The organism is Salmonella sp. 5800 (assembly GCF_046558195.1).
Classification (GTDB): domain Bacteria; phylum Pseudomonadota; class Gammaproteobacteria; order Enterobacterales; family Enterobacteriaceae; genus Salmonella; species Salmonella enterica.
On record NZ_JBGDOX010000001.1, the window covers coordinates 342,204 to 572,889 of the forward strand.

219 protein-coding genes, 2 tRNA genes, 2 other RNA genes, 8 pseudogenes and 1 other annotated feature (2 of these 232 only partly in view) are annotated in these 230,686 nt (G+C 50.8%); of the genes and pseudogenes, 120 read left to right on the forward strand and 111 right to left on the reverse strand.

Features of this window, described 5'->3' with window-relative positions; all coding sequences use genetic code 11:
• The 8 genes from ACLJZ5_RS01670 to aac(6') all read left to right on the forward strand — a co-directional run.
• A protein-coding gene (locus ACLJZ5_RS01670; protein WP_000144624.1) for a M42 family metallopeptidase crosses the window boundary here: on the forward strand, positions 1-396 show its end. 723 nt of this gene lie to the left of the window's left edge; the window shows 396 of its 1,119 coding nt (coding positions 724-1,119); the start codon falls outside the window, past its left edge; it ends in the stop codon at positions 394-396.
• Positions 393-674, forward strand: coding sequence for a PTS sugar transporter subunit IIB SgcB (sgcB, locus tag ACLJZ5_RS01675; protein WP_000976132.1), 282 nt, complete (start codon positions 393-395; stop codon positions 672-674). Before ACLJZ5_RS01670 ends, sgcB begins: the two co-directional genes overlap by 4 nt.
• Before the next feature lie 10 nt (positions 675-684).
• Positions 685-1,998: a PTS sugar transporter subunit IIC SgcC gene (sgcC, locus tag ACLJZ5_RS01680; protein ID WP_024797929.1), complete on the forward strand. Its 1,314-nt coding sequence runs from the start codon at positions 685-687 to the stop codon at positions 1,996-1,998.
• A 13-nt stretch (positions 1,999-2,011) separates the two neighbouring features.
• The gene (sgcQ, locus tag ACLJZ5_RS01685) at positions 2,012-2,818 is read left to right on the forward strand and encodes a BtpA family protein SgcQ (RefSeq protein WP_000118615.1); all 807 of its coding nucleotides are present in this window, start codon (positions 2,012-2,014) and stop codon (positions 2,816-2,818) included.
• Positions 2,819-2,949: 131 nt separating this feature from the next.
• Positions 2,950-3,387 carry an SgcA family PTS sugar transporter subunit IIA gene (gene sgcA, locus ACLJZ5_RS01690; RefSeq protein WP_000606454.1) on the forward strand — a complete coding sequence of 146 codons (438 nt, stop codon included), beginning with the start codon at positions 2,950-2,952 and terminating at the stop codon, positions 3,385-3,387.
• An 11-nt stretch (positions 3,388-3,398) separates the two neighbouring features.
• The gene (locus ACLJZ5_RS01695; RefSeq protein ID WP_024797928.1) at positions 3,399-4,031 is read left to right on the forward strand and encodes a ribulose-phosphate 3 epimerase family protein; all 633 of its coding nucleotides are present in this window, start codon (positions 3,399-3,401) and stop codon (positions 4,029-4,031) included.
• Positions 4,032-4,046: 15 nt separating this feature from the next.
• Positions 4,047-4,838, forward strand: a complete 792-nt coding sequence (locus tag ACLJZ5_RS01700) for a DeoR/GlpR family DNA-binding transcription regulator (protein ID WP_001670738.1) — start codon at positions 4,047-4,049, stop codon at positions 4,836-4,838.
• Positions 4,838-5,275: a cryptic aminoglycoside N-acetyltransferase AAC(6')-Iy/Iaa gene (gene aac(6'), locus ACLJZ5_RS01705; protein ID WP_023218173.1), complete on the forward strand. Its 438-nt coding sequence runs from the start codon at positions 4,838-4,840 to the stop codon at positions 5,273-5,275. Before ACLJZ5_RS01700 ends, aac(6') begins: the two co-directional genes overlap by 1 nt.
• A 46-nt stretch (positions 5,276-5,321) precedes the next feature.
• Here aac(6') and ACLJZ5_RS01710 read toward each other — a convergent pair whose 3' ends face one another.
• The 5 genes from ACLJZ5_RS01710 to ACLJZ5_RS01730 all read right to left on the reverse strand — a co-directional run bounded on the left by ACLJZ5_RS01710 (position 5,322) and on the right by ACLJZ5_RS01730 (position 12,082).
• Entirely contained in the window at positions 5,322-6,524 is a 1,203-nt protein-coding gene (locus ACLJZ5_RS01710; RefSeq protein ID WP_024797927.1) for a lactate oxidase, read from the reverse strand.
• A gap of 11 nt (positions 6,525-6,535) precedes the next feature.
• Positions 6,536-7,111 carry a YceI family protein gene (locus ACLJZ5_RS01715; RefSeq protein ID WP_001024319.1) on the reverse strand — a complete coding sequence of 192 codons (576 nt, stop codon included), beginning with the start codon at positions 7,109-7,111 and terminating at the stop codon, positions 6,536-6,538.
• Positions 7,112-7,306: 195 nt separating this feature from the next.
• On the reverse strand, positions 7,307-8,962 hold the full coding sequence (locus ACLJZ5_RS01720) for a glucan biosynthesis protein D (protein ID WP_001081947.1): 1,656 nt from the start codon (positions 8,960-8,962) through the stop codon (positions 7,307-7,309).
• Positions 8,963-9,181: 219 nt separating this feature from the next.
• A complete protein-coding gene (locus ACLJZ5_RS01725) occupies positions 9,182-10,690 on the reverse strand; it encodes a carboxylesterase/lipase family protein (protein ID WP_000933978.1) in 1,509 nt (502 codons plus the stop codon).
• A 48-nt stretch (positions 10,691-10,738) separates the two neighbouring features.
• Positions 10,739-12,082, reverse strand: a complete 1,344-nt coding sequence (locus tag ACLJZ5_RS01730; RefSeq protein WP_024797926.1) for a VOC family protein — start codon at positions 12,080-12,082, stop codon at positions 10,739-10,741.
• Positions 12,083-12,374: 292 nt separating this feature from the next.
• Here ACLJZ5_RS01730 and ACLJZ5_RS01735 point away from each other — a divergent pair, with 292 nt between their 5' ends.
• Entirely contained in the window at positions 12,375-13,298 is a 924-nt protein-coding gene (locus ACLJZ5_RS01735; RefSeq protein ID WP_000414259.1) for a LysR substrate-binding domain-containing protein, read from the forward strand.
• Between the two features lie 60 nt (positions 13,299-13,358).
• On the opposite strand, the gene ACLJZ5_RS01740 is transcribed toward ACLJZ5_RS01735, so the two are convergent.
• From ACLJZ5_RS01740 to ACLJZ5_RS01750, 3 genes are all read right to left on the reverse strand, one after another.
• Positions 13,359-14,984, reverse strand: coding sequence for a methyl-accepting chemotaxis protein (locus ACLJZ5_RS01740; protein WP_024797925.1), 1,626 nt, complete (start codon positions 14,982-14,984; stop codon positions 13,359-13,361).
• Positions 14,985-15,152: 168 nt separating this feature from the next.
• Entirely contained in the window at positions 15,153-16,271 is a 1,119-nt protein-coding gene (locus tag ACLJZ5_RS01745; protein ID WP_000842141.1) for an S-(hydroxymethyl)glutathione dehydrogenase/class III alcohol dehydrogenase, read from the reverse strand.
• A gap of 31 nt (positions 16,272-16,302) precedes the next feature.
• Positions 16,303-16,578 carry a metal/formaldehyde-sensitive transcriptional repressor gene (locus ACLJZ5_RS01750; RefSeq protein WP_001120770.1) on the reverse strand — a complete coding sequence of 92 codons (276 nt, stop codon included), beginning with the start codon at positions 16,576-16,578 and terminating at the stop codon, positions 16,303-16,305.
• Positions 16,579-17,096: 518 nt separating this feature from the next.
• Here ACLJZ5_RS01750 and ACLJZ5_RS01755 point away from each other — a divergent pair.
• Positions 17,097-17,498, forward strand: coding sequence for an effector protein (locus tag ACLJZ5_RS01755; RefSeq protein ID WP_077914037.1), 402 nt, complete (start codon positions 17,097-17,099; stop codon positions 17,496-17,498).
• A gap of 122 nt (positions 17,499-17,620) precedes the next feature.
• On the opposite strand, the gene ACLJZ5_RS01760 is transcribed toward ACLJZ5_RS01755, so the two are convergent.
• Positions 17,621-18,337 (reverse strand): hypothetical protein, encoded by a 717-nt coding sequence (locus ACLJZ5_RS01760; protein ID WP_410958870.1) that lies wholly within the window; start codon positions 18,335-18,337, stop codon positions 17,621-17,623.
• A gap of 423 nt (positions 18,338-18,760) precedes the next feature.
• Between ACLJZ5_RS01760 and sseJ the strand changes: the two genes are divergently transcribed.
• Positions 18,761-19,987 (forward strand): SPI-2 type III secretion system effector SseJ, encoded by a 1,227-nt coding sequence (gene sseJ / locus ACLJZ5_RS01765; protein ID WP_024797924.1) that lies wholly within the window; start codon positions 18,761-18,763, stop codon positions 19,985-19,987.
• 120 nt (positions 19,988-20,107) lie between these two features.
• Here sseJ and ACLJZ5_RS01770 read toward each other — a convergent pair whose 3' ends face one another.
• Complete coding sequence (locus ACLJZ5_RS01770) at positions 20,108-20,452, reverse strand: DUF1294 domain-containing protein (protein WP_000281190.1); 345 nt, start codon at positions 20,450-20,452, stop codon at positions 20,108-20,110.
• Positions 20,453-21,361: 909 nt separating this feature from the next.
• Between ACLJZ5_RS01770 and ACLJZ5_RS01775 the strand changes: the two genes are divergently transcribed.
• The 6 genes from ACLJZ5_RS01775 to ACLJZ5_RS01800 all read left to right on the forward strand — a co-directional run bounded on the left by ACLJZ5_RS01775 (position 21,362) and on the right by ACLJZ5_RS01800 (position 27,023).
• Complete coding sequence (locus tag ACLJZ5_RS01775) at positions 21,362-22,123, forward strand: transporter substrate-binding domain-containing protein (RefSeq protein ID WP_024797923.1); 762 nt, start codon at positions 21,362-21,364, stop codon at positions 22,121-22,123.
• A 6-nt stretch (positions 22,124-22,129) separates the two neighbouring features.
• Positions 22,130-22,777: an amino acid ABC transporter permease gene (locus tag ACLJZ5_RS01780; protein WP_023218180.1), complete on the forward strand. Its 648-nt coding sequence runs from the start codon at positions 22,130-22,132 to the stop codon at positions 22,775-22,777.
• Positions 22,778-22,801: 24 nt separating this feature from the next.
• Entirely contained in the window at positions 22,802-23,533 is a 732-nt protein-coding gene (locus tag ACLJZ5_RS01785; RefSeq protein ID WP_024797922.1) for an amino acid ABC transporter ATP-binding protein, read from the forward strand.
• Positions 23,530-24,210 (forward strand): amino acid ABC transporter permease, encoded by a 681-nt coding sequence (locus tag ACLJZ5_RS01790; RefSeq protein WP_000560165.1) that lies wholly within the window; start codon positions 23,530-23,532, stop codon positions 24,208-24,210. The genes ACLJZ5_RS01785 and ACLJZ5_RS01790 overlap by 4 nt, the downstream gene beginning before the upstream one ends.
• Before the next feature lie 136 nt (positions 24,211-24,346).
• Complete coding sequence (locus ACLJZ5_RS01795; RefSeq protein WP_024797921.1) at positions 24,347-25,897, forward strand: glycosyltransferase family 39 protein; 1,551 nt, start codon at positions 24,347-24,349, stop codon at positions 25,895-25,897.
• 463 nt (positions 25,898-26,360) lie between these two features.
• Entirely contained in the window at positions 26,361-27,023 is a 663-nt protein-coding gene (locus ACLJZ5_RS01800) for a class I SAM-dependent methyltransferase (protein WP_024797920.1), read from the forward strand.
• 271 nt (positions 27,024-27,294) lie between these two features.
• Here ACLJZ5_RS01800 and cybB read toward each other — a convergent pair whose 3' ends face one another.
• The 3 genes from cybB to hrpA all read right to left on the reverse strand — a co-directional run bounded on the left by cybB (position 27,295) and on the right by hrpA (position 32,708).
• Entirely contained in the window at positions 27,295-27,825 is a 531-nt protein-coding gene (gene cybB, locus ACLJZ5_RS01805; protein WP_000527279.1) for a cytochrome b561, read from the reverse strand.
• Between the two features lie 116 nt (positions 27,826-27,941).
• Positions 27,942-28,742: a YdcF family protein gene (locus ACLJZ5_RS01810; RefSeq protein WP_024797919.1), complete on the reverse strand. Its 801-nt coding sequence runs from the start codon at positions 28,740-28,742 to the stop codon at positions 27,942-27,944.
• A 63-nt stretch (positions 28,743-28,805) separates the two neighbouring features.
• Complete coding sequence (gene hrpA / locus ACLJZ5_RS01815) at positions 28,806-32,708, reverse strand: ATP-dependent RNA helicase HrpA (RefSeq protein ID WP_024797918.1); 3,903 nt, start codon at positions 32,706-32,708, stop codon at positions 28,806-28,808.
• A 200-nt stretch (positions 32,709-32,908) separates the two neighbouring features.
• Here hrpA and azoR point away from each other — a divergent pair, with 200 nt between their 5' ends.
• Positions 32,909-33,514, forward strand: a complete 606-nt coding sequence (azoR, locus tag ACLJZ5_RS01820; RefSeq protein ID WP_024797917.1) for an FMN-dependent NADH-azoreductase — start codon at positions 32,909-32,911, stop codon at positions 33,512-33,514.
• On the opposite strand, the gene ACLJZ5_RS01825 is transcribed toward azoR, so the two are convergent.
• The 4 genes from ACLJZ5_RS01825 to ACLJZ5_RS01840 all read right to left on the reverse strand — a co-directional run bounded on the left by ACLJZ5_RS01825 (position 33,511) and on the right by ACLJZ5_RS01840 (position 37,262).
• Positions 33,511-33,960, reverse strand: a complete 450-nt coding sequence (locus ACLJZ5_RS01825; RefSeq protein ID WP_024797916.1) for a GFA family protein — start codon at positions 33,958-33,960, stop codon at positions 33,511-33,513. The genes azoR and ACLJZ5_RS01825 overlap by 4 nt on opposite strands.
• Positions 33,961-34,103: 143 nt before the next feature.
• Positions 34,104-34,427: a YdbL family protein gene (locus ACLJZ5_RS01830; protein ID WP_000760414.1), complete on the reverse strand. Its 324-nt coding sequence runs from the start codon at positions 34,425-34,427 to the stop codon at positions 34,104-34,106.
• Positions 34,428-34,434: 7 nt separating this feature from the next.
• On the reverse strand, positions 34,435-34,626 hold the full coding sequence (locus ACLJZ5_RS01835) for a YnbE family lipoprotein (RefSeq protein WP_000784063.1): 192 nt from the start codon (positions 34,624-34,626) through the stop codon (positions 34,435-34,437).
• Entirely contained in the window at positions 34,626-37,262 is a 2,637-nt protein-coding gene (locus tag ACLJZ5_RS01840; protein ID WP_024797915.1) for a YdbH family protein, read from the reverse strand. The genes ACLJZ5_RS01835 and ACLJZ5_RS01840 overlap by 1 nt, the downstream gene beginning before the upstream one ends.
• Before the next feature lie 239 nt (positions 37,263-37,501).
• Between ACLJZ5_RS01840 and ldhA the strand changes: the two genes are divergently transcribed.
• Together ldhA and hslJ are read left to right on the forward strand one after the other, a co-directional pair.
• The gene (gene ldhA / locus ACLJZ5_RS01845; protein WP_024797914.1) at positions 37,502-38,491 is read left to right on the forward strand and encodes a D-lactate dehydrogenase; all 990 of its coding nucleotides are present in this window, start codon (positions 37,502-37,504) and stop codon (positions 38,489-38,491) included.
• Between the two features lie 110 nt (positions 38,492-38,601).
• Positions 38,602-39,012, forward strand: coding sequence for a heat shock protein HslJ (gene hslJ, locus ACLJZ5_RS01850; protein WP_000725242.1), 411 nt, complete (start codon positions 38,602-38,604; stop codon positions 39,010-39,012).
• A 43-nt stretch (positions 39,013-39,055) separates the two neighbouring features.
• On the opposite strand, the gene ACLJZ5_RS01855 is transcribed toward hslJ, so the two are convergent.
• Positions 39,056-39,322: a DUF333 domain-containing protein gene (locus ACLJZ5_RS01855; RefSeq protein WP_001200680.1), complete on the reverse strand. Its 267-nt coding sequence runs from the start codon at positions 39,320-39,322 to the stop codon at positions 39,056-39,058.
• Here ACLJZ5_RS01855 and ACLJZ5_RS01860 point away from each other — a divergent pair.
• The 3 genes from ACLJZ5_RS01860 (at position 39,226) to uspF (ending at position 44,038) form a co-directional block, all read left to right on the forward strand.
• Entirely contained in the window at positions 39,226-39,537 is a 312-nt protein-coding gene (locus ACLJZ5_RS01860; RefSeq protein WP_031601775.1) for a hypothetical protein, read from the forward strand. The two genes, ACLJZ5_RS01855 and ACLJZ5_RS01860, sit on opposite strands and share 97 nt — an antisense overlap.
• Before the next feature lie 60 nt (positions 39,538-39,597).
• Positions 39,598-43,122, forward strand: coding sequence for a pyruvate:ferredoxin (flavodoxin) oxidoreductase (gene nifJ, locus ACLJZ5_RS01865; protein WP_024797913.1), 3,525 nt, complete (start codon positions 39,598-39,600; stop codon positions 43,120-43,122).
• Between the two features lie 481 nt (positions 43,123-43,603).
• Positions 43,604-44,038 carry a universal stress protein UspF gene (gene uspF, locus ACLJZ5_RS01870; protein WP_001082296.1) on the forward strand — a complete coding sequence of 145 codons (435 nt, stop codon included), beginning with the start codon at positions 43,604-43,606 and terminating at the stop codon, positions 44,036-44,038.
• A 52-nt stretch (positions 44,039-44,090) separates the two neighbouring features.
• On the opposite strand, the gene ACLJZ5_RS01875 is transcribed toward uspF, so the two are convergent.
• Both ACLJZ5_RS01875 and ACLJZ5_RS01880 read right to left on the reverse strand, forming a co-directional pair.
• Positions 44,091-44,429 (reverse strand): SMR family transporter, encoded by a 339-nt coding sequence (locus tag ACLJZ5_RS01875; protein WP_000159237.1) that lies wholly within the window; start codon positions 44,427-44,429, stop codon positions 44,091-44,093.
• 274 nt (positions 44,430-44,703) lie between these two features.
• Positions 44,704-48,126 carry a DUF4765 family protein gene (locus ACLJZ5_RS01880; protein WP_024797912.1) on the reverse strand — a complete coding sequence of 1,141 codons (3,423 nt, stop codon included), beginning with the start codon at positions 48,124-48,126 and terminating at the stop codon, positions 44,704-44,706.
• A gap of 429 nt (positions 48,127-48,555) precedes the next feature.
• Here ACLJZ5_RS01880 and ACLJZ5_RS01885 point away from each other — a divergent pair.
• Both ACLJZ5_RS01885 and ttcA read left to right on the forward strand, forming a co-directional pair.
• Positions 48,556-48,707 (forward strand): annotated as a pseudogene (locus ACLJZ5_RS01885) (tyrosine-type recombinase/integrase); the annotation flags it as partial.
• 105 nt (positions 48,708-48,812) lie between these two features.
• Entirely contained in the window at positions 48,813-49,748 is a 936-nt protein-coding gene (ttcA, locus tag ACLJZ5_RS01890; RefSeq protein ID WP_001156210.1) for a tRNA 2-thiocytidine(32) synthetase TtcA, read from the forward strand.
• Between the two features lie 42 nt (positions 49,749-49,790).
• On the opposite strand, the gene dbpA is transcribed toward ttcA, so the two are convergent.
• From dbpA to smrA, 4 genes are all read right to left on the reverse strand, one after another.
• Positions 49,791-51,164, reverse strand: a complete 1,374-nt coding sequence (gene dbpA / locus ACLJZ5_RS01895; protein WP_000123685.1) for an ATP-dependent RNA helicase DbpA — start codon at positions 51,162-51,164, stop codon at positions 49,791-49,793.
• 486 nt (positions 51,165-51,650) lie between these two features.
• On the reverse strand, positions 51,651-52,634 hold the full coding sequence (gene zntB, locus ACLJZ5_RS01900) for a zinc transporter ZntB (protein ID WP_024797911.1): 984 nt from the start codon (positions 52,632-52,634) through the stop codon (positions 51,651-51,653).
• A gap of 145 nt (positions 52,635-52,779) precedes the next feature.
• Positions 52,780-53,934 carry a methyl-accepting chemotaxis protein gene (locus ACLJZ5_RS01905; protein WP_000945626.1) on the reverse strand — a complete coding sequence of 385 codons (1,155 nt, stop codon included), beginning with the start codon at positions 53,932-53,934 and terminating at the stop codon, positions 52,780-52,782.
• 392 nt (positions 53,935-54,326) lie between these two features.
• Positions 54,327-54,890 (reverse strand): DNA endonuclease SmrA, encoded by a 564-nt coding sequence (gene smrA / locus ACLJZ5_RS01910; protein WP_001046799.1) that lies wholly within the window; start codon positions 54,888-54,890, stop codon positions 54,327-54,329.
• 257 nt (positions 54,891-55,147) lie between these two features.
• On the opposite strand from smrA, the gene ogt reads away from it, so the two are divergent.
• The 3 genes from ogt (at position 55,148) to uspE (ending at position 57,709) form a co-directional block, all read left to right on the forward strand.
• Positions 55,148-55,663, forward strand: coding sequence for a methylated-DNA--[protein]-cysteine S-methyltransferase (gene ogt, locus ACLJZ5_RS01915; RefSeq protein WP_000945036.1), 516 nt, complete (start codon positions 55,148-55,150; stop codon positions 55,661-55,663).
• Positions 55,664-55,858: 195 nt separating this feature from the next.
• Positions 55,859-56,611 carry a fumarate/nitrate reduction transcriptional regulator Fnr gene (gene fnr, locus ACLJZ5_RS01920; protein WP_000611914.1) on the forward strand — a complete coding sequence of 251 codons (753 nt, stop codon included), beginning with the start codon at positions 55,859-55,861 and terminating at the stop codon, positions 56,609-56,611.
• Positions 56,612-56,761: 150 nt separating this feature from the next.
• The gene (uspE, locus tag ACLJZ5_RS01925; protein WP_001262138.1) at positions 56,762-57,709 is read left to right on the forward strand and encodes a universal stress protein UspE; all 948 of its coding nucleotides are present in this window, start codon (positions 56,762-56,764) and stop codon (positions 57,707-57,709) included.
• A 54-nt stretch (positions 57,710-57,763) separates the two neighbouring features.
• Here uspE and ACLJZ5_RS01930 read toward each other — a convergent pair whose 3' ends face one another.
• Positions 57,764-58,018: a DUF2534 family protein gene (locus tag ACLJZ5_RS01930; RefSeq protein WP_024797910.1), complete on the reverse strand. Its 255-nt coding sequence runs from the start codon at positions 58,016-58,018 to the stop codon at positions 57,764-57,766.
• Between the two features lie 238 nt (positions 58,019-58,256).
• Between ACLJZ5_RS01930 and ACLJZ5_RS01935 the strand changes: the two genes are divergently transcribed.
• Positions 58,257-59,288 (forward strand): mechanosensitive ion channel family protein, encoded by a 1,032-nt coding sequence (locus ACLJZ5_RS01935; protein ID WP_000493671.1) that lies wholly within the window; start codon positions 58,257-58,259, stop codon positions 59,286-59,288.
• Between the two features lie 81 nt (positions 59,289-59,369).
• On the opposite strand, the gene ACLJZ5_RS01940 is transcribed toward ACLJZ5_RS01935, so the two are convergent.
• The gene (locus ACLJZ5_RS01940) at positions 59,370-59,972 is read right to left on the reverse strand and encodes a helix-turn-helix domain-containing protein (protein WP_000163372.1); all 603 of its coding nucleotides are present in this window, start codon (positions 59,970-59,972) and stop codon (positions 59,370-59,372) included.
• 43 nt (positions 59,973-60,015) lie between these two features.
• Here ACLJZ5_RS01940 and ACLJZ5_RS01945 point away from each other — a divergent pair, with 43 nt between their 5' ends.
• Together ACLJZ5_RS01945 and ACLJZ5_RS01950 are read left to right on the forward strand one after the other, a co-directional pair.
• Positions 60,016-60,702, forward strand: coding sequence for a B3/4 domain-containing protein (locus ACLJZ5_RS01945; RefSeq protein WP_023220563.1), 687 nt, complete (start codon positions 60,016-60,018; stop codon positions 60,700-60,702).
• Between the two features lie 27 nt (positions 60,703-60,729).
• Positions 60,730-61,068: a hypothetical protein gene (locus ACLJZ5_RS01950; RefSeq protein ID WP_024797909.1), complete on the forward strand. Its 339-nt coding sequence runs from the start codon at positions 60,730-60,732 to the stop codon at positions 61,066-61,068.
• Between the two features lie 95 nt (positions 61,069-61,163).
• Here ACLJZ5_RS01950 and ACLJZ5_RS01955 read toward each other — a convergent pair whose 3' ends face one another.
• The 4 genes from ACLJZ5_RS01955 to zirU form a co-directional block, all read right to left on the reverse strand.
• Positions 61,164-61,721 carry a redoxin family protein gene (locus ACLJZ5_RS01955; protein ID WP_077914039.1) on the reverse strand — a complete coding sequence of 186 codons (558 nt, stop codon included), beginning with the start codon at positions 61,719-61,721 and terminating at the stop codon, positions 61,164-61,166.
• A 98-nt stretch (positions 61,722-61,819) separates the two neighbouring features.
• Complete coding sequence (gene zirS / locus ACLJZ5_RS01960) at positions 61,820-62,650, reverse strand: two-partner-like secretion system exoprotein ZirS (protein ID WP_077914040.1); 831 nt, start codon at positions 62,648-62,650, stop codon at positions 61,820-61,822.
• Positions 62,651-62,670: 20 nt separating this feature from the next.
• Entirely contained in the window at positions 62,671-64,653 is a 1,983-nt protein-coding gene (zirT, locus tag ACLJZ5_RS01965) for a two-partner secretion translocator ZirT (protein ID WP_024797907.1), read from the reverse strand.
• A gap of 74 nt (positions 64,654-64,727) precedes the next feature.
• Positions 64,728-65,573, reverse strand: a complete 846-nt coding sequence (gene zirU, locus ACLJZ5_RS01970; protein ID WP_024797906.1) for a two-partner-like secretion system exoprotein ZirU — start codon at positions 65,571-65,573, stop codon at positions 64,728-64,730.
• A 296-nt stretch (positions 65,574-65,869) separates the two neighbouring features.
• Here zirU and ACLJZ5_RS01975 point away from each other — a divergent pair, with 296 nt between their 5' ends.
• Positions 65,870-66,727: a GyrI-like domain-containing protein gene (locus ACLJZ5_RS01975; protein ID WP_077914041.1), complete on the forward strand. Its 858-nt coding sequence runs from the start codon at positions 65,870-65,872 to the stop codon at positions 66,725-66,727.
• A 390-nt stretch (positions 66,728-67,117) separates the two neighbouring features.
• The gene (locus ACLJZ5_RS01980; protein WP_024797904.1) at positions 67,118-68,227 is read left to right on the forward strand and encodes a hypothetical protein; all 1,110 of its coding nucleotides are present in this window, start codon (positions 67,118-67,120) and stop codon (positions 68,225-68,227) included.
• Positions 68,228-68,440: 213 nt separating this feature from the next.
• Here ACLJZ5_RS01980 and ACLJZ5_RS01985 read toward each other — a convergent pair whose 3' ends face one another.
• Both ACLJZ5_RS01985 and ACLJZ5_RS01990 read right to left on the reverse strand, forming a co-directional pair.
• Positions 68,441-68,677, reverse strand: a complete 237-nt coding sequence (locus ACLJZ5_RS01985) for a YgdI/YgdR family lipoprotein (protein WP_001168017.1) — start codon at positions 68,675-68,677, stop codon at positions 68,441-68,443.
• Positions 68,678-68,805: 128 nt separating this feature from the next.
• Positions 68,806-69,396, reverse strand: coding sequence for a TetR/AcrR family transcriptional regulator (locus ACLJZ5_RS01990; protein ID WP_024797903.1), 591 nt, complete (start codon positions 69,394-69,396; stop codon positions 68,806-68,808).
• Between the two features lie 77 nt (positions 69,397-69,473).
• On the opposite strand from ACLJZ5_RS01990, the gene bdcA reads away from it, so the two are divergent.
• Positions 69,474-70,187 carry an SDR family oxidoreductase gene (gene bdcA / locus ACLJZ5_RS01995; RefSeq protein WP_000979084.1) on the forward strand — a complete coding sequence of 238 codons (714 nt, stop codon included), beginning with the start codon at positions 69,474-69,476 and terminating at the stop codon, positions 70,185-70,187.
• A 90-nt stretch (positions 70,188-70,277) separates the two neighbouring features.
• On the opposite strand, the gene ACLJZ5_RS02000 is transcribed toward bdcA, so the two are convergent.
• On the reverse strand, positions 70,278-71,147 hold the full coding sequence (locus tag ACLJZ5_RS02000) for an aldo/keto reductase (protein WP_000456775.1): 870 nt from the start codon (positions 71,145-71,147) through the stop codon (positions 70,278-70,280).
• A gap of 276 nt (positions 71,148-71,423) precedes the next feature.
• Positions 71,424-72,329, reverse strand: coding sequence for a LysR family transcriptional regulator (locus tag ACLJZ5_RS02005; RefSeq protein ID WP_023202503.1), 906 nt, complete (start codon positions 72,327-72,329; stop codon positions 71,424-71,426).
• Positions 72,330-72,447: 118 nt separating this feature from the next.
• Here ACLJZ5_RS02005 and ACLJZ5_RS02010 point away from each other — a divergent pair, with 118 nt between their 5' ends.
• Positions 72,448-73,377: an aromatic alcohol reductase gene (locus ACLJZ5_RS02010; RefSeq protein ID WP_024797902.1), complete on the forward strand. Its 930-nt coding sequence runs from the start codon at positions 72,448-72,450 to the stop codon at positions 73,375-73,377.
• Between the two features lie 96 nt (positions 73,378-73,473).
• Here ACLJZ5_RS02010 and ACLJZ5_RS02015 read toward each other — a convergent pair whose 3' ends face one another.
• On the reverse strand, positions 73,474-75,087 hold the full coding sequence (locus tag ACLJZ5_RS02015) for an ABC transporter substrate-binding protein (RefSeq protein WP_001216553.1): 1,614 nt from the start codon (positions 75,085-75,087) through the stop codon (positions 73,474-73,476).
• A 189-nt stretch (positions 75,088-75,276) separates the two neighbouring features.
• Between ACLJZ5_RS02015 and mpaA the strand changes: the two genes are divergently transcribed.
• Positions 75,277-76,005, forward strand: coding sequence for a murein tripeptide amidase MpaA (gene mpaA / locus ACLJZ5_RS02020; RefSeq protein WP_000219108.1), 729 nt, complete (start codon positions 75,277-75,279; stop codon positions 76,003-76,005).
• Here mpaA and ycjG read toward each other — a convergent pair.
• A complete protein-coding gene (gene ycjG / locus ACLJZ5_RS02025; protein ID WP_001258073.1) occupies positions 75,980-76,945 on the reverse strand; it encodes an L-Ala-D/L-Glu epimerase in 966 nt (321 codons plus the stop codon). The two genes, mpaA and ycjG, sit on opposite strands and share 26 nt — an antisense overlap.
• A 115-nt stretch (positions 76,946-77,060) precedes the next feature.
• Here ycjG and tpx point away from each other — a divergent pair, with 115 nt between their 5' ends.
• The gene (gene tpx / locus ACLJZ5_RS02030) at positions 77,061-77,567 is read left to right on the forward strand and encodes a thiol peroxidase (protein WP_000084401.1); all 507 of its coding nucleotides are present in this window, start codon (positions 77,061-77,063) and stop codon (positions 77,565-77,567) included.
• A gap of 89 nt (positions 77,568-77,656) precedes the next feature.
• On the opposite strand, the gene tyrR is transcribed toward tpx, so the two are convergent.
• The 8 genes from tyrR to pspA form a co-directional block, all read right to left on the reverse strand.
• Positions 77,657-79,198, reverse strand: a complete 1,542-nt coding sequence (tyrR, locus tag ACLJZ5_RS02035) for a transcriptional regulator TyrR (RefSeq protein WP_001235493.1) — start codon at positions 79,196-79,198, stop codon at positions 77,657-77,659.
• A gap of 147 nt (positions 79,199-79,345) precedes the next feature.
• The gene (locus tag ACLJZ5_RS02040) at positions 79,346-80,407 is read right to left on the reverse strand and encodes a YcjF family protein (RefSeq protein ID WP_001294463.1); all 1,062 of its coding nucleotides are present in this window, start codon (positions 80,405-80,407) and stop codon (positions 79,346-79,348) included.
• On the reverse strand, positions 80,404-81,801 hold the full coding sequence (locus ACLJZ5_RS02045) for a YcjX family protein (protein ID WP_000825860.1): 1,398 nt from the start codon (positions 81,799-81,801) through the stop codon (positions 80,404-80,406). The genes ACLJZ5_RS02040 and ACLJZ5_RS02045 overlap by 4 nt, the downstream gene beginning before the upstream one ends.
• Positions 81,802-81,949: 148 nt before the next feature.
• Entirely contained in the window at positions 81,950-82,264 is a 315-nt protein-coding gene (gene pspE, locus ACLJZ5_RS02050; RefSeq protein ID WP_001615721.1) for a thiosulfate sulfurtransferase PspE, read from the reverse strand.
• A gap of 112 nt (positions 82,265-82,376) precedes the next feature.
• The gene (gene pspD / locus ACLJZ5_RS02055) at positions 82,377-82,595 is read right to left on the reverse strand and encodes a phage shock protein PspD (RefSeq protein WP_001097607.1); all 219 of its coding nucleotides are present in this window, start codon (positions 82,593-82,595) and stop codon (positions 82,377-82,379) included.
• Between the two features lie 22 nt (positions 82,596-82,617).
• On the reverse strand, positions 82,618-82,977 hold the full coding sequence (gene pspC / locus ACLJZ5_RS02060) for an envelope stress response membrane protein PspC (RefSeq protein WP_000508938.1): 360 nt from the start codon (positions 82,975-82,977) through the stop codon (positions 82,618-82,620).
• Entirely contained in the window at positions 82,977-83,201 is a 225-nt protein-coding gene (pspB, locus tag ACLJZ5_RS02065) for an envelope stress response membrane protein PspB (RefSeq protein ID WP_001274953.1), read from the reverse strand. Before pspB ends, pspC begins: the two co-directional genes overlap by 1 nt.
• A 59-nt stretch (positions 83,202-83,260) precedes the next feature.
• Positions 83,261-83,929 (reverse strand): phage shock protein PspA, encoded by a 669-nt coding sequence (pspA, locus tag ACLJZ5_RS02070; protein ID WP_024797901.1) that lies wholly within the window; start codon positions 83,927-83,929, stop codon positions 83,261-83,263.
• A gap of 170 nt (positions 83,930-84,099) precedes the next feature.
• Between pspA and pspF the strand changes: the two genes are divergently transcribed.
• The 3 genes from pspF (at position 84,100) to sapB (ending at position 87,803) form a co-directional block, all read left to right on the forward strand.
• A complete protein-coding gene (gene pspF / locus ACLJZ5_RS02075) occupies positions 84,100-85,080 on the forward strand; it encodes a phage shock protein operon transcriptional activator (protein WP_023198592.1) in 981 nt (326 codons plus the stop codon).
• Positions 85,081-85,191: 111 nt separating this feature from the next.
• Complete coding sequence (sapA, locus tag ACLJZ5_RS02080; protein WP_001241629.1) at positions 85,192-86,841, forward strand: peptide ABC transporter substrate-binding protein SapA; 1,650 nt, start codon at positions 85,192-85,194, stop codon at positions 86,839-86,841.
• Positions 86,838-87,803 carry a peptide ABC transporter permease SapB gene (sapB, locus tag ACLJZ5_RS02085; protein ID WP_000583298.1) on the forward strand — a complete coding sequence of 322 codons (966 nt, stop codon included), beginning with the start codon at positions 86,838-86,840 and terminating at the stop codon, positions 87,801-87,803. The genes sapA and sapB overlap by 4 nt, the downstream gene beginning before the upstream one ends.
• 231 nt (positions 87,804-88,034) lie before the next feature.
• Here the strand turns inward: sapB and ACLJZ5_RS02090 are convergent.
• The 4 genes and pseudogenes from ACLJZ5_RS02090 to ACLJZ5_RS02105 form a co-directional block, all read right to left on the reverse strand.
• Positions 88,035-88,335: pseudogene (locus tag ACLJZ5_RS02090) on the reverse strand (recombinase family protein); the annotation flags it as partial.
• A gap of 158 nt (positions 88,336-88,493) precedes the next feature.
• Positions 88,494-88,664 (reverse strand): annotated as a pseudogene (locus ACLJZ5_RS02095) (putative holin); the annotation flags it as partial.
• Positions 88,665-88,722: 58 nt separating this feature from the next.
• The gene (locus tag ACLJZ5_RS02100) at positions 88,723-89,148 is read right to left on the reverse strand and encodes a subtilase family AB5 toxin binding subunit (protein ID WP_024797899.1); all 426 of its coding nucleotides are present in this window, start codon (positions 89,146-89,148) and stop codon (positions 88,723-88,725) included.
• Between the two features lie 19 nt (positions 89,149-89,167).
• Positions 89,168-89,671, reverse strand: a pseudogene (locus ACLJZ5_RS02105) (pertussis toxin-like subunit ArtA); the annotation flags it as partial.
• 179 nt (positions 89,672-89,850) lie between these two features.
• On the opposite strand from ACLJZ5_RS02105, the pseudogene ACLJZ5_RS02110 reads away from it, so the two are divergent.
• Positions 89,851-89,991 (forward strand): annotated as a pseudogene (locus ACLJZ5_RS02110) (IS4 family transposase); the annotation flags it as partial.
• On the opposite strand, the pseudogene ACLJZ5_RS02115 reads toward ACLJZ5_RS02110, so the two are convergent.
• Positions 89,992-90,153, reverse strand: a pseudogene (locus ACLJZ5_RS02115) (recombination protein NinG); the annotation flags it as partial.
• 460 nt (positions 90,154-90,613) lie between these two features.
• Here ACLJZ5_RS02115 and ACLJZ5_RS02120 point away from each other — a divergent pair.
• Positions 90,614-91,345, forward strand: coding sequence for a hypothetical protein (locus ACLJZ5_RS02120; RefSeq protein ID WP_228373343.1), 732 nt, complete (start codon positions 90,614-90,616; stop codon positions 91,343-91,345).
• Between the two features lie 333 nt (positions 91,346-91,678).
• On the opposite strand, the pseudogene ACLJZ5_RS02125 reads toward ACLJZ5_RS02120, so the two are convergent.
• Positions 91,679-92,034, reverse strand: a pseudogene (locus ACLJZ5_RS02125) (Arm DNA-binding domain-containing protein); the annotation flags it as partial.
• Between the two features lie 135 nt (positions 92,035-92,169).
• Here ACLJZ5_RS02125 and sapC point away from each other — a divergent pair.
• From sapC to sapF, 3 genes are read left to right on the forward strand one after another with little or no spacing between them, the layout of a single operon-like run.
• On the forward strand, positions 92,170-93,060 hold the full coding sequence (sapC, locus tag ACLJZ5_RS02130; RefSeq protein ID WP_001146150.1) for a peptide ABC transporter permease SapC: 891 nt from the start codon (positions 92,170-92,172) through the stop codon (positions 93,058-93,060).
• The gene (gene sapD / locus ACLJZ5_RS02135) at positions 93,060-94,052 is read left to right on the forward strand and encodes a peptide ABC transporter ATP-binding protein SapD (protein WP_001128869.1); all 993 of its coding nucleotides are present in this window, start codon (positions 93,060-93,062) and stop codon (positions 94,050-94,052) included. The genes sapC and sapD overlap by 1 nt, the downstream gene beginning before the upstream one ends.
• 1 nt (position 94,053) lies before the next feature.
• The gene (sapF, locus tag ACLJZ5_RS02140; RefSeq protein ID WP_000230462.1) at positions 94,054-94,860 is read left to right on the forward strand and encodes a peptide ABC transporter ATP-binding protein SapF; all 807 of its coding nucleotides are present in this window, start codon (positions 94,054-94,056) and stop codon (positions 94,858-94,860) included.
• Positions 94,861-94,875: 15 nt separating this feature from the next.
• On the opposite strand, the gene ACLJZ5_RS02145 is transcribed toward sapF, so the two are convergent.
• Positions 94,876-95,583, reverse strand: a complete 708-nt coding sequence (locus ACLJZ5_RS02145; RefSeq protein WP_001268397.1) for an EAL domain-containing protein — start codon at positions 95,581-95,583, stop codon at positions 94,876-94,878.
• 464 nt (positions 95,584-96,047) lie between these two features.
• Positions 96,048-97,421, reverse strand: a complete 1,374-nt coding sequence (steC, locus tag ACLJZ5_RS02150) for an SPI-2 type III secretion system effector kinase SteC (protein WP_065305081.1) — start codon at positions 97,419-97,421, stop codon at positions 96,048-96,050.
• Positions 97,422-97,455: 34 nt separating this feature from the next.
• On the opposite strand from steC, the gene ACLJZ5_RS02155 reads away from it, so the two are divergent.
• The 9 genes and pseudogenes from ACLJZ5_RS02155 to osmB all read left to right on the forward strand — a co-directional run bounded on the left by ACLJZ5_RS02155 (position 97,456) and on the right by osmB (position 106,032).
• Positions 97,456-97,635: a hypothetical protein gene (locus ACLJZ5_RS02155; RefSeq protein WP_031617826.1), complete on the forward strand. Its 180-nt coding sequence runs from the start codon at positions 97,456-97,458 to the stop codon at positions 97,633-97,635.
• Positions 97,610-97,909, forward strand: a complete 300-nt coding sequence (locus ACLJZ5_RS02160; RefSeq protein ID WP_031617827.1) for a hypothetical protein — start codon at positions 97,610-97,612, stop codon at positions 97,907-97,909. The genes ACLJZ5_RS02155 and ACLJZ5_RS02160 overlap by 26 nt, the downstream gene beginning before the upstream one ends.
• A gap of 117 nt (positions 97,910-98,026) precedes the next feature.
• Positions 98,027-98,815, forward strand: coding sequence for an enoyl-ACP reductase FabI (gene fabI, locus ACLJZ5_RS02165; RefSeq protein WP_000506501.1), 789 nt, complete (start codon positions 98,027-98,029; stop codon positions 98,813-98,815).
• Between the two features lie 199 nt (positions 98,816-99,014).
• Positions 99,015-99,992: pseudogene (locus tag ACLJZ5_RS02170) on the forward strand (CMD domain-containing protein); the annotation flags it as partial.
• Positions 99,993-100,236: 244 nt separating this feature from the next.
• Entirely contained in the window at positions 100,237-102,171 is a 1,935-nt protein-coding gene (locus ACLJZ5_RS02175; RefSeq protein ID WP_000485041.1) for an exoribonuclease II, read from the forward strand.
• Positions 102,172-102,432: 261 nt separating this feature from the next.
• Entirely contained in the window at positions 102,433-104,415 is a 1,983-nt protein-coding gene (pdeR, locus tag ACLJZ5_RS02180; RefSeq protein WP_024797894.1) for a cyclic di-GMP phosphodiesterase, read from the forward strand.
• 121 nt (positions 104,416-104,536) lie between these two features.
• Positions 104,537-104,716, forward strand: a complete 180-nt coding sequence (locus tag ACLJZ5_RS02185) for a hypothetical protein (RefSeq protein WP_001279854.1) — start codon at positions 104,537-104,539, stop codon at positions 104,714-104,716.
• 86 nt (positions 104,717-104,802) lie between these two features.
• Positions 104,803-105,555, forward strand: coding sequence for a DNA-binding transcriptional regulator YciT (locus ACLJZ5_RS02190; RefSeq protein ID WP_001088594.1), 753 nt, complete (start codon positions 104,803-104,805; stop codon positions 105,553-105,555).
• Between the two features lie 258 nt (positions 105,556-105,813).
• Complete coding sequence (gene osmB / locus ACLJZ5_RS02195; RefSeq protein WP_000481166.1) at positions 105,814-106,032, forward strand: osmotically-inducible lipoprotein OsmB; 219 nt, start codon at positions 105,814-105,816, stop codon at positions 106,030-106,032.
• A gap of 119 nt (positions 106,033-106,151) precedes the next feature.
• Here the strand turns inward: osmB and yciH are convergent, their stop codons facing one another.
• The 5 genes from yciH to pgpB all read right to left on the reverse strand — a co-directional run bounded on the left by yciH (position 106,152) and on the right by pgpB (position 109,804).
• Complete coding sequence (yciH, locus tag ACLJZ5_RS02200) at positions 106,152-106,478, reverse strand: stress response translation initiation inhibitor YciH (RefSeq protein ID WP_001285199.1); 327 nt, start codon at positions 106,476-106,478, stop codon at positions 106,152-106,154.
• Positions 106,478-107,215 carry an orotidine-5'-phosphate decarboxylase gene (pyrF, locus tag ACLJZ5_RS02205; RefSeq protein WP_001537903.1) on the reverse strand — a complete coding sequence of 246 codons (738 nt, stop codon included), beginning with the start codon at positions 107,213-107,215 and terminating at the stop codon, positions 106,478-106,480. The genes yciH and pyrF overlap by 1 nt, the downstream gene beginning before the upstream one ends.
• Before the next feature lie 190 nt (positions 107,216-107,405).
• The gene (gene lapB, locus ACLJZ5_RS02210; RefSeq protein WP_000891378.1) at positions 107,406-108,575 is read right to left on the reverse strand and encodes a lipopolysaccharide assembly protein LapB; all 1,170 of its coding nucleotides are present in this window, start codon (positions 108,573-108,575) and stop codon (positions 107,406-107,408) included.
• A 6-nt stretch (positions 108,576-108,581) separates the two neighbouring features.
• Entirely contained in the window at positions 108,582-108,890 is a 309-nt protein-coding gene (locus tag ACLJZ5_RS02215; protein ID WP_000876301.1) for a LapA family protein, read from the reverse strand.
• A 149-nt stretch (positions 108,891-109,039) separates the two neighbouring features.
• Positions 109,040-109,804 (reverse strand): phosphatidylglycerophosphatase B, encoded by a 765-nt coding sequence (pgpB, locus tag ACLJZ5_RS02220; protein ID WP_000948651.1) that lies wholly within the window; start codon positions 109,802-109,804, stop codon positions 109,040-109,042.
• Between the two features lie 195 nt (positions 109,805-109,999).
• Between pgpB and ribA the strand changes: the two genes are divergently transcribed.
• Complete coding sequence (gene ribA, locus ACLJZ5_RS02225; RefSeq protein ID WP_001176284.1) at positions 110,000-110,590, forward strand: GTP cyclohydrolase II; 591 nt, start codon at positions 110,000-110,002, stop codon at positions 110,588-110,590.
• A gap of 55 nt (positions 110,591-110,645) precedes the next feature.
• On the opposite strand, the gene acnA is transcribed toward ribA, so the two are convergent.
• The 5 genes from acnA to topA form a co-directional block, all read right to left on the reverse strand.
• Positions 110,646-113,321, reverse strand: coding sequence for an aconitate hydratase AcnA (gene acnA / locus ACLJZ5_RS02230; RefSeq protein ID WP_024797893.1), 2,676 nt, complete (start codon positions 113,319-113,321; stop codon positions 110,646-110,648).
• A 182-nt stretch (positions 113,322-113,503) separates the two neighbouring features.
• Positions 113,504-113,596 carry a small membrane protein YmiC gene (ymiC, locus tag ACLJZ5_RS02235; RefSeq protein WP_223148964.1) on the reverse strand — a complete coding sequence of 31 codons (93 nt, stop codon included), beginning with the start codon at positions 113,594-113,596 and terminating at the stop codon, positions 113,504-113,506.
• Between the two features lie 280 nt (positions 113,597-113,876).
• Positions 113,877-114,017: a YmiA family putative membrane protein gene (locus tag ACLJZ5_RS02240; protein ID WP_213083417.1), complete on the reverse strand. Its 141-nt coding sequence runs from the start codon at positions 114,015-114,017 to the stop codon at positions 113,877-113,879.
• A 280-nt stretch (positions 114,018-114,297) separates the two neighbouring features.
• Positions 114,298-115,272, reverse strand: coding sequence for an HTH-type transcriptional regulator CysB (cysB, locus tag ACLJZ5_RS02245; RefSeq protein ID WP_000776233.1), 975 nt, complete (start codon positions 115,270-115,272; stop codon positions 114,298-114,300).
• Between the two features lie 404 nt (positions 115,273-115,676).
• Positions 115,677-118,274 carry a type I DNA topoisomerase gene (topA, locus tag ACLJZ5_RS02250; protein WP_000513593.1) on the reverse strand — a complete coding sequence of 866 codons (2,598 nt, stop codon included), beginning with the start codon at positions 118,272-118,274 and terminating at the stop codon, positions 115,677-115,679.
• 402 nt (positions 118,275-118,676) lie between these two features.
• Between topA and ACLJZ5_RS02255 the strand changes: the two genes are divergently transcribed.
• Entirely contained in the window at positions 118,677-118,928 is a 252-nt protein-coding gene (locus ACLJZ5_RS02255) for a YciN family protein (RefSeq protein WP_000548616.1), read from the forward strand.
• Between the two features lie 41 nt (positions 118,929-118,969).
• Here the strand turns inward: ACLJZ5_RS02255 and sohB are convergent, their stop codons facing one another.
• Complete coding sequence (gene sohB, locus ACLJZ5_RS02260) at positions 118,970-120,016, reverse strand: protease SohB (protein ID WP_000422082.1); 1,047 nt, start codon at positions 120,014-120,016, stop codon at positions 118,970-118,972.
• A 237-nt stretch (positions 120,017-120,253) separates the two neighbouring features.
• On the opposite strand from sohB, the gene ACLJZ5_RS02265 reads away from it, so the two are divergent.
• Positions 120,254-121,015, forward strand: a complete 762-nt coding sequence (locus ACLJZ5_RS02265) for a YciK family oxidoreductase (RefSeq protein ID WP_024797892.1) — start codon at positions 120,254-120,256, stop codon at positions 121,013-121,015.
• Positions 121,012-121,602, forward strand: coding sequence for a cob(I)yrinic acid a,c-diamide adenosyltransferase (cobO, locus tag ACLJZ5_RS02270; protein WP_001278856.1), 591 nt, complete (start codon positions 121,012-121,014; stop codon positions 121,600-121,602). Before ACLJZ5_RS02265 ends, cobO begins: the two co-directional genes overlap by 4 nt.
• 86 nt (positions 121,603-121,688) lie before the next feature.
• On the opposite strand, the gene rluB is transcribed toward cobO, so the two are convergent.
• The 3 genes from rluB to rnm form a co-directional block, all read right to left on the reverse strand.
• Complete coding sequence (gene rluB / locus ACLJZ5_RS02275; protein ID WP_001291233.1) at positions 121,689-122,564, reverse strand: 23S rRNA pseudouridine(2605) synthase RluB; 876 nt, start codon at positions 122,562-122,564, stop codon at positions 121,689-121,691.
• Positions 122,565-122,664: 100 nt separating this feature from the next.
• Positions 122,665-123,285, reverse strand: coding sequence for an L-threonylcarbamoyladenylate synthase (locus ACLJZ5_RS02280; RefSeq protein WP_000077250.1), 621 nt, complete (start codon positions 123,283-123,285; stop codon positions 122,665-122,667).
• A gap of 7 nt (positions 123,286-123,292) precedes the next feature.
• Entirely contained in the window at positions 123,293-124,174 is an 882-nt protein-coding gene (rnm, locus tag ACLJZ5_RS02285) for an RNase RNM (RefSeq protein ID WP_024797891.1), read from the reverse strand.
• A gap of 121 nt (positions 124,175-124,295) precedes the next feature.
• Here rnm and trpL point away from each other — a divergent pair, with 121 nt between their 5' ends.
• From trpL to ACLJZ5_RS02335, 10 genes are all read left to right on the forward strand, one after another.
• Complete coding sequence (gene trpL / locus ACLJZ5_RS02290; protein WP_010989026.1) at positions 124,296-124,340, forward strand: trp operon leader peptide; 45 nt, start codon at positions 124,296-124,298, stop codon at positions 124,338-124,340.
• Positions 124,317-124,412: a sequence feature (Trp leader region), on the forward strand. Its footprint overlaps the gene before it by 24 nt.
• Before the next feature lie 22 nt (positions 124,413-124,434).
• The gene (gene trpE, locus ACLJZ5_RS02295) at positions 124,435-125,997 is read left to right on the forward strand and encodes an anthranilate synthase component I (RefSeq protein ID WP_024797890.1); all 1,563 of its coding nucleotides are present in this window, start codon (positions 124,435-124,437) and stop codon (positions 125,995-125,997) included.
• A complete protein-coding gene (gene trpD / locus ACLJZ5_RS02300; RefSeq protein ID WP_000763492.1) occupies positions 125,997-127,592 on the forward strand; it encodes a bifunctional anthranilate synthase glutamate amidotransferase component TrpG/anthranilate phosphoribosyltransferase TrpD in 1,596 nt (531 codons plus the stop codon). Before trpE ends, trpD begins: the two co-directional genes overlap by 1 nt.
• Positions 127,593-127,595: 3 nt before the next feature.
• Positions 127,596-128,954, forward strand: a complete 1,359-nt coding sequence (gene trpCF, locus ACLJZ5_RS02305; protein WP_001195281.1) for a bifunctional indole-3-glycerol-phosphate synthase TrpC/phosphoribosylanthranilate isomerase TrpF — start codon at positions 127,596-127,598, stop codon at positions 128,952-128,954.
• A gap of 9 nt (positions 128,955-128,963) precedes the next feature.
• Complete coding sequence (gene trpB / locus ACLJZ5_RS02310; RefSeq protein WP_000209485.1) at positions 128,964-130,157, forward strand: tryptophan synthase subunit beta; 1,194 nt, start codon at positions 128,964-128,966, stop codon at positions 130,155-130,157.
• Entirely contained in the window at positions 130,157-130,963 is an 807-nt protein-coding gene (gene trpA, locus ACLJZ5_RS02315; protein WP_000443029.1) for a tryptophan synthase subunit alpha, read from the forward strand. The genes trpB and trpA overlap by 1 nt, the downstream gene beginning before the upstream one ends.
• Positions 130,964-131,442: 479 nt before the next feature.
• Positions 131,443-131,625: a general stress protein gene (locus ACLJZ5_RS02320; RefSeq protein WP_000807657.1), complete on the forward strand. Its 183-nt coding sequence runs from the start codon at positions 131,443-131,445 to the stop codon at positions 131,623-131,625.
• Between the two features lie 89 nt (positions 131,626-131,714).
• Positions 131,715-132,218, forward strand: coding sequence for a ferritin-like domain-containing protein (locus ACLJZ5_RS02325; RefSeq protein ID WP_001022822.1), 504 nt, complete (start codon positions 131,715-131,717; stop codon positions 132,216-132,218).
• A gap of 73 nt (positions 132,219-132,291) precedes the next feature.
• Entirely contained in the window at positions 132,292-132,798 is a 507-nt protein-coding gene (locus ACLJZ5_RS02330; RefSeq protein WP_001109977.1) for a ferritin-like domain-containing protein, read from the forward strand.
• A 19-nt stretch (positions 132,799-132,817) separates the two neighbouring features.
• Complete coding sequence (locus ACLJZ5_RS02335; RefSeq protein ID WP_000488353.1) at positions 132,818-133,696, forward strand: manganese catalase family protein; 879 nt, start codon at positions 132,818-132,820, stop codon at positions 133,694-133,696.
• Between the two features lie 81 nt (positions 133,697-133,777).
• On the opposite strand, the gene ompW is transcribed toward ACLJZ5_RS02335, so the two are convergent.
• Positions 133,778-134,416 carry an outer membrane protein OmpW gene (gene ompW / locus ACLJZ5_RS02340; protein ID WP_000714798.1) on the reverse strand — a complete coding sequence of 213 codons (639 nt, stop codon included), beginning with the start codon at positions 134,414-134,416 and terminating at the stop codon, positions 133,778-133,780.
• Positions 134,417-134,753: 337 nt separating this feature from the next.
• Between ompW and ACLJZ5_RS02345 the strand changes: the two genes are divergently transcribed.
• From ACLJZ5_RS02345 to yciA, 4 genes are all read left to right on the forward strand, one after another.
• On the forward strand, positions 134,754-135,158 hold the full coding sequence (locus ACLJZ5_RS02345; protein ID WP_000114955.1) for a YkgJ family cysteine cluster protein: 405 nt from the start codon (positions 134,754-134,756) through the stop codon (positions 135,156-135,158).
• A 25-nt stretch (positions 135,159-135,183) separates the two neighbouring features.
• Complete coding sequence (locus ACLJZ5_RS02350) at positions 135,184-135,927, forward strand: YciC family protein (RefSeq protein ID WP_000028507.1); 744 nt, start codon at positions 135,184-135,186, stop codon at positions 135,925-135,927.
• A gap of 56 nt (positions 135,928-135,983) precedes the next feature.
• Positions 135,984-136,523 (forward strand): septation protein A, encoded by a 540-nt coding sequence (locus tag ACLJZ5_RS02355; protein ID WP_000808682.1) that lies wholly within the window; start codon positions 135,984-135,986, stop codon positions 136,521-136,523.
• 160 nt (positions 136,524-136,683) lie between these two features.
• Complete coding sequence (gene yciA, locus ACLJZ5_RS02360; protein WP_000210317.1) at positions 136,684-137,085, forward strand: acyl-CoA thioester hydrolase YciA; 402 nt, start codon at positions 136,684-136,686, stop codon at positions 137,083-137,085.
• A gap of 59 nt (positions 137,086-137,144) precedes the next feature.
• On the opposite strand, the gene tonB is transcribed toward yciA, so the two are convergent.
• A complete protein-coding gene (gene tonB, locus ACLJZ5_RS02365) occupies positions 137,145-137,873 on the reverse strand; it encodes a TonB system transport protein TonB (RefSeq protein WP_001525247.1) in 729 nt (242 codons plus the stop codon).
• A 223-nt stretch (positions 137,874-138,096) separates the two neighbouring features.
• Between tonB and ACLJZ5_RS02370 the strand changes: the two genes are divergently transcribed.
• A complete protein-coding gene (locus ACLJZ5_RS02370; RefSeq protein ID WP_000967605.1) occupies positions 138,097-138,393 on the forward strand; it encodes a YciI family protein in 297 nt (98 codons plus the stop codon).
• A 43-nt stretch (positions 138,394-138,436) separates the two neighbouring features.
• On the opposite strand, the gene ACLJZ5_RS02375 is transcribed toward ACLJZ5_RS02370, so the two are convergent.
• Positions 138,437-138,610, reverse strand: a complete 174-nt coding sequence (locus tag ACLJZ5_RS02375; protein WP_001531561.1) for a YciY family protein — start codon at positions 138,608-138,610, stop codon at positions 138,437-138,439.
• A 142-nt stretch (positions 138,611-138,752) separates the two neighbouring features.
• Here ACLJZ5_RS02375 and cls point away from each other — a divergent pair, with 142 nt between their 5' ends.
• Together cls and ACLJZ5_RS02385 are read left to right on the forward strand one after the other, a co-directional pair.
• Complete coding sequence (cls, locus tag ACLJZ5_RS02380; RefSeq protein WP_000206886.1) at positions 138,753-140,213, forward strand: cardiolipin synthase; 1,461 nt, start codon at positions 138,753-138,755, stop codon at positions 140,211-140,213.
• A gap of 33 nt (positions 140,214-140,246) precedes the next feature.
• Positions 140,247-140,576 (forward strand): HI1450 family dsDNA-mimic protein, encoded by a 330-nt coding sequence (locus ACLJZ5_RS02385; RefSeq protein WP_000425070.1) that lies wholly within the window; start codon positions 140,247-140,249, stop codon positions 140,574-140,576.
• Positions 140,577-140,623: 47 nt separating this feature from the next.
• On the opposite strand, the gene ACLJZ5_RS02390 is transcribed toward ACLJZ5_RS02385, so the two are convergent.
• The 7 genes from ACLJZ5_RS02390 to ACLJZ5_RS02420 form a co-directional block, all read right to left on the reverse strand.
• The gene (locus tag ACLJZ5_RS02390) at positions 140,624-141,460 is read right to left on the reverse strand and encodes an ion transporter (protein WP_000059074.1); all 837 of its coding nucleotides are present in this window, start codon (positions 141,458-141,460) and stop codon (positions 140,624-140,626) included.
• 47 nt (positions 141,461-141,507) lie between these two features.
• Complete coding sequence (gene oppF / locus ACLJZ5_RS02395) at positions 141,508-142,512, reverse strand: murein tripeptide/oligopeptide ABC transporter ATP-binding protein OppF (protein ID WP_000994698.1); 1,005 nt, start codon at positions 142,510-142,512, stop codon at positions 141,508-141,510.
• A complete protein-coding gene (locus tag ACLJZ5_RS02400) occupies positions 142,509-143,516 on the reverse strand; it encodes an ABC transporter ATP-binding protein (RefSeq protein WP_000058857.1) in 1,008 nt (335 codons plus the stop codon). Before ACLJZ5_RS02400 ends, oppF begins: the two co-directional genes overlap by 4 nt.
• 11 nt (positions 143,517-143,527) lie before the next feature.
• Positions 143,528-144,436: an oligopeptide ABC transporter permease OppC gene (oppC, locus tag ACLJZ5_RS02405; RefSeq protein ID WP_000979653.1), complete on the reverse strand. Its 909-nt coding sequence runs from the start codon at positions 144,434-144,436 to the stop codon at positions 143,528-143,530.
• 14 nt (positions 144,437-144,450) lie between these two features.
• Positions 144,451-145,371 carry an oligopeptide ABC transporter permease OppB gene (gene oppB, locus ACLJZ5_RS02410; protein ID WP_000911097.1) on the reverse strand — a complete coding sequence of 307 codons (921 nt, stop codon included), beginning with the start codon at positions 145,369-145,371 and terminating at the stop codon, positions 144,451-144,453.
• A 121-nt stretch (positions 145,372-145,492) separates the two neighbouring features.
• Positions 145,493-147,124: an oligopeptide ABC transporter substrate-binding protein OppA gene (oppA, locus tag ACLJZ5_RS02415; RefSeq protein WP_023227267.1), complete on the reverse strand. Its 1,632-nt coding sequence runs from the start codon at positions 147,122-147,124 to the stop codon at positions 145,493-145,495.
• A gap of 776 nt (positions 147,125-147,900) precedes the next feature.
• Positions 147,901-148,548 carry a YchE family NAAT transporter gene (locus ACLJZ5_RS02420; RefSeq protein WP_000615840.1) on the reverse strand — a complete coding sequence of 216 codons (648 nt, stop codon included), beginning with the start codon at positions 148,546-148,548 and terminating at the stop codon, positions 147,901-147,903.
• Between the two features lie 476 nt (positions 148,549-149,024).
• Between ACLJZ5_RS02420 and adhE the strand changes: the two genes are divergently transcribed.
• Positions 149,025-151,703: a bifunctional acetaldehyde-CoA/alcohol dehydrogenase gene (gene adhE, locus ACLJZ5_RS02425; protein ID WP_000301678.1), complete on the forward strand. Its 2,679-nt coding sequence runs from the start codon at positions 149,025-149,027 to the stop codon at positions 151,701-151,703.
• A gap of 195 nt (positions 151,704-151,898) precedes the next feature.
• Here the strand turns inward: adhE and tdk are convergent, their stop codons facing one another.
• Complete coding sequence (gene tdk / locus ACLJZ5_RS02430; protein WP_000068097.1) at positions 151,899-152,516, reverse strand: thymidine kinase; 618 nt, start codon at positions 152,514-152,516, stop codon at positions 151,899-151,901.
• A gap of 662 nt (positions 152,517-153,178) precedes the next feature.
• Between tdk and hns the strand changes: the two genes are divergently transcribed.
• Positions 153,179-153,592 (forward strand): histone-like nucleoid-structuring protein H-NS, encoded by a 414-nt coding sequence (gene hns / locus ACLJZ5_RS02435; protein WP_001287383.1) that lies wholly within the window; start codon positions 153,179-153,181, stop codon positions 153,590-153,592.
• Positions 153,593-153,723: 131 nt separating this feature from the next.
• On the opposite strand, the gene galU is transcribed toward hns, so the two are convergent.
• The 3 genes from galU to rssA form a co-directional block, all read right to left on the reverse strand.
• Positions 153,724-154,632, reverse strand: coding sequence for a UTP--glucose-1-phosphate uridylyltransferase GalU (gene galU, locus ACLJZ5_RS02440; protein ID WP_024798314.1), 909 nt, complete (start codon positions 154,630-154,632; stop codon positions 153,724-153,726).
• Positions 154,633-154,834: 202 nt separating this feature from the next.
• Positions 154,835-155,848: a two-component system response regulator RssB gene (gene rssB, locus ACLJZ5_RS02445; protein ID WP_000193432.1), complete on the reverse strand. Its 1,014-nt coding sequence runs from the start codon at positions 155,846-155,848 to the stop codon at positions 154,835-154,837.
• Between the two features lie 90 nt (positions 155,849-155,938).
• Positions 155,939-156,844 carry a patatin-like phospholipase RssA gene (rssA, locus tag ACLJZ5_RS02450; RefSeq protein ID WP_001230575.1) on the reverse strand — a complete coding sequence of 302 codons (906 nt, stop codon included), beginning with the start codon at positions 156,842-156,844 and terminating at the stop codon, positions 155,939-155,941.
• A 110-nt stretch (positions 156,845-156,954) separates the two neighbouring features.
• Between rssA and ACLJZ5_RS02455 the strand changes: the two genes are divergently transcribed.
• The 7 genes from ACLJZ5_RS02455 (at position 156,955) to ACLJZ5_RS02485 (ending at position 159,691) form a co-directional block, all read left to right on the forward strand.
• A complete protein-coding gene (locus ACLJZ5_RS02455; RefSeq protein ID WP_001540172.1) occupies positions 156,955-157,413 on the forward strand; it encodes a YchJ family protein in 459 nt (152 codons plus the stop codon).
• Positions 157,414-157,463: 50 nt separating this feature from the next.
• Positions 157,464-158,306 carry a formyltetrahydrofolate deformylase gene (gene purU, locus ACLJZ5_RS02460; RefSeq protein WP_001191156.1) on the forward strand — a complete coding sequence of 281 codons (843 nt, stop codon included), beginning with the start codon at positions 157,464-157,466 and terminating at the stop codon, positions 158,304-158,306.
• Positions 158,307-158,464: 158 nt separating this feature from the next.
• Positions 158,465-158,549: transfer RNA gene (locus ACLJZ5_RS02465), tRNA-Tyr, on the forward strand.
• Positions 158,550-158,593: 44 nt separating this feature from the next.
• Positions 158,594-158,725: non-coding RNA, RtT sRNA (locus ACLJZ5_RS02470), on the forward strand.
• Positions 158,726-158,759: 34 nt separating this feature from the next.
• A tRNA-Tyr gene (locus ACLJZ5_RS02475) sits at positions 158,760-158,844 on the forward strand.
• Between the two features lie 44 nt (positions 158,845-158,888).
• Positions 158,889-159,020: non-coding RNA, RtT sRNA (locus ACLJZ5_RS02480), on the forward strand.
• A 116-nt stretch (positions 159,021-159,136) separates the two neighbouring features.
• A complete protein-coding gene (locus ACLJZ5_RS02485; RefSeq protein ID WP_001088482.1) occupies positions 159,137-159,691 on the forward strand; it encodes an AAA family ATPase in 555 nt (184 codons plus the stop codon).
• 167 nt (positions 159,692-159,858) lie between these two features.
• Here ACLJZ5_RS02485 and narI read toward each other — a convergent pair whose 3' ends face one another.
• From narI to narK, 5 genes are all read right to left on the reverse strand, one after another.
• Positions 159,859-160,536, reverse strand: coding sequence for a respiratory nitrate reductase subunit gamma (narI, locus tag ACLJZ5_RS02490; RefSeq protein WP_000545594.1), 678 nt, complete (start codon positions 160,534-160,536; stop codon positions 159,859-159,861).
• Positions 160,536-161,246 carry a nitrate reductase molybdenum cofactor assembly chaperone gene (gene narJ, locus ACLJZ5_RS02495; RefSeq protein ID WP_000571668.1) on the reverse strand — a complete coding sequence of 237 codons (711 nt, stop codon included), beginning with the start codon at positions 161,244-161,246 and terminating at the stop codon, positions 160,536-160,538. Before narJ ends, narI begins: the two co-directional genes overlap by 1 nt.
• Entirely contained in the window at positions 161,243-162,778 is a 1,536-nt protein-coding gene (narH, locus tag ACLJZ5_RS02500; RefSeq protein ID WP_000702628.1) for a nitrate reductase subunit beta, read from the reverse strand. Before narH ends, narJ begins: the two co-directional genes overlap by 4 nt.
• Positions 162,775-166,518, reverse strand: coding sequence for a nitrate reductase subunit alpha (locus ACLJZ5_RS02505; protein ID WP_024797700.1), 3,744 nt, complete (start codon positions 166,516-166,518; stop codon positions 162,775-162,777). The genes narH and ACLJZ5_RS02505 overlap by 4 nt, the downstream gene beginning before the upstream one ends.
• Positions 166,519-166,905: 387 nt before the next feature.
• The gene (gene narK, locus ACLJZ5_RS02510) at positions 166,906-168,303 is read right to left on the reverse strand and encodes a nitrate transporter NarK (protein ID WP_000019849.1); all 1,398 of its coding nucleotides are present in this window, start codon (positions 168,301-168,303) and stop codon (positions 166,906-166,908) included.
• Between the two features lie 338 nt (positions 168,304-168,641).
• Here narK and narX point away from each other — a divergent pair, with 338 nt between their 5' ends.
• Together narX and narL are read left to right on the forward strand one after the other, a co-directional pair.
• On the forward strand, positions 168,642-170,438 hold the full coding sequence (gene narX, locus ACLJZ5_RS02515) for a nitrate/nitrite two-component system sensor histidine kinase NarX (RefSeq protein ID WP_410958871.1): 1,797 nt from the start codon (positions 168,642-168,644) through the stop codon (positions 170,436-170,438).
• Positions 170,431-171,081 (forward strand): two-component system response regulator NarL, encoded by a 651-nt coding sequence (gene narL, locus ACLJZ5_RS02520; RefSeq protein WP_001064598.1) that lies wholly within the window; start codon positions 170,431-170,433, stop codon positions 171,079-171,081. The genes narX and narL overlap by 8 nt, the downstream gene beginning before the upstream one ends.
• On the opposite strand, the gene ACLJZ5_RS02525 is transcribed toward narL, so the two are convergent.
• Positions 171,082-172,506 carry a YchO/YchP family invasin gene (locus ACLJZ5_RS02525; RefSeq protein ID WP_024797697.1) on the reverse strand — a complete coding sequence of 475 codons (1,425 nt, stop codon included), beginning with the start codon at positions 172,504-172,506 and terminating at the stop codon, positions 171,082-171,084.
• Between the two features lie 177 nt (positions 172,507-172,683).
• Here ACLJZ5_RS02525 and ACLJZ5_RS02530 point away from each other — a divergent pair, with 177 nt between their 5' ends.
• Entirely contained in the window at positions 172,684-173,037 is a 354-nt protein-coding gene (locus tag ACLJZ5_RS02530; protein WP_001179794.1) for a DsrE/DsrF/TusD sulfur relay family protein, read from the forward strand.
• 79 nt (positions 173,038-173,116) lie between these two features.
• Here ACLJZ5_RS02530 and chaB read toward each other — a convergent pair whose 3' ends face one another.
• The gene (gene chaB, locus ACLJZ5_RS02535; RefSeq protein ID WP_001146392.1) at positions 173,117-173,347 is read right to left on the reverse strand and encodes a putative cation transport regulator ChaB; all 231 of its coding nucleotides are present in this window, start codon (positions 173,345-173,347) and stop codon (positions 173,117-173,119) included.
• A 266-nt stretch (positions 173,348-173,613) separates the two neighbouring features.
• Here chaB and chaA point away from each other — a divergent pair, with 266 nt between their 5' ends.
• On the forward strand, positions 173,614-174,714 hold the full coding sequence (chaA, locus tag ACLJZ5_RS02540) for a sodium-potassium/proton antiporter ChaA (RefSeq protein WP_000148418.1): 1,101 nt from the start codon (positions 173,614-173,616) through the stop codon (positions 174,712-174,714).
• 53 nt (positions 174,715-174,767) lie between these two features.
• On the opposite strand, the gene kdsA is transcribed toward chaA, so the two are convergent.
• From kdsA to hemA, 6 genes are read right to left on the reverse strand one after another with little or no spacing between them, the layout of a single operon-like run.
• Positions 174,768-175,622, reverse strand: coding sequence for a 3-deoxy-8-phosphooctulonate synthase (kdsA, locus tag ACLJZ5_RS02545; RefSeq protein ID WP_000811046.1), 855 nt, complete (start codon positions 175,620-175,622; stop codon positions 174,768-174,770).
• A gap of 37 nt (positions 175,623-175,659) precedes the next feature.
• Positions 175,660-176,469: an invasion regulator SirB1 gene (gene sirB1 / locus ACLJZ5_RS02550; RefSeq protein ID WP_001257065.1), complete on the reverse strand. Its 810-nt coding sequence runs from the start codon at positions 176,467-176,469 to the stop codon at positions 175,660-175,662.
• 3 nt (positions 176,470-176,472) lie between these two features.
• A complete protein-coding gene (sirB2, locus tag ACLJZ5_RS02555) occupies positions 176,473-176,862 on the reverse strand; it encodes an invasion regulator SirB2 (RefSeq protein ID WP_024797696.1) in 390 nt (129 codons plus the stop codon).
• A complete protein-coding gene (gene prmC, locus ACLJZ5_RS02560) occupies positions 176,859-177,692 on the reverse strand; it encodes a peptide chain release factor N(5)-glutamine methyltransferase (RefSeq protein ID WP_000347310.1) in 834 nt (277 codons plus the stop codon). Before prmC ends, sirB2 begins: the two co-directional genes overlap by 4 nt.
• Positions 177,692-178,774, reverse strand: a complete 1,083-nt coding sequence (gene prfA, locus ACLJZ5_RS02565) for a peptide chain release factor 1 (protein ID WP_000804703.1) — start codon at positions 178,772-178,774, stop codon at positions 177,692-177,694. Before prfA ends, prmC begins: the two co-directional genes overlap by 1 nt.
• 40 nt (positions 178,775-178,814) lie before the next feature.
• Positions 178,815-180,071 (reverse strand): glutamyl-tRNA reductase, encoded by a 1,257-nt coding sequence (gene hemA, locus ACLJZ5_RS02570; RefSeq protein WP_000173208.1) that lies wholly within the window; start codon positions 180,069-180,071, stop codon positions 178,815-178,817.
• A 313-nt stretch (positions 180,072-180,384) separates the two neighbouring features.
• Between hemA and lolB the strand changes: the two genes are divergently transcribed.
• The 4 genes from lolB to dauA all read left to right on the forward strand — a co-directional run bounded on the left by lolB (position 180,385) and on the right by dauA (position 184,879).
• Positions 180,385-181,008 (forward strand): lipoprotein insertase outer membrane protein LolB, encoded by a 624-nt coding sequence (lolB, locus tag ACLJZ5_RS02575; protein ID WP_000174484.1) that lies wholly within the window; start codon positions 180,385-180,387, stop codon positions 181,006-181,008.
• Positions 181,005-181,856 (forward strand): 4-(cytidine 5'-diphospho)-2-C-methyl-D-erythritol kinase, encoded by an 852-nt coding sequence (gene ispE / locus ACLJZ5_RS02580; protein WP_000988257.1) that lies wholly within the window; start codon positions 181,005-181,007, stop codon positions 181,854-181,856. The genes lolB and ispE overlap by 4 nt, the downstream gene beginning before the upstream one ends.
• A 265-nt stretch (positions 181,857-182,121) precedes the next feature.
• Complete coding sequence (prs, locus tag ACLJZ5_RS02585; protein ID WP_001518537.1) at positions 182,122-183,069, forward strand: ribose-phosphate diphosphokinase; 948 nt, start codon at positions 182,122-182,124, stop codon at positions 183,067-183,069.
• A gap of 124 nt (positions 183,070-183,193) precedes the next feature.
• The gene (gene dauA / locus ACLJZ5_RS02590) at positions 183,194-184,879 is read left to right on the forward strand and encodes a C4-dicarboxylic acid transporter DauA (protein WP_001037186.1); all 1,686 of its coding nucleotides are present in this window, start codon (positions 183,194-183,196) and stop codon (positions 184,877-184,879) included.
• A 44-nt stretch (positions 184,880-184,923) separates the two neighbouring features.
• On the opposite strand, the gene ychH is transcribed toward dauA, so the two are convergent.
• Positions 184,924-185,202: a stress-induced protein YchH gene (gene ychH, locus ACLJZ5_RS02595; RefSeq protein WP_000823878.1), complete on the reverse strand. Its 279-nt coding sequence runs from the start codon at positions 185,200-185,202 to the stop codon at positions 184,924-184,926.
• A gap of 275 nt (positions 185,203-185,477) precedes the next feature.
• On the opposite strand from ychH, the gene pth reads away from it, so the two are divergent.
• From pth to ACLJZ5_RS02610, 3 genes are all read left to right on the forward strand, one after another.
• Complete coding sequence (gene pth / locus ACLJZ5_RS02600) at positions 185,478-186,062, forward strand: aminoacyl-tRNA hydrolase (protein ID WP_000985595.1); 585 nt, start codon at positions 185,478-185,480, stop codon at positions 186,060-186,062.
• A 116-nt stretch (positions 186,063-186,178) separates the two neighbouring features.
• On the forward strand, positions 186,179-187,270 hold the full coding sequence (gene ychF / locus ACLJZ5_RS02605; RefSeq protein ID WP_024797695.1) for a redox-regulated ATPase YchF: 1,092 nt from the start codon (positions 186,179-186,181) through the stop codon (positions 187,268-187,270).
• An 885-nt stretch (positions 187,271-188,155) separates the two neighbouring features.
• Positions 188,156-188,923 carry a hypothetical protein gene (locus tag ACLJZ5_RS02610; protein WP_020898832.1) on the forward strand — a complete coding sequence of 256 codons (768 nt, stop codon included), beginning with the start codon at positions 188,156-188,158 and terminating at the stop codon, positions 188,921-188,923.
• Positions 188,924-189,412: 489 nt separating this feature from the next.
• Here ACLJZ5_RS02610 and ACLJZ5_RS02615 read toward each other — a convergent pair whose 3' ends face one another.
• Positions 189,413-190,678: a DUF4427 domain-containing protein gene (locus ACLJZ5_RS02615; protein WP_024797694.1), complete on the reverse strand. Its 1,266-nt coding sequence runs from the start codon at positions 190,676-190,678 to the stop codon at positions 189,413-189,415.
• Between the two features lie 493 nt (positions 190,679-191,171).
• Between ACLJZ5_RS02615 and hyaA the strand changes: the two genes are divergently transcribed.
• From hyaA to ACLJZ5_RS02670, 11 genes are all read left to right on the forward strand, one after another.
• On the forward strand, positions 191,172-192,290 hold the full coding sequence (hyaA, locus tag ACLJZ5_RS02620; protein ID WP_001058312.1) for a hydrogenase 1 small subunit: 1,119 nt from the start codon (positions 191,172-191,174) through the stop codon (positions 192,288-192,290).
• A complete protein-coding gene (hyaB, locus tag ACLJZ5_RS02625) occupies positions 192,287-194,080 on the forward strand; it encodes a Ni/Fe-hydrogenase large subunit (RefSeq protein ID WP_000070982.1) in 1,794 nt (597 codons plus the stop codon). Before hyaA ends, hyaB begins: the two co-directional genes overlap by 4 nt.
• Positions 194,081-194,098: 18 nt before the next feature.
• The gene (gene hyaC / locus ACLJZ5_RS02630) at positions 194,099-194,830 is read left to right on the forward strand and encodes a Ni/Fe-hydrogenase b-type cytochrome subunit (RefSeq protein ID WP_000147036.1); all 732 of its coding nucleotides are present in this window, start codon (positions 194,099-194,101) and stop codon (positions 194,828-194,830) included.
• The gene (hyaD, locus tag ACLJZ5_RS02635; protein ID WP_000993807.1) at positions 194,827-195,423 is read left to right on the forward strand and encodes a hydrogenase 1 maturation protease; all 597 of its coding nucleotides are present in this window, start codon (positions 194,827-194,829) and stop codon (positions 195,421-195,423) included. Before hyaC ends, hyaD begins: the two co-directional genes overlap by 4 nt.
• Entirely contained in the window at positions 195,413-195,817 is a 405-nt protein-coding gene (gene hyaE, locus ACLJZ5_RS02640) for a hydrogenase-1 operon protein HyaE (protein WP_001262570.1), read from the forward strand. The genes hyaD and hyaE overlap by 11 nt, the downstream gene beginning before the upstream one ends.
• The gene (locus ACLJZ5_RS02645; protein ID WP_024797693.1) at positions 195,814-196,662 is read left to right on the forward strand and encodes a hydrogenase expression/formation protein; all 849 of its coding nucleotides are present in this window, start codon (positions 195,814-195,816) and stop codon (positions 196,660-196,662) included. The genes hyaE and ACLJZ5_RS02645 overlap by 4 nt, the downstream gene beginning before the upstream one ends.
• Before the next feature lie 74 nt (positions 196,663-196,736).
• Positions 196,737-198,281: a cytochrome bd-II oxidase subunit 1 gene (gene appC / locus ACLJZ5_RS02650; protein WP_000263613.1), complete on the forward strand. Its 1,545-nt coding sequence runs from the start codon at positions 196,737-196,739 to the stop codon at positions 198,279-198,281.
• Positions 198,282-198,292: 11 nt separating this feature from the next.
• Entirely contained in the window at positions 198,293-199,429 is a 1,137-nt protein-coding gene (gene appB / locus ACLJZ5_RS02655; protein ID WP_000888110.1) for a cytochrome d ubiquinol oxidase subunit II, read from the forward strand.
• 12 nt (positions 199,430-199,441) lie between these two features.
• On the forward strand, positions 199,442-199,531 hold the full coding sequence (gene cbdX / locus ACLJZ5_RS02660) for a cytochrome bd-II oxidase subunit CbdX (RefSeq protein WP_000270301.1): 90 nt from the start codon (positions 199,442-199,444) through the stop codon (positions 199,529-199,531).
• Positions 199,532-199,925: 394 nt separating this feature from the next.
• Positions 199,926-201,200: a Glu/Leu/Phe/Val family dehydrogenase gene (locus tag ACLJZ5_RS02665; RefSeq protein ID WP_001526439.1), complete on the forward strand. Its 1,275-nt coding sequence runs from the start codon at positions 199,926-199,928 to the stop codon at positions 201,198-201,200.
• Positions 201,201-201,413: 213 nt separating this feature from the next.
• Entirely contained in the window at positions 201,414-203,126 is a 1,713-nt protein-coding gene (locus ACLJZ5_RS02670; RefSeq protein WP_000612829.1) for an alpha,alpha-trehalase, read from the forward strand.
• Positions 203,127-203,188: 62 nt separating this feature from the next.
• On the opposite strand, the gene ACLJZ5_RS02675 is transcribed toward ACLJZ5_RS02670, so the two are convergent.
• A complete protein-coding gene (locus tag ACLJZ5_RS02675; RefSeq protein ID WP_000511320.1) occupies positions 203,189-203,443 on the reverse strand; it encodes a GlsB/YeaQ/YmgE family stress response membrane protein in 255 nt (84 codons plus the stop codon).
• Positions 203,444-203,611: 168 nt separating this feature from the next.
• Between ACLJZ5_RS02675 and ycgR the strand changes: the two genes are divergently transcribed.
• Positions 203,612-204,346: a flagellar brake protein YcgR gene (gene ycgR, locus ACLJZ5_RS02680; RefSeq protein ID WP_024797692.1), complete on the forward strand. Its 735-nt coding sequence runs from the start codon at positions 203,612-203,614 to the stop codon at positions 204,344-204,346.
• 13 nt (positions 204,347-204,359) lie between these two features.
• On the opposite strand, the gene emtA is transcribed toward ycgR, so the two are convergent.
• Positions 204,360-204,971 carry a membrane-bound lytic murein transglycosylase EmtA gene (emtA, locus tag ACLJZ5_RS02685; protein WP_000776974.1) on the reverse strand — a complete coding sequence of 204 codons (612 nt, stop codon included), beginning with the start codon at positions 204,969-204,971 and terminating at the stop codon, positions 204,360-204,362.
• Between the two features lie 170 nt (positions 204,972-205,141).
• Here emtA and ldcA point away from each other — a divergent pair, with 170 nt between their 5' ends.
• Complete coding sequence (ldcA, locus tag ACLJZ5_RS02690) at positions 205,142-206,056, forward strand: muramoyltetrapeptide carboxypeptidase (protein ID WP_000051609.1); 915 nt, start codon at positions 205,142-205,144, stop codon at positions 206,054-206,056.
• A 96-nt stretch (positions 206,057-206,152) separates the two neighbouring features.
• Positions 206,153-207,886 carry a potassium/proton antiporter gene (locus tag ACLJZ5_RS02695; RefSeq protein WP_000338376.1) on the forward strand — a complete coding sequence of 578 codons (1,734 nt, stop codon included), beginning with the start codon at positions 206,153-206,155 and terminating at the stop codon, positions 207,884-207,886.
• Positions 207,887-207,948: 62 nt separating this feature from the next.
• Here ACLJZ5_RS02695 and dadX read toward each other — a convergent pair whose 3' ends face one another.
• Positions 207,949-209,019, reverse strand: a complete 1,071-nt coding sequence (gene dadX / locus ACLJZ5_RS02700) for a catabolic alanine racemase DadX (RefSeq protein ID WP_000197903.1) — start codon at positions 209,017-209,019, stop codon at positions 207,949-207,951.
• 13 nt (positions 209,020-209,032) lie between these two features.
• Entirely contained in the window at positions 209,033-210,331 is a 1,299-nt protein-coding gene (locus tag ACLJZ5_RS02705; protein ID WP_001266938.1) for a D-amino acid dehydrogenase, read from the reverse strand.
• A 322-nt stretch (positions 210,332-210,653) separates the two neighbouring features.
• On the opposite strand from ACLJZ5_RS02705, the gene ACLJZ5_RS02710 reads away from it, so the two are divergent.
• Positions 210,654-212,186 (forward strand): SpoVR family protein, encoded by a 1,533-nt coding sequence (locus ACLJZ5_RS02710; RefSeq protein WP_000190832.1) that lies wholly within the window; start codon positions 210,654-210,656, stop codon positions 212,184-212,186.
• A 46-nt stretch (positions 212,187-212,232) separates the two neighbouring features.
• Here ACLJZ5_RS02710 and fadR read toward each other — a convergent pair whose 3' ends face one another.
• Complete coding sequence (fadR, locus tag ACLJZ5_RS02715; protein ID WP_000234826.1) at positions 212,233-212,952, reverse strand: fatty acid metabolism transcriptional regulator FadR; 720 nt, start codon at positions 212,950-212,952, stop codon at positions 212,233-212,235.
• Between the two features lie 219 nt (positions 212,953-213,171).
• Between fadR and nhaB the strand changes: the two genes are divergently transcribed.
• From nhaB to ACLJZ5_RS02730, 3 genes are all read left to right on the forward strand, one after another.
• On the forward strand, positions 213,172-214,716 hold the full coding sequence (gene nhaB, locus ACLJZ5_RS02720) for a Na(+)/H(+) antiporter NhaB (protein WP_024797691.1): 1,545 nt from the start codon (positions 213,172-213,174) through the stop codon (positions 214,714-214,716).
• 141 nt (positions 214,717-214,857) lie between these two features.
• A complete protein-coding gene (gene dsbB, locus ACLJZ5_RS02725; RefSeq protein ID WP_000943475.1) occupies positions 214,858-215,388 on the forward strand; it encodes a disulfide bond formation protein DsbB in 531 nt (176 codons plus the stop codon).
• Between the two features lie 109 nt (positions 215,389-215,497).
• The gene (locus tag ACLJZ5_RS02730; RefSeq protein ID WP_000018967.1) at positions 215,498-215,839 is read left to right on the forward strand and encodes a DUF1971 domain-containing protein; all 342 of its coding nucleotides are present in this window, start codon (positions 215,498-215,500) and stop codon (positions 215,837-215,839) included.
• A gap of 71 nt (positions 215,840-215,910) precedes the next feature.
• Here ACLJZ5_RS02730 and ACLJZ5_RS02735 read toward each other — a convergent pair whose 3' ends face one another.
• From ACLJZ5_RS02735 to ACLJZ5_RS02755, 5 genes are all read right to left on the reverse strand, one after another.
• The gene (locus tag ACLJZ5_RS02735) at positions 215,911-216,084 is read right to left on the reverse strand and encodes a GnsA/GnsB family addiction module toxin (protein ID WP_001083583.1); all 174 of its coding nucleotides are present in this window, start codon (positions 216,082-216,084) and stop codon (positions 215,911-215,913) included.
• Between the two features lie 191 nt (positions 216,085-216,275).
• Entirely contained in the window at positions 216,276-216,413 is a 138-nt protein-coding gene (locus ACLJZ5_RS02740; protein WP_001519337.1) for a hypothetical protein, read from the reverse strand.
• A 351-nt stretch (positions 216,414-216,764) separates the two neighbouring features.
• A complete protein-coding gene (locus ACLJZ5_RS02745; RefSeq protein ID WP_001285703.1) occupies positions 216,765-217,211 on the reverse strand; it encodes a YcgN family cysteine cluster protein in 447 nt (148 codons plus the stop codon).
• A 92-nt stretch (positions 217,212-217,303) separates the two neighbouring features.
• Positions 217,304-217,963 (reverse strand): fumarylacetoacetate hydrolase family protein, encoded by a 660-nt coding sequence (locus tag ACLJZ5_RS02750; RefSeq protein WP_001519895.1) that lies wholly within the window; start codon positions 217,961-217,963, stop codon positions 217,304-217,306.
• Positions 217,964-218,012: 49 nt separating this feature from the next.
• A complete protein-coding gene (locus tag ACLJZ5_RS02755; protein WP_001525604.1) occupies positions 218,013-218,306 on the reverse strand; it encodes a YcgL domain-containing protein in 294 nt (97 codons plus the stop codon).
• Positions 218,307-218,431: 125 nt separating this feature from the next.
• Between ACLJZ5_RS02755 and minC the strand changes: the two genes are divergently transcribed.
• The 3 genes from minC to minE are packed head-to-tail and all read left to right on the forward strand — an operon-like array spanning position 218,432 to position 220,245.
• The gene (minC, locus tag ACLJZ5_RS02760; protein ID WP_000072527.1) at positions 218,432-219,139 is read left to right on the forward strand and encodes a septum site-determining protein MinC; all 708 of its coding nucleotides are present in this window, start codon (positions 218,432-218,434) and stop codon (positions 219,137-219,139) included.
• A gap of 23 nt (positions 219,140-219,162) precedes the next feature.
• Positions 219,163-219,975: a septum site-determining protein MinD gene (gene minD, locus ACLJZ5_RS02765; protein WP_024797690.1), complete on the forward strand. Its 813-nt coding sequence runs from the start codon at positions 219,163-219,165 to the stop codon at positions 219,973-219,975.
• A gap of 3 nt (positions 219,976-219,978) precedes the next feature.
• Entirely contained in the window at positions 219,979-220,245 is a 267-nt protein-coding gene (minE, locus tag ACLJZ5_RS02770; protein WP_001185666.1) for a cell division topological specificity factor MinE, read from the forward strand.
• A 121-nt stretch (positions 220,246-220,366) separates the two neighbouring features.
• Here the strand turns inward: minE and rnd are convergent, their stop codons facing one another.
• The 5 genes from rnd to ACLJZ5_RS02795 all read right to left on the reverse strand — a co-directional run bounded on the left by rnd (position 220,367) and on the right by ACLJZ5_RS02795 (position 226,773).
• Positions 220,367-221,494, reverse strand: a complete 1,128-nt coding sequence (rnd, locus tag ACLJZ5_RS02775; RefSeq protein WP_001109124.1) for a ribonuclease D — start codon at positions 221,492-221,494, stop codon at positions 220,367-220,369.
• 72 nt (positions 221,495-221,566) lie between these two features.
• Complete coding sequence (gene fadD / locus ACLJZ5_RS02780; protein ID WP_001532413.1) at positions 221,567-223,252, reverse strand: long-chain-fatty-acid--CoA ligase FadD; 1,686 nt, start codon at positions 223,250-223,252, stop codon at positions 221,567-221,569.
• A gap of 204 nt (positions 223,253-223,456) precedes the next feature.
• Positions 223,457-224,038 (reverse strand): Slp family lipoprotein, encoded by a 582-nt coding sequence (locus tag ACLJZ5_RS02785; protein WP_000290594.1) that lies wholly within the window; start codon positions 224,036-224,038, stop codon positions 223,457-223,459.
• Positions 224,039-224,109: 71 nt separating this feature from the next.
• Positions 224,110-224,805 carry a tRNA (adenosine(37)-N6)-threonylcarbamoyltransferase complex dimerization subunit type 1 TsaB gene (gene tsaB / locus ACLJZ5_RS02790; protein WP_001221014.1) on the reverse strand — a complete coding sequence of 232 codons (696 nt, stop codon included), beginning with the start codon at positions 224,803-224,805 and terminating at the stop codon, positions 224,110-224,112.
• Between the two features lie 57 nt (positions 224,806-224,862).
• Positions 224,863-226,773, reverse strand: coding sequence for an ATP-dependent DNA helicase (locus ACLJZ5_RS02795; protein ID WP_000128807.1), 1,911 nt, complete (start codon positions 226,771-226,773; stop codon positions 224,863-224,865).
• A 130-nt stretch (positions 226,774-226,903) separates the two neighbouring features.
• Here ACLJZ5_RS02795 and ACLJZ5_RS02800 point away from each other — a divergent pair, with 130 nt between their 5' ends.
• Positions 226,904-227,248: a RidA family protein gene (locus ACLJZ5_RS02800; protein ID WP_024797689.1), complete on the forward strand. Its 345-nt coding sequence runs from the start codon at positions 226,904-226,906 to the stop codon at positions 227,246-227,248.
• Between the two features lie 5 nt (positions 227,249-227,253).
• Here the strand turns inward: ACLJZ5_RS02800 and ACLJZ5_RS02805 are convergent, their stop codons facing one another.
• Entirely contained in the window at positions 227,254-227,433 is a 180-nt protein-coding gene (locus ACLJZ5_RS02805) for a YoaH family protein (RefSeq protein ID WP_000457328.1), read from the reverse strand.
• An 80-nt stretch (positions 227,434-227,513) separates the two neighbouring features.
• On the opposite strand from ACLJZ5_RS02805, the gene pabB reads away from it, so the two are divergent.
• The 3 genes from pabB to sdaA all read left to right on the forward strand — a co-directional run.
• Positions 227,514-228,878, forward strand: coding sequence for an aminodeoxychorismate synthase component 1 (gene pabB / locus ACLJZ5_RS02810; protein WP_077914025.1), 1,365 nt, complete (start codon positions 227,514-227,516; stop codon positions 228,876-228,878).
• A gap of 3 nt (positions 228,879-228,881) precedes the next feature.
• On the forward strand, positions 228,882-229,460 hold the full coding sequence (locus tag ACLJZ5_RS02815) for a CoA pyrophosphatase (protein ID WP_000381543.1): 579 nt from the start codon (positions 228,882-228,884) through the stop codon (positions 229,458-229,460).
• 263 nt (positions 229,461-229,723) lie between these two features.
• Positions 229,724-230,686 carry the 5' portion of an L-serine ammonia-lyase gene (sdaA, locus tag ACLJZ5_RS02820; protein WP_000624274.1) on the forward strand. Its footprint extends 402 nt past the window's final position, so only the first 963 of its 1,365 coding nucleotides appear in the window; its start codon is at positions 229,724-229,726; its stop codon lies off the right edge, out of view.

Below are 230,686 nucleotides of genomic sequence, written 5' to 3' on the forward strand. Positions count from 1 at the left end.
ACGCCTGACCTGCAGGATTACTCGGATGTGCGGGTCAACCACGGCGTCGGCATCACCTGTCTGAACTATCACGGACGCGGTACGTTGGCGGGACTGATTACGCCGCCGCGTTTGCTGCGGATGCTGGAGACCACCGCGCACGAAAATAATATTCCCGTACAGCGAGAAGTCGCGCCAGGCGTCATCACCGAAACCGGCTACATTCAGGTTGAACTGGACGGTATTCCCTGCGCCAGCCTTTCTATTCCTTGCCGCTATACCCACTCGCCAGCCGAAGTCGCCAGCCTGCGCGACCTGACTGATTGTATCCGTTTACTGACTGCGCTGGCCAATATGTCGCCAGAACAGTTTCCCATTGAGCCTGAAACAGGCGCTACACAAGAGGCACGACCATGATGAAAAAGATCCTTGTGGCATGTGGTACCGGCATGTCGACATCAACCATGATTGCACAAAAATTGCAGGACTTTCTCGCGGAGCAAGGCATTGCGGCAACCACGGCGCAATGTTGTCTGAATGAGATCCCGTTGAACTGTAACGGTATGGATCTCATCGTAACGTCCATGCGTACGCACAGTGACTATGGCATCCCGACGCTCAACGGCGCCGCCCTGCTGACAGGCATCAACGACGACGCATTAAAACAAGAAATCAAGGCGCTGTTAACACAATAAAGGGGGCATTATGTTTGATTACATCCTGTCTCTCGGCGGCACCGTTTTTGTGCCCATCATTATGATTATCATCGGCTTAATCTTTCGTATTCCCTGGCTGCAGGCAGTGAAATCCGGGGTGACGGTCGGCATCGGTTTTGTCGGCATGGGGTTGGTGATCGTCATGGCGATCGACAGTCTCAGTCCGCCGATTAAAGTGATGATTGAGCGTTTTGGCCTGACGCTGCATGTGTTTGACGTCGGTGCCGGGCCCGCATCCGGCGTCGGCTATGCGACGGCCATCGGCGCGATGATCATTCCCGTTATCTTTCTGCTCAACGTCGGTATGTTGGTGACTCGTCTGACCAAAACCATGAACGTTGATATTTATAACTACTGGCACTACGCCATTACCGGAACGGTCGTCCAGTTGATGACCGGCAGTCTGATTTATGGCGTACTGGGCGCGATTTGTCACGCCGCCTTGTCGTTGAAAATGGCCGACTGGACGGCGAAACGAGTACAGAACATTGTGGGTCTGGAAGGGATTTCTATTCCGCAAGGGTATGGCTCCAGTTCCGTGCCGTTGTTCGTATTGCTGGATGCAATATACGAAAAAATACCGTTTATGAAAGGACGCAATATTGACGCTCAGGAGATCCAAAAACGGTATGGGATGGTCGGCGACCCGGTGATTATTGGCGTTGTTCTCGGGCTGATCTTCGGACTTGCCGCAGGCGAAGGCTTTAAAGGGTGCGCAACCTTAATGATTACCGTGGCGGCGATTATGGTGCTGTTTCCGCGCATGATTCGCCTTATCGTTGAGGGATTAATGCCCATTTCCGACGGCGCGCGTAAGTTCTTCCAGAAACACTTTAAAGGGCGCGAAGTCTTTATCGGTCTGGATACCGCAGTGACGTTAGGCCACCCGACCACCATCGCGGTTGGACTGCTGTTAATTCCCATCATGTTAATTCTGGCGAGCATACTGCCGGGCAATAAAGTCCTGCCGCTGGCTGATTTACCGGTTGCGCCGTTTTTTATCTGCATGGCCACGGTTATTCATCGCGGCGATCTGATTCGTACTCTGCTCAGCGGCATCATTGTCATGATTACCGTTCTGCTGATCGCCACCCAGTTCGCACCGTACTTTACCGATATGGCGCTCAAAGGCGGCTTTAGCTTCGCCGCTGAAAACGCGCAAATTACTGCGCTGTCGGTGGGAAATATGTTTGGCTGGTCAATATCTGAATTGATGTCGCTGGGCATGATTGGCGTGGTGATTGTGGTCGGCATTGTCGCCAGCATCATACTTGTCTTACGTAAACGTGAACTACCGGAATAAGGAGCAACCCAGAATGAGTTGGCTAAAAGAGGTAATAGGAACAGAAAAAGCCGTTATCGCCATGTGCCATTTACGGGCGTTGCCGGGCGATCCCGGGTTCGATACCAGGAAAGGCATGAACTGGGTAATTGACCGCGCCCATGACGATTTAATGGCGCTACAAAATGGCGGCGTGGATGCGGTGATGTTCTCCAACGAATTTAGTCTGCCTTATTTAACGAAAGTCAGACCGGAAACGACCGCCGCGATGGCAAGAATCATCGGTCAGTTAATGAGTGAAATCCGCGTACCGTTTGGGGTAAACGTGTTGTGGGACCCTGTGGCCTCGTTTGATTTGGCGATGGCGACCGACGCAAAATTTATCCGCGAAATTTTCACCGGCGCTTACGCCAGCGATTTTGGCGTCTGGGATACGAATGTCGGCGAAACCATTCGCCATCAGCATCGCATCGGCGCAGGCCACGTGAAAACGTTGTTTAACATCGTGCCGGAAGCGGCGGTGTATCTGGGAAACCGCGATGTCTGTTCAATTGCGAAATCGACCGTATTTAACAATAACCCCGATGCCCTGTGCGTCTCGGGGCTGACGGCGGGCGCTCGCACGGATAGCGCCATACTGAAGCGAGTAAAAGAGACCGTCCCCGACACGGTCGTGCTGGCGAATACCGGGGTGTGTCTGGAAAACGTCGAGGAGCAGCTCTGCATTGCCGACGGATGCGTAACGGCAACCACGTTTAAAAAAGACGGCGTCTTCGCCAACTTTGTCGACCAGGCGCGCGTGGCGAAGTTTATGGAGAAAGTACGCCATATCCGACAATAAAATGGGGATAAGCAAAACGCTTATCCCCTGCAGAGAGCGATAACTCTTCTGCCGATCTCCGTCGCCTTCGCCAAAAGACACGCCGGGGATCGGTTCCAGAGTAACCCGAACCGGCAAGGAGTCAACGATCGATGATTAATGATGTTAAGTGGGTTCAGGCGCAACGCCATGCCAGCGACTGGCGACACGCGCTGGATATCGCCGTTCGTCCGCTGATTACGTTCGGCGCGGCGGCCCCCTGCTACCTGGACGGTATTATTGAGAACACCCTTAAATGGGGGCCATATTATCTTATCGCGCCGGGGATTGCGCTGCCCCATGCCAGACCAGAGCAAGGCGCTAACCATAATCAAATCAGCGTCACTACGTTAGCAACGCCGGTCGCTTTCGGTAATGCGGATTGCGATCCCATCTGGCTGTTGCTTTGCGCCAGCGCCACGGATGCCGAAGCACATATTCGCACCATTCAACGCATCAGCCAGTGGCTCGACTCGCCGGAAAGCGTCGCGATGCTGCAAGATGCGCCAAATGATGCCGCGCTTTTCGCGCAATTAACCGCATTGCGCTGATGGAGGTTTCGATGATCCTGCACCCTTCACTGGCCTCCGCCGATCCGCTGCGCTATGCCGAGGCGTTGACCGCTTTACACGATGCGCCCCTCGGCTCGTTGCATCTGGATATCGAAGATACCAGTTTCATCAACAATATTACCTTCGGTATGAAAACCATTCAGGCAGTCGCACAATACACTCGCCATCCGCTCTCATTGCACCTGATGGTCTCATCACCGCAACGCTGGTTACCCTGGCTTGCAGCTATTCGCCCCGGCTGGATTTTCATTCATGCCGAAAGCGTGCAAAACCCCTCGGAGATTCTGGCGGATATTCGCGCTATCGGGGCGAAAGCAGGACTGGCGCTTAACCCGGCAACGCCGCTATTGACTTATCGTTATCTGGCATTGCAACTGGATGCGCTGATGATCATGACCAGCGAACCCGACGGACGCGGACAGCAATTTATCGCCGCGATGTGTGAAAAAGTGAGCCAGAGCAGAGAGCATTTCCCTGCTGCGGAATGCTGGGCGGACGGCGGTATTACACTTCGCGCCGCACGGCTGCTTGCCGCCGCAGGCGCACAGCATCTGGTGATCGGCCGGGCGTTATTCACGACGGCGAACTATGATGTGACGTTGTCACAATTTACCGCGCTATAAAGGAGTCATATGCTGATGAGCCAACAGCGCCCCGACCGTATCAAACAGATGTTGCATTACCTTTGGCAACACAGGCACCTCTCAACACAACAAGCTATTGAGCTTTTTGGCTATGCAGAGGCAACCGTGCGCCGGGATTTTCACTATATTGCCAGCCGTTATCCCGGTATGGTTCGCGGCCATGGTTGTATTGACTTCGACGACAGTACGGAAGATAAAGAATATGTTTTCGACGTTAAGCGAACGTTACAAAGCGAGGCGAAACGCGAAATCGCTGCCCTCGCCCGCACGTTCATCAAGGATGGAGACTGCTTTTTTCTCGACTCCGGCTCCACCTGTCTGGAACTGGCAAAATGTCTGGTCGACGCCAAAGTAAAAGTCATTTGCAATGACATCAAAATCGCTAATGAACTGGGTGGCTTCCCACACGTAGAGAGCTACATTATTGGCGGACTGATTCGCCCCGGTTACTTTTCGGTGGGCGAGAGTCTGGCGCTGGAGATGATTAACGCCTTTGCCGTTGAACGCGCCTTTATCTCCTGCGATGCGCTGTCGATTGAAACGGGCATCACCAACGCTACCATGTTTGAAGTGGGCGTTAAAACGCGCATTATTCAGCGCTCACGCGAGGTCATATTGATGGCCGATCACTCAAAGTTTGATACTGTAGAACCCCATGCGGTGGCGACGCTGTCCTGTATTACTACCATTCTTAGCGACAGTGCGCTCCCGTCTGCTATCGCCCGACGTTATCAGCAGGCGGGATGCCGTCTCATCATGTCAGACCCCTCATCAGGAGCGCGCTAATGGACATCAGGCAAATGAACAGAACCCATCTGGAGCACTGGCGCGGATTGCGAAAACAGCTCTGGCCTGGTCACCCGGATGACGCCCATCTGGCGGACGGCGAAGAAATTCTGCAAGCCGATCATCTGGCATCATTTATTGCGATGGCAGACGGGGTGGCGATTGGCTTTGCGGATGCCTCAATCCGCCACGATTATGTCAATGGCTGTGACAGTTCGCCCGTGGTTTTCCTTGAAGGTATTTTTGTTCTCCCCTCATTCCGTCAACGCGGCGTAGCGAAACAATTGATTGCAGCGGTGCAACGATGGGGAACGAATAAAGGGTGTCGGGAAATGGCCTCCGATACCTCGCCGGAAAATACAATTTCCCAGAAAGTTCACCAGGCGTTAGGATTTGAGGAAACAGAGCGCGTCATTTTCTACCGGAAGCGTTGTTGAGGAAAATCATACAGGAAAAGGTCGGGTATAGTACCCGACCTTTATATTACTGGGGCAGCTCTTTTTCAGTTAACAAGCGTGTCGTTTTCACTTGTTCAATATTCCTGGTGCCACCCAACATCATGTTAATTGTCAGCTCTTTGTTTAGCTGTTCAATCACTGATGCCACACCCTGAGCGCCGCCAAGATTAAGACCGTATAATACAGGCCGGCCAACCGCCACAATATCCGCTCCGCTGGCTAACGCTTTGAATACGTGCGAACCACGGCGTACTCCACTGTCAAAAATAACAGGCACTCGCTTGTTGACAACTTTTGCAATCGCAGGAAGCATATCGAATGAGGACGGCCCGCTGTCTAATTGACGGCCACCATGGTTAGAAACCCATATTCCTGCGGCTCCGGCCTGGATAGCAATTTCAGCATCCTCCGGCGACTGAATGCCTTTTACGATAACCGGCAGACCGGAAATACGATGTACATAGGCAATATCCTCCGGCGTAAAGGCTTGTTTAGCCTGCGCGTAAATTTCACTTATCCCTGCCCCTTTGCCGGTTTTTGAACCATCGTCATTTTTTCTGGCGAACATTTCCAGGTTTGCAAAGCCCAACGGGAACTGGAAGTTATTTTTAATATCTTCTTCCCGATAACCACCGACAGGCGAATCTACGGTCAGAATAATCGCTTTAGCGCCATGCTTTACCGCTTGTGCAAGAATAAATTCGTTAAACTGATTATTCTTACTCATATAAAGCTGGAAGAAGAACGGATTTTTCCCGGAAACGTTAGCCACCTCTTCGATGGTCTTGTTGCCATAAGTGCTCAACGAGAAAATCGAACCGACCTGCGCCATGCCTTTCGCCGTCGCCAACTCTCCGGAGGCGTGGGCCAGGCCCTGCGCTGCCATCGGTGCCTGGATTATAGGCGTTTTAAGCGGAATACCCAGTAGCTGCGTTGATAAATCGATCTCTTTTAACTCAATGCCCTGTAATACGCGCGGCATAATGTATTTTTTGTCAAAGCTTTCGGTGTTGCTGCGAAGATTATTCTCATCTTCGGCTCCACCGCGAATATAACCAAATGCCCCTTTCTCCATTCTGGCCTGAACGCGCGCTTCCAGAGAGGCTACGTTCGTCATTTTTATTGTTTTTTCGTCCGTGCTGGCTTTGTACTCTTCAGCATAAGCCAGGCCTGACGTTGCCAACATCGCCAGCGAGGCCACTACCCGAATGAGGTGATGAGTTTTCATCATTATTCCTTTTATTGCTTAACCGCTTCTGCCTGAATTTTTATATCGACAACTTTCGTCATCCCCATATCGACCAGATAATCTACACCCCACTGGGTGCGATCTATTTGCGTGACAAAATCACCACCGCAAACCTGCGCCTTGAATATCGGGCTCATATAACAGCCAAACTTGGTGGTGGTTAAGGTAACGGGCTTAGTTACTCCCTTCATTGTTAGCAAACCGTCAATTGAAACTGGTTTATTATCTTCAAAATGCCATTTTGTCGATTTAAATACTATTTCTGGATATTTTTCCGCATCCAGAATATCACTACTGCGGATATGGTTATCAAACGCATCCACCCCGGTATTTAAGGCGCTCACAGGAATCGTCACACGCATCTCTGCGACTTGCTTTTCCGGCTGATATTTCAGTTCGCCGCTAATAGCATAAAACCCGCCATGATTGGTTGAGGTCTGGAAATGATCGATATTAAATACCGCATTGGTATGCGTATTATCAAATTTATATACATCTGCATGAGCAGCACTTAATAAACCCAGAGACAGGACAGCACCAAGAAAACTCTTTTTCATTATATTCACTTTATATCTTAAATAAGGTGAAGCTATCTTAATGTCCCCTGTCCGCAGGATCGAGAGGGATAAACAGGAAGGACTGTTGCAAAAATAGAACGATGAAAAGGCCGTGTCACAAAAACAGCAGCTCACGAATGAGTTTATGTCAGGGCTATTTCCGCAACCTGTACCGCCTTTGTGGCGGTACAGAAGGCAAACTGACTAACGCATGATACGATCGTCGACATAACGGCGCTTATCCGGCGCGGGCGGGAAATACTGATACAGCCAGGTTTCGCTGATAGCCTCCCCCTGGCAGCGCAGGAACATACGCATATCCACCGGTGCCGTAGAATCCGAGGTCGGATACCAGTCAAACTGGATACGATAACCGTCGAAAGGCTCTACGTAGAGGATCTCAATCTGCTTCGCCTCGCCACTGGAGAGCGTAATTACCGGCTCAATGCCTTTTGGCGCGGCCGCTTTCAGATCGCCGCCGACAAAATCAATAGCAAAACGGCGCGCCCATTTATCTGGGTAATGCTCGCCCGGCGCCCAACCTTCGGGAAATCCGCCCATCCCTGTACGGGTCGCCATGACCCGCGCAAGCGGCGATTGTACCGGCGGCTGCGCGCTCCAGTACAAACGATAATTGAACGCCAGCGTATCCCCGGCTTTGATCGCTTTTTCCGGCTGCCAGAAACAGACCACATTATCCAGAGTTTCACCAGTGGTTGGGATCTCCATCAGGCTAACCGCGCCTTTCCCCCACTTACTGCGCGGCTCCACCCACAGGCTCGGACGTTTGTTGTACCAGCCCATCACATCCTGATAATGCGAGAAATCGCGATCGAGTTGCAGCAGGCCGAACCCTTTCGGGTTATCGTCCATATATGCATTGAACTGCAATTTCTGCGGATTATTCAGCGGGCGGCAAATCCACTCGCCGTTACCCCGCCACATCGCCAGCCGATCGGAGTCGTGAATTTGCGGATGAATGGTGTCGCATACCCGGCGTTCATTATTCCCACAGCTAAACATACTGGTCATCGGCGCAATGCCAAGTTGCTTAATATCTTTACGGGCGTAGAGATGGTTTTCTACATCCATGATCACCTGCGATTTTTCGCAATGGATCACAAATTTATACGCGCCCGTCACGCTGGCGCTGTCCAGCAGAGCGTAAACGGTAAACGTAGTATCGCCCGGCTTCGCGGTGTCAAACCAGAATGCGGTGAAGTCAGGGAACTCTTCCTGACCGTCAGTATAGGTATCTATCGCCAGCCCGCGAGCCGACAGGCCATACTGATAAGTATCATCTACCGCCCGGAAATAACTGGCGCCCAGGAAGGAGACGACATCGCGCCGCGCCAGTTCCGGCGCTTTAAAGACACGGAAACCGGCGAAACCGAGATCGCTCTGCCCTTCCAGTTGTGTCGTATCGACGCCGGCATCGTTGTATTTAAACAGTTCCGGGCGAAAATGAATCTCACGAGCAAGATGCGTCGTCGTATCAACGGAAAACATGCGTACGCGACGACGAAAGCCCATCCCTACGTGGAAAAACTGAATATCGAGCTGCCGGTTGGCAACACCGTTCCAGAGTGAATGCGCCGCGTCATACTGAATGCTGTTATAGGCCTGCGGCGTCAGATTGGCGAGCGTATCCGGCAAGGGTCCCGGCGCGCCGCCCCAGGGCTTTTTCGCTAACGCCTGGGCCATTGATTGCAGACCAGCAAAATCAAAACGGACAATTTTACCATCCGCAATATCGGATTCCGCGGCAAACGCCGCCTGAGAAAAGAGGGAAGCAATACCGCTGGAACCGCACACGGCGGCCATTGCCATTGAACCTTTAATAAATCGTCTACGATTCATACCTGAAAATGAGTCCTTCTGGTCTTGTGAATGGTCCCGCGCTGGTTTTTTCAGCAGCAAGAATGTGCCCGTTTCTGACCGCTCACTCTAGACAAAATTCATTAATAATCCAATTGTTGGTCGCCTGGAAACTGTGCAAAAGCGTAAATATTTTATGTCGATAAGAACCGACCTAATCGGATGTAAACCTCACGCAGCATTCTTCAGGTTATGAAAAGTTTATTCCAGACTAACGTGATGTTTCATGACTCGTTTAAACAGCGCCAGACGCGCACGCATAAAGCGGTTTTCCACTTTAAAACCGGCAAGTTTGTTCAGTCCAATCCGCAACAGACGATCTCGCCCCCGAATGCTGGCGGGCCAGCGAACCGGGCCGTGCAGCACGTCGCGCGTGCGGCTGGCATGACGAGCGAAATTCACCCAGTAATCCGCCACCTGCGAGGCAAAGGCCAGGTCATTCTCATTCACATAATGGCATGTGGGCTCAGCCCGCGTTAACGTATCGAATACATACGGTATTTCATTGCCATGACAGGCACCATTCGCGTAGGTGTTATGCTCCGCTTCGGCGACATAATCAAACCAGTAACGCCAGCACGGTTCGCCGATCCGCTGCTGCGCTTGCATGACGACATAACCCAACGTGGTAAATACCATATCCCGACAGACCTGCCGCCCTAGTGCTTCGTCGCCTTTCACTCCAGGATAAAGCAGCCGGATTAACCCCAGGCCAACACGCCGCTCACGGCGCATTTTTTGAATTTGACCGGCAATATCGACGCCAAAAACTGCCAATACGCTGGCTTCATCGCTATTCGAGCCGATCATCACCGGTATCGGATGCTGTTTCGCCGCAAAGAAGGTTTCCAGCATCGGATGCGGCAGCACGACGTCGCCGGAAATCGGCGTCGGCGCAATTTTAAAAGGCGCGTCCAGCGGCCAAAACGTCTCTGCCGGTAAAGCGCGTAGCTGTTCGGCAGTGGCATGGGCTAAGCCAAGATGTTCTGCCAGCGCAACGCCTTTTTTTAGCGCCACCTCGCGGGGCGTATCCGGCAGCGTATAACCACTCTGAATAATCGCTTTATGAAAAAGCCCCTTCGCCAACGGCGAAGCCATCAACGACAGCACGCTGCGGGCGCCGGCGGATTCGCCAAATAACGTCACATTCTGCGTATCGCCGCCAAACGCGGCAATATTGTCCTGCACCCAACGCAGCGCAGCGATTTGATCGAGTAAAGCGAAATTATGAATACACTCCGCCTCTTCGCCTTCCAGCGCCGGATGCGCGAAAAAGCCCAGATGGCCAAGCCGATAATTGACCGTCACCACGATCGCGCCGCGCTTCGCCAGCGCTTGACCGTCATAGGGCGGCAAACTCCCCGCGCCAATGGTGTAACCGCCGCCGTGTAGCCAGACCATGACCGGCAACGGTTCATGACGCACGGCGGGAGCCCAGACGTTCAGATAGAGACAGTCTTCGGAAAAATTTCCCGGATCACCGCCGCCGAGTTCACGACACCAGGTAATATCCTGCCAACTGGCGCAGGAGAAACAATCCGCCTGGCGCACATCCTGCCAGGGCGTAACAGGCTGCGGCGCACGCCAGCGTAGCTCCCCTGTTGGCGGCGCGGCATAAGGTATACCGCGCCAGATATGGATTTCTTCCTGTACGACGCCCACGATTTTACCGTGACGCGTCGCCACCAGCGGGATGGAGGGATTCAACATAACGCCTTCCTTTTACAGTATCCTCACAGCCTGTGAAGCTTACCGCTTTTAAAGCAGACCGCAACGGCGTTTACTGCGTTCTTCCGCTTCCTGATATAACGAAAATTCATCCCGTACTGCACATCCCAGCGCCTGTTCAAAGGCGTCGCGGCTGGCATTACCGTGCCTTCTGGCCAGCGTTTCATTTCCCAAATTCGACTGAAAAATGCCGGCTGCGCTGACCGGAAGAAAATCTTCATAGGTAATCGGCTGCGCGATCACCCAACCGCGCTCAATAAGCGGCTGCGGATCGTCGCCAGGATGAATCGCCTGACGATGCGCCTCGCCGGAAGGCGTTAAGCGATAGCGGAACCAGGCAAGCCCCTGCTGGCGAAGCAGAAATTCGCTATCCGGGAAGGCGTTAAAGACCTCCTGCAAATGGAGTTGATGCGTGAAGTTATCCTTACCCGTTCCCGCCTTGTGCAATAGTTCATCATATAATCGACGACCTTTTGGCGTCAGCGCGACGCCACGTTGCTCAATTTCGCCGAAGCGCGCCGTGTGCGTACCCTGCTTTTCATCAACGAAGAGCACCTGCTCTTCCAGGGCTTTGAAACTGGTTTGCCGCAACAGAATAGGCACTTCGCGGCGAGGCGGACCTTCGATAAGAATTTTAGGCGTAATGCCGCACTCCGGCATCATGGCCTGTACCCGGTCGATATCCAGAGTACGCGGCGTCAGATGGTTAATGTGACATCCCGGAAAACAGACCACGTCGGCAATTAAACGATGCTCACGATGCAGGCTGCGGTACGTTTCCTCATCAACGGTAGCCTGACGATGCCAGCGAAAAGTCTCCAGCGTTTCACGGACGAACTCTTCGGCCTGAGCAGCGCTAAAACCGCCCTGCTCGTCGTACTCATCCAGCAATTGTCGGCAGCGCGATGTAAAAATATCCCGCTGCGATAAGATTTCCGCCGCCCGCTGGCGTAATGCCGCGTTTTCAATGAGCTCCAGGCGTAATAGTGAAGTGAACATGCGAAAGGGATTACGCGAGAGCGAAGCCTCGTCAATGGGACGAAATGCCGTGGAGTGCACAGGCACGCCCGCCTGAGAGAGATCGTAATAACTTACTGGGTACATCCCCATGATGGCGAATATCCGACGCAAGGTAGAAAGTTCTTCTGCGGTGCCAACACGAATGGCGCCATGCCGTTCCACGTTCAATCGCGCCAGTTCATCGGCATTAGCCAACTGCTCATGCAGTTTGGGATTATTTTCCAGCACCGCCAGATTCACGTCAGCCACAAGTTCCAGTAACGTACCGTACTGCGGAACTTCCTGCTGGTACATTGCCGACATTGCCTGCGAAAAGTGTTCCCGAATCTCATCTGCCGTGATGGTGTTCGCCATAATGTCATGCCTCCAGTGAATGTTACCTGGAGTGTAGAAAACCTCATCCATTCCGGGGAGAAGAATTTACAAACTGTGATCCGACCTGAATTCATTATGCAGAACGGATTGACATGAGCTGGCGTATCCCCGACCAGATCGCGGCTTAACACGCTTAACGGCAGTTGAATCATCAGTAAAATAAAACAGTTGTAACTTGAAATGGTAAAATGTTAATAATATTTTGCTATCAGGTTATCAAAAACAAACAACTTTACTTGTCACCCGCACGGCTCTGTTTTTAACATCGCTTATGGAAAAAAATGGTCTGTTTAGTCAGCGCATTCGGTTGCGCCACCTTCATACATTTGTCGCCGTTGCGCAACAGGGAACTCTGGGGCGCGCGGCTGAAACCCTTAACCTGAGCCAGCCAGCGCTTTCTAAAACGCTGAACGAACTGGAACAACTCACCGGAACCCGTCTGTTCGAACGCGGGCGACTGGGCGCGCAATTAACGGTTCCTGGCGAACAATTTTTGACTCATGCGGTAAAAGTATTAGATGCATTGAATACCGCCGGGCAGGCGCTGAATCGCAAAGAGGACGCCAGCGCCGATGTGGTGCGTGTTGGCGCGCTCCCCACCGCTGCGCTGGGTATACTCCCGGCGGCTATTGGGCGGTTCCATCAACAGCAAAAATCGACCTCGTTACAGGTCGCGACCATGAACAATACGATGTTGCTTGCAGGTCTGAAATCAGGCGAGATCGATCTGGGTATTGGCCGCATGTCAGACCCGGAATTAATGGGCGGTTTAAATTACGAACTGCTGTTTTTAGAATCGCTTAAATTAGTGGTACGCCCCGGTCATCCCCTGTTACAGGAGACGATCACGCTCAGTCGGGTTATGGAGTGGCCGGTAGTCGTCTCGCCAAAAGGCACGGTACCGCGCCAGAATGCGGAAGCCCTGTTGCAAAGCCAGGGGTGTAAAATGCCTGCCGGATGTATCGAAACGCTATCCGCATCGTTATCACGACAACTGACCGTAGATTACGATTACGTCTGGTTCGTCCCCTCTGGCGCGGTTAAAGAAGATCTTCGCCAGGCGACACTGGTCTCATTACCCGTGCCGACCCAGAGCGCAGGCGAACCGATAGGTATTCTTACGCGAGTTGATATCCCGCTCTCAACCGGGGCGCAAATGCTGATTGCGGCGATCCGTAAATCGATGCCGCTGTGATAGCGGCAGTCGGACATTAAGCGCGCCCGCGGCTAAAATAGCCCGCTGGCGCAACGCTTATTAAAGGAAGGATGATCGCATCGTCGCGCCAGTATTCTGTAAACGAAACGCATCAACGGCTTGCGTCAAGTGGGCGGCCTGTTCTTCAAGCGAAGCCGCCGCCGCGGACGCCTCTTCGACCAGCGACGCGTTTTGTTGCGTAACCTTGTCCATCTCAGAAATCGCCTGACTGACCTGAACAATACCGCGACTTTGCTCATCAGAAGCTGCCGCGATGTCGAGCATAATATCGGTGACGCGTTTGACGGCATCCACAATCTCATTCATGGTGCTCCCTGCAGCGATAACCTCTTCGGAGCCTTGTTCAATCAGGCTGACCGATGCGCCGATCAAGCCTTCAATCTCTTTTGCCGCCTGCGCGCTGCGACTGGCGAGGGTACGAACCTCACTGGCGACCACCGCAAAACCGCGTCCTTGTTCCCCGGCGCGTGCCGCCTCGACCGCCGCGTTTAGCGCCAGGATGTTGGTCTGGAAAGCGATACTGTTAATGACGGCGGTAATTTCCGAGATTTTTTTCGAGCTGGTGGAAATATTCCCCATCGTTTGTACGACCCCGGAAACCATCTGGCCTCCGCGACTGGCTTTACCGGAAGCATCTTCCGCCAGTTTGCTGGCGTGATGCGCATTATCCGCATTCTGTTTAACGGTTGCCGTCAACTGTTCCATACTGGCTGCGGTCTGTTCAATGGCGGCAGCCTGCTGTTCAGTACGAGAAGATAAATCCGTATTACCGGCGGTAATTTCGCTGGTGCCTCGATAAATTTCCTCCGCCCCCTGACGAACCGCCCCTACCGTTTGTTGCAACGCATGCTGCATTTGCTGAAGATGATGACTCAGACGACCAATTTCACTGCGTCCTGTGGGCTCGTCAGCCATGGTTAGATCGCCCGCCGCAATGCGTTCGATACGTGACGCAGACTGCTGCAAGGGTTGTATCACCGTGCGACGCAGCACCATGAAGGTCATTAACGTCAATACCAGCGCCAACGTAAATGCGCCAATCATAAACATCATACCGAGCCGGGTACGTTGGTAAGCCTGTTCGCTAAGTAGTCTTGCCCGCTCGGTGCGCAGTTCAATCGCTTTCAACAGGACATGGTTATATGCGGCATCCAGTTGTTTTGCCTGCTCGTTTTCATGATTAATGATCGCTTCGAACATGCCATTTTTGGCAAATTTCAGCATCGGTTGCAGGCCGTTGATATAGGCGGTGTAGCGGGCGTTTAACTCGTTATCCAGCGCGTCATCGGCGGGTGTTTTCACCGCTCTGGACATATAAGCGTTAAAGCCGTCCTGAGACTGCTTGATCCGCGTTTCCGCAGCGGCAATATTGGCTTTCATTTCATCCATTTCAGCAATCCGGCTCGCCGCGCCAGCGTGGATCATATTGATACGTGCGGTACGTAAGTGGTTAGCGCTGTTGGATAATCCCATCCGTACCTGAATCTCGTCCGTGACATCACGCTGATCGCGATCGGCCTGTAACAGAAAATAGCCTGCCAGCCCGGCGCTCAAAGCAAAAAGAAGAAGGATGCCACCGAGAATGGAGGAAAACAGCGGAACCAGCCGAATATGATGCAGGAAGCCCAGTTTATGCGAGGCTTGCATCGAGAATGTGTTGCCCATGACCGTCGACTCTCTTGTAAGTTTTATGCGTAAAACACGCCCGTTAGATAGTCATCGGCACTTCGTAACGTTTGCTTATCGCGAAAAGCATCGCCTTCGTCACATTTTCACAACATTCATTCCAGAAAATTCAGAAAAGCGCCAGCGGAAAATCCGCTGGCGGATGAATCAGTTATCGCCAAAGTGGATAACAGTACGGATGGATTTACCCTGATGCATCAGTTCAAAGGCATCGTTAATCTGCTCCAGCGGCAGGCGGTGAGTAATAAAAGGATCTAAACGGATTTTACCGTTCATCGCATCTTCGACCATCCCTGGCAGCTGCGTGCGCCCTTTCACGCCGCCAAAGGCGGAGCCACGCCAGACGCGACCGGTCACTAGCTGGAAGGGACGGGTTTTGATTTCCTGCCCTGCTCCCGCTACGCCAATAATAATGCTTTCGCCCCAACCTTTATGACAACATTCCAGCGCTGCTCGCATCACGTTAACGTTGCCGATACATTCAAAACTGAAATCTACGCCGCCATCAGTAAGCTCAACAATAACGTCCTGGATCGGTTTGTCGTAATCATTCGGATTAATAAAGTCCGTGGCCCCCATTTCGCCCGCCAGCGTAAATTTTTCCGGATTCGTGTCGACAGCTAAAATACGCCCGGCTTTAGCCTGAACCGCGCCCTGAATAACCGCCAGCCCAATACCGCCTAAACCAAAAACGGCAACGGTGTCGCCCGCTTTCACTTTAGCGGTGTTATGGACGGCGCCAATACCCGTCGTCACGCCGCAGCCCAACAGACACACTTTATCCAGCGGCGCCTGCGGGTTCACTTTCGCCAGAGAAATTTCCGCGCAAACGGTATATTCGCTGAACGTGCTGGTTCCCATATAGTGATAAACGGGTTCGCCGTTATAAGAAAAGCGGGTAGTGCCATCCGGCATCAGCCCTTTTCCCTGAGTGGCGCGTACGGCCTGACAAAGGTTAGTTTTACCGGACTTACAGAACTTACACTCGCCGCATTCCGCCGTGTACAGTGGAATAACATGGTCGCCGGGTTTCAGGCTGGTTACCCCCTCGCCGACCTCGACTACCACGCCGCCGCCTTCGTGCCCCAGTACTGCCGGGAATACGCCTTCCGGATCATCGCCGGAAAGGGTAAAAGCATCGGTATGGCAAACGCCGGTATGGGTGATTTTGACCAGAACTTCGCCTTTTTTCGGCGGCGCAACGTCAATCTCGACAATTTTTAGCGGCTGACCGGGACCAAAAGCAACTGCTGCACGTGATTTCATATATCTCTTCCTGTTACGGTGAGGGAAATTGTTATTTTAGATAAGCGCGAAGGAGATGGCCGATTTCCGCCATCCGAACCGCGCGCTGATCTGGCGTAGTCTCCCCGCTGACCAGCTCATCTTTCAGATGGATCTCAACCATTTCACTCATCAGGCCATTAGACGCGCCGCGCACGGCGGCAATCTGTTGCAGAATCGCCAGACAAGGTTCGCCAGACTCAAGCGCCCGTTCCAGTGCTTCGACCTGCCCGCGTATGCGACGAACACGGGTAAGGATACGTTTTTTATCTTCAGGTGAATGCGGCATTCGACCTCCATATACTATAGGGGGGTATACTATCAGAGTTTTTATGTAATTGTAAAATTAAACACACTATAAAAATCAACCTCTTATAACTTGTCGGCATAGGCCATCAAGAATCAGTTCACATTCAGCATATTCAGCTCACGGGAACTTTTTCTGGCCACAGACAATAAACGCCAAAGCTTCCTTTCTAAGCTGCAATGTTCTGCCCGACTAGGGCACAGAGGTAATGCCGTGTGAATCCAGTCCCATTACCCGGAAGTAAATATTTGCTCAATAGTTTTTACTTACTCACCAGGTGGTAATGAATAAAGGTTATGATATGCAGATGTCAGTCTTGTAAGAACGTAACATCACAACTGCGATACACCGCCGACGGGTAGCAAAAATATCTCAACCCCGTGTCTTTCCAGGCTTAGTCAATGTGGACAAAAAATCAAATGAGCGTTATTTGAAAGTTTTTTAATACCCAAAAGCGTCATCATTATTGTTAATTTGAAATCAATCTCAGGTAATAATCCATGCCTATTTCGATTTGTAAACATGGTGCTCCTTTTGTTGTTCAACATGAAAATCGGTACGGTTCCGGTGCAAGTCACTCATCATCACTTTTCAAATCAATCCGCCATATTAGCAACTCTCATGAGGCAATAAACTTTATAAGTTGCTATAGTGCAAATGGAAGCTGTTTTTCCAATGCACAGATGCTAGCCAATGCCTCAGGGAGCCCTGTTATAGGTTATTATGGGAAAATAAATAAGTTAACAGCCAATCTGGATAATAGCGGTCGTATATTCCGCCCACAGCATAAGCTTGCGGCCAATATTTGTTATGTAGGTAATCGGCTTCTGAGCGGTCCAATTCAACTTGGGTTTGGCCTGAAACATCTGCTAAACTGCCACTCAGATGGTAATGTCAGATAAAGTGTCATGCAATGCCCGTATTGCTATTCCACAGCCTACAGATATGGGCGCTCAGTTCTTTCTCTAATCTCTGCTATGGGAAGCTCTGGCGTCATTTCACGCTCTTGCCAACCAGTATTTTATTAAAGTCTGACTTTTACCAGGGTAATTTCATAAGAGTGTCCATCTTCTGGTCTAAAAATAATAAATCTATTGTTATTTTTAGTAAAGGATTTCGACAAAATAAAACTATCATGATATCTGGCCAGGACGTAGTTCCAGCCTCCATCATACAATATCATTTCGTATTCTTTCTTTAATTGTGGCTTATAGATCCCAACAAAAAAAGAAAATATAAAAAAATATATAATAAAACCAATCATAACTATAGTGAAACAATGTCTTCGCACCCAACTGAGTTGCGTAAAACAAATCACTGGCATCAATTTACTATAAAAACGCATCCCCACCGATAGGCATAAAGCCACCAGTAAAATGATAAAAAAAAGCTCCCACAAAAACGATTCTGTTAAGAGAGAAAACTCGATAACAATTGGAATAAAGAACAAAACCGCTGCCAAAAAAAGGCGTAAGAAGCTAAGGTCGTGGATGCGTGCTTTTTGCTTTACTAGAAAAAACAATAGAATACCCACACCCCATGCTATTATGAATATAGCCATCAGGCTAATCGCATGGAATAGACTTCGGGCAATGTTGTCAGGGCCGACGCCTACATACCACCACGGGAAACCATAGTACGCGGAGACGCCCCAACCATAAAAATAGGCGCTTCCCCATCCCAAACCACCTAAATAGGCCAAAAGCATCGAAGAGTTTTTAATAATTGAATCATCACTCATTATAGTTAGCTCACTTAAAAAACATTTAATATGAAAATAGAAATCAAGACGTTACATAAAACACTAGCACTTTAGCAATATTAGTCGGATGATAAGTTTATCTGTTTTTCCTGAGTATCAAGCCAGCTCATACTCACGCCAGCACACTAAAAACAGGAATGCATACTGTTTGATAACTTTTCCTCAGCCAGGCGCACACTCAATAATGATAGTAGTCAGATAATATGTACCCGGTATTAACTTCACGTTGTTGATGATATATTTACATCCCTGAAAAATAATAAACGCTGTATATATTTCATTGACGGCGACAAACTGTTAAAGAAGCGTAGTTCAATATACACTATTTACCTGATTACTTTTCTTGCTAATATTTGCTAGTTAATACTTTGCTAAAGCGTTTAATATAGTAAGGAGGTCACTATGCCATTAAGTGTTGGACAGGGTTATTTCACATCATCTATCAGTGCTGAAAGATTTAATGTGATAAAAGAAAGCGCACGCCCTCCGGAATTAAGTTTATGGGAGAAAATCAAAGCATATTTCTTCACCACTTACCATGCAGAGGCGCTCGAATGTATCTTTAAACTTTACCACTATCAGGAACTGAATCTAACACCGGTACAGGTTCGCGGAGCCTACATCAAACTTCGAGCCTTAGCGTCTCAGGGATGTAAAGAACAGTTTATTATAGAATCACAGGAACACGCCGACAAGTTGATTATTAAAGGTGATAATGGTGAAGATATTCTATCTATTGAGGTTGAATGTCATCCGGAAGCTTTTGGCCTTGCCAAAGAAATCAATAAGTTACATCCCAAGCCAGAAAATATTTCTTTGGGTGATATTACCAGACTGGTATTTTTTGGCGACAGTTTATCTGACTCCATGGGGCGTATGTTTGAAAAAACACATCATATCTTACCCTCCTATGGTCAATACTTTGGCGGAAGGTTTACTAATGGATTTACCTGGACTGAGTTTTTATCGTCCCCACACTTCTTAGGTAAAGAGATGCTTAATTTTGCTGAAGGGGGAAGTACATCGGCAAGCTATTCATGCTTTAATTGCCTCGGCGACTTTGTATCAAATACGGACAGACAAATCGCATCTTACACCCCTTCTCACCAGGACCTGGCGATATTTTTATTGGGGGCTAATGACTATATGACACTACACAAAGACAATGTAATGATGGTCGTTGAGAAACAAATTGATGATATTGAAAAAATAATTTCCGGTGGAGTTAATAATGTATTGGTCTTGGGAATTCCCGATTTGTCTTTAACACCCTATGGCAAACATTCTGATGAAAAAAGAAAACTTAAGGATGAAAGCATCGCTCACAATGCCCTGTTAAAAACTAATGTTGAAGAATTAAAAGAAAAATACCCCCAGCACAAAATATGCTATTACGAGACTGCCGATGCATTTAAGGTGATAATGGATGTGGCCAGTAATATTGGTTATGATACGGAAAACCCTTATACACATCACGGCTATGTACATGTTCCCGGGGCTAAAGACCCTCAGCTGGATATACGTCCACAATACGTCTTCAACGACCTGGTCCATCCAACCCAAGAAGTCCATCATTGTTTTGCCACAATGTTAGAAAGTTTTATAGCTCATCATTATTCCACTGAATAAAGTTCCATCGGCTGCGGTACGCCGTGAGTAAAACATCGTTCAATATCATAGTGCCAGTGGCATGAAAATATGAGGTTGTCTTTGCTGCCGGTTGGTCAATAAGTGATCCATACTCTATGTTCAGTAGGACAAAAATGGATAGAGTCGATAGATCGCCACCGTAACTACAATACTCACTATCACACTGACGATAAAGTATGTTTTGAATGGCTGCTTTTGCGTTTTATGACGGAAGAGTTGTTGACCAACAATCGCACCAGGCCACCCACCGACAACCCCAAACACCAATAAAGTGGATTCCGGCACTCTGCGCCAGGTTTTACGTGCCGCCGTTTTGTCTATACCGTAGATCGCCAGCGTTAGCACATTGGCAAGCAGGAACCACATCGCGACGGGATGCGATGTAAAAATGCTTCCGACCGCAGCGGAGATCAGGAGCAAATAACAAAAGCGGTTAAGATACATATTATTATGTCATAGCAAGGATTAGGGGCATCGAAGCCCATTATACGCGATACATGCGCCTATGTGATGTAGAATTTTCTTTTCACTCAGCCAACGAGTCATCAAGGATTCATTTTTAATTACCATGGTAATCATAAGGTAATTAACGTGTTGTGAACACGATTAAAATGGGTAAAGCCACCGAAAATGTTACCACCTTAACCGTTGCCAGGATAACTTAATGAAGAACCCTCTTTATTGCTGTTTGTTATCCGGTTGGCAGTCTTAGTTTTGGATTTATTTATCGTATTTATATTTATTACATAAGATGTACGATGTTAATTTGAGAATTTTATCTCGAAAACCGTATATATTAAGATATTTCTGAATTAAGATTATTATCGATTAAAACAAGTTAACGTTTTGATAAACATAACAACATCGTCAGAACTCCTGATTTGTTGTCGCTTGTTCATAAGACAAATAATTTATATGCTTGCAAATATAGATAGCACGCAAATCAACTTAGCTCAGAAAATGTATTTGACAAGCAAAGATAAGTCTTTATATTGGCCCTGGATAGAGTGGCAAGATGATACTTAGAGACATTAAAGGCACCGTCACTGAAGCATTTATCTGCTTATCATGTAAATATGTATGCGTAAATGGAGCATAAACTATGTCCAGTATACTAATGTCTATGGTATCTTTACATTTTCACCTTTCATGGGGTCGCTGCACTCATATCCAGTTGATATCTCATGGTATATTCAATCCATCCCCTTTGATGATTCCTGTCAAACCTCCTGATTAAATTAGTTAACAGCGATGGAATACATAACGTTAAGTACTTTACGCCTGCAAATGTCAGGTTCACGCCCTAATGCTTAATTTATAATACGCATTACCTTACCACAGGAAATAGATAGCATGTTATCCAAAAAAATTGGCTTATCGATGATAGTGTTGGGAATAATGTCGTCTTCAGCTTTTGCTGATAGCATCGTTGAAGGGAAAACACTCAATGTCGCAGTATCACCGGCCTCTCCCCCTATGTTATTTAAAAGTGCTGATGGCAAATTGCAGGGGATAGATCTGGAGCTTTTTACGTCTTACTGTCAGTCACGGCATTGTAAGCTAAACATCACCGAATATGCCTGGGATGGAATGCTTGGCGCAGTGGCGAGTGGTCAGGCAGATGTCGCATTTTCGGGAATTTCAATCACAGATAAACGTAAGAAAGTTATTGATTTTTCTGAACCTTATTACATCAACTCTTTTTATCTGGTCAGTATGGCCAATCATAAAATAACGCTCAATAACCTCAATGAATTAAATCAATATTCTATTGGATACCCTCGAGGAATGGCTTACTCCGACCTTATCAAAAACGATCTGGAGCCCAAAGGATACTACTCGTTAAGTAAAGTAAAATTATATCCAACATATAATGAGACGATGGCTGATCTAAAAAATGGTAATCTTGATCTGGCTTTTATAGAAGAGCCGGTTTATTTTACCTTCAAAAATAAGAAAAAGATGCCGATAGAAAGTCGTTATGTTTTCAAGAATGTTGATCAACTTGGCATTGCCTTTAAGAAAGGCTCCCCCGTGCGCGATGATTTTAACTTATGGCTTAAAGAGCAAGGGCCACAAAAAATATCTGGCATCGTCGATAGCTGGATGAAATAGTAAGCTATGTCATCAGGTAATATGCTGGCTATCTTTTATTTCCTATTGGAAGGGATTGGTAATACGCTGCTTGTAACCTTTACCTGTTTTCTCTCAGCGTTTTTGACCGGGCTTACAGTCGCCGTATTACGGCGACTATCCCCCCTTCCACTACAGAAGATACTCGACGTACTGGTCTTTATTCTTCGGGGAATTCCAATACTTATTGCTGTTTTTCTTGTTTATTTTGGATTGCCATCGATTGGCATATATGTTTCACCTCTGGTGGCCATGAACCTCAGCGTCGGCTTAATCAGCGGAAGTTATCTTGCCGAGGTGTTCAGAGGGGCGCTTAAATTAGTTGAGCCATTCGAAATCACGGTAGCGAAAGTAGCAGGAATGCGTCAATTACAGATTATATTAAATATTGAGTTGCCACAGATGTTGCGATTTTCTGTGCCCGGTATTATCAATGAGTTTTCTTCTGTATTAAAAGCGACGCCCTTTGCTTATACTGTAGGTATCGCTGAAATAACGAAGCAGGCAATGTCACTGACAGCCATCACGCTGAACGGGTTACAGATCTATACTCTTGCTGGGGTATTATATTTCATTATTTATAAAGTTTTTACTCTTCTGGCCGGAGTGTTTGAGAAAAAATATCGCATCAGTTGAAGCATAAAAATAGAGGTGATACTCATGGCTTTACTGGAACTAAAAGAGATAAGTAAGGAGTATTCAGGAAAAAAGGTTCTTGATACGGTTAGTCTGAAAATTCAATCGGGAGACATGAAAGTAGTCATGGGGCCATCAGGTTGTGGAAAAACGACGCTTTTACGCTGTCTGCTTCGATTAGAAGAGCCTGATTATGGTGATATTTATTTTCACGGGAGAAATATTTATGACAAGGAATTTACTCTTCTTGAGTTCAGAAAAAAAGTTGGTTGTGTCTTCCAGAATTACGCTTTGTATCGCCATCTTAACGTCATGGATAACATTACCCTTGCCCTATGTAAAGTGTTTGGCATGTCGGGACAACTAGCCCGGGAGAAAGCCTTACATGAGCTACAAAAACTTGATATGGTCTCGCATAGCGCGAAATACCCTTCGCAATTATCGGGCGGGCAGCAACAGCGCGTCGCCCTGGCCCGTACAATGGTCACCGACCCAGAACTCATTATTTTTGATGAGCCGACGTCTGCGCTTGATCCGCTCATGACTCGTGAAGTCGGAATGTTGATCAAGCAACTTCACGACAATGGCGTCACTATATTATGCGTCACTCATGATATTCGCCTCGCCAGATTACTAAGCGATAACGTAACGTTTCTTAATCATGGCAAAATTCGTGCAGAAGGCGCTTTTACCGATCTTGCTTTACGAGAAACGGATCCAGATATCCACTGTTTTTTTAGCGAGGCACAACGATGATCGCTGGCTGGTCTCTCTTCTTTAATGACCTGACTGAACAACTGCCACTTGTTGTGGACGGTATTAAAGAAACCTGTAAACTTGCGCTGATTGTTTCCATCACCGGTTTTTTGTGGGGAATTATTATTTTCTTTCTGAGCCTGAGCCATCGCCCCGTGGTAAAAGCCATAACTCGACTGTACATGGATTTCTTTATCGGTACGCCACTCATTCTTATTCTGTTTGTTATCTATTATGGTTTACCTCAATCTGGCATTCACCTGTCCTCTTTTACCGTGGCGGTTACAGGGTTTACCTTAAATGTCGGCGCATATAATGCCGCGTACATGACAACGGCCTATAACGCATTAAATAAGTATGAAACGGAGGCCGCAGTCGTTCAGGGGTTGAACAAACGGCAGGTCTTTTTGTGGATTATACTGCCTCAGGTATTGCTGTCTTCCATTCCAGCCTTAACGAATCAGGTGATTAATAACCTTAAAGACAGTACCATCGTTTTTCTTATCCAATATACAGAGTTTTTCGCGCGAATTCAGGAGGTTGCTGCAACTAGCTTTAAATTCTTCCATGCTTACCTTTTTGCCGCCATAGTGTATCTTATTGGCGTTACCTTTATTGTCGGTTTGACCCGGTTTTTAGAGCATAGACTGCTTCGCCATTACGGTCAGGATTACTGAGTTGTACTGCACTATTCTGATTAATTCATCGCTGACATTATCAAAGTTATTTTTATTTAGTGTTGGTTAAGATTTTAACCTTCATTATTGCGTTAGGTGTCCATTCTGGTCTAAGTCTTACTCCATTGAGGATATTATGGCGCTACCACAACTATCAATATGGCAGCCCGGCGATGGGTTAAGAAAAATAAAGTATAAATATCATGTTTGTCTCATTGTCATATTCTCCGTCCTTATACGGTTGCTGTTTATAACTGACCGCTACCTTTGGTGTGACGAAGCGTCCAGCGTGCTGATTAGTCGCCATAACGTAGACAGTTTGCTATTCCATGCCGCTTTTGACGTGCATCCTCCGCTTTATTATCTGTTACTGCATGACTGGATGATATTATGGGGTGATAGCGTTGCAGCGGTACGCTCTCTCAGTCTACTCTTTGGGATCCTGACAGTTGTTCTGGTTATCGCGCTTACGCGATGGCTGGCAAATGAACGTACAGCCTTATTGGCGGGATGGTTTGCCGCCCTGATGCCGATGGCAGTCCATTACAGTCAAGAAACGCGCATGTACGCGTTAATGGGAATGCTAACGCTCGCTGCCGCGTTAGCATTGATGATGTGGATAAAAACCCCCACCCATAATCGCTATCTTATCGCGTATGCTTTACTTATGACGTTCAGTTTTTACACCCATTATTTCACTCTATTTGCACTTATTGCCCACTGGATCGCAGTAACAAAATTATCCTGCCAAAGCCATAAAACGGCCTGCTACCTTAAACTTCCTGGCTGGTGGTTTGCTAACCTGGCAATTGCTGTCGCTTATCTCCCCTGGTTACCCGTATTGTTTAATTTACTGACTCATCTGGCGCAGTTGAGAGCCGGTAATGATATCGGTTGGATTCCCCCCGTAACATGGCGTGATCTGCCTGCAATGTACTGGCATTTCTTTACCGGAAACAACGGACAGGGTTTTCCGTCGATCATTCTGTGGCTGGCTGTGGGAAGTTTTATCGGTACTGTGGGGCGAATATCTTTATGCAACGGAGAATATGAAAGATATCAGCTGATATTATTTTGTAATCTGGTCATCCCTGTAATGCTGGTCTTCATCATTTCCTGGTGGATGCCGTTATTTATCGATCGTTATTTCTTCTTCTCATCGCTGAGCATTCCTCCCCTGCTCGCGGTATTACTTACCCGCGCAAAAAAAGCGGTTTGTGGCCTCTGGTTTATCTTATTCACCTTATTATTCGGCTATAGTTCATATCATAATAACCCTGAGCACATAGACGAGTTTAAACCACTGGTAAACTATATTAATACCCGTCACCAGCCTAATGATGCCGTGGTAGTCAGTAAAATGTTCGATTATTTAAGTTATGTGTATTATAATAAGCGAGATTATCGTACGTTTCTTTATACACCGCCTAACGCACACGGAACATCAGGCAGACCGAATGCCTATGGCTTTGGATCACTGTTTTATGCGCAAGCCGATCAGACATATATTGATACTCTGACAACGCTTTCAAAAAGTTACCATCGTGTCTGGTTGATAAGCGGCGGTAACTTTAGTCAGGATTACCCCTTGCCGTCAGAATGGCAAAATATCGCAAACTTCAGAAGTGGTAGATTTCAGGTACAATTATTTGTAATACCGACTCAACAGGCGCGTCAAATGCAATGACTACCGTTTTCTATCCAGTGCAGTGATAAACAGTACTGCCACTGCCAGACCGCCTAAAAGTAAGGTCCAGCCAAACGCTTCAAAAACCTCAATCATATCGCCTCCAGGTAGGTGATATTAAATCACGATGGCTATCTCAGCGTAACATTTAAAATATCAATTAATGTGCAATAATCGCTTTATGTGTATGAATAAATATTGTTCCTCATGCTTTTAATTGCATTGCTATTATCATAAGGCTTAATATATTTATATTAACGATTATTAATTATCAGCTTATAATAATATGACTGATCAATTCATTTATCAGCTATTATTATCCTCTATCTTCTTTAAGATAGCCGCTTAATTCATAATATCTCCTTTATTCATCGCATTAAATTACTCACTCACCTGATTAATGCTTGCCTAACGATTGCTTCGTTGTTTTAATTCCAGCGCGAAATTATTTAGTGAGAGAACAATGAAGCATACACAACAATCAGGCGCAAAAGTCTATAACCCATTCACGCTTAGCTTATATGACTGGTGGGTACTCAATATCTCAAACAAATATGCCTGGAAGTGTCCTACTGATACGCGACTACTTCCTTTCTTCCTGCATCATATGGGCGAGACTCACCTGGATATTGGCGTAGGTACAGGTTATTACCTGAAGCATGCACCTGCGACTCATGCCATTTCGCTGATGGATTTAAATCCGGATAGCCTGAAAATAGCCGCCAGCCGAGTGGGTAATACGAAAATCCGCGCCACACTACAACACGATGTTTTCGACACGTTCCCGGCGGACTGGCACGGGCGCTTCGATTCCGTTTCGATGTACTATCTTCTGCACTGCTTGCCTGGTGAGATGACAACAAAAGCGAAGGCAATTAAAAATGCCGGTATGGCGCTTAAACCCGGCGGCACACTTTTTGGCGCCACGATTCTGGGCAAAGAGGTTCCTCACAATGCTTTTGGTAAGAAATTAATGGCTGTTTATAACAAGAAAGGAATATTCAGTAATACCAATGATTCAGCCGATACGTTACGCGGCGTATTGGACGAACATTTCGCTAAGGTGACTTTGGAGCAACATGGCGCCGTTGCGCTATTTTCCGCCACTATGCCACGTTCATCGTAAGTGTAGGCACTTCCGAGCGGTCGGGCAGCGCGATCATGTGGGTTTAACCCGTTGATTAAACATTGGATTACGGAATAGCAATTGCTTATTTTATTTGTCATACAAATAAGTATAATACCCGCTTCCGATGTAGACCCGTCCTCCTTCGCCTGCGTCACGGGTCCTGGTTAGACGCAGGCGTTTTCTGTATGGAATACGCCATCCCCTCTGATAGATGCCTTGTTTGCCTAAAGCGGTTAACCCCGCCTGTAGCAAACGTCATACAGGACGGTCAGTCACGCTTACGCGGCATCATCCGTAACAGCGTATTGTCTTTCCAGAAATAGTGATGCATCAAAGCAGCGATGGCATGAAGTCCAATAACAAAATAGCCCAGGTTCGCCAGCGTGACGTGCCAGGATTTCAGCATATCTACGCGTTCAAAGTTAGCTTCGGCGGCATGCGGCATAGTAATGCCAAATGCGACCCAGGGATTGCCGCGGTTATACATCATGACCAGACCAATAACAGGCAGCACGATAAATAACAGGTAAATCACCAGATGTCCTAAATGCGCCATTCCGGTCATCATCGGTTTTGGACGAGGAACAATGGGCGGCGTGGGATATTTCAGCCGAATAATCAAGCGCGCCACCATTAAAAGCAAAATAGTGATACCACATGAAACATGCGTCATATTAAACCAGGGCCGATAACTACGCGGCGCAAAACCGCGTAGCTCCATCGCGGCGTAAGCCACAATAACCAGAAAAAAGACTAACCAGTGAATACCAATTTGCAGGCCGGAATACTTATTGCCCATAGCGCGTCCTGAATGAAAACCGTAAAGCGACAACATAACCAGCTTTTATAAATAATTCATCAAATTTATGAAATGGTGGTCGCACTTGCCCGTTCACCCTCGCAAACGGGCGATTTTTAGCGTAAAGCTCTCTGTTCTAACGCACTGCGCAGCGTCGTATCTGCCTGCAATACCTGCCATGCGTTTTCAATATCGCGTGGGATATCAACGTGAATGATAAAATCTTTACCACGCGGTCCATACCCTGTTTCATCGTCACGCAAACGTGGCAGCTCGCCGGCAATCAGAGACAGATAACGCTCCACCGTCCAGATGCCCTCTTCAACGTTGGCAAAATGTGTACCGCCGTTAAGGTGGCGCAGTACCGGAACAAAACCAGGAAAACTCAGCCAGCGCGGCGCATCGGTGTCGTCGTCTGTCACGCGCCGGAACGCCGCAATAGTGCGCCGCTGCATGGTGGGGTCTTGCACAACGATAGCCGTGTTAATGTTTTCTTTCGCCTGACGGATCAGTGCGCAGGAGAAACGGGCATTTTCGCCGCAATTAGTTGACCGATCTTCCAGCCAAATTTTCTCAGCCGGAATATGCCAGAACTGGTTCGCGATATCCGCGAGGATCGCGGCTTCAGCGCGTCCGCTTGTGCGAATAGTGTGGTAGCGCGGATGCCGGGAAATCACGGCGTACAAAAACGGCGTCGAATGACCTATACCGCCGCTAATCAGTAAAGGAACGCCTTGCGCTTTGGCGATGCGACAGGCCGCGTCGATAGTGGGGATCACCGCATTGCCCGCCAGGACGACGCAATCCGACGAATAAGGTTGTTCGCCGGAAAAATCATTTTGCGCCAGCCACTGTCCGACGGTATTCACCGCCAGCAATGTTTCCGCAGAGAGCGCCGGAAATGGCGTTGTATTCATAATTCCTCCTTTTTGTTCCGAACTTGTACCGGATCTCTTTGAAAGACATCGTCGCCTGGCTTTTTAGGCCGTAATCTGATCCATGGCCTGTAAAATACGCTTATCGGAAATAGGATAAGGCGTACCGAGCTGTTGGGCGAAATAACTGACACGCAGTTCTTCAATCATCCAACGGATCTCTTTAACATCATCATCTTCGCGACGCGCTGGAGGCAATTTATTTATCCATTGCTGCCACGCCTGCTGGACGCTTTCGACTTTCAGCATTTGCGCCCGATCGCGGTGAGGATCGACAGCCAGTTTCTCCAGCCGCTTTTCAATTGCCTGCAGATAACGCAGCGTATCGCCGAGACGTTTAAAGCCGTTGCCAGTCACAAAACCACGGTATACAAGACCGCTCATCTGCGCCTTGATATCGGAAAGCCCCAACGCCATGCTCATATCCACCCGCCCTTTCAGACGCTTATTGATATTGAATACGGTCGTCAGGATCCGCTCAACCTGCTTCGCGATATCCACCACAGTATCATTCAGCTCGGCGCGTACCTTTTCGTGCAGCGCGGTGAAACCTGCTTCGCTCCACACCGGTCCGCCGTTGGCATCTATCAGCTTATCTACCCCGCAGGCGATACAGTCATCAATCAACTCCAGTACTTTGCCGTACGGGTTAAAGTACAGCCCCAGCTTGGCTTTATTAGGCAATTTCTCATGCAGATACTTAATCGGTGAAGGAATATTGAGCAACAGCAGACGGCGTAAACCGCACCACATCGCCTGTTGTTGTTCCAGCGGATTATCAAACAATTTGATAGCGACGCTGTCACGCTCATCCACTAACGCCGGCCACGCCTTCACTTTATAATTACCGCGTTTCTGTTCGTAGCTTTCCGGCAGCTCGCCGAAACTCCAGATATGCAGCCCGCTCTGCTCGATGCCGTCATCCGCCACCGCCGAGAGCGTCTCCTGCACTTTGCCTTTCAGCGCATTTTTAAGCTCGGCGAGCGAACGCCCTTCCTGCAGTTTCTTGTTTTTGTCATTCACGACGCGAAACGTGATTTTCAGATGCTCGGGCACCTGATCCCAATGCCAGTCTTCCCGATCGACCGTGACGCCGGTCATCCGGCGCAGTTCACGCTCCAGAGCGTCCAGCAGCGGCAGCTCCAGCGGCGTTACGCGACCTAAAAACGCTTCAGCATAGTTTGGCGCCGGAACAAAGTTGCGACGTACCGGTTTTGGCAACGATTTAATCAGCGCAATCACTAATTCACGGCGCAGCCCTGGGATCTGCCATTCAAAACCGCTCTCGTCAACCTGGTTAAGTAGCGGCAACGGAATATGGACGGTCACGCCGTCAGCATCCGCGCCCGGTTCAAACTGATAGCTCAAACGCAGCTTGAGATTGCCCTGGTGCCAGAAGTTCGGGTAATCCAGTTTGCTGATTTTTTCCGCGCCTTCTTTAATCAGCATACTTTTTTCAAAGTTGAGCAGATCCGGCGTCTCGCGGCTGATTTTTTTCCACCAACTATCAAAGTGGCGGGCGGAAATAACGTCATGGCTAATACGCTGGTCATAAAATTCAAACAGGGTATCGTCATCCACCAGGATATCGCGGCGGCGAGATTTGTGCTCAAGTTCCTCGACTTCCGCACGCAATTTTAGATTCTCACGGAAGAAGGCGTGACGGGTTTGCCAGTCCCCCTCCACCAGCGCATGGCGGATGAACAACTCGCGACACAACGCCGGGTCAATCTGGCTATAATTCACTTTGCGCGCGGCGACAATCGGTAGACCGTAGACAGTAACCTTTTCCGTCGCCATCACCGCGCCTTGCGCCCGCTCCCAGTGCGGTTCGCTATATGAACGTTTAATCAGGTGCTGCGCTACCGGTTCCACCCATTCTGGCTCAATGCGGGCAGCGATGCGCCCCCACAAACGGCTGGTCTCCACCAGTTCTGCGACCATTGTCCATTTCGGCGGTTTTTTGAATAAACCGGAACCGGGGAAAATAGAGAATCTGGCGTTACGCGCGCCGGTGTACTCTTGTTTATCGGCATCTTTCATCCCGATATGCGACAACAGCCCCGTTAACAACGCAACGTGAATTTCCCGGTACTCTGCGGGTTCACTGTTTACCGGAATCCCCAGTTCTTTTACCACCTGACGCAGTTGGGTATAGATATCCTGCCACTCACGCACGCGTAAATAGTTCAGATAGTCGGTGCGACACAGACGGCGGAATTGATTCGACGACAGGGCCTTTTGTTGCTCGCCGAGGTAATTCCACAGGTTAACAAACGCCAGAAAATCGGACTCCTTATCATGGAAACGCCGGTGTTTCTCATCGGAAGCCTGCTGCTTATCCACTGGGCGCTCGCGCGGATCCTGAATAGAGAGTGCGGAAGTAATGATCATCGCTTCGCGCACACAGCCATGTTTTTGCGCTTCCAGAACCATACGCGCCAGGCGCGGGTCGACCGGCAGCTGAGATAATTGTCGGCCCAGCGGCGTCAGCTTATATGCCGTTTGCTGTTCGTCGGCGGTAATCGCCCCCAGCTCTTCCAACAAACGCACGCCATCCTGAATATTGCGCTTATCCGGCGCTTCGACAAACGGGAAGGCGGCAATGTCACCCAGCCCCAGGGCGGTCATCTGCAAAATAACCGACGCCAGGTTGGTACGTAGAATTTCCGGGTCGGTAAATTCCGGACGTGACAAAAAGTCATCTTCCGAATACAGACGAATGCAGATCCCTTCCGATACGCGTCCGCAACGCCCTTTACGCTGGTTGGCGGAAGCCTGTGAGATCGGTTCAATCGGCAGGCGCTGCACTTTAGTGCGGTAGCTGTAGCGGCTGATGCGCGCAGTGCCAGGATCGATCACATACTTGATACCCGGCACCGTTAGCGAGGTTTCCGCCACGTTAGTTGCCAGCACGATACGGCGTCCGCTGTGCGACTGGAAAACGCGGTTCTGTTCGCTGTTCGACAAGCGTGCATACAGCGGCAACACTTCGGTATGCCGTAAGTTCAGCTTGTTCAGGGCGTCGGCGGTATCGCGGATTTCCCGCTCTCCGCTCATAAAAATCAGGATATCGCCGGGACTTTCACGCCCCAGTTCATCGACAGCGTCGAAAATTGCCTGTAGCTGATCGCGTTCAGTGTCGTCAGCCTCTTCCACGATGGGGCGATAACGAACTTCTACGGGATACGTTCGGCCAGAGACTTCAATAATCGGCGCGTTATTAAAGTGGCGCGAGAAGCGTTCCGGGTCGATGGTCGCAGAGGTAATAATCACTTTCAGATCGGGGCGACGCGGCAGAAGCTCTTTCAGATAGCCGAGCAAGAAGTCAATATTCAGGCTGCGTTCATGCGCTTCATCAATAATGATGGTGTCATACTGCATCAATAGCCTGTCCTGCTGGATTTCCGCCAGCAGGATACCGTCCGTCATCAGTTTGACCATGGTGTTGCTACTGACATGATCGCTGAAACGAACTTTATAGCCGATGCAGCCGCCTGGCTCCGTTTGCAACTCTTCGGCAATGCGGTTAGCGACGGTGCGCGCCGCCAGGCGACGCGGTTGAGTATGTCCAATAAGTCCTTTAATTCCGCGCCCCAGTTCCATACAAATTTTCGGCAACTGGGTGGTTTTACCGGAACCGGTTTCCCCTGCCACGATCACCACCTGATGATCGCGGACCGCTTCCAGAATGTCCTGTTTCTTCTGGCTAACAGGCAGATTTTGCGGATAAGTGATTGAGGGGCGCGCCGCTTCGCGGAGAGCGACCTGCGTCGCAGCCTGTTCAATTTCTTTCGCCATCGTCTGGAAAATGGCCTGTTGCGCATCAGGATTTTTTACTTTCTTTACGCCATGCAGGCGGCGCGCAAAGCGCTGTTTGTCGCGCAGCATCAGTGCATCCAGCCGCTGCTGTAACACCTGAAGCGTCAACATAGATTGTTCAGTCATAAAGCTCTTGGGCAGCATTCTGCCTGTTTAAAATCGTTTTAAATGATAGGTATAGAGTACCACATTGGGGCTTTTTTTGCGTTGTTCAATAATTTCGAACAAAGGGTTCGATATATTGCGCTATCCCTGCGACATATTTGTGAATAAAGTGTCAACAAGCAACGGGGCACGCCCCTTCAAACACATAAAAGGAAACACCCATGAGCAAGGTATTAGTTCTTAAATCCAGTATTCTGGCAGGGTACTCTCAGTCTGGTCAGTTGACTGACTATTTTATTGAACAATGGCGCGAAAAACACGTCGCAGATGAAATTACTGTCCGCGATCTGGCGGCCAACCCTGTTCCGGTGCTGGATGGCGAGCTGGTGGGCGCGATGCGTCCGGGCGATGCGCCTTTAACGCCACGTCAGCAGGACGCTCTGGCGCTGTCTGATGAACTCATTGCTGAACTGAAAGCCCACGACGTCATCGTTATTGCGGCACCGATGTACAATTTCAATATCCCGACGCAGCTGAAAAACTACTTTGATCTGATTGCCCGCGCCGGTATCACTTTCCGCTATACCGAAAAAGGCCCGGAAGGTCTGGTAACCGGTAAACGCGCGGTGGTTCTCTCCAGTCGCGGCGGTATCCATAAAGACACCCCGACGGATTTGATTGCGCCTTACCTGAAAGTGTACCTTGGTTTTATCGGTATTACCGACGTGAATTTTGTCTTTGCCGAAGGCATCGCCTACGGGCCGGAAGTGGCGGCTAAAGCCCAGGCCGATGCAAAAGCCGCGATTGACAGCGTAGTGGCCGCTTAAATATTTTTGCCTCCCGTTTCGACGGGAGGTGATTTCTTCGGTTCGTAGCGCAAATATCCTACCACGCCGCTACTGCCGCCATCGCTGGGATGCGTTACCCCATCATTGACTTCAACGCAGGCGAAATCAAAAGGCGACACATTTTCGATGCACGCCACATTGACCCCATATTGATCGGGATTGGATCGGCGCTGATGAAAAGTATATATCCCGCATACCGAACAGAAAAAATGCACCGCCTTGCCCGTCTTGAAGCGATATTCGGTAAGCTTATCCTGCCCTTTTAGCACTTTAATACCCGATAGCGGCGCAGACACTGCCACCGCTCCGCGCATCCGACAAAACGAACAGTTGCAGCGTCTGGCGGTATGAAAGCCATCGCTAAGTTGAACGGTAAACACGACGCTGCCACAATGGCAGGCAGCAGATAATTTTTCAGACGTCATACCTGGTTACTCTCGCGAATAGTGATACCAGTCAACAGTATAGAAATGGCGTTTCCGGTTCGCCTAATATAAATACGACCTTCATATTCAGAAATTACCAATATAAAAATGCATTTTACGGTAAAAAAATTGTCGGAAAGCGGTTATTTACGCATCCATTTGCCATTAATTCCCTGGACATATTCTCCCGGCCTGGCGCGCTCAACCAGTTTTTGCCCTGCCATCTTCGCCACCTCGTCCACGGGAAGATGATTGCTATCCGCTAACTGCTGATAACTGGCGCGACGGGCATGATTAATATCAAGCACCAGCTTCTGGGTTTCGGCATCATTCTTTAAGGCCACCAGATAGCCATTCAGCGTTTCCCCGACCCGGCCCTGCGTGCGCGCTTCGTCCAGGGTTAAGGCCCACACAGAAGGTGTGAGCAAGCTCAGCGTCAGCACCCATAGCATTAAATACTTTTTCATTATGGCCTCAGAATAGATCGCTGCGTGATTTCAGGAGTTCTTCAACATCTTTATCGACTTTGATATGTATTTCATGCTCGATCTTTACATTCATGTTGATGGTAATCGGCTGTTCCGGCGCGGCGACTTCAATACGTGGCGTGCAGCCCACCACGATAAATGACGCAAGCGCTGACAGCATGGCAATACTCATTTTCATTATTTATCCTCACAGTCCTTGTCTTTCCGGCAAGGAGGTTGCGGCAACGCTGTATTTTGTTCAAGCCATGCCTGTAAATTGTCGCCAAAACGCAAACTGCGCCACAGCGTAAACACATTTTCTTCATGGGTATAGTTCAAGTTAACGATCGCGGTTTTACCATCTACCCGGCTTTTGCCGGTAATGGCCGCCTGCATCGTTAGTACGCCCAGGTTATCAACGTTAATTTTCGTCCACGAATGCGTAATCTCCATATAACGTAGCCAGTTAATCGCCGAGCCTGCCGTAACATTATCCTTCACCACCGCATCCGCAGTATCTTTATCGATACGCAACGTCATTGGCCCAGGATTCGTAAGCCAGCCATCTTTGATTATCCATTTTTCATTGTTCAGCCACAGCGGCAGCGCGCCGCTGACCGGACCAGACATGGCGAATTGCTTTGGATTTATGGCGCTAATCAATTCGCTGGATGAAATATTTTGCACCCGCAAAAGCGCCGGGTCGTGCTGCGGCATTCGCAACTGTTTCATAATGATTTGACCGCCCAGCACGTCTACGCTGACATCGCTTAGCAGTAATGGATTCGACTCGCTCCAGGGATAACCGCCCTGTAAATCAGCGGTGATATTTTTCGCCGTGACCTGGTTAACTATCCCGGCGATACGCAGCGAGACGGGCCCGCGCGTCCCCAATTGCCACGCGCCGTTGTGGAAGCGAAATGGCAGAATGAAATCGACGCCGTTGATTTTGTTATCCGGCATCCAGGCGCTACCGCCTTTTAACACGCCGTGTCCACCTGCTTCAAACCCCTGCCCCTGTGCGGCGGAAAAAGCCACCTGCGCATACAGTGAGCCTTCGCGCAGCGTCATTTTCCAGTTTGGTGGAAGCAACGGCTGGAAAACGATAAGCGACTGCTTCGGCCACCAGGCCTGTCCGCGAAGGCGTTCGCCATCCCAGCGCCCATTCAGCCGTACCGGCCCTATCGCCCCCGCCCGAAGGTCGCCTTTAAACTGGAACAGGGTTGGCTCGCGCCCTTCAACGCTAAAATTAATGGTAGAAGGCGGCAGCACGCTCCCGCTGGTAAATACGGTTTTTCCCGCCTCCAGAGACAGCGCGCCCTGTAGCGACGGCGTTGTGGCGTCGCGAACCCAGACAATAGGTTTATTCAGCGCCAGTCTTGGCGATGTGACGGTCATTACGCCATAGTGCAACTGATCAAAACCGGTGGACAAACTGGTCAACCTGATGGTGTTATCATGCCATTCGCCCTGTCCGGCAATATCCCAGCGGGCGCGCATTGGCGTAAAGCTTCCTTGCCCCCAATAGCGCCACCGCCAGCGACCAGCATCAGGGAGAAAATCATTCGCCAGGCCATCAAGATGAAGAACGAAATCGCCCATCTCATTTTCATGCGCCCGTAAAATAGCCTGTAATCGACCATCAACGCCGCGCGGCGTCACCTTAACGCCCGCCAGCGGCCAACGAATTTCATCAATATCTAACGCATCAATCACCCGTCCGCGCGAGCGTAGCAATGCGCCAGGTGCAAAGGTGAGCTGCGGATCGGCCAGACTGCCGCGGAACATAGCGGGCAATACGGCATAAAAGATTAAATCCTTCTGTTTAGCCTCGCCGGTAAGCTGTAGAGGCATCTCACTGCTATCCATGCTGAGTTTTCCCGGGCCGATAGTCAGTACAGCGTTCGCTTTACCGGCATCGCCCTGGGTCAGAATATTCAGGCGTCCGCTGACTCGCGCATTATCCGGCCCGGCTTGCCAGTTATCGATATTAAAAGCCAGACGTCCGCTCAAGGGGAATCCCTGATATGGCCAGTTCCAGCGGCCATCGCTGATGGTAAGCCGCTGACGCGTTACCGCCCAGGGGAGATCGAGAATCGGGTCAGGATTACCTCGCGCCATCACGATGAGCTGTCCGGCGTTATCACGCCACTCCAGTTCCGCATCCACCAGCGACGGTTCCTGCGGCAGACGCAAGGTCGCTGCCGCATGACCGCTGACCGGCAGGCCATCCGGTACCAGCGGCAACACAAATTCCCCCGCCAGGCTAACGGGAGGCTGGTTGGCCAGCGCGGCGATCTCCAGTTGGCTCACCGTCAATGCCTGACCGCGTAGCTGCCCTTGAAATTTTACTTTTTCGCCCTGATAACGTATCTGCTGAATGACCGGCGTCATGGAGATCGCCAGCTTGCCCTGCCATTCCGGCCAGGGCGCGAGAATGACATTATCGATGTTAATCCAGGTATTGGGCAGCATTGACTGCCACTGCGCCAGCGTACGCGGCGCGGCGGGAGAAGCTTCCGTAGCGGGCAGTTTCGCCAGGCACGCGGCATCCAGTTTGAGGCTTTTAATATTCAGCAACCAACGGCTGGGATGCGTCAGTTCCGCCTGGGTAATATGCGCTAACGAACAATCATTGACCAGATAGCGAAGATCGGGAATCACTAACCCATGACGTGTCAGGCGTGGACTTTGTTCCAGAGCGATACGAGTACCGACGGGTAGCCAAATTCCCGCCAGAGTGGGAACCCACAGCCCGAGGGTCATCAGTAGCGTCAGAGGGACAAGAATCAGCAGTAACAGTAGCGCAAGGGCGGCTTTATATTTACCCTTCATGGGCCATTAATTTCCTGATTTAACGAAAAATTCAGTCGGCTATCTCTTTATTTTGGCATGATTGCCCGTACATAGCCTAATAGTTCATGTTGCAGGGGCGCCCTCCGGCTATTTGAGGCGTTGTGGAGAATGATAACCTAAAATTATTCATTATATGTATGACTATCAATTATTTTTGATTTTTTGTAAGATAATTTTAAGCATATTTGTGTGATTCTAACATCACTGGAGAAGGTCATATGAAACTCGCCGTCTATAGTACCAAACAGTATGACAAGAAATATCTACAGCAAGTGAACGAAGCGTTCGGTTTTGAACTGGAGTTTTTTGATTTTCTGCTGACCGAGAAAACAGCGAAAACCGCCAATGGATGTGAAGCAGTTTGTATCTTCGTGAATGACGACGGGAGCCGACCGGTACTGGAAGAGCTGAAAAAACACGGCGTGAAATACATCGCGCTGCGTTGCGCCGGATTTAATAATGTCGACCTGGATGCCGCTAAAGAGCTCGGTTTGCAGGTGGTCCGCGTGCCGGCTTATTCTCCGGAAGCCGTCGCTGAACATGCGATTGGCATGATGATGACATTGAACCGCCGTATTCACCGCGCTTATCAACGCACCCGCGACGCTAACTTTTCCCTTGAGGGACTGACCGGCTTTACCATGCACGGAAAAACCGCTGGCGTCATTGGTACCGGTAAAATCGGCGTCGCCGCGCTGCGTATCCTGAAAGGCTTTGGAATGCGTTTACTGGCGTTTGATCCCTATCCCAGCACCGCCGCGCTTGATCTCGGCGTCGAGTATGTGGATCTGCAAACGTTGTTTGCCGAATCGGATGTCATTTCCCTGCACTGCCCGCTCACGCCGGAAAACTACCATTTGCTGAACCATGCGGCATTCGATCAAATGAAAAATGGCGTTATGGTCATTAATACCAGTCGTGGCGCGCTGATTGATTCCCAGGCGGCTATCGAAGCTCTGAAGAATCAGAAAATCGGCTCGCTGGGGATGGATGTGTATGAAAACGAACGCGACCTGTTCTTTGAAGACAAGTCAAACGATGTTATCCAGGATGATGTTTTCCGCCGTCTGTCGGCCTGCCATAACGTACTGTTTACGGGGCATCAGGCATTCCTGACCGCAGAAGCGCTGATCAGCATCTCTGAAACCACGTTACAAAACTTAAGCCAGCTTGAGAATGGCGAAGCCTGCCCGAACGCGCTGTTCTAATCCTGTCGCTCCCCTGCGCTCAGGGGAGCATTTTCGGATAACCCCTGAAGATCTATCCGGTCATATCATTACTATAGTCAGTGTTAACTATCAGATTACAGAGAATATCAATGAAGAAAATCGTCACGCTGGTCGCCCTGAGCATCATAATGACGGGGTGTGTGAGCAGTGGAAAAGTGTCCGTCAAACGCGAGCAACTGGAGCACCACCGCTTTGTTCTGGAAAGCGTAAACGGTAAAACGGTCACCGGCCCGGAGCTCAGCTTTGGCGAGGACATGACGGTATCCGGCAAAATGTGCAATCAATTCACCGGCGAAGGAAAACTATCGGACGGCGAATTAAAAGTGAAAAATTTAGCGATGACCCGAATGATGTGCGCCGATCCGCAGCTTAATGCGCTGGACGGCACCCTCAGCGAGCTCTTCAGCAAAGGCGCGCAGGTCGATTTAACTGCGAACCAATTAACGCTGGCGACGGCAGAAACAACGCTAATGTATAAACTGGCGGATTTAGCGCACTAAGCCATTAAGTGAAAAGTTATACGCGTCAGGCGAAACGCCGCGCTTAGTAACTCCCGCAGCTTCCGGCGGCAAGCGACTGTTCGCTACAACGTTTGCCGTTGGGTAGCGCGCACATACCAATTACTGAACCATCAAGCTGCCGGGCCGCTGAAAGCGAACCGCCAATCATAGCGCAATTCGCTTCGCCAGCGCTGGACATCGCCGCTTTCATCCCTGGCGAAACATGCGCCGCGGTTGCCTGCTGAACAGGTTCGCTACTGCAAGCCGACAATAATAACGCGGCACATCCCACCCAAAACGCTGCGCGCATTTCTCTCCCCTCTGTTTATTCATCCAAACGACACCGCCCTAAATAATAGGCAGCAGAAACTAACGCGTCGAGAGGCAAAGCGCGCATTTATGCGCTTCATTAACATTTATTGGCAATTTTTTACGTCTTTTCGGCAAGAAATCGCCATTCTCCTCCCGCCAGGGACACAAAAGCGAAAATGGGGCTTGAAGGGCTTTGCTAAAATAAAAGGATAACTACAGGATGCGCTCACGATTATGCGTGTCCCTCTTTTTTGCGCAATGTAAGGGTGTCATATGCAAACAATTGACGGTAATGGCGCAGTAGCGTCGGTGGCGTTCCGTACCAGCGAGGTTATCGCCATTTACCCGATTACGCCCAGTTCAACAATGGCTGAACAAGCGGATGCCTGGGCCGGTAATGGGCTTAAAAATGTCTGGGGCGATACGCCGCGTGTGGTAGAGATGCAGTCGGAAGGCGGCGCGATCGCCGCCGTTCACGGTGCGTTACAAACCGGTTCGCTTTCTACGTCATTTACATCATCGCAGGGGCTGCTGCTGATGATTCCAACGCTGTATAAACTGGCGGGGCAGCTCACGCCGTTTGTACTGCACGTTGCCGCGCGCACCGTCGCCACACACGCGCTTTCTATTTTTGGCGACCATTCCGATGTGATGGCGGTCCGCCAGACAGGCTGCGCGATGTTATGCGCCGCCAGCGTTCAGGAAGCGCAGGATTTTGCGCTGATCGCACACAGGGCTACGCTGAAAAGCCGCGTTCCGTTTATTCATTTTTTTGATGGCTTCCGTACATCGCATGAAATCAACAAAATTATACCGCTAACGGATGAAACCATTCTGAACCTGATGCCGCAGGCGGAGATCGACGCTCACCGCGCCCGCGCGCTGAATCCGGAACATCCGGTGATTCGTGGAACTTCAGCGAATCCGGACACCTACTTCCAGTCTCGTGAAGCGACCAATCCGTGGTACAACGCCGTTTATGATCATGTTGAAGAGGCGATGAAGGCATTTGGCGACGCTACGGGCCGCCACTACCAGCCATTTGAATATTATGGTCATCCCCAGGCTGAACGCGTCATCATTATGATGGGCTCCGCCCTCGGCACCTGCGAAGAGGTCGTGGACGAGCTACTGATACGCGGAGAAAAGGTCGGCGTTCTGAAAGTCCGTCTGTTCCGCCCCTTCTCCGCCAAACACTTGTTACAGGCATTACCGGAAACCGTTCGCGCTATCGCCGTGCTCGATCGCACTAAAGAGCCAGGCGCGCAGGCCGAGCCACTTTATCTGGACGTGATGACCGCACTGGCGGAGGCCTTTAATAATGGCGAGCGCGAAACATTACCGCGCACCATTGGCGGCCGTTATGGGCTATCATCCAAAGAGTTCGGCCCGGCGTGCGTACTGGCGGTCTTTAATGAACTCAGCCGCGCGAAACCCAAACCACGGTTTACGGTGGGCATTTATGATGACGTCACTAATCTCTCGCTGCCATTACCGGAAAATACCCTGCCCGGCAGCGCTAAACTTGAAGCGTTATTTTACGGTCTGGGAAGCGACGGCAGCGTATCCGCCACGAAAAATAATATTAAAATTATCGGTAATTCTACGCCGTGGTATGCGCAAGGTTATTTCGTTTATGACTCTAAAAAAGCTGGCGGGCTCACGGTATCGCACCTGCGCGTCAGCGAAAAACCCATTCGTTCCGCTTACTTAATTGCTCAGGCGGATTTTGTCGGCTGCCATCAATTACAGTTTATCGATAAATATCAGATGGCGGAACGTCTGAAGCCAGGCGGTATCTTTCTGCTTAATACGCCGTACAGCGCCGACGAGGTCTGGCCGCGTCTGCCGCAAGAAGTTCAGGCGGTGTTGAATCAGAAAAAGGCGCGTTTTTACGTGGTTAACGCGGCGAAAATCGCCCGCGAATGTGGACTTGGTGCCCGCATCAATACCGTCATGCAAATGGCTTTCTTCCACCTGACGCATATTCTTCCGGGCGATAGCGCCCTGGTTGAGCTGCAGGGCGCGATTGCCAAAAGCTATAGCAGCAAAGGTCAGGATCTGGTTGAGCGTAACTGGCAGGCATTGGCTCTGGCGCAGGAATCGCTGGCGGAAGTGCCGTTGCAGGCGGTTAATCCGCACAGCGCGCATCGCCCGCCGGTTGTCTCCGACGCCGCGCCGGATTTCGTGAAAACCGTTACCGCCGCCATGTTGGCGGGCCTCGGCGACGCACTGCCTGTTTCCGCCCTGCCGCCGGACGGAACATGGCCGATGGGCACCACCCGCTGGGAAAAACGCAATATCGCCGAAGAGATTCCTGTCTGGAAAGAGGAGCTGTGTACACAATGTAATCACTGCGTCGCCGCCTGCCCTCACTCGGCGATTCGTGCGAAAGTCGTTTCCCCGCAGGCGATGGAGAACGCGCCAGCCAGTCTGCATTCGCTGGACGTGAAGTCCCGCGATATGCGCGGCCAGAAATATGTGCTGCAGGTCGCGCCGGAAGACTGTACTGGCTGTAATTTATGCGTAGAGGTCTGCCCGGCTAAAGATCGGCAAAATCCACAGATCAAGGCGATTAACATGATGTCGCGCCTTGAGCATGTGGAAGAAGAGAAAGTGAATTATGACTTTTTCCTCGACTTGCCGGAAATCGATCGCAGCAAACTGGAACGAATTGATATCCGCACGTCGCAGCTCATTACGCCGCTGTTTGAATATTCCGGCGCCTGTTCCGGCTGCGGTGAAACGCCGTATATTAAACTGCTGACTCAGTTATATGGCGACAGAATGTTAATCGCTAACGCCACGGGGTGTTCCTCTATTTACGGCGGTAACTTACCCTCTACGCCTTATACCACTGATGCCAACGGGCGCGGCCCGGCATGGGCGAATTCGTTATTTGAAGATAACGCGGAATTTGGCCTCGGTTTCCGTCTGAGCGTGGATCAGCACCGGGCGCGCGTCATGCGTTTACTGGCGCAATTCGCCGATCGCATTCCGGCGGAATTAAACGATGCTCTGCATACCGAAGCAACGCCTGACGTTCGGCGTGAACAGGTCGCCGCATTACGCCAACATCTGAAATCGGTTGCGGGCGCAGAGGAACTGTTAAAGGATGCTGATGCGCTGGTAGAAAAATCAATCTGGCTGATTGGCGGCGATGGTTGGGCATACGACATCGGCTTTGGCGGTTTAGACCATGTGTTAAGCCTGACGGAGAATGTCAATATTCTGGTTCTGGATACGCAGTGTTATTCCAATACTGGCGGCCAGGCGTCGAAGGCGACGCCGCTTGGCGCCGTCACTAAATTTGGCGAACATGGCAAGCGTAAAGCCCGTAAAGATCTTGGCGTCAGCATGATGATGTATGGTCATGTTTATGTCGCGCAAATTTCGCTGGGCGCGCAGTTAAACCAGACGGTGAAAGCCATCCAGGAGGCCGAAGCCTGGCCAGGGCCGTCGCTGATCATTGCCTATAGCCCCTGTGAGGAACATGGTTACGATCTGGCGCTAAGTCATGACCAGATGCGCCAGTTAACGGCGACTGGTTTCTGGCCGTTATACCGCTTTGATCCCCGCCGTGCGGATGAAGGCAAGCCGCCGCTGGCTCTGGACTCTCGGCCACCGTCTGATGCCCTGGCGGAAACGTTGCTTAATGAACAGCGTTTCCGTCGCCTGAATGCGCAACAGCCTGAAGTAGCTGAACAATTATGGCGGGATGCCGCATTGGATTTGCAAAAACGCTATGACTTTCTTGCCTTGCTGGCAGGAAAAGCGGAAAAACCCGGCGCAGATTAAAAAATATTCTAAGGATTAGCCTGGAAACAAAAAAAGCCCGAACATCCGTTCGGGCTTGTCAATTTATACGCTGGAAAGCAAAGGTTAACGCAATGGCCCAGCGACAAAATGAATATGTGACAATAAAGGCATATAACAGGCGTAGAATATCGTAACCGAATGATATTGTATAATTTTTATTTCATATAATACCCCCAAAAGCATTCGTATAAATTATATCTATTTCACTGCGAATTATTTCATTAATTATTGAATTAAACGGTAACATCTCTTTTTAGGTCTTTCCTGACAAGGCAGAAATAACGTTTTAACGTCAACTCGCTGATTATTTACGTGGAATACGCGTAATATTACGTCGCCCTCCCCTGTAGGCAGTCCCCGCAGAGTATCGTGGAGCAGCACCTAAAATGTGACGTATGTCATTGTACATAAAGTGCCTTTAGGGAGTAGAATTTCAGTGGATACTTAAACAGGAGGTTTTATGAACAGAACGATTCTTGTACCCATCGATATTTCAGATTCAGAATTAACTCAACGCGTGATTTCGCATGTTGAAGCCGAAGCAAAGATTGACGACGCTAAAGTGCACTTTTTGACTGTAATCCCGTCTTTGCCCTATTACGCTTCCCTGGGACTGGCTTATTCAGCAGAGCTTCCCGCAATGGACGATTTGAAAGCCGAAGCCAAATCTCAACTGGAAGCGATTATCAAGAAATTCAACCTTCCCGCGGACCGCGTGCAGGCGCACGTGGCAGAAGGCTCTCCTAAAGATAAGATTCTGGAAATGGCAAAAAAATTACCGGCCGATATGGTGATTATCGCCTCGCATCGTCCGGATATTACTACCTATCTGTTGGGTTCCAACGCCGCAGCCGTTGTGCGTCATGCGGAATGCTCCGTACTGGTAGTGCGCTAAATACCCGAGCCCGCATAAGAGAGTGCGGGCTCAAATCAACCATCATCATCGCCTAGTGACTGACGCTTTTTGAAAACAGATTGATTACGATTACGCCGCAGATGATAAGCAACATGCCAATAATAGCCGGCACATCCAGTTTTTGGCCAAGAAACAACCATCCTATCAATCCAATAAGAACAATCCCTACCCCAGACCAAATGGCATAAATGATACCCGCAGGGATGGTTCGCATAGGGATGGTAAGGCACCAGAACGCGATACAATATCCGATGATGGTAACGATGCTCGGTACCAGACGCGTAAAACTATCCGATAATTTTAATGAGATCGTGGCGATAACTTCTACCACGATGGCGATAAATAGAAAGATTACAGCTTCTTTAGTCATACATCTCTTCGTTCCGATATTTTTCTGGTCGTGGTGACATCTTAATTAATACGGATGACAGAATAAAGACGCTTTTGAACCATTGCGTATCTTGCAGTAACATACTTCAAGTTGCATGTGCTGCGGCTGCGTTCCCTTACCCCAGTCACTTACTTGAGTAAGCTCCTGGGGATTCGCTCGCTTCCCGCCTTCCTGCAACTCGAATTATTTAGAATATAAAAGCAATCTTTCATACACGAGGGATAACTACAATAAACCCGTTCAGGATTTATGATTACTTAGAAGCGTTTGCCTGCCCTATATTTTCTGCATTACCATATGTCCTGTCAATTATACCAACAGGGTCCACTGGTGTGTTTTTTGGCATAACCCAGCCGCTTTCACTGACGCTACCTCGTGTAAGATATTTGACTTTTGCCCTAACGATAATAAGATAATGTTCCCTGCTGAACCTGTCTGCAACACTAAGATCCGTGGTATATTCAGGTACGATTCTTCCACTTCGAACCTGCTCTTTGGCTATTTCAGCAGAGACAGGCAATACCTCTACATCGGTCCCCTCAATACCTCCTGCAGTTTTAAAGCTAACAATATTTTCAGCCTGCGGACCTATTGTACCTCGGCATAACACAACTTCGGTCTCCCCTGCTGCTGCATCCCCACTCTGGTATTTCTTATAAATACTTTGTACATTTTCTTCTGATGTAGGGTATAAATCTTCTGACAGGGAGGCCAGTATATCTTCCAGTAGGGGTGAATCATCCGAAATTTCCAGAAGTTCTTCATCATAACCCACGTCTCCTTCTCTTAACTCTGAATAAGGCTTATCAATATGGCGAATAAGCCCCCCACCTTTCAGCCCTGACGCCTGATAAAATCGTCCATCAGAAGATCGGTAAAATGTCATAGCTGAATTTTTTCCGCTATCCGAATAGGTTGCCTGATACGTTTGTGAATTTGGTTCTTTAGTTAAAACGAGCTCTCTATCGCCATATTTTATCGTATTAGGCGCTTCCGTTGACAGCGGTGGATATGAGGCTTGTTTTCTGTAAAAGCCTTCTCCTGACGGTTTGTAATAACCATACGTTTGTTTATCAAAACCGGTAGCGCGATGGAGCCCATCGTTTCCCGCTGGACCTAACTCAAGAACTTTCTGACTACTTTTTTGATAAATAAAATCTGTATTTTCTATTGACTCTATAATTTTATAATTACTCCCTTTTTGAATCGGCGCTCGTATTACACCTCTTTGTATTTTATTTTCAACAAATCGGAGACCCGTATACTTTGCATTTGCGGCTCTTTCTGTGAACTTCGCTCCTGCAACAGGAACAGCCTCCATACCGATACGAATAATATCCTGTACGTAACCGCATACATCCGCAGAGTTTTCCACAACAGCCCGGTTAAGAATACTGCTGGTACCAGCCAGTGCGTTAAAACCAGGGACAATACTCATTACAATATTCCAGACCGTTCCTAAGAGGTGAAGTCCTGCTCTTGCAGCCGGACTTAATGAGGAAGTTGTGCGATGATGTATAGTATCATCAAGATCAAAACTCAGCTCAATTAATCCTCCCAACCCCTCCTGAATAATCTTATTAAATCCATAAACGAATTGTTGACCGCCATTCATGGAGGAAACTTTCTCCTTGAACGATTCGAGAGACTGAGCCTGTTTCTCATGTTGTTCTTCTAATGTCAGCCAGCTGCTTTGCGCAATATCACTGATCTCATGAATAAGCCCAATAACGGCCTCTCGCACCATTTTGTTGGTGTCCATTAGTCCTAAAATATCACACTCCTGCATATGTTCCTTCATATGAGTCTCTGCTCGATAATATTTCTCCGCCCAGTTTAGCTGCTTATTGATCGCGGCTTTCATTAACGAAATTAAAGGATCGTTGCTTTTGGGAAGTATTGATTTAACACCGTTGGAAAATTTATTATTAACTACAATTTTTCTTGCTATTGTGTTTATTTTTTTATCATCAACCGGTACCTTTATCTTTGCACACCAAAAAATAATATGACGCATAATAATAAAATTATTTTTTATGCCTTTAGGGCTAAGCAATACTCTATCACCACCATTGCTGGATAAATGGTGTATCACTAATTGAACTAGCTTATAAAGATGACTCATCCTTTTTTTATTAAAAGCGCTCTTTCCTCTTTCTTGTCTATTGAAGGATACTATTTCTAACGCTGTAATAATAGCCTCCTTACCATAGAAAACCTCAAAACTTGAACCAGAAATGTCAGGAAACTTTTCATACAGGACTTTCGTATAATGGCTTTCCCTTGTCCATAAAGGCCTGTCTATCATGGGTGGTGCAGAATCAGTGCTGAAAGGCAAAGGATGAACCAGCATATCACGCGCCATTAGCTCATATATTTTATATTGGTGTTGAATATTTTCTCTTACAAAAGATAGAAAAGAAATGAAACTTCCCTCACCGAGAATAATGAGTTTATCACTTAAATGAACTAAAAGACCTTTGAGCATATATTCAGCGGCAATAACTCTTCCATCATGCGTCCACTGCCCGGTTTGAGAAAATGCAAGTAATTCATGATAGCCTCTTTTATAACTATTTGCCTCTTGTTCTTTTCCAAGTAGTTTGAGTACTGCGACAAGGTGTCCTCCTGCAACAGATGTATAGTGATCAAATAGACCATCTAACACCTTACCTAGCGGATGAGGCTCCGTATTTGGGGCAGTATGGTCCTCCGGGAGAGCCCTTTCATATCTCTGTAATTCTTTAACGGGTAAAAAATCATTCTCACCTTCTGAATTACCATTTTTTATCCTATAATCACCAGATGTTACTGCTAATCTTGATGATAATAACAAACCAGTTACTGCAATTTTTTTAATACTCCTGTCCATTTTATGAACAGTTACTGACTGAGCATGATTGCGGCTATGAGAAGATAAGAAAATTTGCCTTTGAATTTCCTTTCCCTCAGATATAATTTGCTCAGTACTTTTAGGTGGAACAGTTACGCTATCCACATTAAATAGCTCATGTTCACCACTCATCGTTACCTGAGAAAAACACGCCGATGTATGTGCAATTGCAGCGGGATCAATCTCTTTATAAATAACATTGGCGTAAATGTTTGTAACTTCACCGTTTGCATTTAAATGATCGTGCAAAATATATTTTAGAAATAGATCTAACAACAATTTTTCTGATGTGATTCCATTTACACAGTTGTGAAAGTCAGGGGAAATTGGATAACCGTTTTTATCAAATGGAAGCGATAAATATCCTCGCCCCTCATCAATATTTTCGTAACTATAATCTGGAGATATTTTTACCTCACATTTATTGGTGTCTACATCGTCATTTATGCTGCGCTCTACTTTATAATTAACCAACCTACGGAAGGTTGCACTATTTGAATAATAAAAATCCAATGTTGATTTAATATCTTCACATATAATTTCATGTATTGGCTCAAAGAAGAAGTCATAAATATTTAAGCTGTTCTTTTCTTCATCTTTGGCCATCTCATCCAGCTTAATATATTCTACTGGTAAATTAGACACTTGTTCATGAAAGATATCGTCCTGATAAAGTCCATCCAACATTGAAAGGTACGGTATGGTATCCCAACTTCTGATAGCTTGTATCTGTACCGTCTGCTGTGATTCTCTGGTTGATATATCACTTACTGTTATACGCATTACGTTCTCCAGTCAGAATTATGGTATACATCATAAGATGTAGATATCAGGTAGCAATTCTCATCGCAAATCATTTGTCTGAACTGTATATATGAAACAGGCTATTTTTAATTCAATACGACCATCAGAATAGGCAAGAAAATTTTAAATAGCATACGGTAAACTGATCTTACCCAACGATAATTAAACACTCTGCATTATCTTATTAGATAATAAAATACTGATACCGTATTTTATATCGCCAATAAAAGAGCAAAAAGGGTGTGCCGAATATCACTTTACACCTGTCCCGGTTCACCCCACGGAACCACTTGAAACGTACCATCATCAGGACGCAGCAGCGCCTGAATTTCAGTTGAGCCCGTCACTTCTTAACGGGCCTGTCTGCATGATGTATACAGTTGACAATATCCGAAGGTACTATCTCTATTAAAACGTGCTGGCATTCGTCGCCGTAATCCGTACCATACGCGACATACTTTTGCCTGCTGGCTGTTGACGGCAGGAGCGAACCGGCATTTATCGCCAGCCAAATGGGGCATGAAACTGCACAGATGGTGTATGAAATTTACGGTATGTAGATTGATGACATGAACGACGAACAAGTAGCGATGTTGAATGTGCGGTTATCGTAGTTGCAAAGTTTGCCCCCAATTTGCCCCATTTAGTACCAGAGAACTGAAATAATGCAAGAAATTCAAAAGAATACAAAGAAAGAACAATACAACCTGAACAAGTTGCAAAAGCGCCTGCGCCGTAACGTTGGCGAAGCGATTGCCGATTTTAATATGATTGAAGAAGGCGATCGCATTATGGTTTGCCTTTCTGGCGGCAAAGATAGCTATACGATGCTGGAAATTTTACGTAATTTGCAGCAAAGCGCCCCGATCAATTTTTCACTGGTCGCCGTCAATCTCGATCAAAAGCAGCCAGGTTTTCCGGAGCATATCCTGCCAGCCTACCTTGAGCAGCTGGGCGTAGAATATAAAATCGTCGAAGAAAACACCTACGGCATTGTGAAAGAGAAGATTCCGGAAGGAAAAACCACCTGCTCGCTGTGCTCGCGTTTGCGTCGGGGTATCCTGTATCGTACTGCGACTGAACTGGGCGCGACCAAAATCGCCCTGGGCCACCATCGCGACGATATTCTGCAAACCCTGTTTCTGAATATGTTCTATGGCGGAAAAATGAAAGGGATGCCGCCGAAGCTGATGAGCGATGACGGCAAACATATCGTGATCCGCCCGCTGGCTTACTGCCGCGAGAAAGATATTATCCGTTTTGCTGAGGCCAAAGCCTTTCCTATCATTCCTTGTAATCTGTGCGGTTCGCAACCCAACCTGCAACGCCAGGTGATTGCCGACATGCTACGCGACTGGGATAAGCGCTATCCTGGACGGATCGAGACGATGTTTAGCGCCATGCAGAATGTCGTGCCGTCTCACCTTTGTGACACTAACCTGTTCGATTTCAAAGGGATCACTCACGGTTCCGAGGTCGTCGACGGCGGCGATTTAGCGTTCGATCGTGAAGAGATTCCATTGCAGCCCGCTGGCTGGCAGCCGGAAGAAGATGACACCTCCTTAGAGGCGTTGCGGCTTGATGTTATCGAAGTGAAATAATCTGCAGGCGTCTCAGCACCCGCTGAGACGCCATGCTATCGATCATTTTAATAGCCGTACCCGGCATGACTTGCCTTTGATCTTCCCGTTTTGCAACTGCTTCCAGGCTTTTTGCGCTACTGCTTGACGTACGGCGACGTAAACGTGCATGGGATGCACGTTAATTTTGCCAATATCCGCCCCGTCTAATCCAATATCGCCGGTCAGCGCGCCCAAAATATCTCCCGGACGCATTTTCGCTTTTTTGCCGCCGTCAATGCATAGGGTAGCCATCTCTGCGGCCAGAGGGAGTAACGGCTGCCGGGCGGGCGCATTCAGCCAGTTCAGCTTGAGTTGCAGCATTTCTGAAAGAATATTCGCCCGCTGCGCCTCTTCCGGCGCGCAGAAACTGATCGCCAGGCCGCTACTTCCCGCGCGCGCCGTACGGCCAATACGGTGGACATGCACCTCTGGATCCCAGGCCAGTTCATAGTTAACCACCAGTTCGAGCGATTTAATGTCTAATCCTCGCGCGGCAACGTCGGTGGCAACCAGAATGCGCGCGCTACCATTTGCAAAACGCACCAACGTCTGGTCGCGGTCGCGTTGTTCCAGATCGCCGTGGAGCGCCAACGCGCTTTGTCCTACCGCATTAAGCGCATCACAAACGGCCTGACAATCTTTTTTGGTATTGCAAAACACCACGCAGGACGCTGGCTGATGCTGGCTAAGCAACGTTTGTAGCAGCGAAATCTTTTCATGCGCAGACGTTTCGAAGAACTGTTGTTCGATAGCCGGTAGCGCATCTACCGTATCGATTTCAATACGTATTGGCTGCTGCTGTACACGACCGCTAATCGCCGCGATGGCCTCAGGCCAGGTTGCTGAAAACAACAACGTCTGGCGCGTCGCAGGCGCAAAGCGGATCACCTCATCAATGGCGTCACTGAATCCCATGTCCAGCATTCGGTCTGCTTCATCCATTACCAGAATATGCAGCGCATCCAGCGATACGGTTTCTTTTTGTAAATGATCCAGCAGGCGCCCCGGCGTCGCGACAATGATATGCGGAGCATGCTGAAGCGAGTCGCGCTGTGCGCCAAAGGGTTGCCCGCCACACAAGGTCAGAATTTTGGTATTTGGCAGAAAACGGGCCAGGCGACGTAACTCCCCGGCTACCTGATCCGCCAGCTCCCGCGTCGGACACAGCACTAACGCCTGTGTCTGGAACAGAGTGACGTCAATTCGATGCAAGAGCCCAAGACCAAACGCCGCCGTTTTGCCGCTACCGGTCCTGGCCTGCACACGCACATCATTTCCCGCCAGAATGACGGGTAATGCTGCGGCCTGAACAGGCGTCATCTCAAGATAGCCCAGCTCAGTAAGGTTATTGAGCTGGGCGGCGGGCAAAACATTCAGGGTTGAAAAAGCGGTCACAATTTACTCTCGCGGTAACGACTCATAGTCAGCAGGCGCGTATCCTCGCAGATCCGGGCGTTTGATGCGACATTTTAATCGGTTCTTCGTCCGGCGGCGGGTCGGGCATCGGCTGAGGACGGGGAAGCGGCTCAGGAATGGGAACAGGGTCAGTGGGAATCGGGTCCGACAAGGACGAGTGTAGATATAATAAGGTCAAAAGACAGCTCATATTACCCTCCAGAATGTCAATCAGACTCTTAAAGGGTAGACGCTGATATCCTACAGGCAAAAAAAAGCCGACTAATCTAAGTCGGCGTCGTACGAATCAATTGTGCTATGCAGTAATTCAAAAAAGGAAGTAAGACAATATGGAGCGCAACGCCCATCGCTTGACGTTGCATTCACCTGCGAGAGAGATATTGCCCCGAATAGGTAGATGGTTTATTGACTTCGCTCAAATTTCTCGGCGTTTTTTCATACGAAATGGCCTGAAAAGCGCTTTTGTTACAACCATTTACTGCGATGCAACCATAAAGTAACACCACCGATCAGGACAACTAACAGAATACAAAACAGAGAAAAGCCGAACCGCCATCCGCCGCCGGGAATACCGCCCAGGTTAACGCCAAATAACCCCGTTAAGAAGGTGCTGGGCAGAAAAACCATCGCCATAAGCGACATGGTATAAGTTCTGCGCGCCAGAGACTCCTGCATCACCTGGGCAATTTCATCCGCCATGATGCCAGTACGCGCGATACAAGCGTCAATTTCATCCAACCCCCTTCCCAGCCTGTCGGCGATATCCTGCATTCTGCGCCGGTGATCGTCGCTCATCCACGGCAGCCGTTCACTCGCAAGCCGGGCATAGACGTCGCGCTGCGGCGCCATATAACGGCGCATAACAATTAGCTGTTTACGTAGCAATGCGAGGAAACCGCGCGGTGGGATTTGCTGGTCGAGAAGATTATCTTCCAGATCGATAATTTTATCGTGTAGCTCTTCAATAAATTCACTGGCGTGATCGGTTAACGCATCGCACACATCCACTAACCAGCCGCCGCAATCTACAGGCCCGGTGCCCTCCTGCAAATCACTGACCACATCGTCGAGCGCCAGAACCTTTCGCTGACGGGTAGACACAATGAATCGCTCGTCCATATATAAACGCATTGCCACTAATTGATCCGGGCGTTCGTCAGTACTGCCATTAATACAGCGCAGCGTAATGAGCGTCCCTTCCCCCATACGACTTACGCGCGGGCGCGAGCTTTCACCAGCCAGCGCATCACGCACGCTATTGGGGAGTAAAGGCGTTGAAGCCAACCAGCGGGCGCTGTCCGGGTGGGTATAATTAAGATGTAGCCAACAGGGATGCTGACTATCGATCACATCATTATCTTCGAGCGGTTTTACTCCACCACGACCATCCAGTAGCCATGCGAAAACGGCATCCGGCACGTTCACATCCGATCCCTTAATGGCTTCCACAGCGCCTCCACGTTACAACTCTGATGCCGTTAGTCTAGCTTTCGGGAAAGGTTAAGCAATCTCTCATTTTCTCATTGCGCAAAAAGAATGACGGGAACCTGCGAAAAAAGCGCCTTAGCAACAGGCGCTTACCAAACATGTATTATCAGGCCTGGCCGCGCCTGGTGATGGTCGAAAGAGGTGATACATGAGAGCGCGACAGCGCATGTTCACTGTAACCCGGCTGGCTTAAACGAAATTTGTCGGTTTTAGTCTGTAACTCGATCACCTGCGCCTTTAAAACATCCGAAGAAGCAGATAGCGCTTCAACCATTAAGACATTGCTATGGGTTGCGCTTTCCAGATCGCTCAACGCCAGTGTTATCTGGTTAATGCCTTTTTCCTGCTCCCGCGTGGTGGTGGAAATTTCACTCATCAGCACGTTTAATTGCCCGGAGCCGCCAACAATCTCCTGCATATTTTTTTCAGCCTCCTGCACTATGGCGGCCCCCTGCCGCACATTATCATGCGTAACGTCGATCAGCGCCTTGATATTTTTTGCCGCCTCGGCGCTACGATGCGCCAGGTTACGCACTTCCCCGGCCACCACGGAGAAACCTTTTCCATGATCGCCCGCCCGCGCAGCCTCTACCGCCGCGTTAAGCGCCAGAATATTAGTCTGGAATGCGATACCGTCAATCAATGAAATAATCTCCGTCATCTGCGAGGCACAGTCGGTAATAGAACGCATATTTTCTGTAACCCGCACCATTAATTCACCGCCTTTACGGGCGCATTGGGTTGCACAATCCGCCTGTATGCTCGCCATTCGGGTATTATCCGCATTGTTTTTGGTACTCGCCGCCATTTCATCCATACTGGCGGCAGTTTGAATTAACGAGGCCGACTGCTGTTCCGTCTTTACGGATAGCGACATACTGCGCGCCGCCAGTTGTTCGGAAAGGGTCATTGCCGTTTGCGAAGAGGATCTGATTTCGCGTACCAGCGCGGAAATATTCTCCGACAGGCTATTAATTCCGGGGATGAGTCGCCCGGCGCAATTATTGCCAAATTCGGAGATATGAATAGACAAGTTTCCTGCTGCGACCTCTTCAATACTTTTCTTCACGGTATTAATCGGCACTACCAGATAGCAGGTCATATACCACCAAAGCAGTAATGTCGAGATCAGATAAATGATATTACACGTAATTAAAATAGGGAGATCGTGCAGAAAAGCTATTTGTAAAGTATCCACCAAAAGAAACGTACATACCATGAATAGAATAATGCATGTCCTGACGCTGATATTTCTCAACATTTTTGACGGCCTACAACCAGGATAGGAGACAGGTTTTATTTTTATAGCATTTCAGATAGCTATTGCCATTCGTTTCTTTGACATTCTCCATATTCAATACCGGACCATCGCCATTTCCCTTAGTGCAACAGATAAAATCACCTATATTCGCTATGCCAGGATATTCATCCATCCATATTGACAAGTGATGTACTTATCACCATTTTCTGCTTAATAGTTAAGTCGAAAGCCAGTATATTTTAATAGACGCTTAAATAAGCGAATGACTGTTTCTCCGTGTTATTACCGCGGACAGCGTTATCGCCCGTTCTCTTGCAGAATCCTGAGCATCAGGCATAAAATCGGGTTCGCGCGAGCTTGCGCTGGCGGTCCTGTCCGCCAGCGGCAACGATTTACCGACTACGCTTCGCATGGCGCTCCCAGTTATCCTGTTTAGCCTGCACCGTTTTACGTAACGCGACGTAACATGCCCCGCCGCCGCCATGGTGCGGCAGCGCCGAACAATAAGCCTGTACATCCTCAAACTCTGTCAACCAACGGGCCACATAGCTTCGGACGATATTGGCATGCGACTTCGCCTCTCGCCCTTTACCATGAATGATCAGGACATTACGCAACCCCTCTTTCTGCGCCTCCAGGATAAAACGAAACAGCATTTTTCGGCACGTTTCGACCGGCTGGCGTAACAAATTGAGGCTGGCCTGCTGAGGGTATTTCCCACTGCGTAACTTGTCGATGACACCCTGCTGCAATCCTTCCCGACGAAATTCCAGCGGTTCATTCAGCGGCAGAATATCCAGAAAGCCCGTCGTCAGGAAATTATCAAGCTGAAGCGTGTCGATACGCTGGGGCGTTTTAAGATTACGCGTTGGCTGCCAGTGTACATCAGTATGGCGTTTCAGCGGCTGGACATCCTCCATGGCGTCAAGAAACAGCGCTTTATCGTCAAGGTTCATGGTTCATCCTCCAGCGTTTTTGCGACTGCCGTTATCATAACCGTGCCCTGTTATACCGACAACGGTTTACAGTTATTTCCAATAACAGCGACAATGTAAGGCAATTAACCGCCTCGCCCGGCTCTCTTTTTCTCCACCAACGATATTACTGTCGCTAAATGTGTTATCCCTGACTATCTTTTAAGGAGTATGGTTGCGGGTATTCCTGGCATGATATCTTGTCTCTTACGTTAGATTAAGACGATGTGAGAGAACGGATGCTGAGATTACTTGAAGAGAAGATAGCCACGCCATTAGGTCCGTTATGGGTGGTTTGCGATGAGCAGTTTCGACTGCGGGCCATTGAGTGGGAACAGTACCGCGATCGTATGGAGCAACTGCTAAATATCCACTACCGTCACGAAGGCTATGAACGCGTTTCTGCGACTAACCCCGGTGGACTCAGCGATAAGCTTGCAGATTATTTTGCAGGCAATCTCGCCGTAATTGATACCCTGGAAACCGCCACGGGGGGCACGCCTTTTCAACGGGAAGTATGGCAGGCGTTGCGCGCTATCCCCTGCGGGCAGGTGATGCACTATGGTCAGCTGGCGGCGCAACTGGGACGACCGGGCGCCGCACGCGCAGTCGGTGCTGCGAATGGCGCTAACCCCATCAGTATTGTTGTTCCCTGCCATCGCGTCATTGGGCGTAACGGCACTCTGACCGGATACGCCGGTGGCGTGCAGCGAAAAGAGTGGCTATTACGCCATGAAGGCTATCTTTTATTATGAAAATACAGGCAAAAAGTGCCTTATCGGTCACACTTTTATGTAAAGCAACAACAAATAAATTACGTATTTTCAAATAGATAAAAGTATTCATCAAACTTATACTTGAATTATTCCTTCTCCGGGATAGCTCAGACTTACGCGCTCACCAAAAAGATGTTAAAATTGACAAATATCAATTACGGCTTGAGCAGACCTATGATCCCGGAAAAGCGAATTATACGGCGCATTCAGTCTGGCGGTTGTGCTATCCATTGCCAGGATTGCAGTATCAGCCAGCTTTGCATCCCGTTCACACTTAACGAGCATGAGCTTGATCAGCTTGATAATATCATCGAGCGCAAAAAGCCCATTCAGAAAGGGCAAACTCTGTTTAAAGCAGGTGATGAATTGAAATCGCTCTATGCTATCCGCTCCGGAACGATTAAGAGCTACACCATTACCGAGCAAGGCGATGAGCAGATTACTGGATTCCATTTAGCAGGCGACCTGGTGGGTTTTGACGCCATTGGCAGCGGTCATCATCCGAGCTTTGCACAGGCGCTGGAAACCTCAATGGTATGTGAAATACCCTTTGAGACACTGGATGACCTGTCCGGCAAAATGCCTAACCTGCGTCAGCAAATGATGCGTCTGATGAGCGGTGAAATTAAAGGCGATCAGGATATGATCCTGTTATTGTCGAAGAAAAACGCCGAAGAACGTCTGGCTGCGTTTATTTACAACCTGTCCCGCCGCTTTGCGCAGCGTGGTTTTTCACCGCGTGAATTCCGCCTGACGATGACCCGTGGCGATATCGGCAACTATCTGGGCTTAACGGTCGAAACCATTAGCCGTCTGCTGGGGCGTTTCCAGAAAAGCGGTATGCTGGCGGTGAAAGGTAAGTATATTACTATTGAAAACAGCGATGCGCTGGCGGCCCTCGCCGGTCATACCCGCAACGTCGCTTAAACGTCAGCTAAACCATTGATGTTATCTTCTGCCATATCGTTAAATTTTTCTCATTTATTGATCTGGCAGAAGCGCTTCCTCTGTTTCATTCACCATATTTGAGTTACTCTTTAGTTACAAACTGCGATGACAGTTGTAAGGAGACCCTGTATGGCTATGTATCAAAATATGCTGGTGGTCATCGATCCCAATCAGGACGACCAACCCGCATTACGGCGAGCAGTTTATTTGCATCAACGGATTGGCGGCAAAATTAAAGCTTTCCTGCCTATTTACGATTTCTCGTATGAGATGACCACCCTGCTTTCTCCTGACGAACGCACCGCAATGCGTCAGGGCGTAATAAGTCAACGCACAGCCTGGATACGTGAGCAGGCGAAATATTATCTTGAAGCCGGTGTCCCCATTGAAATTAAAGTGGTCTGGCACAATCGTCCCTTTGAGGCCATTATCCAGGAGGTTATCGCCGGCAGTCACGATCTGGTGTTGAAAATGGCGCATCAGCACGATCGACTGGAAGCGGTCATTTTTACCCCTACCGACTGGCATTTGCTGCGTAAATGCCCAAGCCCTGTGTGGATGGTCAAAGATCAGCCGTGGCCAGAGGGCGGTAAAGCCCTGGTCGCCGTGAACCTGGCAAGCGAAGAGCCTTATCACAATGCTCTCAACGAAAAGCTGGTAAAAGAGACCTTACAATTGGCGGAGCAGGTTAATCATACCGAAGTACACCTGGTCGGCGCCTACCCCGTTACGCCAATCAATATCGCCATTGAACTGCCGGAATTTGATCCCAGCGTGTATAACGACGCCATCAGAGGCCAGCATTTACTGGCGATGAAAGCGCTGCGCCAGAAATTCAGCATCGATGAAAAAGTTACGCATGTAGAAAAAGGCTTGCCTGAAGAAGTTATCCCGGATCTTGCCGAACATCTCCAGGCGGGGATCGTTGTGCTTGGCACCGTTGGACGTACCGGACTCTCGGCCGCGTTTTTGGGGAACACGGCCGAACAGGTCATTGACCATCTGCGCTGCGACCTGTTAGTCATTAAGCCTGATGAGTATCAAACACCGGTTGAACTGGACGACGAGGACGATTAATCCCTCTTCCGTCCTGCCGGATGGCGCTGCCATCCGGCCAATACCCTATTCCTGTTACTCATCTCCGCTGAGGAAATAGATCCCCAAAGGAATCGCCAGCAGAATAGTGAACACCAGACTGTAAACGAAAATCATTGCCGACTGAATGGCATACATAGAGCTTGTCCACTCGGACAGTGGAATATGATACTGCTCAATCACACCGCCGATAGTCGCGCGCGTTACCACCGATGCCGCAACGATAAACACTGCCAGCAGGCATAACAGAAATTTTTTCCCCTTCGCCGATTTCAGCTTCATCATGATCATAGTATTGTCCTTTACAGATGACTTTGTTACCTGATAGCAACAATACCATGACAATCACGCGATGTCTGCTCCATAAAACGTGACATTGTATTTACATAAAAAGTAAACCGCTGAGATTAAAGCTGATAGCACTATTTCTTCTTTTTACTTATCGATGATCTACGCGTTTATCCTGGGTAAAATACCTGTTAATCAGGTCATTCTGAGCTGTTATCGTAGGAAGGAGCGGAAAACAATAATGTTCACTGAATTTTTTCTCAAAAACGCATTTAATCTGGCGATACTTTTCAGTTGCGGTATGGCGTTGCTGGTCGTGAGATTTTGGCTCAGCCGTAACGTACAGTGGAAGAAAGGATTCACGTTCCATGCGGCACAGTTTTTTATTTACGCGATTATTATTGGAACCATCGGGAGCATCCTGAATAATGCTATTGAAGATTATAATTTGCGTTTTATCTCTTCCGGGGTCATTGATTTTATCTGCACCTCACTCATTGCGCTTATTCTGACGATAAAACTTTTCCTGATTATTAACCAATTTGAAAAAGCACAGGTCAATAAAGGTAGAGATGTCACCAGTACCCGTATTCTGGCACGGGTCATAAAAATAACCATTATTGTCGCGATTGTCTTACTGTATGGCGAACATTTTGGCATGAGTCTGTCCGGTCTGCTGACCTTTGGCGGTATCGGCGGTATCGCTGTTGGTATGGCGGGCAAAGATGTCCTGAGCAATTTTTTCTCCGGTATTATGCTCTATTTCGATCGCCCCTTCAGTATCGGAGACTGGATTCGTTCTCCTGACAGAAATATCGAAGGTACGGTCGCCGAAATCGGCTGGCGAATTACGCGAATTAACACATTCGACCACCGCCCGTTGTACGTGCCTAATTCCGTCTTTTCATCCATTAGCGTTGAGAATCCGGGACGGATGACCAACCGTCGAATAAAAACGGTTATTGGATTACGTTACGAAGATGCCGACAAAATTGGCCTCATTGTTGACGCTATCAGAAACATGCTGCAGGCGCACAGCGATATCGATCAGAAACAGACGCTGTTGGTCTATTTTAATGAATTCGCCGACTCTTCGCTGAATATTATGGTGTATTGCTTTACCAAAACAACAGTATGGCAGGAATGGCTTGCCGTACAGCAGGATGTTTACCTGAAAATTATTGCGATTGTCCAGGAAAACGGCGCTGACTTCGCCTTCCCAAGCCAGACGCTCTATATCGATGACCCGGAGGCCGCGCCTGCGACAAAATAAAAGATAGCCGGTGCCCGATAACGCTTATCGGGCACCGAGGCTTCCCTGTCCGGATGACGGGTTGTTAGCGCCTTACGGTGATCAACGGCTCTTTTCATTCACCGTCATGGTAAATTCAAGCACCTCATTAGTGTCGTTAACGTAGGCATGAGGCATGTCGGTTCTGGCTACAGCGGAGCAGCCCTCCCGAATAATAAAGCGTCTACCATTGACTGTTAATGTCAGTGTTCCCTGATTAACAAACAGTAATTCACAGGTGTCTGCCGGATGCCCTGCCGATTCAAACTGTTCACCAGGATGCATTATCCATTGCCAGAGTTCCAGCATATCCGGCCCGCTGGTTCCCGCCATCAGTTTTGCGCTGCCGCCTTTCTCGCCGCGCCACAACACCGGAATAGCATCCCGGTCGATAAGATGGACCATCGGCTCGCTGGCGACGTTGACAACATCCGCCACGGACACTCCCATTGCCGCCGCGATCTTACATAACAGCGCAATGCTTGGATTGGCTTTACAGCCTTCAATTTCCACCAGCATTCCTTTACTGACGCCGGAACGCCGCGCAAGCTCATCCAGCGACATCTTTTTTTGGCTACGAAATTGTTTTATACGTTGGGAAACAGCTTCATTTATTGTGCTGACGTCGGCGCCCGCCGTGGTCGATAAGTTGACTTTTTTGGTCATTGGTCGATATCATAGAAGAAAATAGTCATTACAGGATTATGCGATGTCTTCTATGTTACCGTCAATCAGCCCGGAACTGGCCCGTATCGCTCCCGGCTTTCGTGCATTAAGTATTAATGTTATTGCCGCTCCGATTCGCGATGCGCAGGTCGGAGAAATCGCGCTAAAAGAGGCCTGTCAGGCCGTAATTAACGGCCAACCGGCGTGGGCACAGGCGCATATAGACGCCTGGAATGCAGTGTTTAAAGCATTCGGCGCAAAACCAAAGCGCACCCCCTGCTCGGCTGAAGCGCTACGAAAACGCGTGTTGAAGGATGGAACAATGGCGGCGCTGGATCCGGTCGTTGATCTTTATAACGCGGTGAGCCTGCGCTATGCCGTACCGGTAGGCGGCGAAAATAGCGCGGCTTATTGTGGATCGCCGCGGCTGGTTTTCGCAGACGGTAGTGAAACATTTGATACTCTGAAAGAAGGACAACCCGCCACCGAGTCGCCAGAACCGGGCGAAGTTATCTGGCGCGATGACAGAGGCGTCACCTGTCGGCGCTGGAACTGGCGTCAGGGAGTACGTACCCGACTAAGCGCTTCAGATAAAGCGATGTGGTTTATCCTTGAAAGCTTGCCGGAAATGCCGGTTGATGAATTGTACGCGGCAGGAAACATGCTGACTGACGGCCTTGAAAAAATGATGCCAGGTTTACGTTTTGAATCCACGTTGATAGGTGTTTGATTGATATTGCGTAACAGGAGAAATACCATGTCGCTGTTTCTGACAAGTTTTATTTTCGAAAAAAAAGAGTACGACAAAGAGTTTTATCAACTGGATGGCTGGATTGAGCGCTATACGCAGTCTATTGATGGCTATATTGGGATGGAAAGCTATACCGATGCCGCCAGCGGAAGAATGGTTAATAATTATTACTGGCAGACCCGCGAATCAATGGAGCTATTGATAAATAATTTACAGCACCAGCAGGCCAAATCACAAAGTCATAAGTGGCTTTCCGGTTACCAGACGATTATTGCAGAAATTCAGGGGTGCCATAACGTTAACCTGCCCCATCCGCTGGCATCATTTTCAGTTCCTTATGCGTGATGCAATAGTATATGTGTTAAATGTGGGGGCACTACAGCGCCCCTGCATTGCCGGTTATTCGGTTCTCTGTGCAGGGGCGGTGCTGATATAAGTGATTAGTAAACAGGAAGATGAGTGATATCTCGTGGTACACTAACACGCGTAACCACATTGTTTTCATCGCACTCTATCAACGCTCTGGCAAAAATACTGAGCTCATTAATTTTCAGCCCGGAATTATCCAAAAACTGGCGGCAAGCGTAGTCAGAAACAAAAATTATGCCGGGATGAATATCATGTTCCCGAATAAAACGGGCCTGAGCAAATGGCGTATCCATACTCAGCACATATACCGCCCGGTTTGAGTGGCTACCCGCTGATTTAAGGCGGTCACTATAGTCTTTTACCTGCCATTCACAAACCGGCGTATCCAGTGACGGGACGACAATAATCCGCTTTTTTATCCCCGGGATACAGTAACCCGGTAATAAATTATGGCTCACCAGCCCCTTTGTACAGGGTAATGGTTCCCCTTTAGCCAGTATACCGGGTTTGAGGGTCAGTTGCGTTTTGCCAAAGGTGACAGCGTGTTCCTGACCCAATGAGATATAATCTTGTGTTGTTGCTGGTGTCATAAAAACTTCTCCTTTTAACGTTTGTATTATTTTAGCCATAATAATTATTTAGCAATCCGCTAAAAAACCAGGTGAACATCCATAATAAGATGATGGTGATAAAAAGAATTATATTAGACATAATAATTAATATAGTTTTATAGTCTTCCTCTGATGGAAATTTCTTTCGTGAAACTCATTGCATATTCAAAAGATATGTCAATACGTTCATTACTATGCCCACGATAGGTTATAACTTGTGTATATTTACCTGGAACATTTTCTTTCTTAAGAGGGCCATAATCCCATAAGCCTTTTAAATTTTCACGCGCTACAGTCTTATTAATGTGAACTTCATTTACAGGATTCCCGTCGATATCCTTAACAATAGTTGTGATGGTGGCACTTTCACCCGGCGATAATACAGACTTATCTATACTCATAACTGTTAAATCTGGGCTTGGCGTATTAGATATAGTTTCTGTTTCAATATACTGGAACTCAGATACCGATGGCACAGGCGTGTACCCTGACGCTGAAGCCATATCCGTTTCATTATAAATTTCTAGTTTAATCTTTGAACCCCGATGTTCCTTTTGGATATTAAATTTATGCTCACATGGCTTTTCACGTTTAAGTATATGCTGAGAGTTATCTTTATTGATCTGATAATACGTACATACTGTAGTAAAAGTTTCCGCAGACTGATAGTTATTATCCGGGTCTCTGATGCCTACATTTCTGGCATTCCTCGCAATAGTCATTCCCGGAAAAGGTGTATACTTTTCAATAGAAAAGCCAAGTCCATTAAACTGCAATTCGTAGGTATCACGAGGTGTTCCAGGCCTGTGCCCAACGCTCGGCGCCGTAGGTGGAGAAAACATCCCGACGGTTGCCGCGGACGTTGTCGACGAATCCGCCAAGACGCTTATCGGCACAGCCGCCAGAAGCAGGCTATAGATAATAAGATTATGTTTCGACATACACACTGTTGATCCTTTTTAAAACATTAATTCGCATCAGATGCTGCGGTAGAACTCTTGGCATTTTCTTTATCAGAAATAATTCTGACCCGGATATATTTATTCTGAAGCGATTCCCCATTAAGACTATAAGGAAGAAGCCAGGTGGCCTTTGTCGCCCCCGGTACGGATTGCCAGGATTTCATTTCATCCGAGATTTCCCACTGATAATTAAACGCATCAGTACAGTCCGTGTTATTTACACAAAGCGTTCTGGCTCGCATTTCTGTTCCGACGACTGGCGCAGTAACGCTTCCGTTGGCTTCTTCAGTACCCGGCGTAAAAAGCACCTCCACAGAAGTGACCTTCTGCGCAATACTGTCTGACTGCGCTTGTAGTAGTACGGTACCCTTCACCGGATGTTTATCGTCTGGTCCGCTTGCTTCAATATGTAATTTGAGCGAGCGGGCATCATCGCCGATATGGGTCACCAGAACCCGTTCAACCCAATGGCCGTCACGCTCTCTACCACCGAGCGCTTTAAATGCCAGACCCGGCGTATCTGATTGATACTTAATATGACGTGGTTTGAGCGATGCCCACTCCTCTTCAGAACGCTCGCGCACGTAGTGCCACTCAATAACCTTCCCCTCTTCTCCGGCAGGAAGCGGCGTACTGATAACAAAGTTGCCGTCCTCAACCTGAACATCGTCATTGATAACATTTATCCATGAACGGAAACTGGTCTCATCCTGTGTCACCCTTACCGGGATACGCTCGGAGGTCACGCGAGTACCCCGACTGTCAGTCACCGTTAAATAAAGGCTATACTCCTGACCGTCGGTCGCCGTCAGCGGAAGTTGAGGAAGGATAAGGCCGCTGCCCAAACTCCCCTGAAGCTGAAGTCCGGCGAGAAGTTCCGCATCACCCGACCACTCAACTTTCTCAATCGGGTAACGGCTATCTACCGTCGCCATTAATGTCACCAGCGTCCCGGACAGGCCTGACACCGGCATTGCCGTAATGCGGATTTTACTGGCCTGCTCCCGATACGCCATGACGATATCGTAATTACGATCGACAAAGGCACGCCGATTAGTCGTATTTGACGGCGCACCAACGTTGCGGTAATCAAGCTGTTCATGTAACGGCGTACCGAAGGAATAGTTGACTCTCAGACCGCCCTCTGCCTGCGAGCCGCCGTTACCGGCGTCCCGATATCCTGCTCTGACCTCAAGCAAGGGGACAGGATTCCAGACCAGAGCCGCACCTGCGGCGCGGGGATTCCGGCTTAATGTACCGTTACCCAATAGATCAACTTTATCCCCGTAATACTGTTCATATGTGAGCTCGCCACTGAACCAGGGAAAATCGGGAAGCGTGCCTTTTGTTCGCAGATCAAAGCCATATGCCGGACGCTCATCATGTAATTCATGCGCTGCTGACGTTTTCCAGCCGGTGAGAGGGAAATAATAGTTGCCGGAAAAGGCCAGACTGTCTTTATAAACTTCCCCGCCAATGCCGCCACGTAAGTGGGAATAACGGATGTCGGCATCCAGAAACGTATTGACGCCGAGCAGCCATCCATTGACCTCCTGGCGGTAACCCATACCAACGTTAACATAGGTGCGGCCATCGAAACTGCTGCTGTCGTGGTCGCGAAAGCCAAGCTGGCCAAAGAGTAAAGACGATGTTGTTTCCTGGACGGGAATAAACATATCGAACTCTGATGAGCGATATTTCGCGCCATCTTCAAGATTGACGCCACCACGGAAAATAATCTCCGGAAAAGCGCTCTTCATCCCCTCGTTCACCAGATGATTAGCGGCTTGCCCTGGTAATGCCTTTATTTTTCCTTTGGCATAATCCTCCAGCGTCCCCTCCTGCAGATGCGGAGAAATAGACGATGCCGTCCCTGCAATCCATGACTGAATTTCATTATCGCTATCAGCGATGACCGGCAGTGGAATCTGACTGGTAACAATGGCCCAGGTTATATATTTAGTAATGGGTTTTTTAGAAAAAACCACTTTATTGTCTCCTGCTATATCCCCCTGCCTGGCAGAGGGAGTATTTAAATAAGATGTTTATTTGGCGATAACCATCAGCGACGGATAGCGCGTTTATTCTCCGGCGTGGCTTTCGTCGTTTTAGGCGTAACGTGGACACGGAACAGTTTATTCTGCTCAGTTCCCTTAATAATATATTTATGCTTTTCAGCGTTGGTATTATTCAGATCGGTGAACTTATCTGGTGTCCCGGCATCCGCCATCTGCCAGGTAAAGTTATAATTACTGACCTCACACTCAGCCGCCGCTGTGGCGGCACATTCCAGTACCGCTTCAAGGGTGCCGCCTACCACTGGAGTGTTGGCGTCATTGGTACCGTTGAGTTCATCAGTCGGTTTACCACTTTCATTCACCACATTGATAGTGACAGAACGTAGCTTATTAGAAATTGTACCGTCTGCGGCGGAGTCGCCGCTCACCCCAGAAGATGCAGAAGTTAATAAGACAGTGGCAGGCAAGAATGCACTATCCGGCGTCCCCGTTGCCGTCTTAATCCGGTAAACGATTTTAATTTTTTTACCGCCTGCATCAGCAGGAATGGTAAAAGCCGTCCCGGTTGCCGCCGGGGTTCCAGAAGGATCGGCGGCCTCATTATCCACCAGATACCATTTAATATTGTCGGCATTATTCATTTTATCCAGCGATAAGGGATCCCCATCCTCATCCTCAATAAAAACATCCGCTATCTGGAGGGTTGAACCGGTCGTCAGTTCCCCAGACACTTCTATCTTTTTTGCATTAGTAGTTGCCACAGGACGGTGACCAACAGAAGCAGGCGTAGCAGAAGAAGCCATATCATTGGCTCTGATATTCGCCACCGCCTCTACTGAGACCACGGATGCACAAATCGCTAAAGCTAATAAAGATTTTTTGAAGTACAAAACAATTCATCCCTTTTATTAAATCATTAGAAATAATTATGAGATTTATAATCTCACGGGCTAAAAATTCAGGATTATTCAATCATTTTAACCGCCTGTGAAATTATACCCTTCGCCATGCCAATTACTTAGCTTTACTGGCAAAAGCCGATCTCCAAGTGTAAAGTTTATTCAGAAACGTCAAGCAATTTAAATCTTTCTTGTTTTGCCAGAAAAGCTAACAACCCCCCACTGGTTTAATAACACAGTATGTAAAACACCTTAAATGTTTATATTTTCGGCTTCAATAAAGAGGAATGATGATGAAAAAAGCCATAATAATCTCAGTATTAGAGCAAATAGAAAAAAATCTTGAAGAGAGGATTGATATTGAAAAGCTGGTTGTTATAACAGGTTATTCGCGAAGGAGTTTGCAGGATTTTTTTAAAGAAAAGTGTGGCGTCTCTATCGGAAAATATATCAGACAACGCAAGTTGAGCAGAAGCGCCACTCTGCTAAAGCTGACCTCTCAGTCGGTCACAGATATCGCGTTCAGAATGGGGTTTGATTCAGTGCAGTCCTATAGTCGAGAGTTCAAAAAAACATTTGGCGTCAATCCCAATAACTATCGCAAGGCTGATTTCTGGGATCTCAGAAACCTACGGCCTCCCTACTGGCTTGACTGTGATGAGCATTATCAGTTCGAAATTTGTCAGCTTACGTCAAAAGAAATTTTCGGATTTCAAACATCTCATCAGATCGCAACAAATGACCTTCCTAAAAAAGTGTCGCCTATAAAATGGAAAATCATTCATGAGACGCTCAGAACGTGGGGCGAAAATGTGTATTGTCTCTCGTCTTTTAAGCCGGATAATACCAAAGACCAGGTCATCGCCGTAAGCAGTTTTTTTGGTATGGAACATAATTCCGTCGATGGAGGCAAAATCCCCATGTCGAGGGTAATAAAATGTGGTAAATATGCAAAATTCCATTTCGTTGGTCATAAGGAACAATATCAACAATTTTCCAATACAATATATATGTGTATATTGCCAAAACTGAATCTTATCAGGAGAGAAGGAGAAGATATTGAATACTTCCATTTGGCATCCGTCCAAAAGCAACAGAATAATGAATCCATTGTCGATCTTTATTATTACATCCCTGTACTGTAATGACTTCGTACCATCCACGCATTTCATCTGAAAAGTCTTCTCTTTTCAGAACGGTAATAAAACTCTCAGTATTGATTCTGGTAAAATAAGTGACTATTAATATAGTTAACGTTTTGAAAGAATTGAAAAAAATAAATTGCGTGCACGCGACACCGGAGACAGATTACTGACAGTACTGTACGGTGTAGTGATCAGGTAATATTGGCTACAGTTTACGGTAAAAGCAAAGTCCATACTTTAACTATTAATGGGAGTATGCTGGCCGGGCGGCTTGCGTGGCCTTCATGCTCCCACATTTACAATGTTGGTATGATTACATTCTCTCTATATTTTACTGTGCTAACCTTTTATCTCGTTGAGATAACGTTTAATTAAAATGCTCTCTTTTTGATGTACATTATAAGGGGAGACATTATTCATATTTTCGAAATCAGGGCAGACGATATGTATACAACCATCAGAAACACAACGCTAGCAATGGTAGCGTGTTTTTCGTATATCGCACATGCCAGTACCCACCCTCCTCTTATTATCACCAGGGGAGCCGGAGGAGACGCCTCCGGAGCCACAGTCATTCATGATAATTGGCGGCATGGCACTCCTGACCTGGTCAATCTTACCGATATCCCCATAGATAAAATCAGACCAGAAAAATACCGTTGCGTACTGATTATTGGGCAAGGAGCTATAAAAGAGATGCTTCTTGCGAACAATGCCTCAGCAATACTTTCCGGAAAAACGGTTGGTCTTTATACTCATCTGATCGATCAGAACACGCTCAGATTACTTCGGCAATTGCAGAACAAAGTGAGATTCAATCTCTTTTTTACCCGCTCGCAGATAACTCTACTAAAACTAAGGAACATTTCAGAATATAATTTTTTGAGTTCTAAAGTAAATAATGTCTGGGGACAAGACTCACTAGCAATTGAAACAGTGGCACCTGACAGGGGTAATATACCGGAAAAAGCGCTTCCCCTCAAAACAACGGATTATGTGATCTGGCTGGGTGGAAACTATACTACCTCTTCTGGTACGCAGCGTATCTTCACAAACGATCAGATTGTTGTAGCCCTGAAACCACTACATAATGTTATTTCATCAAATGCATCGATTGCTATTATGCTTTCACCACGTTTTTTCGATAATAGCATGAGTAAAGAAGCAAAAGTTAAACGACTGAAGGCAGTGCTTAACACCTTTTCGCGAAACAGGGTCACATTTTATATGAGTAAGGAGATGCTTGCTAATCTGAAAGAATTTGATTTGCCTGTTCAACTATCCCCTTCTTACGCAGAGCTGATGCGAATGCCCTGGGCCAGCGCTACCCAGCATTTTGCCTCTGTGGATCAATATAACCTCTTTGCTGATCTCATACCTAAAGTCACGCCGTTTCTTCTTGAACCGAATGATGCCGATCAAGCTCTCTATGCGACGGATTATCTTAATACCCGGCGTGTAAGTCTGACCCAAAATATTCTTAACCACGGTTGTGACTAAATAAAACGCGCAGAATCCGGGATAGTTAGCAATCCAAAACAGACCGTTAGCCATGAGTACTGTTTATCTTCACTATACAGGGAACAACCAAATAACTGACAACACAAATCAAGCCGATACCCGGAATTCGGCTATACAGGCGCTCTATTCAATTCAGGCCCAGAAACCGTCCGGTACCCATACTGGACACGGCCTCCCAACTGCTTTAGCGCATTACCAGTCCAGCTTCGATGCGCCTTCTGTCGTCTGCACTATTTCACTGGTTTTAATAACGCGATGATAACCATAAACATCAGCGTATTTCGTCATTCCGGTTGCGGTGTCAACCTCCGGCTTACCCTGCGTTTCAATAATCTCTCCCGTCCGGGTCGTCATGGTATAGGTCGTTGTACATCCGGCTAGCATCAACACTGATAAGCTAAGTACCGTAATAAGACTACACTTTTGCATTTCTTGTTTCCCTGACACCTCTATTTTTGATGTACTTTACCGAATACCGCAACGGCAAGATGGATGATTAGGGCTATTGCTCCCTGTTTGTCCGTATCTGACTGGCTCAGGTTTTTTGATGCGCTGCGTTAATCCGGCAGTAATCGCTCCAGCACATCCCCAGCCAGAAGCACGCTCTCCTGAAGACGCTCCAGGCTATACCCCGCTCGCGCCTTGGCGGAAAGCCCCGCCATTAGCGTCCCCATAAAGTCCGTCGTCCGGTCAGCCTCTTGCGGATACCGCATGGCGACATAAGTGCGAATCAGGTTTTCAGCAGCGATGTAAAACTCGCAGGCGGCCTCTCGTGCCAGTTTATCGTTACAATGAGCGCCCTCCAGAACCAGACATCCGGTGGCATCAGGATCGGCAGCGTAACGTCTTGCCGCTTCCATCAGCACATCGATAAGGCACTTCGCGGTCGGGCGATCGTGACGCAGAAGCGCCCCGAGCGGAATCGCGTCGGTCATCCTGTAACGCTTTAATACGCGAGTATACAACCCCAGCTTGCTGCCAAACGCCGCATAGAAACTGGGAGGATTGATCCCGAACGCTTTTGTCAGATCCGCTACGCTCACCGCGTCGTATCCGCGCGAATGAAATAAGTGTTGAGCGGTTTCAATGGCTTGCTCCGGATCGAACTGGCGAGGGCGACCCGGCGTTCGGCTATGTTTTGTAGTCATTACTACATAACTCCTTGACGGCATGATTTCATTACGCATATTGTAGTGGTTACTACAATATCATAAAGGACATCCTGATGATGCTATTTCGCAACAAATCTGTACTGGTTTTAGGGGGAAGTCGTGGTATCGGCGCGGCTATTGTACGACGCTTTAGCGCTGACGGCGCATCGGTCGTTTTCAGCTACGCCGGATCGCGTGAAGCCGCCGAAAAACTGGCAGCGGAAACCGGAAGCACCGCCATCCAGACGGATAGCGCCGATCGGGATGCCGTCATCAGCCTCGTGCGTGAGTACGGACCACTGGATATTCTGGTCGTCAATGCGGGCGTGGCTCTCTTCGGCGATGCGCTGGAACAAGATAGCGATGCGATAGATCGTTTGTTCCGTATTAATATCCATGCGCCTTACCATGCGTCAGTCGAAGCAGCCCGCAACATGCCGGAAGGTGGACGCATTATTATTATCGGTTCCGTGAATGGCGATCGGATGCCCGTACCGGGAATGGCCGCGTACGCCGCCAGTAAATCAGCCCTGCAAGGGCTGGCGCGCGGCCTGGCCCGTGATTTTGGCCCCCGCGGGATTACAATAAATGTGGTGCAGCCAGGCCCGATTGATACCGACATCAATCCGGAAGATGGCCCCATGAAAGAGCTGATGCACAGTTTCATGGCAATCAAACGACACGGAAGACCTGAAGAAGTGGCTGGAATGGTGGCATGGCTTGCCGGCCCGGAAGCCTCTTTCGTCACCGGCGCGATGCACACCATCGATGGTGCCTTCGGCGCCTGACGGCCAGGCGAATATCACACGGTTGCCGTCTACGCTCCGGCAACCGTGTTAGAAGCTGTTCATGCGAGAAAACATCCGCAAGCGCCGGGATCAATCGTGGATTTTAACGCCAAGACAACCGCGAACAAATTCAGGATTAAAATGCTTCACCGCTTCGCCAACGTAGCCTAAATCAAGGGCGTTGATTTGAGCCATTTCGTTATCCGTTAGTGAGAAATCCCAGATGGCAAAGTTCTCTTCAATGCGTTCCTGTCGAGTGGATTTAGGAATAACCGTGACGCCACGCTGCACGTTCCAACGCAGGACAACCTGCGCGATGGTTTTTTGATGGGCATCGGCAATCCTTTGAAGCATGACATTTTCATACGGTTTATGTCTCCCGCCGCCTAACGGCGCCCACGCTTCAGGCTGAACGTTATAATGCTTCATGGTTTCCAGCGCGGCGGGTTGTGCAAAGTATGGATGCAATTCGACCTGGTTTACCATTGGCGTAATTCTGACGGTTTCACAGAAGTTGGCTAACACATGCGCATAGAAGTTGGACACGCCAATGGCTTTTAGTTTACCGGCTTCATAAGCGTCTTCCAGCGCGCGCCACGCGCTAAAATAATCGCCCATTGCCTGATGCAATAAATAGAGATCAAAATAATCTAACCCGGATTTTTTCAGCGACGCTTCAATACCTGCTTTGGCCAGATCGTAGTTAGCCATATCTTGCACCCACAGTTTAGAAGTAATAAATAACTCCTCACGGGTACACAGACCTGTCGCGATGGCTTCACGAACAGCGTCACCAACGGCATCTTCATTGCCGTATACCGCAGCGGTATCGATAAGACGATAACCGCTGCGAATAGCGCTTAACACTGACTGCTGACATTCTTCTTTGTCGGTTACCTTAAAAACGCCAAAACCCACCATAGGCATTTTAAGGTTGTTACTTAATATTGAATATTCCACGCTAAAGCACCCTTTCGTCGTAAAGACGCCATGATAAGAGCAAAATACAGGTACAATGAGTATTGTTAAATCCGATTATATTTATACAAAAAGTTCATTAATAACAGTTGTACAGATTTTTTATTGCATCCAAACGTTCAGTGCTTGCTATATCCTCGCCGTGTAGCCCCCTGTTTGATAATGCCTTTTTCTTATGCGTCAAAACCAGTACCGTCATTTTGACCGTCTGTGGAAAAGTTTTCTGAACAGGCAATGCGATATCCGGAATAATATTTTTTAGCGAAGAGGCTCCGACTGGCTCAGCGCCGTTTTGCACCAGTCATAAAAAGCGCGTACCGCAGGCGGCAGAAACCTGTTTTGCGGATAGACCAGCGCAAGCGGCAAATCGTAAGAATGGTTGTCCATGCAGGTCACCAGCGCCCCGCTGTGCAGATACGGCGCAACCAGATAGCTGGCGACGCGAATTAACCCCAGCCCCTGTATTCCGGCCTGAATATAAGCGTCCGTATCATCGACAACCAGCGTCTCCTGCACCCGCATCGCGTAATCCTCCCCCTCACGCGTAAAAAACCAGTCGGTGGTACGCCCGGTGCGGTGGTTCAGGTAGCCGACCGCATGGTGTTTTTGCAGATCATCTAAATTTTCAGGACTACCGTAACGCTCAATGTAAGTGGGCGATGCTGCTATCACCCAGTTAAAACTGGCGAGCGGACGGGCAACCAGCGTGGTGGAATCATCGATCCTGCCGGCCCGAATCACACAGTCATACCCTTGAAGGATAATATCCTCCACGCTATCGCTGGAACAAAGTATCAGTTCCAGCTCCGGATACTGGCGCAAAAAGGCCGGGAGCGTAGGAATAATGCAATGCCGGGCGAGAGATTGCGGCATCCCCACTTTAAAACGCCCTTTGGGTTGTGCCGCCCGGCCGGGAAATGACGACTCCATGGCCGCGATATCTGCCAGCACTCTTTTGCACTCTTCGTAGTAACGCCGCCCCTCTGCGGTCACACTAAGTTTGCGAGTTGTACGTTGCAAAAGTTGAATCTTAAGCCAGGATTCCAGTTCTTTAACCACCCGCGATACCGTTGAGCGCGGCACGCCCAGCACTTCGGCGGCTCTGATAAAACTATGGGTATCCACCACGCAAACATAGACCTGCATCGCTTCCAGCTTGTCCATTTTTTCCCCGCCAATTATCCCATTTATCAGAACAGTCTAACCCGTCTTCGGCGTCTTATCGAACGCAGATCCCTGACGTAATCTCTATCTACAGGTGAATCAACACAGAGAGGTGCAAATGAAACAATCCAATAATCAGGTGGGTGAAAAAGTATTGGTGCTGGGCGCGGGACAACTGGGGGCGTCAGTGCTGGCGTCGTTGGTTCCGGCGGTCACACAGCGTAATGGTTCCGTTTGCGTTATTGTGTCAGGGCGATCCAGGGATAAACAGAGCAAACGACGTTCCAGCATTCATCAACAACTGGCGGATGCCGGTGCGCGGTTTATCCCGGTCGACATCGCAGACAGTTCGGTTGCAGCGTTAAAAGATCAATTCCACGGTTTTGATACGATCATCAATTGTATGGGGTTTGTCGCCGGTGCGGGTACCCAGATAAAAATCACCCGCGCGGTACTGGAGGCGGGCGTTAAGCGCTATTTTCCCTGGCAGTTTGGCGTGAATTACGATGTGGTCGGCAAAGGCAGCGGCCAGCCGGTGTGGGACGAACAGTATGACGTCAGGACGCTTTTGCGCGAGCAAAACGTCACAGAGTGGGTGATTGTTTCAACCGGTTTATTTACCTCTTTTCTCTTCGAACCGGCCTTTGATGTGGTCAACTTAGACCAAAAAACCATCAATGCCCTCGGCGGATGGGAAATGCAGGTCACCGTCACGTCGCCTGCGGATATTGGTCGCCTGACCACTGAAATTTATCTGCATCAGCCGCGTATCACTAACGAAGTCGTCTTTGTCGCGGGGGAAACGACCTCTTATGCAAAACTGGCGGAAACGGTCGAACGCGTGACGCAGCAAACTTTTACCCGAGGCGTATTGACGCTACCTGACTTACAGGAGCAGCTCCGTTTACATCCGCATGACCCAATGCTGCGCTATCGCGTCGCCTTCGCGCGTGGTGACGGTATGTGGTGGCCGATGAGTGACACCTGGAATGCACAACATCATCTGCCGACACAGGATATTGCCGCCTGGCTGAAAACACAGCAATGAGAACGGCGGCATCAGGCGCTCGCTTAATCCCCATGCCTTTTGCCAGCATCAGGCGGCGGGCGTGGCTACCTTGAGTTAACAAGAAACCAGTACGCATCAGTGCTTCACAATATACATCGTACGGCTATAGGCCACATCTTCCGGGTTAGTAATGGGGTATCCCTTTACCCACGGTTTAATTAACCGGCCATTGGTATACTGATAAATAGGCGCTATAGGCGCTTGTTCCGTTAAAATTTTCTCCGCTGCATTGTAATCCGCGTTACGTGCTTCGGCGGTATTTTCCATCGTCGCTTGCGTCAGGATTTTGTCATAAGTCGGATTAGTAAAGCGTGAAATATTCCCCGTATGCGTGGACGTTAATAAGGATAAGAAAGTCGACGGTTCGTTGTAATCACCCACCCAGGAGGCGCGAATAACATCAAAATTACCGGTATTACGGCTGTCGATATACGTTTTCCACTCCTGGTTTTGCAATTTCACATCCACCCCCAGATTTTTCTTCCACATTGACGCCACCGCAATCGCGATTTTCTGATGGTTTTCTGAGGTATTGTAAAGCAGAGTTAATTTAAGCGGCTTCTGCGATCCGTAGCCTGCTGCACGCAGCAATGTTTTCGCCTGGGCGTTAAGTTCTTCCTGGCTCATTTGTTCAAACGGTGAAGGATCGGGCTTAAATCCTGCCGTAACATCCGGTGTAAAATGCCAGGCCGGTTTTTCACCGGTACCTAAGACTTTTTCCGCCATCAAACGGCGATCAATGGTCATACTTAGCGCCAGACGAACGCGGGAATCCGCCGTCGGCCCTTTCTGCGTATTAAACGCATAATAATAAGTCCCTAATTGCGGCGGCGTATAAACTTGCCCTGGAATATCCTTCAATAATTTCTGGTACATATTTTTAGGGAAAGATTCGGTGATATCAATATCACCGGCAAGATAACGTTTCGTCGCAGCCGACTCCTGGTTAATGGGTAAAAATGTCACTTTTTGCAGTACCGTTTTCGCGTTATCCCAGTAATGCGTATTAGGCACGACCACCAGTTTTTCATTTACCACGCGCTCTTTAAGAACATACGCGCCATTGCCAATCAGTTTTCCCGGCTTCATCCAGTCTTTGCCGCTTTCAACATTCGCTTTTTGGACCGGATAAAAGGCAAAACTGGCGGTCAGACTGGCAAACCAGGGCAACGGCTTGTCAAGCTGAACACGCAAAGTGTGCGCGTCCACGGCACTGACGCCAAGCTGATCCGGCGTGACTTTACCGTCGATAATGGCTTGCGCATTAGTGATGCCAGCCAGAGCGGCAAACCAGGCGAAGGGGGAAAGCGTTTTGGGATCAACGAGGCGTTGCCAGCTATAGACAAAATCCTGGGCGGTCACCGGCGTTCCATCGGCCCATTGCGCATCATCCCGCAACGTAAACGTCCAGATACGATTATCATTGCTCTTCCACTGGCTGGCGACGCCAGGGATAATTTCACCCTTTTCGTTCTGGTTAACCAGCCCTTCAAACAGATCGCGGATCACCTGAATTTCAGGCAGCCCAACGGCTTTCGCTGGATCTAACGAAGCGGGCTCATCTTTGATATGACGCACCAGTTCTTGTTTCTCTGCCAGTACCGTTCCGCCGGGAACATCCGCAGCATATGCCAGGGAAAAGCTGCTAACCAACAGCGCACAACAGGTTACTGAAACAGAATGCCTCATAGAAGTTCCTCAAAGATGAGTTAAATGACAACGTAATTATTTGTTTCAGCAGAAAGAAATGCAATTATCTTCCGCCAGAAAGTTGATATCGCGCCATACAAGAGGGTAAATAGAAACCATTTGATAATCGGCGGGTTTTACACAACACTACGATGATTACCCTACTGGTCTCAGCTTCGGGAAACGCGTATGACTGTCACCCGCCCCCGTGCCGAGCGCGGCGCATTTCCGCCAGGCACTGAACATTATGGACGTTCGCTACTAGGCGCGCCGCTAATCTGGTTTCCGGCGCCTGCCGCCAATCGCGAAAGCGGCCTGATACTGGCTGGCACCCACGGAGATGAAACCTCATCCGTGGTGACGCTCTCCTGTGCGTTACGCACCTTAAATCCAACCCTTCGCCGTCATCATGTCGTACTTGCCGTTAATCCTGATGGCTGTCAACTGGGGTTAAGGGCAAATGCGAATGGCATTGATCTAAACCGTAACTTTCCCGCCGCCAACTGGAAAGCGGGTGAGACAGTTTATCGCTGGAATAGCCGCGCGCAAGAGCGTGATGTCGTGCTGCTAACCGGCGACCATCCCGGATCAGAACCGGAAACCCAGGCGCTTTGCCAGTTAATTCATCGACTCCAACCCGCCTGGGTCGTCTCTTTTCACGATCCGCTAGCCTGCATTGAAGATCCACGTCGCAGCGAGCTAGGCGAGTGGCTGGCCGATGCTTTTGCGTTGCCGCTGGTGACCAGCGTAGGTTACGAAACGCCCGGTTCGTTTGGCAGCTGGTGCGCCGACCTCAACCTGCACTGCATTACCGCCGAGTTTCCCCCTGTTTCCGCCGATGAAGCCAGCGAAAAATACTTGCTGGCGATGTCGAATCTGCTCCGCTGGCATCCTAAAGATGGAGTTGACCCGTCGTAAAGCGTAGCGCGGGCTCAACATCAACCGCCAGCCATGTTGGGCCATCAAGATCGGCGAAGCTCACCTGCGGCATAAGCGGCAGCGCGGCGCTAATCGCTCTTGATGTACAGAGCATACAGCCCAGCATCAGGCCGAATCCTTGCTCCCGCGCCTCCGTTGCCAGCGCCAGCGCCTCGGTCAGACCGCCGGTTTTATCCAGCTTAATGTTGATCATATCGTAGCGCCCCGTCAGGGCTTTCAGACTACTGCGAGTATGGCAGCTCTCATCTGCACAGATGGGCAACGGATGAATAAAATTTTCCAGGGCGGCGTCATCCTGCGCGGGCAGCGGTTGCTCCAGCATCGCGACATTCAGATCCGCCAGTAACTGGCAACGCGCCGCCAGCCCCTCCGGACGCCACGATTCATTGGCGTCCACAATGAGCGTCGCCTCCGGCACCGCCGAGCGGATCGCCACCATACGTTCGCTAATCAGACGAGCATCGAGTTTGATTTTCAGCAACGTCGCCCCTTTTTCCCATAGTGCCGCCGCACTGGCAGCCATCTGTTCCGGCGTGCCTATCACTACCGTTTGCGCGGTAGTAAAAACCGGGGCCAGCGTCACGCCGAGCAGCCCGGCAAGGCTTTGCTGCCGCTGGCGGGCTTGCAAATCCCATAAGGCGCTATCCACCGCGTTGCGCGCCGCGCCTGCCGGCAACAGTTTCTGCAATGCTTCGCGAGTCAGCCCGTTTTCCAACTGAGGCACAATACTCATGATTTGCGCCATGACCGAGGCATCACTTTCACCATAACGTGGATATGGCGTACATTCCCCGATGCCTTTTACGCCCTCTTCCTCCAGTTCGACAACGACAACATGCGCTTCGCTTCGGCTACCACGCGCAATAACAAAAGGCGTATGTAACGGCCAGGTTTCCTCATATACCTTAACAGATCTCATCTCTTCCCCTCTGATAGCGCCGGACGCGGCTTGCTACAAATAGTATTTGCCGTGTTAATGAATAATGACTTAAACTGGATTTCGACGTTAGCTATAAGTAAATAGGAACATAATTATGTCACAGACTGTACATTTCCAGGGTAACCCGGTCACCGTTGCCAACGTTATTCCGCAGGCTGGTAGCAAAGCACAGGCTTTTACTCTTGTCGCAAAAGATTTGTCTGACGTTTCCCTCAGCCAATATGCAGGCAAACGCAAAGTGCTGAATATTTTCCCAAGCATTGATACTGGCGTATGCGCCGCATCAGTTCGTAAGTTTAATCAACTGGCCACAGAAGTGGAGAATACCGTCGTATTGTGCGTTTCTGCTGACCTGCCTTTTGCACAGTCGCGTTTTTGCGGCGCGGAAGGCCTGAGCAACGTTATTACGCTTTCCACTCTGCGTAATAACGAGTTTCTGAAAAACTACGGCGTCGAAATCGTTGACGGCCCGCTGAAAGGTTTGGCGGCGCGCGCAGTCATCGTGCTTGACGAAAACGACAACGTTATTTTCAGCCAGTTGGTGGATGAAATCACCCACGAGCCGGATTACGACGCCGCGCTTAATGTCCTGAAGGCATAAGCCAGCGCCTGCTGGCGCTACGTTTGTCAGTGCTACAGGCGATGCTCTTTTGTCACAAGAAGGCCTCTATCCGGAGGCCTTCTTTTTTTCTACTCTTCACCCTTCTTCTGGCTCAGACCATATTCACGCAGCTTATTGGCAATCGCAGTGTGCGATACCCCCAACCGTTTCGCCAGTTTACGCGTACTCGGATAGCTACGATAAAGCTGAGTAAGGACAGAACGTTCAAAACGACTGGTAATGTCATCCAGCGAACCTTCCATCGCATCCTCGCCGACTGCCACCGTCGCGGCATCGTAGTCAGGCAGCAGGATATCCTGCGGACGCAGCTCATACCCTTCCAGTTGCGTCAGCGCCCGGTAAATCGCATTTTTAAGCTGGCGAACGTTACCCGGCCAGCCGTAACGAGTGAGAACCGTACTCAGATCGGCAGACAGTTTCGGTCGCGGAACGCCCTGTTCGTCGGCAAAACGCGCCACGAACAGTTCGGTCAACGGCATAATATCCTGCGGGCAATCGCGCAACGGTGGCAAATTAAGCGTCAGAACGTTAAGTCGATAATAGAGATCTTCGCGGAACAGTCCTTTTTGCACCAGCTCCACCAGATTTTTCTGCGTGGCGCAGATAACGCGGACATCAACATGAATTTCGTGATCTTCGCCGACGCGACGGAACGTACCATCATTGAGAAAACGTAGCAGCTTCGCCTGCATACGCGGCGACATTTCGCCAATTTCATCCAGCAGCACCGAGCCGCCATTCGCCTGTTCAAAAAAGCCTTTTTTACCTTCCGGCGCATGGCCAAATAGTTCGCTTTCTACCGCATCTTCCGGGATTGAAGCGCAGTTGAGCGCCAGATACGGTTTCGCTGAACGAGGGCTTGCCTGATGACAGGCATAGGCGAAAAGATCTTTGCCGGTTCCCGTATCGCCGGTAATCAGCAGCGGCGCGCTGAGCATCGCCAGTTTGCGCGCCTGCTCAACGACGTGCTTCATCTTTGCGCTCACGGCAATAATCTGACTAAACGCGCTCAGATCCTGCGTGGACAAATTCTGTAGCTGCTGCCCCATACGAATCGTGGAACGCAACATCACGACCGCCCCGGTCAACACGTATTCGTCATTTTCGTTTTGTAAATGTACCGGCGTAATCTCCATCAGGAAGTTTTGCCCGTTGATTACGACATGTTCGTTATGGGAGCTTTGCGGGTTACCGTCCAGCCAGCGCTGAAAATTGAAGCCGTTGATTAATTGTGCGGCGGTATGGTGCCGCATTCGCTCCTGGCTCTGGGCAAAAAGCTGACAACTCGCCGGGTTTGCCATCTCCACTTTACTCTTCATATCCAATGAGAGCACCGGCTCCGGCAACGCCTCAAGCAGCGCGCTCAGGGCCAGATGTTCACGTTCGGACGGCATCCAGGGAACGGTACGGACATCCGTTACGCCGGAAATACGGCGGATTTCGGCCATCAGGCTGCTAAAGTCGGTGAATTCCAGCTCAGCAAAATTAAGATAAATTCGCCCAATGGGATCAATCTCGATTCCGCGTAAATCAATGCTACGTAACACCAGTAAATCAAGTAATTCGCGGGTCAGACCAAGTCGGTCTTCACAAAAGACTTCCAGACGCATGGGAACCTTCACCTGAATAATGAACCATTAAATAGATGATAAGACACTATTCGGCTGGCAGGAAGGATTCTGTCAACAAATATTGACAGCATGGCGGAAAAACGGGCGCTGCGGCGTAAAGCCAGGCCGTCAGCGCCATGTGAAAGGTCATTTCTCAGGCGACGACTTACTCTTTTGCAGCGTCTCTTTTAGCTGACCGATAAGCTGACGACGAAAATCACCGAGACGTGGTTTATCGTTGTCGATCCACGGCAATGGTCGACATAGCTCCATCGCTTTTATTCCCAGTCGAGCGGTAAGGAGACCTGCGCCAATCCCCTGCGCCGCGCGCGTGGACAGGCGTGCGGCCAGATCCTGAGACATCCAGTCCATACCGACTTCACGCACCAGCTCACTGGCTCCCGCGAATGCGATATTCAGCAACACCAGACGGAACAGACGAAGGCGGCTGTAATAACCAAGTTCAATGCCATATAGCGTTGCGATACGGTTAATCAGGCGTAAATTACGCCAGGCAATAAACGCCATATCCACCAACGCTAACGGGCTGACGGCGATCATCAGAGTCGATTCCGCGGCGAAACGGCTAATCTCACGTCGCGCCTGCGCGTCAAGTACCGGCTGTACCAGATGCGCATACAAACCGACGATTTCCCTGTCGTTTTGCGTTTCGTGAATAGCGGCATACCAACGTTGTAATGCCGGATGTGATTGATCAATCCCCGCCTGCTGCGCCAGTTTTTCGCAAAATGCGCGACCTTTCCCGACGCTATGGCTATGTAACAGTTCACGCGCTTCATCGCGTTCATGCGCCCGCTGGCGCAAGCGCCATAACCGCCGCCACTCCGTGACCACCGATCCCACGCCAGCGCCAATGATCAGCGCGCCTGCGGCACAGCCGCCTAAAGCGACCCAGTCCTGAGTTTGCCAGGCATTCATTGTCCACTGTACGCCTTGCCCGACCACGCTCGCGCCAAACAGCGCCAGTCCTCCCATCACCATTTTACGCCACAGACTGCGTTTGGGACGCAGCGCGGCATCGACCGCCGCTTCTGCCACGCCTTCGTCTTCCGGGCGCTCATCGATAGCTGCAGGCGCAAATGTACGCGACTCCGCTTCGCTGAAAGTTTGCTGCGCTTTGAAGGCCGACGTAGGTTCCTCCTTTAGCGGTTCTGCAAAATCAATACGCGGTTTTAACGGTTCGCTCATCGCAGCTTATCTCCTATTAAAAACTCCAGCGCAGCGTCCAGACGAATATGCGGTAACGGTTTATCAACATCCATCACCTGTGGACGAAAGGCTTCGAACTGAAAACCCTGACTATCCCAAAACGCTTGCCCCGGCAAACGCGAAGGCACTTCGCCGGGGTACACGGTTAACGGCGCGCCGTCACTCAAACGGTTTCCACGTAAAGCCGGGATTTTTTCGCCGTTGACCTCAATCACGCCGCTGGTGGTCGCCTGTACCGACGCCAGCCCCAGGCAATCCATACTAATGCCTTCAAACGCGGCATTTTGCCAGGCATCCTGAATAAGCTGCTGGAGCAAGGCCACCATATTGGCATGTTGGTCGAGGGTGACATGGTCGGCTTTCGTCGCGGCGAACAGCAATTTATCAATCACCGGCGAAAACAAACGGCGAAACAGAGTTCGCTGGCCATAGTGAAAACTTTGCATCAACTGCGTTAAAGCGAGACGCATATCATTAAACGCCTGCGGCCCGCTATTAAGCGGTTGCAGACAGTCGACCAGTACAATCTGGCGATCAAAGCGTAGAAAATGATTTTTATAGAACCCTTTGACCACTTTTTCGCAATAGTAGTTAAAGCGTTCGCGCAGCATTCCAGCGTTGGTCTGTTTATCCGCCTGCGCCAGTTTTGACTCGCCGAAGGCGTCCACATCCGGCCACGGGAAAAACTGCAACGCTGGCGCACCCGCCATATCGCCCGGCAAAACAAACCGTCCAGGCTGAATAAAATGCAATCCCTGCGATTTACACTGATGCAAATAATCCGTCCAGGCGGCGGCAATCTCCGCCAGCCGGTTTTCATCGGCGGGCGCCAGCGGATCGAGCCCGTCGCAAAGTTGCCGCCATTTTGCGGCCCACTCAGCGCGTTGTCCTTGTAACAAGCCGTTCATCTGACGGGACCAGCTTAAATAATCCTGAGCCAGCATGGGCAGATCGAGTAACCATTCCCCTGGATAGTCCACAATCTCCAGATACAATGTCGAGGTATCTTTAAAATGGCGCAGCAGCGAGTCGTTTGAGCGATAGCGCAACGCCAGCCGAATCTCACTCACGCCGCGCGTCGGTGTGGGCCAGGCGGGAGGATTGCCATAAAGCTGAAGTATCCCCTCGTCGTAGGTAAAACGGGGAATACCAAAATCACGTTGAGGCACGCGCTTTACGCCAAGCAGGCGTTCTTCGCGTACCGCGCTGAGCAACGGTAAGCGCGCGCCCGCGTGGACATTAAGCAACTGGTTAACCATCGCCGTGATAAACGCTGTTTTACCGCTGCGGCTCAACCCGGTTACGGCAAGACGCAAATGCCTGTCTACCCCACGATTGACCAGCGCGTTGAGTTCAGTTTTAAGTCGCTTCATTGACATCCTGTTGAGCCTGAAGAGAAGAAAAAATAATAACGAGCCTGCGTTATAGATATGTGCAAAAACGTTATTATCAACTACCCGGAGAGATCAACAACGGCGCATTAAGCGCCGCGGTTAGTATGAGTATTGAGCAATAGATTATCTATTTTTTTACTTTCGGCATATCAAGACGACTGATACCGCCCATATTCATCGCGTGCGTATACCCCATATCAAGCAACATTTGTTTTGCCATGCCCGACTGTCGCCCGGAGTTGCAATATAACTTTACCGTATCGTTCCTGTCTGGAACTACCGTTTCGATATGAGATTTAATCTCCTGCAATGGGATATTAATCGCGCCCTGAATATGCTCGCGCTGATATTGTTCCGGAATGCGGACATCTATCCAGTATTCTGCGGCATAAAGCGGCATGGCTACGAATAACGCTAACGCAAATATTCCTTTTTTCAACATACTTCCGTCCTGACACGTAATGTATTTCGCACACACTATACGCCAGAGCTTAACGAAATATTATGACCAGACTCGCTATTTGTAACGCTGCGAAATATTATGACCAGACTCGCTATTTGTAACGCTGCGAAATTTTATTCGCCGCCTTACGAAGTACTGGCTCCAGCGCAAACGCCAGCAACATTTTTAGCGGACGACGGGCGACGGATTTTACCGCCCATCCCGCCACGCCGGCAGGCCCGTAGCGTAACGCGGTCAACAGAACCAGCTTACCTGCTATTTTGAAGCCGGGCTTCACCTTCTGCCCGGCGCGTTGCCAGCGAGTATTCATCTTCACCTTCCCGATATATCACTTACAGTTGACGGAAACGACTACGCAATGTGAACGTATCTGACGTGACGTAGCGTTCCATTTCTCGCAAACGCTTTTCGCCTGCGGCAAGCTCTCTGTCTACGGTATCCAGCAGTTCGCCGCTGGTCGGCTGCGGTTTGCCTGCGGCCAGATTATCCGGCATAGGGTCCAGTACAAAAGACAGAACGATATAGGCCACTACGGTAAAAAACGCCAGCCCAAAGAAAATCGACAGCACGACCAGAATACGCACCAGTTTTACCGGTACATCAAGGTAGTCGGCGATCCCGGCGCAAACGCCACGTACCATGCCCTTTTGCGGCATACGCCATAGTTTTTTATTCAGATTGATTCCACCCATTAGCGCTCTCTCCAGTTCGGATGCTCTGCATCAAGAATGTCTTCCAGCGCCTGAATGCGCTCGCGCATACGTTGCGCGTCGTCTGTGAGTTGCAGTAAGCGTTGCTGCTCGCTTTGCGACAGTTCTCCCCGACCGGCGCGGTTGCTGTAATGCAGCCACAGCCAAATCGGTAACACAAACAACACAAAAATGGTTAACGGGATGGCCAGAAATAGCGCGCTCATGCGTTCTCCTTACACCTAAAGCTGATGAGCGACGGCGCGTACCGGCGCCGCCATTGTCATTATTGATTATCTTGCTTCATTTTGGCTTTCAACTGCGCCAGCTGCTCGCTGATTTCATCATCGGCTTTCAGGTTGGCAAACTGTTGGTCCAGCGATTGCTGCTTACCAAAACGATGGCTTTCCGCTTCCGCTTCCATTTGATCGATACGACGTTCAAAGGATTCAAACCGCGCCATGGCTTCATCCAGTTTGCCGCTGTCAAGCTGACGACGGACATCGCGGGAAGAACTTGCCGCCTGATGGCGCAGCATCAGCGCCTGCTGGCGAGCGCGTGTTTCGCTGAGTTTGTTTTCCAGCTCGCCAATCTCTTTCTTCATGCGCACCAGCGTGTCATCCACCAGCGTGACTTCCTGTTCAAGCGTAGCAATTAAATCGGTCAGCTTTTGTTTTTCAATCAATGCGGCGCGCGCCAGATCGTCTTTATCTTTGCGCAGAGCCAGTTCCGCTTTTTCCTGCCACTCGGTCTGCTGAGTCGTGGCCTGTTCAATACGACGGGATAACTGTTTCTTTTCCGCTAAAGCACGCGCGGAGTTCGAGCGAACCTCCACCAGCGTATCTTCCATCTCCTGAATCATCAGGCGCACCAGCTTCTGCGGATCTTCCGCTTTTTCCAACAACGCATTGATATTGGCGTTCACGATGTCGGCAAAACGAGAAAAAATACCCATAATTCAATCCTCACATAATGTTCTGATAACGGGCGATGCCCTGCTACATGATTAATACAATTTGCGTGCCAACTTTTCATATCGCTGATAGTAAAGGAATTATTTCGTTTTACCTCGCCAGCAAAAAAGGATAAAGTGGTGAAAAACACTAACAAGTGGCGATTTTCATCATGGCTGAATTTAAAGATAACCTGCTCGGCGAGGCAAACCGTTTTCTTGAAGTACTGGAACAAGTCTCCCGGCTCGCGCCGCTGGATAAGCCAGTGCTGATTATTGGCGAACGCGGGACGGGTAAAGAACTTATCGCCAATCGCCTGCACTATCTCTCTTCACGCTGGCAGGGGCCGCTTATCTCGCTTAACTGCGCAGCGCTTAACGAAAATCTGCTGGACTCCGAACTGTTTGGTCATGAAGCGGGTGCTTTTACCGGGGCGCAAAAACGCCATCCCGGTCGCTTTGAACGCGCCGATGGCGGCACGCTGTTTTTGGATGAACTGGCGACAGCGCCGATGCTGGTACAGGAAAAGCTGCTGCGGGTGATTGAATATGGCGAGCTAGAGCGCGTCGGCGGCAGCCAGCCGTTACAGGTTAATGTGCGATTAGTATGCGCCACTAATGCCGATTTACCCGCCATGGTGAAGGAAGGGACATTTCGTGCCGATCTGCTCGACAGGCTGGCTTTTGATGTTGTACAACTGCCGCCGCTGCGCGAACGCCAGAGCGATATCATGCTGATGGCCGAGCATTTTGCTATTCAGATGTGTCGTGAGCTACGTCTGCCCTTATTTCCCGGTTTTACCGATCGGGCAAAAGAAACGTTGTTGCATTACGCCTGGCCGGGTAATGTCCGCGAGCTGAAAAACGTAGTCGAACGTTCAGTGTATCGCCACGGCAGCAGTGAACATCCTTTGGATGAAATTGTTATCGATCCTTTTCAACGCCATCCCGCCGAACCGCCCACGCCCGCCCTGCCAGCGGCATCCGCCACGCCTGACCTGCCGCTCAACTTGCGGGAGTTTCAACTGCAACAGGAAAAAGCGCTGCTGCAACGTAGCTTACAGCAGGCGAAATTTAACCAGAAACGAGCCGCCGATTTGCTGGCGCTCACCTACCACCAGTTTCGCGCCTTGCTTAAAAAGCATCAGCTTTAGCTATTTCTCCGGCTAATTGACGACATTTACGCCAGTTATCCACCGACATTTTTACGTGGCGGGCCGAAGTGCGATACACTTTGCAAATTGAACTTCAAAAACTTAACTATTATGCGCCTGGTTTTATCGTCTCTGATCGTGATAGCGGGTCTACTGAGTAGTCAGGCTACGGCTGCGACTGCGCCCGAACAAACTGCGAGTGCAGATATTCGCGATAGCGGCTTTGTGTATTGTGTCAGCGGGCAGGTCAACACCTTTAATCCGCAAAAAGCGAGCAGCGGCCTCATCGTCGATACCCTGGCAGCCCAGTTATATGACCGCCTGTTGGATGTCGATCCCTATACTTATCGTTTAGTCCCAGAGCTGGCAGAAAGCTGGGAAGTGCTGGATAACGGGGCAACGTACCGTTTTCACCTGCGCCGCGACGTTTCCTTTCAAAAAACAGCCTGGTTTACGCCGACCCGAAAACTCAATGCTGATGATGTCGTCTTTACCTTTCAGCGGATTTTCGATCGTCGGCATCCGTGGCATAACATCAACGGCAGTAGCTTCCCCTACTTTGATAGCCTACAGTTCGCCGACAATGTAAAAAGCGTGCGTAAGCTGGACAATAACACCGTTGAGTTTCGCCTGACGCAGCCAGACGCCTCCTTTTTATGGCATCTGGCCACACACTACGCTTCCGTCATGTCCGCTGAGTACGCCGCGCAGCTTAGCCGAAAAGATCGTCAGGAACTGCTAGACCGCCAACCGGTCGGCACCGGGCCTTTCCAGCTTTCGGAGTACCGTGCCGGGCAGTTTATTCGTCTCCAGCGCCACGATGGGTTTTGGCGCGGCAAACCGCTGATGCCGCAAGTGGTGGTGGATTTAGGCTCCGGCGGTACCGGGCGTTTATCGAAATTACTGACCGGTGAATGCGATGTTCTGGCCTGGCCCGCCGCCAGCCAGCTAACTATTTTACGCGACGATCCGCGTTTACGCCTGACGTTGCGCCCGGGGATGAATATCGCCTATCTGGCCTTTAACACCGATAAGCCGCCGTTGAATAATCCCGCAGTGCGCCATGCGCTGGCCTTATCGATCAACAACCAGCGTCTGATGCAGTCGATTTATTACGGCACGGCGGAAACCGCAGCCTCCATTTTACCGAGAGCCTCATGGGCTTACGATAACGATGCCAAAATTACGGAGTACAATCCGCAAAAATCGCGCGAACAGCTAAAAGCGCTGGGCATTGAGAATCTTACGCTGCATCTCTGGGTGCCGACCAGTTCTCAGGCCTGGAACCCAAGTCCGCTAAAAACGGCGGAGCTTATTCAGGCGGATATGGCGCAGGTTGGCGTAAAAGTGGTCATTGTGCCGGTTGAAGGTCGTTTTCAGGAGGCGCGCCTGATGGATATGAATCACGATCTGACCTTATCCGGCTGGGCCACGGACAGCAACGATCCGGATAGCTTTTTCAGACCACTGTTAAGCTGTGCGGCCATCAATTCGCAAACCAATTTCGCCCACTGGTGTAACCCTGAATTTGACAGCGTGCTGCGTAAAGCACTGTCGTCGCAGCAGTTGGCTTCGCGCATAGAAGCATATGAGGAAGCGCAGAATATCCTGGAGAAAGAGCTGCCGATACTGCCGCTGGCATCATCACTACGCCTGCAGGCTTACCGCTACGATATTAAAGGGCTGGTGTTAAGCCCGTTCGGCAATGCGTCTTTTGCCGGCGTCTCCCGCGAAAAACACGAAGAGGTGAAAAAACCATGATTATCTTCACCCTGCGTCGGTTATTGCTGTTGCTGGTGACGCTATTCTTCCTGACCTTTATCGGCTTTAGCCTGAGCTATTTTACGCCGCACGCGCCGCTACAAGGCGCATCATTATGGAATGCCTGGGTTTTCTGGTTCAACGGTCTGCTGCACTGGGACTTTGGCGTGTCCAGCATTAACGGCCAGCTGATCTCCGAACAGCTTAAAGAGGTGTTTCCCGCCACGATGGAGCTGTGCATTCTCGCCTTTGGTTTTGCGCTGATGGTCGGCATCCCGGTCGGGATGCTGGCTGGCGTGACGCGTAGCAAATGGCCGGATCGTTTTATCAGCGCGCTGGCGCTATTAGGTTTCTCAATTCCGGTTTTCTGGCTGGCGCTTCTGCTCACACTGTTCTTTTCGCTCACGCTAGGGTGGCTGCCGGTATCCGGGCGATTTGACCTGCTTTATGAAGTTAAACCGGTTACCGGTTTCGCCATCATTGACGCCTGGATTTCAGATTCGCCGTGGCGTGATGAAATGGTGATGAGCGCCATACGGCATATGGTTTTACCGGTGCTCACGCTTTCCGTCGCGCCGACCACAGAAGTGATCCGCCTGATGCGAATCAGCACTATTGAGGTCTACGATCAGAACTACGTTAAAGCGGCGGCCACGCGCGGCTTGTCGCGCTTTACGATTTTACGCCGTCACGTGTTGCATAATGCGCTGCCGCCGGTCATTCCCCGTCTTGGTCTGCAATTTTCAACCATGTTAACGCTGGCGATGATTACCGAAATGGTTTTCAGCTGGCCTGGGCTGGGACGATGGTTAATTCACGCCATTCGTCAGCAGGACTATGCCGCTATTTCCGCTGGCGTGATGGTCATTGGGTCGCTGGTTATTGTGGTCAATGTGATTTCCGATATTTTGGGTGCTATGGCTAACCCTCTGAAACATAAGGAATGGTATGCCTTACGATAAGAAACAATGAAAAATATCATTAAATCAAAAAGTTATGATTTTATTTTTGTGATAAGTTCGTTTTTTAGTACGCAAATATATACATATTGTTTTCTATTTTCTCCGGCAGTCCATGCTTCGATGATGATTGCCGGAGATTTATCTTCTCTATCAGCGCCTCCGGGTTTCACTGCGTATCGCTACCTGCTGTCGCGGTACTCCTGCCCCAATCAAACGCCCGACCTGCGCCTATTGTTTCAATGTTAGTTTCGGTCGTCGGCCACCATTACATCCCCCTCGCCCTTGTCGCTTCCAGTCCAGCGCGGGTTCTTTCCACAATCAATTCACGTTCCATTTCAGCGAGTGTGCCCATGACATGAAAGAAGAATCGCCCCATTGGCGTTAACGTGTCTATGCTGTCGGTCAGGCTGCGGAAATTAACGCCGCGTTCGCGCAATTCTTCTACCAGAACGACCAGATGACGCATACTGTGACCCAGGCGATCACGCTTCCATACAACCAGTGTGTCCCCTTCTGATAACGTCCTGACTAAAAGGAGCAGGCTTCACGGGCTGGATTTATCCAACAAAGCGCGTAGTGAGTGTTTCCCGTGAGCCTGAATACGAAAAAGGCCACGTAAATGCGCAGCCTTTATGGTGAGAGTTCTAATCTTAAGAGGCACTCCATCAAACAAACCACCCACAATTGTCAGAAGCTTGAAGGAGTGCTTTGGGGTGACAGTATCTGCGGCATTGTTGCCACGAACAACGTTCCCGCAAATGCTCAAAATACAATCCCAAAATCCGCTCCAGTAAACAGTCTGAATATCGTTGCCCCACAGATCGCTACAGCCATACAGGAACCTGATAAAGGTTCAGACATAATCGTCTCACCAACAAGATTAAGCCTGTTCTTTAGAGCGTTTAATACCCAGTAACATTTAATTTGTCAACGTAGGCCCCATACAATAACTTGATGAGCTACAAGTAGTTATCGCAATTAATTCCCTGGAAGAGAATGCATTTTTGAAATCGAGGTCGCGCCAAACATTCTCTTTATAATATATCCTTACATTCCCCCCTGTTGTATAATAATACTTTGCTATATTTAGCATGTTATCAAACCCCTGTTTATGATTCCCGTACACATCCACTTTACACACGGCATTGACACTAATAGCCTCACTCCCGCGCTTCAGTCCGATACAAAAAAACTGAGTTTCCTTACCCCCTGACGTATACACACCATAAGACAGGTTGTAAATCTGAACATTACTCACATACGTATCATAATCAGCCATAGCTGCATAACAAACACTGGATAATGACGCAAGAGCAAGAGTCAGAACCTTTAATTTCTTTTTCATAATCCACTCCAACAATATTTAGCATACTTGTATTTCTATCGTAAACAAGCTCAACTGCTTCATGGATATTTTCAATTGGGATAGAATTTACAGATACATACTCACTTTGTAACCGCATCATCACTCGCTCAAAATGACCAAACTGGATACCACATAACTCAATATAAGCAACAGACGGCGGAAGGCTGTAGAAACTATTGTCTGCACGGATTCTGTATCTGTACAACCTGCCGCTAAATGTTGCTCTGGAGTAATATAATCGTGCTATATTATAAGACTCATTAATATCTGAGATAGTCGCAATATAGTACTGTCTCGACTACCGGATGCACAGGAGTCATCTCTTATATGTTGCTGAAGATTCCTGTTATTACCGTGAGAAGCAAAACCATCCCGAAAAATCAAATCTGAAGGTCTCGAGTCAACACGATATACAAAACCAACGGTACTTGCATAATCAGAAAAACACTAAAAATAATATTACTTTTTTATCATACCCTCTCCCACAGAAACTATCAGGCAAACCACCTAATGTGTTCAACCGAGTGCTAACCATAGCTCAGCCATACTTTACGTCTCGCTGGATAAAATTAGAAAAACAAACCTCCCCGGTTTACGGGCACGAAAATCCCCGTAATCGCACAATGCCTATCCTTAAACTGCGGCACTATAACGGCTTCCCCTACAGGGAGCCGTTTTGTTATGCCACTTCTCAATGACCTGCTCGATTTCAGCGACCATCCCCTTATGCCACCGCCTTCAGCGCAGATGTTTGCGGAACATCTTCCTGCTGAGTGTATACAACACTGCCTGACGCTCTCTAAGCATGCAACCGTTCGCCAGGCGTTCGGCTTTATCCGCCTGGTGTTTATCCCTGATACGCCTGGCACGCAGTTCCAGCGCGTAGATAGCGCCATGTTCAGGACAGCACCAGACAACGTTGCTGTAAGCAGGAGAAAACCATTCCCGGCAAACTTTGCATTTACGGCGCGGTAATTTAGCCATGCTCACCTCAGACCCGGTTACGGATATAGCATCTAATAACGTTAGATTATGCATGCGTAATAATTCATAGCATATCTATATTAATGTAAATAAAATACAGTCAACAGATTTCTCCAATTTTATTATATATAAACAGAGGCTTACGTTGAGTAATAACAAGATCATACAACCCCGCACCAGTAAATTAATGTAAAAATAGGCGTAATCATGTATTAATATTGACTGGACAGCAGGTAAGTGATAACAAACAAATATTAAAAAGTAAATATCACATAATAACCATTATCACTACATGAGAGGTGAATATGATGAAACCTATTTCTGCCGCGATCCTCAATATTAGAGGGGCAGCCCCGGCACTGCCACTATCGGAAATGGCGCAACTAACCTAGCCAAAGATATTATTAGGGTAGCTAATATTGCTTATAATATTTCACAGGTTGAGCAAAAAAGTGGTTTCTTGTTAGTTACGGGAGAGAAAGGCTTCAACAAATCGGCTTGCCTGCATATGCTGGGACAACAAATATCCAGAGTTTTTTCTGGGAAGCACTTATATCCTGGTGTTTTTATAAGTAAAGACGCAGCGTCCGAATTTGAAAAAACAATCAGCACTCATTATAAAACTCTTTCGGGTCACATTGATCTACAACAATACACTAATGATGTAAATTGCGGAGCAGCTGTAGGTATTGTTGCACGGCAGCAAGAAAACCTCATACTAGATGAGATCACATTAAGTGCGTTTAAAAAGGTCTATATTACCGGTCATGGTGCAGCAGGCACTAATGTTCTAGCCAGTGGCGACTCTGTTTTTTCTGCAAAACAACTGGTTGATATTCTGGTTGCTAATAAAGTTTTAGAGGTTATAAAGGATATAAGGATTAGTAGTTGTTATTCCGCAGATAAAAGAGAGCCTAATAGTTTTAAAAAGGAGGACATAGATAAAGCGAATAGAAATGCTGGTTTCTTCGAACGAATGGTGTTTGGAGAACGTGATACTTTTATAGAGAGGGTTGCTAATGAGATCTGGAGTCGAGGCTACACAGATGTCAAAGTTTCTGGTTATCATGGTGCTGGTGTATTTTATGCTGGTGAAATCCCATTTACACATCTTAGAAGCACGACAATCCCGCCAACTATCACTGTAAAAAGAAAGTCCGTAAGAGTAACCCTGGAAAGTCCTATAGATTAAATCATAAACTCAGCTCTATTACTTTTGGGTAGATAAAGGGGTTATCATCAGAATTATATTTTTGTTAAGTTTTTTACGATATTGTAAACTGACAGTTACTGTATAAATAATCGGTAACTGTCAGCTCACATCTGAGCTAATAAATATAATTCCCCCTGCTGACCCGCTGCAGCGGTTTAAGACGCAACACCTCATGCCGGAGTATTCCGATCTGTCTTATTGTGAACCTCCCAGAGACTAATGCCGCAACATCCTGATCGCGCCATACTCCAAACTGGCGCCAGCCGCCACTGTCGGTCTTAATGACCCTGGCCCAAATTCCGTACAGTGCTAAAACTTCTCCCAGTAGTCGTATGTTCTTTTACGGTTAACGCTTCTATTTTTTTCTTCTTCTCCAGTACCATCTGGCGACGAGGATCGAGTCCCTCAGTTAACCATGATCTAAAGTACTGACGGCGTTCCCTGGCATGAGATAGTGATATGGTTGGATAATCGCCAATCGTCAGTTGAGCAGCGTTCCCGTTCCATCTGTATCGGTAAAAGAATGTTATACTGCCGGATGTAGAGAGCCTGACATTGAGACCATGAGCGTCTGAGATGACCTTGATTTGGTCTCTTTTTTTGCCAGGAGCCTTTCTTAATTTTGTATCGGCAAGCAATGTGTACACTCCATGAGAGGATATACACATCTGTGTACACATTTTGCATAAATTGATAACCTCAAAGTGCACAAAATTAAAACACCAACGCTCGATAACGAATTGATAATGTTTGAAAATTTTAAAAGACATAAAGCATGGTAAACAAAAATAAAACGAGTAAATATGCCTTACGATAGCGTCTACAGCGAAAAGCGCCCGCCAGGCACCCTGCGCACTGCCTGGCGTAAATTTTATAGCGACGCGCCTGCGATGGTGGGCCTGTATGGATGCGCCGGTCTGGCGTTGCTGTGTATTTTTGGCGGCTGGATCGCGCCCTATGGTATCGATCAGCAATTTCTGGGCTATCAGCTACTGCCGCCCTCCTGGTCACGCTATGGCGAAGTCTCCTTTTTTCTGGGGACTGACGATCTGGGGCGCGATGTGCTGAGCCGCCTGTTAAGCGGCGCGGCGCCCACGGTCGGCGGCGCGTTTATCGTAACGCTGGCGGCTACGCTATGTGGATTAGTCCTCGGCGTAGTGGCAGGCGCGACGCACGGTTTACGCTCTGCCGTACTGAACCATATTCTGGACACGCTGCTTTCCATCCCTTCGCTCTTGCTGGCGATTATCGTCGTGGCATTTGCCGGCCCACATCTGTCACACGCGATGTTTGCCGTCTGGCTGGCCCTGTTGCCGCGAATGGTACGTTCCGTCTATAGCATGGTGCATGATGAACTGGAAAAAGAGTACGTCATTGCCGCCCGTCTGGATGGCGCGACAACGCTGAATATTCTGTGGTTCGCCATTTTACCGAATATTACCGCCGGTCTGGTCACCGAAATTACCCGGGCGCTGTCGATGGCGATTCTGGACATCGCCGCGCTGGGATTTTTAGATCTTGGCGCGCAGCTTCCCTCTCCCGAATGGGGGGCCATGTTGGGGGATGCGCTGGAGCTAATCTATGTCGCGCCGTGGACCGTTATGCTACCCGGCGCGGCGATAACGCTCAGTGTTTTACTGGTAAACCTGCTCGGAGATGGGATTCGTCGTGCGATTATTGCGGGGGTGGAATAATGCCGTTACTGGATATCCGCAATCTCACCATTGAATTTAAAACCAGCGAAGGTTGGGTAAAAGCGGTCGATCGCGTCAGTATGACATTAAGCGAAGGCGAAATTCGCGGCCTGGTAGGTGAATCGGGTTCCGGAAAAAGCTTAATTGCTAAAGCTATTTGCGGCGTCGCGAAAGACAACTGGCGAGTCACTGCCGACCGTATGCGTTTTGATGATATCGATCTGCTGCGCCTCTCCTCTCGTGAACGGCGTAAGCTGGTCGGGCATAATGTGTCGATGATCTTCCAGGAGCCGCAGTCGTGCCTTGATCCTTCCGAACGCGTCGGCCGCCAGTTAATGCAAAATATTCCCGCCTGGACCTATAAAGGTCGCTGGTGGCAGCGTTTAGGCTGGCGTAAACGACGTGCTATTGAATTACTGCACCGGGTGGGAATTAAAGATCATAAAGACGCGATGCGCAGTTTTCCCTATGAACTGACCGATGGCGAGTGTCAGAAAGTCATGATCGCTATCGCGCTGGCGAATCAACCGCGACTCCTGATCGCTGATGAACCCACCAACTCAATGGAACCGACGACGCAGGCGCAAATTTTTCGCCTGTTGACCCGACTGAATCAAAACAGTAATACCACCATTCTGTTGATTAGCCACGACCTGCAAATGCTGAGTCAGTGGGCTGACAAAATCAACGTCTTATACTGCGGCCAGACGGTAGAAACCGCGCCAAGTAAAGATCTGGTGACGACGCCACATCATCCTTATACGCAGGCGCTTATCCGCGCGATTCCGGATTTTGGCAGCGCGATGCCGCATAAAAGCCGTCTCAATACGCTGCCGGGCGCGATCCCGCTACTGGAGCAGTTACCGATAGGTTGTCGTCTGGGGCCGCGCTGCCCTTACGCGCAACGAGAATGCATTATCACGCCACGCTTAACCGGCGCGAAAAATCATCTCTATGCCTGTCATTTTCCGCTGAATATGGAGAGAGAGTGATATGGTGGAAACTCTGCTTGAAGTGCGCAACCTGAGTAAAACCTTTCGCTACCGGACAGGATGGTTTCGCCGCCAGACCGTCGACGCCGTGAAACCATTAAGCTTTACGCTTCGTGAGCGTCAGACTCTGGCCATTATCGGCGAAAACGGTTCCGGCAAATCCACGCTGGCAAAGATGCTGGCCGGCATGATTGAACCCACCAGCGGCGAGCTTCTTATTGACGATCATCCCCTGCATTACGGCGACTATTCGTTTCGAAGCCAACGTATTCGAATGATTTTTCAGGACCCCTCAACGTCACTGAATCCACGTCAACGTATTTCACAGATTCTTGACTTCCCCCTGCGCCTTAATACCGATCTGGAGCCGGAACAGCGGCGCAAACAGATTGTCGAGACGATGCGTATGGTGGGGCTATTGCCCGATCACGTGAGCTACTACCCGCATATGCTGGCGCCGGGGCAGAAACAGCGTCTGGGCCTGGCCCGCGCGCTGATTTTACGCCCTAAAGTCATTATCGCGGACGAAGCTCTGGCTTCGCTTGATATGTCCATGCGCTCGCAGCTCATCAATCTGATGCTTGAATTGCAGGAAAAACAAGGCATCTCCTATATCTATGTCACGCAGCATATCGGCATGATGAAACATATTAGCGATCAGGTATTAGTGATGCATCAGGGGGAAGTGGTTGAACGCGGCAGCACCGCCGATGTGCTCGCCTCTCCGCTACATGAGCTTACCCGCCGTTTAATCGCAGGCCATTTTGGCGAGGCGCTGACCGCTGACGCATGGCGAAAGGATCGCTAAGCGAAACAAATACCCTCAGTTCGATTCTCTGAGGGTGTTCATGCGACTGCCCAACAGCAATGTTTCAACCTCTTCTAACGCAACGGAAGGAAATAACGTGCCCTGGGTTGCCCAAATGCCTGCCGTTTTTAACGCCGACAAATGGCGTGCGTTTTCCTGGCCACCCACCACAATCTTGTCACAATAATGCCGGATATGTTTGACGAGCAGCGGAAACGTCATTTTTTCAATTTGTGAGACAAAAAAGCTGCGGTCAAGTTTTACGCCGCTAAAACACCCGCAAACTAATGGCGCAGCGGTTGCGTTCCCTACGCCCAGGTCGCCCAGCCATAATGGATTAGGTTGCTTATGAAGCGCGTGTATTAAAGGATCGATTAAGGCGTTATCTTGACATGAAAAATGTTCAGCGACCTGCAGCTCCACAAATAGCATGGCGTGTAGTAATGCGCGAATATCTTTGTCCTGAAGGACAAACTGCGCCATACCCCGATCGATATTTATGATACAGAACAGGCCGTGGCGTAGAAACCAGCCATGTTTGGCCGCGATTGTCCGCAACAGATCAAGCAGAAAACGGCGCTTCTGCGAATTGTCCCATGACGAGATAACAAACTCAGGGTGTAGCGGACGAGCGGGCGACGATGCAAAATGGGTAGTGATTTCGACACCCAGTAAATCCCCCTCCATTGCCCTTATCGGCTCTGCCATAAAAAAATAGCGCATGTGACCACTCCACTTGATCTTAACTCCCTGATAATGCGCTTTTAACGCAAATCAATCAATAAAAACGATCAATATATAAAAAATGATCGAAAAAAACAATATATGTTAACTTCATGATAACTTGCTAATTTTATGTTTTGAGAATGTTCTTCTATTGCTATAAGGAAATTTACATACTACGCCGAACAACGCTAATACGACGGCATGAGACCATCCGTAAAGCCAGGTTTTTCTTGTCAGGCAGAGGGGAAAAATCAAGGCGAGTTAATGGTGTTGCACCATTGCGAGGCATTTCACCCACTATGGCAGCGCGGCATCGCCAACCCTAATGGCGAGTTGCATCTCCGTTGCAGGCTGTCCAGATCCCCCGAACGACCTTTAAACGAATAGCAACTCTCAATAATTGATCGGTAAATCTGTAGCGAATGAGCCCCGGCGATTCGCAGAAAAGAACGAACTAAATGCTATTTTTTTAATTCATTCTTTAATACCTTAGCCACAAGAGTCCCTTCCTCAGGCGCGGCTAGTTTAAAACGTCTTCCTGGCGCAGGTGTCTGTTCTTCCTCTCCGATTAACGCATCAAGATCCGCAATAAGTGACTTATAATATTCAATATCTTCAGTATTTTCTTCGGTCTCGGCCCGCTTTAATTTTATCAGGTGATGGGCCTTAATTTGCTCTTCCAGTTGCCTTGTTGCAAGAGAAACGCTTCGCTGTTGCCGGGATTCTTGTGACAGTACCATTTGATCGCCATCCACAAAGAAAAGAACCCCTTCTTTAATCAGAATATTACCTAAGATATTTATATCATGCATATAAACCCCCCGGGATTTAAGAAGCGCCTCCGCCATTCGATAGTTATCTTCATCGTCAACATCTAACTCCTGACCTTGAATATATTTTGAAACTAAAACCGTAACGTCTTTACCATTAATATTCATGGAGGCCGAACGAGAAAAATTCTTGTCGTCATTGGCCATATTCAAATACTTACTGACACGATCAGGATGACAATTACGATGCTCCGGAGAGTTAACATCCACTTTTATTCCCCGCTCATTAATTGGAATCTTAACAACAAACTCATCATTTAACAGATAGACTGTCCCATAACTTCCGCTACCTATTTTATTTTTTTCAATATCACGCATGCGAATATTTTTCTGAAACTCCGGCGAGTTAATAAACGCCTCTATTGCCGCTGGTTGTGATGCATCCGTCTGATCAATAGCGCCATTCTCATCACCAGACGCCGTGGCGGGCGTGGTCAGGAAGTCTATCAAACGTTGCTCAAAAGCCTCATAGATTCCATTACTACCTGCTTCGCTCGGCGTCAGGTGATCATTGTCCAAAGCGGCAAGCGTAATTTCCCCGGAATTATAATTAAACATCGTTTCTTTTAAAAAATCGACGCAATGTTCAGAACACTCCGTCTCGGTCACTAATACTCCATCGTAAAACATCTGTAGTAGTAACATATTTTCTTGATGTGCTAATACCTCTACAGTGTATTTATCCATTGTTTCAGGTCTGGAGGCATCAATAAGTTTAATATATCCAAGAAGGGGGCGCCATCGTGTACAGTCTTCATCTCGCCTCGAAAATGGTCGTAGCGAGAAAGGCTTCGTAATATCGGGACGCTCGTTTTTTTGGCACAGTAGATTATATATCTCTTTATAATCAGAAATTAAACTTCGCCTGGTAAATATATTCCTGAAAAAATCTATGAATTTCTCATACGTTGAAAAAACATGCTCTCTTTTATTATCGATGATATCTCTTAAATGCTTTTCTGATATCTGACAACTATGATTTCCGATATGAAATGTAAACGGCATATGTCTCATCCTCTGAAAATTTATTATAATACACATGCAAACATATAAAAACCTGATTTGTAACTACTGTAATCACCTGATTTCCAAAATTTTTCATATTCAGTATTACTCTGCATCAATAAATAGAGAAAACCTTCAGCACCTAAAAAAGAAATTATTTTTGTTAAGCATTTGCTGGTTAAAATTACATATCCATAACATCGCTAATAGGTGAGGTAAACCATTCGGATGAATATTCTGGCTTCCTACAGAACCTTTATTTGTCTGGTGGATGGCGCATCGCTATCGTACTTGCTATCCGTCCCGGTGTCTCTGGTTGGATGAGGCGAACCTTACACCAGCTGGTATACTGCACCGTAGGGCCTGTCCCATTAGACTCTTTGATTTGCCAGTTTGGCCCTGGGGAGTGCTCAAAATCCTCAGGGACTTCGTTACCGTGTGGTTTTAGAACGTCACCTGCCGGAGATAGCGGCGGAAAAATAGCGTGACACACGGGGCCAGGAGTGGGATATAATTTCAGACTAATTTCGAATAATGTTGAAAAGTTGCTGTTAACCATTGTTCGTAAAAGCAAAAAATAAGCAATGACTATAAGGATTAAAGCTATGGGTTTTCTTTCCGGTAAGCGCATTCTGGTCACTGGCGTGGCCAGTAAACTGTCCATCGCCTACGGTATCGCACAGGCGATGCACCGCGAAGGAGCTGAACTGGCGTTCACCTACCAGAACGACAAACTGAAAGGCCGCGTAGAAGAATTTGCTGCCCAGCTGGGTTCCAGCATCGTTTTACCGTGTGATGTCGCTGAAGATGCCAGCATTGACGCTATGTTTGCAGAGCTGGGTAACGTTTGGCCGAAATTTGACGGTTTCGTACACTCGATCGGTTTCGCGCCTGGCGATCAGCTGGACGGCGATTATGTTAATGCGGTTACCCGCGAAGGCTTTAAAATCGCTCACGATATTAGCTCTTACAGCTTTGTTGCCATGGCGAAAGCCTGCCGCACCATGCTGAATCCGGGTTCTGCGCTGTTGACCTTGTCTTATCTGGGAGCGGAGCGCGCCATCCCGAACTACAATGTCATGGGTCTGGCGAAAGCCTCTCTGGAAGCCAACGTGCGTTATATGGCAAACGCTATGGGACCGGAAGGGGTTCGCGTCAACGCCATCTCTGCGGGTCCAATCCGCACGCTGGCGGCGTCCGGTATTAAAGACTTCCGTAAAATGCTGGCGCATTGTGAAGCCGTTACGCCAATTCGTCGCACCGTGACCATTGAAGATGTGGGTAACTCGGCGGCGTTTCTGTGTTCCGATCTCTCGGCAGGCATTTCTGGCGAAGTCGTCCATGTTGACGGCGGGTTCAGCATTGCGGCAATGAATGAACTGGAACTGAAGTAAGCGCATTAAGTTTATTAGCGGGCGGCACGGCTGTGCTGCCCCATTCCCCTCACTCACCACTCATCTCATTATATAGCGTTCTGATATTTGTTATCACCTAACAATCTTTCATCCCTTTCCCGCATACGCCAGGATAATCCAGCATAAACGATCCGACGCCGAATCATTATCGATCGCCATTTCATCCTCGGGAAACCCTATGGAACAATGCCGAAAAGCGGGTAAAAGCCACTGGTATCATGAAACACAATCCACTATGTCGTCACAAACCCCGCTTTCGCTGATGCCGGAAGCCGCGTATGTTAACGATCGTTTTTTACTGGATTTAACGGTAGCAGAAACCGCGTTGACGCCTTTTGAGTCATGGTTAAAGCCCGCTCGCCAGTTGGCGGATGTCTTATTTCCCCGCACGGTTCTCAACGACCGGCTTCATACGTTTAGCGCCTATGAACGTATGAGCACCGCGCTGACCGCCGCTCAGGTATTTGGGGTTCAGCGTTTGTGCCGCCATTATGCCGCGCGTCTGGCGCCGCTACCTGGCCCTGACGCCTCAAGAGAGAGCAATCAACGGCTGGCGCAAATTACGCAATACGCTCGTCAGCTTGCCGGCTCCCCCTCCGTTATCAATACGCGGGCCCGCGAACAGCTTGCAGAGGTGGGATTAACCGCCCGGGATACCGTACTCATCAATCAGATCATTGGGTTTATCGGTTTTCAGGCGCGGGTAGCGGCGATATTTCAGGCGTTTTGCCGTCTGCCCGTGCGTGAGCTGCCCGGCCAGGAGATGCAGCGCTTTGCCAGGGCCGCGCGGTTTCAAAACCCCCAGACGACATGGCGGCCCGCCGCCAGTCTGGTAGAATATCCTCCAGCCCATACCAAAGTTCGGCGGCAATATTCGTCTTCACAATGCCAAATGATGGCGCCGGTACTCATGCGCGATCCGTCTTCATTCGCGTTACTCGAACGCATACTGACCAGCACATTACACACTGCATCGCCCCCTTCTTTACTTCCACTTATCACGCTCCTCACATCACGTATCAACGGCAGCGCCGCCTGCTTTAACGAACAGGCAACCCAACCTGGCGCGTGGCGCCGCGCTGTCATCACGTTACGCCAGGAAGACGACGACATCGCTCGTTGGGAACTTGAGCCTGCGCTGACACAGGCGATACAATGGCTCACCAGAGCGCCCGATCGCTTTAGCGCCGCGCATTTTTTCCCGCTACTCACCAGGGGAGTTTCATCGGAGCAGGCTATTAATATGTTAGGCTGGTGCGGCGTGTGCGGATGGTTAAATCGTTTAAAAATCGCGTTGGGCGAAACCTATTAACTCATCCATTACTGAAAGAGCGCTTGCTGCGCCAGGCAGAATCGCGTAAAACTGTCAGCCGCTCTTTTGGCTACGAAAATAGACGAATATGTTTCAGGACAACCCGCTGCTAGCGCAGCTTAAACAGCAACTGCATTCCCAGACGCCGCGCGCTGAAGGGGTCGTAAAAGCCACGGAAAAAGGCTTTGGCTTCCTTGAGGTTGACGCGCAAAAAAGCTATTTCATTCCTCCGCCGCAGATGAAAAAAGTGATGCATGGCGATCGTATCGTCGCGGTCATCCACACGGAAAAAGAACGGGAGTCTGCCGAGCCGGAAGAACTGATCGAACCGTTCCTGACGCGCTTTGTGGGAAAAGTTCAGGGTAAAAATGACCGCCTGTCCATCGTGCCGGATCATCCGTTGCTGAAAGACGCGATTCCCTGCCGCGCCGCGCGCGGCGTTCAGCATGAGTTCAAAGAAGGTGACTGGGCGGTTGCCGAAATGCGCCGCCATCCGCTTAAAGGCGACCGTTCGTTTTACGCCGATTTAACACAGTACATCACCTTTGCCGACGATCACTTTGTTCCCTGGTGGGTTACGCTTGCCCGCCACAACCTAGAAAAAGAAGCGCCGAACGGCGTAGCGACGGAGATGCTTGACGAAGGGCTGGAGCGCCAGGATCTTACCGCGCTGAATTTCGTCACTATCGATAGCGCCAGCACTGAAGATATGGATGACGCGCTATATGCTGAGGAATTAGCGGACGGCAGACTCCAGCTTACGGTGGCTATCGCCGATCCTACCGCCTGGATTGCCGAAGGCAGTAAGCTGGATAACGCCGCGAAAATTCGCGCCTTCACCAACTACCTGCCGGGCTTCAATATTCCTATGCTGCCACGTGAGCTGTCTGACGATCTGTGCTCACTGCGCGCCAACGAAGTGCGTCCGGCGCTCGCCTGTCGCATGATAATCGCCGCGGACGGCACCATTGACGATGATATCGCCTTTTTTGCGGCCACGATCGAATCGAAGGCCAAGCTGGCGTACGACAATGTCTCCGACTGGCTGGAAAATAACGGCACCTGGCAGCCGGATAACGAAGGCATTGCCCAGCAGATTCGTCTGTTGCACCGTATTTGTCTAAGCCGCAGTGAGTGGCGTCATCATCATGCGTTAGTCTTTAAAGACCGCCCGGATTACCGCTTTGTGCTTGGCGAAAAAGGTGAAGTACTGGATATTGTGGCGGAACCGCGCCGTATCGCTAACCGTATCGTAGAAGAGTCGATGATCGCCGCTAACCTTTGCGCCGCGCGCGTACTGCGCGATAAGCTCGGTTTCGGTATTTACAACGTACATACGGGCTTCGATCCCGCGAATGCCGACGCGCTTGCCGCGCTGCTGAAAACGCATGGTCTGCATGTCGATGCCGAAGAGGTGCTGACGCTGGAAGGCTTCTGTAAACTGCGTCGCGAACTGGATGCGCAGCCCTCCGGTTTCCTTGACAGCCGCATTCGTCGCTTCCAGTCTTTTGCGGAAATCAGCACCGAGCCGGGGCCGCATTTCGGTCTTGGTCTTGAGGCTTATGCCACCTGGACCTCTCCCATCCGTAAGTATGGCGATATGATTAACCATCGCCTGCTGAAAGCGGTCATCAAGGGGGAAGCTATTGCGCGTCCGCAGGAAGATATCACCCAGCAAATGGCGGAACGCCGTCGCCTGAACCGCATGGCGGAGCGCGATGTCGGCGACTGGTTATATGCACGCTTCCTTAACGATAAGGCGGGGACAAATACCCGTTTCGCGGCAGAAATTATTGACGTCAGCCGTGGTGGTATGCGTGTGCGACTGGTCGATAACGGCGCTATCGCCTTTATCCCTGCCCCGTTCCTGCACGCCGTTCGCGATGAACTGGTATGCAGCCAGGAAAACGGTACGGTACAGATTAAAGGTGAGACGGTTTATAAAGTGACGGATGTCATTGATGTCACTATTGCGGAAGTTCGCATGGAAACCCGCAGCATTATTGCCCGACCGGCAGCGTAACCACGCTTAGCTCGCTCAACGGCCTTTGCTGAGAAGGCAAAGGCCGTTTCTTTTCTTCTTCTCCCTTCCGTCATGCTCTAAGTTTAATCTTATTCAAGCGCCCCATTTCTTGTTATTTTTAGCTGGCGACTATGCTTTTTCCAGAATCTGGATTACATATGAATACATAGATAAAACAATACGTTCAGCCATAATTACCCTTATTTATAACATGGCTAACCTTTCTTTTCGGGCACCTGGCGCTTAAATGGGATGGTACGCATGATGAAACAGATTCAGGAACAAACGGCGCTAAATCCCCTTCACTCTCACTGGCGTCTGGCTGATGACCGCAACGTGCTGTATCTCTCCCCGACAGGTGAAACGGATGCAGAAAAAACGGTTGAGCTATCGCCGGAACAAGCCGGGCGTATCCGGGAAATAACGGCGATTACGTCCAGTCTGCTGATAACGTTGTTGATAGAAAAACAGGTTACCGCTGTGCACCTGGTAGGCCGTAAGATTAATAACCGTGAATGGGCTGGCAGCCTGGCAACCTGGCCTGATACGCCTGCCGTCGCGCCAACGCAGGCGCAGGAGCTCTCTTTTGCCGAGCAAATCGTATCAGAAGCCAACTCAGTCATTGCGATACTGGATAGTCGGGGAAAAATCTGTCGATTTAATCGGTTATGCGAAGAGTACACAGGCTTAAAAGAGCGAGATGTAATTGGTCAAAGCGTCTTTAAATTATTTATGAGCCGCCGGGAGGCGGTTGCCTCCCGGCACTACATTGAGAATTTTTTTCGCAATGGCAATGCCTATGAAATCGAACGCTGGATAAAGACCCGTAAAGGCCAACGCCTGTTCTTATTTCGTAATAAATTCGTCCATAACGGTAGCGGAAAAAACGAAATTTTCCTGATCTGCGCAGGCACGGATATCACCGAAGAAAGGCAGGCTCAGGAGCGTTTACGCATACTGGCGAATACAGACACCGTCACCGGCCTGCCCAATCGCAATGCTATTCATGAATTTATTAATCATGCTATTGCCTCGGCTGGCGAGTCGCAGGTGGGTATCGTTTATCTCGATCTGGATAACTTCAAGAAAATTAATGACGCCTATGGGCATATGTTTGGCGATCAGCTCTTACAGGCCGTTTCGCTGGCGCTGTTGAGTTGTCTGGAGGAAGATCAATTGCTGGCCAGACTGGGGGGAGATGAATTCATTGTCCTCGCTGCCCATACGTCTCAGGCCGCGCTGGAAGCAGTAGCCTCACGAATCCTTACCCGTCTGCGGCAACCGTTTCGTATTGGACTTATTGAAGTTTACACGAGATGCGCCATTGGCATTTCGTTGGCCCCCCGGCACGGACAGGACAGCGAAAGTCTCATTCGCACTGCCGACACCGCAATGTACAACGCCAAAGAAGGCGGCCGCGGTCAGTTCTGCGTTTTTTCGCCGGAAATGAATCAGCGCGTATTTGACTATCACTGGCTGGATACAAACCTGCGAAAAGCGCTGGAAAACGACCAGTTACTTATTCACTATCAGCCTAAAATTACCTGGCGCGGCGAAGTACGTAGCCTGGAAGCGCTGGTACGCTGGCAATCGCCGGAACGCGGATTAATTCCGCCGCTGGAGTTCATCTCATACGCCGAAGAGTCAGGACTCATCGTCCCGCTGGGCCGCTGGGTGATTCTGGATGTGGTTCGCCAGATTGCGAAATGGCGCGATAAGGGGATTAACTTGCGCGTAGCCGTTAACTTTTCGGCGCGACAACTGGCCGACCAGACGCTTTTTACTGCGCTTAAACAGGCTTTGTACGATCTGAATTTTGAGTATTGCCCGATCGATGTCGAGCTAACGGAAAGTTGCCTGATCGAAAACGACACGCTGGCGCTATCGGTTATCCAGCAATTTAGTCAGCTCGGCGCCCAGATTCATCTGGATGATTTTGGCACCGGGTATTCTTCGCTTTCTCAACTCGCCCGGTTCCCTATTGATGCCGTTAAACTGGATCAGGCTTTCGTCAGAGATATCCATAAGCAACCGCTGTCGCAATCTCTGGTTCGGGCGATTGTCGCGGTGGCTCAGGCGCTAAATTTACAAGTGATTGCCGAAGGCGTAGAAAATGCTAAAGAAGATGCCTTCCTGACAAAAAACGGTGTCAATGAACGACAGGGCTTTTTATTCGCTAAACCTATGCCCGCCGTTTCTTTTGAACGCTGGTACAAACGTTATCAGACGAAAAAAATGCGTTAATGGCGGCGATAATAGGGAGAACAGCCTGTGCAGACAGGCATAGCCCTATTTTTCCCTTCTCTTTTCAGATTAATTTCTGCATCATGAATTGAAACCTTTTCTGACATTAAGGATGACAAACATGTCTGATATCGAAGCACAACGAATTGCCGCACGCATTGATACCGTGCTGGATATCCTTGTTGCTGGCGATTACCACTCGGCCATCAATAACCTTGAAATATTGAGAGCAGAGCTGTTAGATCAGGTTAAAGACGGTATCTCGCCATCCCAGGCTCCCGGGTCGCCCTGGGAAATCTGATAGCGATTATTTGTCCGGGATGGCCGTTAGTCCTTCCCGGCTCTCTGACTGTCTGTTGACTCCTCTTAACGTATAAAATTAATACTATGAACTCCCGACAACAATCAATTTTGCAAATGGTGGTTGATAAAGGCCAGATGAGCGTTGCTGAACTGGCGAAAATTACCGGCGTATCTGAAGTCACGATTCGTCAGGATCTGAATACCCTGGAAAAACAGAGCTATTTACGCCGTGCGCACGGTTTCGCCGTTTCGCTTGAGAGCGATGACGTAGAGACTCGCATGATGACGAACTACACGCTAAAACGCCGGCTGGCGGAGTTCGCCGCCTCGCTGGTCAGTCCAGGAGAGTCCGTTTTTATTGAAAATGGCAGTAGCAATGCGCTATTGGCCCGGACGCTGGCGGAACAAAAAGATGTCACGATCATCACCGTGAGCAGTTATATCGCGCACCTGCTCAAAGAGACCCCTTGCGAAGTCATTCTCCTCGGTGGAATCTATCAGAAAAAAAGTGAAAGCATGGTAGGGCCGTTGACGCGACAGTTTATCCATCAAGTGCATTTCAGCAAAGCATTTATCGGTATTGATGGCTGGCAGGCTGATACCGGCTTTACCGGACGCGATATGATGCGATCGGATGTGGTTAACGCTGTTCTGGAAAAAGGCTCAGAAGCGATTGTCCTCACCGACAGCTCCAAATTTGGCTGTGTGCATCCCTATCCCCTGGGCCCGCTCTCTCGCTTCCATCGTGTTATTACGGATTCCAGAATTTCCGCCAGCGATCAAATGCAGTTAGAGCATGCAGGGCTGCTAGTCAATGTTATTGGCTCATCCGTTTAAAATATTTCCCGATGGTTTGCCCTATGGCAAATCATCCTCTCTCTAAGACTTTTCTGACATCCCAATTAAGACTATTTACCTGTTGTAACGAGCGTAACGTCGTAAAATTAATATTAGCGAAATAACAGGAAGTGACTATCACCTGCGTGATATACCCCTGCGCAATCAGGTTTTACGGAAAATCTCTTAACAGGTTTTATTTTAACTATAGTTATAGTGAGCTTAATTCCGTGAATCGTTAATTCAGGAGAGAGTATTATGTTTATGACGAGCAAAAAAATGGCCGCTGCTGTGCTGGCAATCACCGTAGCAATGTCTCTGAGCGCCTGCTCAAACTGGTCCAAGCGCGATCGCAACACGGCTATTGGCGCAGGTGCGGGGGCGTTAGGCGGCGCAGTGTTAACGGACGGCAGTACATTAGGCACCCTGGGCGGCGCGGCGGTCGGCGGCGTGATTGGTCACCAGGTTGGAAAATAATCCAGACGTTTAAATATTGAACGGCTCAAAATAATACGTTTATTCTTTTCAGGTCTGGATTACAAAAATAGACAAAGTTGACTTTTACGCCACGGTAATTTACAACCGTGGCGTTTTCATTAGCCGCCAGCTAATTTTACTTTCATTCCTTTAGCTTCCAGCAATGATTTTATCAAGTCGCGTTTATCTCCCTGAATTTCAATAATCCCTTCTTTTACTGCCCCGCCACAGCCGCATTTTTTCTTCAGTTCAGCCGCCAGTTTGGTTAATTCCGCATCATTCATCTCGATACCGGTAATCAAACATACGCCTTTACCCTTACGGCCACTGGTTTGACGCTGAATGCGAACGATACCATCCCCTTTGGGACGAACCGGCGCCGTTTTAGGTTCTTCAATGCGCCCCGTCTGTGTTGAATAAACCAGACGACTATTGGAATCGCTCATTATGCCTCCCGTTTCAGTGACGCGTTAATATCCTTCAGCGTTTGCGCCGGATCTACCGATTGCGTAACCGGGCGGCCAATCACCATATAGTCGACGCCGGCGGATAATGCCTGTTCGGGCGTCATAATGCGTCGCTGGTCGCCTGCCTCGCTGCCTGCGGGCCGAATGCCCGGCGTCACCAGCTTAAATGCAGCGCCAAAGGCCTGTTTAAATCTGACCGCTTCCTGAGCGGAACAGACCACGCCATCCAGCCCGCATTGCTGCGTCAGGCGCGCCAGCCGCTCCGCATGTTCCGCCGGTGACAACGTCACGCCCAGATCGCGCAGATCGCTGGTTTCCATACTGGTCAACACGGTCACGGCAATGAGTAACGGCGCATCTTTACCGAATGGCGCCAGCGCGTCGCGCGCTGCGGCCATCATTCTCGCCCCGCCAGACGCGTGAACGTTTACCATCCAGACGCCCAGGTCTGCCGCTGCAGCGACTGCCCGAGCCGTGGTGTTGGGAATATCATGAAATTTTAGATCAAGAAAGACATCAAACCCACGCTGCTGGAGATCCCGAACGAGCTGTGGACCAAACAGCGTGAACATCTCTTTGCCCACTTTTAAGCGACAATCGCGAGGATCGATTTTATCGACAAACGCCAGGGCTTTATCGCGTTCATGGTAATCCAACGCCACAACGACAGGCGATTCAGTAATAGCGCAGGAAGAAGATGAAGCAGTAAACGTCATGACCAGACCTTCTTGATGATGGGCACCGGAAGTGGCGCAAATTGGATAAACGGCGTGCATTCTACCTGCGGCGCAGGGAAATTAACAGGTTCGATTGACAACCTGATAAGCCCTGCCTGCTGATGCCAGCGTCGTTTCTAGCTTTACGTCATTAAGTATGTTGTAACTAAAGTGAGGCTTTTTTTATATACTACTGCCCATCAAGTCCGCGAATAGGTTTAATGGTCGACCATGCCCGGCAGGACGGACAGTGCCAGTACAAGGTATAGGCGGTAAAACCGCATTTCTGACAACGATACCGCGGTTTACTGCGCACCTGCTCGCCAACCATATCACGCAGTACCATCAGGCTTTCTTTCGCTCGCCCTTCTTCCGCCTCGTTGAGATGGTAATCCATCAGCTTATGGAACACCCGCATGGTAGGATGTCGCTGTAGCTGACGCGTGATATAGACTTGAGCTGCGTCACTACCTTCACGCGCTTCCAGAATATCGGCAAGCATTAACTCAGCGCCAGCACCGGTATTCTCCTCAACGGCGCGACGTAAAAACTCCGCCCACTCGGCATTTTTACCGAGCTGTTGATAACAGGTTTGCAGCATCTCCAGCGTTTCGCTGACCAGCTCTTTATCCTGAACGATCACACGTTGCAGGCTTTCGACCGCTTTGGCGTAATCCCCTCTCGCCATATAAACGCGCCCCATCATGATAGACACCCGGGCGCTATTTTTATCTGCGGCGGCACCTTTTTTCAGCAACGCCATCGCGCGATCCATGTCGTCGTTGCCCATCTGCTGTAACGCTAACTCACAGTAAAAATGGGCGATTTCGATACGCTGTTTATCTTTGCCCAGTTTCACCAGCCGTTCTGCTACTTCGATCGCCTTTTGCCAGTCGCTGGTTAGCTGATAGATTTGCAAGAGCTGCTGTAACGCGCCTACGCGAAATTCCGTTTCGTCGGTAAGTTGGTTAAACATATCTTCCGCGCGGTCATATAAACCGGCGGCCATATAGTCGCGCCCCAGTTGCTGAACAGCCAGTAAACGCTGTTCATAGGTCAATGAAGCGCTTTCCATGAGCGTTTGATGAATACGAATGGCGCGATCGACTTCGCCGCGAGAGCGAAACAGATTACCGAGAGTGAGATGAGCCTCAACGGTGCCCGTATCCTCTTTAAGCATATCGAGGAACAGATCCACCGCTTTATCTTGTTGGTTACTCAGCAGGAAGTTAACCCCTGCGACATAATCGCGCGACAGGCGGTTAGCTTCATCCTGTTTTGTTTGTTGCGCACTTCTGCGACCCATATACCACCCATAGGCAGCGGCTACAGGCAACAGCAGAAATAACAACTCCAACATAAATGATTATTCCTTTACAACCGACGAATCGGCAGGGACCGCAACGTCGGTTGCTGGCGAGAGCTTGTTTTCCAGTCGTTTAATTTTACGTTCAGCGCGGGCAAGGGAAACGCGGACCCGCAGCCAGAACAGGCCGCAAATCAGCCAGCCAATCGCAAAACCGACGGCGAACAACACAGCAAGCAACGTGGAGATACGATACTCCCCTTGCGCCAGCAGGTAGTTAAACGTCACCTGTTGATCATTCTGCGCGCCTAGCGTCACCGAAATAACAAAAATCGCCAATACCAGTAAGAAAATGAGTAAATATTTCACATTACTTCCCGTTATGTGGTTTGCGCGAATAAATCGTGTCCAACTTACCGCATCCAGCCTTCTAAATTACCATTTTCCCGCCTCGCGCGAAATGGAAATGCGCCCGCCATCAGATGATTTAAGGGCAATAGTCAGAAAATCAACCGTTGTCAGCTTTCCTGCTCGCGTTCAGCAATTTCTTGCGCTTCTTCACGAGGCGGCATAAGCGGCCCGCAAATTCGCTGCGCCAGCCAGGTCGCCAGGGTAACTAATAGCCAGGAGATGAGCGTGGCGACCACTAAATCTCGCGGCCAGTGCATTCCCAGAAGCAAACGGCTGCCCATTACGCCGGTCGCCCAGACTAACAAAAACGCGATGGTGAAAGTCCGTCTGCGCGGCCATAACAGACCCACGGCCAAAAGCGCCCAGCTCGCTGCAAACATGGTGTGTCCGGAGGGAAACGCAAAGCCCGTCTCTTTTTGCCAGTGCTGACGCAGGAAAACGGGGATGTTCTGTTGCCCGGCCAACTGCTCTTTCACTAAATGTCCGCGTTCTGTACGCTTTAAAGTGTAGAACTCATCGACGGGAATATGGTGCGTTTTTTCAAGCCAGACCACAAATGGCCGCGGCTCCTGTACGCGCTCCTTTACCCATGACTTCACGCCCTGCCCGACGATAATCGCCCCGCCGAGAATCGCAAACAGCATAATGGCGGCGCGCAGGCGAAATCGCAGGCACCATAAGAACCATCCACAAAGAATCACATGCGTGATAACGCCCCAGGGTTTGGTCACGGTTTCCGTTATCCAGAATAGCGTTTTTAGCCACCAGACCTGATGTCCTGGCTGCCACTGCCAGCCTGATACCCATACGGCAAGCGGCATGATAAGCAACAGGGCGGCGCCTGCCGCGGTGCGCCTCGCAATTGAAAGCATGGATGCTCCTTTTATAAATAAGTATCACAATCATAACTGAAAATTCTCGCCGGACTGGAAAATTGACAAATTTGTGCCATTCCTGAGCAATTACGTGGTAGTGATTAGGTGATGTCCGCCGCCTTATGGCAAAATAGCGGGATACAAGCCAACAGGCGACGACACCGCAGGCGTCAGCATAATCTGGAGAAATACATGCAGCTTAAACGTGTGGCAGAAGCCAAACTGCCAACCCCATTGGGTGACTTTCTGATGGTGGGATTTGAAGAACTGGCAACCGGACACGACCATGCCGCGCTGGTTTTTGGCGATATTTCAGGTAAAACGCCGGTACTGGCTCGCGTTCATTCCGAATGTCTTACCGGGGACGCGCTTTTTAGTCTGCGCTGTGATTGTGGTTTTCAACTGGAAGCCGCGCTGACGCATATTGCGGAAGAAGGACGCGGTATTCTGATTTACCACCGTCAGGAAGGCCGCAATATCGGCCTGCTTAATAAAATTCGCGCTTATGCGTTACAGGATCAAGGCTATGACACGGTGGAGGCCAATCATCAGCTCGGCTTTGCCGCCGATGAGCGTGATTTCACCCTGTGCGCGGATATGTTCAAATTACTGGGCGTAGATGAAGTTCGCCTGCTGACCAATAATCCGAAGAAAGTCGAAATACTGACCGAGGCGGGAATTAATATCGTCGAACGCGTTCCGCTCATTGTGGGTCGTAATCCAAATAATGAGCATTATCTCGATACTAAAGCGGCCAAAATGGGCCACCTACTAAGCAAGTAAGCCACCGGTATTAAAGCGCGGGCCTGCCTGTTTACGGCAGGCCCGATAAACGGCTTTAGTTCAGCATATTTCTAATGACATAGTGCAATATGCCGTCATTCTGGTAGTAAGTCAGCTCGGTGGCGGTATCAATGCGACAGCGGCAAGGCACCGTTTCTTTGCTGCCGTCCGCTCTCGTTAACATAACCGGAATGGTCGCGCCAGGGCGCAGATTTTGCAGATCCGCGATATCAATCACCTCTTCCCCGGTCAGTCCCAGCGTTTTACGCGTTACGCCCTGTGGAAACTCCAGCGGCAGGATCCCCATCCCAATCAGGTTTGAGCGGTGGATACGTTCGAACGACTCGGCGATCACCACGCGAATACCTAACAGCCGCGGACCTTTTGCCGCCCAGTCACGGCTCGATCCCGACCCATACTCTTTCCCGGCAATCACCGCCAGCGGCGTTTTTTCCTGCAGGTAAAGCATCGCGGCATCATAAATCGACATCGCTTCCGTACCCGGCAAATGCCGCGTCATCCCACCTTCGACGCCGGGCAGCATTTCGTTGCGAATACGAATATTGGCGAACGTACCGCGCATCATCACTTCATGGTTGCCGCGCCGTGATCCATAGGAGTTAAAATCCTTCCGCTCAACGCCGTGGTTTTGCAGATAACGTCCGGCGGGACTGTCCGGCTTGATACTGCCGGCCGGAGAAATATGGTCGGTCGTTACCGAATCCCCCAGCATCGCCAGGATACGCGCGCCGTGGATATCTTTGACTGGCGCAGGCTGGGCCTGCATTTCATCAAAGAAAGGCGACAGGCGAATATAGGTTGAATCCGACTGCCAGCCGTAGGTATCGGACGATTCAACCTGAATCGATTTCCATTCTTCCGTACCCTCAAACACTTCCGCATACTCTTTACGGAACATATCCGATGATACCAGTTCAACGGCGCGGGCAATTTCCTGCGCTGAAGGCCAGATATCCTTCAGGTATACCGGATCGCCTTTACGATCGTACCCCAGCGGCTCTGTCGCGAGGTTAATATTCATGTTTCCGGCCAGCGCATACGCGACCACCAGCGGCGGCGACGCCAGCCAGTTCGTTTTCACCAGCGGATGGATACGCCCTTCAAAATTTCGGTTACCGGAAAGCACGGCCCCTACCGTCAGATCGCCTTTTTTAATCGCGGTCTCAATAGGCTCCGGCAACGGACCGGAGTTCCCGATACAGGTCGTACAGCCATAACCGACCAGGTTAAAACCGAGTTCATCCAGATAAGGCGTAAGTTTGGCCTGCGCCAGATAGTCAGATACCACTTTTGACCCCGGCGCCAGAGAAGCCTTGACCCACGGTTGACGCTTCAACCCCAGCGTTACTGCTTTTTTCGCCAGTAATCCCGCCGCCATCAGCACGCTGGGATTCGAGGTATTCGTGCAGGAGGTGATGGCGGCAATGACGACAGCGCCATCCGGAAGCTGATATGGCTGTCCGTTCATCGTATAGTCAACCGGCTGGCGATCTTTTTGCGCGGTATTCAGCTCCAGCTCGGCGCTGGCGGCAAAGGCTTTCGGCACATCGCCTAACGCCACGCGATCCTGCGGGCGTTTCGGCCCGGCCAGACTGGCCTCGACATCGCCCATATCCAGTTCCAGAGTACTGGTAAATACCGGTTCGTCTCCGGGATTGCGCCACATTCCCTGCGCCTTCGTGTAGGCTTCAACCAGCTCGACCAGATCGTCGCTACGTCCGCTTAATCGCATATATTCCAGGGTGATGGCGTCAATAGGGAAGAAACCACAGGTTGCGCCATATTCCGGCGACATATTAGCGATGGTCGCGCGATCCGCCAACGGCAGCGAATCCAGACCATCACCATAAAATTCAACAAATTTACCCACGACGCCATGCTTACGCAGCATTTGCGTGACGGTTAGCACCAGGTCAGTGGCGGTGATTCCCTCCCGAAGCTTACCGGTTAACTTAAAGCCGACGACATCCGGGATAAGCATCGACACGGGCTGACCAAGCATTGCCGCTTCTGCTTCAATACCACCCACGCCCCACCCCAATACGCCCAGACCATTAATCATGGTCGTATGGGAGTCAGTCCCCACCAGCGAGTCCGGGTAAGCAATCCACTCCCCGTCCTGTAATTCGCTCCAGACGGCTTTACCCAGGTATTCCAGGTTAACCTGATGGCAAATGCCGGTTCCGGGCGGCACCACGCTGAAACGGCTGAATGCCTGCTTTCCCCATTTCAGGAACATATAACGCTCATGGTTACGTTCCATTTCCAGCCGCACGTTTTCTTCAAACGCATCGTCATCGCCGAAATGATCGACCGTCACAGAGTGGTCAATAACCAGATCAACCGGCGATAACGGGTTCACTTTCGACGTATCGCCGCCAAGGCGTTTAACGGCTTCACGCATCGCCGCCAGGTCGACAACGGCAGGCACGCCGGTAAAGTCCTGCATCAGGACACGGGCGGGCCGCCAGGCAATTTCACGATCGGCATGGGCATTTTTAAGCCAACCGGCCAGCGCCTGAATATCTTCATCAGTCACAGACTCGCCGTCCTGCCAGCGCAACAGGTTTTCCAGTAACACTTTAAGTGATTTGGGCAAACGGGCGATATCGCCCAGGGATTTGGCAGCCAGCGGCAGACTGTAGTAATGATACGTTTTATCTTTGGCTTGCAATGTATCCTTACTGGCTTCTCGTAGGGTTGACGACATAGCTCCTCCTTAAATGACAGGGTTGCGTTACCCTGATTCTCCACAGGGTTGTATTAAAGATAACACAAACAAAATGTAACGTTTTGATAACAACCCAAATTGCTAAAAGAGGAGAAACCTAACAGGCGAGGAGCGAAGATGAAAAAGCCCGATAAATAGCGCATTATCGGACTTTGACGAGATTAGACGGCAATCCAGATTAACTCGGCCCAGAACAGTAGCGATAATATAAACGCGCCAGTCCATGACCAATACTTTATATTTGACGTTAACATAGGCGACACCAACTGTGTTTAATCAATACTGAGAGGCGCTCAGCACACGGTTGCTGCGGTGTAATAAGACAGCGTTAATAAAACAATAACGCCAATAAAAAGACGGATATTATTTTTGTGACACCTCATCAGCAAAAGCATCAATAAATGCCCGCTGCTGCGGTGTGAGCGTCCAGTGTTGCGGAACAGACCGAAAAACGGTCGTATCCGGGGTGTTATCATCGTCACAAGATTGAATCGGGGGCGCGACCACGCGCTCGCGTTCCGACGTAATGCTCACTTAGCCCCACCAATGCCAGATAACAAGCGCTACCACTACCCAGAACAACGCAGAACCCACAAAAACCGCCAACCATGCTTTACGTTTGAGCTCAGGGTCGCGGCGCGGTTCCTGGTTTTCAGAAGGCATTACTAACCTCATGCTATCGGTATCACTTATCATTTCAGCACCAAACAATCGGTACAATTAATCATCAGATGAGACAAATCCTAAATAAACTTTAGTCAAAAATCCAGTCAATTTACGAATCGTTGCCAGTGAATAAATCAATCTTTTGACTCAAGATAACTATTTGGAAAAAGAAACTGGCGGGACGGGTAATTCAACACTATTTTGCTGATCATTACCCGTAATACTTCTAGGGATATTGCAAAAGGCGGCTTTGTCTGCCATGCCACTACGACACAAACCGACGATGCTATTACTTTTCAGGCAGCTTTATATCCTGAAACATCGCTTCAATTTCTTCATTAGAACGCAACGCCACCGCCGTATCCACCACGTCACGCGTCAGATGCGGCGCAAAACGCTGGATAAAATCATACATATAGCTGCGTAAAAAAGTACTACGGCGAAAACCAATTTTTGTGGTGCTGTGGCTAAAAATATCGTGCGCGTCAATCCGCACTAAATCAGGATCGGCAAGCGGATCGACCGCCATGCTGGCAATGACGCCAACGCCCAGCCCCAACCTGACATACGTTTTAATCACATCCGCATCGGTTGCAGTAAAGACGATCCGCGGCGTTAATCCTGCGCGATTAAAAGCGGTATCCAGTTCGGAACGCCCGGTAAAGCCGAAGGTATACGTCACCAGCGGATACTGCGCCAGCGCTTCAATCGTTACGGAAGACGTTGCCGCCAATGGATGATCCGGCGTCACCACTATCGAACGGTTCCAGTGATAGCATGGCAACATCACCAGATCGTCATATAAATGCAGCGCTTCCGTGGCAATCGCGAAATCGGCGTTCCCTTTCGATACCGCTTCCGCAATCTGCGTTGGCGACCCCTGGTGCATATGCAGCGAAACGCGCGGGTAACGCTCGATGAAGCCTTTAATCACGCCTGGCAATGCGTAACGCGCCTGAGTATGAGTAGTGGCAATATAGAGCGAGCCTTTATCCGGCCAGGTGTGCTCGCCGGCGACCGACTTAATGGCATCGACTTTGGAAAGCACCTCACGCGCAATACGAATAATCTCCTGACCTGCGGGCGTCACCTGAGTCAGATGCTTACCGCTGCGGGCGAAAATCTGAATGCCAAGCTCATCTTCCAGCATCCGCACCTGCTTGCTGATCCCCGGCTGGGAAGTATACAACCCCTCAGCGGTAGAGGAGACGTTAAGGTTATGATTAACCACTTCAACAATGTAACGAAGCTGCTGCAATTTCATAATACATCATCCAGATTAGCGCCATCAGGCCATCGTTTATCTGCAGACTTAATCGGGCTGCTAATACGATTTAATAATAAAAAAGGTGTTAACTATAACCACTATATCATTTATATCTGAACTGTATAGCCGACGCGATAAAATAATAAGACCGCTCTACCCAAAATAATTCGAGTGCTTAAAGGCGGCAAGAGAGTGAGTCCCCAGGAGCATAAGGTGACTGAGATGAGCGACAAATCTGCCGGGAGCAGATTTGAACGTCGCGTGCGACGGCCCGTCAGGGCGAGGCCCATGGACGGGCCGAGTAATCCGTAGCCAACACATAAGCCACTTGAAGTATGAAGGGGATATAAAAAAAGGGCCGCTTACGCGGCCCGCTTGACTACAGTGGCGACAGGCCGGGGTTATTTCTTGCCTTCAACCCACTTGCCGTCGACGAAGAACGCTGACCATCCCGTCGCCTTCCCGTCTTTTTCCGCCGCAACGTACTGCTGTTTTGTTTTGCGGCTAAAGCGAACAACGGTTTTATTACCTTCCGGATCCTGCTGCGGCGCATCCGCCAGATAACGCAGTTTTTCCGGCAGGCGATCGCGGAACCGGTAAAGCTCCTCGACTAATGGCGCGCGCGTTTCGCGTGATTTCGGGAACGTATTGGCCGCCAGGAATATCCCTGCGGCGCCATCGCGCAGCACAAAGTACGCGTCCGATTTTTCACACGGCAGTTCCGGCAATGGAACAGGATCTTCCTTCGGCGGCGCAACTTCGCCATTACGCAAGATCTTACGGGTATTTTTACATTCGTCGTTAGTACAGGCCATGTACTTACCAAAACGCCCCATTTTCAGGTGCATTTCGGAACCACATTTCTCACACTCAACGATCGGGCCGTCATACCCTTTGATGCGGAACTCGCCTTCTTCAATCTCGTAGCCGTCACAGGTCGGGTTATTACCACACACATGCAATTTACGCTTCGGATCGATCAGATAGCTGTCCATCGCCGTACCGCACTTCTGACAGCGACGTTTGGCGCGCAGGGCGTTGGTTTCGGCGTCGTCGCCTTCCAGCACGTTCAGAACTTCATTTTCCGGCACCAGGTTAATGGTCGTTTTACAACGCTCTTTCGGCGAAAGCGCATAACCTGAACAACCAAGGAAAACTCCCGTACTGGCAGTACGAATTCCCATTTTACGGCCACAGGTTGGACAGTCGATGCTGGTCAGCACCATCTGGTTAGGACGCATCCCCCCTTCTTCCGGATCTTTCTCGGCTTTATCGAGCTGCTGAGTAAAATCGCTGAAGAAGTTATCCAGTACCGCTTTCCACTCGGCCTGGTGATTTGCAACCTGATCCAGACTATCTTCCATCTGTGCAGTAAAATCGTAGTTCATCAATTCGCGGAAGTTTTCTTCCAGCCGATCGGTGACGATTTCACCCATTTTTTCCGCATAGAAGCGACGGTTTTCAACGCGAACATAGCCGCGATCCTGAATGGTCGAGATAATCGACGCATAGGTAGACGGACGACCAATACCGCGCTTCTCAAGCTCTTTAACCAGAGAAGCCTCGCTAAAACGGGCTGGCGGTTTAGTAAAGTGCTGAGCAGGCGTCAATTCAAGTAGCGTCAGCGCATCGCCCTTATTCACGGCAGGCAATGTGCGATCTTCATCGCCTTTACGCAGCGCCGGCATCACTTTTGTCCAGCCGTCAAAGCGCAAAATACGCCCACGCGCTTTCAGACGGAATTCGCCTGCGCCAACGGTAAGCGTAGTGGAGTCATATTGTGCTGGCGTCATCTGACAGGCGACAAACTGACGCCAAATTAGCTGATACAACTTCTGCGCGTCAGCCTCCATGTCTTTCAGCGACTCCGCCATGACAGCAACGTCGGAAGGACGGATCGCTTCGTGCGCTTCCTGAGAGTTTTCTTTGCTGGCGTACTGGTTCGGGTTATCCGGCAGGTATTTCTTGCCGAAATTATCGCCAATATAACCACGCACCATGTTGACCGCATCCTGACTCAGGTTGGTGGAGTCTGTACGCATATAGGTGATGTAGCCCGCCTCATACAGACGCTGCGCCATCATCATGGTTTTCTTCACGCCAAAGCCCAGCCGGGTGCTGGCCGCCTGTTGTAGCGTGGAGGTGATAAACGGCGCGCCAGGTTTGCTGCTGGTCGGTTTGTCTTCACGCTCCAGTACGCTATAGCGCGCTTTTTCCAGCAAGCTGACGGCGGCAAGCGTCTGCTCGCGATTTACCGGCCGGAATGGCTTGTCGTTCTGATGCGTGACCTGTAGCGGTAGCGCCTCGCCAGACGGCGTCGTCGTATTGGCGTCAATTTCCCAGAACTCTTCCGGAACAAACGCTTTAATCTCGCGCTCGCGTTCAACGACCAGACGGACCGCGACAGACTGAACGCGACCTGCCGACAAACCACGGGCGATCTTTTTCCACAGCAGCGGCGAGACCATATAGCCTACCACGCGGTCCATAAAGCGGCGCGCTTGCTGGGCGTTGACCCTGTTAATATTCAGCTCGCCCGGCTGTTCAAACGCCTGGCGAATGGCATTTTTGGTTATTTCGTTAAAGACTACGCGACTGTAGCGCGCGTCATCGCCGCCGATCACTTCCCGCAGGTGCCATGCAATGGCTTCCCCTTCGCGGTCAAGGTCGGTTGCGAGATAGATGTGGTCGGCTTTTTCCGCCAACTGTTTCAGTTCAGAGACGACCTTCTCTTTACCGGGCAGCACTTCATAGTGCGCATCCCAGTTGTGCCACGGGTCAACCCCCATACGGTTGACGAGAGCGCCACGTTCATCCTTTTTGGGCTTTTTAGCCGTTTTGGTGGAGGTAGAGTCGGCGCTCTTTTTAGCTGCTGAGCCACTGGTCGGCAAATCACGGATATGACCCACGCTGGATTTCACCACGTAGTCATTACCCAGATACTTGTTGATCGTTTTGGCTTTTGCCGGGGACTCAACGATGACAAGAGCTTTACCCATATTCACCTTTACCTAAGTTGATTCTTCCAGGAATGCGTCGCACGTTGATTCACCTTCCACTGGCGACGAGACAACGATATATGGTCTCTGCGTCTGCGGATATCAACCCCTTGTACTGGCTTTGTGTACGAAATGTAACCCTCAGGTGACTGAGTTAACAGGCTTTTTTGCACACACGCGCTATAGCACGACGGAATTTTGGTCGAATGTCAAGCAATTCTGTTGCCAGATTGACGAAAGCGTCACACTGTACCTGATAAAATTCGATACGCAACTTTATTAGCATGCAAAAACAAATCTTGCCAGTGAACGCAACATGACAAATCCATCAATTTCCTGTGAGAATATTTGCCCATCAGAAGTGCTCAGCGTAGACTAATCTCCTTGTTTAAGGAGTAAAAAATGCATAAAGAGACGCAACCTATCGATCGCGAAACACTGTTGCTTGAAGCCAACAAAATTATTCGGGAACATGAAGACACGATGGCAGGTATTGTCGCCACCGGCGTAACGCAGAGAAATGGCGTGCTGGTTTTCAGCGGCGATTACTTTTTAGACGAGCAAGGGTTACCGACCCCTAAAAGCACCGCGGTGTTTAACATGTTTAAACACCTGGCGCATGTGCTGTCTGAGAAGTATCACCTGGTGGATTAATCCATGCCGGATGGCGCTGAATGCCATCCGGCAATAGCGGTTTACATCAATGGCTTTTGTCCACGCTGCCACCAGCGCAGCAGTAGCCGATCCGCGCTTTCCGCCGCGCTGCCGGTAACACGATCGATCAGTTTTTTACGCTGCATATAGCGCACATTCAGCACCTCGCGCCCTTCCATCAGGCCGAGGATAACCTCATCGCTGGTGTTAATTTCATCAACCAGTCCTTTCTCCAGCGCCTGCTGACCATACCAGTGTTCGCCCGTGGCCACCTGTTCAATGTCCAGAGCCGGACGCATCCGCTGCACAAACTCTTTGAACAGATGGTGCGTTTCGTTGAGATCTTCACGAAACTTCTGCCGCCCTTCTTCCGTATTTTCGCCTAACAATGTCAGGGTACGTTTGTACTGCCCTGCGGTATGCAGTTCAATATCAATGTCTTTACTTTTGAGAAAGCGGTTAAAGTTCGGGATTTGCGCGACAACACCAATTGACCCCACAATAGCGAACGGCGCCGCGATAATTTTTTCCGCCACGCAGGCCATCATGTAGCCTCCGCTTGCCGCGACTTTATCCACCGTCACGGTCAGCGGAATATTTTTATCGCGCAGGCGCTGCAATTGCGATGCCGCCAGGCCATAGCCATGCACAACGCCACCGGGGCTTTCCAGACGCACAACCGCCCGATCGCCGGGTTTCGCCACTGCCAGCACCGCCGTGACCTCTTCGCGTAACGCATTAACTTCGTGAGCGTCCATACTGCCTTTGAAATCTATCACCCATACGCGCGGTTTGTCCGATGTCGCAATGTCCCCCAGCTTCGCTTTTGCTTTGGCGGCTTTCGCCTCCTGCTTATGCTTTTTTTTCTGCGCTTTATGCCACAGTTTTTGCTGATGGCCATCCATCAACGCCGCAGCAAGGTCATCCTTCATCTCCTGATACTGCTCGCTCAAATTGGTCACGCGCAGCTCGCCGCGCTGACGTTTGCGTTGCGTAGCATTCACGATCAGCAGCACAATGACGGCAATGGCCACCACAACGGTGACGATTTTTGCCAAAAATAAGCCATATTCAGACAACAATTCCACGACTCCCACCTTGATTAAATAACGCGACTTGCGCTCAGTGTACAACAGGCATCGAAGTCAGTCTCTCTTCATCCGTATGCCTGTTGAGGAAGAAAAAGTATGACAAGACGTTCATTTTACGGCGTTATCGCCCCTGTCTGATTGAAAAAAAAGGCGCTTTCAGGCATAAACCCGAAAAGTTAACGCGAAGATAAGACAACCTGGCAGGACGGTGCACCACACCGTTGAGGAGTAGCCATGCATTACCAACCGAAACAAGATCTATTGCAAAACCGCATTATTCTGGTCACTGGCGCCAGCGATGGCATTGGGCGGGAAGCCGCGCTCACGTATGCGCGTTACGGCGCAACGGTGATTCTGCTGGGACGCAACGAAGAGAAACTGCGTCGGGTCGCGCAGCACATTGCTGACGAGCAACATGTTCAACCACAGTGGATTACGCTCGATCTGCTGACCTGCACCGCTGAAGAGTGCCGGCAAGTGGCCGACCGCATCGCCGCGCACTATCCCCGCCTGGATGGCGTCCTGCACAATGCCGGGTTACTGGGGGAAATCGGCCCAATGAGCGAACAAGATCCGCAGATCTGGCAGGATGTCATGCAGGTAAACGTTAACGCCACCTTTATGCTCACCCAGGCGCTGTTACCGTTATTATTGAAGTCCGATGCCGGCTCGCTGGTCTTTACGTCATCAAGCGTTGGCCGTCAGGGACGCGCCAACTGGGGCGCCTATGCCACCTCGAAGTTTGCTACTGAAGGAATGATGCAGGTGCTGGCGGACGAATACCAGAACCGTTCTCTGCGTGTTAACTGCATTAACCCGGGCGGCACGCGCACCAGTATGCGCGCCAGCGCCTTTCCGACGGAAGATCCACAGAAATTAAAAACGCCTGCCGATATTATGCCGCTTTACCTGTGGCTTATGGGCGACGACAGTCGCCGTAAAACCGGTATGACCTTTGACGCCCAACCGGGCCGTAAACCAGGAATCGCCCAATGAGTGATGAACGTTATCAGCAGCGCCAGCAGAAGGTAAAAGATCGGGTTGACGCCCGTGTCGCCCAGGCACAGGAAGAGCGCGGTATTATTATCGTGTTTACTGGCAATGGTAAGGGCAAAACCACGGCGGCTTTCGGGACTGCCGCCCGCGCCGTAGGACACGGTAAAAACGTAGGCGTGGTGCAATTTATTAAAGGCACCTGGCCCAACGGCGAGCGTAATCTGCTGGAACCGCATGGCGTCGAATTTCAGGTGATGGCAACGGGATTTACCTGGGAGACGCAAAATCGCGAGGCAGACACCGCAGCATGTATGGCCGTTTGGCAGCATGGGAAACGGATGCTGGCCGATCCGCTGCTTGATATGGTGGTACTGGATGAGCTGACCTATATGGTGGCGTATGACTATTTGCCGCTGGAAGAGGTCATAAGCGCGCTAAACGCGCGCCCTGGTCACCAGACGGTGATTATTACAGGTCGCGGCTGTCACCGGGATATTCTTGATCTTGCGGATACCGTCAGCGAACTGCGTCCGGTTAAACATGCTTTCGACGCGGGCGTAAAAGCCCAGATGGGAATTGATTATTAACCGTAGGCCGGATTAAGGCGTTTGCGCCGCCATCCGGCACAAACCCTCTTGTCTGATGACTCTCGGCCTATAGACCGCGGTAGAGATTACCCGTTGTTATTACGCCCACCGGAGCGGCGTCCGCCAGCTATCTGGCTGTGGCGTTTTACCGCCCGACGGATCTGGTTCGCTTTCATACGACGACGGTCTTTTTCGACGGCAACCTTCGACGAGGTTTCCGGCGGGAGCTCTACCAGACCACGCAGATAGTTCGTTTGCGCGAGGTCGAGCTCAGTCCAGCCGCCGCGCGGCAGGCCTTTCGGCAGCGGGATATCGCCGTAACGAACGCGGATCAGACGGCTGACCTGAACGCCTACCGCTTCCCACAGTCGGCGAACTTCGCGGTTGCGCCCTTCCGTCAGCGTCACGTTATACCACTGGTTAATGCCTTCGCCGCCGCTGAATTTAATGGTCTTAAATGCCGCCGGACCATCTTCCAACTGTACGCCACGGCTTAAATCACGCAGTTTCGATTCATCCACCTGACCGAACACGCGCACGGCATATTCACGTTCAACTTCACGACTAGGGTGCATCAGACGGTTCGCCAGTTCACCGTCGGTGGTAAACAACAATAGCCCGCAGGTGTTGACATCCAGACGTCCTACCGCAATCCACCGCGCGCCGCGCAGTTTCGGTAAGCGATCAAAAACGGTTGGCCGCCCTTCAGGGTCATTGCGGGTACACAGTTCACCTTCTGGTTTGTAATAGGCCAGAACGCGGCAAATTTGTTCCGCCGACTCTTTCACCGAAATCAGGTGACCGTCGATACGGATTTTCAAACCGGGAGTGACTTCAACACGATCGCCAAGCGTGGCGATTTTACCGTCAACGCTGACACGTCCCGCTTCAATAATGGATTCGATTTCACGGCGAGAGCCGTGGCCAGCGCGCGCCAGCACTTTTTGTAACTTTTCGCTCATAGAGCTTCCTTCAGGTGTCGCCTTCACAGGCGTCGAACAGGAGAATGAACGGCGCGTTGCCGCGCCATTTTAAGGCCGCGTAGTATACAGGCTTACGCCCTTATAAGAAAGGTGTAACGTCGCCGACGCCTTCGCGCAGCACCACCGGGGAGTCATTGGTCAAATCGATTACCGTGGTAGGCTGTTGGCCGAGGTAACCGCCGTGGATGATCAGATCCACCTGCTTCTCCAGCCGATCTTTAATCTCCTCCGGGTCCGACTCGGTAAAATCGCTGCCAGGCAGCATCAACGACGTCGAGAGCATCGGTTCGCCCAGCGTATCCAATAACGCCAGCGCAATCGGGTTTGACGGTACGCGCAGGCCGATAGTTTTACGCTTTTCCTGCAACAGACGGCGCGGCACCTCTTTTGTCCCCTTCAGGATAAAGGTGTAATTACCCGGCGTATTGTTTTTCATCAGACGAAATGCCACGTTGTCGACGTAGGAGTAGGTCGACAACTCGGACAAATCGCGGCACATCAGCGTGAAGTTGTGGCCGTCCGGCAGATGACGGATGCGGCAAATGCGCTCCATTGCGCCTTTGTCTTCAATTTTACAACCAAGGGCATAGCCGGAATCGGTTGGATAAACAATAACACCGCCTTTACGCACAATGTCGACGGCCTGATTAATCAGCCGTTGCTGTGGGTTATCCGGATGGATATAAAAAAACTGGCTCATACTTCCCTCACTGTGATATTTGCGGCTGTTCCCATGTCTGCCATACGCCTTCAACGCCAGCGGGCAGCCAGAGTTTACGCCCCAACTCAATCCACGGGCAGGGCTGATGGAAATCAGATCCAAGCGATGCCCATAAATGATGCTGACGCGCAAGCGTCGCCAGTTGGGTGCGTTCATTGGGCGATTGTTGGCACTGCGCCACTTCCATCGCGTCGCCGTGATGGTCGGCAAAATATGCCACTAATCTTTTCAGCCACTTAGCGCTAAGGTCGTAGCGTCCCGGATGGGCCAACACCGCCTTACCGCCAGAATGATGAATGACATCAATAGCTTGTTCTATTGTACACCACTGCGGCGGAACGTAACCGGTTTTCCCACGCGCGAGATATTTTTTAAAAACATCCGCCATGGTCGCGGCTTTGCCGCACTCCACCAGAAAGCGGGCGAAGTGGCCGCGCGTCACCGCGCCGCCATTGGCCAGTCTCAATGCCCCTTCCCACGCGCCGGGAATATGGGCTTTTTCCAGACGCTCCGCAATGAGCCGACCACGCGCCTGACGCCGCTGTGTCTGCTGCGCCAGAAAATCGCGCATTGCCGGGTGCGCAATATCAATATTCAGACCCACAATGTGAATCTCATGATTCTCCCAGACCGTTGAAATCTCCACGCCGGGAATAAGATTCAGAGCCAGCCCGCAACGTGAAATTTCTTCTCTTGCCGCAGGAATCGCGGCTGTGGTGTCATGATCGGTAATCGCCAGCGTGCCGACTCGCATCTCTACCGCACGGTGTACTAATGTTCCTGGCGTCAACAGTCCATCGGACGCCGTGGTATGACTGTGCAGATCGTAAATCACTGCGTAATTCGTGTCGCTCAAGGCGGCTCCCATAGAGATAAAGGTATGTCATGTACATCATAACGGTTCCGGCAAATATACTGAAATAGGTGTTGACATTATTCCATCGAACCAGTTAACTAGTACGAAAGTTCACATGAAGAGGGTATCTAAAATGGCAGCGACATTTGCATTACACGGTTGGTGGCGCACTTCCTGATAGCGGGCGGTGTATGAACAGCTGTAATCAGCCAAACGATACCCGGCCCGCCTGTTAAGCGGGCTTTTTTTTGAACAAAATAATGAGAATAACCATGCAAACACCAAAACCCACGCTCGAACTGTTGACCTGCGATGCCGCCTACCGGGAAAACCCAACGGCGCTTTTTCATCAGGTCTGCGGCGATCGCCCGGCAACGCTGCTGCTGGAATCCGCGGATATCGACAGTAAAGACGATTTAAAAAGCCTGCTGCTGGTAGATAGCGCGCTGCGCATTACCGCTCTAGGTGACACTGTCACTATTCAGGCGTTATCTGATAATGGCGCCTCGTTATTACCGCTACTGGATACCGCCCTCCCCGCTGGCGTGGAGAACGAAGTCCTGCCTGTCGGTCGCATTCTACGCTTTCCGCCCGTCAGCCCATTATTAGATGAAGACGCCCGTTTATGCTCTCTGTCGGTATTTGATGCGTTCCGCCTGTTACAGGGAGTGGTGAACATACCGACGCAAGAGCGGGAGGCTATGTTTTTCGGCGGTCTGTTTGCCTACGACCTGGTCGCTGGCTTTGAAGCGCTGCCACACCTTGAGGCTGGCAATAACTGCCCGGACTACTGCTTTTATTTAGCGGAAACGCTGATGGTGATAGATCATCAGAAAAAAAGCACCCGTATTCAGGCCAGTCTGTTCACCGCAAGCGACCGGGAAAAACAGCGCCTGAACGCCCGCCTGGCGTACCTTAGCCAACAGTTAACCCAGCCTGCGCCGCCGTTGCCGGTGACGCCGGTGCCGGACATGCGCTGTGAATGCAATCAGAGCGATGACGCGTTCGGCGCGGTGGTACGCCAGTTGCAAAAAGCCATCCGCGCGGGGGAGATATTTCAGGTGGTGCCGTCGCGCCGCTTTTCACTGCCCTGCCCGTCGCCGTTGGCTGCCTACTACGTGCTGAAAAAGAGCAACCCCAGCCCGTATATGTTCTTTATGCAGGATAATGATTTCACGCTTTTCGGCGCGTCGCCGGAAAGCTCGCTGAAATATGACGCCGCCAGTCGTCAGATTGAGATTTACCCCATCGCGGGTACCCGTCCACGCGGTCGCCGCGCCGATGGTACGCTGGACAGAGATCTCGACAGCCGTATTGAGCTGGACATGCGTACCGACCATAAAGAGCTTTCCGAACATCTGATGCTGGTCGATCTGGCGCGCAATGACCTGGCGCGCATCTGTACGCCGGGCAGTCGCTACGTTGCCGATCTGACAAAAGTTGACCGCTATTCGTACGTGATGCATTTGGTTTCCCGGGTGGTGGGCGAACTGCGTCACGATCTCGACGCGCTGCACGCCTATCGCGCCTGCATGAACATGGGCACCCTGAGCGGCGCGCCGAAAGTACGCGCCATGCAGTTGATTGCCGATGCGGAAGGACAGCGCCGCGGCAGCTATGGCGGCGCGGTCGGTTACTTCACCGCCCACGGCGATCTGGACACCTGTATTGTTATCCGCTCCGCGCTGGTGGAGAACGGTATCGCCACCGTACAGGCGGGCGCCGGAATTGTGCTGGACTCGGTTCCGCAGTCTGAAGCCGATGAAACCCGTAATAAAGCGCGCGCCGTATTGCGTGCTATCGCCACCGCGCATCATGCACAGGAGACCTTCTGATGGCTGATATTCTGCTGCTCGATAACATCGACTCGTTTACCTGGAACCTGGCAGATCAGCTACGGACCAACGGTCATAACGTGGTGATTTACCGTAACCATATTCCGGCGCAGACGCTTATCGATCGCCTGGCGACAATGAAAAATCCGGTGCTAATGCTCTCCCCCGGTCCGGGCGTTCCCAGCGAGGCAGGCTGTATGCCGGAGCTGCTGACCCGACTACGCGGCAAGTTACCGATCATCGGCATTTGTCTGGGGCATCAGGCGATTGTCGAAGCTTACGGCGGTTATGTCGGTCAGGCGGGAGAAATCCTGCATGGCAAAGCCTCCAGCATTGAGCATGACGGTCAGGCGATGTTCGCCGGGCTGGCGAATCCGCTACCGGTCGCGCGTTATCATTCGCTGGTCGGCAGTAATGTTCCTGCCGGGCTAACCATTAACGCCCATTTCAACGGCATGGTGATGGCGGTACGTCATGATGCGGATCGCGTTTGCGGTTTTCAATTTCATCCTGAGTCCATCCTGACGACACAGGGTGCGCGTCTACTGGAGCAAACATTAGCCTGGGCGCAGCAAAAGCTGGAACCGACCAACACCCTACAGCCAATTCTGGAGAAACTCTATCAGGCGCAAACTCTGACGCAACAAGAGAGCCATCAGTTGTTTTCGGCGGTCGTCCGCGGCGAACTTAAGCCTGAACAGCTCGCCGCCGCGCTGGTGAGCATGAAAATTCGCGGCGAGCATCCCAATGAAATTGCCGGCGCCGCCACTGCGTTGCTGGAAAATGCCGCCCCGTTCCCGCGCCCGGAGTATCTGTTTGCGGATATCGTTGGTACCGGCGGCGATGGCAGTAACAGTATCAATATCTCTACCGCCAGCGCCTTTGTCGCAGCGGCCTGTGGACTGAAAGTGGCGAAACACGGCAACCGTAGCGTGTCCAGCAAATCGGGGTCATCCGATCTGCTGGCGGCGTTCGGTATTAATCTGGATATGAACGCCGATAAATCACGTCAGGCGTTAGATGAACTGGGCGTCTGTTTCCTGTTTGCGCCGAAATATCACACCGGATTCCGTCACGCGATGCCGGTTCGCCAACAGTTAAAAACGCGAACCCTGTTCAACGTACTCGGCCCGCTGATCAACCCGGCGCATCCGCCGCTGGCATTGATTGGCGTCTATAGCCCGGAACTGGTGCTGCCGATTGCGGAAACCTTACGGGTACTGGGCTATCAGCGCGCGGCGGTGGTACATAGCGGCGGCATGGATGAGGTTTCGCTCCATGCGCCGACGATTGTCGCGGAGCTGCATGACGGCGAAATTAAAAGCTATCAACTTACGGCGGAGGATTTTGGCCTGACGCCTTACCATCAGGATCAGTTGGCTGGCGGCACGCCGGAAGAAAACCGTGACATTCTGACGCGGTTATTACAAGGTAAAGGCGATGCCGCGCATGAGGCCGCCGTCGCCGCCAACGTGGCGATGCTGATGCGTCTGCATGGTCAGGAAGATCTCAAAGCCAACGCGCAAACCGTGCTTGATGTTCTGCGCAACGGCACCGCATATGACAGAGTCACCGCACTGGCGGCAAGAGGGTAAATAATGCAAACCGTTTTAGCGAAAATCGTCGCAGACAAGGCGATTTGGGTAGAAGCCCGCAAACAGCAACAGCCGCTGGCCAGCTTTCAAAATGAGATCCAGCCAAGTACACGCCATTTTTATGATGCGCTCCAGGGCGCGCGTACCGCCTTTATTCTGGAGTGTAAGAAAGCATCGCCATCAAAAGGCGTGATTCGCGACGATTTCGATCCGGCGCGTATTGCCAGTATTTATAAACATTACGCCTCGGCGATCTCGGTGCTCACCGACGAAAAATATTTTCAGGGGAGCTTCGATTTTCTGCCGGTCGTTAGCCAAAGTGCGCCGCAGCCGATTCTGTGTAAGGATTTTATTATCGATCCCTATCAGATCTACCTTGCCCGTTACTATCAGGCCGATGCCTGTTTACTGATGCTCTCGGTTCTGGATGACGAACAGTATCGCCAACTCTCCGCCGTCGCGCACAGTCTGAAAATGGGCGTGCTCACGGAGGTCAGTAATGACGAAGAACGGGAGCGCGCGATAGCGTTAGGCGCAAAAGTGGTAGGTATCAACAATCGCGATCTGCGCGATCTGTCGATTGATTTGAATCGCACCCGCCAGCTGGCGCCAAAACTGGGCCACGGCGTGACTGTCATCAGCGAGTCCGGGATTAACACCTATGGTCAGGTACGCGAACTGAGCCACTTCGCCAACGGTTTTTTAATTGGTTCCGCGTTAATGGCGCATGACGATCTTAACGCCGCCGTCCGTCGCGTGCTGCTTGGCGAGAATAAAGTCTGCGGCCTGACCCGCGCCCAGGACGCTAAAGCGGCCTGTGACGCTGGCGCAATATATGGCGGGTTGATTTTTGTGCCCTCATCTCCGCGCGCGGTGAGCGTTGAGCAGGCGCGAGAAGTGATAAGCGGCGCGCCATTGCAGTATGTCGGCGTTTTCAAGAACGCTGATATCGCCGATGTTTGCCAGAAAGCCGCCGTCCTGTCGCTTTCTGCCGTACAGCTACATGGCAGCGAAGACCAGGCGTATGTCAACGCGCTGCGCGAGGCGTTGCCGCGCAATGTGCAAATCTGGAAGGCGCTGAGCGTTAGCGATGCTCTTCCCGCACGCGATTATCACCATGTCGATAAATACATTTTCGACAATGGGCAAGGCGGCAGCGGGCAGCGCTTCGACTGGTCACTGCTACAGGGGCAACCGCTGGATAATGTATTACTGGCGGGCGGGCTGGCGGCCGATAACTGCGTCCAGGCGGCGCAAGTCGGCTGTGCCGGTCTCGATTTTAATTCAGGTGTGGAGTCACAGCCGGGCATCAAAGATGCTCGTCTTCTGGCCTCAGTTTTTCAGACACTGCGCGCATATTAAGGAAAAAATATGACAACACTTCTCAATCCCTACTTTGGTGAATTCGGCGGCATGTATGTGCCGCAGATCCTGATGCCTGCGCTGAACCAGCTTGAAGAGGCCTTCGTCAGCGCGCAAAAAGATCCTGAATTTCAGGCGCAATTCGCCGATCTGCTAAAAAACTACGCGGGACGCCCCACCGCGCTGACGAAATGCCAGAACATTACCGCCGGTACGCGTACCACGTTGTATTTAAAGCGCGAAGATTTACTGCACGGCGGCGCACACAAAACCAATCAGGTACTGGGTCAGGCGCTGCTGGCCAAACGGATGGGGAAAAGCGAGATTATCGCTGAAACCGGCGCCGGTCAGCACGGCGTCGCCTCTGCGCTCGCCAGCGCCCTGCTGGGTCTGAAATGCCGTATCTATATGGGCGCCAAAGACGTTGAGCGCCAGTCGCCGAACGTCTTCCGTATGCGTCTGATGGGCGCTGAGGTCATCCCGGTTCATAGCGGCTCCGCTACGCTAAAAGATGCCTGTAACGAGGCGCTGCGCGACTGGTCCGGTAGTTACGAAACCGCGCACTATATGCTCGGCACGGCGGCAGGACCGCATCCCTATCCCACCATCGTTCGCGAGTTCCAACGCATGATTGGCGAAGAGACGAAAGCGCAAATCCTCGACAAAGAGGGCCGTCTGCCAGATGCCGTTATCGCTTGCGTCGGTGGCGGCTCAAACGCTATCGGGATGTTTGCGGATTTTATTAATGATACCAGCGTCGGGCTAATAGGCGTTGAACCTGGCGGTCACGGTATTGAAACCGGCGAGCATGGCGCGCCGCTTAAACATGGTCGCGTTGGCATCTATTTCGGGATGAAAGCGCCGATGATGCAAACAGCGGACGGGCAAATTGAAGAGTCCTATTCCATTTCCGCCGGGCTCGATTTCCCATCCGTTGGGCCGCAACATGCGTACCTGAACAGCATCGGACGCGCGGATTATGTCTCCATTACCGATGATGAGGCGCTGGAAGCCTTCAAAACGTTGTGCCGCCATGAGGGAATTATCCCGGCGCTGGAATCCTCCCACGCGTTGGCGCACGCTCTGAAAATGATGCGCGAGCAGCCGGAAAAAGAGCAACTGCTGGTGGTCAATCTCTCTGGCCGCGGAGATAAAGACATCTTTACCGTACACGATATCCTGAAAGCGCGAGGGGAAATCTGATGGAACGCTACGAAAATTTATTTGCACAGCTCAACGATCGCCGGGAAGGCGCTTTTGTCCCCTTCGTGACCCTGGGCGACCCTGGCATTGAACAGTCACTGAAAATTATCGACACACTGATTGACGCTGGCGCCGACGCTCTGGAGCTGGGGGTTCCCTTCTCCGATCCGCTGGCCGATGGCCCTACCATCCAGAATGCGAACTTACGCGCCTTCGCCGCTGGCGTCACGCCGGCTCAGTGTTTTGAAATGCTGGCGCTGATTCGTGAAAAACACCCGACCATTCCGATTGGCCTGCTAATGTACGCGAATCTGGTGTTCAATAACGGCATAGATGCGTTCTATGCCCGCTGTGAACAGGTTGGCGTAGATTCCGTGCTGGTCGCAGATGTCCCGGTTGAAGAATCGGCCCCCTTCCGCCAGGCGGCGTTACGGCATAACATCGCGCCGATCTTCATCTGCCCACCAAATGCGGATGACGATCTTCTGCGCCAGGTCGCATCTTACGGCCGCGGTTACACCTACCTGCTTTCGCGTTCGGGCGTCACCGGCGCGGAAAACCGTGGCGCATTGCCGTTGCATCATCTCATTGAGAAGCTTAAAGAGTACCATGCCGCGCCTGCGTTACAGGGCTTCGGTATCTCCTCGCCGGAACAGGTGTCTGCGGCCGTGCGTGCCGGGGCGGCTGGCGCTATCTCCGGCTCAGCCATTGTCAAGATTATCGAGAAAAACCTCGCGTCTCCCGAACAGATGTTGGCGGAGCTCAGGTCCTTTGTCTCAGCCATGAAAGCCGCCAGCCGCGCATAACGGGTTAAGCCGTCAGCATAACGCTGGCGGCTTAATGAGTGGCTGGCGCCGAACCAGAATCACGATTCAGACGTACATCATCAATCTTTTTGGTGTTATTCCCCGTCCAGCTTTCAAAAAGTCTGAAGTCAATTTCTGCTAAGAAAACTCCTAATCACGCCGAAAAATTTAGCGTTTTCACGTCAATTTCCCCCGCCTTTATGTAAAGAAATGTCAGCAAACAATGCATTAACGTTTCCAGGGCCGCAGATAGTGACGCTTGTTATTAATAACAATGCAAAGCATTCTCTGTTAAATCGCTTATTCTAAAAGAAAATATAGAATATATTATCTCTAAACCATTTTTTGTGCGTTATTTACGCGGTAAATCACAATTATTTCCGTCAATTTGACTAATCGGTTTAACCAACTAATTTTAATAGGGTGTCGACACGGTTAAAACCGATTTTTTCAGCAAGCAACGAGACAGGAGAAATAATATGGCCGAACATCGTGGTGGTTCAGGAAATTTCGCCGAGAATCGTGAAAAAGCATCTGAAGCGGGCCGCAAAGGTGGTCAGCATAGCGGCGGGAATTTCAAAAACGATCCGCAACGAGCTTCTGAAGCCGGTAAAAAAGGTGGTCAGAATAGTCACGGCGGACGTAAATCCGATAATTCCTGATTTACTGTAATGTAAATATAACACATGCTTTTATCAAGCAATCTGCGAGTCTTCTGGCTCGCAGTATTTTGCCCAGGAGAATTAGATTTATGAATATCAAAACCGTTGAAGACCTTTTTATCCATCTACTTTCAGATACCTATAGTGCAGAAAAACAATTAACCAAGGCTCTTCCTAAACTTGCCAGAGCCACGTCCAATGAAAAATTAAGCCAGGCCTTTCAATCTCATCTTGAAGAAACCCAGGGTCAGATTGAACGTATTGATCAGATCGTCGAATCTGAATCTGGCATTAAACTGAAAAGAATGAAATGCGTCGCTATGGAAGGGCTGATTGAAGAAGCCAATGAAGTCATCGAAAGTACGGAGAAAAACGAAGTACGCGATGCAGCGCTTATCGCCGCGGCGCAAAAAGTCGAGCATTACGAAATCGCCAGCTACGGCACGCTAGCCACCCTGGCCGAGCAGCTCGGCTATAGCAAAGCATTAAAACTGCTCAAAGAAACCCTCGACGAGGAAAAACAAACTGATTTAAAACTTACCGATTTAGCAGTCAGCAATGTTAATAAAAGTGCTGAACGCAAATCGAAATAATATTTTTAATTATCAGCTTGCATGATTCCGATTTTATTATCGGAGCAGATTATCACGCATTGAGGAATGTAAAATGAATTATACTGAACATTATCATGACTGGCTTCGTGACGCCCATGCCATGGAAAAACAGGCAGAATCGATGCTTGAATCTATGGCCAGCCGTATTGAAAATTATCCTGATATAAAAGCCAGAATTGAACAACATATTAGTGAAACCAAACATCAAATTACCATGCTCGAAGAAGTGTTGGACCGTAATGGCATTTCCCGTTCGGTATTGAAAGACTCCATGAGTAAAATGGCAGCAATGGGGCAATCTATCGGTGGCATGTTCCCCTCCGATGAAATTGTCAAAGGTTCAATTAGCGGTTATGTTTTCGAACAGTTCGAAATTGCTTGTTATACCTCTCTGCTGGCAGCGGCAAAAAAAGCTGGCGACACTGCCTCAATTCCGACGATTGAAGCTATTCTGAAAGAAGAAATGCAAATGGCTGACTGGCTTATCAAACATATTCCGCAGACAACGGAACAATTTTTACTGCGATCTGAAGCAGATGGCGTTGAAGCCAAAAAATAAATAATAAGCAGGAGGCAATATGTTTCGACACGTAAAACAACTTCAATATACTGTGCGAGTGAGCGAACCTAATCCTGGATTAGCGAACCTGCTGCTGGAACAGTTTGGCGGCCCGCAGGGAGAACTGGCGGCCGCCTGCCGCTACTTCACGCAAGGTTTAAGCGATGACGATGCCGGTCGTAGAGAGATGTTAATGGACATCGCCACCGAGGAGCTGAGTCATCTGGAAATTATCGGCTCACTGGTAGGAATGCTTAATAAAGGCGCTAAAGGCGAGCTGGCGGAAGGCACCGAAAGCGAAGCGGAACTTTATCGCTCGCTGACGCAGAATGGTAATGACAGCCATATCACCTCTCTGTTGTATGGCGGCGGCCCGGCGTTGACGAACTCCGGCGGCGTGCCGTGGACCGCGGCTTATATTGATACTATCGGCGAAGTCACAGCCGATCTACGCTCAAACATCGCGGCAGAGGCGCGAGCGAAGATCATTTATGAACGCCTGATTAACCTGACCGACGATCCTGGCGTAAAAGACACGCTCAGTTTCTTAATGACCCGTGAAGTCGCGCACCAGCTCTCTTTTGAAAAGGCGCTGTATTCGATTCGTAACAACTTCCCGCCGGGTAAATTACCGCCGGTAGAACAGTATACCGACGTGTACTACAACATGTCGCAAGGCGACGATCCGCGAGGTAGCTGGAATAGCGATGAGAACTTCAACTATGTCGCAGAACCGATGCCTGCTGTTGATGGCGGCGATGGCCTGGCGACAGTGAAATTGCCGCGCGAGCAGTTGGCGCTGCTCAAAGCGATGGCAGAAAGAACGAAATCGGACCCCACCGTTGATCCTCTCACTGGCGCAGAACTAGGCTGCGGCGAACCGAAAGAAGACAAGTGAGTTCCGACAAGTAAAATCCGTGTGTCATGTCCTTTTTTGACCCCGCCTGGCGGGGTCTTTTTTCGTCACAACATCATGCGATTAGAAACGATAGCCTGCCGAGAACATAAATACCCATGGGTCCAGACGCACGCTGTCATGCTGCTGCACGCCGCCCATTTTATAATTGGCGGTAGTATCAATATCCATGTACCAGACAGAGGCGCCAATTAACCAGTCGCGGTTAATCAGGTAATCTACCCCAACTTGCCCTGCCGCGCCCCAGGAATCCTTAAAGCTCAGATCGGACAGCCCGGTCTTTTTACCATTATCGTTAAAGTCGTTATCGAAGAAGGTGGTGTAGTTCACCCCCACGCCGACATAAGGACGCACTTTGCTGCTGGAATCGCCGAAGTACCACTGCGCCATTAACGTTGGCGGTAACAGGTGGACCGTGGCGATATCACCCGTCGCGCCCGTACCCACCTTATGGCGGAACGGCGTGGCCGCCAGTAATTCAACCCCGATATTGTCCGTCGCCATGTAAGTGAATGTCAGGCCGAGTTGCGTGTTATTACTCACATCAAACCCGTTTAAATGCCCCAGCGTACCACCCGCCCCTTCTGTAGGTCTGACGGTTGCCGGACCTGCACGCATAAAGAATTCTCCGGCTTCGTGCGCGAACGCGCTGCCTGAGAGAAGAGTTGTTAACGCCAGTGCCGCCACTGTAAATTTTTTCATACCCGCTCCATCGTTATGGTTATAAAAGCGTGATGAATATACCCACAATGAAGTAATAAGTGATCTAACACAGATCACATTTGTTCTTATAATTTAACATTTATTGATCCAGATTAATTTAGAACTTGCATTGAAAATCCTGGTTATAGGAATTCAGATCAATTTTGACATATTCACGCTATGCAAATATTTGTCTGCTCCTGTTGCCCTGGCGATAAAGGCTGGCTAAGGTAATCCATGTCCCGCAATGGCGCGTGGCGTTAAGATTCGCGAACACTGCGGGACAGCTTAATTTCCGTTGTAATCTATTGATACGTGAGTTTTTTGCAGGTGAATCATGAGCGTTCTTAACCCATGCATGACATGCGGTGCCTGTTGTGCCTATTTTCGTGTCTCCTTTTATTGGGCTGAAGGCGACGATGCCAGCGGACGCGTTCCGGCGTCATTAACCGAGCCCGTTACCCCTTTTTTACGTTGTATGGCCGGTACCAACCAAAAACAGCCGCACTGTAAAGCGCTAATTGGCACGCCGGGTGAAAACGTCAGTTGCGCTATTTATGAAAACCGCCCTTCAACCTGTCGCGAATTTTCGATATCGGGCGAAGGAGGCGAAGTGAATGAGGCGTGCAATCGCGCCCGCGCGCGATACGGATTACCGCCGCTTTACAAAGATATGCTTTTCCATACAACTGCTGATGCTGCCACTGTAGAGTTATCCAGGGTACAATTGCCCGCAAATTAACACCTGCAAAACTCAAGGAGAGTGCATGTCTATCACGGCGAAGTCCGTTTACCGTGACGCCGGAAATTTTTTCCGAAATCAATTTATTACTATCTTGCTGGTTTCGTTGCTGTGCGCATTTATCACGGTGGTCTTAGGTCATGCCTTTTCACCCAGCGATGCGCAAATCGCGCAACTCAGTGAAGGAGAACATCTGGCAGGCAGCGCTGGCCTGTTTGAGCTGGTACAAAATATGACGCCGGAGCAGCAGCAGATCCTGTTGCGCGCCTCTGCCGCCTCGACGTTTTCCGGGCTTATCGGCAACGCTATTCTGGCCGGCGGTATCATCCTGATGATTCAGTTAGTTTCAGCGGGACATCGGGTTAGCGCGCTGCGCGCTATCGGCGCCAGCGCCCCTGCATTGCCTAAACTGTTTATTCTTATTTTTCTGACTACCCTGTTAGTGCAAATCGGTATAATGCTGATTGTCGTTCCGGGGATTATTATGGCCATTGTGCTGGCGCTTGCGCCAGTGATGTTGGTTGAAGAGAAAATGGGCGTGTTTGCCGCAATGCGCAGCAGTATGCGTTTAGCCTGGGCTAACATGAGACTGGTCGCGCCTGCGGTGATAGGCTGGTTGCTGGCTAAAACATTGCTATTGCTGTTCGCGCCCAGCTTCGCTGTACTGACCCCAAATGTAGGCGCTGTACTGGCGAATACGTTGAGCAATCTGATTTCCGCAGTGTTGCTTATCTACTTATTCCGCCTGTATATGTTGATTCGCCAATAATCCGCAATGCGCCGTTACGCGGCGCATTCGACGCTCGTTGATGATGGAATCGAAGAATGAAGCAGTTTCTGGATTTTTTACCGCTGGTTGTCTTTTTTGCGTTTTATAAACTTTATGACATCTATGCGGCGACCTCCGCACTGATTGTCGCGACGGCAATCGTGCTGATTTATAGCTGGGTGCGCTATCGGAAAATAGAGAAGATGGCGCTGATTACCTTTGTTCTGGTTGCCGTCTTCGGCGGTCTGACGCTCTTCTTCCATAACGATGAATTTATTAAATGGAAGGTGACGGTTATTTATGCGCTGTTCGCCGGCGCGCTGTTAATAAGCCAGTGGGTGATGAAAAAACCGTTAATCCAACGTATGTTAGGTAAAGAACTGGCGTTGCCGCAACAGGTCTGGTCAAAGCTGAACCTGGCGTGGGCGCTGTTTTTTATTGCGTGCGGTCTGGCTAACATTTATATCGCCTTCTGGTTGCCGCAAAATATCTGGGTCAACTTTAAGGTCTTTGGACTCACGGCGCTGACGCTCATTTTTACCCTGCTGAGCGGCGTCTATATCTACCGGCATCTGCCACAGGAAGATAAATCATAACCCTCCCGTGACTTATCATCGCCAGACTGCGAACGCCTGGCGATATTTTCTCCGCCTTTACGCCCTGCGCTTTCCCGTCAGTACCTTTATTCCCACTATTCTCCACACAAAATTCATAGTAGCATCGCGGCTGTAATTTTTTCTGATAGTCGGTTTTACAATGACAACAATGGATAATACTCCTCAGGGCGAGCTGGTTTTACGTACATTGGCCATGCCTGCCGATACCAATGCGAACGGCGATATTTTTGGCGGCTGGCTGATGTCGCAAATGGATATTGGCGGCGCGATACTGGCCAAAGAGATCGCGCACGGTCGGGTTGTAACCGTACGCGTGGAAGGAATGACATTTCTGCGCCCCGTCGCGGTTGGCGATGTCGTATGCTGCTACGCGCGCTGCGTTAAACGCGGTACGACGTCTATTAGCATCAATATTGAAGTCTGGGTGAAAAAAGTCGCGTCAGAACCGATTGGACAGCGCTACAAGGCCACCGAGGCGCTGTTTATTTATGTTGCCGTCGATCCGGACGGTAAACCTCGCCCGCTCCCGGTTCAGGGTTAAGTATACCCGCTTACGCCGCCAGCAGGTGATGGTATATTCCTGGCTGGCGGCGCCAGAGATTACTCAATCTGCGCCGTACCGTTCAGACGGAAGATAATATTGACCACCAGCCCGGAACCCGGCTTGCCTGCTTCATAGCGCCATTTGCGCATCGCATTCTTAACTTCACGCTCAAACATATTGGCTGGCTGCGCGGACAGAATCTGTACATTTTCCACTCGCCCAGCAGAGGTCACGTCAAACTTCACCTTTACGCGGCCTTCAATACGTAACGCCTGTGCTCGCGCCGGATATTGCGGCTGGTTACGGCTCAGAGCGCGAGGTCCAGTGGGCACGCTCACCGCCGGCTTGCTGGTCGCCGACGCGGTGCTGCTTGTTGGCCGCGCCGGGGCGCTATTTTCAAACGGTGAGGCAGGACGCGGCGCGGCCGGTTTGACTTCGCGCTTCGGCTGCTCTTCAACCTTTTTCACCGGTTCCGGTTTCGGTTTTGGCTTGGGTTTTGGCTTAGGTTTGGGTTTCTCAATCACCACGGGCGCTTCTTTAGGCGGTTCAGGGATCGGCTCTGGCTCCGGTTCGGGTTCAACCACCGGTTCCGGCGGCGGCTGAACCGCCTGGGGCGGCTCCAGGTCAGCGGGTGAAACCATTGTCACCGTGATAGGCTGCGCTGGCGCAGGCAATTCAATAACCTGATGTACCGAGGTATAGAGCAAACCTGCCACTACAGCACCATGAATGCCTACGGAAAGGAGTGTCGGCCAGGGAAAGCGACGAGGTAAATCAAGGGTCATTGAAGTCATAATCGTTTCAGTTGAAAAACCAGAGCTGAATTTTAAATGCAAATAGCAATCATATTCAATAAGGCATTGCCGATAGCGGCATTTAAAAGATGATATTGCACAAAAACACCACACAAAATGTGCATGTTTAACAAAGTCGGTATCTTTACATTGCAGTTAAATGCCCTTTCCAATAACGTAATCAGCAACTTTTACCGATTAAGGAGCTCTACCCGTGCTGTATGTTATTTACGCTCAGGATAATGCCAACTCGCTTGAAAAACGCCTCTCGGTACGGCCCGCGCATCTGGCGCGCCTGCAACTTCTGCATGATGAAGGGCGATTATTAACTGCCGGGCCGATGCCCGCAGTGGACAGTAACGATCCTGGGGTAGCCGGATTTACCGGGTCAACGGTGATTGCTGAATTTGAATCTTTAGAAGCGGCGCAATCCTGGGCTGATGCGGACCCCTACGTCGCAGCGGGCGTCTATGCGCAGGTTTCGGTCAAACCGTATAAGAAGATCTTTTGAAAAGGATGGCCTGTTGGGCACCGCATACGGTGCCCTTTCTGGCTCACACACCGTGAATCGCAAAGAGTAATGAATTACGCTGACGATTAAAGATGCATTTCCTGATGGTATGGATACGCATATTACGGCGTGATTGCCCTTCAAGCCAACGCGCTTTACGGCGGCTCGCCTGACGTAGCATTCGCCAGCGCCCCACTTCCGTTCTACTACGCTTCATGTTTACGACTCTCACTGTAACAGAAGCGCCATTATACCCCCTCGCCGGATGCAGACCAGCGCTTTTCCCGTGTTTTTATTTGCCATGTGAATCCTGACGCGTAAACTCTTAACAACACGCTTTCTAAAGGATTTTTAAAGTTATGACAACCTTCTACACCGTGGTGAGTTGGCTGGTCATTTTGGGATACTGGGTTCTCATTGCCGGCGTCACATTACGTATTCTAATGAAACGGCGCGCAGTTCCCTCCGCAATGGCCTGGTTGTTAATCATCTATATCCTTCCGCTGGTCGGGATCATCGCCTATTTGTCCGTGGGCGAATTGCATTTAGGCAAACGTCGCGCCGAGCGTGCCCGCGCCATGTGGCCGTCTACCGCCAAATGGTTGAATGACCTCAAAGCCTGCAAACACATTTTCGCGCAAGAAAACAGTAGCGTCGCATCGTCCTTGTTTAAGCTGTGCGAACGACGTCAGGGGATTGCGGGCGTCAAAGGCAACCAGTTGCAATTGCTTACCGACTCCGATGATGTCATGCAGGCGCTTATTCGCGATATCCAACTGGCGCGGCATAATATCGAAATGGTGTTTTACATCTGGCAGCCAGGCGGCATGGCGGATCAGGTCGCTGAATCGTTAATGGCCGCCGCCCGCCGCGGCATCCACTGCCGGCTTATGCTGGATTCCGCGGGTAGCGTCGCTTTCTTCCGCAGCCCCTGGGCGGCCATGATGCGTAACGCTGGCATTGAAGTCGTAGAGGCGCTGAAGGTGAATCTGATGCGCGTCTTTTTACGCCGTATGGATCTTCGCCAGCACCGTAAAATGGTGATGATTGACAATTACATCGCCTATACCGGCAGTATGAATATGGTGGACCCGCGTTTTTTCAAACAGGATGCCGGCGTTGGGCAATGGGTCGATTTGATGGCGCGGATGGAGGGCCCCGTGGCGACAGCAATGGGGATTGTTTACTCCTGCGATTGGGAAATCGAGACGGGTAAACGCATTCTGCCTCCCCCGCCGGACGTGAATATTATGCCGTTTGAGCAGGCCAGCGGGCATACCATTCATACCATTGCTTCCGGTCCTGGTTTTCCGGAAGATCTCATTCACCAGGCACTATTAACCGCCACCTATGCTGCGCGCGAATATTTAATTATGACCACGCCATATTTCGTCCCCAGCGACGATCTGCTGCACGCTATTTGTACCGCTGCGCAGCGCGGCGTGGATGTCAGTATTATCCTGCCCCGTAAAAATGATTCACTGCTCGTCGGCTGGGCCAGTCGCGCCTTTTTTAGCGAGTTACTGGCGGCGGGCGTGAAAATCTATCAGTTCGAAGGCGGGCTGTTGCATACCAAAAGCGTGCTGGTCGATGGCGAACTGAGCCTGGTCGGTACCGTGAATCTCGACATGCGTAGCCTGTGGCTTAATTTCGAGATTACGCTGGTCATTGATGATACGGGTTTCGGCGCCGATCTGGCTGCGGTACAGGACGATTATATTTCGCGCTCCCGCCTGTTAGATGCGCGTTTGTGGGTAAAACGTCCGTTATGGCAGCGTATTACCGAGCGATTGTTTTACTTCTTTAGTCCATTGCTGTAAAACGTGACCAACATGAGTAAACAGGTAGTCACTATGGAAATGGATCTGAACAATCGCCTGACTGAAGACGAAACGCTTGAGCAGGCTTACGATATTTTTCTTGAGCTGGCGGCGGATAATCTTGATCCGGCTGATATCATTCTGTTCAATTTGCAATTCGAGGAGCGCGGCGGTGCGGAGTTGTTTGATCCCGCTGAAGACTGGCAAGAGCACGTTGATTTTGACCTGAATCCAGACTTTTTTGCCGAGGTGGTGATTGGCCTGGCGGATACCGAAGACGGCGAAATTAACGACATTTTCGCCCGCGTTCTGCTATGCCGGGAAAAGGACCACAAGCTGTGCCATATTCTCTGGCGCGAATAAGCGGTTCAGGCCGGATGGCGTTTGATTGCGCCCTCCGGCAAGCCTGTTTAATCCGGTAGCTTACTGCCGCATCGGTTACAATATTGCGCGCTATGTTCATGCTGGCTTTGCTGGCACTGCGGACATTTTCGCTGCCAGTGACGTTTTTGAAACGCGCTGCTCATGTGCGTGGTAATCAGTCCTGTAGGAATCGCAATCACCGAATAACCAATCAAAATAAGCACCGACGCGACAATACGTCCCAGCGGCGTATGCGGCGTAATATCACCGTACCCCACGGTTGTGACTGTCACTATCGCCCAATACACCGAGGCATTAAGCGTCGTGAAGCCATATTTCGGTCCTTCAATAAGATACATCAGGGCACCGAAAATAATCATCACGATCGCAATAAATGAATAGAACAGAATAAGCTGATGACGCGCGCTAATAATGGCGCTCCAGAATACCCGCAGGGATGGCATAAAGCGTAGCAGTTTAAGGATACGCAGTACGCGAATCGCTCGCATAGCGCGCCAGGCAAACATATAGTTCAGGCTAATTTCCGGCCACAGCCACATGACGTACAGCGGCAAAATCGTCACCAGATCAATAAATCCCCAGAAACTAAAAACGTATTTTGCCGGTTCGGGCCAGCTAAACAGTCTGAGCAAGTATTCACCGGTAAATATCAGGGTAACGCAGAGCTCCAGCCAGACAAAAATATGCCATTCATCAAATGTCAGGTGATATTCCGTTCCTACGCCTGATTCAACAAAAATGACCAGTACGCTAAGCAGCGCAAACAGCGCGCATAACCCTTCAAAACGGCGACCTGAGCGCGTAGTCAAATCGAACAGATTATGATAAAGACGACGGCGAACCGACGACAAAGAAAGTGACACGGTAACCTCACCTAAAAGAAGGGCTGACGAATTGTCAGCCCTTGCGATTATAACGGGTCTACTTTAAGGCAGGAAACGGCATGGCGAAAACTCCCTTCCAGCACCGGTCGCGTTTGCGCGCATTCTGGCCCGGCTAGCGGACAGCGTGTACGGAACACGCAGCCGGAAGGCGGGTTAATGGGCGAAGGTAATTCGCCCTCCAGCAATTGTATCTTCTTATTTCGCTCCAGATCGGGATCGGGAATCGGTACCGCCGACATCAGCGCTTTGGTATAAGGATGCAGTGGATTATGGTACACCTCATCATAGGTGCCCAATTCTACTGCATGACCGAGATACATCACCAGGACACGATCGGATATGTGCTTTACGACCGCCAGGTCGTGCGCAATAAAAATCAACGACAGCCCCATCTCTCGCTGTAACTGCTGGAGCAAATTCACCACCTGCGCCTGAATAGAAACGTCCAGCGCCGACACCGGCTCATCGCAAATAATAAGCTTAGGTTCCAGGATCAACGCCCGGGCGATACCGATGCGCTGGCACTGCCCCCCGGAAAATTCATGGGGATAACGGTTGATGAGATTCGGCAGCAGCCCCACTTTCAGCATCATGGCTTTCACGCGGTCACGCACGTCCTGGCGCGAAAGTTTAGGATGATAAGTGCGCAGCGGTTCAGCGATAATTTCGCCAATCGTCATTCGCGGATTGAGTGACGCCAGCGGGTCCTGGAAAATCATCTGGATATCGCTGCGCACCTCGCGCCACTCATCCGCTTTCATGCCCAGCAGATCTTTTCCCAGCCAGGCGACTTTACCGTCTGTCGCCTTCACCAGACCAATAATGGCGCGCGCAAACGTCGACTTGCCGCAGCCGGATTCGCCCACCACGCCCAGCGTTTCGCCTTCATACAGGCGTAGCGTAACGCCGTCCACCGCTTTCAGGGTTTTCGGCGGTTGCCAGAACCACTGCTTTCCTTCTTTGATATCAAAATGTACTTTCAGATCGGCGATTTCGAGGAGAACTTTACGTTGTTCAATCACAGCATTCATAGCAGTTCCTCCACCGGTTTAAAACAGGCGCGCAAGCGACCAGGACTGAACGCTTCAAGTGGCGGCGCATTATTGCAGATCTCCATCGCATGAGGACAACGCGGCTGGAATGGACAACCTTTAGGCAAACGCAATAAATTGGGAGGATTGCCCGGAATCGTCAGCATTTCCGCCCCCTCGCTATCCAGACGCGGCACCGCATTAAGCAGGCCTATCGAATACGGATGAACGGGCTGATAAAAGACATCGCGCGCCTTACCGTATTCCATGGTACGCCCGGCATACATTACCAGGACCTTATCGCAAATACCCGCGACCACGCCCAGATCGTGGGTAATCATGATAATGGCGGTATTAAATTCGCGCTTTAGCTCATTAAGCAAGGTCATAATCTGCGCCTGCACGGTAACATCAAGCGCGGTGGTAGGCTCATCGGCAATAAGCAGTTTCGGCCTGCACAACAGCGCCATCGCAATCATCACACGTTGACGCATTCCGCCGGAAAATTCGTGCGGGTACATTTTCATCCGTTTGCGCGCTTCCGGCATTTTTACGGCATCCAGCATTCTGACGGACTCTTCAAAAGCTTCCGCTTTGCTCATCCCTTTATGCAGCATCAGGACTTCCATTAACTGCTCCCCAACGCGCATATAAGGATTTAGCGAGGTCATCGGGTCCTGAAAAATCATCGAAATCTGTTCTGCGCGCAGCGTATTCAGTTCGCGCTCAGGTAGATTAAGAATTTCACGTCCGTTAAAGGTCGCGGAACCGCCGATTCGACCATTCGTCGCCAGCAGTCCCATTAATGCGAACGCCGTTTGCGATTTCCCCGATCCAGACTCGCCAACAATACCTAACGTTTCTCCAGCGCGAAGCGTAAAGTTCAGATCGTTGACCGCCGTCACATCGCCATCAGGCGTAGCGAACGTAACACGAAGATCGTTTACCTCCAGCAGTACATTCGCCGGTTGCGGCGCCTGAGTTGCGGTTTCTGATAAGCTCATGGCTGTACTCCTTAACGATCTTTCGGGTCGAGGGCATCACGCAGGCCATCGCCAATAAAGTTAAAACAGAATAACGTCACCACGAGAAAGCCAGCCGGAAACAGCAGCAGCCACGGTGAGACTTCCATTGAATTTGCGCCATCGCTCAATAACGCTCCCCAACTGCTTAACGGTTCCTGCGTCCCAAGCCCCAGGAAACTGAGGAAAGACTCAAACAGAATCATGCTGGGCACCAGCAACGATGCATACACTACCACTACGCCCAGGACGTTAGGCACAATATGGCGGATCACAATGCTGGCGGTCGACACACCTCCCACCTGCGCGGCTTCGATGAACTCTTTACGTTTAAGACTTAGGGTTTGGCCACGCACGATACGCGCCATATCAAGCCAGGAGACCATGCCGATGGCGACGAAAATCAACAGAATGTTCTGCCCAAAAAACGTCACCAGCAAAATCACAAAGAACATAAACGGGAATGAGTTGAGGATCTCCAACAACCGCATCATCACAGAATCAATTTTGCCGCCCAGATAGCCGGACAGCGAGCCATACAGCGTTCCGACAATGACCGCCACCAGCGCGGCGGCAATCCCGACCATTAATGAGATACGCCCGCCGATGGCAACGCGCACCAACAGATCGCGCCCGGAAGAGTCAGTGCCGAAATAGTGGCCGGACGCCATATCCGGCGCGCTGGACATCATGCCCCAGTCGGTATCGAAATAGGTAAATTGCGACAGCATAGGCGCTACTGTCACGAATAGGGCTATCAGAAACAGGACAATAAGACTGGCCACCGCCGCACGGTTATGCATAAAGCGCCGACGGGCATCTTGCCAAAGGCTGCGACCTTCCACCTCCAGCTTTTCACTGAAATTTTCCAGCGTCTCGCTGTTTTTCTTACTTAACATCATCGCGAGCTCCAGTATCAATAGCGAATTTTCGGGTCGATAACGGCATAGAGCACATCGACAATGGCGTTAAACAATATGGTCAGCGCCCCGACTAAAATGGTCAAACTTAACACCAGCGAGTAATCGCGGTTGAGCGCGCCATTAACGAAAAGCTGCCCAATGCCCGGTAAGCCATAAATCGTTTCAATCACCATTGAGCCGGTAATAATGCCGACAAAGGCTGGCCCCATATAGGATAAAACCGGCAGCAGCGCAGGTTTTAACGCATGGCGGAAGATGATTCTGCGCATCGGTAATCCTTTTGCCCGCGCGGTACGAATAAAGTTCGAATGCAGAACTTCAATCATTGAGCCGCGCGTAATACGAGCGATGCTGGCAATATAGGCCAGTGAAAGCGCGACCATCGGCAGGATCATAAATTTTAACGCCCCGCCGTTCCAGCCGCCGCCAGGCAGCCATTGCAAGGTTATCGCAAAGACCATCACCAGTAACGGCGCCACCACAAAACTGGGGATAACGACGCCGGTCATGGCAAATCCCATCACCGTATAATCCCATCGCGTATTTTGCTTTAGCGCGGCAATCACGCCAGCGCTGACACCAATAATGACCGCCAGCAAAAAAGCGGCGGCGCCAAGTTTCGCCGAAACGGGGAAGCTGGCGGCAACCAGATCGTTGACCGTGTAATCTTTATATTTAAACGATGGTCCAAAATCGCCATGCGCCAGCTGCTTCAGGTAGCTGAAGTACTGCGTCATGATGGGATCGTTCAGATGATATTTTGCTTCAATATTGGCCAGCACTTCCGGCGGCAATGCGCGCTCGCCGGTAAAAGGGCTACCCGGCGCGAGGCGCATCATAAAGAAAGAGATGGTAATAAGAATAAACAGCGTCGGAATCGCTTCCAGACAGCGGCGTAAAATAAATTTCAACATTGCCCGTACCTTCTGGCCTGTGCCTTTACTTCCCGGACGTGACAAAAGATCCGCCAGGGAAAGTTATAGTGCGATGAAAAAAGACACCATGGGACAACCGCAGTTGTCCCATGTCTTGCCATTAATGTTTGATAATATATAAGTTTTTCACATAAATATTATCCAGCGGGTCTTTACCGGTATACCCGCCCACCCAAGGTTTCACCAGGCGCGCGTTAACGTAGTAATACACCGGCACAATAGCCGAGTCTTTATCTAACTGCTGCTCCGCTTTAGCGTAGAGTTCGCTGCGCTGCGTATCGTCCGCCACTTTCAGCGTGTCGGCAATCAGCTTATCAAACGCCGGGCTCTTATAATGCGCGGTGTTATTTGAACTGTCGGACAACATGGTATTCAGGAACGAGGTCGGTTCATTATAATCTGCGCACCACCCGGCTCTGGCGACATCAAAGGTGCCCTGATGACGGGTGTCCAGGAAGGTTTTCCATTCCTGATTCTCCAGATTCACATTGACGCCCAGATTTTTCTTCCAGATAGACGCCACGGCAATGGCCAGTTTTTTATGCAGATCGGAGGTGTTATACAGCAGGTCGAATGTTAAGGGCTTATCCGCCGTAAAGCCGGCTTCAGCCAACAATTTCTTCGCTTCTTCATTACGCTTTTGCTGGGACCATTTGAACCACTCAGGCTCTACCAGTTTTGCGCCATCGGTATACGGCGGCGTATAGCTATAAGCGGGTAAATCGCCCTGATTTTTAACCTTATTAACAATAATGTCGCGATCTAACGCCAGTTTCAGCGCGGTACGCACGCGGACATCGTTAAACGGCGCTTTTTGATTATTAATTTCGTAATAATAGGTACACAAATAAGGGTCTACGCGGACTTCATTCGGGATCTCTTTCTTCAGTTTCTGGAATAATTCGATTGGCATATTGTTATAAGTCATATCGATCTCGCCGCTGCGGTAGCGGTTAACATCCGTCACCTCCGAAGAGATAGGCAAATAAGTTACCTGATTGATGACGGTTTTGTCGTTATCCCAGTATTGCGGGTTACGCTCCAGCACGATACGTTCGTTCACCACCCAATTTTTTAACTTATAAGCGCCGTTAGTGACAATATTGGCTGGTTGCGTCCATTTATCGCCAAATTTTTCGACCGCTGATTTCGGTACAGGAGACACTGAAGGGTGGACCAACAATTTGTAGAAATAAGGCACCGGCTCACTTAAGGTCACTTCAAAGGTGTGATCATCAAGCGCTTTTACCCCCAGATCGGTGGCGGGTTTTTTACCGGCGATAATGTCATCGATATTAACGATATGACCGTATTGCAGATAGCTGGCGTACGGCGATGCCGTATTAGGATCGGCCAGGCGTTGCCAGCTATAAACGAAATCATGGGCGGTGACGGGCGTACCATCTGACCATTTCGCATTTTCACGTAGATGGAATGTCCAGACTTTAAAATCTTTATTTTCCCATTTTTCCGCGACGCCCGGTGAAGGATGCCCCTCGACATCACTAATTAATAAGCCTTCGAAGAGGTCACGACTGACGTTCGATTCCGGCACGCCTTCAATTTTATGCGGGTCGAGAGACTGCACTTCTGATCCATTATTACGTACCAACGTTTGCTTGTCGGCTAACTGAACGCCGGCGGGCACGTCTGCCGCAGTCGCGGCGCTGGCGGCGATGAGCGCAGTGAGTATTCCCGCTGCAATCAAACTTTTTTTCGTGATGTTAGACATTGTGTTTGTACTCCACTCATTATAATTACTGGTTTTTACCAGCCTGTTTAATCCCGTCAGGGTTCCTGTACAGCACTGGTGGTGTACTGCCAGGTCTGTCACTGCTTTTGCTATCACCGACTTTATTTATTCTGACGATTCGTTCGATCGCCTTTCGTCGATTCGGTATACGACGTACCTGCCCACGTCGCACGTTATTTCTGACAACCATGTAAATGAAAATAGTTATCAACAATGTGAAATCTTCTGCAAAATGTTTGGCCGAAAAGTATCAAATGCGTTTCTGAACCGCCAATTCATTTTACAATTTTGTTAACCAATTCTCTTTTATGGAAAATTTCCTGCTCAGAAAAACAGTTAAAGAATGTTAAAAAGCTTTAATTTATTCTTTATAATCAATAAGTTGAAAGAAAATCATCTCGCTGTCACAGCGTAGGATATACCTGCGCCAGAAAACACACACAAATTTAACAAATGCTCATTATTTAGCACATTCATCTACGATGGAGCTGAAACAACTAATAACATTTCAATAATCCTTCATCAAGCCCCAGAGTATGGTGTGAATAAAATAACAGACCTACCGCTTCTCACGGACTCAGTAATGTTGATAATAGTTTGATTAATAAAAATAAATAGCGTTAGATTATATTAGTATTTTTTATCATTTAAACGCTGAATGCTTATCAAAGTAAGAAGTGTTACGTGGGAATGTCACTGGGAATGTCACAAGGCGGCCCCCTTAGGGCGCCGCCTGTAAATCAACAGGTGGGAGTTTAGTTGAGCAAGCCGGGGAAAATGCCTTTTATTCCTGTGACAATAAATTCGATGCCGAGCGCCATTAACAACAACCCCATGATTCGGGTAATAACGTTGATACCGGTTTGCCCCAGCAAACGAACCAGCCACGGCGCCATACGGAACACGCCCCAGCAGCAAAGCGCAAAAAGCGCAATGGCAACTGAAAAACCAAGCAAATGCGCGATGCTGTGATAACGCGTCCCCCAGACGATAGTGGAGCTAATCGCCCCTGGCCCCGCCATTAACGGCAGCGCTAACGGCACAACGCCAATGCTCTCGCGTATGGCCGTCTCTGACTTTTCTTGCTTGTTTTGTTTATCTTCCCCCAGCTTCCCGCTGATCATCGACATTGCAATGGTGACAACCAGGATACCGCCCGCAATTCTGAACGAATCAATAGAAATACCAAACAGCTGCAGGATGCCATCGCCGAGGAATAAGGAACTCCACAAGATAATCGCGACCGACAGATTCGCGGTGAGGTTAGTTTTATTACGCGCCGTGGCCGTCTGGTAGCTGGTCATGCTGATGAAAACGGGGATAATCCCCACCGGGTTAACCAGCGCAAAGAGCCCGATAAAGAACTTAAAGTAAACAGGAAAATCAAAAAGCGGTTGAATCACGGTTAGCTCCGAAGCGTTAGCCGGATGAAGTCAATGTTCGTTAATGATCAAAACGCGCAGAAGATACGCCTTTTATTCGCATAGTTCACCTCTTATCTACACCTAATTTCATCCATTCATCGCTGTTATTTATATGTACTCGTTATGCTAATCCACTCACTCTTCATGACAACGATTTCTTAACAATTTACATAAAAGGCTAAAATGGCCTGCTGAAAGGTGTCAGCTTTGCGTAATCTTGATTTAGATCACACAATCGCTACTCAGAAGTGAGTAATCTTGCTTACGCCACCTGGACGTAACGCGTTAGAGTTAAATGATACTAACGCAGAAGCTCTTTTAGTAAATCAGAGCGAAACGGACGTTAAGTAACCACCTGAATTTCAGGCATTTATACAAAGTATCGTCGATCTGTCTATACTCACGTATCGCGCAGATGATTTACTAAAAAAGTTTAACATTATCAGGAGAGCATTATGGCTGTTACTAATGTCGCTGAACTTAACGCACTCGTAGAGCGTGTAAAAAAAGCCCAGCGTGAATATGCCAGTTTCACTCAAGAACAGGTCGACAAAATCTTCCGCGCCGCCGCTCTGGCAGCCGCTGACGCCCGCATTCCGCTGGCCAAAATGGCCGTCGCCGAATCCGGTATGGGTATCGTGGAAGACAAAGTGATTAAAAACCACTTCGCTTCTGAATATATTTACAACGCCTATAAAGATGAAAAAACCTGCGGTGTGCTGTCTGAAGACGACACCTTCGGGACCATCACCATTGCTGAACCTATCGGCATTATTTGCGGTATCGTTCCAACCACTAACCCAACCTCTACCGCGATCTTCAAATCGCTGATTAGCCTGAAGACCCGTAACGCCATCATCTTTTCTCCGCATCCGCGCGCTAAAGAAGCAACCAACAAAGCGGCAGACATCGTTCTGCAAGCGGCTATCGCTGCCGGCGCGCCGAAAGATCTGATTGGCTGGATCGATCAACCTTCCGTAGAACTGTCTAACGCGTTGATGCACCACCCGGATATTAACCTGATCCTCGCCACTGGCGGTCCAGGCATGGTTAAAGCTGCATACAGCTCCGGTAAACCGGCTATCGGCGTAGGCGCAGGTAACACTCCGGTTGTCATTGATGAAACCGCTGATATCAAACGCGCTGTGGCGTCTGTTCTGATGTCTAAAACCTTCGATAACGGCGTAATCTGTGCTTCTGAACAGTCTGTTGTCGTTGTTGATTCCGTCTATGATGCCGTTCGCGAACGTTTCGCCAGCCACGGCGGCTACATGCTGCAGGGCCAGGAACTGAAAGCGGTTCAAAACGTTATCCTGAAAAATGGCGCTCTGAACGCCGCTATCGTTGGTCAGCCAGCCTACAAAATCGCTGAACTGGCAGGCTTCTCCGTACCAGAAACCACCAAGATTCTGATCGGTGAAGTTACGGTCGTTGATGAAAGCGAACCGTTCGCACACGAAAAACTGTCTCCGACTCTGGCGATGTATCGTGCGAAAGATTTCGAAGAAGCGGTAGAAAAAGCAGAAAAACTGGTCGCTATGGGCGGTATCGGTCACACCTCCTGCCTGTACACTGACCAGGATAACCAGCCAGAACGCGTTGCTTACTTCGGTCAGATGATGAAAACCGCGCGTATCCTGATCAACACCCCGGCCTCTCAGGGTGGTATCGGTGATCTGTACAACTTCAAACTCGCACCTTCCCTGACGTTGGGTTGTGGTTCCTGGGGTGGTAACTCCATCTCTGAAAACGTTGGTCCGAAACACCTGATCAACAAGAAAACCGTTGCTAAGCGAGCTGAAAACATGTTGTGGCACAAACTTCCGAAATCTATCTACTTCCGCCGTGGCTCTCTGCCCATCGCGCTGGATGAAGTGATTACTGATGGCCACAAACGTGCGCTCATCGTGACTGACCGCTTCCTGTTCAACAACGGCTACGCAGACCAGATCACCTCTGTGCTGAAAGCGGCTGGCGTTGAAACCGAAGTCTTCTTCGAAGTTGAAGCCGACCCGACGCTTTCCGTTGTTCGCAAAGGCGCTGAGCTGGCGAACTCCTTCAAACCGGACGTAATCATCGCGCTGGGCGGTGGTTCCCCGATGGACGCCGCGAAAATCATGTGGGTCATGTACGAACACCCGGAAACTCACTTCGAAGAACTGGCGCTGCGCTTTATGGACATCCGTAAACGTATCTACAAGTTCCCGAAAATGGGCGTGAAAGCGAAAATGATCGCCGTCACCACCACTTCCGGTACCGGTTCTGAAGTCACACCGTTTGCGGTTGTGACCGACGATGCAACCGGTCAGAAATATCCGCTGGCTGACTACGCCCTGACCCCGGATATGGCGATTGTCGACGCCAACCTGGTGATGGATATGCCGAAGTCCCTGTGTGCGTTCGGTGGTCTGGATGCGGTAACTCACGCCCTGGAAGCTTACGTTTCCGTACTGGCTTCTGAGTTCTCTGACGGTCAGGCTCTGCAGGCTCTGAAACTGCTGAAAGAAAACCTGCCGGCGTCTTACCACGAAGGGTCTAAAAACCCGGTTGCGCGTGAACGTGTTCACAGTGCAGCGACTATCGCCGGTATCGCGTTTGCCAACGCCTTCCTCGGTGTATGTCACTCCATGGCGCACAAACTGGGCTCTCAGTTCCACATTCCGCACGGTCTGGCGAACGCCCTGCTGATTTGTAACGTTATCCGCTACAACGCGAATGACAACCCGACCAAGCAGACCGCTTTCAGCCAGTACGATCGTCCGCAGGCACGCCGTCGTTACGCTGAAATTGCTGACCACCTGGGCCTGAGCGCGCCGGGCGACCGTACCGCCGCTAAGATTGAAAAACTGCTGGCATGGCTGGAAAGCATTAAAGCTGAGCTGGGCATTCCTAAGTCTATCCGTGAAGCAGGCGTGCAGGAAGCTGACTTCCTGGCACACGTTGACAAACTGTCTGAAGATGCCTTCGATGACCAGTGCACCGGCGCTAACCCGCGTTATCCGCTGATCTCCGAACTGAAACAGATTCTGCTGGATACCTACTACGGTCGTGATTTCACCGAAGGTGAAGTTGCAGCGAAGAAAGACGTCGTTGCCGCACCGAAAGCAGAGAAAAAAGCGAAAAAATCCGCTTAATTCGTTATCTGCTTTAGCATGACAATAACGGCCTCAATTGAGGCCGTTTTTTTGTTTTACCTGTTTATCTGATGCCTGAAGGCGCTATGCTGATCATCTGGCCTACGTGCTCACGGCACGCCCTTCGTCAGGAGGCCTGAATAATGACCTCCAAAGCGCTACAGGGCGTTTTATAAGCCGATCGTTACCTCGGTATCATATGTGCCGATGACGCTCCTGAATCGCCGTCAGTGAGCCCTCCTCCAACGCGTCCTTATAATGCTTACGGCAAACTGAAACGTAGCGTTCATTCCCGCCAATAACCACCTGTTCGCCTTCGTTATAAGGCCTGCCGTCCTGATCAAGGCGCAGCACCATACTGGCTTTACGACCGCAGAAACAGATAGTTTTTAATTCCACCAGCTTATCTGACCATGCCAGCAAGTATTGGCTGCCGACAAAGAGCTCCCCACGAAAGTCTGTTCGTAGCCCATAGCAGAGTACTGGAATATCTAATTTGTCGACAACTTCGGATAATTGATAAACCTGCTGGCGAGTCAAAAACTGGCTTTCGTCGACTAACACGCAATGTATTGTCTGCCGCGCGCTCTCGGCACGAATCTCTTCAAACAAGGATGTATTTTGGTTAAACAATTTTGCCGGCGACGACAAACCGATACGAGAGCTGACTTTGCCTGCGCCGAAACGATCGTCGATTTCCGCCGTATATACGACGGTACGCATCCCGCGTTCCTGATAATTGTATGAAGATTGCAGCAGTGCAGTCGACTTACCCGCATTCATTGCCGAATAGTAGAAATATAGCTGTGCCATTGGTCGCAGGACCTCACCTGAGTGAAATAAAGATTGGCGGGATTGTACCATAATTTACCGACGCGACGGCGCGGCTCGCGCTCCGGTGAGTATTAAGAATTGTACAAACATCGCTCACTATACCCAAAATAATTCGAGTTGCTTAAAGGCGGCAAGGGAGTGAGTGCCCAGGAGCATAGATATCTATGTGGCTGGGGTGAGCGAGCGTAGCCAACACATAAGCAACTTGAAGTATGAAGGGTATATACACATTCCTTCACAAATTATGCCGTTAAAATTCATCAACAATGCTTATCATCACCCGCCAATATGAAAACCTTGTACTTATTGTTACCGTTACTCATACCCGGTGCAAAGTAATAGGGTTTTCTTGTAAGGAAAGCTAATACAAGAGATTGATATCTCTGCAATGAGATCGTATTTCATCATGATAAAATGTGACCTGACTCCTAAATTTTTAGCGACAGACGATGAGTATCCCCCCTGCCAATAAGCTCTTTTTTGTGCGTCGCCTCAAGGAAAATTTAAGTTGAGATAATTAAAACGTGTGCTTAATAAAGCGTAATTTTGAATTCCTTACATTCCTGGCTATTGCACAACTGAATTTATCGCTCTATTATTAGCTCAACAAACCACCCCAATATAAGTTTGAGATTACTACAATGAGCGAAGCACTTAAAATTCTGAACAACATCCGTACTCTTCGTGCGCAGGCAAGAGAATGTACTCTGGAAACGCTTGAAGAAATGCTGGAAAAATTAGAAGTTGTCGTTAATGAGCGTCGTGAAGAAGAAAGCGCTGCTGCTGCTGAAGTGGAAGAACGCACTCGTAAACTGCAACAGTATCGTGAAATGTTAATTGCCGACGGCATTGACCCGAATGAACTGCTGAATAGCATGGCTGCCGCTAAATCCGGCACCAAAGCTAAACGCGCAGCTCGTCCGGCTAAATATAGCTATGTTGACGAAAACGGTGAAACTAAAACCTGGACTGGCCAGGGTCGTACACCGGCTGTAATCAAAAAAGCAATGGAAGAACAAGGTAAGCAACTGGAAGATTTCCTGATCAAGGAATAATTTACTTCCTGGATGCTTAAAATCCCGCCGCTGGCGGGATTTTTTTTGCCTGAGTTCTCCGCTGACAACCCCAGGCATAAAAAAAGCGCCGGATTTACCAGCGCTTCTGTTAAAGAATTTATAACGTATCGTTACTTCTTAATACCCATTTCTTCTTCAAGCCAGGCTTTAAATTCAGCACCCAGCGAATTATGACGGATGCCATATTCAACGAATGCCTGCATATATCCTAACTTATTACCACAGTCATGGCTTTTACCCTTCATGTGGTAGGCTTCAACCGTTTCTTTTTCGATCAGCATATCGATAGCATCGGTCAACTGAATTTCATCCCCGGCGCCCGGAGGGGTTTTCGCCAGCAACGCCCAGATATCCGCGCTCAACACATAACGCCCGACAATCGCAAGGTTAGACGGCGCGACATCCGCTTTTGGTTTTTCAACCACGCCAACCATCGGCACACTTTCGCCCGGTGTCAGCTCAACGCCTTTGCAATCTACCACGCCGTATGCAGTCACATCTTCTACCGGCTCAACCATAATCTGGCTATTGCCGGTTTCGTCGAAACGGCGGATCATTTCAGCCAGGTTATCCTGAGACAGGTCGGACTCATATTCGTCAAGAATAACGTCTGGCAGAATAACAGCGACAGGTTCGTTTCCGACAACGGGATGCGCGCACAATACGGCATGGCCCAGGCCTTTTGCCAGCCCTTGACGTACCTGCATAATAGTGACATGCGGAGGGCAAATAGACTGAACCTCTTCCAGAAGCTGACGCTTAACGCGTTTTTCCAGCATCGCTTCCAGCTCAAAACTGGTATCAAAGTGGTTTTCAATAGAGTTTTTAGACGAGTGCGTCACAAGCACGATTTCAGTAATGCCAGCAGCGATACATTCGTTCACGACGTACTGAATTAATGGCTTATCAACCAGCGGCAGCATCTCTTTCGGGATAGCTTTGGTCGCTGGCAACATCCTGGTTCCCAATCCCGCGACCGGGATAACGGCTTTTTTGACTTTCGAATTAAGGGCAGCCATTTAAAATTCTCCTGGACTGTTCATGTATTGAACGTGTTCATTAATCTGTATCGTGTTCCAGTATATCAGTACCAGAACAAGCCTCAGGTCCAAAAAGGACTTATATTGGTATAATTAAGACAAATACTTATAAATCTGCCGCAGATAGTAACACTCGTCGGGAAAGGCCGGTAAAGCAATTTCCGCTCACTCTTCCGTTTGGTCATTCCGCAGACAACATCAATCGCAGACGCCCTCCTGCGCCCCATATTTGACACTGCCATGAGTCGCAACGCTGGCTTAATTGGTTAAGGTAGGCGTTACCCAATGTTCCTAGCGGCACGCCGCTGCTAATTTGAACCTGATGAGCGCCCGTATTTAAGGTGGCGTTCAATCCGGCGGAGACGAGAATCAAATTTTTGAGCTCACTGTGATAGTAGCCGACAAATAGTGGGAATTGCCCAGGTAAATTGGCTTGTCTGAGCAGATGATTTACCTGTTTTAATAGCGCGCCTAACTCCGGTAAACGGTGCTTTTGTTGGCCTAGCTGATCCTGCAATAAGCCGTTAAATAGCGCCCGTAGCAACAATGCGGCTAACACGCCGTTATCGCCCGCCCGGGTGACATCCAGGCAATAAAATGCCAGTTCGTTATCAGATAGCGGCGCAATATCCAGCACCAGTCCAGGCTGATCGGCGGAGACGAGCTGCCGGTAATTAATGCGGCAATGGGAAATCACCTGCTGTACCGGGGGCTGCAATTCCTGCAACAATTGCGCTGCGGCGGTCGGATTACTCACCATTGCATCCCAGTCACGAAACAGGCGTTCTTCTTCTTCAACCCGCGAGTTAAACATATTAGGGTATAAGCAAGCGAATACGGTTTCCCGCAAGCGGTTGAGATCTTTTACCGGCTTCAGCAAGACATCTTCAACCCCAAGGCGTAACGCTTTGGCGATATCCGCCATATTTTCTGTTGCGGAAATAACCAGAATAGGCGTCTGGTCTCCGCGATTACGTAAGTTTTCTACCAGTTTGAGACCGTTCATTCTCGGCATAGCGATATCACATATCATGAGATCAGGGGTAAAACGCCCCATCAACTCCAGGGCATCCACCCCGTCGCCTGCCAATGCCGTTGTCGCTCCCAAAGAGGAAAACCACGAATCCAGAAGCGAGCGAAATACAGGCTCGTCTTCAACAATAAGAATCTGTTTTCCGACCAATGGCTGCGTCATGTTCTCTCCCCTGACTGGCTTTAATCAATAGTGGCATGGTATTGCCGCTTGCGCCTGTCAGAATTTGCTTAAGTGATCGTAAAAGGTACATTAAACGTCGGTACGCACCAAGGGTATAAGTTCGTCCATCTTTTTCTCTACGGCTAACTGACCCGCCGCAATAGCGGCATGGGCGCGATGAAAATCCAGCGTAGAGATTTGCGGACAGAATGGTTGAATGAGAATATCAGGCGGATCGCCAGCCATACGGTTACGTTTAAGACGATTTTCCAACACCTGAATGGAGGTTGTCATGATTTCCATTGCCCCAGGCGAACTCACGCCACGGCGTGAAGTCAGGCTACTGAAACGTTCTTTTAAACGCTTATGCCAGGGCAGCGCATCATCGCTCTCTTCATTGATATTCCCGACATTTACAGAGAGCAAATCTTGCTGCATGAGGTGGGCATCATGTTGCAGGTCTACCGCAATAACGATATCAGCCCCCAGCGCCCTGGTTAACGAAACAGGTACCGGATTAACGACTGCGCCATCTACCAGCCAGTAACCGTTATGCTCAACCGGAGACATCAGCCCTGGCATACTGCACGACGCGCGTACAGCAAGGTGTAGATCGCCTTCAGTAAACCATAGCTCTCGTCCCGTGCTAAGATTCGTCGCGACCGCGCCAAAACGTCTTGAACAGTGGTCAAAATCCGTGACGGGCATAATATCCCGATAGTGATTAAATACGCGTTCGCCGCGAAGCAACCCTCCTCTGCCCCAGGATACATCCATCAGGCGTAAAACATCCCAGTAGCGGAATGAACATACCCACTGTTCAAGCGCCGATAATTTATTACAGGCATACGCGGCGCCGACCAGTGAACCTATTGAGCATCCTGCAACGATATCAATATCAATGCCTGTTTGCTTGAGGGCTTTGATGACCCCAATATGAGACCATCCTCTCGCTGCGCCAGATCCCAGCGCCAGCCCTATTTTCATTTTTCTCATCGTACTTAACGACTTCCCCTGGCTTCAAGACGTAGCAACATCGCCACTGCTCAGTTAACATAATGCCACCCTGGCGTTCAACGCCGTTTTTTATATTCAGGGAGATTATTGTGTCTCAGCCTTGTCCCTGTGGTAGCGCTGACGAGTATAGCCTATGTTGTGGTCGTATTGTGTCCGGAGAACGAGTAGCACCCGATCCGTCACATCTCATGCGCTCTCGTTACTGCGCTTTTGTGATGAAAGACGCAGATTACTTAATTAAGAGCTGGCATCCAACCTGCAATGCGGCCGCGTTTCGTGATGATATCATCGCCGGATTTGCCAATACCAGGTGGCTCGGCCTGACTATTTTTGAACATACCTGGTCAGAAGCAGAAAATACAGGGTATGTTAGTTTTATCGCGCGTTTTTCCGAACAAGGGAAAACCGGGGCGATTATCGAACGCTCTCGTTTTATCAAAGAAAACGGTCAGTGGTATTATATTGACGGTACCCGCCCGCAGTTGGGTCGAAATGATCCCTGCCCGTGCGGTTCAGGCAAAAAATTTAAAAAGTGCTGCGGCCAGTGACGCCTGACAGTATCGATACAGCAAACACTCTCAACAGGATTTTTCCGGCAATGCAATCACTACAACGTAAAGTTCTGCGTACTATTTGTCCCGATCAAAAAGGCCTTATCGCGCGGATTACCAACATTTGCTATAAGCACGAGCTTAATATTGTGCAAAACAATGAATTTGTGGACCATCGCACCGGACGCTTTTTTATGCGGACCGAGCTGGAAGGCATCTTCAATGATTCCACTCTTCTGGCCGATCTGGACAGCGCCTTACCGGAAGGCTCTGTTCGTGAACTCAATCCCGCCGGACGCCGTCGGGTAGTGATTCTGGTTACCAAAGAGGCGCATTGTCTGGGCGACCTGCTGATGAAAGCCAACTATGGCGGGCTGGATGTTGAAATCGCTGCGGTCATTGGCAACCATGAAACGTTACGCTCGCTGGTTGAACGTTTTGAGATCCCTTTTGAACTGGTCAGCCATGAGGGATTAACGCGTGAAGAGCATGACACGAAGATGGCGGACGCCATTGATGCCCATCAACCGGACTATGTGGTGCTGGCCAAGTATATGCGTGTTTTAACGCCAGGTTTTGTGGCGCGCTTCCCGAACAAAATTATCAATATCCACCACTCATTCCTGCCGGCGTTTATCGGCGCGCGCCCTTATCATCAGGCCTATGAGCGCGGCGTGAAAATCATCGGCGCTACCGCGCACTATGTGAATGATAATCTGGATGAAGGCCCAATCATTATGCAGGACGTGATTCACGTCGATCACACCTACACCGCAGAAGATATGATGCGTGCCGGGCGCGACGTTGAGAAAAACGTATTAAGCCGCGCGCTGTATCAGGTTCTGGCACAGCGAGTCTTTGTTTACGGCAATCGGACGATTATTCTTTAATCGTCAGTAATATGAATTGATTAGCTTTAATCCGTTACGGATGAAAAGTACGCAAACAGTTCATTTCAGGCAAAGGAATGCTTTACAGCGGCGTGTCATTTGATATGATGCGCCCCGCTTCCCGAAAGGAAGCAGGCCAGTATTAAGCATTACCCCGTGGTGGGGTTCCCGAGCGGCCAAAGGGAGCAGACTGTAAATCTGCCGTCATCGACTTCGAAGGTTCGAATCCTTCCCCCACCACCATTATTCACTACAGCGATGTAGTTAACTCGATGAGCAATGCAGAAGTTTGCACTTGTCGGGGAAGGGTGAGAACCTTCGATTAAGGTTCGACTCGAGCGAAAGCGAGAGAACGTTGCCAACGGCAACGGCCCGTAGGGTGAGGAGCGAAGCGACGAATAATCCTTCCCCCACCACCATCTTCAAGCTTTACCTACAATTTGAATTACCCCTGGTGGGGTTCCCGAGCGGCCAAAGGGAGCAGACTGTAAATCTGCCGTCATCGACTTCGAAGGTTCGAATCCTTCCCCCACCACCATCACTCTCGTCGCGTATCTTATCCCCGTTAAGCACAGTGCCTCATATCTCTCCGTACGGGGAAGGATGAGAAGCTTCGACTAAGGTTCGATTCGAGCGAAAGCGAGAAAGCGTTGCCAACGGCAACGACCCGAAGGGCGAAGCGCGCAGCGCTGAGTAATCCTTCCCCCGTCATCCGCTGCTGAACACATCTATTCCAAATCACGTCATTCACATCCGAAAACCGCTGCCTTCAGATCTTTTTCAACACCTACCCCCAATTTCCTCACTACAAATGCATAAAGGCTATTGCTATGAATTCACGCATTATCATTACTGGCGGGCCCAGCGCGGGTAAAACTACGCTGATTACGGCTCTGGAAAAAAGTGGTTTCCACTGTCAGCCCGAATCCGGGCGTGCTGTTATCAAACAACAAATGGACATAAACGGCGATGCGCTGCCGTGGCGTTCTCCGGCGCGATTTGCAGAAGCCATGCAGGCAATGGATATTAATGCCTGGTATCAGGCCGAACAGTCCGATCGTCCCCTCTTCTACGACCGTGCGCTGCCGGATATTGCAGGCTATCTCACGCTGGTGGGCGAACCAATACCCAACCGGTTACATCGTGCTATTAACCAATTTCGCTATGCCACTGACGTTATTATTCTCCCGCCATGGAAAGCGATATATAAGCAGGATAACGAACGAACACAATCGTGGGAGGAAGCGGTACGGACATATGAGGCAATGAGAGAAATATATCCACGTTATGGTTATCGGCTCCACTTGTTGATGCCTGCATCAATTCAGGAGCGCGTAAATCGGCTTCTGGGGCTTATTAATGTCATATTACCCAGCCGAAAATAAGGCACCGAGCGGTTCAACGTGTGCTTATCCCCGCTCACGCAGGGAAAAATGGGCAAGAAGTGCGAAAAAACGGGCAGGAAGTCAGCCTCCATGCCCGTGCTATTTTTTTCTGCTATATTGCTGAATACATCTCAGTATTACAGTGACTTAAGCTTGTCAATGCACAATCAGTGACGTGCACGAACAATCTGGTATTTGCGGGTCAGGTACTCGACCGGCACGCTCCAGATATGCACCAGGCGCGAGAATGGGAATAACAGGAACAGCGTCATCCCCAGTACCAGGTGCATACGGAAGATAAAGGCTACACCGTCCAGATGTGCGGATGCGCCACCGTGGAAGGTCACAACTGACTGCGCCCACCCGACCAGCTTCATCATTTCACTCCCGTCCATATGCTGGGCGGAGAACGGAATGGTCAGCAGGCCCAGCGCGCACTGAATCACCAGCAGCGAGAGAATCAAAATATCTGCGCCGGTAGTGGTGGCGCGGACACGTGGGCTAAACAGACGACGCTTGAGCAGTAAAATACCGCCAACCAGCGTCAGCACGCCGCAGGCGCCGCCGGCAATCATCGCCATCTTCTGCTTCACGTCGACCGGCAGAAAAGCTTCATACATCCAGTGCGGCGTTAACATGCCCAGGAAGTGACCGGCGAAAATACCCAGAATCCCAATGTGGAACAGGTTTGACGCCAGGTTCATTCCTTTGCGATCCAGCATCTGACTGGAAGCCGCCCGCCAGGTGTACTGACCGTAGTCGTAACGTAACCAGCTACCGATCAGAAATACCGATCCGGCAATGTACGGGTAGATATCAAAGAAGAACATATTCAGGAAGTGCATTAGTGCTGTCCTCCGGTGGTGATATTCAGATATTGCGGCGCCACGGCCCCGGCAAAACGACGCTGGTGAGCGGAGATTTCCGACTCGCCACACCCTTGATCGGCGAAGAATTTCACCTGCTCTTCTTCCCAGACCGCATCCAACGCCTGCGGGGTATCATCACGTGCTTCATTCGCAATTTTTTCAGCCACTTTGTCGCTGTCGATAACGGTATTCGCCAGTTTTAACAGCAGATCGAACAGCACCGCATAACGGCTGTCACGCTGTTGCAAACGTGCGCTGAGCAGCGCCAGAATCGGCGCGATATCCTGTAACCCCCCTAACGCTTCGCTTTTCGGCAATTGCGCAAGGTATTCCAGATACAGCGGCAGATGATCGGGAAGTTCGCGGCTGTCGAGCTGCAAACCGTGCTGCTCATACTGTGCCATCAGGTCAACCATCGCCTGACCGCGATCGCGGGACTCCCCGTGAACATGTTCAAACAGCAGCAGTGATGTGGCGCGACCACGGTCAAACAGTTCGCTATAAGCGGCCTGTACATCCAGCATGTCCTGCGCGGTTAAATCACGCAGGAAAACGCCCAGAGTCTGGGCATCCTCTTTATCCAGGTTCTCAGATGACGCGAGCGCATCGAACAACTCCTGCTGATGCTGCCACAGGGCAGCATCCGGGTACTCGAGCAGACGCGAAACAATGACGAGTTCAATCATGCGTGCGGCTCCGTTTTGCTGGTCACATCAACAGCGTCGATGCGGCGGCTGTTGAACAGATTGAATTTGGTATCAGACCCGTGGCAACCATCGCCGAAGGTAAAGCCACAACCGTTTTTCTCCGGGAATGCGTCACGCGCCAGTTCACGATGGCTGCTCGGTACCACAAAGCGATCTTCATAGTTGGCAATCGCCAGATAACGATACATTTCCTGCGCCTGGGCTTCGCTTAAACCCACCTCTTCCAGAGCGCGGGTATCCACTTTACCGTCTACGGTTTCCGCACGTTTGTAGTGACGCATCGCCAGCATCCGTTTCAGCGCCAACAGTACCGGCTGAGTGTCGCCAGCGGTCAACAGGTTCGCCAGGTACTGCACCGGGATACGCAGACTGTCTACATCCGGCAGAATACCGTTGCTGCCCAGTTCACCCGCGTCGGCGGCAGACTGAATCGGTGACAAAGGCGGCACGTACCAGACCATCGGCAGCGTGCGGTATTCCGGATGCAGCGGCAGCGCCAGCTTCCAGTCCATCGCCATTTTGTACACTGGCGATTGCTGCGCCGCATCGATCACACTCTGCGGCACGCCGTCCTTCAGCGCCTGTTCAATGACAGCCGGATCGTTCGGATCGAGGAACACGTCCAGTTGACGCTGATACAGATCTTTTTCGTTTTCCGTACTGGCGGCGCTTTCAATGGCATCTGCGTCATACAGCAGTACGCCAAGATAACGGATACGGCCCACGCAGGTTTCCGAGCAAACGGTCGGCTGACCGGCTTCGATACGCGGGTAGCAGAAGATGCACTTCTCGGACTTGCCGCTCTTCCAGTTGAAGTAAATCTTCTTGTACGGGCAACCGGTGATGCACATCCGCCAGCCGCGGCACTTGTCCTGGTCGATCAGCACGATGCCATCTTCTTCACGCTTGTAGATAGCACCGCTCGGGCAGGTCGCCACGCACGCCGGGTTGAGACAGTGCTCGCACAGGCGCGGCAGATACATCATGAAGGTGTTTTCGAACTGGCCGTACATCGCCTTCTGCATGTTTTCGAAGTTCTGGTCTTTGGCGCGTTTTTCGAACTCGCCGCCCAGAATCTCTTCCCAGTTTGGCCCGCTGGTAATTTTGTCCATCCGCTGGCCGGTAATCAGCGAGCGCGGACGCGCGATTGGCTGATGTTTGCTTTCCGGCGCGGTATGCAGGTTCTGGTAGTCGTAATCAAACGGCTCGTAGTAGTCGTCAATGCCCGGCAGATGCGGGTTAGCGAAGATTTTACCCAGCAGCAGCGCCCGGTTGCCCATGCGCGGCTGTAGTTTGCCGTTGATTTTGCGGATCCAGCCGCCTTTCCATTTTTCCTGATTTTCCCAGTCATTCGGAAAACCAACGCCAGGCTTACTTTCTACGTTGTTGAACCAGGCGTATTCCATACCTTCGCGACTAGTCCAGACGTTTTTACAGGTGACTGAACAGGTATGACAGCCGATGCACTTATCGAGATTCAGCACCATGCCGACTTGTGAACGAATTTTCATTTTACGCTCTCCTGTACCTGGTCATTGCCTTCGCCATCCAACCAGTTAATGTTCTTCATCTTACGTACCACCACAAACTCATCGCGGTTGGAGCCGACGGTACCGTAGTAGTTAAAGCCGTAGGCTAACTGCGCATAGCCGCCGATCATATGGGTCGGTTTCGGCGTAATGCGCGTCACCGAGTTATGAATACCGCCGCGCTGCTGGGTAATTTCCGACCCCGGCAGGTTTACGATACGTTCCTGCGCGTGGTACATCATGGTCATGCCCGCCGGTACACGCTGGCTGACCACTGCGCGTGCGGTCAATGCGCCGTTGCTGTTGAAGACTTCGATCCAGTCGTTATCTTCAATGCCCAGATCTTTGGCGTCGGTTTCGCTCATCCACACAATCGGGCCGCCACGCGACAAGGTCAACATCAACAGGTTATCGCTGTAGGTCGAGTGGATGCCCCATTTCTGGTGCGGCGTCAGGAAGTTGAGCGCCTTCTCCGGATTACCGTTGGATTTACGCCCCATCACCGCTTTCACCGAGCGGGTGTCGATCGGTGGGCGATACACCAGCAGACTTTCGCCGAAGTCGCGCATCCACTGGTGATCCTGATACAACTGTTGGCGACCAGACAGCGTACGCCACGGGATCAGCTCGTGAACGTTGGTATAACCGGCGTTATAAGAAACGTGCTCATCCTCCAGACCAGACCAGGTCGGGCTGGAGATAATTTTGCGCGGCTGGGCCTGAATATCGCGGAAGCGGATTTTCTCTTCTTCTTTATTGGTTGCCAGATGCGTATGGTCGCGACCGGTAAACTCGCTCAGCGCCGCCCAGGCTTTCACCGCCACCTGACCGTTGGTTTCCGGCGCTAACGTCAGGATCATCTCTGCCGCGTCAATCGCCGTGTTGAGCATCGGCTGGCCTTTCGCCGGACCGTCCGCTTTGGTGTAATTGAGCTTACGCAGCAAGTCCATTTCGCTCTGCGTGTTCCAGGCAATCCCTTTCCCGCCGTTGCCGATTTTCTCCATCAGCGGGCCGATAGAGGTAAAGCGTTCGTAAGTCGCCGGATAATCGCGCTCGACGGTCATGATGTGCGGCGCGGTTTTCCCTGGAATCAGATCGCATTCGCCTTTTTTCCAGTCTTTCACGTCCAGCGGCTGCGCCAGTTCAGCGGCAGAATCGTGCTGGATCGGCAGCGTCACGACGTCAGTCTCTTTACCCAAGTGGCCTATACAGACTTCGGAGAATTTCTTCGCAATGCCTTTGTAGATTTCCCAGTCGCTTTTCGATTCCCAGGCCGGATCTACGGCGGCAGACAGCGGATGAATAAACGGATGCATATCCGAGGTATTCATATCGTCTTTTTCATACCAGGTCGCCGTCGGCAGTACGATATCGGAGTACAGGCAGGTGCTCGACAGGCGGAAGTCCAGCGTCACCACCAGATCCAGTTTGCCGTCCAGGCCATTGTCACGCCACTCCACTTCTTCCGGCTTCACACCGCCCTGTTTACCTAGATCCAGCCCCTGAATACCATGCTCAGTACCCAGCAGATACTTCAGCATGTACTCATGGCCTTTACCGGAAGACCCAAGCAGGTTAGAACGCCAGATGAACAGGTTACGCGGGTGGTTTTTACCGTTTTCCGGCTGCTCGGCGGCAAAGCGAATCGAACCCTCTTTCAGGGATTTGACGGTATAGTCTACCGGCGTCATACCGGCTTTTTCCGCTTCACGCGCAATATACAGCGGGTTAGTGCCTAACTGCGGCGCCGACGGCAACCAGCCCATACGCTCGGCGCGCACATTGAAGTCAATCAGATGACCGCTATAGCGGGATTTGTCCGCCATCGGCGACAGTAATTCCTCGGCGGTCACCGTCTCGTAGCGCCACTGGCTGGAGTGGTTATAGAAGTAAGAGGTGCTATTCATGTGACGCGCCGGACGCTGCCAGTCAAGGGCAAACGCCAGCGGCTGCCAGCCGGTCTGCGGACGCAGTTTTTCCTGGCCGACGTAGTGCGCCCAGCCGCCGCCGCTCTGACCAACGCAACCACAGAACACCAACATATTAATCAGCCCGCGATAGTTCATATCGAGGTGATACCAGTGGTTCAGACCGGCGCCAACGATAATCATTGAACGCCCGTGCGTTTTGTCCGCGTTATCGGCGAACTCCCGTGCGATACGGATGATCTGCGCCCGCGGCACGCCAGTGATCTGCTCGGCCCATGCTGGCGTATACGCTTTGGTATCATCATAACTGGCGGCACAATTTTCATCGTTGAGGCCGCGTTCCAGACCATAGTTCGCCATAGTCAGGTCATACACGGTGGTGACCAGCGCGGTAGAACCATCGGCCAGTTGCAGACGTTTAACCGGCAATTTGTGCAGCAGGACGTTATCCAGCGCCACATGATTAAAGTACTCTGAACCTTCGCCGCCGAAATACGGGAAGCCCACGTCAGCAATCTCATCCTGGCTGCCCAGCAAGCTGAGCTGCAATTCAGTTTCTGCACCGGTAGTCCCGTCGCGCTGCTCGAGGTTCCATTTGCCTTTTTCGCCCCAGCGGAAACCAATTGAACCGTTTGGCGCCACCATTTCACCGTTGCTGTTGATAGCGACGGTTTTCCATTCCGGGTTATTTTCCTGCCCCAGCGAATCAACGAGATCGGCAGCGCGCAGCATACGACCTGCGGCATAATAACCATCACGCTCTTCAAGCATCACCAGCATTGGCATGTCGGTATAGCGGCGGACATAATCGGTGAAGTACTGGCGCGGGTTGTCGAGGTGGAATTCGCGCAGCATGACGTGGCCCATCGCCAGCGCCATCGCCGCATCGGTCCCCTGCTTCGGCGCCAGCCACAGATCGCACAGTTTGGCGATTTCGGCATAGTCCGGCGTCACCGCGACGGTTTTGGTGCCTTTGTAACGTACTTCGGTAAAGAAGTGGGCATCCGGCGTACGGGTTTGCGGCACGTTAGAGCCCCAGGCGATAATATAGCTGGAGTTGTACCAGTCAGCGGATTCCGGCACGTCGGTCTGCTCGCCCCAGGTTTGCGGGGAGGCTGGCGGCAGGTCGCAGTACCAGTCGTAAAAGCTCAGGCAGGTACCGCCAATCAGCGAAAGATAACGTGCGCCGGAAGCGTAGGAGACCATCGACATCGCCGGAATGGGTGAGAAGCCCGCGACGCGGTCAGGGCCATAGGTTTTCACGGTGTACACGTTGGAAGCGGCGATCAGCTCGTTCACTTCCTGCCATGAGGAGCGAACAAAGCCGCCACGACCACGCGCCTGTTTGAAGCTTTTGGCTTTATCGGCATCTTCAATGATGGAGGCCCATGCCTCTACCGGATCGCGATGCAGTTTTTTCGCCTCGCGCCACATCTTCATCAGACGTTTGCGCATCAGCGGATATTTCAGTCGGTTAGCGCTGTAGAGATACCAGGAGTAGCTTGCGCCGCGCGGGCAGCCGCGAGGTTCATGGTTTGGCATATCAGGACGGGTGCGCGGGTAATCGGTTTGCTGTGTTTCCCAGGTCACCAGACCATTTTTGACATAAATTTTCCAGCTACAAGAACCGGTGCAGTTCACCCCATGGGTTGAGCGCACAATTTTGTCATGCTGCCAACGTTGGCGGTATCCGTCCTCCCAGTCCCGGTTTGTTTCGAGAAGCTGGCCGTGCCCATCGGCAAAGGTTTCGCCCTTCTGCTTGAAGTAGCGAAACCGGTCCAGGAATTTACTCATCGGGTTTCTCCTTTGTGGAACCTTACGGCTCTCTGATAAATCGACATTGCTTAACTAAGGGCGAAGGTAACGCGCTGAATGGGCGTGAGAATTGATAACGATCAAGGCGGACAGGGATGCAAATGGCGCGCAAACCTCCTGCATACTCCTTTTGGAGGAGGAGTTTTATTTATATATGTTACTGATTTAATTACATAAAATTAAATTTACGCACGACGTGAATGTTAAATTTTCAACAAGTGGGTATTAAGGGGTATCCCCCTGGATGACCGATAAAAATGTGCGTGGTTAGCCCTGTCGCGCCTCTCTTCTTGACTATAAGTATGTTGTAACTAAATGCGGGTAAAAAAAAGCGCGGTCTAACGCCGCGCAAAGGATAATCAAAAGTTACTTTTTATTTTTAGAATGACGTCCATATACCGCCCAGGTAATAACGACGCAGGCGATATAGAAAATAAGAAAGACTTTCATCGCGCCGACTGGCGAACCGGTTAATGCTAAAGATGAACCAAATGCTTTCGGAATAAAAAAGCCGCCAATCGCGCCAATCGCGGAAATAAAGCCCAGCGCCGCCGCCGTATCGGTCGCCGCTTCACGCATGGCTTTTTCTTCCGACCCGCCTTCCGCTTTTACCCGGTCCATCGTCAGCTTACGGAAGATAACGGAGATCATCTGGAAGGTAGAACCACTCCCCAGCCCAGCCGTCAGGAACAGCGCCAGAAATACCCCGTAGAATGCGATAAAGCTACCGCCAACGCCGCCAGTAGGTAATGTCAGGAACAGCAGACCGCTGAAAATCGCCATCAGAACAAAGTTGATAAGCGTGACGCGGGTCCCCCCCAGACGGTCAGAAATTGCGCCACCTGCCGAACGCGCCAGCGCACCGATAAACGGACCGAAAAACGCATAATGCAGGATCTGCACATCCGGGAATTGCGTTTTAGACAGCATAGCGAACCCCGCGGAGAAACCGATAAACGATCCGAAGGTTGCCAGATACAGCAGACTCATGATCCACAGATGACCACGTTTGAGCACTGGCAGTTGCTCTTTTAGCGAGGCCTTAGACGTCGCCAGTTCGTTCATGCCGAACCACGCTGCCAGCGTAAAAATGGCCAGGAAAGGCACCCAAATCCAGGCCGCGTTCGCCAGATAGAGCTGAGAACCGTCCGGCTGCTCTACACCGTGGCTGCCAAAGGCGGCAAAGATAGAGAGCGAAACCACCAGCGGCGCAACCAGCTGCATCACGCTCACGCCCATATTGCCCAGACCGCCGTTCAAACCCAGCGCGCCGCCCTGCTTTTGTTTAGGAAAGAAAAAGCTGATGTTCGCCATACTGGAGGCAAAGTTCGCGCCGGCAAAACCACACAGCAAGGAAATAATAATGAAAGTGCTAAATGGCGTACTGGTATCCTGAACGGCAAAGCCTAACCATACGCAAGGCACGATGAGGATACCGGTACTGAACGCTGTCCAGCGACGTCCGCCAAATAGCGGCACCATAAAGGAGTAAGGCACCCGTAGCAGCGCGCCGGAAACAGATGGCAGCGCAGTCAACATAAAGAGCTGATCGGTCGTAAAATTAAATCCCACTTTCGGCAGGTTTACCGCCACTGCGCTAAATAGCATCCAGACGCAAAACGCCAGCAGTAAACACGGCACAGAAATCCACAGATTACGGCTGGCGACACGATGGCCGCGCTGCTGCCAGAATGCCGGATCTTCCGGACGCCATTCCGTGATAACAGCGCCAGTTGCCCTTTCCGGGGCGGATGAGTGACTCATAGACACCTCTGATTCTTGATTTGATGTCTGCCACATTAGGGTTTACTGCCGAAGGTAAGTTGATATAAATCAAAGGAAAAGTCGTCATCACCGGCGACTAAAAAGCGTTATCACCCTTAATGAGTAGGCTATTTTGGTAAAAAAACTGTGGTTTTTCACCATGCTGTGTCTGTCTACTCCTTCCCGTCGCAGATACCTCTCTACGGCGGCAATTAAGGAGTAACTCGTTATAGGTATGGGTATACTCCGCTGTATCGTTGAGAATAGCGGCACAGCCGATTGACGCCCCTTTTTTGCTACGTTTTTTCGGCAACATTACCCCGAAGAAAGAAGGTAACATGTTTAAACGGTGTTTCTCTCCTCTTACGCTGGTTAACCAACTGGCGCTGATTGTCATGCTCTCTACCGCTATCGGCGTGGCGGGGATGGCGGTTTCCGGCTGGCTGGTTCAGGGCGTGCAGGGTAGCGCTCATGCGATTAATAAAGCGGGCTCATTGCGTATGCAAAGCTATCGACTACTGGCCGCTGTCCCGCTGGATGCTAAAGATCAAAAGCTGCTGGATGAGATGGAGCAAACGGCATTCAGCCCTGAACTGACCCGCGCCGCTGAGCGAGACGGGCAGCAGAAGCAGCTTAAAGCGTTGCAGGATTACTGGCATAACGAACTCTCGCCAGGACTACAGCACGCGCAAAACGCGCACGCGGTCGCAGAAGATGTCACGCGCTTTGTGGCGGGCCTGGATCGCCTGGTGACGTCGTTCGACCATACTACTGAATTGCGTATCGAACGCGTGGTATTAGTTCACCGGGTAATGGCGATCTTTATGGCGCTATTGCTGGTATTTACGATTATCTGGCTACGTGTTCGCCTTTTGCAGCCCTGGAAACAGTTGTTATCAATGGCGCGCGCCGTCAGTCAGCGCGACTTTACCCAACGTGCCAATATCAGTGGACGCAATGAGATGGCCGCGTTGGGTTCTGCGCTCAATAACATGTCTGAAGAGCTGGCCGAAAGTTATGCGGTACTGGAACAGCGCGTACAGGAAAAAACAGCCGGTCTGGAACATAAAAACCAGATTCTCTCGTTTTTGTGGCAAGCCAACCGCCGACTGCATTCACAGGCTCTGCTATGTGAACGTCTTTCACCGGTACTGAATGGCCTGCAAAATTTAACCCAGTTGCATGATATTGAGCTGCGAGTCTATGACCTGGAAGATGAAGATAATCACCAGGAATTTACCTGTCAGTCGGACATCAGTTGCGATGATAAAGGCTGCCACCTTTGCCCACGTAGCTCCCTGCTGATGATTAACGGCGGCACCACTTTAAAATGGCGGCTCACCGATGCTCACACCCAATACGGTATTTTGCTGGCGACGCTGCCCTATGGACGCCATCTCAGCCACGATCAGCAACAGTTGGTGGACACGCTGGTTGAACAGCTTACCGCGACTCTGGCGCTCGACAGGCATCAGGAGCGCCAGCAGCAGTTGATTGTCATGGAAGAGCGTGCCACCATTGCCCGCGAACTGCATGATTCTATTGCCCAGTCGCTCTCTTGTATGAAGATGCAGGTGAGCTGCCTGCAAATGCAGGGCGACGTGTTACCGGAAAGCAGCCGTGAGTTACTCAGCCAAATTCGCAATGAGCTAAACTGCTCCTGGGCGCAACTGCGCGAACTGTTAACTACTTTCCGGTTACAGTTGACGGAACCCGGGCTACGTCCGGCGCTGGAGGCAAGCTGCCAGGAGTTCAGCGCCCGGTTTGGCTTTACGGTAAAACTGGATTATCAGCTTCCCCCCCGCCTGGTGCCTTCACACCAGGCGATACACCTGTTGCAAATTGCCAGGGAAGCCCTCAGCAACGCCCTTAAACACTCTCATGCCGACGATGTGGTGGTGACAGTGACGCAATGTGGCAAACAGGTCAAACTAAAAGTGCAGGATAATGGCTGCGGCGTCCCGGAAAACGCCGAACGCAGTAATCACTACGGCATGATCATCATGCGCGATCGGGCGCAAAGTTTGCGCGGCGATTGCCAGGTACGCCGACGCGAGACTGGCGGAACAGAGGTCACTGTTACTTTTATTCCAGAAACAAACTTCACAGAAACCCAGGGAGATACCCATGAATAATCAGGAACCGGCAACTATCCTGTTAATTGACGACCATCCGATGCTACGCACGGGTGTAAAGCAGCTTGTGAGTATGGCGCCCGATATCAGCGTGGTCGGAGAAGCCAGCAACGGTGAGCAGGGTATTGACCTGGCGGAATCGCTCGATCCCGATCTGATCCTCCTTGATTTGAATATGCCGGGAATGAATGGTCTCGAAACGCTGGATAAATTACGCGAAAAAGCGCTGTCAGGACGTATTGTCGTTTTCAGCGTATCCAACCATGAAGAAGATGTCGTCACGGCGCTAAAGCGCGGCGCGGACGGTTATCTGTTAAAAGACATGGAGCCGGAGGACTTGCTCAAAGCGTTACAACAGGCCGCCGCCGGCGAAATGGTATTAAGTGAAGCGTTAACGCCGGTACTGGCGGCCAGCCTGCGGGCCAACCGCGCCACCACCGATCGCGATGTAACGCAACTCACCCCGCGTGAGCGCGATATTCTGAAGCTCATCGCGCAGGGATTGCCAAATAAGATGATTGCCCGACGTCTGGATATCACCGAAAGTACGGTCAAAGTGCACGTGAAACATATGCTCAAGAAAATGAAGCTGAAATCGCGCGTGGAGGCCGCCGTCTGGGTGCATCAGGAACGCATCTTTTAATTATTGCTCCTGGAACGGTTGCCAATGCGGATTATCGTCCGGCATCGTGATAAACGGTTCAGTCAGCGCGAGCGTGATCTCATTGGAAGAGACACGCTGACCTTTTTCATCCTCAACCACCACCGATAAACGCCAGCGATTTGCCGCGCCTTCGCGGTGATCCCAGGCCGGCATAATGATTGTCCAGCCCTCGGTACTGCGGGTGTCCGTTCCTGCCGTCAAACTTAATGCCTGTGTATCGCCCTGCCAGCTCAAATGACGAATACCGTGCACGCTGCGCACCTGCAATTTTAACGCAACCGTCTCACCAGGCGTAAGATCCCAGGGCGGCGTCGCCAGAAAAACCGTTAACGTTTTACGCTGCCGATACTCCATTGTCGGCAGCGAGTTACGTTGCGGCGTATCATAGCGGCTACCGCGTAATGACTGGCTTTGCGCCACTTCACTGGCGGCAAGCTGCTTTTTGAGCGGCACGCCGAAGCGGTAGTTAAGCGTCAGCCCCAGGTTATTCTGACTGACCCCGCTCTCGCCCTGTTTGTGCTGGGCGGTCATGGTAAGCAAAGGTACTGGCGTATAGTTGAGACCCAGTTTTAACGCGACAGGATTGTGATACCCCGTTCCGGAGTCAAACAGATCCACGCTATCGCCAAAGTACTGCTCCAGACTAACGCTGGTATTGATATACTGGTAAAACGGCAGCCGCATTTGCGCGTTGATATCATACCCGCGCGCCATTCGCTGTTCTAAGGTCGCCGTATGCGTCTGCCAGTCGGCAAAAGGCTGATAATAGTTGGCGGATAAACGCAAATATTCTCCCCACGCCTCCGCGCCAAAGCCGGCGCGCTGCAGATTTTCATCCAGCAGATTATCGTAAAAGGTATTATAGCCAAGAAGCCAGCCATCCTGCGCCCAGCGCTGTCCTACGCCAACGTTGCTTACCAGTCCGTCAGTCTGTTGCGTAAGACCAAGCTGGCTCCAGGTCAGATAGCGCTGTTTATCCTGTAAAGGGATAAACCAGCTTCCGCGACTGCCGTTAAAATGACCTTCGTTATCGACGTTAATATCCACGCTGGCGCTGCCCCGGGCTGATAGCCAGCTTTCAAGCTGCTGGTTAACCTGCTCGCTGACCACATCGCGTACCTGTCCGAAAGCAAATTGCCGCGCCTGTTCACCGGTATCCAGATCGTTATTTTTCATGCTGGCTTCGCCAAACGCTTTGGCCATCTCGGCAAAATGCTTTTCCCCTTCGTGGGATTCCGGCATCATGCCTAAATCCGGCAGACGGTTTTGATCGAAAGGATCTTGCGCCTGCGCACGGATCGTACCGCTGGCAGCCAGCAAGAGAAGCGAGAGTGAGAATGAACGAAAAACAATACGGCTCAACGTGTCGGCAACTTCTACAACAAAAGATAAGAGGAATGGCATCAGAGTAAACCATAACGTGTCCGGACAGGTTTTGCAGCCTTTTCTCGTGCTTCCAGGAATATCCTTATTTTTTTCCGCAGAGCGTCCCGGGATTTTATCCACGCATTTGGCGGCACCCGGTTCCCGAGGTAACATAACGCCATTGCCGACAAAATTTCTCGAGGAGAAGGGTTATTCATGCAAAATATCGTCATTATCGCTAACGGCGCCGCCTACGGCAGCGAATCATTATTTAATAGCCTGCGTCTGGCCATTGCGCTGCGCGAGCAGGAAAGCCATCTCGATTTACGCCTGTTTTTGATGTCAGATGCCGTAACCGCAGGGTTACGCGGTCAAAAACCAGCCGAAGGCTACAATATTCAGCAAATGCTGGAAATTCTGACCGCGCAAAACGTACCGGTAAAATTATGCAAAACCTGTGCGGACGGACGTGGTATCACTCCCCTGCCGCTGATTGACGGTGTGGAAATCGGAACGCTGGTCGAGCTGGCGCAATGGACGCTGGCGGCGGACAAAGTGCTGACATTTTGAATCTGTACGCGGGAAAAGCTCCCGCGTCAGGATAGACTTCCGGCAAGAAAATCAGGCCAACACGTGAGTAATACCGCGTTTATTTTTTCTTATGCCATTTATCATCCTCGCCTTTTTCATAATCGTTTTTAACCGCCGCCCAGGCGACTTTGTGTGCGGTTTCCTCGCGGCTGGCGTCATCACGACGATCGGCTTTATCTTTATATTGCTCCCAGGCGCTATTAAAGGCTTCTTTGTAAATGTCCTGGGCATGGGCTGGAAGAACATTCCGCACATTATCGGGTAAATCACTTTTGGCTTTATACGGCATCAGCGCCTCCGTCTTCAGGGAAAACATTAAGTGTGGTAAACAATGCGTTATTACGCCAGTCGAGGAGAATTTTTGCTTTTTACGGAAATTAACTTTTTGTTATTTAAACACTGTTAAAACAAGATGCTTGTTTTACTGACCTTGAAAGAAAAAAATCGTCTACGCCGTAAAACTACGTAAAAAACCACTAAAAAAATACAAATTTCTGCTATTTTTACCTTCTTTACTCTTTCCAAAATATTAACACCTGCACAAGGGAGACCCTCATGACACATGCCTGTGAGGCGGTGAAAACCCGCCATAAGGAGACTTCGCTTATTTTCCCGGTTCTTGCGCTGGTAGTGCTGTTCCTTTGGGGAAGCAGCCAGTCACTACCAGTGGTTATTGGCATCAATATCCTTGCACTTATTGGTATTTTAAGCAGCGCATTTAGCGTGGTCCGTCATGCCGATGTATTAGCGCATCGACTCGGCGAACCCTATGGATCGCTTATTTTAAGCCTGTCCGTCGTTATTCTTGAGGTGAGTTTAATTTCAGCGCTGATGGCTACCGGCGATGCTGCGCCAACGCTTATGCGCGATACGCTCTACTCTATTATTATGATTGTCACCGGGGGACTGGTCGGTTTCTCGTTGTTGTTGGGCGGGCGTAAATTCGCAACGCAATATATGAATTTATTCGGGATTAAGCAGTATCTTATCGCGCTGTTTCCGCTGGCGATTATTGTGCTGGTTTTTCCAATGGCATTGCCGCAAGCCAATTTCTCTACCGGTCAGGCATTATTGGTCGCGTTAATTTCCGCCGCAATGTACGGCGTATTTTTGTTGATTCAAACCAAAACGCACCAGAGCTTATTTATCTATGAACATGAAGATGAAGGCGATGATGACAATCCACACCACGGTAAACCCTCCGCGCACAGTAGCGGCTGGCATACGGTCTGGTTACTCATTCATTTAATTGCGGTCATTGCCGTTACCAAAATGAATGCCAGCCCGCTGGAGGCGTTGCTGACCAGCATGAACGCCCCGGTCGCCTTTACCGGTTTCCTGGTCGCGCTGTTAATTCTCTCGCCGGAAGGACTGGGCGCGCTGAAGGCGGTACTGAATAATCAGGTTCAGCGGGCAATGAATCTGTTCTTCGGATCGGTGTTGGCGACGATTTCATTAACCGTGCCGGTTGTCACGCTCATCGCCTGGGCGACAGGTAATGATCTGGTGTTTGGTTTAGGCGCGCCGGAAATGGTAGTGATGGTGGCCTCGTTAGTACTGTGCCATATTTCGTTCTCTACCGGACGCACCAACGTGCTAAACGGCGCGGCGCATCTGGCTTTATTTGCCGCCTATCTGATGACGATTTTTGCCTGATATAAAAAAGCCGGATAGTATCTTATCCGGCCTACACAAGCTAAAAACCGCAATCAGTTCTCGGTATCCAGCTCGTCGAAGCTTTTCACCAAATCATCAATCGCTTTTATCTGGGTCAGGAACTGCTCCAGTTTCGCCAGCGGCAGCGCGGAAGGACCGTCGCACTTCGCGTTAGCCGGGTCCGGATGCGACTCCAGGAACAGGCCCGCCAGACCGACAGCCATACCGGCGCGCGCCAGCTCGGTCACCTGACCACGACGACCGCCAGAGGCGGCGCCAAATGGGTCGCGGCATTGCAGCGCGTGGGTAACGTCGAAAATCACCGGCGAGTTGCCGGAGACCTTTTTCATCACGCTAAAGCCCAGCATATCTACCACCAGGTTGTCATAACCGAAGTTCGCGCCGCGGTCGCACAGAATCACCTTATCGTTGCCGCCCTCATGGAACTTATCCACGATATTGCCCATCTGACCTGGGCTTACGAACTGCGGCTTTTTCACGTTAATCACAGCGCCGGTTTTCGCCATCGCTTCCACCAGGTCGGTCTGGCGCGCCAGAAACGCCGGGAGCTGAATCACGTCAACCACATCAGCAACAGGCTGCGCCTGGCTGGCTTCATGGACGTCAGTGATCACTTTTACGCCAAATGTCTGTTTGAGCTCCTGGAAGATTTTCATCCCTTCTTCCAGACCCGGCCCACGGTAAGAGTGAATAGAGGAACGGTTGGCTTTATCAAAAGAGGCCTTGAACACGTAAGGAATACCCAGCTTCTGGGTAACGGTTACGTAGTGCTCACAAATGCGCATTGCCAGATCGCGAGACTCCAGCACGTTCATACCGCCAAACAGCACAAACGGCAGGTCATTTGCCACCTTAATGTCGCCAATGTTAACCACTTTTTGTTTCATAGGATCGCCTTACACTTATAGGTAAAATGTCGGTTAATTAATGTAGAACAATTTGCTTGTGCGCAATGGTGTTGATCTGCGCACGAATCATTTCGCTGATCGGGTCTTCCGGACACTGTTCAACGAAGTAGCTTAAATCAGTCAGCGCAACGTGTTCACACTCAAGCTGCGCGTAGATCAACCCGCGGTCACGGATTTCGTAAGGATCTTCCGGGTTAAATTGCAACAATGCTTCGCTAACGCGCAGCGCCAGCTCCATTTGCCGTTCCTCCATCAGCGAGGATTTCAGCGTATCCAGTAGCTTACGAATCACTTCGGCGTTATCCGCCTCGTCCAAATCTTCGTTAAACAACTCGGCGACCGGACTAATATTGCCTTTTAACCAGACTTCCAGAGTATGTTCATCAAGCGTTTCACCGTTGAACGGGTTAATCAGCCACATTTCCCCTTCCAGCGATTCAATACGCAAAATCAACTGCGTTGGGAAGATAACGGGCACCAACGGCAAATCAAGACGGTTTGCTATCCATAATAAAATAGCGCCCAACGATACCGCGCTACCCTGGCGTTTTTTCAGGACTTTATCGAGCCATAAAGCATCAGAAAGACGGTAGACGCCGCGGGAATCCGTGAACCCCCACTCGCCGTAAAAAAGTGCCAGCAATTTTTCCAGTTGCTCATCCTGAGACAGGAGCTGGCTAATTTCTTCCTGCGCCAGACTGACCAGACGTTCCAGTTCGTCGTAGACAAACTGCGTGGGAAAATCCAGGCGAATCATCTCTGATGCCAGGATCATGCCATCACACAGCGGCGCATTGTTAAATTCGAAATCAGCTAACGACCTCATGACTTACCCCAGTAACGGTATTTTTGTGGTGGCGAGTTTAATGATGATGTACAGCACCACCAGCGCCAGCGGGAAAGCGATAAAACGCGCCTGCTGGCTGCGCGCCTGACGATAATCAAGCGCAATAAAACCCAAAACGATGTAGATGATAACGCCAAACAGTTTTTCAGTCAGCCATGCGCCCGACTCCGTGAATGGCAGGATGTGCGTTTTAACGATTAACCCAATACCGCTAAGCAGTAACAGGGTATCTATGACGGGAGGCACGATTCGTGTCCAGCGCACGGCGGCCAACGCATGGCCGCAATAGCGCCACCAGTAACGAGCGACAAACAAACTGACGGAGAGCGCAACACAGATAAGATGAAGCGTGAGCAACATTGCAATTGTCATGGCGTAAAACGTCCGCAGGTCACGCGTTCATTACCACCATAATCACGACATGTTTCTACATCCGAGTAACCAGACCGCCTGAAAACCGCTCTTACCGCTTCGCCTTGCTGCCAACCGTGTTCCAACAGCAGGAAGCCGCCGGGCGTTAACATCTGGCGAGCGTTATCGATAATATGCGTCAGATCCGCCATACCGTTTTCGTCCGCTACCAACGCCGAGCGCGGTTCAAAGCGTACATCGCCTTCGCTAAGGTGCGGGTCCTGCGCATCAATGTAGGGCGGATTACTGACAATCATGTCGAACTGCTGCCCCGATAGCGCGCTGAACCAACAACTTTGCAGTATACGCACATTCCGGATAGCCAAATGTTCCGCGTTGCGTATCGCCAGCGCAACCGCATCAGGCATACGATCGACCGCAGTCACCTCGCAATCCGGTCGCTCGCAGGCCAACGCCAGCGCAATCGCGCCGGTTCCGGTGCCTAAATCCAGAATACGACAGGTTTTGACCGGCAATCGCGCCAACGCCTGTTCAACCAGACATTCGGTATCCGGGCGCGGGATTAGCGTGGCGGGAGAAACGAAGAGCGGCAGCGACCAGAATTCGCGTAAGCCCGTCAGGTACGCAATGGGTTCGCCCTGTTTACGCCGCTGCAGCAGATCCGCGAGCTGTTGTTGCTGGACGTCGGTAAGCGGCGTTTCGCCAAAGGCCATGATATACGTCCGCCCCTTGCCCGTAACGTACTCAAGCAGGATCTCGGCGTCGCGCCGGGGGCTGTCGCTGTCCCGGAGCTGGTTTACCGCCTCATGCAGCCAGTGCTGAAAATCCATTATTCCTGCTCGGACAACGCGGCTAACAGGTCAGCCTGATGTTCCTGAACAATCGGCTCAATCAGCATATCCAGCTTACCTTCCATCGTTTCATCAAGGCGATATAACGTCAGATTAATACGATGATCGGTCACGCGCCCCTGCGGGAAATTATAGGTCCGGTTACGATCGCTGCGATCGCCGCTGCCAAGCAGATTGCGTCGCGTTGACGCCTCGGCCTGCTGGCGTTTTGCCGTTTCGGCGGCGTGAATGCGCGCCCCGAGCACCGAGAGCGCTTTCGCTTTGTTTTTATGCTGCGAACGCTCGTCCTGGCATTCCACCACGATGCCGGTCGGCAAGTGGGTAATACGGATAGCGGAGTCGGTGGTGTTAACGTGCTGACCGCCCGCGCCGGAAGAACGAAACGTATCAATGCGCAGATCCGCCGGGTTAATATCCGGCAGCTCGGCTTCCGGCAGCTCCGGCATCACGGCGACGGTACAGGCGGAGGTATGGATACGCCCCTGCGACTCGGTCGCCGGAACACGCTGTACGCGGTGTCCGCCGGACTCAAATTTCAGTCGGCCATACACGCCGTCGCCGCTGATTTTGGCGATGATCTCTTTATAACCGCCATGCTCGCCTTCGCTCATGCTCATGATCTCCACGCGCCAGCGGCGCGCTTCGGCATAACGGCTGTACATGCGGAACAGATCGCCGGCAAACAGCGCGGCTTCGTCGCCGCCGGTGCCGGCGCGAACCTCAAGGAACGCGTTTCGTTCATCGTCCGGATCTTTCGGCAGCAGCAGTACCTGTAACTGTTGCTCCAGTTGTTCGCTTTTTTCTTTCGCTTCGCGCAGTTCTTCCTGCGCCATTTCTCGCATTTCAGGATCGTCGAGCATCATCTGAGCCGTCTCGATATCGTCCTGAACCTGTTGCCAGTCCGTAAAACAGCGAGAAACGTCGCTTAATTGCGCATATTCGCGCGACAATGCGCGAAAGCGGTCCTGGTCGGCGATAATTCCCGCATCGCCCAGCAACGCCTGAACTTCCTCATGGCGTTCGTGCAGGGCTTCCAGTTTGGCAACGATAGAAGGCTTCATAGGCGTAAATTCACCCTGTAAAAAAGTGTGGTGTGTGCTGCTACTCCAGCCCGAGGCTGTCGCGCAGAATATTCAGGCGTTCGTCATCCCCGTCACGGGCAGCCTGTTGAAGTGATTTCGTTGGCGCATGAATCAGGCGGTTGGTCAGTTTCCATGCCAGATCCTGCAAGATGGCTTGCGCATCACCGCCCTGTTGAAGGGCCGACAGCGCTTTGGTAGTCAGTTCGTCACGAATCTGCTCCGACTGACTACGGTATTCCCGAATGGTCTCGCTGGCCCCCTGGGCGCGTAGCCAGGCCATAAACTCGCTGGCTTCCTGCTCAACAATCGTTTCCGCTTCCACCGCCGCAGCCTGACGCTGCGCCAGATTATGCGAAATGATGCTCTGTAAATCATCGACGCTATAAAGATAAGCGTTCGCCAGTTTGCCGACTTCCGGCTCAACGTCGCGCGGTACGGCGATATCCACCAGCAGCATCGGCTGGTTGCGACGGCTTTTTAATGCGCGCTCCACCATGCCTTTACCGATAATCGGCAGCGGGCTGGCGGTCGAACTGATGATAATATCGGCATCCTGCAAACGGGCGTCGATATCGCTGAGCGAGATAACCTCAGCGCCTACTTCATCCGCCAGGGCTTGCGCGCGCTCGCGGGTTCGGTTGGCGATAATCATCTTTTGTACTTTATGCTCGCGCAGGTGACGCGCCACCAGTTCAATAGTTTCACCCGCGCCAACTAACAGTACAGTGACCGTCGAGAGCGATTCAAAGATTTGGCGGGCGAGCGTACAGGCGGCAAACGCGACGGAGACGGCGCTGGCGCCGATATCGGTTTCAGTCCGCACTCGCTTGGCGACGGAAAAAGACTTCTGAAACATTCGCTCCAGCGCGCTGGCGTTAAGGTGGCCTTTTTGCGAATCCGCAAACGCTTTTTTCACCTGACCGAGGATTTGCGGTTCGCCCAGCACCAGTGAATCCAGACCGCTGGCGACGCGCATCAGGTGGCTGACGGCGTCATTGTCCTGATGCCAGTACAGACTGTTGCGCAGATCGTCCTCGTTCAGGTTATGGTAATCGCATAACCAGCGGATCAACGCTTCTTGCAGGTTATCCTGCTCTTCCACGCTCAAATACAGTTCTGTACGGTTACAGGTTGACAGCACGACCCCGCCCTGCACCATTGGCTGCGCAAGCAGGCTGTCCAGCGCCTGATCAAGCGTGTCCGGCGAAAACGTTACGCGTTCTCGCAGCGATACAGGTGCCGTTTTATGGTTAATACCGAGCGCTAAAAGGGTCATGTCTGCGGGAGTAGTACCAGCGTTGATATGGTTAGTCTGCTTGCATCATACAGGATGCGCGTGGTCAATAAAAGAGAGAGCCCCCTTTTGGAGTAATTGGCAGCGCTCGCTAATTTGATGATTTAAGACAACTTGAAAGTAGACGATGTCACCAGGCGGCGCTAGCATTAAAGGCTATAACTGTAACCGATAGCAAAAATTTGCCGAATCGCGGCGCGAACGTTTTTACAGCCTGCAGGTTCAGTTTTCAGGCCTGATAAGCGTAACGCCATCAGGCAATTATTGCACCGTATCACAAGGATTCGTCATCACTATGACCCTGCCCGATTTTCGCCTGATTCGTCTACTGCCGTTAGCAAGCCTGGTTCTCACCGCCTGTACGCTTCCTGGGCATAAAGGCCCGGGCAAGAGCCCGGATTCCCCTCAGTGGCGCCAGCATCAGCAAGAGGTGCGTCATCTGAATCAATACCAGACGCGCGGCGCCTTTGCTTACATCTCAGATGATCAGAAAGTCTATGCGCGCTTCTTCTGGCAACAGACCGGACAGGATCGCTACCGTCTGCTGCTTACCAACCCATTGGGCAGCACCGAGCTGGAGCTTAACGCCCAGCCGGGCAACGTCCAGTTGGTGGATAACAAAGGCCAGCGTTATACCGCCGATGACGCCGAAGAGATGATCGGCAAACTCACCGGGATGCCGATTCCGTTAAACAGCCTGCGGCAGTGGATCCTCGGTCTGCCTGGCGATGCCACCGACTACAAACTGGACGACCAGTACCGCCTGAGCGAAGTGAACTACCGCCAGGATGGTAAAAACTGGAAAGTGGTTTACGGTGGCTATGACAGCAAAACGCAGCCTGCCATGCCTGCCAATATGGAGCTTTCAGACGGCAGTCAGCGCATTAAGCTGAAAATGGATAACTGGATTGTGAAATGATGACCCATTGGCCTTCTCCGGCAAAATTAAACCTGTTTTTATATATCACCGGACAGCGTGCAGACGGCTACCACACGCTGCAGACGCTGTTTCAGTTTCTGGATTATGGCGACACACTCCACATCGAACCGCGTCGCGATGGCGAAATCCATTTATTAACGCCGGTTAACGGCGTTGAAAATGAAGACAACCTGATCGTCCGCGCCGCACGGCTGTTGATGAAAGCCGCCTCGGAGAGTGGACGCCTGCCCGCCGGAAGCGGCGCGGATATCAGCATTGAGAAGCGCCTTCCCATGGGCGGCGGTCTGGGCGGCGGCTCATCTAACGCCGCGACCGTTCTGGTGGCGCTCAATCATCTTTGGCAATGCGGGCTTTCCATTGATGAACTGGCGACGCTCGGCCTGACGCTCGGCGCCGACGTCCCGGTCTTTGTTCGTGGCCACGCCGCGTTTGCCGAAGGCGTAGGCGAAATATTAACGCCGGTGAATCCGCCGGAAAAATGGTATCTGGTCGCGCACCCTGGCGTAAGCATTCCGACGCCGGTTATCTTTAAAGATCCTCAATTGCCGCGTAATACGCCAAAAAGGTCAATAGATACGTTACTAAAATGTGAATTCAGCAATGATTGCGAGGTTATCGCAAGAAAACGTTTTCGCGAGGTTGATGCGGCGCTTTCCTGGCTGTTAGAATACGCGCCGTCGCGCCTGACTGGGACAGGGGCCTGTGTCTTTGCTGAATTCGATACAGAGTCTTGTGCTCGCCAGGTGCTTGAGCAAGCCCCGGAATGGCTCAATGCTTTTGTGGCGAAGGGTGTCAACCTCTCCCCATTGCATCGAGAGTTACTCTAACGCATTCGGGTTTCAGGAAGATGGCGAAATGACGAGTCGCCGGTCATATATGCCGTATTTGACCGGTGTGAGGCATCGATACCAGCGCACATGAAACGTGAATGAAGACGAGTAAGCCGGGCAAGCTGAGCTTCGGTGACAACGTCACCTTGTTCCAGACGTTGCATCGCGCTCTTTAATACACCGCCTGGATAGGATTTTGCCTGGCCCGCACAGTTTTCGGCAAATCTTTTCCACCAATGGACGCATGCCTGAGGTTCTTCTCGTGCCTGATATGAAGCTTTTTGCTGGTAACGCCACCCCGGAACTAGCACAACGTATTGCCAACCGCCTGTACACTTCTCTCGGCGACGCCGCCGTAGGTCGCTTTAGCGACGGCGAAGTCAGCGTACAAATCAACGAAAATGTACGCGGTGGTGATATTTTCATCATCCAGTCCACTTGTGCCCCAACCAACGACAACCTGATGGAATTGGTCGTTATGGTTGATGCCCTGCGTCGTGCTTCCGCAGGTCGTATCACCGCCGTTATCCCCTACTTTGGCTATGCACGTCAGGACCGTCGCGTACGTTCCGCCCGTGTGCCGATTACCGCAAAAGTTGTCGCTGACTTCCTGTCCAGCGTCGGCGTTGACCGCGTTCTCACCGTAGATCTGCATGCTGAACAGATCCAGGGCTTCTTTGACGTTCCGGTTGATAACGTGTTCGGTAGCCCAATCCTGCTCGAAGATATGCTGCAACTGAATCTGGATAACCCGATCGTGGTTTCCCCGGATATTGGCGGCGTGGTTCGTGCCCGCGCTATCGCTAAGCTGCTGAACGATACCGATATGGCTATCATTGATAAACGTCGTCCGCGCGCGAACGTTTCTCAGGTGATGCACATCATCGGCGACGTCGCTGGCCGTGACTGCGTGCTGGTTGATGATATGATCGATACCGGCGGTACTCTGTGCAAAGCAGCAGAAGCATTGAAAGAACGTGGCGCTAAACGCGTGTTTGCCTACGCGACGCACCCGATCTTCTCAGGCAATGCGGCAAACAACCTGCGCAACTCCGTCATTGATGAAGTCGTTGTCTGCGACACCATTCCGCTGACCGACGAAATCAAAGCGCTGCCGAACGTGCGTACTTTGACCCTGTCAGGTATGCTGGCCGAAGCGATTCGCCGTATCAGCAACGAAGAATCGATTTCCGCCATGTTCGAGCATTGATCGAACCCGGATCTGAAACCCGCTGCGGCGGGTTTTTTTGTCTGTAACACCCTTTTGTATGACTTATGCCTCCTTCACCTGCCATTTAGTTGACAGATGATGCGCTCATGGATGAAACATTATTGTGAACAAATTATTTTCCTCACATGTGATGCCTTTCCGCGCTCTCATCGATGCTTGCTGGAAAGAAAAATATACCGCCTCCCGGTTCACCCGTGATGTGATAGCCGGGATCACCGTCGGGATTATTGCTATCCCGCTGGCGATGGCGCTGGCAATTGGCAGTGGCGTTGCGCCGCAGTATGGCCTCTATACCTCCGCTGTCGCCGGGATCGTGATCGCGCTAACCGGCGGCTCGCGCTTTAGCGTTTCCGGCCCTACCGCCGCGTTTGTGGTGATTTTGTATCCGGTATCGCAACAGTTTGGTCTGGCGGGCCTACTGGTCGCCACGCTGATGTCGGGCTTCTTCCTGATCCTTTTCGGCCTGGCGAGACTGGGGCGATTGATTGAATATATCCCGGTGTCGGTCACGTTGGGTTTTACCTCAGGGATTGGTATTACCATCGGTACCATGCAGATTAAAGATTTTCTTGGTCTGCAGATGGCCCATGTGCCAGAGCACTATTTGCAGAAAGTCGGCGCGCTGTTTATGGCGTTGCCCACCGTCAATATTGGCGATGCCGCCATTGGCGTGGTAACGCTGGGAACGTTGATTTTCTGGCCGCGTCTCGGTATTCGTCTGCCAGGACATCTTCCCGCGCTGCTGGCTGGTTGCGCCGTGATGGGGATCGTTAATCTGCTGGGCGGCAATGTGGCGACTATCGGCTCACAGTTCCATTATGTTCTGGCTGACGGCACTCAGGGCAACGGCATCCCGCAGCTCCTGCCGCAACTGATGCTGCCGTGGAGTCTTCCTGGCTCCGATTTCACGCTAAGCTGGGATTCACTGCGCGCGCTGCTGCCAGCGGCCTTCTCGATGGCAATGCTGGGGGCAATCGAATCATTGCTCTGCGCCGTCGTGCTGGACGGCATGACCGGCACCAAACATAAAGCTAACAGCGAACTTATCGGCCAGGGGCTGGGGAATATGGTCGCGCCGTTCTTTGGCGGCATCACCGCCACCGCCGCGATTGCCCGCTCTGCCGCCAACGTCCGCGCTGGCGCGACCTCTCCCGTCTCAGCGGTAATTCACGCTATCCTGGTTATTCTGGCGCTACTGGTCTTAGCCCCGCTACTCTCCTGGCTGCCGCTTTCCGCGATGGCGGCGCTACTGCTGATGGTGGCATGGAATATGAGTGAAGCCCATAAAGTGGTGGATCTGTTACGCCATGCGCCGAAAGACGACATCATCGTTATGCTGCTGTGCATGTCATTAACGGTTCTGTTTGATATGGTCATCGCCATCAGCGTGGGGATTGTCCTTGCTTCCCTGCTGTTTATGCGCCGTATTGCGCGAATGACTCGACTTGCGCCGGTCAATGTCGATGTGCCTGATGATGTGCTGGTGCTGCGTGTTATCGGTCCGCTCTTTTTCGCCGCGGCGGAAGGACTGTTTACTGACCTTGAGTCACGTATTAAGGGTAAACGTATCGTCGTTCTGAAATGGGACGCAGTACCAGTGCTGGATGCAGGCGGGCTTGATGCTTTTCAGCGTTTTGTGAAGCGTCTGCCGGAGGGTTGCGAATTGCGTATCAGTAATCTGGAGTTCCAACCGCTGCGCACAATGGCGCGTGCCGGTATCAAACCTATTCCTGGGCGTCTGACCTTCTTCCCGAACAGGACGGAGGCGTTAGCGGATTTACTCAGTTAATGGACAATGCCCGGTGGCGATAACGCTTACCGGGCCTGAACCGGTTAGCTATGACGACGATTGTCGTTACGGCGGCAACGTTTGTCATAGTGACGTACCCACCAATATTTGTCGCTCACCTGCTCATGCCCCCCTACACGAGCCCCTGCCAGCCAAAGAACTGCCCCGACAAAAATGCTCAGTATTGCGCCATGCGCAAAAAATTGCGGCAAATTAAACTGCGGCAGTTGGTTTAAAATAGAGTAACCCACGCCGACAACCATCACGACCAGCCCCAACCCCATCAGCACGTTACCGAATAACGAAGCGTTTTTGCGTTTCATATGTCACCTCCGGAACTTTTGGGTTGTTTTTAGGAAATCCCCCTAAACTTTATGTGTAAAGTATAGACAACACTTCCATTTGTAAGTGCGGGTGTGATCACAAATGTAAAGTTTCATTTAACAAAACTTTACAAATAACACACTGAACAGTTTACATTTTTAATAATCAATGCTGGCAATTATTTGATTTACTTCAGAGTGTCGCTGTGTTTTGTCAAGCGGGCAGACAGACAGTAAACTACGCGCCAGTTATGGATCTACTCAGGACAAAAAACGTGGCAATTAAATTGATTGTTGGTCTGGCGAATCCCGGTGCGGAATATGCCGCGACGCGACACAATGCAGGCGCATGGTACGTCGATTTACTGGCGGAGCGCCTGCGCGCGCCGTTGCGTGAAGAGCCTAAATTCTTTGGTTATACCTCACGCATCACGCTGGAAGGGGAAGATGTTCGCCTGCTGGTACCCACCACGTTCATGAACCTCAGTGGTAAAGCAGTTGGCGCAATGGCCAGTTTTTACCGTATTCAGCCGGACGAAATTCTGGTCGCTCACGACGAGCTGGATCTCCCTCCGGGCGTGGCGAAATTTAAACTTGGCGGCGGCCACGGCGGCCACAATGGCCTGAAAGACATCATCAGCAAGCTGGGCAATAATCCCAACTTTCACCGCTTACGCGTTGGAATTGGTCATCCAGGCGATAAAAATAAAGTTGTTGGTTTCGTGCTGGGTAAACCCCCTGTTTCTGAACAAAAATTAATTGATGAGGCCATTGACGAAGCGGCACGCTGTACGGAATTGTGGTTCAAAGAGGGTCTGGCCAAAGCAACAAGCCGTTTGCATACCTTTAAGGCGCAATAACCAGTGATGTGCGGCATTTTTGCCGCACGCCGTGTATAATAGGCGAAGTTATTTCCATTTCTGCAATCTGTTTTCTATAACAGGTTGATTATTAAGATATTAAGGTGAGTTAAATCATGGGATTCAAATGCGGTATCGTCGGTCTGCCCAACGTCGGGAAATCCACCCTGTTCAACGCGCTGACAAAAGCCGGTATTGAAGCGGCAAACTTTCCGTTCTGCACTATCGAACCGAATACCGGTGTCGTGCCGATGCCCGATCCGCGTCTGGAACAGTTGGCTGAGATTGTTAAACCGCAACGCATTCTACCAACCACGATGGAGTTCGTGGATATCGCCGGTCTGGTAAAAGGCGCGTCCAAAGGCGAAGGGTTGGGTAACCAGTTCCTGACCAATATCCGTGAAACTGAAGCTATCGGTCACGTGGTTCGCTGCTTTGAGAACGACAATATCATCCATGTGGCGGGTAAAGTAAACCCGGCAGAAGATATTGATGTTATCAATACCGAACTGGCGCTGGCTGACCTCGATACCTGCGAGCGCGCTATCCATCGCGTACAGAAGAAAGCCAAAGGCGGCGATAAAGACGCCAAAGCGGAACTGGCCGCGCTGGAAAAATGCCTGCCGCACCTGGCCGAAGCGGGGATGCTGCGTTCGCTGGACCTGACGGACGAAGATAAAGCGGCTATCCGTTATTTAAGCTTCCTGACGCTGAAGCCGACGATGTATATCGCTAACGTCAATGAAGACGGTTTTGAAAATAACCCGTATCTGGACCAGGTTCGCGAAATCGCCGCCAAAGAAGGTTCGGTCGTGGTTCCGGTGTGTGCCGCCGTCGAAGCTGATATTGCTGAGCTGGATGATGACGAGCGCGACGAATTTATGGCTGAACTGGGTCTGGAAGAGCCGGGGCTGAACCGCGTTATTCGCGCAGGTTATCGCCTGCTGAACCTCCAGACCTACTTCACCGCCGGGGTGAAAGAAGTTCGCGCATGGACCATTCCGGTTGGCGCAACCGCGCCGCAAGCAGCAGGTAAAATCCATACCGACTTCGAAAAAGGCTTTATCCGCGCCCAAACTATCGCCTTTGACGACTTTATTACCTATAAAGGTGAACAAGGCGCGAAAGAAGCCGGTAAGATGCGAGCGGAAGGCAAAGATTACATCGTTAAAGATGGCGATATAATGAACTTCCTGTTCAACGTCTAAATAACATTTGTTGTCTCATGAGGTTTTGCTGAATCTCATGACAGCGGTAAACCCTATAAAATCCACGCCATTGCGTGGATTTTATCTTTTATAGTATCTCAGATGAGAGCGTAGAAACGCGACTAAAACTGAGCATTCCAGTGAGTACAATAAGCAGCTATTTTCACACATGATAAGTCCGCCCACTCAAATTAGCTGAGCATCCAGAAGCTCACTACAGTTAACGTTTTCAAAATGGCAGTGAATTGTCTGAATGACTGGTTCCAGAACAGATAGACTCGCCACCAACGACTACATAATTTAGGAAATAATGTTCACGAATTGTATATTTACACCAAAATGATACGATATTTTCTATCAATGGAATATCTATGAGGTGAATTTTTACCACCATTATCACCCATATTATAAATATTAGGAACTTCAGTATCGGTAGATTTCTAAAAGCGCCTTCTAACAGGCTTCAAAACGGTGTCCGCCCCTGCATTCTTTAGGTCTCCGAAGAATTTACTGTCCGTTGAAAGGGAAACTTCATTCGATTTTCGCATATCAGCATTGGTAAATATTAAAATTTGGTCACGAATTTAACAACCAACCATAATAGCTATCACAGCGTTGCGAAACCATAAAGTACTTTAAAGATATCATTTATAACTATCCAGATTGATATTATTCATCAATTTTATGCAAGCTGAGAATAGATTAATTCAAGCAATCTAATCACCACTGAGTGCGGATTAACGATAATTATATTGATTATTATCAAGCTATAGTAATATCCTGTGGTAAACTTCATATGTTCATTATAATATATCATAAAAGAACATTTAATTTTTCAGATAAATTTTATTACAAGGTTTAAACATCTAAGCTTAAGGAGCACATATGCCAAGAGGACTAATCTCAGGCCGAGACTATTCGGAATGCGATATCTTTGACCATACTTTATATCCAAGAATGAAGGAGGAACCTCTTCTTAATGAAGATGACTGTATTGTTGTCCCTGTAAGAAATGAGATTACTCCCCATTTCAGAAGAGTAGGAAATCCATCTTTCGGCAAAAGGTTAGGTAGAGCCGAAGATAATCCAACTCACGATAATTGCGTAAATTATTTATATGATGAGTTAAATAATAAAAATATTGAAGCTGTTAAGTTCTCTACATATGTTTTTGCAGAGGATCGAACATATGAAGAGCAAGTAATTTTTAGTCCGCTGAAAGATAGTGATTTTGGGTGGTATAAAGAAAAGGACGCACGTATTGCATTTCATGAGGATTCTTATATTCAACCCGATATTGGAGGAAGGGATAGAAACAAATTTTTCCCCCGCTCAGCCTATCCAAACATTATCATTGAAGTAATTCGTACTCACTACCCAGAAAGGGATACCTTTCAGAAACTCCTTGAGCTTTCAAAAACAAATCACCACGTTTATTTTTATTTTATAGATGAAGGAAACAAAAAATCAAAACTAAATAGTCTTTCTATTAAAAATGGTATATTGACATTAAGAGTATCTCACTATCTAATTGGTGGTCAACTCTATAAGAATGGTAATTGCTATGCACCAAAAGGTGAAGATGAATCTTTCGAGCACTGGTATCAATATCTTGAAAATAGTTATTTTACAAATGCTATGGAAAGAGCTTAACAAGTTCAGACAGCATTTTATGATGCATAAAAGAGTATGAAAAGTGCCTGTTATCAGAGGTTACTAGTAATTCTCTGTAACTGCCTGCTTTCTTGAAGGTGATCGTCAGACGGTCACCAAACTCCGATAATAAAACGGTTCTTCGCCAGCACTCCAGAGCAACACACTCCATTTTTCGACGCATCCTTGATCGCCGGATAAATAATCTTGCCTCCGTCAGAAATACTTTGCGTTTCTCAAAGGCTGTCCATAGCGATTCGACAGCGCCTATAGTTTTTAAGGGCTGTAGCAACTTTCGTAGCGAGCCGCAGAATTTTAATTCGTCCACAAGCTGCCTGACTCTGTTGTTGGAATACACATATCAAAAACAGACAGATGTGCAATTTTAATTACAGTCTATTTTATAATAGACTCTAATGTCTTTCATTCATCTATAAAAATCAATGCGTTAAATTAACGCAGATCTAACAGGGTAAGTTCTTTTCTTAATTACCAGTCGACATTCACTGTATGATTATAAAAAGGATGCTGGTCCTTTAGCGGCGTCTCATAACCTGGGATGGCATCATAATCATCTTTTCCCTGAACGGAATACCCTCCCGCTTCGATATTAAAACGATGTTTGAGCCATCCCACAACATGACTTGCGAAAGCTTCTTTTCTTCTTAATGGCCAATCAACAGAAGCCAAATTAACATCTAATAAGTACCGCCCTTCTTTATTAACGTTGATCATTCCAGCCTGCAGTAACGCCCGTACCACCTGGGATTGGTTATCATGAATCCAGACCCAGGCATTTCCAAATTCCATTGCATAATTATCATTTAAAAAATCTTTTTTTGAATATAATTCATTTACATAATCATTGATAGAATCAGCATAATTTTTTACTTTAGATGCAGATAAATCAAAAAAAGATTCAAATCCGAAAGTATTATCATTAATACAAGACAGTAACGCGCCCGGTTCCGAGAGCTGGGTCCATGATTGTAAACTCTCTACAGCTATAATGAATTTGAAAGTGTTTCTTCCAATGACGCCCCGGTCAATTAAAGTTAAAATATCGTGAGCTACGGTAAGGATATCTTCTGCAAACGGGACGATTATTCCCGCACCATTTATTTCGCTTGATTTAAAATCAAACCCTGGGGTGCTTTCAATGTTTTCCGGAATACCATACTCTTTAATATGATTAAGGAAATTTTTAATATCGCCACGATATGGCCATCGCCATTCGCGTTCATGTGTCCAGTCAATCTTACCTGGAACATAAGTAACATATCTATATTGCTCAATCAAAGGAAGAGCCGTTTCATCAAGAATACGTTCCCCGTTTCTGCCTTGCGAGCATCGAGCATTGTTATGCTGATCCAACCCATATATGACTGGCCTTGCCCCATAATTAAACATTTGCTCTTTAGGTAAAACGATTGCATATAAACCGATTTTTTCATTTCGTTCTAATCGGCGAACACCAGTTTCTAAATAAGCTGCAATCGGCATATCTGTAAAGCATACCACCGGGGAGTCACCATATACGGTTCGTTGCCCATTTCGGTATGACCAGGACGAGAAAATTTTATGACTGCGTAAAGATAATCGAAGTAAATATTTAGCATCAATGAAACATGCGTGGTGCTGATTATTAAAACCACAGTGTTCAGGCAAATAAATATGGCTACCGGTCTCTAAATCAACGTCCCGAAAAAAATGAATCAAATAATCGGACAAGTCAAATCTGATGTTATTTTTCATGGGACGCCCTCTTTCAAACGGTCTCTTTTTTGCATTCCTTTAAAACCAGCATCACTATTTTATATAAAAATCTTCACGAAGTATGCTTCTTTTAACGATGACATCAAATCCTCCCTCCTTTTGCGTCAACTTACGTATCCTGAAATGGCGAGACCAGGCTAAATCTACCCGAGGTTGCTCGCTGAAAACCTCATCCTGGAACAAGCTCAACCGTCCTTCCCCGCCACGGCCATTTCGCCGAAAAACCGATAATGGGTATAAATATACCGCTATAAGCTATACCCACACACTTCACATTGTTTCTTATCGTTAATCCGATACGCTTTTTTCACATTATTTCTGGCGATATACGCCGGTGCAAAGTGAATCGGGCTCGTTTCCGCGCTCGCGCGTAACACAATGATTTGCCTTGCTGGCGGAACGTCAACGGACCCGCAAAAGCGCCTTATGCCCCTGGCGGAGCGTGGTGCAAAAAGGAGAAAAAATACGCGTTATGAATAACGAGGAGACCTTTTATCAAGCCATGCGTCGTAAGGGAGTGACCCGACGCAGCTTTCTCAAATTCTGTAGCCTTGCCGCCACATCGCTGGGACTGGGCGCCGGAATGACGCCAAAGATCGCCTGGGCGCTGGAGAATAAACCGCGGATTCCGGTGGTCTGGATTCATGGACTGGAATGCACCTGCTGTACCGAATCCTTTATCCGTTCCTCGCACCCGCTAGCCAAAGATGTGATCCTCTCGCTGATTTCCCTCGATTATGACGACACCCTGATGGCCGCCGCCGGCGCACAGGCCGAAGAAGTCTTTGACGATATTACCACTCGCTACGCCGGGAAATACATTCTGGCGGTGGAAGGCAATCCGCCGTTAGGAGAACAAGGGATGTTCTGTATCAGCGGCGGCCGCCCGTTTATTGAAAAACTGAAGAAAGCCGCCGCGGGCGCCAGCGCTATTATCGCCTGGGGAAACTGCGCCTCCTGGGGTTGCGTCCAGGCCGCCCGCCCCAATCCGACCCAGGCAACGCCTATCGATAAAGTGATCACCGACAAGCCGATCGTGAAGGTCCCTGGATGTCCGCCAATCCCGGATGTCATGAGCGCCATTATCACCTATATGGTGACGTTTGATCGTCTGCCGGAGCTCGATCGCATGGGCCGTCCACTAATGTTCTACGGTCAACGTATCCACGATAAATGCTACCGCCGCGCCCATTTTGACGCCGGTGAATTCGTCGAGAGCTGGGATGATGACGCCGCCCGCAAGGGATACTGCCTGTACAAGATGGGCTGTAAAGGGCCAACCACCTATAACGCCTGCTCCTCCACACGCTGGAATGACGGCGTCTCCTTTCCTATCCAGTCCGGTCACGGATGTCTGGGATGTTCAGAAAATGGTTTCTGGGATCGCGGCTCGTTTTATAGCCGCGTGGTGGATATTCCCCAGATGGGTACCCATTCAACCGCCGATACGGTGGGGCTGACCGCGCTGGGCGTGGTCGCTGCGGGCGTTGGCGGTCACGCTGTCGCCAGCGCGCTCAACCAACGTAAACGCCACAAACAACAGTTAGCGCAAGCCGAACAACAGCCGGACAATGAGGATAAACAGGCATGAGTAACCAGTATCAAACCCAGGGTTATACCGTTAACGACGCCGGCCGTCGTCTGATCGTGGACCCGATTACCCGCATCGAAGGGCATATGCGCTGCGAAGTGAACATTGATGAGCAAAACGTCATTACCAATGCCGTTTCCTGCGGCACGATGTTCCGCGGGCTGGAGATCATTCTGCAAGGCCGTGACCCGCGTGACGCCTGGGCGTTTGTTGAACGTATTTGTGGTGTCTGTACCGGGGTACATGCTCTGGCATCGGTGTACGCTATCGAAGATGCGATTGGTATCCAGGTGCCGGATAACGCCAATATTATACGTAACATCATGCTGGCTACGTTGTGGTGTCACGATCATCTGGTCCATTTTTATCAGTTAGCCGGTATGGACTGGATTGATGTTCTGAATGCGCTGAAAGCCGATCCGCGCGCCACCTCGCAGTTGGCGCAAAGCCTTTCCGCCTGGCCGATGTCATCGCCGGGCTACTTCTTTGACGTACAAAATCGATTAAAGAAATTTGTCGATGGTGGCCAGCTTGGGATATTCCGTAACGGCTATTGGGGACATCCACAGTACAAACTGTCGCCAGAGGCTAATCTGATGGGTTTTGCCCACTATCTTGAAGCCCTCGACTTCCAGCGCGAGATCGTCAAAATCCATACCATATTTGGCGGTAAGAACCCCCATCCTAACTGGATCGTCGGCGGGATGCCGTGCGCGATCAATCTCGATCAAAGCGGCGCGGTCGGGGCTATCAATATGGAGCGCCTCAACCTGGTGCAGTCGATCATCACCCGCACCGCCGACTTCATTAACAACGTGATGGTTCCGGACGCGCTGGCTATCGGCCAGTTCAATAAAGCATGGAGTCAAATTGGCACCGGTCTGTCGGATAAATGCGTGCTGAGTTACGGCGCATTTCCGGACATTGCCAACGACTTCAGCCAGCAAAGCCTGTTAATGCCGGGCGGCGCGGTGGTCAATGGCGATTTTAAAAATGTCATGCCGGTAGATTTGGCCGATCCGCAGCAGATACAGGAGTTTGTGGATCACGCCTGGTACCGCTATCCGGACGATCGGCTGGGGCGTCATCCTTTTGACGGCATTACCGATCCCTGGTACAACCCGGGTGATGTCAAAGGCAGCGATACGCATATCCAGCAGCTCAACGAGCAGGAACGTTACTCCTGGATTAAAGCGCCGCGCTGGCGGGGTCATGCCATGGAAGTCGGCCCGCTTGCCCGAACGCTTATCGCGTACCACAAAGGGGACGCCGCCACCATAGAGTCGGTAGATCGCATGATGTCCGCCCTTAAACTGCCGCTCTCCGGTATCCAGTCTACGCTTGGCCGTATTTTATGCCGCGCGCACGAAGCGCAATGGGCCGTCGGTAAGCTGCAGTATTTTTTCGACAGGCTTATGACCAACCTGAAAAACGGCGACCTGGCCACCGCCAATACCGAGAAATGGGAACCGGCCAGTTGGCCGCAGCACTGCCGCGGCATCGGTTTTACCGAAGCGCCTCGCGGAGCGTTGGGACACTGGGCGTCAATACGCGATCAGAAGATTGAACTCTATCAGTGCGTGGTTCCCACCACCTGGAACGCCAGCCCACGCGATCCTAAAAAACAGATCGGCGCCTATGAAGCGGCATTGATGGGAACACAAATGGCGATTCCCGACCAACCGTTAGAAATCCTGAGGACGCTGCACAGCTTCGACCCCTGCCTCGCCTGTTCAACCCACGTGCTCGGCGACGACGGCAGCGAACTGATTGCCGTCCAGGTACGCTAAGCGTTAAGGAAAAGAACGATGACTGGAAAGCTATCTCCACGCGTCGGGGAGGCGCGTGATACTGCCGTCAGCCACTATGTGTTTGAAGCGCCGGTACGCCTGTGGCACTGGCTAACGGTGGCCTGCATGTTGGTACTGATGGTAACAGGCTACTTTATTGGCCGGCCCTTGCCGTCGGTGAGTGGCGAGGCGACCTATCTGTTTTACATGGGCTATATCCGGCTGATCCACTTTGCCGCCGCGATGATCTTTACCGTGTTACTGCTGGGGCGGATTTATTGGGCCTGTGTCGGCAACCGCTATTCGCGAGAGCTGTTTATCGTCCCGGTCTGGCGTCGCAGTTGGTGGCAAGGCGCTTTCACCGTGGTCCGCTGGTATCTGTTTCTGGAGAAAAAACCGGGGAGCGACATCGGACATAACCCTGTCGCGCAGGCCGCGATGTTCGGCTATTTCCTGTTGTCGGTATTTATGATCCTCACCGGTTTCGCTCTGTTTGGCGAGCATAGCCAGTACGCCATCTTTGCGCCGTTCCGCTATGTGGTTGAATTTTTCTACTGGACCGGCGGCAACTCCATCGATATTCACAGCTGGCACCGACTGGGCATGTGGCTGATCGCCGCCTTCATCGTCGGGCACGTTTACCTCGCTATCCGGGAAGATATTATGTCCGACGATACGGTGATCTCCACCATGATCAATGGCTATCGCAGCCACAAATTCCCCAAACCACACGACAAGGAGCCCTCATGAATGCGCAACGCGTAGTGGTGATGGGGTTAGGAAACCTGCTGTGGGCCGATGAAGGATTCGGTATCCGGGTCGCGGAGCGTTTGTATGCCCGATATCACTGGCCTGAAGAGGTAGAAATTGTGGACGGCGGTACGCAAGGGCTAAACCTGTTAGGTTATGTAGAGCAAGCCAGCCATCTCCTGCTCCTTGACGCGATCGATTATGGCCTGGCGCCGGGCAGCCTGCGAACCTATGCCGGCGAGAAAATCCCCGCGTATCTCAGCGCCAAAAAAATGAGTCTGCATCAAAACAGTTTTTCCGAAGTTCTGGCGCTGGCCGACATCCGCGGGCATCTGCCCTGTCACATAGCGCTGGTCGGTCTGCAACCGGCGCAACTGGACGACTATGGCGGTAGCCTGAGCGAAATAGCTCGCGGCCAGCTACCGGCGGCGGAACAGGCCGCCCTGGCGCAACTGGCCGCCTGGGGGATCGTACCGCAGGCAAACGAGGTCGCACGCTGCCTGAACTATAAATGCCTGTCGATGGAAAATTATGAGGGAGTGCGCATACGTCAGTATCAGACACGTCTGGAGGGCAAAAGAAGTGGCGAATGACACCCCGTTCTCTGCGCTATGGCAACGCCTGTTAACCCGGGGATGGCAACCGGTAGAGGCTTCCACGGTAGACGACTGGATCAAACTGGTTGGAGATGGCGTCATCCTGTTAAGTAGCGATCCGCGGCGTACGCCGGAAGTCAGCGATAACCCGGTGATGATTGCCGAACTCCTGCGTGAGTTCCCGCAGTTTGACTGGCAGGTGGCGGTGGCCGACCTTGAACAAAGCGAAGCTATCGGCGATCGCTTTAATGTTCGTCGGTTTCCGGCGACGTTGGTTTTTACAGACGGCGAGTTACGCGGCGCGCTCAGCGGCATTCATCCCTGGGCTGAACTGCTCACGCTGATGCGTTCGATGGTTGACACTCCCGCAGCGCAGGAGACAGCACAATGAGCAACGCCTTTTTTCATCTGCTGGGGCCAGGTACGCAGCCTGATGACGCCAGTTTCTCGATGAATCCCTTACCGCTCACCTGTCAGGTCAATGGCGACCCAAGTATGGCGGCGCTGGAGCGCTGCGCTCACAGCCCGGCGGTGATGGCATTGTTGACCGATCTGCGAGGTCAGCTTGCCCGGTGCATTCCGGAAGTCGGCGACGTGCTGGGATGGGAGTTATCTCCCCTGAATGCCGATGATCTCTCATTCCTCAATACGTTATTGGGCGAAGGCGAAGTCTCGGTACGCATTCAGCATCCGGACGGGAGTGAAAGCGAGATCCAGGAGACCATCTTCTGCGGCCTGTGGCGGGTACGCCATCTGCATAACCGACGTCTGCTGACGGATCGTCTGGAAGCGGGTAGCGCACCCCTGACATTATGGCAAGCGGCGACTGCCAATACGCTGCCTGACGACTCTCTGCTGCCTCCGCCTGTCGCTGGCCTGATGAATGGACTGCCGCTGGCCCATGAGTTATTGGCGCACGTACGCGATCCGGCGTTGCAACCTCACAGCATCAATTTGACCCAACTGCCGCTCAGCGAGGCCGATCGTCTTTTTCTGGCGCGTTTATGCGGACACGGGAATATTCAGATTCGCATCTCCGGGTATGGCGAAAGCCAAATCAACGCCACAGCATTGCGCCATCTCTGGCATGTGCGCTGTCTGGACGCCCTTAAAGGGCCGTTGCTCGATAGCTATGAGATTTGTCCTTTGCCGGAGCTGGTACTGGCGGCCCCGGAAGATCTGGCCGATTCGCGCCAGCGCCTGGATGAAGTCTGCCGATGGCTGGAGACGCGCTAGCGCTCTCAACAGGAACGTCACCGGTATCCGGTACTGATTAGCTTTTTACTCTCTTTCTGCCTACAGGAGTTAGCATGTGGGATGTCATTGACTTATCGCGCTGGCAGTTTGCGCTGACCGCGCTGTATCACTTTTTATTTGTTCCTCTTACGCTTGGGCTAATTTTTTTGCTGGCCGTCATGGAGACGATCTATGTGGTGACGGGGAAAACCGTCTACCGCGATATGACGCGTTTCTGGGGCAAGCTCTTCGGGATCAATTTTGCTCTCGGTGTGGCTACCGGCCTGACCATGGAGTTTCAGTTCGGGACTAACTGGTCGCTCTATTCCAACTATGTGGGCGATATTTTCGGCGCGCCGCTGGCGATGGAAGCGTTACTGGCCTTCTTTCTCGAATCCACTTTTGTCGGCCTGTTCTTTTTCGGCTGGCAGCGGCTGAATAAATACCAACACCTGCTGGTCACCTGGCTGGTGGCCTTCGGCTCCAATATTTCAGCATTATGGATTCTGAATGCCAATGGCTGGATGCAGTATCCTACCGGCGCTCATTTCAACATCGATACGTTACGGATGGAAATGAGCAGCTTCAGCGATCTGGTCTTTAACCCGGTGAGCCAGGTGAAATTCGTCCATACCGTCATGTCCGGTTATGTCACCGGCGCCATGTTTATTATGTCTATCAGCGCCTGGTATCTGCTACGTGGCCGCGAGCGTGAGGTGGCCTTGCGCTCGTTTGCTATCGGCTCAGTATTCGGCACCCTGGCCATTCTGGGAACCCTGCAACTGGGCGACAGTTCGGCCTACGAGGTCGCCCAAATTCAGCCGGTGAAACTGGCGGCGATGGAAGGCGAATGGCAAACCGAACCCGCGCCCGCGCCGTTTCATCTGATTGCCTGGCCGCAGCAGGAACAGGAGCGTAATGCATTTGCCGTGAAGATCCCTGCTCTGCTGGGTATTCTGGCCACCCATTCGCTGGATACGCCAGTTCCGGGGTTAAAAAACCTGATGGACGACGCTCTGCCGCGCCTGAAGCGTGGCCGGGAGGCCTGGCTGCTCATGCAGGAGATAGCGCAAGGCAATCGCTCGCCGCAGGTACTGAATGCGTTTCACGCCGTTGAGGGCGATCTGGGGTACGGCATTCTGCTGGCGAAATATGCCCCGGATATGAACCATGTGACGCCGGAGCAGTATCGTGCGGCCCAGCGTGGCGCTATTCCTCAGGTGGCGCCGGTGTTCTGGAGTTTCCGTATTATGGTCGGCTGCGGTTCGCTGCTGTTAGTGGTGATGTTGATTGCGTTGATACAGACGCTGCGAATGCGTATCGACCAGCATCGCTGGGTATTGCGTATGACGCTGTGGAGCCTGCCGTTACCGTGGATTGCCATTGAAGCCGGTTGGTTTATGACGGAGTTTGGCCGTCAGCCCTGGGCGATTCAGGACATTCTGCCGACCTGGTACGCTCACTCCGCGCTGACGCCGGGCCAGTTGGCCTTCTCAATGGGGCTTATCCTCGGACTTTACACCCTGTTTTTAATCGCGGAAGTCTATCTGATGCAGAAGTACGCGCGTCTTGGGCCGAGCGCCATGCAACATCAACAACAAGCGCAACAACAGGGATAAAGGAGACAATCATGTTGGATTATGAAACGTTGCGGTTCATTTGGTGGCTGCTGATCGGCGTCATCCTGGTGGCATTTATGGTAACTGACGGGTTTGATATGGGTGTCGGTTGCCTGCTCCCGCTGATAGCGCGCAACGATGACGAACGCCGGGTATTGATCAATAGCGTCGGCGCCCACTGGGAAGGAAACCAGGTATGGTTGATTCTCGCGGGCGGGGCATTATTCGCCGCCTGGCCACGGGTCTATGCCGCCGCGTTTTCCGGTTTTTATGTGGCGATGATCCTGGTGCTGTGTGCCCTCTTCTTTCGCCCGCTGGCCTTTGATTATCGGGGTAAAATCGCCAATGCCCGCTGGCGCGCGCTGTGGGATACCGGTCTGGTTATCGGCAGCCTGGTGCCCCCAGTCGTATTCGGCATCGCGTTCGGCAACCTGTTTTTAGGCGTGCCGTTTGCCTTCACGCCGCAGCTTCATGTTGACTATTTTGGCACCTTCTGGCAGTTACTCTCGCCCTTTGCCCTACTGTGTGGATTATTGAGTCTGTCGTTGGTGATTATGCAAGGAGGCGTCTGGTTACAGTTGAAAACGGAGGGCGTTATTCGTCAACGGGCTCTGTCGGCCACCCGCCACAGCGCGCTGCTGATCGTGATCTGCTTCCTGCTGGCCGGTTACTGGCTGTGGGCCGGCGTTGATGGCTTTGTCTTACTCACGCAGGATGCCAACGGTCCTTCCAATCCGCTCTTAAAAGGCGTGGCGATACTCCCTGGCGCATGGATGAACCACTTTATACGCTCGCCGCTACTGCTCATCATCCCGTTGCTCGGTATGATCCTGCCGATTCTGGCTTTCTATGCCTGCCTTCGCGGTCAGACTATTCGTGGATTTCTGTTCGCTTCCCTGACCCAGGCCTGCGTCATCTTTACCGCCGGAATAACGCTATTTCCTTTTGTGATGCCGTCGAGTGTTAGTCCTCTCTCCAGCCTGACGGTGTGGGACAGCACCTCCAGCCAGATGACGCTCGAAATCATGCTGGTGATTGTGCTGATTTTTCTGCCGATCGTACTGCTCTATACGCTATGGAGCTATTACAAAATGTTGGGGCGTATCAACCTGGAGACCCTCCGCCGCAACGATCATGAACTTTATTAGGGAGCGGGAGCGATGTGGTATTTACTGTGGTTTGTCGGCATTCTGCTGATGTGCTCACTGTCGACGCTGGCGCTGGTATGGCTTGAGTCGCGTCAACAATAAAGAGGTAAACCGGGGCCAGCGCCGTCTGACTCCGGTTATTTTTATCTTTTTACGCGCCTGGTGAAGACGTTTCCCCGCCGACAGAACGACATAACATTGATACATGTCGTTATCATAATGTTTACTTTTAGAGGTGCGTCATAATTATGACAAATAGCCGCCTTGCACACATTACGCATATTTAAGCAATTAATTGCATAATTAGCGATATATCACCTCCTATAGCGGATAGTTAACCACTTCCCATCCAAAATCATAACGAAAATCCAACTGCCTGCCATTTTTGATCTGAGTTAATTGTTTAAAAAAGTGTTAAATTTATCGCTACATGGTGTGATCTACTATGTACCACGGTCAATTAAAGAACATATTACTTTTATCACTAAGGTTTATCATGGATAAGTTATCTTACGCTTCAGATAGCAGCACATCTGCCTGGAATACCTACCTGCAACAAATCGAGCGTGTGGCCCCTTATCTGGGCGAGTTATCTCCCTGGGTGGATACTCTGCGCCACCCAAAACGCGCTCTGATCGTCGATATTCCGGTACAAATGGATGATGGCACTATTCGTCATTTCGAAGGATATCGCGTGCAGCACAACCTCTCCCGAGGTCCGGGTAAAGGCGGTGTTCGCTACCATCCTGACGTTGATCTCAATGAAGTGATGGCCCTGTCAGCATGGATGACCATCAAATGTGCCGCGCTGAATCTGCCGTACGGCGGCGCCAAAGGCGGCATCCGCGTCGATCCGTTCTCGCTGTCGGAAGGTGAACTGGAGCGTTTGACCCGCCGCTATACCAGCGAGATCGGCATTATCATCGGGCCGCAGAAAGATATTCCTGCGCCGGATGTCGGCACCAACGGTAAAGTGATGGCCTGGATGATGGATACGTATTCCATGAATCATGGCACGACGGTCACTGGCGTCGTCACTGGTAAGCCAATCCATCTTGGCGGTTCGCTGGGTCGTGAAAAGGCGACGGGGCGCGGCGTTTTCGTCAGCGGGCTGGAGGCCGCGCGTCGGGCGAATATCGCCGTTGAAGGCGCTCGCGTTGCGGTTCAGGGTTTTGGTAACGTCGGCAGCGAAGCCGCGCGTCTGTTTGCAGGCGCTGGCGCCCGTGTCGTGGCGATTCAGGATCATACCGCGACCCTATTTAACGCCACCGGTATTGACATGAAAGCGCTCACGGCATGGCAGACAGAACACAAACAGATTGCCGGTTTCCCGGGCGCGGAAACTATCGCCAGCGATGCGTTCTGGCGTCTGGAGATGGATATTCTGATCCCGGCGGCGCTTGAAGGCCAAATAACTCGTCAGCGCGCGGAAGCCCTGACGTGTAAGCTGGTGCTGGAAGGGGCTAACGGCCCGACCTATCCGGATGCTGATGATGTTCTGGCTAGCCGTGGTATCCTTGTGGTGCCTGACGTGGTCTGTAACGCAGGCGGCGTAACCGTCAGCTACTTCGAATGGGTACAAGATATGGCCAGCTTCTTCTGGAGCGAAGAAGAGATCAACGCGCGCATGGACAAAATCATGACCGACGCGATCGTCCATGTCTGGGAGAAAGCGGCTGAGAAATCCTGTTCTCTGCGCACCGCAGCCTATATTGTCGCCTGTGAGCGCATTCTGTTGGCCCGTAAAGATCGCGGTATCTATCCGGGTTAAGGCTACAAGTTATTGCGCTAAAATCCACGTCCCGGCGTGGATTTTTTGTCTGTATACCCCGTTTTCCACGCGCGCGCCGATAAATTCTGTCTCAATAAAATGTCTGTTTGTTCGCAAAATAGCGGTTCAATCACGCGTATCTGGTCATCGTAGACTAAGGTTTTGTCATGGTAAATGCCGTTGGCTTTGGCTCACCGCTAAGGAGATAACTTGATGATACCCCCAGAGATTCGCCGTTCTGTTCTACTGCAGAAAGCCATAAAACTGGCGCTGGCAGGGACGCTGCTGACGTTTGCATCGTTTTCGGCGACTGCCGCAGACCCGTCTTCCGACACTGAAACTCCGCAGCCGCCAGATATTTTGCTTGGCCCGCTCTTTAATGATGTCCAGAATGCAAAACTCTTCCCCGATCAGAAAACCTTTGCTGACGCCATACCTAATAGCGATCCGCTCATGATTCTTGCGGATTATCGTATGCAGCGGAACCAGTCCGGCTTCGATTTGCGTCATTTTGTTGATGTTAACTTCACCCTGCCGAAAGCGGGTGAAAAATATGTCCCGCCTGCCGGACAGTCATTGCGTGAACATATTGATGGCCTGTGGCCGGTGCTGACCCGTTCAACTAAAAACGTCGAAAAGTGGGACTCGCTCTTGCCGTTGCCTGAATCCTATGTCGTGCCGGGTGGACGATTCAGAGAGATTTACTACTGGGACAGCTATTTTACGATGCTGGGGCTGGCGGAAAGCGGGCACTGGGATAAGGTGGCGGATATGGTGGCGAACTTTGGTTACGAAATTGACGCCTGGGGGCATATTCCTAACGGCAACCGTACCTACTACCTGAGTCGTTCGCAGCCGCCTTTCTTTGCGTTTATGGTTGAGTTACTGGCGCAACATGAAGGTGACGATGCGCTGAAAGAATACCTGCCGCAACTGCAAAAAGAGTACGCCTACTGGATGGAGGGCGTTGAGACATTGCAGCCAGGGCAACAAAACCAACGCGTCGTCAAACTGGAAGACGGTAGCGTTCTCAACCGCTACTGGGACGATCGGGATACGCCCCGCCCTGAATCCTGGGTTGAAGATATCGCTACCGCCAAAAGCAACCCCAACCGCCCGGCAACGGAGATCTATCGGGACCTCCGATCTGCCGCCGCCTCCGGCTGGGATTTCAGTTCCCGCTGGATGGATAATCCGCAGCAGCTCAGTACCATCCGTACCACCACGATTGTCCCTGTCGATCTTAACGCTCTGCTGTATCAGCTGGAGAAAACCCTCGCGCGCGCCAGCGCTGCGGCGGGCGATCGGGCCAAAGCCTCGCAATATGACGCGCTGGCCAACGCGCGGCAAAAAGCCATTGAAATGCATCTGTGGAATAACAAAGAGGGTTGGTATGCCGACTACGATCTGCAGAACAATAAAATCCGTGACCAACTCACCGCTGCCGCGCTGTTCCCGCTCTATGTAAACGCCGCCGCGAAAGATCGCGCCGCGAAAGTGGCAGCGGCGGCCCAGGCGCATCTGCTACAGCCTGGCGGGCTGGCTACCACCTCGGTTAAAAGCGGACAGCAGTGGGATGCGCCAAACGGCTGGGCGCCGTTACAATGGGTCGCTGCCGAAGGATTGCAAAATTATGGGCAGGATGACGTGGCAATGGAAGTCACCTGGCGCTTTTTAACCAATGTGCAGCACACCTACGATCGCGAGAAAAAACTGGTCGAAAAATATGACGTCAGCAGTACCGGAACCGGCGGTGGCGGCGGCGAATATCCCCTTCAGGACGGCTTTGGCTGGACCAACGGCGTGACGCTGAAAATGCTCGATCTGATTTGTCCGCAGGAAAAACCGTGCGATAGCGTACCGTCTACTCGTCCGGCATCGTTAAGCGCAACGCCGACAAAAACGCCGTCTGCAGCAACGCAGTAACGCGTGTTTATAGTAGGTTGACCCGGCGCTGACCGGGTCAACGCTTACACGTTTTGCAGCGGTTAGCCGCGTCGCAGAAGGCGGAAAATCACCAGCACCACGATCGCGCCCACCACGGCGACCAGGAAACTGTGCAGATTAAAGCCGCTGATACTGCCGCCAATACCAAACATCGTCGCCAACCATCCGCCAACGACCGCCCCGACAATACCGAGAATACAGGTCAGGATAAATCCCCCGCCATCGCGCCCCGGCATAAGCAATTTGGCGATAACGCCGGCAATCAAACCAAAAATAATCCAGGCGATAATTCCCATTTGCGAACCCTCTTTCCAGTAAAAACGTTTTAAGTATAGGCAAAGTCGAGCGTCGCATTTCTGAACACTGATTTATCTCGCGGACATAAAAATTTATTTATCGCTATTAAGTTCTTTCTACCGATGCCGATAACCCAACGATAGTCTGCGTATCAGGGGTTATTTCGTGTGAGTGGTTACAATGAGCAGTTCCTGAAAAAAAATCCATTAGCGATATTAGGCGTGCTACGGGATTTAAATAAAAATCAGGTTCCACTGCGTATTTCATGGGCGAATGGTCAATTCATCAGTAAAATTTTGGCGGTAGACCCGGAAAAACTCATCGTGGATTACGGCAGCCAGGAATATGAAAATAGCGCCGTATTACGTGCCGGGCAGGTAGCCATTATCGCAGAAACGCAGGGCGCAAAAGTCGAGTTCACGTTACCGCAACTCGTTACAGGCGAATATCAGCGGCTGCCGGCCTTTATCACGCCCCTGCCGTCGTCACTGTGGTTTGTCCAGCGCCGGGAGTATTTTCGCATTGGCGCGCCGCTGTATCCGCCTTATTACGGCGTCACCACGCTACCGGACACCCGTACGTTACGTTTTCGCCTGTTTGATCTTTCCCTGGGCGGCATGGGCGCGCTACTGGAATCCGCCATCCCCGACGGACTAATCGAAGGCGCGCGCTTTTCGCAGGTTGAACTGAACATGGGGCCATGGGGGATTCTTCACGTTGACGCCCAGCTTATCGCCATCAGCGAGCGTAAGGTGATTGATGGGAAAAATGAAACGATCACCACTCCCCGCCTGAGCTTTCGTTTCCTTAACGTTAGCCCAGCGGTGGAGCGGGAGTTGCAGCGGATTATTTTTTCGCTTGAGCGCGAGGCCCGAGAAAGAGCGAATAAAGTGCGAGAATAATCTTCACGCTAAACTACATGGCGTCCAGCGCCTGCTGAAGCTTCCAGATATAGCGCGGCGCCTGCGGCGCGGGATGATTATCAACAACATGCTCAAAAAACTCGTCCGCATCCAGATCGTTAATTTTTTCTATCGCCTTCTTCCTGTCGGATGAAAAAGTACGCAATAACGCGCCTGCGCCGTTAGCATAAGAGACGACCAGCGCATATTGCATCACCTGCGGATCTTTGATGCCGGCCAGCGGCCCATTTTCCAGAATGCTCAGATACGCCGCGCCCATTGAGATGTTACGCTCAGGGTTTTTCAGCTCGCTGGTGGTCGGTTCGCCACGCCAGCCCATACGACGGTAAACGTCGCGCCCGGAGGTCGACGCCTTTAACTGCATCAGGCCAATCGCATTGGACTTACTGACCGCGTTAGGGTTGCCGCCGGATTCAATGGCGATAATCGCGGTGATTAAATGTGGATCAACCCCCCATGCCGCCCCGGCTTTTTCACTGATGGGCATCCACTGCATCGCACGCTTTACAGGCACTTCGGCATTCCACGGCGGATTCCTGTAATCCTGTTTTGAGCTACAGCCAGCCAGTATTACTACCAAAAAAGCAAACCATCTTAATTTCACGTCATCTATCCTTATAGCCGTAACTTATCTGCCGAAGAGGTCATACCGCCCCGGCCAGGCACTTAGGTTGCCTCCCTGGTGCGCATCCAGAAACGTCGCACAACGAGGGACATCGCCTAATATATGCGGCATGATATACATTTGCATTCTATTGTCAGCAAGGAATTACCATGTCTCTGTTTCATTTAATCGCCCCCTCGGGCTACTGTATTAACCAACAGGCCGCGTTACGCGGCGTTCAGCGCCTGACTGACGCGGGTCACCAGGTGGAGAATGACGAGGTGATTCGTCGCCGCTATCAGCGTTTTGCCGGTACGGACGCGGAACGGCTGGCCGATGTTAATTCGCTGGCCTCGCTAACTTCGCCGGATACGATCGTCATGCCGGTTCGCGGCGGCTATGGCGCCAGCCGCTTGCTGGATCGTATCGACTGGCAGGCGCTCGCCTCCCGGCAACAGCGCGATCCCTTACTGATTTGCGGTCATAGCGATTTTACGGCGATTCAGGCTGGACTCCTGGCGCAGGCCAATGTCATCACCTTTAGCGGTCCTATGCTGGCGGCAAATTTTGGCGCCGAAACGCTGAATACGTTCACCGAGCAACATTTCTGGCTGGCGCTACGCAAGGCGCAATTTACCGTGGAGTGGCAAGGCGACGGCCCTCAGTGCGACGCACAGGGCACCTTATGGGGCGGAAATCTGGCGATGTTGATTTCCCTTATCGGTACGCCCTGGATGCCGACTATCGATAAAGGAATTTTAGTGCTGGAAGATGTCAATGAGCATCCTTTCCGGGTGGAGCGTATGCTTTTGCAACTGGAGTACGCCGGAATTCTAAACCGTCAGAGCGCCATCGTTCTCGGCAGCTTTAGCGGCGCGGCGCCCAACGAGTATGACGCCGGCTATTCTCTGGAGAGCGTCTACGCGTTTTTACGTTCCCGTCTGTCCGTTCCGCTGATTACCGGTCTCGACTTCGGGCATGAACAGCGTACGGTGACGCTCCCTATCGGGGCAAATGCGACGCTTAAAAATACGCGCCAGGGGACTCAACTCACTTTATCTGGTCATCCTACGCTGCAATTGTAAAAAAAGTCCCCGACAGGCTAAGTAAAACGCTGCCCTGGCCGTTATTATGTTAATGTTAAATAATACGAAGTCGTGTGAGTCAGGAGATATAAAACGTTGGATGCTGCAACAATTATTAGTCTATTTATTTTAGGTTCCATCCTTGTAACCAGCAGTATCCTGTTAAGTTCATTCTCATCGCGACTGGGCATCCCGATTCTGGTCATTTTCCTCGCCATTGGGATGTTAGCGGGTGTGGATGGCATTGGCGGTATTCCTTTCGATAATTATCCTTTCGCTTATATGGTCAGTAACCTGGCGCTGGCGATTATTTTACTCGATGGCGGCATGCGCACCCAGGCCAGCTCTTTCCGGGTAGCGCTGGGCCCCGCGCTGTCGCTGGCGACGCTCGGCGTACTGATCACGTCGGGTTTAACAGGTATGATGGCCGCCTGGCTGTTTCATCTGGATCTTATCGAAGGTCTGCTTATCGGCGCGATAGTCGGTTCCACTGACGCCGCGGCGGTCTTTTCTCTGCTTGGTGGCAAAGGGCTAAACGAACGTGTAGGCTCCACGCTGGAGATCGAATCGGGAAGTAACGACCCGATGGCCGTTTTTCTGACCATTACATTAATTGAGATGATCCAGAAACATGAAACCGGTCTGGACTGGATGTTTGCCGTCCATATTATCCAGCAGTTCGGTCTCGGTATTGTTTTTGGTCTCGGCGGCGGTTACCTGCTACAGCAGATGATCAACCGCATTTCTCTGCCCAGCGGCCTGTATCCGATGTTGGCGCTCAGCGGCGGTATTCTGATTTTTGCTTTGACGACCGCGCTTGAAGGCAGCGGCATTCTCGCGGTCTATCTGTGCGGATTCCTGTTAGGAAACCGTCCGATTCGCAACCGTTACGGCATCCTGCAAAACTTTGACGGACTGGCCTGGCTGGCGCAGATCGCCATGTTCCTGGTCCTGGGACTGCTGGTGACGCCTTCCGATCTGTGGCCGATTGCCGTCCCTGCGCTTATTCTCTCTATCTGGATGATTTTCTTCGCCCGCCCATTGTCGGTGTTTACCGGCCTGCTGCCATTTCGCGGCTTTAATCTTCGGGAGCGCATTTTCATCAGTTGGGTCGGACTGCGCGGCGCGGTGCCGATTATTCTCGCCGTTTTCCCGATGATGGCCGGGCTTGAAAACGCTCGCCTGTTCTTTAATGTCGCTTTCTTTGTGGTACTGGTGTCACTGCTCCTGCAGGGAACATCGCTGTCATGGGCGGCGAAAAGAGCCAAAGTGGTCGTGCCTCCGGTTGGCTGGCCAGTATCGCGCGTGGGGCTTGACATCCATCCTGATAATCCGTGGGAGCAATTCATCTATCAGTTGAGCGCCGACAAATGGTGCGTCGGCGCGGCGTTGCGCGACCTGCATATGCCGAACGAAACCCGCATTGCCGCGCTATTTCGCAATAATGAACTGTTTCACCCCACGGGTAGCACTCGCCTGCAGGAAGGCGACGTACTCTGCGTGATTGGCCGGGAGCGCGATCTGCCAGCGCTGGGCAAATTGTTTAGCCAGTCGCCGCCGGTTTCGTTAGATCAGCGTTTCTTTGGCGATTTTATCCTCGAAGCGAATGCGAAATTCGCCGACGTGGCGCTTATCTACGGGCTGGAAGAAGGAACGGAATACCGGGATAAACAACAAACCCTGGGTGAAATCATACAGCAACTGCTGGGCGCTGCGCCGGTCGTCGGCGATCAGGTGGAGTTTGGCGGCATGATTTGGACGGTAGCTGAAAAAGAAGATAACGTGGTACGCAAGATTGGGGTACGCGTCGCCGAAGACGAAGCAGAATAAGGTCGCCGGACAACGTCGACCCGCCCCCAGGTGGATCGGTCGACGCCTTAGCCTGAGTTAGGTTACGTTGTCACAAACGGCACGCGCGGCGCTACGGCGCACAGTAGCTCATAGCCCAGCGTGCCTGCCGCAGAAGCGACATCATCGACCTTAATTTCTTTGCCCCATAATTCAACCGGCGTGCCGATTCCCGCCTGCGGACACGGCGTCAAATCCACCGCCAGCATATCCATTGAAACGGTGCCTACTGTTCTGGTACGGATACCGTCCACCAGCACAGGCGTCCCGGTCGGCGCATGGCGTGGATAGCCATCGGCATAACCCGCCGCGACGATGCCAATGCGTTGTTCCTGAGTCACAGAATACCCTCCGCCATAGCCTACTCTTTCACCCGCGCTCAGCGTCTGCACGCCAATAATTTCGCTACTCAGCGTCATCACGGGTTTTAGTCCGGTATCGGCAATATCCCGCCACTGTCCTGACGGCGACGCGCCGTACAAAATAATGCCCGGCCTGACCCAGTCATAATGCGCCTGGGGATGCCACAGTGTCGCTGCCGAATTTGATAACGAGTATGCACACTGCAGGCCTTCTGTCGCCAGCGCAATACGTCTCATCGCCTCCCCGATACCTTCCGGATGATCGGCCTGAGCAAAATGTGACATCAGGGTCATTTCACCGACATTGCGCATTGCCCGCAATTGCTGCCAGACAGTCTGCGCCCGCTCAGGCTGAAAACCGAGTCGGTTCATGCCGCTGTTGACTTTGACATAGATATCCAACGGCGCGTTAAGCCGCGCATTTTGCAGCGCTTTCAACTGCCAGTTACTGTGGATGCAGGTGGTCAGCCGATAAGTGTCATACGCCTCCAGGTCTTGCGCATGGAAAAACCCCTCCAGCATCAATATCGGCCCTTTCCACCCGCGCTCACGCAGGGTAATCGCCTCTTCAAGGTTGAGCATAGCGAAACCATCTGTGGCGCCCAGCGCGCTCCAGACGCGTTCAATACCGTGGCCGTAGGCGTTGGCTTTCACTACCGACCAGACGCGCGCCTCTGGGGCCGCCCGGCGCACAATAGCCAAATTTTGTTTCATTACCTGTAAATCAAGGCTGGCCTGTATAGGGCGGGTCATTTCACTTCCTTTATCAGTTATGCGCGCTATGCAAACGTTGCGGGCGGGTGGGCGTAAAATCGGAACGGTATCGCGCCACGCTCAGATCGTCGTAGGGTATCGCTGGCGTACGACCCGACAAGATATCGCTTAACAACTGGCCTGAACCGCAGGCCATCGTCCAGCCTAAGGTGCCGTGTCCAGTATTAAGCCACAGATTTTTATAACGGGTGCGTCCTACTACCGGCGTGCCGTCCGGCGTCATGGGGCGCAGGCCGGTCCAGAATGTGGCCTGCTCAATATGACCGCCGCGCGGAAAAAGATCGCGCACAACCATCTCCAGCGTCTCGCGGCGCGGTTGCAGTAAGTCGGTATTAAAGCCCACGATTTCCGCCATTCCCCCCACGCGAATACGCTTATCAAAACGCGTAATAGCGATTTTGTAGGTTTCATCAAGAATCGTTGATACCGGCGCGCCGTCTGGCTCGACGATTGGGATGGTTAATGAATAGCCTTTCAGCGGATACACCGGGATATCAACAATGCCTTTAAGCATCGCCGTCGAATACGATCCAAACGCCATGACATACGCATCTGCTTTAATGATCTCATCGGCGCATTTCACGCCGTAAATCTGATCATTTTCGTACAGTAATTTTTCCACGGGAGTATTAAAGCGAAAGGTTACGCCCGCCTGCTCCGCCATGCGCGCCAGACGCTGGGTAAAGAGCTGGCAGTCCCCGGTTTCATCATTCGGTAAGCGCAGCCCGCCGGTTAATTTATGCGCAACCTCAGCCAGAGCGGGTTCAACTTCCGCCAGTCGGCTGGATTCCAGGAGCTGATACGGCACCCCGGCATCTTCCAGCACGGCGATATCACGGGTGGCGTTCTCATACTGTTGCGCGGTGCGGAAGAGTTGCAGCGTTCCCCCCTGGCGGCCTTCATATTCGATACCGGTCGCGGCGCGTAGCGTTTTCAGACAGTCGCGACTATATTCCGCCAGACGCACCATGCGGCCTTTATTTTCCATATAATGCCGGGTATCGCAGTTACGCAGCATTTGCCACATCCACTTCAGTTGAAACGGGGTGCCATCCAGACGCACCGCCAGCGGCGCATGGCGCTGGAACATCCATTTTATCGCCTTCAGCGGTACGCCAGGGGCCGCCCAGGGCGCCGCATATCCCGGTGAAATTTGTCCGGCATTCGCCGCGCTGGTTTCTTGCGCCGGGCCGGATTCGCGATCGATGACGGTGACATCATGCCCCGCCTGACTCAAATACCAGGCGCTGGTCACGCCAACTACGCCACTCCCCAGGATGACAACTCGCATAGCCACTCCGTTAATAGTAAAAGAACAATCTTCTGATTACATCTTGATAACTCAGATGAAAATATTATTCAACATATGACTTTTTTATGGTGACGTGCTTCACATATACCCTAAAGACAAGCGATCCCACTGGTTTGGGATCTCCTGCTACGCGGCATGGCTATACAGCATAAAATGATGCCAATACCCGTTTTTTTGCCGTTCAGATTGGAGGAAATCGCAAAGAAAAGTTTTCACGATCAAGTCGTTTTTTAACATGGTGTTCTATGCTTGAAAGGAGGCGCTCCATACAGAGAGCGTCGCCAACAATGAGGGTGCGCGAATGGCAACGATTGATTCCATGAATAAGGACACCACACGTTTGAGCGATGGACCCGACTGGACATTTGATCTGCTGGATGTCTATCTGGCAGAGATAGACCGCGTGGCGAAACTCTACCAACTGGATACTTACCCGCACCAAATTGAAGTCATCACTTCCGAACAGATGATGGACGCCTACTCCAGCGTCGGGATGCCGATCAACTATCCGCACTGGTCGTTTGGCAAAAAGTTCATTGAGACGGAACGTCTGTATAAGCATGGTCAACAAGGACTGGCTTATGAAATTGTGATCAACTCTAATCCCTGCATTGCCTACCTGATGGAAGAAAACACCATCACCATGCAGGCGCTGGTCATGGCGCACGCCTGTTACGGACACAACTCCTTTTTTAAAAATAATTATCTCTTCCGGAGCTGGACGGATGCCAGCTCTATCGTCGATTACCTGATTTTCGCCCGAAATTACATTACCCGCTGTGAAGAACGCTACGGAGTGGATGAAGTAGAAAAACTGCTCGACTCCTGCCACGCGCTGATGAATTACGGCGTCGATCGCTATAAGCGCCCGCAGAAAATCTCGTTGCAGGAAGAGAAAGCGCGACAAAAAAGCCGGGAAGAGTATCTACAAAGCCAGGTGAATATGCTGTGGCGCACGCTGCCAAAACGCGAGGAAGAAAAAACGGTCGCCGAAGCACGCCGCTTTCCCGCTGAACCGCAGGAAAACCTGCTCTATTTTATGGAGAAAAACGCCCCGTTGCTCGAGCCGTGGCAGCGCGAAATTCTGCGCATCGTGCGTAAAGTCAGCCAGTATTTTTATCCGCAGAAACAGACGCAGGTCATGAACGAGGGCTGGGCGACCTTCTGGCACTACACCATCCTGAACCATCTGTATGATGAAGGCAAAGTGACGGAACGCTTTATGCTGGAGTTTTTACACAGCCATACCAATGTCGTATTTCAGCCGCCCTATAATAGCCCCTGGTATAGCGGAATTAACCCCTATGCGCTCGGCTTTGCCATGTTCCAGGATATCAAACGTATTTGTCAGTCGCCCACGGATGAAGATAAATACTGGTTTCCGGATATTGCCGGTTCCGACTGGCTGGAAACGCTGCACTTCGCCATGCGCGATTTTAAAGATGAAAGCTTTATCAGCCAGTTCCTGTCGCCAAAAGTGATGCGTGATTTCCGTTTCTTCACGGTACTTGATGATGACAGGCATAATTATCTGGAGATCTCCGCCATTCATAACGAAGAAGGTTATCGGGAGATTCGATCAAAACTGTCGTCACAGTATAACCTGAGCAACCTGGAGCCGAATATTCAGGTCTGGAATGTGGATTTACGCGGCGACAGATCGCTGACGTTGCGTTATATCCCGCATAACCGCGCGCCGCTGGATAAAGGCCGCAAAGAGGTGCTGAAACATGTGCATCGGTTATGGGGCTTTGATGTGATGCTGGAGCAACAAAATGAGGATGGCAGCGTAGAACTGCTGGAGCGTTGTCCGCCGCGCATGAACACGCTGTAATCGAGATGCTGCCCGGTAGTGTTTGCGTCTACCGGGCATCGCGGGATTATCGTCCCTGAATCGCTAAATCGCCGGGCAGATTTTTCTGCATCCGATGCCAAATCTCGCCGCTGTCATGCCCATAACGCCGCACCGTTTCATACACCTGGTCGTGCGCGCCCTGTTCGCATAACGACGATAATTTATGATAGAAACCCAGTGCCAGACTGCGCGCTTCCGGATTGGCGAAATAGTGGCGACCAATGCGGGTGTATAACCCTTTCATGCCGTTCAGGATCAAGCCGTAAATAGGATTGCCGGAGGCAAATGCCAGACCACGAAAGATGTTATAGTCCAGATCGGCGAATGCATCGGCATGGTCGGCCACTTCGTGGGCAGTGGCCAGCACTTCCTGCGCCTTATCCGGGTGTTGACGCAACGCGGTACGAATAAAGATAGTAGAAATATTGGTACGCACCGACAACAAATTGTCAATCAGTTGCGGAACGCTTTCATGATCAAGGCGGGCCAGCGTTTCAAGGATATTCAGCCCTGACGTTTCCCAAAAATTATTAACCTTTGTCGGTTTGCCATGCTGAATGGTCAGCCAGCCATCTCGCGCCAGCCGCTGTAACACCTCGCGTAATGTCGTGCGCGTTACGCCGATCAGTTCGGAGAGTTCTCGTTCTGCCGGTAAGATCGTGCCAGGAGGAAAGCGGTTATTCCAGATACTTTCAATAATATACTCTTCCGCGAAACCCGCCGGGCTCTGCGCCTTAATGACCATAGTGAGATTTCCATTACACAGCAAAACATAGTTGTACTCATCATACCAGACGGGCGTAACACCTGATAGCGGACGCAATGAAGAAAAAGGGGATCAAGGCACCATTTCTGATATCGCCTGCCAATATCGTTAAGGACTTGCTTGCATTCGTCGCGCTCGCTACTCTCTGTGTTTAAACATAAAAACGCTATTTCATTTTTCTAGGTAAGGAAAAATTTCATGGAGATCTCATGGGGTCGCGCCATGTGGCGCAACTTTTTAGGCCAGTCGCCCGACTGGTACAAACTGGCACTACTTGTCTTTTTAATTGTTAACCCATTCATTTTCTTAGCTAATCCCTTTGTTGCTGGTTGGCTGCTGGTGGCAGAGTTTATCTTCACTCTGGCGATGGCGTTAAAGTGTTACCCCCTGCTGCCCGGCGGGTTACTGGCCATTGAAGCCGTCATCATCGGCATGACCAGCGCCGCCCATGTACGTGAAGAGGTTGCCGCCAACCTGGAAGTCTTGCTGCTGCTGATGTTTATGGTGGCAGGCATCTACTTTATGAAGCAGTTATTGCTGTTTATTTTTACCCGTCTGTTACTCAGTATCCGCTCGAAGATGGTTCTGTCGCTGGCCTTTTGCGTCGCCGCCGCGTTCTTGTCGGCTTTCCTTGACGCGCTTACCGTCGTTGCGGTGGTGATCAGCGTCGCCGTCGGTTTTTACGGGATTTACCATCGTGTGGCCTCATCGCGCGGCGAAGAGAACGATATGCTGGACGATAGCCATATCGATCCGCATTACAAAACGGTGCTGGAGCAATTCCGCGGATTCTTGCGTAGTCTGATGATGCATGCAGGCGTGGGGACGGCGCTGGGCGGCGTCATGACCATGGTCGGGGAGCCGCAAAACCTGATCATCGCTAAAGCGGCTGGCTGGCATTTCGGCGACTTCTTTTTGCGGATGTCGCCTGTCACCGTCCCGGTACTGGTATGTGGACTGTTAACCTGTATGCTGGTCGAGAAAATGCGCTGGTTTGGCTATGGCGAAACGTTGCCCGAAAAAGTCCGCGACGTTTTACAGCAATTCGACGATCAAAGCCGTAAGAAGCGCACCCGCCAGGATAAAATTAAACTAATAGTCCAGACGATTATTGGCGTCTGGCTGGTTACCGCCCTCGCCCTCCATCTCGCGGAGGTGGGACTGATTGGTCTGTCGGTCATTATTCTGGCCACCGCGTTAACGGGTGTAACCGATGAACACGCCATCGGCAAAGCGTTTACCGAGTCGCTGCCGTTTACTGCGCTGTTAACCGTTTTCTTCTCTATTGTGGCGGTTATTATCGATCAACATCTTTTCGCGCCGATTATTCAGTTCGTCTTGCAAGCCTCTGAACACGCGCAGCTAACGCTGTTCTATCTCTTTAACGGCCTGTTGTCCTCCATCTCAGATAACGTCTTTGTCGGCACCATTTATATCAACGAAGCGAAGGCGGCAATGGAAAACGGCGCAATCAGCTTAAAACAGTTTGAGCTGCTAGCTGTGGCCATCAATACCGGTACTAACCTGCCATCGGTAGCGACGCCAAATGGTCAGGCGGCATTCTTATTCCTGCTGACCTCCGCGCTGGCGCCGTTAATCCGTCTCTCCTATGGCCGTATGGTCTGGATGGCGTTACCGTACACTATCGTACTGACCCTGATAGGGCTACTGTGCGTCGAATTCACTCTTGCGCCGGCCACCGAATGGATGACTCAGGCAGGATGGTTAGCAACGCTTTCGTAACGTTTGGCCGGGCAATACACCGCCCGGCTCCGATTTTTGCCTGATAATTATCCAATTACACATTATTTCATTTCCCGCTAGTGGCGCACGAATTGAATTGGTTTACACTGCGGTCTCTACGCATGTTGCAGGGAAATTATTATGTTGCGATTTTTAAACCAGTGCTCACGGGGTCGGGGCGCATGGTTACTGATGGCGTTTACCGCCCTGGCGCTGGAAATGGTGGCGCTGTGGTTCCAGCACGTCATGTTACTTAAACCTTGCGTGCTATGTATTTACGAACGTTGCGCCCTGTTTGGCGTGATGGGCGCGGGTCTGGTTGGCGCAATAGCGCCGAAAACGCCGCTGCGATACGTGGCAATGGTTATCTGGATTTACAGCGCCTGGCGGGGTCTACAACTGGCGTATGAACATACGATGATTCAGTTGCATCCCTCGCCGTTCATGACCTGTGACTTTATGGCGCGCTTTCCAGACTGGTTGCCGTTGGGTAAATGGCTGCCGCAGGTGTTTGTGGCATCCGGTGATTGCGCCGAGCGCCAGTGGTCGTTTTTAACGCTGGAGATGCCGCAATGGCTGTTGGGAATCTTTGCCGCTTATCTTGTAGTGGCGATAGCCGTCGTCATAGCCCAGGCATTTAAGCCTAAAAAACGCGACCTGTTCGGTCGTTGATACACACGCTCCTTCGGGAGCGTTTTTTTTTGCCCGAAGCGTTGTTTGCCAGTGATCAAAAGATGTATATTAAATGCATCTTTTGATCACCACATCAGGGAGATGTCTTATGTCCCACTTACGCATCCCGGCAAACTGGAAAGTTAAACGCTCTACCCCCTTTTTCACCAAAGAGAATGTTCCGGCGGCACTGCTCTCTCATCACAACACAGCGGCAGGCGTTTTCGGACAACTCTGCGTGATGGAAGGCACCGTGACCTACTATGGTTTTGCGAATGAAACCGCGACAGAACCAGAAGTGAAAGTGGTGATTAATGCCGGGCAATTCGCCACCAGTCCGCCGCAATACTGGCATCGGGTAGAGCTGAGCGATGATGCGCGGTTCAACATTCATTTTTGGGTAGAGGAAGACCATCAGGGCGAGGAAATGTATCAACAGAAAAAAGCCTGACATCGGTAAACCAGTCACCACTGGGCGGCGTCCCGCCCAGTAGCCAGGTGATTAATGGCGCTAATTAAACGCTAGAGTAGTTTAATTTTAACGTGGTATCCCTCAAGCCCTTTCATCGTTTCTCGCGGCACGAACTCTATTTCGGAAACCTCTTGCCCGGTTTTCTTCCGTAGTTCGGCAACCTTTTTGCTAATGAGTGCCGCGATTTCCTCTTCTGCTTTATGTGTCAACTCTTCGCTGTTCATTGATTTCCTCCTTTGAACTCGCAAACGGCTAAGCGCAATAAGACAGTGTCGTCATGGACGCGCTACTATTTTAACGTACAAAAAATTATAGGCTATCTTTCTGAGGATTATCAGGATGTTTCGCTTTAGAAGATGCAAAAAACCGCCTGGCACAGACGGTGCATCAGGCGGTTGGTTAATAGCACAAGACGCTATCTACGAGGATCTTCAACCTCATTCTGGGTATCCGGGTCGAGAGGATCGTCTCCCTCTGGCGTATCCGGAATATTTTCACCAGGAAGCGGCTCATCCTCTGGTAATGGATCGACTAAATCAGGACGTTCAGACATAAAGCCTCCAACGAACCATAGTTATTAAAGATACCCTACAGCACTACTTTTGGTTTTTCTTTGGATTTTTTCCTTCGTCTTCGGGTGTCTTATCAGGCTTCCTGGGCTGATCCTTTGAAACGCGCAACGGTTGGTTATTCATGGGGTAACTCCTCAGGATAGGCAGCGATATACTGCTTTGAAAGTATAGAGTCGCCACCATACGTGCGCGAGCGCAGCGACAAGGCACGTCAGGGAAGAATAGAAAGCGGTGATAACGCCAGGTGACGGAATTTGCACGCAATTCCTGATTTCAGGGGGCGCCCGGCGTAAATTAAAGAATTGTAAACAATCAGCCGTTTTGCCGAAGACTTATTCTGCCCACGACGGTTTATTTAAAATATGATCCTGCCAGTCCCGTACTTCAGATTCTTTAACCGCGATATGACGGACAGAAATTCGCTCGCCATGCATAGCGGCTTTCGATCCAGTCAGCAGCGGATGCCACGTCGGCAAGGGCTTACCTTCCGCCAACAAACGGTAGGCGCAGGTCATCGGCAACCATTCAAAGTCTGGCAAGTTTTCGCGAGTGAGTTTGATACAGTCGGGTTCAAATTCAAAACGGCGCTCATAATGACGGCACTGGCACGTTTTGATATTTAATTGCCTGCACGCCACGTTGGTGAAGTAGATTTCATCTGTATCTTCATCCATCAGCTTATGCAGGCAGCATTGACCGCAGCCATCGCACAACGACTCCCACTCGGCATCGGTCATTTCATCCAGGGTTTTACGTTGCCAGAAAGGTGTATCGCTCATTAAAGTATCCGCCATTGCACTAAAGCTGCACCTTATAACCAGTCTGGCCTGCAGATGCAAGTTTTACCGCCGCTGAAGGCGGCAAGCAGATTTTACAGAACGCGGGTAGACAACGTTTCGCCATTAAAACGAATGTCCAGCTCATCGCCGCTTAATAATGGCCCCACGCCTGCCGGCGTGCCGGTTAGCACCACGTCCCCGGCTTTGAGCGTAAAATAGCGGCTCATATAGGCGATAAGGGGCACAATAGGATGAATCATATCCGCGGTCGAACCTTGCTGGCGAACCTCGCCATTAACGTTAAGTCCGATAACCGTATTTTGCGGATCGCCGCAGAAGGCCGCGACAGGGATGAAGCCTGAAATCGGACATGCGTTATCAAAACCTTTGGCTTTTTCCCAGGGCTGTCCGGCCTTTTTCATTTTCCCTTGAATATCGCGCAGGGTTAAATCAAGCGCCACGCCATAACCGGCTATCGCTTTACGTACATGATCTTCGGTCGCCTGGCGGAGCGTTGCGCCAATCAGCACAGCAAGCTCAACTTCATGATGAACAGCCCCCATATCCGCCGGAATCGCCAGCGGCTGGCGAATATCACACAATGCGGTTTCCGGCTTGATAAAAAGCACGGGTTCTTCCGGCGTCGCGCTGCCCATCTCCTTGATGTGATTTGCGTAATTACTGCCCACGCAGACCACTTTACTTACCGGGTAATCAAGCAAGGCACCTTGCCAGTTACGATGTTGATACATATTTTCCCCTAAGATCATGATGGAATTCAGGCGCGGCACCGAATACCGTTTAACGGTCAGCGGGCGACGTATTTTGTCCCACCGAAGAAAGATGTTGTTTCAGCAAATCTTCCGGCGGCGGCGGCAATTGTAAATAATAGCCCTGCTCGCTTAACGCCTGTTTTACTTTTTCGAGCTCGGCATTGACTAATTTTTTACGTCCATCAAGCGGCAGCATCATCGCTAACTGCGGCTGACCGAATCCTTTCATCAACGCTTCAGGCACTCGCGAAAAATCGTCTTTTTTTTCGACATACAAATAGGTTTGATCGCGCTTGCTACTTCGATAGATCACACAAAACATACTTTTACTCTGAATTAACGGGATGGTGACTTGCCTCAATATAATACTGACTATAACATGCCTTCTGGACTTCGGAATATCACTCCGTATCGGAGATGATAAATAGCAAATTGAGTAAGGCCAGGATGTCAAACACGCCAATCGAGCTTAAAGGCAGTAGCTTCACCTTATCAGTGGTTCATTTGCATGAAGCGGAACCAGAGGTTATTCGTCAGGCGTTAGAAGACAAAATAGCGCAGGCTCCTGCGTTTTTAAAACACGCCCCTGTCGTTATTAACGTTAGCGGTCTTGAAAGCCCGGTAAACTGGCCGGAACTGCATAAGATCGTGACCTCAACCGGCTTACGCATTATCGGCGTGAGCGGCTGTAAAGACGCCAGCCTGAAAGTAGAAATCGATCGGATGGGTCTTCCTTTACTGACTGAAGGTAAAGAGAAAGCGGTTCGGCCTGCGCCCGTTGAGCCGGCAACGCCCAGCGAACCGCCGCAAAACGCTAATCCCATCACAAAAACGCGATTAATTGATGTTCCGGTTCGTTCCGGTCAGCGCATTTATGCTCCACAATGTGATCTGATTGTTACAAGTCACGTCAGCGCTGGCGCAGAGCTTATCGCTGACGGCAATATCCATGTCTATGGCATGATGAGAGGTCGCGCGCTGGCAGGGGCGAGCGGCGATCGGGAAGCGCAAATTTTTTGTACCCATCTGACGGCAGAACTGGTCTCTATCGCAGGTGTTTACTGGCTGAGTGATAAAATCCCGGCAGAATTTTATGGCAAAGCGGCGCGCCTGCGTTTAGCAGACAACGCTTTGACAGTTCAACCGTTGAATTGATCCCTTTTTAACAAGGAATTTTTATGGCACGCATTATTGTTGTTACTTCGGGTAAAGGGGGCGTTGGCAAGACCACCTCCAGCGCGGCCATCGCTACAGGTTTGGCCCAGAAGGGAAAGAAAACTGTCGTCATTGATTTTGATATCGGACTGCGTAACCTCGATCTGATTATGGGGTGCGAACGTCGTGTCGTTTACGATTTTGTAAACGTCATTCAGGGCGATGCGACACTGAATCAGGCGCTGATCAAAGATAAGCGTACTGAAAATCTCTTCATTCTTCCGGCGTCGCAGACCCGGGATAAAGACGCGCTAACGCGCGAAGGCGTCGCTAAGGTACTGGACTCACTGAAAGCGATGGACTTTGAGTTCATCGTTTGCGACTCGCCGGCGGGTATCGAAACCGGGGCGCTGATGGCGCTCTATTTTGCCGATGAAGCGATCATCACGACCAACCCGGAAGTCTCTTCTGTCCGTGACTCGGACCGTATTCTGGGTATTCTGGCATCGAAATCTCGTCGCGCAGAAAATGGCGAAGAACCGATTAAAGAACATCTCCTGTTGACGCGCTACAATCCAGGCCGTGTAAGTAAAGGCGACATGCTCAGCATGGAAGATGTACTGGAGATTCTGCGTATTAAACTCGTCGGGGTGATCCCGGAAGATCAATCCGTACTGCGCGCATCGAACCAGGGCGAACCGGTGATTCTTGACGCCACTGCGGATGCAGGTAAAGCCTATGCAGATACCGTAGATCGTCTGTTGGGAGAAGAACGTCCTTTCCGCTTCATTGAAGAAGAGAAGAAAGGTTTCCTCAAACGCCTGTTCGGAGGATAAATTATGGCATTACTGGATTTTTTTCTCTCGCGGAAAAAGAGTACCGCTAATATTGCAAAAGAGCGGTTGCAAATCATTGTCGCGGAACGTCGCCGTAGCGATGCCGAACCGCATTATTTACCGCAGTTACGTAAAGATATTCTTGAGGTCATTTGTAAATACGTACAAATCGATCCGGAAATGGTTACCGTCCAGCTTGAGCAAAAAGATGGTGATATCTCCATCCTTGAACTTAACGTAACGTTGCCGGAAGCCGAAGAGTCAAAATAAGCTCTTTTATGGGAAAATTCCTGGATTAAAAAAGGCAGAAGAATCTGCCTTTTTTATTTTTTTACATTATTCCGAATACGGACATTTATTTCACTGGCCGTTTTCCCGGCAATTACCGCCGTTAACGCGGGTACTCCTGCAACAGAAGAGTTAACTTCTCCGCCATCAGTTCGGCACGCCAGCCGGAAATCAATTCCGGTTGCCCATTTTGCGGTTTTAATTTCCAGTGCCAGTTAAGCAACTGATTAATCTGCCGACGCGATGCCAGTAGCTCGCCGCTGACGTGATGCGACGCGCTCACCTCCGCCACCAGCGCTTTGATGGCCTTAAACGCTTTGCGATAGCCCGGCATGTCCATCAGATTCAACAGGGGTTCCGGCAATGCCTCTTCCGGTAATGCCTGTGCTTTCGCCACCAGCGATATCAACGTCTTGCCGTGAAAACGAATCTCGCTGCCGGAAAGCCCCAGGCTATCCAGCTCACCGAGACTGCCCGGCATATAACGCGCGACCGCCCACAGGTTTTCTTCACGCACAACAAAGTTCACCGCCATATCGCGCTCACGCGCCTTACGCAGCCGCCAGTCAGCTAAAAGTTGCAGACAGGCTAACTGGCGGGTACGCAGTTGCCAGGCATTAGTGATATCCCGCCATGCCTCTTCCGGCGCCTGAATCTCCTGACGACGCTGCTGCATCAATCGGCATTCATCAAGCGCGGCAGGCAGCCATCCTGCGGCTTCAGTTTCAATCATCAGCTTTTTGGCGATCGGTAACAGATACCAGACATCCGCCGCCGCGTATTCACACTGACGTTCGCTTAAAGGCCGGGCTAACCAGTCGGTACGAGACTCGCTTTTATCCAGCGCCACGCCCGTATACTCTTCTACCATCGCCGCAAACCCCCACGACAGCGGGCGCCCGCAAAACGCCGCCAGGATTTGCGTATCAATCAGGGGTTCCGGCAGTTCGCCAAACGCATTCAGAAATACTTCCAGATCTTCGCTACCCGCGTGCAGAAATTTGGTGATTCCCGTATCTCGCAGCACCGCTTTTAACGGCGACCAGTCGCTGATGCCGAGCGGATCGATCAGGGCGACATTTGCCCCGTCAAATAACTGTATCAATCCTAACTGCGGGTAATAGGTGCGGGTACGGACAAATTCCGTATCTAAAGCAATAGCCGGACATGCGCGGACAGCCTCACACAGGCTCGCCAGCGCATCGTCCGTTTCAATCATTTGGTAATTCAAATCGTATTCTCTTTGGTTCGCGCCAAAAAAAACGCCGGCTTAACCGGCGTCTCTCGTTAGCTGACTTAACGCTCAGGCTTTATTGTCTACTTTGCCACGGGCTTCGTCACGCAGTTCTCGTCGTAAAATTTTCCCAACGTTAGATTTTGGTAATTCCTCGCGAAACTCGACCTGTTTGGGCACCTTATATCCGGTCAGATGGCGACGGCAGAAGGTGATCAACGCATCGTCAGTCAATGCCGGATCTTTCTTAACCACAAAAAGCTTCACCGCTTCGCCGCTACTACCGGAAGGCACGCCAACCGCCGCGACTTCCTGCACGCCAGAATGCTGCATCACCACATCTTCAATTTCGTTTGGATAAACGTTAAAACCAGAAACCAGAATCATATCTTTCTTACGATCGACAATCCGCAGAAAGCCCTCTTCATCCATAACCGCAATATCGCCCGTATGCAGCCAGCCATCTTTAATGATTTCATCCGTCGCGTCAGGACGCTGCCAGTATCCCAGCATAACCTGCGGACCTTTCACGCAAAGCTCTCCGGCCTCACCCGGCGCGACTTCGTTGTCATCGTCATCCACCAGTTTGGCTTCTGTTGACGGTACTGGCAGGCCGATACTGCCGCTGTGATAATCAATATCATGCGGGTTGACGCTCACCAGCGGGGCGCACTCGGTCAGCCCGTAGCCTTCCAGCAGGTATTGCCCGGTCAGCTTTACCCAACGTTCCGCAACGACGTTTTGCACCGGCATCCCGCCGCCGGCTGACAGATGCAGCGAAGAAAAATCCAGCTGTTGAAACTCTTTATTATTGAGCAGAGCGTTGAATAGCGTATTAACGCCAGTCATCGCCGTAAACGGATATTTCGCCAGCTCCTTGACCAGGCCGGGGATATCACGCGGATTGGTAATCAGCAGGTTTTGCCCACCCAGCTCGATAAAAAGCAGACAGTTCATGGTTAAGGCAAAAATGTGATACAGCGGCAGCGCGGTCACTACCAGCTCTTTCCCCGGGTGCAGCAGCGGCCCATAGGTCGCTTTCACCTGCTCCAGATTCGCCAGCATATTGCGGTGGGTCAACATCGCGCCTTTCGCCACGCCCGTCGTACCGCCGGTATATTGCAGGAAAGCCAGATCTTCAGCGACAACCTCGGGTTTTACATACTGCATACGGTAGCCATGCTGTAGCGCGCTGCGAAACGAGATCGCATCTGGCAAGTGGTATTTTGGCACCAGACGCTTGATGTATTTCACGACAAAGTTAACAACCGTACCTTTGGCGGTAGAAAGCTGGTCGCCCATCCGCGTCAGAATAACGTGCTGTACCGACGTTTTCTCGACCACTTTTTCCAGCGTATGGGCAAAGTTAGAAACAATAATGATTGCCGCCGCGCCGCTATCGTTAAGCTGATGCTCAAGTTCGCGCGGCGTGTACAGCGGGTTAACGTTCACCACAATCATGCCGGCGCGTAAAATACCAAATAGCGCGACGGGATACTGTAACAGGTTTGGCATCATCAGCGCCACACGGTCGCCTTTTTTGAGTCCCAGCCCTTGTTGTAAATAAGCCGCAAATGCCCGACTACGTTCTTCTAATTTACGGAAGGTCATTACCTCCCCCATATTGACGAACGCAGGCTGATCGGCATAGCGCGTCGCCGCATGTTCAAACAGTTCAACCAGGGATTGATAACGGTCAGGGTTGATCTCCGCCGGAACATCAGCAGGATAACGGTTAAGCCAAACCTTCTTCAATGCATCACCTCTAAAATGAGTGTTCGTCGTCATCACAACCCCAGTTAATAAACAAGTCGTTAACATTATATTAACTCAGCGTACCAGTTTATTAATTACGCAACTGAAAGGTTGCGAAGCGCGTCACTATTTATTTTTATTATGTCTCTATGAATGCAGAAACAGCGGACCAGCCGCTGTTTCTTTTATTGATAAAACAAAGAGTTACTCTGTTACTATCGTCTGAACCTCTGCGGGTCCAGGGTTATACCACCCCCAACCGCCATAGCCATAAGGCCAGGCGCGTCCGCCGTAAAACCACGGATCGATCGGCTGTGGAGGCATGACGACCTGCTGAACAAGATGCCAGCGTTTATAGCCGGTAGCCTGCATCAGCATAAATTTATACGGCGTATTGCCGATTTTACCGTCAACCGTGCCGGTTATCGGGCCGACAACGGTAACTAACTGGCCACGGAAGTCCACCGGGTCCAGAAAACCGTTCACATCGGCAAAAATTCTGCCGCGCGAGGCTTCGCCCAGAACAGGACGCGCGCCGCTGTCGAGCGGTACGGTCGCGATTTCAAGCCGGGTTTTTCCCTGCTGATTTTGTACCGCCACAACTTTGCCGCCAAAACGCGCCTCTTGCCCGATATAGAGCTGCGGCGCATTCATCACCCGCACCAAATCCTGCTGCGGCGTCGGACTCGAACCTTTAATGGCATCCGGGATAGTCACGCAACCACTCAGCATAAGCGCAAAAGCGCACGCCAGCGCCCCTTTTATTAACCTTTTTTGAACCGCCATGATGCGACTCCTTTTTCTCGACCTCTATTCCACCCCACAGCATAAAGTATGGGGGGTAATAGTAGTGAGAGTCATTCTTTGCCGGGAAGTTTCTTCCACGCCACTTCGTTACGCAAATAAACCGGCTCGGCATGTTCCACGGCAACGGTCTCTCCTGCCGCCAGCTTTTGACTGGCGATGGGCAGCATATCTTCCGCTGCCGGGAGCGACACCTCCCCATCATGAAGCGTCAGGCCGCACTCCTTCGCCAGATCGGGCCACGCGGACCAACCCGTTCCTACGGTCGCCCACTCGCCGGAAAGCTGTTTCAACCGCTCACCGACCCGTTCCGGTTTCAGCACCGCTTCCGTCTCTTCGCCCTGCCAGACGCCCTGCGCATCACGCTGGTATTCCGCCCAGTACACTTCGCCCATCCGCGCGTCAATCGCGGCGAGTACGCGGGTCGCGCCGGTTTTACGCCACGCGCCCTGCGCCATCGTGGCAAGCGTCGAAACACCGATCATCGGCAGATTTGCCCCTAACGCCAGCCCTTGCGCAATACCAATGCCGATACGCACGCCGGTAAAGCTGCCCGGACCGCGCCCAAACGCCAGCGCATCTATCTCATTGAGCGAGGCGCCGCTGGCGGCCAGAATCTCCTGCACCATGGGCAGGATACGTTGAGTGTGTTCTCGTGGACAAAGCTCAAAGTGAGCATTGATAGTACCGTTGTTCCACAGGGCGACAGAACAGGCCTCTGTGGCGGTATCGATAGCCAGAATTCGCATGAGGTTTCGTGCTTAGATCAATAAAATAGCGCGCATCTTACCATACTCCGTAACAAATTACTCGGCGGATGGAATCGCAAGAAAGCGAACGGCACGGGCGATATCACGCGTGCGCGGCGCAGGAGGCAGGCTGGCGAGAAACGTGGCGCCATAGGGCCGCATCACCAGCCGGTTATCACAAATCACTAACACCCCGCGATCGTCCGCATCGCGAATCAGCCGCCCCACCCCCTGCTTCAGCGTAATCACCGCATCGGGCAGTTGAACCTCATCAAACGGATCGCCACCGCGCAAACGACAGTCTTCCATTCGCGCTTTTAACAGCGGGTCGTCCGGGGAAGTAAACGGCAATTTGTCGATAATCACCAAAGATAACGTATCGCCGCGCACGTCCACCCCTTCCCAGAAGCTGCTGGTGGCGACGAGCAGCGCGTTGCCGGCGCTAACAAATTGCTGTAACAGTTGGCCTTTACTGGTTTCCCCTTGCAACAATACCGGCAGCGTCATGGTGGCGCGAAACTGCTCCGCCAGATCGCGCATCATGGCGTGCGAGGTGCACAGCATAAAACATCGCCCGTTATTGGCTTCGATAATCGGCCTGAGCATAGCCGCCAACTGTCGCGCCGCGCCGGGCTGGTTGGTTTGCGGTAGGTTACGCGGTACGCAGAGTAACGCCTGGCGCGTATAGTCGAATGGGCTGGGCAGTAGCATGGATTCTGCCTGTTCAATTCCCAGACGGGCGGTAAAGTGGTGAAGATCATCATTTACCGACAACGTGGCCGAGGTAAAAATCCAGCTACCGGGCTTCTGTTCCATCACCTCTTTGAATTTGTCCGCCACGGTGAGCGGCGTCAGCGCCAGGGTGAAATGGCGCGAGGTGCACTCATACCAGTAGCTGTATCCCGGCTGATTGATCTCTTTTAAGCGTTTCAGCCGTGAACGGTATAGCGTGGCGCGTTCAAAAGCCGCATCCAGCAGCGCTGAACGGCCCAGCGACAGCTTCGCCACGTCGTAACAAAGCTCCAGCGTATCATCCAGCAGTAAAAATGCCCGTTGGATACGTGAGTCGGCTAACAGTTCACGCAAATTTCCCCGGTAGCCGGGCTCCCCCAGTTGCAGACGAAAATCCTGGGCGCTCTGGGCAAGGCGATCGGCGCATTTTTGCAACTGTTGAGTGTCTTTCAGTTCCGTCCGGTAGGCGATGGTGATGTCTTTTGCTAAATCCAGCAACTGACGGCTGGAGAGCGATTGGCCGAAATACTGGCTGGCGATGTCAGGCAGTTGGTGGGCTTCATCGAAGATCATTACTTCAGCCTGAGGGATAAGTTCGCCAAACCCGCTCTCTTTAACCACCATATCCGCAAGAAAAAGGTGGTGGTTTACAATCACCACATCCGCGTCCATCGCCTTTTTACGCGCTTTCACCACAAAGCACTCTTTGTAGAGCGGGCAATCGCTGCCAAGGCAGTTGTCGTTGGTACTGGTGACCAGCGGCCAGGCCTGGGAATCCTCCGCCACGCTGACGCAGGTGCTGATATCGCCATCCCGCGTCTGATTTGACCAGGAGCGCAGCAATATCACGTCGCTTAACGTTTGTACCGGTAAATCGCCGCCCGCCAGCGCTTGTTGTTCCAGCCGCTCCAGGCAGAGGTAGTTTGAACGTCCTTTCAACAGGGCCGTCTTACCGGTAAACGCCAACGCTTTTGCTACCGTCGGCAGATCGCGGCTGTAGAGTTGATCCTGCAACGCTTTCGACCCGGTCGAAATAATGACTTTTTTCCCGGCGCGCAACGCCGGAGCGAGGTAAGCATAGGTCTTCCCGGTTCCGGTGCCGGCTTCAACAACCAGAGGCTGCGCATTTTCAATCGCTTGTGTCACGGCAACCGCCATTTGCCGCTGTGGTTCGCGCGGTTTAAAGCCGGTTATCGCTTTGGCCAGTTGGCCATCTGCTGCAAAATCGTCCGTCACACTGCCCCCTGTTAATTTACACAGGGATTATGTCAGGGTAGAAAGGCTTACGCCAGTTACAGAGGTGACGGCGGCGCCACATTGTGGCAGTCTTGAGCCATTCAAATGGAAAGCAAATGAGGAATAAGTGATGTCTATCGTGCGTATTGATGCCGAAGATCGTTGGTCAGACGTGGTGATCTACAATAATACGCTGTGGTATACCGGCGTGCCGGAAAACCTCGACGCCGACGCTTTTGAGCAAACGACGAATACTCTGGCGCAAATTGATGCGGTGCTGGAAAAACAGGGCTCCAGTAAGTCACGTATTCTGGATGCCACTATTTTCCTGAGCGATAAAGCGGATTTTGCCGCCATGAATAAGGCGTGGGATGCGTGGGTCGTCGCAGGCCATGCGCCGGTACGCTGTACCGTACAGGCCGGGTTAATGAATCCGAAATATAAAGTTGAGATTAAGATTGTCGCGGCGGTATAAGCCGGTTATTCGTCTTCATCCTCAAAACGCGCCACTATCCGTTCGCCGGTATGGTTGGCGCGAAGTTCGCCCGCCACCTGGGCAATCGCTTCTCCGCTGCTCATACCTTGCGACATCAATTCCTGGATACGTTCTACGGCTTTTTGCTGTTGTTCATGACTGAGTGAAGGTAAACCTGCAAACATGATTAACTCCTGCTAAATTGTTAGCGCTAATTATTTCACGCTACCCGGCGGTAAGCCAGTAGTGTTGTAACGAGTCAGGAATGATGAAGACGTTATCTCCCACTGTTATCACCTTACCCTGGCGTCCGGACGCCGCTGAACACTATTTTGCGCCCGTAAACCATTTGCCCTGGGCGATGCTGCTGCATTCAGGTGATGCTATTCATCCCTATAACCGCTTTGATATTCTGGTCGCCGATCCTGTCACCACACTGACCACGCGCGCCCAGGAAACCACGGTATGTACTGCGCGCACGACTACCGTCACTCTCGACGATCCGTTACACGTTTTGCAGACTCAACTGGAGGCGCTGCCTTTTCATCCTCAGCCTGACCCTGACTTACCCTTTCAGGGCGGCGCGCTGGGTCTGTTTGGTTATGATTTAGGGCGGCGTTTCGAAATTTTGCCCGATACTGCCGCGCGCGATATCGCTTTACCCGATATGGCGATTGGCCTTTACGACTGGGCGCTGATTGTCGATCACCAAAAACAGGTGGTGTCGCTGATAAGCTATCACGATGCAGACGCCCGATATCGCTGGCTCACCAGCCAGCACGCGCCGACCCGCACGCCCTTCAGGCTTACCTCGGCCTGGCAATCCAATATGACGCGTTGCGAGTATGGCGAGAAGTTTCGTCAGGTGCAGGCCTGGCTGCACAGCGGGGACTGCTATCAGGTCAATCTTTCCCAGCGTTTTCAGGCGAGCTACGAGGGTGATGAATGGCAGGCTTTCGAACGCCTTAACCGCGCAAATCGCGCCCCGTTCAGCGCCTTTCTTCGTTTACATGACGGCGCCATATTGAGCCTTTCTCCTGAGCGTTTTATCCAACTGGAGAACGGTCATATTCAGACGCGCCCGATCAAAGGTACGCTTCCACGGCTTAACGATCCGCAGGCGGATCGTCAGCAGGCGCAGAAACTGGCTAATTCAATGAAAGATCGCGCTGAAAATTTGATGATTGTCGATTTGATGCGTAACGACATTGGCCGGGTCGCCGTACCAGGTTCGGTGAAAGTGCCGGAACTGTTCGTCGTCGAACCATTTCCTGCCGTTCACCATCTGGTTAGCACCATTACCGCCCGTTTACCGGACTCGCTTCATGCTACCGACCTGCTGCGCGCGGCTTTCCCCGGCGGCTCCATTACCGGCGCGCCTAAAGTGCGGGCAATGGAAATTATCGACGAACTGGAGCCGCAGCGACGCAACGCCTGGTGCGGTAGCATCGGTTATCTGAGTTTCTGCGGCAAGATGGATACCAGTATTACTATCCGCACCGTCACGGCAACGCAGGGCCAACTCTATTGCTCAGCCGGCGGCGGTATCGTGGCCGATAGCAACGAAGAAGCGGAATATCAGGAAACTTTTGATAAAGTTAATCGTATCCTGCACCCACTGGAGAACTAATACGTGGATACCAGCCGTCTGACGCTCGATCATTTCTTATCGCGCTTTCAGCTTTTGCGCCCGCAGATGACTCATGAAACGTTAAATCAACGTCAGGCCGCCGTACTGATCCCTGTGGTTCGCCGCCCCCAACCGGGGCTGCTGTTGACCCAGCGGGCTATTCATTTGCGCAAACACGCCGGACAGGTCGCCTTTCCCGGCGGGGCCGTGGACAGTACCGATGCTTCGCTTATCGCCGCAGCGCTTCGCGAAGCGCAGGAGGAAGTCGCCATCCCGCCACAAGCTGTGGAAGTGATTGGCGTTTTACCGCCGGTAGACAGCGTGACCGGTTTTCAGGTCACCCCGGTGGTCGGCATTATTCCGCCAAATCTCCCCTGGCGCGCCAGTGAAGACGAAGTGTCTGCGGTGTTTGAAATGCCGCTGGCGCAAGCGTTGCAACTGGGTCGATATCATCCGCTTGATATTTACCGTCGCGGCAATTCGCACCGCGTATGGCTCTCCTGGTATGAGCATTATTTCGTCTGGGGCATGACCGCAAACATTCTTCGTGAGCTGGCGCTGCAAATCGGCGTAAAGCCCTGACTGTACACAACGCCATTCACGTTGCCTCAAGGTGGTAACAATCGCCTCCCCCAAAGAGGCAGCCTGAAGGGCAACGTGTATATACTTAACTTTACGCGCGCAAGACACGACTTGAGATTACTGTCGCAATATTAGTAAAAACGCGGTTATTCATTAGTTTAATTCATGTGAATAGTTAAGCTGATGCCAGCGTTCCCTCTTACACTATGCGCAGTTATAACATCGTAACCGGAAGCCCCGGTTGCCCTGTCAGGAGTATTATCGTGATTAGCCTATTCGACATGTTTAAGGTAGGGATTGGTCCCTCCTCTTCCCACACTGTTGGCCCGATGAAGGCCGGTAAACAGTTCGTCGATGACCTGGTCGAAAAAGGATTACTGGATAACGTTACCCGCGTCGCTGTCGATGTCTACGGCTCGCTGTCGCTGACGGGGAAAGGTCACCATACCGATATCGCCATTATTATGGGTCTGGCGGGTAATGAACCCGCTACCGTGGATATTGATAGTATCCCCGGTTTTATTCGCGACGTCGAAACGCGCGAGCGTCTGTTACTGGCCCAGGGACGTCACGAAGTCGACTTCCCGAAAGATGACGGAATGCGTTTTCACAACGGCAATTTGCCGCTGCATGAAAACGGGATGCAGATCCACGCCTGGCATGACGACACGGTCATTTATAGCAAGACGTACTATTCCATCGGCGGCGGCTTTATCGTTGATGAAGCGCATTTCGGCCAGGAAGCGACGAATGAGGTTACTGTACCTTATCCGTTTAAATCGGCGAAAGAAATGCTGGAGTATTGCAACAGTACCGGCCTTTCACTCTCCGGTATGGTGATGCAAAACGAACTGGCGCTGCATAGCAAGAAAGAGATTGAAGAATATTTCGGTCACGTCTGGCAGACCATGCAGGCCTGTATTGATCGCGGTATGAATACCGAAGGCGTGCTGCCGGGGCCGCTGCGCGTACCGCGTCGCGCCTCTGCGCTGCGTCGTATGCTGGTTTCCAGCGATAAGCTTTCCAGCGATCCGATGAACGTCATTGATTGGGTGAACATGTTTGCTCTGGCGGTGAACGAAGAGAACGCCGCAGGCGGCCGCGTCGTGACGGCGCCAACCAACGGCGCGTGCGGCATCGTTCCTGCGGTACTGGCTTACTACGACCATTTTATTGAGTCTGTCAGCCCGGATATTTACACCCGCTACTTCCTGGCGGCAGGCGCT

What these genes read in the sequence shown, in the direction of transcription:
- sgcB (WP_000976132.1), top strand. Translation starts at nt 393, where the DNA reads ATGATGAAAAAGATCCTTGTGGCATGTGGTACCGGCATGTCGACATCA.
- sgcC (WP_024797929.1), top strand. Translation starts at nt 685, where the DNA reads ATGTTTGATTACATCCTGTCTCTCGGCGGCACCGTTTTTGTGCCCATC.
- sgcQ (WP_000118615.1), top strand. Translation starts at nt 2,012, where the DNA reads ATGAGTTGGCTAAAAGAGGTAATAGGAACAGAAAAAGCCGTTATCGCC.
- sgcA (WP_000606454.1), top strand. Translation starts at nt 2,950, where the DNA reads ATGATTAATGATGTTAAGTGGGTTCAGGCGCAACGCCATGCCAGCGAC.
- ACLJZ5_RS01695 (WP_024797928.1), top strand. Translation starts at nt 3,399, where the DNA reads ATGATCCTGCACCCTTCACTGGCCTCCGCCGATCCGCTGCGCTATGCC.
- ACLJZ5_RS01700 (WP_001670738.1), top strand. Translation starts at nt 4,047, where the DNA reads ATGAGCCAACAGCGCCCCGACCGTATCAAACAGATGTTGCATTACCTT.
- ACLJZ5_RS01710 (WP_024797927.1), bottom strand. Translation starts at nt 6,524, where the DNA reads ATGAAAACTCATCACCTCATTCGGGTAGTGGCCTCGCTGGCGATGTTG.
- ACLJZ5_RS01720 (WP_001081947.1), bottom strand. Translation starts at nt 8,962, where the DNA reads ATGAATCGTAGACGATTTATTAAAGGTTCAATGGCAATGGCCGCCGTG.
- ACLJZ5_RS01725 (WP_000933978.1), bottom strand. Translation starts at nt 10,690, where the DNA reads ATGTTGAATCCCTCCATCCCGCTGGTGGCGACGCGTCACGGTAAAATC.
- ACLJZ5_RS01730 (WP_024797926.1), bottom strand. Translation starts at nt 12,082, where the DNA reads ATGGCGAACACCATCACGGCAGATGAGATTCGGGAACACTTTTCGCAG.
- ACLJZ5_RS01735 (WP_000414259.1), top strand. Translation starts at nt 12,375, where the DNA reads ATGGAAAAAAATGGTCTGTTTAGTCAGCGCATTCGGTTGCGCCACCTT.
- ACLJZ5_RS01740 (WP_024797925.1), bottom strand. Translation starts at nt 14,984, where the DNA reads ATGGGCAACACATTCTCGATGCAAGCCTCGCATAAACTGGGCTTCCTG.
- ACLJZ5_RS01745 (WP_000842141.1), bottom strand. Translation starts at nt 16,271, where the DNA reads ATGAAATCACGTGCAGCAGTTGCTTTTGGTCCCGGTCAGCCGCTAAAA.
- ACLJZ5_RS01750 (WP_001120770.1), bottom strand. Translation starts at nt 16,578, where the DNA reads ATGCCGCATTCACCTGAAGATAAAAAACGTATCCTTACCCGTGTTCGT.
- ACLJZ5_RS01755 (WP_077914037.1), top strand. Translation starts at nt 17,097, where the DNA reads ATGCCTATTTCGATTTGTAAACATGGTGCTCCTTTTGTTGTTCAACAT.
- ACLJZ5_RS01760 (WP_410958870.1), bottom strand. Translation starts at nt 18,337, where the DNA reads ATGAGTGATGATTCAATTATTAAAAACTCTTCGATGCTTTTGGCCTAT.
- sseJ (WP_024797924.1), top strand. Translation starts at nt 18,761, where the DNA reads ATGCCATTAAGTGTTGGACAGGGTTATTTCACATCATCTATCAGTGCT.
- ACLJZ5_RS01770 (WP_000281190.1), bottom strand. Translation starts at nt 20,452, where the DNA reads ATGTATCTTAACCGCTTTTGTTATTTGCTCCTGATCTCCGCTGCGGTC.
- ACLJZ5_RS01775 (WP_024797923.1), top strand. Translation starts at nt 21,362, where the DNA reads ATGTTATCCAAAAAAATTGGCTTATCGATGATAGTGTTGGGAATAATG.
- ACLJZ5_RS01780 (WP_023218180.1), top strand. Translation starts at nt 22,130, where the DNA reads ATGTCATCAGGTAATATGCTGGCTATCTTTTATTTCCTATTGGAAGGG.
- ACLJZ5_RS01785 (WP_024797922.1), top strand. Translation starts at nt 22,802, where the DNA reads ATGGCTTTACTGGAACTAAAAGAGATAAGTAAGGAGTATTCAGGAAAA.
- ACLJZ5_RS01790 (WP_000560165.1), top strand. Translation starts at nt 23,530, where the DNA reads ATGATCGCTGGCTGGTCTCTCTTCTTTAATGACCTGACTGAACAACTG.
- ACLJZ5_RS01795 (WP_024797921.1), top strand. Translation starts at nt 24,347, where the DNA reads ATGGCGCTACCACAACTATCAATATGGCAGCCCGGCGATGGGTTAAGA.
- ACLJZ5_RS01800 (WP_024797920.1), top strand. Translation starts at nt 26,361, where the DNA reads ATGAAGCATACACAACAATCAGGCGCAAAAGTCTATAACCCATTCACG.
- cybB (WP_000527279.1), bottom strand. Translation starts at nt 27,825, where the DNA reads ATGGGCAATAAGTATTCCGGCCTGCAAATTGGTATTCACTGGTTAGTC.
- ACLJZ5_RS01810 (WP_024797919.1), bottom strand. Translation starts at nt 28,742, where the DNA reads ATGAATACAACGCCATTTCCGGCGCTCTCTGCGGAAACATTGCTGGCG.
- hrpA (WP_024797918.1), bottom strand. Translation starts at nt 32,708, where the DNA reads ATGACTGAACAATCTATGTTGACGCTTCAGGTGTTACAGCAGCGGCTG.
- azoR (WP_024797917.1), top strand. Translation starts at nt 32,909, where the DNA reads ATGAGCAAGGTATTAGTTCTTAAATCCAGTATTCTGGCAGGGTACTCT.
- ACLJZ5_RS01825 (WP_024797916.1), bottom strand. Translation starts at nt 33,960, where the DNA reads ATGACGTCTGAAAAATTATCTGCTGCCTGCCATTGTGGCAGCGTCGTG.
- ACLJZ5_RS01830 (WP_000760414.1), bottom strand. Translation starts at nt 34,427, where the DNA reads ATGAAAAAGTATTTAATGCTATGGGTGCTGACGCTGAGCTTGCTCACA.
- ACLJZ5_RS01835 (WP_000784063.1), bottom strand. Translation starts at nt 34,626, where the DNA reads ATGAAAATGAGTATTGCCATGCTGTCAGCGCTTGCGTCATTTATCGTG.
- ACLJZ5_RS01840 (WP_024797915.1), bottom strand. Translation starts at nt 37,262, where the DNA reads ATGAAGGGTAAATATAAAGCCGCCCTTGCGCTACTGTTACTGCTGATT.
- ldhA (WP_024797914.1), top strand. Translation starts at nt 37,502, where the DNA reads ATGAAACTCGCCGTCTATAGTACCAAACAGTATGACAAGAAATATCTA.
- hslJ (WP_000725242.1), top strand. Translation starts at nt 38,602, where the DNA reads ATGAAGAAAATCGTCACGCTGGTCGCCCTGAGCATCATAATGACGGGG.
- ACLJZ5_RS01855 (WP_001200680.1), bottom strand. Translation starts at nt 39,322, where the DNA reads ATGCGCGCAGCGTTTTGGGTGGGATGTGCCGCGTTATTATTGTCGGCT.
- nifJ (WP_024797913.1), top strand. Translation starts at nt 39,598, where the DNA reads ATGCAAACAATTGACGGTAATGGCGCAGTAGCGTCGGTGGCGTTCCGT.
- uspF (WP_001082296.1), top strand. Translation starts at nt 43,604, where the DNA reads ATGAACAGAACGATTCTTGTACCCATCGATATTTCAGATTCAGAATTA.
- ACLJZ5_RS01875 (WP_000159237.1), bottom strand. Translation starts at nt 44,429, where the DNA reads ATGACTAAAGAAGCTGTAATCTTTCTATTTATCGCCATCGTGGTAGAA.
- ACLJZ5_RS01880 (WP_024797912.1), bottom strand. Translation starts at nt 48,126, where the DNA reads ATGCGTATAACAGTAAGTGATATATCAACCAGAGAATCACAGCAGACG.
- ttcA (WP_001156210.1), top strand. Translation starts at nt 48,813, where the DNA reads ATGCAAGAAATTCAAAAGAATACAAAGAAAGAACAATACAACCTGAAC.
- ACLJZ5_RS01905 (WP_000945626.1), bottom strand. Translation starts at nt 53,934, where the DNA reads ATGTTGAGAAATATCAGCGTCAGGACATGCATTATTCTATTCATGGTA.
- smrA (WP_001046799.1), bottom strand. Translation starts at nt 54,890, where the DNA reads ATGAACCTTGACGATAAAGCGCTGTTTCTTGACGCCATGGAGGATGTC.
- ogt (WP_000945036.1), top strand. Translation starts at nt 55,148, where the DNA reads ATGCTGAGATTACTTGAAGAGAAGATAGCCACGCCATTAGGTCCGTTA.
- fnr (WP_000611914.1), top strand. Translation starts at nt 55,859, where the DNA reads ATGATCCCGGAAAAGCGAATTATACGGCGCATTCAGTCTGGCGGTTGT.
- uspE (WP_001262138.1), top strand. Translation starts at nt 56,762, where the DNA reads ATGGCTATGTATCAAAATATGCTGGTGGTCATCGATCCCAATCAGGAC.
- ACLJZ5_RS01930 (WP_024797910.1), bottom strand. Translation starts at nt 58,018, where the DNA reads ATGATCATGATGAAGCTGAAATCGGCGAAGGGGAAAAAATTTCTGTTA.
- ACLJZ5_RS01935 (WP_000493671.1), top strand. Translation starts at nt 58,257, where the DNA reads ATGTTCACTGAATTTTTTCTCAAAAACGCATTTAATCTGGCGATACTT.
- ACLJZ5_RS01940 (WP_000163372.1), bottom strand. Translation starts at nt 59,972, where the DNA reads ATGACCAAAAAAGTCAACTTATCGACCACGGCGGGCGCCGACGTCAGC.
- ACLJZ5_RS01945 (WP_023220563.1), top strand. Translation starts at nt 60,016, where the DNA reads ATGTCTTCTATGTTACCGTCAATCAGCCCGGAACTGGCCCGTATCGCT.
- ACLJZ5_RS01950 (WP_024797909.1), top strand. Translation starts at nt 60,730, where the DNA reads ATGTCGCTGTTTCTGACAAGTTTTATTTTCGAAAAAAAAGAGTACGAC.
- ACLJZ5_RS01955 (WP_077914039.1), bottom strand. Translation starts at nt 61,721, where the DNA reads ATGGCTAAAATAATACAAACGTTAAAAGGAGAAGTTTTTATGACACCA.
- ACLJZ5_RS01975 (WP_077914041.1), top strand. Translation starts at nt 65,870, where the DNA reads ATGATGATGAAAAAAGCCATAATAATCTCAGTATTAGAGCAAATAGAA.
- ACLJZ5_RS01980 (WP_024797904.1), top strand. Translation starts at nt 67,118, where the DNA reads ATGTACATTATAAGGGGAGACATTATTCATATTTTCGAAATCAGGGCA.
- ACLJZ5_RS01985 (WP_001168017.1), bottom strand. Translation starts at nt 68,677, where the DNA reads ATGCAAAAGTGTAGTCTTATTACGGTACTTAGCTTATCAGTGTTGATG.
- ACLJZ5_RS01990 (WP_024797903.1), bottom strand. Translation starts at nt 69,396, where the DNA reads ATGACTACAAAACATAGCCGAACGCCGGGTCGCCCTCGCCAGTTCGAT.
- bdcA (WP_000979084.1), top strand. Translation starts at nt 69,474, where the DNA reads ATGATGCTATTTCGCAACAAATCTGTACTGGTTTTAGGGGGAAGTCGT.
- ACLJZ5_RS02005 (WP_023202503.1), bottom strand. Translation starts at nt 72,329, where the DNA reads ATGGACAAGCTGGAAGCGATGCAGGTCTATGTTTGCGTGGTGGATACC.
- ACLJZ5_RS02010 (WP_024797902.1), top strand. Translation starts at nt 72,448, where the DNA reads ATGAAACAATCCAATAATCAGGTGGGTGAAAAAGTATTGGTGCTGGGC.
- ACLJZ5_RS02015 (WP_001216553.1), bottom strand. Translation starts at nt 75,087, where the DNA reads ATGAGGCATTCTGTTTCAGTAACCTGTTGTGCGCTGTTGGTTAGCAGC.
- mpaA (WP_000219108.1), top strand. Translation starts at nt 75,277, where the DNA reads ATGACTGTCACCCGCCCCCGTGCCGAGCGCGGCGCATTTCCGCCAGGC.
- ycjG (WP_001258073.1), bottom strand. Translation starts at nt 76,945, where the DNA reads ATGAGATCTGTTAAGGTATATGAGGAAACCTGGCCGTTACATACGCCT.
- tpx (WP_000084401.1), top strand. Translation starts at nt 77,061, where the DNA reads ATGTCACAGACTGTACATTTCCAGGGTAACCCGGTCACCGTTGCCAAC.
- tyrR (WP_001235493.1), bottom strand. Translation starts at nt 79,198, where the DNA reads ATGCGTCTGGAAGTCTTTTGTGAAGACCGACTTGGTCTGACCCGCGAA.
- ACLJZ5_RS02040 (WP_001294463.1), bottom strand. Translation starts at nt 80,407, where the DNA reads ATGAGCGAACCGTTAAAACCGCGTATTGATTTTGCAGAACCGCTAAAG.
- ACLJZ5_RS02045 (WP_000825860.1), bottom strand. Translation starts at nt 81,801, where the DNA reads ATGAAGCGACTTAAAACTGAACTCAACGCGCTGGTCAATCGTGGGGTA.
- pspE (WP_001615721.1), bottom strand. Translation starts at nt 82,264, where the DNA reads ATGTTGAAAAAAGGAATATTTGCGTTAGCGTTATTCGTAGCCATGCCG.
- pspD (WP_001097607.1), bottom strand. Translation starts at nt 82,595, where the DNA reads ATGAATACTCGCTGGCAACGCGCCGGGCAGAAGGTGAAGCCCGGCTTC.
- pspC (WP_000508938.1), bottom strand. Translation starts at nt 82,977, where the DNA reads ATGGGTGGAATCAATCTGAATAAAAAACTATGGCGTATGCCGCAAAAG.
- pspB (WP_001274953.1), bottom strand. Translation starts at nt 83,201, where the DNA reads ATGAGCGCGCTATTTCTGGCCATCCCGTTAACCATTTTTGTGTTGTTT.
- pspA (WP_024797901.1), bottom strand. Translation starts at nt 83,929, where the DNA reads ATGGGTATTTTTTCTCGTTTTGCCGACATCGTGAACGCCAATATCAAT.
- pspF (WP_023198592.1), top strand. Translation starts at nt 84,100, where the DNA reads ATGGCTGAATTTAAAGATAACCTGCTCGGCGAGGCAAACCGTTTTCTT.
- sapA (WP_001241629.1), top strand. Translation starts at nt 85,192, where the DNA reads ATGCGCCTGGTTTTATCGTCTCTGATCGTGATAGCGGGTCTACTGAGT.
- sapB (WP_000583298.1), top strand. Translation starts at nt 86,838, where the DNA reads ATGATTATCTTCACCCTGCGTCGGTTATTGCTGTTGCTGGTGACGCTA.
- ACLJZ5_RS02100 (WP_024797899.1), bottom strand. Translation starts at nt 89,148, where the DNA reads ATGAAAAAGAAATTAAAGGTTCTGACTCTTGCTCTTGCGTCATTATCC.
- sapC (WP_001146150.1), top strand. Translation starts at nt 92,170, where the DNA reads ATGCCTTACGATAGCGTCTACAGCGAAAAGCGCCCGCCAGGCACCCTG.
- sapD (WP_001128869.1), top strand. Translation starts at nt 93,060, where the DNA reads ATGCCGTTACTGGATATCCGCAATCTCACCATTGAATTTAAAACCAGC.
- sapF (WP_000230462.1), top strand. Translation starts at nt 94,054, where the DNA reads ATGGTGGAAACTCTGCTTGAAGTGCGCAACCTGAGTAAAACCTTTCGC.
- ACLJZ5_RS02145 (WP_001268397.1), bottom strand. Translation starts at nt 95,583, where the DNA reads ATGCGCTATTTTTTTATGGCAGAGCCGATAAGGGCAATGGAGGGGGAT.
- steC (WP_065305081.1), bottom strand. Translation starts at nt 97,421, where the DNA reads ATGCCGTTTACATTTCATATCGGAAATCATAGTTGTCAGATATCAGAA.
- ACLJZ5_RS02155 (WP_031617826.1), top strand. Translation starts at nt 97,456, where the DNA reads ATGCAAACATATAAAAACCTGATTTGTAACTACTGTAATCACCTGATT.
- fabI (WP_000506501.1), top strand. Translation starts at nt 98,027, where the DNA reads ATGGGTTTTCTTTCCGGTAAGCGCATTCTGGTCACTGGCGTGGCCAGT.
- ACLJZ5_RS02175 (WP_000485041.1), top strand. Translation starts at nt 100,237, where the DNA reads ATGTTTCAGGACAACCCGCTGCTAGCGCAGCTTAAACAGCAACTGCAT.
- pdeR (WP_024797894.1), top strand. Translation starts at nt 102,433, where the DNA reads ATGATGAAACAGATTCAGGAACAAACGGCGCTAAATCCCCTTCACTCT.
- ACLJZ5_RS02185 (WP_001279854.1), top strand. Translation starts at nt 104,537, where the DNA reads ATGTCTGATATCGAAGCACAACGAATTGCCGCACGCATTGATACCGTG.
- ACLJZ5_RS02190 (WP_001088594.1), top strand. Translation starts at nt 104,803, where the DNA reads ATGAACTCCCGACAACAATCAATTTTGCAAATGGTGGTTGATAAAGGC.
- osmB (WP_000481166.1), top strand. Translation starts at nt 105,814, where the DNA reads ATGTTTATGACGAGCAAAAAAATGGCCGCTGCTGTGCTGGCAATCACC.
- yciH (WP_001285199.1), bottom strand. Translation starts at nt 106,478, where the DNA reads ATGAGCGATTCCAATAGTCGTCTGGTTTATTCAACACAGACGGGGCGC.
- pyrF (WP_001537903.1), bottom strand. Translation starts at nt 107,215, where the DNA reads ATGACGTTTACTGCTTCATCTTCTTCCTGCGCTATTACTGAATCGCCT.
- lapB (WP_000891378.1), bottom strand. Translation starts at nt 108,575, where the DNA reads ATGTTGGAGTTGTTATTTCTGCTGTTGCCTGTAGCCGCTGCCTATGGG.
- pgpB (WP_000948651.1), bottom strand. Translation starts at nt 109,804, where the DNA reads ATGCTTTCAATTGCGAGGCGCACCGCGGCAGGCGCCGCCCTGTTGCTT.
- ribA (WP_001176284.1), top strand. Translation starts at nt 110,000, where the DNA reads ATGCAGCTTAAACGTGTGGCAGAAGCCAAACTGCCAACCCCATTGGGT.
- acnA (WP_024797893.1), bottom strand. Translation starts at nt 113,321, where the DNA reads ATGTCGTCAACCCTACGAGAAGCCAGTAAGGATACATTGCAAGCCAAA.
- ymiC (WP_223148964.1), bottom strand. Translation starts at nt 113,596, where the DNA reads ATGTTAACGTCAAATATAAAGTATTGGTCATGGACTGGCGCGTTTATA.
- ACLJZ5_RS02240 (WP_213083417.1), bottom strand. Translation starts at nt 114,017, where the DNA reads ATGAGGTTAGTAATGCCTTCTGAAAACCAGGAACCGCGCCGCGACCCT.
- cysB (WP_000776233.1), bottom strand. Translation starts at nt 115,272, where the DNA reads ATGAAATTGCAGCAGCTTCGTTACATTGTTGAAGTGGTTAATCATAAC.
- topA (WP_000513593.1), bottom strand. Translation starts at nt 118,274, where the DNA reads ATGGGTAAAGCTCTTGTCATCGTTGAGTCCCCGGCAAAAGCCAAAACG.
- ACLJZ5_RS02255 (WP_000548616.1), top strand. Translation starts at nt 118,677, where the DNA reads ATGCATAAAGAGACGCAACCTATCGATCGCGAAACACTGTTGCTTGAA.
- ACLJZ5_RS02265 (WP_024797892.1), top strand. Translation starts at nt 120,254, where the DNA reads ATGCATTACCAACCGAAACAAGATCTATTGCAAAACCGCATTATTCTG.
- cobO (WP_001278856.1), top strand. Translation starts at nt 121,012, where the DNA reads ATGAGTGATGAACGTTATCAGCAGCGCCAGCAGAAGGTAAAAGATCGG.
- rluB (WP_001291233.1), bottom strand. Translation starts at nt 122,564, where the DNA reads ATGAGCGAAAAGTTACAAAAAGTGCTGGCGCGCGCTGGCCACGGCTCT.
- ACLJZ5_RS02280 (WP_000077250.1), bottom strand. Translation starts at nt 123,285, where the DNA reads ATGAGCCAGTTTTTTTATATCCATCCGGATAACCCACAGCAACGGCTG.
- rnm (WP_024797891.1), bottom strand. Translation starts at nt 124,174, where the DNA reads ATGGGAGCCGCCTTGAGCGACACGAATTACGCAGTGATTTACGATCTG.
- trpE (WP_024797890.1), top strand. Translation starts at nt 124,435, where the DNA reads ATGCAAACACCAAAACCCACGCTCGAACTGTTGACCTGCGATGCCGCC.
- trpD (WP_000763492.1), top strand. Translation starts at nt 125,997, where the DNA reads ATGGCTGATATTCTGCTGCTCGATAACATCGACTCGTTTACCTGGAAC.
- trpCF (WP_001195281.1), top strand. Translation starts at nt 127,596, where the DNA reads ATGCAAACCGTTTTAGCGAAAATCGTCGCAGACAAGGCGATTTGGGTA.
- trpB (WP_000209485.1), top strand. Translation starts at nt 128,964, where the DNA reads ATGACAACACTTCTCAATCCCTACTTTGGTGAATTCGGCGGCATGTAT.
- trpA (WP_000443029.1), top strand. Translation starts at nt 130,157, where the DNA reads ATGGAACGCTACGAAAATTTATTTGCACAGCTCAACGATCGCCGGGAA.
- ACLJZ5_RS02320 (WP_000807657.1), top strand. Translation starts at nt 131,443, where the DNA reads ATGGCCGAACATCGTGGTGGTTCAGGAAATTTCGCCGAGAATCGTGAA.
- ACLJZ5_RS02325 (WP_001022822.1), top strand. Translation starts at nt 131,715, where the DNA reads ATGAATATCAAAACCGTTGAAGACCTTTTTATCCATCTACTTTCAGAT.
- ACLJZ5_RS02330 (WP_001109977.1), top strand. Translation starts at nt 132,292, where the DNA reads ATGAATTATACTGAACATTATCATGACTGGCTTCGTGACGCCCATGCC.
- ACLJZ5_RS02335 (WP_000488353.1), top strand. Translation starts at nt 132,818, where the DNA reads ATGTTTCGACACGTAAAACAACTTCAATATACTGTGCGAGTGAGCGAA.
- ompW (WP_000714798.1), bottom strand. Translation starts at nt 134,416, where the DNA reads ATGAAAAAATTTACAGTGGCGGCACTGGCGTTAACAACTCTTCTCTCA.
- ACLJZ5_RS02345 (WP_000114955.1), top strand. Translation starts at nt 134,754, where the DNA reads ATGAGCGTTCTTAACCCATGCATGACATGCGGTGCCTGTTGTGCCTAT.
- ACLJZ5_RS02350 (WP_000028507.1), top strand. Translation starts at nt 135,184, where the DNA reads ATGTCTATCACGGCGAAGTCCGTTTACCGTGACGCCGGAAATTTTTTC.
- ACLJZ5_RS02355 (WP_000808682.1), top strand. Translation starts at nt 135,984, where the DNA reads ATGAAGCAGTTTCTGGATTTTTTACCGCTGGTTGTCTTTTTTGCGTTT.
- yciA (WP_000210317.1), top strand. Translation starts at nt 136,684, where the DNA reads ATGACAACAATGGATAATACTCCTCAGGGCGAGCTGGTTTTACGTACA.
- tonB (WP_001525247.1), bottom strand. Translation starts at nt 137,873, where the DNA reads ATGACCCTTGATTTACCTCGTCGCTTTCCCTGGCCGACACTCCTTTCC.
- ACLJZ5_RS02375 (WP_001531561.1), bottom strand. Translation starts at nt 138,610, where the DNA reads ATGAAGCGTAGTAGAACGGAAGTGGGGCGCTGGCGAATGCTACGTCAG.
- cls (WP_000206886.1), top strand. Translation starts at nt 138,753, where the DNA reads ATGACAACCTTCTACACCGTGGTGAGTTGGCTGGTCATTTTGGGATAC.
- ACLJZ5_RS02385 (WP_000425070.1), top strand. Translation starts at nt 140,247, where the DNA reads ATGGAAATGGATCTGAACAATCGCCTGACTGAAGACGAAACGCTTGAG.
- oppF (WP_000994698.1), bottom strand. Translation starts at nt 142,512, where the DNA reads ATGAATGCTGTGATTGAACAACGTAAAGTTCTCCTCGAAATCGCCGAT.
- ACLJZ5_RS02400 (WP_000058857.1), bottom strand. Translation starts at nt 143,516, where the DNA reads ATGAGCTTATCAGAAACCGCAACTCAGGCGCCGCAACCGGCGAATGTA.
- oppC (WP_000979653.1), bottom strand. Translation starts at nt 144,436, where the DNA reads ATGATGTTAAGTAAGAAAAACAGCGAGACGCTGGAAAATTTCAGTGAA.
- oppB (WP_000911097.1), bottom strand. Translation starts at nt 145,371, where the DNA reads ATGTTGAAATTTATTTTACGCCGCTGTCTGGAAGCGATTCCGACGCTG.
- oppA (WP_023227267.1), bottom strand. Translation starts at nt 147,124, where the DNA reads ATGTCTAACATCACGAAAAAAAGTTTGATTGCAGCGGGAATACTCACT.
- adhE (WP_000301678.1), top strand. Translation starts at nt 149,025, where the DNA reads ATGGCTGTTACTAATGTCGCTGAACTTAACGCACTCGTAGAGCGTGTA.
- tdk (WP_000068097.1), bottom strand. Translation starts at nt 152,516, where the DNA reads ATGGCACAGCTATATTTCTACTATTCGGCAATGAATGCGGGTAAGTCG.
- hns (WP_001287383.1), top strand. Translation starts at nt 153,179, where the DNA reads ATGAGCGAAGCACTTAAAATTCTGAACAACATCCGTACTCTTCGTGCG.
- galU (WP_024798314.1), bottom strand. Translation starts at nt 154,632, where the DNA reads ATGGCTGCCCTTAATTCGAAAGTCAAAAAAGCCGTTATCCCGGTCGCG.
- rssB (WP_000193432.1), bottom strand. Translation starts at nt 155,848, where the DNA reads ATGACGCAGCCATTGGTCGGAAAACAGATTCTTATTGTTGAAGACGAG.
- rssA (WP_001230575.1), bottom strand. Translation starts at nt 156,844, where the DNA reads ATGAGAAAAATGAAAATAGGGCTGGCGCTGGGATCTGGCGCAGCGAGA.
- purU (WP_001191156.1), top strand. Translation starts at nt 157,464, where the DNA reads ATGCAATCACTACAACGTAAAGTTCTGCGTACTATTTGTCCCGATCAA.
- ACLJZ5_RS02485 (WP_001088482.1), top strand. Translation starts at nt 159,137, where the DNA reads ATGAATTCACGCATTATCATTACTGGCGGGCCCAGCGCGGGTAAAACT.
- narI (WP_000545594.1), bottom strand. Translation starts at nt 160,536, where the DNA reads ATGCACTTCCTGAATATGTTCTTCTTTGATATCTACCCGTACATTGCC.
- narJ (WP_000571668.1), bottom strand. Translation starts at nt 161,246, where the DNA reads ATGATTGAACTCGTCATTGTTTCGCGTCTGCTCGAGTACCCGGATGCT.
- narH (WP_000702628.1), bottom strand. Translation starts at nt 162,778, where the DNA reads ATGAAAATTCGTTCACAAGTCGGCATGGTGCTGAATCTCGATAAGTGC.
- ACLJZ5_RS02505 (WP_024797700.1), bottom strand. Translation starts at nt 166,518, where the DNA reads ATGAGTAAATTCCTGGACCGGTTTCGCTACTTCAAGCAGAAGGGCGAA.
- narK (WP_000019849.1), bottom strand. Translation starts at nt 168,303, where the DNA reads ATGAGTCACTCATCCGCCCCGGAAAGGGCAACTGGCGCTGTTATCACG.
- narX (WP_410958871.1), top strand. Translation starts at nt 168,642, where the DNA reads ATGTTTAAACGGTGTTTCTCTCCTCTTACGCTGGTTAACCAACTGGCG.
- narL (WP_001064598.1), top strand. Translation starts at nt 170,431, where the DNA reads ATGAATAATCAGGAACCGGCAACTATCCTGTTAATTGACGACCATCCG.
- ACLJZ5_RS02525 (WP_024797697.1), bottom strand. Translation starts at nt 172,506, where the DNA reads ATGCCATTCCTCTTATCTTTTGTTGTAGAAGTTGCCGACACGTTGAGC.
- ACLJZ5_RS02530 (WP_001179794.1), top strand. Translation starts at nt 172,684, where the DNA reads ATGCAAAATATCGTCATTATCGCTAACGGCGCCGCCTACGGCAGCGAA.
- chaB (WP_001146392.1), bottom strand. Translation starts at nt 173,347, where the DNA reads ATGCCGTATAAAGCCAAAAGTGATTTACCCGATAATGTGCGGAATGTT.
- chaA (WP_000148418.1), top strand. Translation starts at nt 173,614, where the DNA reads ATGACACATGCCTGTGAGGCGGTGAAAACCCGCCATAAGGAGACTTCG.
- kdsA (WP_000811046.1), bottom strand. Translation starts at nt 175,622, where the DNA reads ATGAAACAAAAAGTGGTTAACATTGGCGACATTAAGGTGGCAAATGAC.
- sirB1 (WP_001257065.1), bottom strand. Translation starts at nt 176,469, where the DNA reads ATGAGGTCGTTAGCTGATTTCGAATTTAACAATGCGCCGCTGTGTGAT.
- sirB2 (WP_024797696.1), bottom strand. Translation starts at nt 176,862, where the DNA reads ATGACAATTGCAATGTTGCTCACGCTTCATCTTATCTGTGTTGCGCTC.
- prmC (WP_000347310.1), bottom strand. Translation starts at nt 177,692, where the DNA reads ATGGATTTTCAGCACTGGCTGCATGAGGCGGTAAACCAGCTCCGGGAC.
- prfA (WP_000804703.1), bottom strand. Translation starts at nt 178,774, where the DNA reads ATGAAGCCTTCTATCGTTGCCAAACTGGAAGCCCTGCACGAACGCCAT.
- hemA (WP_000173208.1), bottom strand. Translation starts at nt 180,071, where the DNA reads ATGACCCTTTTAGCGCTCGGTATTAACCATAAAACGGCACCTGTATCG.
- lolB (WP_000174484.1), top strand. Translation starts at nt 180,385, where the DNA reads ATGACCCTGCCCGATTTTCGCCTGATTCGTCTACTGCCGTTAGCAAGC.
- ispE (WP_000988257.1), top strand. Translation starts at nt 181,005, where the DNA reads ATGATGACCCATTGGCCTTCTCCGGCAAAATTAAACCTGTTTTTATAT.
- ychH (WP_000823878.1), bottom strand. Translation starts at nt 185,202, where the DNA reads ATGAAACGCAAAAACGCTTCGTTATTCGGTAACGTGCTGATGGGGTTG.
- ychF (WP_024797695.1), top strand. Translation starts at nt 186,179, where the DNA reads ATGGGATTCAAATGCGGTATCGTCGGTCTGCCCAACGTCGGGAAATCC.
- ACLJZ5_RS02610 (WP_020898832.1), top strand. Translation starts at nt 188,156, where the DNA reads ATGCCAAGAGGACTAATCTCAGGCCGAGACTATTCGGAATGCGATATC.
- ACLJZ5_RS02615 (WP_024797694.1), bottom strand. Translation starts at nt 190,678, where the DNA reads ATGAAAAATAACATCAGATTTGACTTGTCCGATTATTTGATTCATTTT.
- hyaA (WP_001058312.1), top strand. Translation starts at nt 191,172, where the DNA reads ATGAATAACGAGGAGACCTTTTATCAAGCCATGCGTCGTAAGGGAGTG.
- hyaB (WP_000070982.1), top strand. Translation starts at nt 192,287, where the DNA reads ATGAGTAACCAGTATCAAACCCAGGGTTATACCGTTAACGACGCCGGC.
- hyaC (WP_000147036.1), top strand. Translation starts at nt 194,099, where the DNA reads ATGACTGGAAAGCTATCTCCACGCGTCGGGGAGGCGCGTGATACTGCC.
- hyaD (WP_000993807.1), top strand. Translation starts at nt 194,827, where the DNA reads ATGAATGCGCAACGCGTAGTGGTGATGGGGTTAGGAAACCTGCTGTGG.
- ACLJZ5_RS02645 (WP_024797693.1), top strand. Translation starts at nt 195,814, where the DNA reads ATGAGCAACGCCTTTTTTCATCTGCTGGGGCCAGGTACGCAGCCTGAT.
- appC (WP_000263613.1), top strand. Translation starts at nt 196,737, where the DNA reads ATGTGGGATGTCATTGACTTATCGCGCTGGCAGTTTGCGCTGACCGCG.
- appB (WP_000888110.1), top strand. Translation starts at nt 198,293, where the DNA reads ATGTTGGATTATGAAACGTTGCGGTTCATTTGGTGGCTGCTGATCGGC.
- cbdX (WP_000270301.1), top strand. Translation starts at nt 199,442, where the DNA reads ATGTGGTATTTACTGTGGTTTGTCGGCATTCTGCTGATGTGCTCACTG.
- ACLJZ5_RS02665 (WP_001526439.1), top strand. Translation starts at nt 199,926, where the DNA reads ATGGATAAGTTATCTTACGCTTCAGATAGCAGCACATCTGCCTGGAAT.
- ACLJZ5_RS02670 (WP_000612829.1), top strand. Translation starts at nt 201,414, where the DNA reads ATGATACCCCCAGAGATTCGCCGTTCTGTTCTACTGCAGAAAGCCATA.
- ACLJZ5_RS02675 (WP_000511320.1), bottom strand. Translation starts at nt 203,443, where the DNA reads ATGGGAATTATCGCCTGGATTATTTTTGGTTTGATTGCCGGCGTTATC.
- ldcA (WP_000051609.1), top strand. Translation starts at nt 205,142, where the DNA reads ATGTCTCTGTTTCATTTAATCGCCCCCTCGGGCTACTGTATTAACCAA.
- dadX (WP_000197903.1), bottom strand. Translation starts at nt 209,019, where the DNA reads ATGACCCGCCCTATACAGGCCAGCCTTGATTTACAGGTAATGAAACAA.
- ACLJZ5_RS02705 (WP_001266938.1), bottom strand. Translation starts at nt 210,331, where the DNA reads ATGCGAGTTGTCATCCTGGGGAGTGGCGTAGTTGGCGTGACCAGCGCC.
- ACLJZ5_RS02710 (WP_000190832.1), top strand. Translation starts at nt 210,654, where the DNA reads ATGGCAACGATTGATTCCATGAATAAGGACACCACACGTTTGAGCGAT.
- fadR (WP_000234826.1), bottom strand. Translation starts at nt 212,952, where the DNA reads ATGGTCATTAAGGCGCAGAGCCCGGCGGGTTTCGCGGAAGAGTATATT.
- nhaB (WP_024797691.1), top strand. Translation starts at nt 213,172, where the DNA reads ATGGAGATCTCATGGGGTCGCGCCATGTGGCGCAACTTTTTAGGCCAG.
- dsbB (WP_000943475.1), top strand. Translation starts at nt 214,858, where the DNA reads ATGTTGCGATTTTTAAACCAGTGCTCACGGGGTCGGGGCGCATGGTTA.
- ACLJZ5_RS02730 (WP_000018967.1), top strand. Translation starts at nt 215,498, where the DNA reads ATGTCCCACTTACGCATCCCGGCAAACTGGAAAGTTAAACGCTCTACC.
- ACLJZ5_RS02735 (WP_001083583.1), bottom strand. Translation starts at nt 216,084, where the DNA reads ATGAACAGCGAAGAGTTGACACATAAAGCAGAAGAGGAAATCGCGGCA.
- ACLJZ5_RS02740 (WP_001519337.1), bottom strand. Translation starts at nt 216,413, where the DNA reads ATGTCTGAACGTCCTGATTTAGTCGATCCATTACCAGAGGATGAGCCG.
- ACLJZ5_RS02745 (WP_001285703.1), bottom strand. Translation starts at nt 217,211, where the DNA reads ATGAGCGATACACCTTTCTGGCAACGTAAAACCCTGGATGAAATGACC.
- ACLJZ5_RS02750 (WP_001519895.1), bottom strand. Translation starts at nt 217,963, where the DNA reads ATGTATCAACATCGTAACTGGCAAGGTGCCTTGCTTGATTACCCGGTA.
- ACLJZ5_RS02755 (WP_001525604.1), bottom strand. Translation starts at nt 218,306, where the DNA reads ATGTTTTGTGTGATCTATCGAAGTAGCAAGCGCGATCAAACCTATTTG.
- minC (WP_000072527.1), top strand. Translation starts at nt 218,432, where the DNA reads ATGTCAAACACGCCAATCGAGCTTAAAGGCAGTAGCTTCACCTTATCA.
- minD (WP_024797690.1), top strand. Translation starts at nt 219,163, where the DNA reads ATGGCACGCATTATTGTTGTTACTTCGGGTAAAGGGGGCGTTGGCAAG.
- minE (WP_001185666.1), top strand. Translation starts at nt 219,979, where the DNA reads ATGGCATTACTGGATTTTTTTCTCTCGCGGAAAAAGAGTACCGCTAAT.
- ACLJZ5_RS02785 (WP_000290594.1), bottom strand. Translation starts at nt 224,038, where the DNA reads ATGGCGGTTCAAAAAAGGTTAATAAAAGGGGCGCTGGCGTGCGCTTTT.
- tsaB (WP_001221014.1), bottom strand. Translation starts at nt 224,805, where the DNA reads ATGCGAATTCTGGCTATCGATACCGCCACAGAGGCCTGTTCTGTCGCC.
- ACLJZ5_RS02800 (WP_024797689.1), top strand. Translation starts at nt 226,904, where the DNA reads ATGTCTATCGTGCGTATTGATGCCGAAGATCGTTGGTCAGACGTGGTG.
- ACLJZ5_RS02805 (WP_000457328.1), bottom strand. Translation starts at nt 227,433, where the DNA reads ATGTTTGCAGGTTTACCTTCACTCAGTCATGAACAACAGCAAAAAGCC.
- pabB (WP_077914025.1), top strand. Translation starts at nt 227,514, where the DNA reads ATGATGAAGACGTTATCTCCCACTGTTATCACCTTACCCTGGCGTCCG.